Origin of the sequence: Anoxybacillus tengchongensis (genome assembly GCF_014201585.1) — a bacterium.
Lineage (GTDB): Bacteria > Bacillota > Bacilli > Bacillales > Anoxybacillaceae > Anoxybacillus > Anoxybacillus tengchongensis.
Genome location: NZ_JACHES010000004.1, coordinates 1 through 229,954 on the forward strand (window position 1 = coordinate 1; position 229,954 = coordinate 229,954).

247 protein-coding genes, 1 other RNA gene, 7 pseudogenes and 1 riboswitch are annotated in these 229,954 nt (G+C 40.3%); of the genes and pseudogenes, 51 read left to right on the forward strand and 204 right to left on the reverse strand.

Annotated features, from left to right (window positions below):
* Positions 1-83: 83 nt before the first annotated feature.
* From HNQ82_RS05375 to HNQ82_RS05465, 19 genes are all read right to left on the reverse strand, one after another.
* Positions 84-1,046, reverse strand: coding sequence for an MBL fold metallo-hydrolase (locus HNQ82_RS05375; RefSeq protein ID WP_183247813.1), 963 nt, complete (start codon positions 1,044-1,046; stop codon positions 84-86).
* Positions 1,047-1,048: 2 nt separating this feature from the next.
* Positions 1,049-1,681 (reverse strand): NUDIX hydrolase, encoded by a 633-nt coding sequence (locus HNQ82_RS05380; RefSeq protein ID WP_032101766.1) that lies wholly within the window; start codon positions 1,679-1,681, stop codon positions 1,049-1,051.
* Positions 1,681-2,661, reverse strand: coding sequence for an ABC transporter permease (locus HNQ82_RS05385; protein ID WP_183247815.1), 981 nt, complete (start codon positions 2,659-2,661; stop codon positions 1,681-1,683). Before HNQ82_RS05385 ends, HNQ82_RS05380 begins: the two co-directional genes overlap by 1 nt.
* On the reverse strand, positions 2,654-3,565 hold the full coding sequence (locus HNQ82_RS05390) for an ABC transporter ATP-binding protein (RefSeq protein ID WP_183247818.1): 912 nt from the start codon (positions 3,563-3,565) through the stop codon (positions 2,654-2,656). Before HNQ82_RS05390 ends, HNQ82_RS05385 begins: the two co-directional genes overlap by 8 nt.
* The gene (locus tag HNQ82_RS05395) at positions 3,565-4,356 is read right to left on the reverse strand and encodes a GDSL-type esterase/lipase family protein (RefSeq protein ID WP_183247819.1); all 792 of its coding nucleotides are present in this window, start codon (positions 4,354-4,356) and stop codon (positions 3,565-3,567) included. Before HNQ82_RS05395 ends, HNQ82_RS05390 begins: the two co-directional genes overlap by 1 nt.
* Before the next feature lie 98 nt (positions 4,357-4,454).
* Positions 4,455-5,816: a type I glutamate--ammonia ligase gene (gene glnA / locus HNQ82_RS05400; RefSeq protein WP_183247821.1), complete on the reverse strand. Its 1,362-nt coding sequence runs from the start codon at positions 5,814-5,816 to the stop codon at positions 4,455-4,457.
* Between the two features lie 275 nt (positions 5,817-6,091).
* On the reverse strand, positions 6,092-6,292 hold the full coding sequence (locus tag HNQ82_RS05405; protein ID WP_003398700.1) for a cold-shock protein: 201 nt from the start codon (positions 6,290-6,292) through the stop codon (positions 6,092-6,094).
* 189 nt (positions 6,293-6,481) lie between these two features.
* Positions 6,482-7,042 (reverse strand): thioredoxin family protein, encoded by a 561-nt coding sequence (locus tag HNQ82_RS05410; protein WP_183247823.1) that lies wholly within the window; start codon positions 7,040-7,042, stop codon positions 6,482-6,484.
* Between the two features lie 83 nt (positions 7,043-7,125).
* A complete protein-coding gene (locus HNQ82_RS05415) occupies positions 7,126-9,591 on the reverse strand; it encodes a U32 family peptidase (protein ID WP_183247826.1) in 2,466 nt (821 codons plus the stop codon).
* 99 nt (positions 9,592-9,690) lie between these two features.
* Positions 9,691-11,607: a DUF6449 domain-containing protein gene (locus HNQ82_RS05420; protein WP_183247828.1), complete on the reverse strand. Its 1,917-nt coding sequence runs from the start codon at positions 11,605-11,607 to the stop codon at positions 9,691-9,693.
* Positions 11,582-12,481: an ABC transporter ATP-binding protein gene (locus HNQ82_RS05425; RefSeq protein ID WP_183247837.1), complete on the reverse strand. Its 900-nt coding sequence runs from the start codon at positions 12,479-12,481 to the stop codon at positions 11,582-11,584. Before HNQ82_RS05425 ends, HNQ82_RS05420 begins: the two co-directional genes overlap by 26 nt.
* Complete coding sequence (locus HNQ82_RS05430; protein WP_183247839.1) at positions 12,465-12,863, reverse strand: GntR family transcriptional regulator; 399 nt, start codon at positions 12,861-12,863, stop codon at positions 12,465-12,467. Before HNQ82_RS05430 ends, HNQ82_RS05425 begins: the two co-directional genes overlap by 17 nt.
* Positions 12,864-13,001: 138 nt before the next feature.
* Entirely contained in the window at positions 13,002-13,625 is a 624-nt protein-coding gene (locus HNQ82_RS05435; protein WP_183247841.1) for a hypothetical protein, read from the reverse strand.
* An 826-nt stretch (positions 13,626-14,451) separates the two neighbouring features.
* A complete protein-coding gene (locus HNQ82_RS05440; protein ID WP_183247843.1) occupies positions 14,452-15,102 on the reverse strand; it encodes a nitrous oxide reductase accessory protein NosL in 651 nt (216 codons plus the stop codon).
* A 100-nt stretch (positions 15,103-15,202) separates the two neighbouring features.
* Complete coding sequence (locus tag HNQ82_RS05445; protein ID WP_183247845.1) at positions 15,203-15,412, reverse strand: DUF6501 family protein; 210 nt, start codon at positions 15,410-15,412, stop codon at positions 15,203-15,205.
* A gap of 15 nt (positions 15,413-15,427) precedes the next feature.
* A complete protein-coding gene (locus tag HNQ82_RS05450) occupies positions 15,428-15,631 on the reverse strand; it encodes a hypothetical protein (RefSeq protein ID WP_032101777.1) in 204 nt (67 codons plus the stop codon).
* A 114-nt stretch (positions 15,632-15,745) separates the two neighbouring features.
* The gene (gene ilvA, locus HNQ82_RS05455) at positions 15,746-16,954 is read right to left on the reverse strand and encodes a threonine ammonia-lyase (protein WP_183247847.1); all 1,209 of its coding nucleotides are present in this window, start codon (positions 16,952-16,954) and stop codon (positions 15,746-15,748) included.
* A gap of 160 nt (positions 16,955-17,114) precedes the next feature.
* Positions 17,115-18,011, reverse strand: coding sequence for a manganese catalase family protein (locus HNQ82_RS05460; protein ID WP_183247849.1), 897 nt, complete (start codon positions 18,009-18,011; stop codon positions 17,115-17,117).
* 14 nt (positions 18,012-18,025) lie between these two features.
* On the reverse strand, positions 18,026-18,232 hold the full coding sequence (locus HNQ82_RS05465) for a YuzF family protein (RefSeq protein ID WP_183247851.1): 207 nt from the start codon (positions 18,230-18,232) through the stop codon (positions 18,026-18,028).
* Positions 18,233-18,401: 169 nt separating this feature from the next.
* Between HNQ82_RS05465 and HNQ82_RS05470 the strand changes: the two genes are divergently transcribed.
* Entirely contained in the window at positions 18,402-19,655 is a 1,254-nt protein-coding gene (locus HNQ82_RS05470; protein WP_183247853.1) for a two-component system sensor histidine kinase NtrB, read from the forward strand.
* Between the two features lie 24 nt (positions 19,656-19,679).
* On the opposite strand, the gene HNQ82_RS05475 is transcribed toward HNQ82_RS05470, so the two are convergent.
* The gene (locus HNQ82_RS05475; RefSeq protein ID WP_183247854.1) at positions 19,680-21,095 is read right to left on the reverse strand and encodes an alanine/glycine:cation symporter family protein; all 1,416 of its coding nucleotides are present in this window, start codon (positions 21,093-21,095) and stop codon (positions 19,680-19,682) included.
* 153 nt (positions 21,096-21,248) lie between these two features.
* Here HNQ82_RS05475 and HNQ82_RS05480 point away from each other — a divergent pair, with 153 nt between their 5' ends.
* Positions 21,249-22,589 (forward strand): MATE family efflux transporter, encoded by a 1,341-nt coding sequence (locus HNQ82_RS05480; RefSeq protein ID WP_183247857.1) that lies wholly within the window; start codon positions 21,249-21,251, stop codon positions 22,587-22,589.
* A gap of 27 nt (positions 22,590-22,616) precedes the next feature.
* On the opposite strand, the gene HNQ82_RS05485 is transcribed toward HNQ82_RS05480, so the two are convergent.
* The 4 genes from HNQ82_RS05485 to HNQ82_RS05500 all read right to left on the reverse strand — a co-directional run bounded on the left by HNQ82_RS05485 (position 22,617) and on the right by HNQ82_RS05500 (position 24,766).
* On the reverse strand, positions 22,617-22,730 hold the full coding sequence (locus HNQ82_RS05485) for a YjcZ family sporulation protein (protein WP_003398685.1): 114 nt from the start codon (positions 22,728-22,730) through the stop codon (positions 22,617-22,619).
* Positions 22,731-22,756: 26 nt separating this feature from the next.
* A complete protein-coding gene (locus HNQ82_RS05490) occupies positions 22,757-22,861 on the reverse strand; it encodes a YjcZ family sporulation protein (protein ID WP_021094060.1) in 105 nt (34 codons plus the stop codon).
* Positions 22,862-22,966: 105 nt separating this feature from the next.
* Positions 22,967-23,866 (reverse strand): EamA family transporter RarD, encoded by a 900-nt coding sequence (gene rarD / locus HNQ82_RS05495; RefSeq protein WP_183247858.1) that lies wholly within the window; start codon positions 23,864-23,866, stop codon positions 22,967-22,969.
* A gap of 21 nt (positions 23,867-23,887) precedes the next feature.
* The gene (locus HNQ82_RS05500; RefSeq protein WP_183247861.1) at positions 23,888-24,766 is read right to left on the reverse strand and encodes a cation diffusion facilitator family transporter; all 879 of its coding nucleotides are present in this window, start codon (positions 24,764-24,766) and stop codon (positions 23,888-23,890) included.
* Between the two features lie 226 nt (positions 24,767-24,992).
* Between HNQ82_RS05500 and HNQ82_RS05505 the strand changes: the two genes are divergently transcribed.
* Entirely contained in the window at positions 24,993-26,303 is a 1,311-nt protein-coding gene (locus HNQ82_RS05505) for a Na+/H+ antiporter family protein (RefSeq protein WP_183247863.1), read from the forward strand.
* Between the two features lie 80 nt (positions 26,304-26,383).
* The gene (locus HNQ82_RS05510; protein ID WP_055441299.1) at positions 26,384-26,716 is read left to right on the forward strand and encodes a hypothetical protein; all 333 of its coding nucleotides are present in this window, start codon (positions 26,384-26,386) and stop codon (positions 26,714-26,716) included.
* A gap of 2 nt (positions 26,717-26,718) precedes the next feature.
* Here HNQ82_RS05510 and HNQ82_RS05515 read toward each other — a convergent pair whose 3' ends face one another.
* The 3 genes from HNQ82_RS05515 to HNQ82_RS05525 all read right to left on the reverse strand — a co-directional run bounded on the left by HNQ82_RS05515 (position 26,719) and on the right by HNQ82_RS05525 (position 28,756).
* Positions 26,719-27,522: a M15 family metallopeptidase gene (locus HNQ82_RS05515; protein ID WP_183247864.1), complete on the reverse strand. Its 804-nt coding sequence runs from the start codon at positions 27,520-27,522 to the stop codon at positions 26,719-26,721.
* A 61-nt stretch (positions 27,523-27,583) separates the two neighbouring features.
* Positions 27,584-28,288, reverse strand: coding sequence for a purine-nucleoside phosphorylase (gene deoD, locus HNQ82_RS05520; RefSeq protein ID WP_055441297.1), 705 nt, complete (start codon positions 28,286-28,288; stop codon positions 27,584-27,586).
* 105 nt (positions 28,289-28,393) lie between these two features.
* Entirely contained in the window at positions 28,394-28,756 is a 363-nt protein-coding gene (locus HNQ82_RS05525) for a hypothetical protein (RefSeq protein ID WP_055441296.1), read from the reverse strand.
* Between the two features lie 81 nt (positions 28,757-28,837).
* Here HNQ82_RS05525 and HNQ82_RS14665 point away from each other — a divergent pair, with 81 nt between their 5' ends.
* On the forward strand, positions 28,838-28,963 hold the full coding sequence (locus HNQ82_RS14665) for a hypothetical protein (protein ID WP_281380799.1): 126 nt from the start codon (positions 28,838-28,840) through the stop codon (positions 28,961-28,963).
* A 102-nt stretch (positions 28,964-29,065) separates the two neighbouring features.
* Here HNQ82_RS14665 and HNQ82_RS05530 read toward each other — a convergent pair whose 3' ends face one another.
* From HNQ82_RS05530 to HNQ82_RS05560, 7 genes are all read right to left on the reverse strand, one after another.
* Positions 29,066-29,389, reverse strand: a complete 324-nt coding sequence (locus tag HNQ82_RS05530) for a hypothetical protein (RefSeq protein WP_183247866.1) — start codon at positions 29,387-29,389, stop codon at positions 29,066-29,068.
* Positions 29,390-29,524: 135 nt separating this feature from the next.
* A complete protein-coding gene (locus HNQ82_RS05535) occupies positions 29,525-30,295 on the reverse strand; it encodes a sporulation protein (RefSeq protein ID WP_183247868.1) in 771 nt (256 codons plus the stop codon).
* A 97-nt stretch (positions 30,296-30,392) separates the two neighbouring features.
* Positions 30,393-30,566 carry a YozD family protein gene (locus HNQ82_RS05540; protein ID WP_069201725.1) on the reverse strand — a complete coding sequence of 58 codons (174 nt, stop codon included), beginning with the start codon at positions 30,564-30,566 and terminating at the stop codon, positions 30,393-30,395.
* A 232-nt stretch (positions 30,567-30,798) separates the two neighbouring features.
* A complete protein-coding gene (locus HNQ82_RS05545; RefSeq protein WP_183247870.1) occupies positions 30,799-30,993 on the reverse strand; it encodes a hypothetical protein in 195 nt (64 codons plus the stop codon).
* Positions 30,994-31,074: 81 nt separating this feature from the next.
* Positions 31,075-32,067, reverse strand: coding sequence for a biotin synthase BioB (gene bioB, locus HNQ82_RS05550; protein WP_183248220.1), 993 nt, complete (start codon positions 32,065-32,067; stop codon positions 31,075-31,077).
* Positions 32,068-32,174: 107 nt separating this feature from the next.
* Complete coding sequence (locus HNQ82_RS05555; RefSeq protein WP_183248222.1) at positions 32,175-33,611, reverse strand: FAD-dependent protein; 1,437 nt, start codon at positions 33,609-33,611, stop codon at positions 32,175-32,177.
* Positions 33,612-33,758: 147 nt separating this feature from the next.
* Positions 33,759-34,697, reverse strand: coding sequence for a magnesium transporter CorA family protein (locus tag HNQ82_RS05560; RefSeq protein WP_183247872.1), 939 nt, complete (start codon positions 34,695-34,697; stop codon positions 33,759-33,761).
* 322 nt (positions 34,698-35,019) lie between these two features.
* On the opposite strand from HNQ82_RS05560, the gene HNQ82_RS05565 reads away from it, so the two are divergent.
* A complete protein-coding gene (locus HNQ82_RS05565) occupies positions 35,020-35,307 on the forward strand; it encodes a HesB/YadR/YfhF family protein (RefSeq protein WP_246348910.1) in 288 nt (95 codons plus the stop codon).
* 18 nt (positions 35,308-35,325) lie between these two features.
* Here the strand turns inward: HNQ82_RS05565 and HNQ82_RS05570 are convergent, their stop codons facing one another.
* The 10 genes from HNQ82_RS05570 to HNQ82_RS05615 all read right to left on the reverse strand — a co-directional run bounded on the left by HNQ82_RS05570 (position 35,326) and on the right by HNQ82_RS05615 (position 42,920).
* Positions 35,326-35,745, reverse strand: a complete 420-nt coding sequence (locus HNQ82_RS05570; RefSeq protein WP_183247876.1) for an acyl-CoA thioesterase — start codon at positions 35,743-35,745, stop codon at positions 35,326-35,328.
* 125 nt (positions 35,746-35,870) lie between these two features.
* Complete coding sequence (gene tlp / locus HNQ82_RS05575; RefSeq protein WP_183247878.1) at positions 35,871-36,098, reverse strand: small acid-soluble spore protein Tlp; 228 nt, start codon at positions 36,096-36,098, stop codon at positions 35,871-35,873.
* 131 nt (positions 36,099-36,229) lie between these two features.
* Positions 36,230-36,373 (reverse strand): acid-soluble spore protein N, encoded by a 144-nt coding sequence (locus HNQ82_RS05580; RefSeq protein WP_032101796.1) that lies wholly within the window; start codon positions 36,371-36,373, stop codon positions 36,230-36,232.
* Positions 36,374-36,407: 34 nt separating this feature from the next.
* Positions 36,408-36,539 carry an FbpB family small basic protein gene (locus HNQ82_RS05585; RefSeq protein WP_183247880.1) on the reverse strand — a complete coding sequence of 44 codons (132 nt, stop codon included), beginning with the start codon at positions 36,537-36,539 and terminating at the stop codon, positions 36,408-36,410.
* Positions 36,540-36,620: 81 nt separating this feature from the next.
* Complete coding sequence (locus HNQ82_RS05590) at positions 36,621-37,142, reverse strand: peroxiredoxin family protein (protein WP_183247883.1); 522 nt, start codon at positions 37,140-37,142, stop codon at positions 36,621-36,623.
* Between the two features lie 47 nt (positions 37,143-37,189).
* The gene (locus tag HNQ82_RS05595) at positions 37,190-37,330 is read right to left on the reverse strand and encodes a hypothetical protein (protein WP_183247884.1); all 141 of its coding nucleotides are present in this window, start codon (positions 37,328-37,330) and stop codon (positions 37,190-37,192) included.
* A gap of 56 nt (positions 37,331-37,386) precedes the next feature.
* Positions 37,387-37,659: a YpbS family protein gene (locus HNQ82_RS05600; protein WP_183247886.1), complete on the reverse strand. Its 273-nt coding sequence runs from the start codon at positions 37,657-37,659 to the stop codon at positions 37,387-37,389.
* Positions 37,652-41,278: a dynamin family protein gene (locus HNQ82_RS05605; RefSeq protein ID WP_183247889.1), complete on the reverse strand. Its 3,627-nt coding sequence runs from the start codon at positions 41,276-41,278 to the stop codon at positions 37,652-37,654. The genes HNQ82_RS05600 and HNQ82_RS05605 overlap by 8 nt, the downstream gene beginning before the upstream one ends.
* Before the next feature lie 74 nt (positions 41,279-41,352).
* Positions 41,353-41,859: an isoprenylcysteine carboxyl methyltransferase family protein gene (locus HNQ82_RS05610; protein WP_246348911.1), complete on the reverse strand. Its 507-nt coding sequence runs from the start codon at positions 41,857-41,859 to the stop codon at positions 41,353-41,355.
* Positions 41,856-42,920: a type III polyketide synthase gene (locus HNQ82_RS05615; RefSeq protein WP_183247893.1), complete on the reverse strand. Its 1,065-nt coding sequence runs from the start codon at positions 42,918-42,920 to the stop codon at positions 41,856-41,858. The genes HNQ82_RS05610 and HNQ82_RS05615 overlap by 4 nt, the downstream gene beginning before the upstream one ends.
* A 257-nt stretch (positions 42,921-43,177) precedes the next feature.
* Between HNQ82_RS05615 and HNQ82_RS05620 the strand changes: the two genes are divergently transcribed.
* From HNQ82_RS05620 to HNQ82_RS05635, 4 genes are all read left to right on the forward strand, one after another.
* Positions 43,178-43,633: a chemotaxis protein CheX gene (locus HNQ82_RS05620; RefSeq protein ID WP_183247895.1), complete on the forward strand. Its 456-nt coding sequence runs from the start codon at positions 43,178-43,180 to the stop codon at positions 43,631-43,633.
* Positions 43,634-43,896: 263 nt separating this feature from the next.
* Positions 43,897-44,046: a cytochrome c oxidase subunit 2A gene (locus tag HNQ82_RS05625; protein WP_183247897.1), complete on the forward strand. Its 150-nt coding sequence runs from the start codon at positions 43,897-43,899 to the stop codon at positions 44,044-44,046.
* A 21-nt stretch (positions 44,047-44,067) separates the two neighbouring features.
* Positions 44,068-44,541 carry a cytochrome c oxidase subunit II gene (locus HNQ82_RS05630; protein ID WP_006318623.1) on the forward strand — a complete coding sequence of 158 codons (474 nt, stop codon included), beginning with the start codon at positions 44,068-44,070 and terminating at the stop codon, positions 44,539-44,541.
* Positions 44,538-46,187, forward strand: coding sequence for a b(o/a)3-type cytochrome-c oxidase subunit 1 (locus tag HNQ82_RS05635; protein ID WP_183247899.1), 1,650 nt, complete (start codon positions 44,538-44,540; stop codon positions 46,185-46,187). The genes HNQ82_RS05630 and HNQ82_RS05635 overlap by 4 nt, the downstream gene beginning before the upstream one ends.
* Positions 46,188-46,211: 24 nt before the next feature.
* On the opposite strand, the gene HNQ82_RS05640 is transcribed toward HNQ82_RS05635, so the two are convergent.
* The 7 genes from HNQ82_RS05640 to HNQ82_RS05670 all read right to left on the reverse strand — a co-directional run bounded on the left by HNQ82_RS05640 (position 46,212) and on the right by HNQ82_RS05670 (position 53,874).
* Positions 46,212-47,726, reverse strand: coding sequence for a carboxypeptidase M32 (locus tag HNQ82_RS05640; RefSeq protein WP_183247900.1), 1,515 nt, complete (start codon positions 47,724-47,726; stop codon positions 46,212-46,214).
* A 54-nt stretch (positions 47,727-47,780) separates the two neighbouring features.
* Positions 47,781-49,709: an ATP-dependent DNA helicase gene (locus HNQ82_RS05645; RefSeq protein WP_183247902.1), complete on the reverse strand. Its 1,929-nt coding sequence runs from the start codon at positions 49,707-49,709 to the stop codon at positions 47,781-47,783.
* Between the two features lie 99 nt (positions 49,710-49,808).
* Positions 49,809-50,960 (reverse strand): THUMP domain-containing class I SAM-dependent RNA methyltransferase, encoded by a 1,152-nt coding sequence (locus tag HNQ82_RS05650; RefSeq protein WP_183247904.1) that lies wholly within the window; start codon positions 50,958-50,960, stop codon positions 49,809-49,811.
* A gap of 6 nt (positions 50,961-50,966) precedes the next feature.
* Positions 50,967-52,700: a putative bifunctional diguanylate cyclase/phosphodiesterase gene (locus tag HNQ82_RS05655; RefSeq protein WP_183248224.1), complete on the reverse strand. Its 1,734-nt coding sequence runs from the start codon at positions 52,698-52,700 to the stop codon at positions 50,967-50,969.
* A 59-nt stretch (positions 52,701-52,759) separates the two neighbouring features.
* An RNA gene (gene rnpB / locus HNQ82_RS05660) (RNase P RNA component class B) lies at positions 52,760-53,152 on the reverse strand.
* 67 nt (positions 53,153-53,219) lie between these two features.
* Positions 53,220-53,516: a cell division regulator GpsB gene (gene gpsB / locus HNQ82_RS05665; RefSeq protein ID WP_004890279.1), complete on the reverse strand. Its 297-nt coding sequence runs from the start codon at positions 53,514-53,516 to the stop codon at positions 53,220-53,222.
* A 124-nt stretch (positions 53,517-53,640) separates the two neighbouring features.
* A complete protein-coding gene (locus HNQ82_RS05670; protein ID WP_183247906.1) occupies positions 53,641-53,874 on the reverse strand; it encodes a CotD family spore coat protein in 234 nt (77 codons plus the stop codon).
* A 372-nt stretch (positions 53,875-54,246) separates the two neighbouring features.
* Here HNQ82_RS05670 and HNQ82_RS05675 point away from each other — a divergent pair, with 372 nt between their 5' ends.
* From HNQ82_RS05675 to HNQ82_RS05690, 4 genes are read left to right on the forward strand one after another with little or no spacing between them, the layout of a single operon-like run.
* Positions 54,247-55,614: a globin-coupled sensor protein gene (locus HNQ82_RS05675; protein ID WP_183247908.1), complete on the forward strand. Its 1,368-nt coding sequence runs from the start codon at positions 54,247-54,249 to the stop codon at positions 55,612-55,614.
* 23 nt (positions 55,615-55,637) lie between these two features.
* A complete protein-coding gene (locus HNQ82_RS05680) occupies positions 55,638-55,967 on the forward strand; it encodes a hypothetical protein (protein ID WP_183247910.1) in 330 nt (109 codons plus the stop codon).
* A gap of 28 nt (positions 55,968-55,995) precedes the next feature.
* The gene (locus tag HNQ82_RS05685) at positions 55,996-56,340 is read left to right on the forward strand and encodes an ATP-binding protein (RefSeq protein ID WP_246348913.1); all 345 of its coding nucleotides are present in this window, start codon (positions 55,996-55,998) and stop codon (positions 56,338-56,340) included.
* Complete coding sequence (locus HNQ82_RS05690; protein WP_183247914.1) at positions 56,333-56,626, forward strand: STAS domain-containing protein; 294 nt, start codon at positions 56,333-56,335, stop codon at positions 56,624-56,626. Before HNQ82_RS05685 ends, HNQ82_RS05690 begins: the two co-directional genes overlap by 8 nt.
* 20 nt (positions 56,627-56,646) lie before the next feature.
* Here HNQ82_RS05690 and HNQ82_RS05695 read toward each other — a convergent pair whose 3' ends face one another.
* The 4 genes from HNQ82_RS05695 to thiM all read right to left on the reverse strand — a co-directional run bounded on the left by HNQ82_RS05695 (position 56,647) and on the right by thiM (position 60,178).
* On the reverse strand, positions 56,647-57,783 hold the full coding sequence (locus HNQ82_RS05695; RefSeq protein ID WP_183247916.1) for a fused response regulator/phosphatase: 1,137 nt from the start codon (positions 57,781-57,783) through the stop codon (positions 56,647-56,649).
* Positions 57,784-57,879: 96 nt separating this feature from the next.
* Positions 57,880-58,641, reverse strand: a complete 762-nt coding sequence (locus HNQ82_RS05700) for an enoyl-CoA hydratase (protein ID WP_183247918.1) — start codon at positions 58,639-58,641, stop codon at positions 57,880-57,882.
* A gap of 87 nt (positions 58,642-58,728) precedes the next feature.
* Complete coding sequence (gene thiE, locus HNQ82_RS05705; protein ID WP_183247920.1) at positions 58,729-59,382, reverse strand: thiamine phosphate synthase; 654 nt, start codon at positions 59,380-59,382, stop codon at positions 58,729-58,731.
* Position 59,383: 1 nt separating this feature from the next.
* A complete protein-coding gene (gene thiM / locus HNQ82_RS05710; RefSeq protein WP_183247922.1) occupies positions 59,384-60,178 on the reverse strand; it encodes a hydroxyethylthiazole kinase in 795 nt (264 codons plus the stop codon).
* Positions 60,179-60,233: 55 nt separating this feature from the next.
* A riboswitch (TPP riboswitch) is annotated at positions 60,234-60,349 on the reverse strand.
* Between the two features lie 163 nt (positions 60,350-60,512).
* Here thiM and hcp point away from each other — a divergent pair.
* Positions 60,513-61,802, forward strand: coding sequence for a hydroxylamine reductase (gene hcp, locus HNQ82_RS05715; RefSeq protein WP_183247924.1), 1,290 nt, complete (start codon positions 60,513-60,515; stop codon positions 61,800-61,802).
* A gap of 30 nt (positions 61,803-61,832) precedes the next feature.
* On the opposite strand, the gene HNQ82_RS14555 is transcribed toward hcp, so the two are convergent.
* The 63 genes and pseudogenes from HNQ82_RS14555 to HNQ82_RS06030 all read right to left on the reverse strand — a co-directional run bounded on the left by HNQ82_RS14555 (position 61,833) and on the right by HNQ82_RS06030 (position 105,819).
* Positions 61,833-62,360: a thermonuclease family protein gene (locus HNQ82_RS14555; RefSeq protein ID WP_183247926.1), complete on the reverse strand. Its 528-nt coding sequence runs from the start codon at positions 62,358-62,360 to the stop codon at positions 61,833-61,835.
* Positions 62,357-62,983: a histidine phosphatase family protein gene (locus tag HNQ82_RS05725; RefSeq protein ID WP_183247928.1), complete on the reverse strand. Its 627-nt coding sequence runs from the start codon at positions 62,981-62,983 to the stop codon at positions 62,357-62,359. Before HNQ82_RS05725 ends, HNQ82_RS14555 begins: the two co-directional genes overlap by 4 nt.
* A gap of 53 nt (positions 62,984-63,036) precedes the next feature.
* Positions 63,037-63,738, reverse strand: coding sequence for an ABC transporter ATP-binding protein (locus HNQ82_RS05730; RefSeq protein ID WP_183247930.1), 702 nt, complete (start codon positions 63,736-63,738; stop codon positions 63,037-63,039).
* Positions 63,731-64,540, reverse strand: coding sequence for an ABC transporter permease (locus HNQ82_RS05735; protein ID WP_183247932.1), 810 nt, complete (start codon positions 64,538-64,540; stop codon positions 63,731-63,733). Before HNQ82_RS05735 ends, HNQ82_RS05730 begins: the two co-directional genes overlap by 8 nt.
* Entirely contained in the window at positions 64,537-64,986 is a 450-nt protein-coding gene (locus HNQ82_RS05740; protein WP_183247934.1) for a nitrous oxide reductase accessory protein NosL, read from the reverse strand. The genes HNQ82_RS05735 and HNQ82_RS05740 overlap by 4 nt, the downstream gene beginning before the upstream one ends.
* Positions 64,970-66,301 carry a right-handed parallel beta-helix repeat-containing protein gene (locus HNQ82_RS05745; RefSeq protein WP_183247936.1) on the reverse strand — a complete coding sequence of 444 codons (1,332 nt, stop codon included), beginning with the start codon at positions 66,299-66,301 and terminating at the stop codon, positions 64,970-64,972. The genes HNQ82_RS05740 and HNQ82_RS05745 overlap by 17 nt, the downstream gene beginning before the upstream one ends.
* Before the next feature lie 99 nt (positions 66,302-66,400).
* Positions 66,401-68,329 carry a putative bifunctional diguanylate cyclase/phosphodiesterase gene (locus tag HNQ82_RS05750; protein WP_183247938.1) on the reverse strand — a complete coding sequence of 643 codons (1,929 nt, stop codon included), beginning with the start codon at positions 68,327-68,329 and terminating at the stop codon, positions 66,401-66,403.
* Positions 68,330-68,437: 108 nt separating this feature from the next.
* Positions 68,438-70,501, reverse strand: coding sequence for a heavy metal translocating P-type ATPase (locus HNQ82_RS05755; RefSeq protein WP_183247940.1), 2,064 nt, complete (start codon positions 70,499-70,501; stop codon positions 68,438-68,440).
* Positions 70,502-70,512: 11 nt separating this feature from the next.
* A complete protein-coding gene (locus tag HNQ82_RS05760; protein WP_032101824.1) occupies positions 70,513-70,818 on the reverse strand; it encodes an ArsR/SmtB family transcription factor in 306 nt (101 codons plus the stop codon).
* Positions 70,819-70,904: 86 nt separating this feature from the next.
* Positions 70,905-71,624 carry an exonuclease domain-containing protein gene (locus HNQ82_RS05765; protein ID WP_183242396.1) on the reverse strand — a complete coding sequence of 240 codons (720 nt, stop codon included), beginning with the start codon at positions 71,622-71,624 and terminating at the stop codon, positions 70,905-70,907.
* 3 nt (positions 71,625-71,627) lie between these two features.
* Positions 71,628-72,656, reverse strand: a complete 1,029-nt coding sequence (locus HNQ82_RS05770; RefSeq protein ID WP_183247942.1) for a DUF294 nucleotidyltransferase-like domain-containing protein — start codon at positions 72,654-72,656, stop codon at positions 71,628-71,630.
* Between the two features lie 13 nt (positions 72,657-72,669).
* Positions 72,670-73,983 (reverse strand): ammonium transporter, encoded by a 1,314-nt coding sequence (locus HNQ82_RS05775; protein ID WP_183247944.1) that lies wholly within the window; start codon positions 73,981-73,983, stop codon positions 72,670-72,672.
* Between the two features lie 155 nt (positions 73,984-74,138).
* A pseudogene (locus tag HNQ82_RS05780) lies at positions 74,139-75,101 on the reverse strand (hypothetical protein); the annotation flags it as partial.
* 56 nt (positions 75,102-75,157) lie between these two features.
* Positions 75,158-75,430, reverse strand: a complete 273-nt coding sequence (locus tag HNQ82_RS05785) for a hypothetical protein (RefSeq protein ID WP_246348914.1) — start codon at positions 75,428-75,430, stop codon at positions 75,158-75,160.
* A gap of 61 nt (positions 75,431-75,491) precedes the next feature.
* Positions 75,492-76,196, reverse strand: a complete 705-nt coding sequence (locus HNQ82_RS05790) for an N-acetylmuramoyl-L-alanine amidase (RefSeq protein WP_183247946.1) — start codon at positions 76,194-76,196, stop codon at positions 75,492-75,494.
* Positions 76,193-76,450, reverse strand: coding sequence for a phage holin family protein (locus HNQ82_RS05795; protein WP_183247948.1), 258 nt, complete (start codon positions 76,448-76,450; stop codon positions 76,193-76,195). Before HNQ82_RS05795 ends, HNQ82_RS05790 begins: the two co-directional genes overlap by 4 nt.
* Complete coding sequence (locus tag HNQ82_RS05800; protein ID WP_183247950.1) at positions 76,450-76,647, reverse strand: hemolysin XhlA family protein; 198 nt, start codon at positions 76,645-76,647, stop codon at positions 76,450-76,452. The genes HNQ82_RS05795 and HNQ82_RS05800 overlap by 1 nt, the downstream gene beginning before the upstream one ends.
* 265 nt (positions 76,648-76,912) lie before the next feature.
* Entirely contained in the window at positions 76,913-78,562 is a 1,650-nt protein-coding gene (locus HNQ82_RS05805; protein ID WP_183247952.1) for an SGNH/GDSL hydrolase family protein, read from the reverse strand.
* A 66-nt stretch (positions 78,563-78,628) separates the two neighbouring features.
* Positions 78,629-79,585: a putative phage tail protein gene (locus tag HNQ82_RS05810; protein ID WP_183247954.1), complete on the reverse strand. Its 957-nt coding sequence runs from the start codon at positions 79,583-79,585 to the stop codon at positions 78,629-78,631.
* Positions 79,586-79,599: 14 nt separating this feature from the next.
* Complete coding sequence (locus HNQ82_RS05815; RefSeq protein WP_183247956.1) at positions 79,600-79,986, reverse strand: phage tail fiber protein; 387 nt, start codon at positions 79,984-79,986, stop codon at positions 79,600-79,602.
* An 11-nt stretch (positions 79,987-79,997) separates the two neighbouring features.
* Positions 79,998-81,032, reverse strand: a complete 1,035-nt coding sequence (locus tag HNQ82_RS05820; protein WP_183247958.1) for a baseplate J/gp47 family protein — start codon at positions 81,030-81,032, stop codon at positions 79,998-80,000.
* Positions 81,025-81,432: a DUF2634 domain-containing protein gene (locus HNQ82_RS05825; RefSeq protein ID WP_183247960.1), complete on the reverse strand. Its 408-nt coding sequence runs from the start codon at positions 81,430-81,432 to the stop codon at positions 81,025-81,027. Before HNQ82_RS05825 ends, HNQ82_RS05820 begins: the two co-directional genes overlap by 8 nt.
* On the reverse strand, positions 81,432-81,767 hold the full coding sequence (locus HNQ82_RS05830) for a DUF2577 domain-containing protein (RefSeq protein ID WP_183247963.1): 336 nt from the start codon (positions 81,765-81,767) through the stop codon (positions 81,432-81,434). The genes HNQ82_RS05825 and HNQ82_RS05830 overlap by 1 nt, the downstream gene beginning before the upstream one ends.
* A gap of 2 nt (positions 81,768-81,769) precedes the next feature.
* The gene (locus HNQ82_RS05835; RefSeq protein ID WP_183247965.1) at positions 81,770-82,729 is read right to left on the reverse strand and encodes an XkdQ/YqbQ family protein; all 960 of its coding nucleotides are present in this window, start codon (positions 82,727-82,729) and stop codon (positions 81,770-81,772) included.
* On the reverse strand, positions 82,729-83,403 hold the full coding sequence (locus HNQ82_RS05840; RefSeq protein WP_183247967.1) for a LysM peptidoglycan-binding domain-containing protein: 675 nt from the start codon (positions 83,401-83,403) through the stop codon (positions 82,729-82,731). Before HNQ82_RS05840 ends, HNQ82_RS05835 begins: the two co-directional genes overlap by 1 nt.
* Positions 83,403-85,643 carry a tape measure protein gene (locus HNQ82_RS05845; protein WP_183247969.1) on the reverse strand — a complete coding sequence of 747 codons (2,241 nt, stop codon included), beginning with the start codon at positions 85,641-85,643 and terminating at the stop codon, positions 83,403-83,405. Before HNQ82_RS05845 ends, HNQ82_RS05840 begins: the two co-directional genes overlap by 1 nt.
* Before the next feature lie 183 nt (positions 85,644-85,826).
* Positions 85,827-86,228, reverse strand: coding sequence for a phage tail assembly chaperone (locus tag HNQ82_RS05855; protein WP_171699950.1), 402 nt, complete (start codon positions 86,226-86,228; stop codon positions 85,827-85,829).
* 11 nt (positions 86,229-86,239) lie between these two features.
* The gene (locus tag HNQ82_RS05860; protein ID WP_183247971.1) at positions 86,240-86,704 is read right to left on the reverse strand and encodes a phage tail tube protein; all 465 of its coding nucleotides are present in this window, start codon (positions 86,702-86,704) and stop codon (positions 86,240-86,242) included.
* An 18-nt stretch (positions 86,705-86,722) separates the two neighbouring features.
* Positions 86,723-88,021, reverse strand: a complete 1,299-nt coding sequence (locus tag HNQ82_RS05865; protein ID WP_183247973.1) for a phage tail sheath subtilisin-like domain-containing protein — start codon at positions 88,019-88,021, stop codon at positions 86,723-86,725.
* Complete coding sequence (locus HNQ82_RS05870) at positions 88,021-88,194, reverse strand: hypothetical protein (RefSeq protein ID WP_183247975.1); 174 nt, start codon at positions 88,192-88,194, stop codon at positions 88,021-88,023. The genes HNQ82_RS05865 and HNQ82_RS05870 overlap by 1 nt, the downstream gene beginning before the upstream one ends.
* On the reverse strand, positions 88,178-88,585 hold the full coding sequence (locus HNQ82_RS05875) for a phage tail terminator family protein (protein WP_183247977.1): 408 nt from the start codon (positions 88,583-88,585) through the stop codon (positions 88,178-88,180). The genes HNQ82_RS05870 and HNQ82_RS05875 overlap by 17 nt, the downstream gene beginning before the upstream one ends.
* Positions 88,575-88,973: an HK97 gp10 family phage protein gene (locus tag HNQ82_RS05880; RefSeq protein ID WP_033020556.1), complete on the reverse strand. Its 399-nt coding sequence runs from the start codon at positions 88,971-88,973 to the stop codon at positions 88,575-88,577. The genes HNQ82_RS05875 and HNQ82_RS05880 overlap by 11 nt, the downstream gene beginning before the upstream one ends.
* Positions 88,973-89,338, reverse strand: a complete 366-nt coding sequence (locus HNQ82_RS05885) for a hypothetical protein (protein ID WP_183247979.1) — start codon at positions 89,336-89,338, stop codon at positions 88,973-88,975. Before HNQ82_RS05885 ends, HNQ82_RS05880 begins: the two co-directional genes overlap by 1 nt.
* Position 89,339: 1 nt before the next feature.
* Positions 89,340-89,687 carry a head-tail connector protein gene (locus tag HNQ82_RS05890; RefSeq protein ID WP_246348917.1) on the reverse strand — a complete coding sequence of 116 codons (348 nt, stop codon included), beginning with the start codon at positions 89,685-89,687 and terminating at the stop codon, positions 89,340-89,342.
* A complete protein-coding gene (locus tag HNQ82_RS05895; RefSeq protein WP_183247981.1) occupies positions 89,684-89,830 on the reverse strand; it encodes a hypothetical protein in 147 nt (48 codons plus the stop codon). Before HNQ82_RS05895 ends, HNQ82_RS05890 begins: the two co-directional genes overlap by 4 nt.
* Positions 89,831-89,843: 13 nt before the next feature.
* Positions 89,844-90,662, reverse strand: coding sequence for a N4-gp56 family major capsid protein (locus HNQ82_RS05900; protein WP_183247983.1), 819 nt, complete (start codon positions 90,660-90,662; stop codon positions 89,844-89,846).
* 18 nt (positions 90,663-90,680) lie between these two features.
* A complete protein-coding gene (locus HNQ82_RS05905) occupies positions 90,681-91,238 on the reverse strand; it encodes a phage scaffolding protein (protein ID WP_183247985.1) in 558 nt (185 codons plus the stop codon).
* A gap of 96 nt (positions 91,239-91,334) precedes the next feature.
* Positions 91,335-92,354, reverse strand: coding sequence for a minor capsid protein (locus tag HNQ82_RS05910; RefSeq protein ID WP_246348919.1), 1,020 nt, complete (start codon positions 92,352-92,354; stop codon positions 91,335-91,337).
* Positions 92,347-93,771 carry a phage portal protein gene (locus HNQ82_RS05915; RefSeq protein ID WP_183247987.1) on the reverse strand — a complete coding sequence of 475 codons (1,425 nt, stop codon included), beginning with the start codon at positions 93,769-93,771 and terminating at the stop codon, positions 92,347-92,349. Before HNQ82_RS05915 ends, HNQ82_RS05910 begins: the two co-directional genes overlap by 8 nt.
* 11 nt (positions 93,772-93,782) lie before the next feature.
* The gene (locus tag HNQ82_RS05920; protein WP_183247989.1) at positions 93,783-95,045 is read right to left on the reverse strand and encodes a PBSX family phage terminase large subunit; all 1,263 of its coding nucleotides are present in this window, start codon (positions 95,043-95,045) and stop codon (positions 93,783-93,785) included.
* Positions 95,032-95,541 carry a terminase small subunit gene (locus HNQ82_RS05925; RefSeq protein ID WP_183247991.1) on the reverse strand — a complete coding sequence of 170 codons (510 nt, stop codon included), beginning with the start codon at positions 95,539-95,541 and terminating at the stop codon, positions 95,032-95,034. The genes HNQ82_RS05920 and HNQ82_RS05925 overlap by 14 nt, the downstream gene beginning before the upstream one ends.
* A 64-nt stretch (positions 95,542-95,605) precedes the next feature.
* Positions 95,606-96,214 carry a hypothetical protein gene (locus HNQ82_RS05930; RefSeq protein WP_246348922.1) on the reverse strand — a complete coding sequence of 203 codons (609 nt, stop codon included), beginning with the start codon at positions 96,212-96,214 and terminating at the stop codon, positions 95,606-95,608.
* A gap of 95 nt (positions 96,215-96,309) precedes the next feature.
* Positions 96,310-96,465: a hypothetical protein gene (locus tag HNQ82_RS05935; protein ID WP_183247994.1), complete on the reverse strand. Its 156-nt coding sequence runs from the start codon at positions 96,463-96,465 to the stop codon at positions 96,310-96,312.
* 111 nt (positions 96,466-96,576) lie between these two features.
* On the reverse strand, positions 96,577-97,077 hold the full coding sequence (locus tag HNQ82_RS05940; RefSeq protein ID WP_183247995.1) for a sigma-70 family RNA polymerase sigma factor: 501 nt from the start codon (positions 97,075-97,077) through the stop codon (positions 96,577-96,579).
* A gap of 146 nt (positions 97,078-97,223) precedes the next feature.
* Positions 97,224-97,427, reverse strand: a complete 204-nt coding sequence (locus HNQ82_RS05945; protein WP_183247997.1) for a hypothetical protein — start codon at positions 97,425-97,427, stop codon at positions 97,224-97,226.
* A 227-nt stretch (positions 97,428-97,654) separates the two neighbouring features.
* Entirely contained in the window at positions 97,655-98,419 is a 765-nt protein-coding gene (locus HNQ82_RS05950; protein ID WP_246348924.1) for a hypothetical protein, read from the reverse strand.
* Positions 98,412-98,819 carry a DUF1064 domain-containing protein gene (locus tag HNQ82_RS05955; RefSeq protein ID WP_183247999.1) on the reverse strand — a complete coding sequence of 136 codons (408 nt, stop codon included), beginning with the start codon at positions 98,817-98,819 and terminating at the stop codon, positions 98,412-98,414. The genes HNQ82_RS05950 and HNQ82_RS05955 overlap by 8 nt, the downstream gene beginning before the upstream one ends.
* 8 nt (positions 98,820-98,827) lie before the next feature.
* On the reverse strand, positions 98,828-99,313 hold the full coding sequence (locus HNQ82_RS05960; protein ID WP_183248001.1) for a dUTPase: 486 nt from the start codon (positions 99,311-99,313) through the stop codon (positions 98,828-98,830).
* 239 nt (positions 99,314-99,552) lie between these two features.
* Positions 99,553-99,738 carry a hypothetical protein gene (locus tag HNQ82_RS05965; RefSeq protein WP_183248003.1) on the reverse strand — a complete coding sequence of 62 codons (186 nt, stop codon included), beginning with the start codon at positions 99,736-99,738 and terminating at the stop codon, positions 99,553-99,555.
* Between the two features lie 113 nt (positions 99,739-99,851).
* Positions 99,852-100,013 (reverse strand): hypothetical protein, encoded by a 162-nt coding sequence (locus HNQ82_RS05970; protein ID WP_183248005.1) that lies wholly within the window; start codon positions 100,011-100,013, stop codon positions 99,852-99,854.
* Positions 100,013-100,201 carry a hypothetical protein gene (locus HNQ82_RS05975; protein WP_246348925.1) on the reverse strand — a complete coding sequence of 63 codons (189 nt, stop codon included), beginning with the start codon at positions 100,199-100,201 and terminating at the stop codon, positions 100,013-100,015. The genes HNQ82_RS05970 and HNQ82_RS05975 overlap by 1 nt, the downstream gene beginning before the upstream one ends.
* Positions 100,202-100,204: 3 nt before the next feature.
* Positions 100,205-101,035, reverse strand: a complete 831-nt coding sequence (locus HNQ82_RS05980) for an ATP-binding protein (protein ID WP_183248008.1) — start codon at positions 101,033-101,035, stop codon at positions 100,205-100,207.
* Entirely contained in the window at positions 100,977-101,774 is a 798-nt protein-coding gene (locus HNQ82_RS05985) for a DnaD domain protein (protein ID WP_183248011.1), read from the reverse strand. The genes HNQ82_RS05980 and HNQ82_RS05985 overlap by 59 nt, the downstream gene beginning before the upstream one ends.
* 159 nt (positions 101,775-101,933) lie before the next feature.
* Complete coding sequence (recT, locus tag HNQ82_RS05990; RefSeq protein WP_183248013.1) at positions 101,934-102,782, reverse strand: recombination protein RecT; 849 nt, start codon at positions 102,780-102,782, stop codon at positions 101,934-101,936.
* A 14-nt stretch (positions 102,783-102,796) separates the two neighbouring features.
* On the reverse strand, positions 102,797-103,729 hold the full coding sequence (locus HNQ82_RS05995; RefSeq protein ID WP_425486243.1) for a YqaJ viral recombinase family nuclease: 933 nt from the start codon (positions 103,727-103,729) through the stop codon (positions 102,797-102,799).
* A 111-nt stretch (positions 103,730-103,840) separates the two neighbouring features.
* Complete coding sequence (locus HNQ82_RS06000; protein WP_183248016.1) at positions 103,841-104,056, reverse strand: YqaI family protein; 216 nt, start codon at positions 104,054-104,056, stop codon at positions 103,841-103,843.
* Positions 104,057-104,230: 174 nt separating this feature from the next.
* Complete coding sequence (locus HNQ82_RS06005) at positions 104,231-104,395, reverse strand: hypothetical protein (protein WP_183248246.1); 165 nt, start codon at positions 104,393-104,395, stop codon at positions 104,231-104,233.
* On the reverse strand, positions 104,392-104,742 hold the full coding sequence (locus HNQ82_RS06010; RefSeq protein WP_183248018.1) for a hypothetical protein: 351 nt from the start codon (positions 104,740-104,742) through the stop codon (positions 104,392-104,394). The genes HNQ82_RS06005 and HNQ82_RS06010 overlap by 4 nt, the downstream gene beginning before the upstream one ends.
* Positions 104,742-105,005 (reverse strand): hypothetical protein, encoded by a 264-nt coding sequence (locus HNQ82_RS06015; RefSeq protein ID WP_183248021.1) that lies wholly within the window; start codon positions 105,003-105,005, stop codon positions 104,742-104,744. Before HNQ82_RS06015 ends, HNQ82_RS06010 begins: the two co-directional genes overlap by 1 nt.
* Before the next feature lie 90 nt (positions 105,006-105,095).
* Positions 105,096-105,221 carry a hypothetical protein gene (locus HNQ82_RS14670; RefSeq protein WP_281380801.1) on the reverse strand — a complete coding sequence of 42 codons (126 nt, stop codon included), beginning with the start codon at positions 105,219-105,221 and terminating at the stop codon, positions 105,096-105,098.
* A gap of 44 nt (positions 105,222-105,265) precedes the next feature.
* Positions 105,266-105,442, reverse strand: a complete 177-nt coding sequence (locus HNQ82_RS06020; RefSeq protein ID WP_183248023.1) for a hypothetical protein — start codon at positions 105,440-105,442, stop codon at positions 105,266-105,268.
* Positions 105,420-105,716, reverse strand: a complete 297-nt coding sequence (locus HNQ82_RS06025; RefSeq protein WP_183248025.1) for a hypothetical protein — start codon at positions 105,714-105,716, stop codon at positions 105,420-105,422. Before HNQ82_RS06025 ends, HNQ82_RS06020 begins: the two co-directional genes overlap by 23 nt.
* On the reverse strand, positions 105,682-105,819 hold the full coding sequence (locus HNQ82_RS06030) for a hypothetical protein (RefSeq protein WP_183248028.1): 138 nt from the start codon (positions 105,817-105,819) through the stop codon (positions 105,682-105,684). The genes HNQ82_RS06025 and HNQ82_RS06030 overlap by 35 nt, the downstream gene beginning before the upstream one ends.
* 109 nt (positions 105,820-105,928) lie before the next feature.
* Here HNQ82_RS06030 and HNQ82_RS06035 point away from each other — a divergent pair, with 109 nt between their 5' ends.
* The gene (locus tag HNQ82_RS06035) at positions 105,929-106,165 is read left to right on the forward strand and encodes a hypothetical protein (RefSeq protein WP_183248030.1); all 237 of its coding nucleotides are present in this window, start codon (positions 105,929-105,931) and stop codon (positions 106,163-106,165) included.
* 2 nt (positions 106,166-106,167) lie between these two features.
* Here the strand turns inward: HNQ82_RS06035 and HNQ82_RS06040 are convergent, their stop codons facing one another.
* Entirely contained in the window at positions 106,168-106,365 is a 198-nt protein-coding gene (locus HNQ82_RS06040) for a hypothetical protein (RefSeq protein ID WP_183248031.1), read from the reverse strand.
* An 84-nt stretch (positions 106,366-106,449) separates the two neighbouring features.
* Between HNQ82_RS06040 and HNQ82_RS06045 the strand changes: the two genes are divergently transcribed.
* The gene (locus HNQ82_RS06045) at positions 106,450-106,677 is read left to right on the forward strand and encodes a hypothetical protein (RefSeq protein WP_183248033.1); all 228 of its coding nucleotides are present in this window, start codon (positions 106,450-106,452) and stop codon (positions 106,675-106,677) included.
* Here the strand turns inward: HNQ82_RS06045 and HNQ82_RS06050 are convergent.
* Positions 106,670-106,828 carry a hypothetical protein gene (locus HNQ82_RS06050; protein ID WP_183248035.1) on the reverse strand — a complete coding sequence of 53 codons (159 nt, stop codon included), beginning with the start codon at positions 106,826-106,828 and terminating at the stop codon, positions 106,670-106,672. The genes HNQ82_RS06045 and HNQ82_RS06050 overlap by 8 nt on opposite strands.
* A 59-nt stretch (positions 106,829-106,887) precedes the next feature.
* Between HNQ82_RS06050 and HNQ82_RS06055 the strand changes: the two genes are divergently transcribed.
* Positions 106,888-107,352 carry a hypothetical protein gene (locus HNQ82_RS06055; RefSeq protein WP_183248037.1) on the forward strand — a complete coding sequence of 155 codons (465 nt, stop codon included), beginning with the start codon at positions 106,888-106,890 and terminating at the stop codon, positions 107,350-107,352.
* Positions 107,353-107,461: 109 nt separating this feature from the next.
* Here HNQ82_RS06055 and HNQ82_RS06060 read toward each other — a convergent pair whose 3' ends face one another.
* From HNQ82_RS06060 to HNQ82_RS06070, 3 genes are read right to left on the reverse strand one after another with little or no spacing between them, the layout of a single operon-like run.
* On the reverse strand, positions 107,462-108,190 hold the full coding sequence (locus tag HNQ82_RS06060) for a BRO family protein (RefSeq protein WP_183248040.1): 729 nt from the start codon (positions 108,188-108,190) through the stop codon (positions 107,462-107,464).
* Positions 108,187-108,375: a hypothetical protein gene (locus HNQ82_RS06065; protein ID WP_183248042.1), complete on the reverse strand. Its 189-nt coding sequence runs from the start codon at positions 108,373-108,375 to the stop codon at positions 108,187-108,189. The genes HNQ82_RS06060 and HNQ82_RS06065 overlap by 4 nt, the downstream gene beginning before the upstream one ends.
* A gap of 27 nt (positions 108,376-108,402) precedes the next feature.
* On the reverse strand, positions 108,403-108,633 hold the full coding sequence (locus tag HNQ82_RS06070; protein ID WP_221261056.1) for a helix-turn-helix transcriptional regulator: 231 nt from the start codon (positions 108,631-108,633) through the stop codon (positions 108,403-108,405).
* Positions 108,634-108,774: 141 nt separating this feature from the next.
* Here HNQ82_RS06070 and HNQ82_RS06075 point away from each other — a divergent pair, with 141 nt between their 5' ends.
* Both HNQ82_RS06075 and HNQ82_RS06080 read left to right on the forward strand, forming a co-directional pair.
* Positions 108,775-109,224: a helix-turn-helix domain-containing protein gene (locus HNQ82_RS06075; protein ID WP_183248046.1), complete on the forward strand. Its 450-nt coding sequence runs from the start codon at positions 108,775-108,777 to the stop codon at positions 109,222-109,224.
* A gap of 21 nt (positions 109,225-109,245) precedes the next feature.
* A complete protein-coding gene (locus tag HNQ82_RS06080; protein ID WP_183248049.1) occupies positions 109,246-109,689 on the forward strand; it encodes an ImmA/IrrE family metallo-endopeptidase in 444 nt (147 codons plus the stop codon).
* A gap of 26 nt (positions 109,690-109,715) precedes the next feature.
* Here the strand turns inward: HNQ82_RS06080 and HNQ82_RS06085 are convergent, their stop codons facing one another.
* Complete coding sequence (locus tag HNQ82_RS06085) at positions 109,716-110,363, reverse strand: hypothetical protein (protein ID WP_183248051.1); 648 nt, start codon at positions 110,361-110,363, stop codon at positions 109,716-109,718.
* A gap of 79 nt (positions 110,364-110,442) precedes the next feature.
* Between HNQ82_RS06085 and HNQ82_RS06090 the strand changes: the two genes are divergently transcribed.
* Complete coding sequence (locus HNQ82_RS06090; protein ID WP_183248054.1) at positions 110,443-111,870, forward strand: recombinase family protein; 1,428 nt, start codon at positions 110,443-110,445, stop codon at positions 111,868-111,870.
* 13 nt (positions 111,871-111,883) lie between these two features.
* Here the strand turns inward: HNQ82_RS06090 and HNQ82_RS06095 are convergent.
* The 4 genes and pseudogenes from HNQ82_RS06095 to HNQ82_RS06110 form a co-directional block, all read right to left on the reverse strand.
* A pseudogene (locus HNQ82_RS06095) lies at positions 111,884-112,339 on the reverse strand (hypothetical protein); the annotation flags it as partial.
* A gap of 66 nt (positions 112,340-112,405) precedes the next feature.
* A complete protein-coding gene (locus tag HNQ82_RS06100) occupies positions 112,406-113,347 on the reverse strand; it encodes an endonuclease (RefSeq protein WP_183248056.1) in 942 nt (313 codons plus the stop codon).
* Between the two features lie 162 nt (positions 113,348-113,509).
* Complete coding sequence (locus tag HNQ82_RS06105) at positions 113,510-115,768, reverse strand: thiamine pyrophosphate-dependent enzyme (RefSeq protein ID WP_183248058.1); 2,259 nt, start codon at positions 115,766-115,768, stop codon at positions 113,510-113,512.
* Between the two features lie 16 nt (positions 115,769-115,784).
* Complete coding sequence (locus tag HNQ82_RS06110; protein WP_183248060.1) at positions 115,785-116,777, reverse strand: 2-oxoacid:acceptor oxidoreductase family protein; 993 nt, start codon at positions 116,775-116,777, stop codon at positions 115,785-115,787.
* Between the two features lie 196 nt (positions 116,778-116,973).
* Between HNQ82_RS06110 and HNQ82_RS06115 the strand changes: the two genes are divergently transcribed.
* Positions 116,974-117,906, forward strand: a complete 933-nt coding sequence (locus tag HNQ82_RS06115; protein WP_183248062.1) for an MBL fold metallo-hydrolase — start codon at positions 116,974-116,976, stop codon at positions 117,904-117,906.
* Between the two features lie 29 nt (positions 117,907-117,935).
* Here HNQ82_RS06115 and HNQ82_RS06120 read toward each other — a convergent pair whose 3' ends face one another.
* The gene (locus HNQ82_RS06120) at positions 117,936-119,690 is read right to left on the reverse strand and encodes an ABC transporter ATP-binding protein (protein ID WP_183248065.1); all 1,755 of its coding nucleotides are present in this window, start codon (positions 119,688-119,690) and stop codon (positions 117,936-117,938) included.
* Positions 119,687-121,441 (reverse strand): ABC transporter transmembrane domain-containing protein, encoded by a 1,755-nt coding sequence (locus HNQ82_RS06125; protein ID WP_183248067.1) that lies wholly within the window; start codon positions 121,439-121,441, stop codon positions 119,687-119,689. The genes HNQ82_RS06120 and HNQ82_RS06125 overlap by 4 nt, the downstream gene beginning before the upstream one ends.
* 174 nt (positions 121,442-121,615) lie before the next feature.
* Here HNQ82_RS06125 and HNQ82_RS06130 point away from each other — a divergent pair, with 174 nt between their 5' ends.
* Complete coding sequence (locus tag HNQ82_RS06130; RefSeq protein WP_183242380.1) at positions 121,616-122,836, forward strand: NAD(P)/FAD-dependent oxidoreductase; 1,221 nt, start codon at positions 121,616-121,618, stop codon at positions 122,834-122,836.
* Positions 122,837-122,845: 9 nt separating this feature from the next.
* On the opposite strand, the gene HNQ82_RS06135 is transcribed toward HNQ82_RS06130, so the two are convergent.
* From HNQ82_RS06135 to HNQ82_RS06145, 3 genes are all read right to left on the reverse strand, one after another.
* On the reverse strand, positions 122,846-124,141 hold the full coding sequence (locus tag HNQ82_RS06135) for a glycosyltransferase family 4 protein (protein ID WP_183242378.1): 1,296 nt from the start codon (positions 124,139-124,141) through the stop codon (positions 122,846-122,848).
* On the reverse strand, positions 124,138-125,229 hold the full coding sequence (locus HNQ82_RS06140; RefSeq protein WP_183248069.1) for a CotS family spore coat protein: 1,092 nt from the start codon (positions 125,227-125,229) through the stop codon (positions 124,138-124,140). Before HNQ82_RS06140 ends, HNQ82_RS06135 begins: the two co-directional genes overlap by 4 nt.
* A 104-nt stretch (positions 125,230-125,333) precedes the next feature.
* The gene (locus HNQ82_RS06145) at positions 125,334-125,828 is read right to left on the reverse strand and encodes a glutathione peroxidase (RefSeq protein WP_183242374.1); all 495 of its coding nucleotides are present in this window, start codon (positions 125,826-125,828) and stop codon (positions 125,334-125,336) included.
* Between the two features lie 129 nt (positions 125,829-125,957).
* On the opposite strand from HNQ82_RS06145, the gene HNQ82_RS06150 reads away from it, so the two are divergent.
* From HNQ82_RS06150 to HNQ82_RS06160, 3 genes are all read left to right on the forward strand, one after another.
* Positions 125,958-126,815 (forward strand): carbon-nitrogen hydrolase family protein, encoded by an 858-nt coding sequence (locus HNQ82_RS06150; RefSeq protein ID WP_183242373.1) that lies wholly within the window; start codon positions 125,958-125,960, stop codon positions 126,813-126,815.
* A gap of 11 nt (positions 126,816-126,826) precedes the next feature.
* Positions 126,827-127,489 (forward strand): GNAT family N-acetyltransferase, encoded by a 663-nt coding sequence (locus tag HNQ82_RS06155; RefSeq protein WP_094240981.1) that lies wholly within the window; start codon positions 126,827-126,829, stop codon positions 127,487-127,489.
* A 61-nt stretch (positions 127,490-127,550) separates the two neighbouring features.
* Positions 127,551-128,087 carry a hypothetical protein gene (locus HNQ82_RS06160; protein WP_183248071.1) on the forward strand — a complete coding sequence of 179 codons (537 nt, stop codon included), beginning with the start codon at positions 127,551-127,553 and terminating at the stop codon, positions 128,085-128,087.
* Between the two features lie 28 nt (positions 128,088-128,115).
* Here the strand turns inward: HNQ82_RS06160 and HNQ82_RS06165 are convergent, their stop codons facing one another.
* On the reverse strand, positions 128,116-128,985 hold the full coding sequence (locus HNQ82_RS06165) for a BMQ_0737 family morphogenetic spore coat protein (RefSeq protein WP_343053429.1): 870 nt from the start codon (positions 128,983-128,985) through the stop codon (positions 128,116-128,118).
* Between the two features lie 193 nt (positions 128,986-129,178).
* On the opposite strand from HNQ82_RS06165, the gene HNQ82_RS06170 reads away from it, so the two are divergent.
* Positions 129,179-129,517 carry a DUF3992 domain-containing protein gene (locus HNQ82_RS06170; RefSeq protein ID WP_183248073.1) on the forward strand — a complete coding sequence of 113 codons (339 nt, stop codon included), beginning with the start codon at positions 129,179-129,181 and terminating at the stop codon, positions 129,515-129,517.
* 34 nt (positions 129,518-129,551) lie between these two features.
* Here HNQ82_RS06170 and HNQ82_RS06175 read toward each other — a convergent pair whose 3' ends face one another.
* From HNQ82_RS06175 to HNQ82_RS06255, 17 genes are all read right to left on the reverse strand, one after another.
* Complete coding sequence (locus HNQ82_RS06175) at positions 129,552-129,986, reverse strand: DnaA N-terminal domain-containing protein (protein WP_183242367.1); 435 nt, start codon at positions 129,984-129,986, stop codon at positions 129,552-129,554.
* A gap of 52 nt (positions 129,987-130,038) precedes the next feature.
* Entirely contained in the window at positions 130,039-130,284 is a 246-nt protein-coding gene (locus HNQ82_RS06180) for a YuzB family protein (protein ID WP_055441243.1), read from the reverse strand.
* 79 nt (positions 130,285-130,363) lie between these two features.
* Positions 130,364-130,876, reverse strand: coding sequence for a hypothetical protein (locus HNQ82_RS06185; protein ID WP_183248075.1), 513 nt, complete (start codon positions 130,874-130,876; stop codon positions 130,364-130,366).
* Positions 130,877-130,880: 4 nt separating this feature from the next.
* Complete coding sequence (gene menC, locus HNQ82_RS06190) at positions 130,881-132,047, reverse strand: o-succinylbenzoate synthase (protein ID WP_425486244.1); 1,167 nt, start codon at positions 132,045-132,047, stop codon at positions 130,881-130,883.
* 12 nt (positions 132,048-132,059) lie between these two features.
* Entirely contained in the window at positions 132,060-132,767 is a 708-nt protein-coding gene (locus HNQ82_RS06195) for an ATP-binding cassette domain-containing protein (protein ID WP_183242363.1), read from the reverse strand.
* A gap of 13 nt (positions 132,768-132,780) precedes the next feature.
* On the reverse strand, positions 132,781-133,557 hold the full coding sequence (locus HNQ82_RS06200; protein ID WP_183248077.1) for an ABC transporter ATP-binding protein: 777 nt from the start codon (positions 133,555-133,557) through the stop codon (positions 132,781-132,783).
* Entirely contained in the window at positions 133,538-134,824 is a 1,287-nt protein-coding gene (locus HNQ82_RS06205) for a branched-chain amino acid ABC transporter permease (protein WP_183248078.1), read from the reverse strand. The genes HNQ82_RS06200 and HNQ82_RS06205 overlap by 20 nt, the downstream gene beginning before the upstream one ends.
* 9 nt (positions 134,825-134,833) lie before the next feature.
* Positions 134,834-135,820, reverse strand: coding sequence for a branched-chain amino acid ABC transporter permease (locus tag HNQ82_RS06210; RefSeq protein WP_183242357.1), 987 nt, complete (start codon positions 135,818-135,820; stop codon positions 134,834-134,836).
* A gap of 126 nt (positions 135,821-135,946) precedes the next feature.
* Positions 135,947-137,152, reverse strand: coding sequence for a branched-chain amino acid ABC transporter substrate-binding protein (locus HNQ82_RS06215; protein WP_183242355.1), 1,206 nt, complete (start codon positions 137,150-137,152; stop codon positions 135,947-135,949).
* A 319-nt stretch (positions 137,153-137,471) separates the two neighbouring features.
* Complete coding sequence (locus HNQ82_RS06220; RefSeq protein ID WP_183242353.1) at positions 137,472-138,641, reverse strand: sugar ABC transporter permease; 1,170 nt, start codon at positions 138,639-138,641, stop codon at positions 137,472-137,474.
* Positions 138,642-138,644: 3 nt separating this feature from the next.
* Positions 138,645-140,198, reverse strand: a complete 1,554-nt coding sequence (locus tag HNQ82_RS06225) for a xylose ABC transporter ATP-binding protein (RefSeq protein WP_281380802.1) — start codon at positions 140,196-140,198, stop codon at positions 138,645-138,647.
* Positions 140,199-140,214: 16 nt separating this feature from the next.
* Positions 140,215-141,297 carry a D-xylose ABC transporter substrate-binding protein gene (gene xylF / locus HNQ82_RS06230; protein WP_183248080.1) on the reverse strand — a complete coding sequence of 361 codons (1,083 nt, stop codon included), beginning with the start codon at positions 141,295-141,297 and terminating at the stop codon, positions 140,215-140,217.
* 180 nt (positions 141,298-141,477) lie between these two features.
* The gene (locus HNQ82_RS06235; protein ID WP_183248082.1) at positions 141,478-142,710 is read right to left on the reverse strand and encodes a helix-turn-helix domain-containing protein; all 1,233 of its coding nucleotides are present in this window, start codon (positions 142,708-142,710) and stop codon (positions 141,478-141,480) included.
* Complete coding sequence (locus HNQ82_RS06240; protein WP_183248084.1) at positions 142,688-144,127, reverse strand: sensor histidine kinase; 1,440 nt, start codon at positions 144,125-144,127, stop codon at positions 142,688-142,690. The genes HNQ82_RS06235 and HNQ82_RS06240 overlap by 23 nt, the downstream gene beginning before the upstream one ends.
* The gene (locus tag HNQ82_RS06245) at positions 144,124-145,110 is read right to left on the reverse strand and encodes a sugar-binding protein (protein WP_183248086.1); all 987 of its coding nucleotides are present in this window, start codon (positions 145,108-145,110) and stop codon (positions 144,124-144,126) included. Before HNQ82_RS06245 ends, HNQ82_RS06240 begins: the two co-directional genes overlap by 4 nt.
* 78 nt (positions 145,111-145,188) lie before the next feature.
* On the reverse strand, positions 145,189-146,874 hold the full coding sequence (locus tag HNQ82_RS06250) for a methyl-accepting chemotaxis protein (RefSeq protein ID WP_246346267.1): 1,686 nt from the start codon (positions 146,872-146,874) through the stop codon (positions 145,189-145,191).
* Between the two features lie 72 nt (positions 146,875-146,946).
* Positions 146,947-147,846 carry a DMT family transporter gene (locus HNQ82_RS06255; protein WP_183248088.1) on the reverse strand — a complete coding sequence of 300 codons (900 nt, stop codon included), beginning with the start codon at positions 147,844-147,846 and terminating at the stop codon, positions 146,947-146,949.
* A 160-nt stretch (positions 147,847-148,006) separates the two neighbouring features.
* On the opposite strand from HNQ82_RS06255, the gene HNQ82_RS06260 reads away from it, so the two are divergent.
* Positions 148,007-149,350: a potassium transporter TrkG gene (locus tag HNQ82_RS06260; protein ID WP_183248090.1), complete on the forward strand. Its 1,344-nt coding sequence runs from the start codon at positions 148,007-148,009 to the stop codon at positions 149,348-149,350.
* Positions 149,351-149,362: 12 nt separating this feature from the next.
* Here HNQ82_RS06260 and HNQ82_RS06265 read toward each other — a convergent pair whose 3' ends face one another.
* The 6 genes from HNQ82_RS06265 to HNQ82_RS06290 all read right to left on the reverse strand — a co-directional run bounded on the left by HNQ82_RS06265 (position 149,363) and on the right by HNQ82_RS06290 (position 155,879).
* The gene (locus HNQ82_RS06265) at positions 149,363-150,553 is read right to left on the reverse strand and encodes an MFS transporter (RefSeq protein WP_183248092.1); all 1,191 of its coding nucleotides are present in this window, start codon (positions 150,551-150,553) and stop codon (positions 149,363-149,365) included.
* 90 nt (positions 150,554-150,643) lie between these two features.
* Complete coding sequence (locus tag HNQ82_RS06270; protein WP_183248094.1) at positions 150,644-151,915, reverse strand: TRAP transporter large permease; 1,272 nt, start codon at positions 151,913-151,915, stop codon at positions 150,644-150,646.
* A complete protein-coding gene (locus HNQ82_RS06275; protein WP_183248096.1) occupies positions 151,912-152,433 on the reverse strand; it encodes a TRAP transporter small permease subunit in 522 nt (173 codons plus the stop codon). Before HNQ82_RS06275 ends, HNQ82_RS06270 begins: the two co-directional genes overlap by 4 nt.
* A gap of 55 nt (positions 152,434-152,488) precedes the next feature.
* Positions 152,489-153,532 (reverse strand): TRAP transporter substrate-binding protein, encoded by a 1,044-nt coding sequence (locus HNQ82_RS06280; protein WP_183248098.1) that lies wholly within the window; start codon positions 153,530-153,532, stop codon positions 152,489-152,491.
* Between the two features lie 80 nt (positions 153,533-153,612).
* Entirely contained in the window at positions 153,613-154,290 is a 678-nt protein-coding gene (locus HNQ82_RS06285) for a response regulator (RefSeq protein ID WP_183248100.1), read from the reverse strand.
* The gene (locus HNQ82_RS06290; RefSeq protein WP_183248102.1) at positions 154,287-155,879 is read right to left on the reverse strand and encodes an ATP-binding protein; all 1,593 of its coding nucleotides are present in this window, start codon (positions 155,877-155,879) and stop codon (positions 154,287-154,289) included. Before HNQ82_RS06290 ends, HNQ82_RS06285 begins: the two co-directional genes overlap by 4 nt.
* 73 nt (positions 155,880-155,952) lie before the next feature.
* Between HNQ82_RS06290 and HNQ82_RS06295 the strand changes: the two genes are divergently transcribed.
* Positions 155,953-157,008 carry a DctP family TRAP transporter solute-binding subunit gene (locus HNQ82_RS06295; protein WP_183248104.1) on the forward strand — a complete coding sequence of 352 codons (1,056 nt, stop codon included), beginning with the start codon at positions 155,953-155,955 and terminating at the stop codon, positions 157,006-157,008.
* A 26-nt stretch (positions 157,009-157,034) separates the two neighbouring features.
* Here HNQ82_RS06295 and HNQ82_RS06300 read toward each other — a convergent pair whose 3' ends face one another.
* From HNQ82_RS06300 to HNQ82_RS06335, 8 genes are all read right to left on the reverse strand, one after another.
* A complete protein-coding gene (locus HNQ82_RS06300) occupies positions 157,035-157,331 on the reverse strand; it encodes a rhodanese-like domain-containing protein (RefSeq protein ID WP_183248106.1) in 297 nt (98 codons plus the stop codon).
* Between the two features lie 11 nt (positions 157,332-157,342).
* Positions 157,343-158,986 carry a CoA-disulfide reductase gene (gene cdr, locus HNQ82_RS06305; RefSeq protein WP_183248242.1) on the reverse strand — a complete coding sequence of 548 codons (1,644 nt, stop codon included), beginning with the start codon at positions 158,984-158,986 and terminating at the stop codon, positions 157,343-157,345.
* A 72-nt stretch (positions 158,987-159,058) separates the two neighbouring features.
* On the reverse strand, positions 159,059-159,412 hold the full coding sequence (locus HNQ82_RS06310) for a rhodanese-like domain-containing protein (RefSeq protein ID WP_183248108.1): 354 nt from the start codon (positions 159,410-159,412) through the stop codon (positions 159,059-159,061).
* A 67-nt stretch (positions 159,413-159,479) separates the two neighbouring features.
* Positions 159,480-160,631: a toxic anion resistance protein gene (locus tag HNQ82_RS06315; protein WP_183248110.1), complete on the reverse strand. Its 1,152-nt coding sequence runs from the start codon at positions 160,629-160,631 to the stop codon at positions 159,480-159,482.
* Complete coding sequence (locus HNQ82_RS06320; RefSeq protein ID WP_183248112.1) at positions 160,615-161,268, reverse strand: 5-bromo-4-chloroindolyl phosphate hydrolysis family protein; 654 nt, start codon at positions 161,266-161,268, stop codon at positions 160,615-160,617. Before HNQ82_RS06320 ends, HNQ82_RS06315 begins: the two co-directional genes overlap by 17 nt.
* Positions 161,269-161,404: 136 nt before the next feature.
* Positions 161,405-162,034, reverse strand: coding sequence for a PEGA domain-containing protein (locus HNQ82_RS06325; protein ID WP_183248115.1), 630 nt, complete (start codon positions 162,032-162,034; stop codon positions 161,405-161,407).
* A gap of 100 nt (positions 162,035-162,134) precedes the next feature.
* A complete protein-coding gene (locus HNQ82_RS06330; RefSeq protein WP_032101853.1) occupies positions 162,135-162,695 on the reverse strand; it encodes a histidine phosphatase family protein in 561 nt (186 codons plus the stop codon).
* Complete coding sequence (locus HNQ82_RS06335) at positions 162,692-163,933, reverse strand: MDR family MFS transporter (RefSeq protein WP_183248117.1); 1,242 nt, start codon at positions 163,931-163,933, stop codon at positions 162,692-162,694. Before HNQ82_RS06335 ends, HNQ82_RS06330 begins: the two co-directional genes overlap by 4 nt.
* A gap of 127 nt (positions 163,934-164,060) precedes the next feature.
* Between HNQ82_RS06335 and HNQ82_RS14675 the strand changes: the two genes are divergently transcribed.
* Positions 164,061-164,189, forward strand: a complete 129-nt coding sequence (locus tag HNQ82_RS14675; RefSeq protein ID WP_281380803.1) for a hypothetical protein — start codon at positions 164,061-164,063, stop codon at positions 164,187-164,189.
* A gap of 9 nt (positions 164,190-164,198) precedes the next feature.
* Here HNQ82_RS14675 and HNQ82_RS06340 read toward each other — a convergent pair whose 3' ends face one another.
* From HNQ82_RS06340 to HNQ82_RS06355, 4 genes are read right to left on the reverse strand one after another with little or no spacing between them, the layout of a single operon-like run.
* Positions 164,199-165,068 (reverse strand): metal ABC transporter permease, encoded by an 870-nt coding sequence (locus HNQ82_RS06340; RefSeq protein WP_183248119.1) that lies wholly within the window; start codon positions 165,066-165,068, stop codon positions 164,199-164,201.
* Complete coding sequence (locus HNQ82_RS06345) at positions 165,065-165,961, reverse strand: metal ABC transporter permease (RefSeq protein ID WP_183248121.1); 897 nt, start codon at positions 165,959-165,961, stop codon at positions 165,065-165,067. The genes HNQ82_RS06340 and HNQ82_RS06345 overlap by 4 nt, the downstream gene beginning before the upstream one ends.
* Positions 165,962-165,968: 7 nt before the next feature.
* Complete coding sequence (locus HNQ82_RS06350; RefSeq protein WP_183248122.1) at positions 165,969-166,709, reverse strand: metal ABC transporter ATP-binding protein; 741 nt, start codon at positions 166,707-166,709, stop codon at positions 165,969-165,971.
* Positions 166,710-166,711: 2 nt separating this feature from the next.
* Positions 166,712-167,617: a metal ABC transporter solute-binding protein, Zn/Mn family gene (locus tag HNQ82_RS06355; protein ID WP_183248123.1), complete on the reverse strand. Its 906-nt coding sequence runs from the start codon at positions 167,615-167,617 to the stop codon at positions 166,712-166,714.
* Between the two features lie 301 nt (positions 167,618-167,918).
* Here HNQ82_RS06355 and HNQ82_RS06360 point away from each other — a divergent pair, with 301 nt between their 5' ends.
* Entirely contained in the window at positions 167,919-169,229 is a 1,311-nt protein-coding gene (locus tag HNQ82_RS06360; protein ID WP_183248124.1) for an APC family permease, read from the forward strand.
* Between the two features lie 15 nt (positions 169,230-169,244).
* Here the strand turns inward: HNQ82_RS06360 and HNQ82_RS06365 are convergent, their stop codons facing one another.
* Entirely contained in the window at positions 169,245-170,213 is a 969-nt protein-coding gene (locus tag HNQ82_RS06365) for a YbgA family protein (protein ID WP_183248125.1), read from the reverse strand.
* A 360-nt stretch (positions 170,214-170,573) separates the two neighbouring features.
* On the opposite strand from HNQ82_RS06365, the gene HNQ82_RS06370 reads away from it, so the two are divergent.
* From HNQ82_RS06370 to HNQ82_RS06380, 3 genes and pseudogenes are all read left to right on the forward strand, one after another.
* Positions 170,574-171,938, forward strand: a complete 1,365-nt coding sequence (locus HNQ82_RS06370; protein WP_183248126.1) for a YjiH family protein — start codon at positions 170,574-170,576, stop codon at positions 171,936-171,938.
* Positions 171,939-172,035: 97 nt separating this feature from the next.
* The gene (locus HNQ82_RS06375) at positions 172,036-172,632 is read left to right on the forward strand and encodes a nucleotidyl cyclase domain-containing protein (protein WP_183248127.1); all 597 of its coding nucleotides are present in this window, start codon (positions 172,036-172,038) and stop codon (positions 172,630-172,632) included.
* A gap of 133 nt (positions 172,633-172,765) precedes the next feature.
* Positions 172,766-173,128: pseudogene (locus HNQ82_RS06380) on the forward strand (hypothetical protein).
* A gap of 45 nt (positions 173,129-173,173) precedes the next feature.
* On the opposite strand, the gene trpB reads toward HNQ82_RS06380, so the two are convergent.
* Together trpB and HNQ82_RS06390 are read right to left on the reverse strand one after the other, a co-directional pair.
* Complete coding sequence (gene trpB, locus HNQ82_RS06385; RefSeq protein WP_183248128.1) at positions 173,174-174,337, reverse strand: tryptophan synthase subunit beta; 1,164 nt, start codon at positions 174,335-174,337, stop codon at positions 173,174-173,176.
* A gap of 79 nt (positions 174,338-174,416) precedes the next feature.
* The gene (locus HNQ82_RS06390) at positions 174,417-175,343 is read right to left on the reverse strand and encodes an alpha/beta hydrolase (protein ID WP_183248130.1); all 927 of its coding nucleotides are present in this window, start codon (positions 175,341-175,343) and stop codon (positions 174,417-174,419) included.
* Positions 175,344-175,466: 123 nt separating this feature from the next.
* Between HNQ82_RS06390 and trhA the strand changes: the two genes are divergently transcribed.
* The 5 genes from trhA to HNQ82_RS06415 all read left to right on the forward strand — a co-directional run bounded on the left by trhA (position 175,467) and on the right by HNQ82_RS06415 (position 179,401).
* Complete coding sequence (gene trhA / locus HNQ82_RS06395; RefSeq protein ID WP_183248132.1) at positions 175,467-176,105, forward strand: PAQR family membrane homeostasis protein TrhA; 639 nt, start codon at positions 175,467-175,469, stop codon at positions 176,103-176,105.
* A 283-nt stretch (positions 176,106-176,388) separates the two neighbouring features.
* Positions 176,389-177,309, forward strand: coding sequence for a DUF3794 domain-containing protein (locus HNQ82_RS06400; RefSeq protein ID WP_183248134.1), 921 nt, complete (start codon positions 176,389-176,391; stop codon positions 177,307-177,309).
* A 23-nt stretch (positions 177,310-177,332) separates the two neighbouring features.
* Positions 177,333-177,866, forward strand: a complete 534-nt coding sequence (locus tag HNQ82_RS06405; protein WP_183248136.1) for a DUF3794 domain-containing protein — start codon at positions 177,333-177,335, stop codon at positions 177,864-177,866.
* 230 nt (positions 177,867-178,096) lie between these two features.
* Positions 178,097-178,558, forward strand: coding sequence for a DUF3794 domain-containing protein (locus HNQ82_RS06410; RefSeq protein ID WP_183248139.1), 462 nt, complete (start codon positions 178,097-178,099; stop codon positions 178,556-178,558).
* Positions 178,559-178,885: 327 nt separating this feature from the next.
* The gene (locus HNQ82_RS06415) at positions 178,886-179,401 is read left to right on the forward strand and encodes a hypothetical protein (RefSeq protein WP_183248141.1); all 516 of its coding nucleotides are present in this window, start codon (positions 178,886-178,888) and stop codon (positions 179,399-179,401) included.
* 20 nt (positions 179,402-179,421) lie between these two features.
* Here the strand turns inward: HNQ82_RS06415 and HNQ82_RS06420 are convergent, their stop codons facing one another.
* The 5 genes from HNQ82_RS06420 to HNQ82_RS06440 form a co-directional block, all read right to left on the reverse strand.
* Positions 179,422-181,092 (reverse strand): acyl-CoA dehydrogenase family protein, encoded by a 1,671-nt coding sequence (locus tag HNQ82_RS06420; RefSeq protein ID WP_183248143.1) that lies wholly within the window; start codon positions 181,090-181,092, stop codon positions 179,422-179,424.
* Positions 181,070-182,599, reverse strand: a complete 1,530-nt coding sequence (locus HNQ82_RS06425) for a class I adenylate-forming enzyme family protein (protein WP_183248145.1) — start codon at positions 182,597-182,599, stop codon at positions 181,070-181,072. Before HNQ82_RS06425 ends, HNQ82_RS06420 begins: the two co-directional genes overlap by 23 nt.
* A complete protein-coding gene (locus tag HNQ82_RS06430) occupies positions 182,596-182,982 on the reverse strand; it encodes a MerR family transcriptional regulator (RefSeq protein ID WP_183248147.1) in 387 nt (128 codons plus the stop codon). Before HNQ82_RS06430 ends, HNQ82_RS06425 begins: the two co-directional genes overlap by 4 nt.
* 116 nt (positions 182,983-183,098) lie before the next feature.
* On the reverse strand, positions 183,099-185,075 hold the full coding sequence (locus HNQ82_RS06435; protein WP_183248149.1) for an acetoacetate--CoA ligase: 1,977 nt from the start codon (positions 185,073-185,075) through the stop codon (positions 183,099-183,101).
* 114 nt (positions 185,076-185,189) lie between these two features.
* Positions 185,190-187,112, reverse strand: a complete 1,923-nt coding sequence (locus tag HNQ82_RS06440; RefSeq protein ID WP_183248151.1) for a FapA family protein — start codon at positions 187,110-187,112, stop codon at positions 185,190-185,192.
* 117 nt (positions 187,113-187,229) lie between these two features.
* Here HNQ82_RS06440 and HNQ82_RS06445 point away from each other — a divergent pair, with 117 nt between their 5' ends.
* Positions 187,230-187,700: a PCYCGC motif-containing (lipo)protein gene (locus tag HNQ82_RS06445; RefSeq protein ID WP_183248155.1), complete on the forward strand. Its 471-nt coding sequence runs from the start codon at positions 187,230-187,232 to the stop codon at positions 187,698-187,700.
* A 25-nt stretch (positions 187,701-187,725) separates the two neighbouring features.
* On the opposite strand, the gene HNQ82_RS06450 is transcribed toward HNQ82_RS06445, so the two are convergent.
* Together HNQ82_RS06450 and HNQ82_RS06455 are read right to left on the reverse strand one after the other, a co-directional pair.
* Positions 187,726-188,955, reverse strand: coding sequence for an ABC transporter permease (locus HNQ82_RS06450; RefSeq protein WP_183248156.1), 1,230 nt, complete (start codon positions 188,953-188,955; stop codon positions 187,726-187,728).
* The gene (locus tag HNQ82_RS06455) at positions 188,945-189,847 is read right to left on the reverse strand and encodes an ABC transporter ATP-binding protein (RefSeq protein ID WP_183248158.1); all 903 of its coding nucleotides are present in this window, start codon (positions 189,845-189,847) and stop codon (positions 188,945-188,947) included. Before HNQ82_RS06455 ends, HNQ82_RS06450 begins: the two co-directional genes overlap by 11 nt.
* Before the next feature lie 156 nt (positions 189,848-190,003).
* On the opposite strand from HNQ82_RS06455, the gene HNQ82_RS06460 reads away from it, so the two are divergent.
* The 3 genes from HNQ82_RS06460 to HNQ82_RS06470 all read left to right on the forward strand — a co-directional run bounded on the left by HNQ82_RS06460 (position 190,004) and on the right by HNQ82_RS06470 (position 193,152).
* Complete coding sequence (locus HNQ82_RS06460; RefSeq protein WP_183248160.1) at positions 190,004-190,459, forward strand: DUF1640 domain-containing protein; 456 nt, start codon at positions 190,004-190,006, stop codon at positions 190,457-190,459.
* Positions 190,460-190,770: 311 nt separating this feature from the next.
* Entirely contained in the window at positions 190,771-191,889 is a 1,119-nt protein-coding gene (gene proB, locus HNQ82_RS06465) for a glutamate 5-kinase (RefSeq protein ID WP_183248162.1), read from the forward strand.
* A gap of 21 nt (positions 191,890-191,910) precedes the next feature.
* On the forward strand, positions 191,911-193,152 hold the full coding sequence (locus HNQ82_RS06470; RefSeq protein WP_183248165.1) for a glutamate-5-semialdehyde dehydrogenase: 1,242 nt from the start codon (positions 191,911-191,913) through the stop codon (positions 193,150-193,152).
* 24 nt (positions 193,153-193,176) lie between these two features.
* Here HNQ82_RS06470 and HNQ82_RS06475 read toward each other — a convergent pair whose 3' ends face one another.
* Together HNQ82_RS06475 and HNQ82_RS06480 are read right to left on the reverse strand one after the other, a co-directional pair.
* A complete protein-coding gene (locus tag HNQ82_RS06475; RefSeq protein ID WP_183248166.1) occupies positions 193,177-193,659 on the reverse strand; it encodes a hypothetical protein in 483 nt (160 codons plus the stop codon).
* Between the two features lie 22 nt (positions 193,660-193,681).
* Positions 193,682-194,515, reverse strand: coding sequence for a 5'-3' exonuclease (locus HNQ82_RS06480; protein WP_183248169.1), 834 nt, complete (start codon positions 194,513-194,515; stop codon positions 193,682-193,684).
* Between the two features lie 227 nt (positions 194,516-194,742).
* On the opposite strand from HNQ82_RS06480, the gene istA reads away from it, so the two are divergent.
* Positions 194,743-195,945, forward strand: a complete 1,203-nt coding sequence (gene istA / locus HNQ82_RS06485; RefSeq protein ID WP_183248171.1) for an IS21 family transposase — start codon at positions 194,743-194,745, stop codon at positions 195,943-195,945.
* Positions 195,942-196,697 carry an IS21-like element IS5376 family helper ATPase IstB gene (gene istB, locus HNQ82_RS06490; protein WP_032099626.1) on the forward strand — a complete coding sequence of 252 codons (756 nt, stop codon included), beginning with the start codon at positions 195,942-195,944 and terminating at the stop codon, positions 196,695-196,697. The genes istA and istB overlap by 4 nt, the downstream gene beginning before the upstream one ends.
* A 17-nt stretch (positions 196,698-196,714) precedes the next feature.
* On the opposite strand, the gene HNQ82_RS06495 is transcribed toward istB, so the two are convergent.
* Positions 196,715-196,924: a hypothetical protein gene (locus HNQ82_RS06495; protein ID WP_183248173.1), complete on the reverse strand. Its 210-nt coding sequence runs from the start codon at positions 196,922-196,924 to the stop codon at positions 196,715-196,717.
* 537 nt (positions 196,925-197,461) lie between these two features.
* On the opposite strand from HNQ82_RS06495, the pseudogene HNQ82_RS06500 reads away from it, so the two are divergent.
* Positions 197,462-197,737: pseudogene (locus HNQ82_RS06500) on the forward strand (IS4 family transposase); the annotation flags it as partial.
* Between the two features lie 173 nt (positions 197,738-197,910).
* On the opposite strand, the gene HNQ82_RS06505 reads toward HNQ82_RS06500, so the two are convergent.
* The 5 genes and pseudogenes from HNQ82_RS06505 to HNQ82_RS06525 form a co-directional block, all read right to left on the reverse strand.
* Complete coding sequence (locus tag HNQ82_RS06505) at positions 197,911-199,134, reverse strand: MFS transporter (RefSeq protein WP_244374876.1); 1,224 nt, start codon at positions 199,132-199,134, stop codon at positions 197,911-197,913.
* Between the two features lie 7 nt (positions 199,135-199,141).
* Positions 199,142-200,038 (reverse strand): annotated as a pseudogene (locus tag HNQ82_RS06510) (formylglycine-generating enzyme family protein); the annotation flags it as partial.
* Positions 200,038-200,313: pseudogene (locus HNQ82_RS06515) on the reverse strand (5'-3' exonuclease); the annotation flags it as partial. The pseudogenes HNQ82_RS06510 and HNQ82_RS06515, both read right to left, overlap by 1 nt.
* 101 nt (positions 200,314-200,414) lie before the next feature.
* Positions 200,415-200,612 (reverse strand): hypothetical protein, encoded by a 198-nt coding sequence (locus tag HNQ82_RS06520; RefSeq protein WP_183248175.1) that lies wholly within the window; start codon positions 200,610-200,612, stop codon positions 200,415-200,417.
* Positions 200,613-200,922: 310 nt separating this feature from the next.
* Positions 200,923-201,888 carry a hypothetical protein gene (locus HNQ82_RS06525; RefSeq protein WP_183248178.1) on the reverse strand — a complete coding sequence of 322 codons (966 nt, stop codon included), beginning with the start codon at positions 201,886-201,888 and terminating at the stop codon, positions 200,923-200,925.
* Between the two features lie 83 nt (positions 201,889-201,971).
* On the opposite strand from HNQ82_RS06525, the pseudogene HNQ82_RS06530 reads away from it, so the two are divergent.
* Positions 201,972-202,136 (forward strand): annotated as a pseudogene (locus tag HNQ82_RS06530) (IS66 family transposase); the annotation flags it as partial.
* Between the two features lie 957 nt (positions 202,137-203,093).
* Here HNQ82_RS06530 and HNQ82_RS06535 read toward each other — a convergent pair.
* The 11 genes from HNQ82_RS06535 to gabT all read right to left on the reverse strand — a co-directional run bounded on the left by HNQ82_RS06535 (position 203,094) and on the right by gabT (position 215,332).
* Entirely contained in the window at positions 203,094-203,297 is a 204-nt protein-coding gene (locus HNQ82_RS06535) for a hypothetical protein (protein ID WP_183248180.1), read from the reverse strand.
* 5 nt (positions 203,298-203,302) lie between these two features.
* Positions 203,303-203,605: a ferredoxin family protein gene (locus tag HNQ82_RS06540; protein WP_183248182.1), complete on the reverse strand. Its 303-nt coding sequence runs from the start codon at positions 203,603-203,605 to the stop codon at positions 203,303-203,305.
* Positions 203,587-204,882, reverse strand: coding sequence for an FAD-dependent oxidoreductase (locus HNQ82_RS06545; RefSeq protein WP_183248184.1), 1,296 nt, complete (start codon positions 204,880-204,882; stop codon positions 203,587-203,589). Before HNQ82_RS06545 ends, HNQ82_RS06540 begins: the two co-directional genes overlap by 19 nt.
* Positions 204,875-205,924, reverse strand: a complete 1,050-nt coding sequence (locus HNQ82_RS06550) for an electron transfer flavoprotein subunit alpha/FixB family protein (RefSeq protein ID WP_183248186.1) — start codon at positions 205,922-205,924, stop codon at positions 204,875-204,877. The genes HNQ82_RS06545 and HNQ82_RS06550 overlap by 8 nt, the downstream gene beginning before the upstream one ends.
* Positions 205,925-205,935: 11 nt before the next feature.
* The gene (locus HNQ82_RS06555; protein ID WP_183248188.1) at positions 205,936-206,748 is read right to left on the reverse strand and encodes an electron transfer flavoprotein subunit beta/FixA family protein; all 813 of its coding nucleotides are present in this window, start codon (positions 206,746-206,748) and stop codon (positions 205,936-205,938) included.
* Positions 206,749-206,846: 98 nt separating this feature from the next.
* Entirely contained in the window at positions 206,847-207,995 is a 1,149-nt protein-coding gene (locus HNQ82_RS06560) for a saccharopine dehydrogenase family protein (RefSeq protein WP_183248190.1), read from the reverse strand.
* Between the two features lie 12 nt (positions 207,996-208,007).
* Complete coding sequence (locus HNQ82_RS06565; RefSeq protein ID WP_183248192.1) at positions 208,008-209,483, reverse strand: aldehyde dehydrogenase family protein; 1,476 nt, start codon at positions 209,481-209,483, stop codon at positions 208,008-208,010.
* Complete coding sequence (locus HNQ82_RS06570) at positions 209,480-211,105, reverse strand: thiamine pyrophosphate-dependent enzyme (protein ID WP_183248195.1); 1,626 nt, start codon at positions 211,103-211,105, stop codon at positions 209,480-209,482. The genes HNQ82_RS06565 and HNQ82_RS06570 overlap by 4 nt, the downstream gene beginning before the upstream one ends.
* 89 nt (positions 211,106-211,194) lie before the next feature.
* A complete protein-coding gene (locus HNQ82_RS06575; protein ID WP_183248197.1) occupies positions 211,195-212,574 on the reverse strand; it encodes an APC family permease in 1,380 nt (459 codons plus the stop codon).
* A gap of 14 nt (positions 212,575-212,588) precedes the next feature.
* Entirely contained in the window at positions 212,589-214,034 is a 1,446-nt protein-coding gene (locus tag HNQ82_RS06580) for an aldehyde dehydrogenase family protein (RefSeq protein ID WP_425486245.1), read from the reverse strand.
* Positions 214,031-215,332, reverse strand: a complete 1,302-nt coding sequence (gene gabT / locus HNQ82_RS06585; RefSeq protein WP_183248201.1) for a 4-aminobutyrate--2-oxoglutarate transaminase — start codon at positions 215,330-215,332, stop codon at positions 214,031-214,033. The genes HNQ82_RS06580 and gabT overlap by 4 nt, the downstream gene beginning before the upstream one ends.
* Positions 215,333-215,746: 414 nt before the next feature.
* Between gabT and HNQ82_RS06590 the strand changes: the two genes are divergently transcribed.
* Both HNQ82_RS06590 and HNQ82_RS06595 read left to right on the forward strand, forming a co-directional pair.
* Positions 215,747-216,904: a CaiB/BaiF CoA transferase family protein gene (locus HNQ82_RS06590; protein ID WP_183248203.1), complete on the forward strand. Its 1,158-nt coding sequence runs from the start codon at positions 215,747-215,749 to the stop codon at positions 216,902-216,904.
* Entirely contained in the window at positions 216,891-218,084 is a 1,194-nt protein-coding gene (locus HNQ82_RS06595; RefSeq protein ID WP_183248206.1) for an acyl-CoA dehydrogenase family protein, read from the forward strand. Before HNQ82_RS06590 ends, HNQ82_RS06595 begins: the two co-directional genes overlap by 14 nt.
* Positions 218,085-218,103: 19 nt before the next feature.
* Here HNQ82_RS06595 and HNQ82_RS06600 read toward each other — a convergent pair whose 3' ends face one another.
* The 4 genes from HNQ82_RS06600 to gltB all read right to left on the reverse strand — a co-directional run bounded on the left by HNQ82_RS06600 (position 218,104) and on the right by gltB (position 226,336).
* A complete protein-coding gene (locus HNQ82_RS06600; protein ID WP_032101467.1) occupies positions 218,104-218,430 on the reverse strand; it encodes a DUF3870 domain-containing protein in 327 nt (108 codons plus the stop codon).
* Between the two features lie 83 nt (positions 218,431-218,513).
* Positions 218,514-220,196: a dihydroxy-acid dehydratase gene (ilvD, locus tag HNQ82_RS06605; RefSeq protein ID WP_183248208.1), complete on the reverse strand. Its 1,683-nt coding sequence runs from the start codon at positions 220,194-220,196 to the stop codon at positions 218,514-218,516.
* Between the two features lie 107 nt (positions 220,197-220,303).
* On the reverse strand, positions 220,304-221,767 hold the full coding sequence (locus HNQ82_RS06610; RefSeq protein ID WP_183248210.1) for a glutamate synthase subunit beta: 1,464 nt from the start codon (positions 221,765-221,767) through the stop codon (positions 220,304-220,306).
* Between the two features lie 36 nt (positions 221,768-221,803).
* A complete protein-coding gene (gene gltB / locus HNQ82_RS06615; protein ID WP_221261060.1) occupies positions 221,804-226,336 on the reverse strand; it encodes a glutamate synthase large subunit in 4,533 nt (1,510 codons plus the stop codon).
* A 118-nt stretch (positions 226,337-226,454) separates the two neighbouring features.
* Between gltB and gltC the strand changes: the two genes are divergently transcribed.
* A complete protein-coding gene (gene gltC, locus HNQ82_RS06620; protein WP_183248212.1) occupies positions 226,455-227,354 on the forward strand; it encodes a glutamate biosynthesis transcriptional regulator GltC in 900 nt (299 codons plus the stop codon).
* 32 nt (positions 227,355-227,386) lie between these two features.
* On the opposite strand, the gene HNQ82_RS06625 is transcribed toward gltC, so the two are convergent.
* Entirely contained in the window at positions 227,387-228,748 is a 1,362-nt protein-coding gene (locus HNQ82_RS06625) for a methyl-accepting chemotaxis protein (RefSeq protein ID WP_183248214.1), read from the reverse strand.
* A 94-nt stretch (positions 228,749-228,842) separates the two neighbouring features.
* Positions 228,843-229,235 carry a GtrA family protein gene (locus HNQ82_RS06630; RefSeq protein WP_183248216.1) on the reverse strand — a complete coding sequence of 131 codons (393 nt, stop codon included), beginning with the start codon at positions 229,233-229,235 and terminating at the stop codon, positions 228,843-228,845.
* A 119-nt stretch (positions 229,236-229,354) separates the two neighbouring features.
* On the opposite strand from HNQ82_RS06630, the gene HNQ82_RS06635 reads away from it, so the two are divergent.
* Positions 229,355-229,816 (forward strand): GyrI-like domain-containing protein, encoded by a 462-nt coding sequence (locus tag HNQ82_RS06635; RefSeq protein ID WP_183248218.1) that lies wholly within the window; start codon positions 229,355-229,357, stop codon positions 229,814-229,816.
* The last annotated feature ends 138 nt before the right edge of the window (positions 229,817-229,954 follow it).

Here is a 229,954-nt window from a genome sequence, read left to right on the forward strand (position 1 = left end):
TTTTCATCTATTTTGCTTACATATCGGACAGGTTCCTGATTATACCAAATCAGGAACCTGTCTTTTTTTCTCCCACAAACATTTTACTCATACTTTTGTTTTTCCGTATAATCAACAAGTCCCATCGCACACACTTGTAAATCAAGTTGAAGTAGTTTGTATACATCTGCATCATCTGGTACTTGCTGTTTACGCAAAAATGTTTGAACGATGTTAAATAAACGTTTGAAAACAGCCTCTGTTTTTTCTGTGAAAGATTTATGCATTTGTTCATTCACGATCTCGTTGCTTTCTTGAACGAAAATAGGTAACCAATAATGAAGTTGTTCCCAAACCGCCTGCGTATGTGTTGACATGCCGAAATGGCCAAAATATATACGATCTGGACGAAATTCCATAAATTTCTCAATCGACGCGCTCATAGCTTCTGGATCAAATTGATTTGGTGATGTAGAAGGCAAGTATAACTCAACGTAGTATGAAAGTAGCTGTGGATAAAAAACCCCAGCCGTATCACCTGTAAAAATTCCATTGCTTTTTTCATCATAAATAGAAAAATGGTGATTCGCATGCCCTGGTGTATGAAGAAATGTCAGCGTGCGATCTTTTCCAATTTGTAACGTTTCCCCATCTTCTTTTACAATTAACCGATCTTCAGGAATGGGAACGATCGGGTCAAATAATGCGTCAAATTTTTCACCATAAACCGCTTTTGCTCCTTGAATGAGACGAGACGGATCGGCTAAATGGCGCATTCCTTTTGGATGGACAAATACGCGAGCATTTGGACAATGTTGCAATAACAAACCTGCTCCACCAGCATGATCTAAATGAATGTGTGTGACAATGATATTTTTTACGTCGCGCAAATCAATCGATAATGCTTCTAATCCTTTAAGTAAGTATGGAATAGATGGACTTGCGCTTGTTTCAATAATCGTCACCTCCTCTTCTCGAAAAACATATGCTCCTGTCCGATGAGAGGTTTGTAAATCATACAAATCAATGAGTGAAATGCCAAATCCTAAATCAACAGGTTGTGACATGGCTATTCTCCTTTCCCTTTTTGAATGAGTTGAGTGAAATGATATACGATTTTTGCTGTTAATCCCCAGATCACTTTGTCTTTGTAGTAATAAAAATGTTCCTCCATGTGTCGTGGATGCCAATTATACTCTCTTCCCCCTGGGATATCATCAAATGGAAAATCTTCCTCCGGTTTTGGCTCAAATGAAACACGATATATTTTTGGTTTCGTTTCTAAAAAGAAAGATAGTGGTACAGTAAACACATCATTTACTTCTTTCTCATTTATTTGCATACAAGTAATATTAGCGAAACCAACAAATGGATAAATAACCATACCAAATGGTGAAAATATATAGTCAAGCGGGACAATATGTGTAATATGTTCTTTTTCAATTCCTAACTCTTCACACGTTTCCCGAATAGCTGTTTCTCTTGGACTTTGATCACACGAGTCCATTTTCCCACCTGGAAAACAAATTTCTCCCGGTTGGCGACGTAGTTGCAGTGAGCGTACTTCAAATAACACAAACACCTCATCATCTTGTTGAATAAGCGGGAGAAGCACAGCATACTGAGCAAATTTGTCGTAATCCATGATTGTTGGCGTCCGTCGTTGCAATTCATTGATCAATGTGGCAATCATTTTATTCATTAGTAAACATCCCTTTTCGTAAATACATAAAAAGAAACAATCAGCGCAACAAGTGCCCAAGTGGCGAGCACCATCATCGAAAAAGAAAGCGTCATTCCATCGATAGGTGGCGCCATCCCACTAATGTAACTTGTAAGACGTAAATTGACCATGAACAAATATTTTGCCGATTCCCACGATGATACCATACTTGATAAAATGGCTCCTGAAATAAGAGCGGCAAGCATAATTCCCATAACTGCAGCGGTACTACGTATTAACACCGATAACATAAATGTTAGTGTCCCGACAACGAGCGAAACAAAAAAAGCAAGTCCAAATTCAATAAGTAAGTATTTCCATTGGGGGATAAGATGAACAGCTGCCGTATTTAATTCTTCGCCTTGGATCGAAAATCCTGTTAAAAGCGGCAAATTCCATCCCCCGTATCCAAATACAATACCAGAAATGGCGTACGATAAAATAGCGACAGAAAACACGATAAACGATGTAGATAAAATCATGGCGATATATTTGCTCATTAAAATTTTCCATCGCTTCACAGGACGTGTCAACAGCAGTTTGATCGTTCCTCCGCTTGCTTCTGATGAAACAAGGTCAGCTGCAATGACCATAACAAGTAGCGGCAAAAACAATTCAATCGAGTTTTCAATAAACATGCGCATAAATGTCGGAGCACCGGGAGCCATCGGATTAATATCGTTATCTAAATAATATTGTTGTTGCTGTAAACGAATTTTGAGAAACTTTTTCCATTCTTCAGAAATTCCTGTTGAGTTTAAGCGGTTTTGTGTATCGATGATTTGTTGTTGCAGTTGTGTGCGCCAATCTGTTGTTCCAATACGTTCTCGAATCGTTTCAATTTGTTTAAGTTGTGCATATGTAAATAAACTAACGAGAACAGCTACGATGGCTGCAATGATAAATAGTCGTTTTTTACGAACAATTTTTAACATTTCATTGTATACGAGATTAATCAATCGTTTCCCCTCCTGTTAATTCAATAAATAAATCTTCAAGTGTTGGAAGTTTTCGCTCGATTCCGCTGACAAGCACTCCTGCTTCAATTAAACGAGCATTGCACCGAGCAATAGTTTCGTTTGATTCATAAATCGTAACGATCGCTCCATCCTTTTCACCGATGACAGTCGTCTCATTTATTAATATTTCTTTAGCTGTATTAATCGGGACAACGTTCCAATATGTCCGTGCTTGTTCTTGTAATAAATGTTCGACCGTATCAATGCGAATAATCTCTCCTTTGGACATAATGGCAACACGGTCGCACATGAGTTGTATTTCACTCAATAAATGCGATGAAACGAGAACGCTTAACTGCTCTTGTTCAGCAAGCGAGCGAATAAACTGTCTCATTTCACGAATGCCGACAGGATCTAAACCATTTGTTGGCTCATCTAAAATGAGTACCGTTGGTTTTCCAAGCAACGCTTGCGCAATACCAAGGCGTTGACGCATACCAAGCGAATATGTACGTACAAGATCATAAATCCGATTTTGTAAACCGACGAGTTCGACTACTTCTTGAATGCGATGCATGGTCACTCCTGGAACCATACGCGCAAAATGCTCAAGGTTTTCCCACCCGCTTAAATATGGATAAAGTTCAGGGTTTTCAACGATACAACCAATGTGTTGAATGGCTTTTGTAAATTGTTTTTGTAAATTGTATCCACAAATTGAGATCGTTCCAGATGTAGGGCGAATTAATCCGACAAGCATGCGAATGGTCGTTGTTTTTCCTGCACCATTTGGGCCTAAGAAACCAAACACTTCACCTTTTTTTAACGAAAACGAGAGACCTTTAATAATTTCCTTTTTTCCAATATTTTTTCGCACATTTTGTACAACTAATGTTTCTTCCATTATTTTTCTCCTTTCGTTAACGTAATGAGTGAAGCAACACGTTCACCAATTCGTTTATATCCTTCTTTGTTTGGATGAAATTTATCTGTATACAAATAGTCGTTGACTTGCAGTTCAAATAAATCATATGTCGGAACGCAAATGATTGATTTATAGTCGGCTGCTACTTCAGATGCTGCATAATTCCAACTGCGCACAATGGCGGATGTTTCTTTCCCATTGCCTAAATCGTTAAACGGATTATATAAGGCGATATAAAATACAGTTGCATCATCATTTACTGTGCGAATAAGTTGGAAAATCGTATGTAGCTGCTCGACAAATTTCTTTTTTTCTTTTTCAATTTGGGCATGGGATAAGTCCCTTAGTGCTTCTCCACCGCGAAACAAGTCGTTTCCTCCAATCGTCATCAAAATGATGTCCGCCTCTTTTAATTGGCGTTGTACCTCTTTTTGTTTCAGTTGATTGATGAGTTGGGGAGAGCGTTGTCCTTTAATTGCTAAATTTGTGAATTGCATGTGTTGATTTGTCCGTTTTTTTAGGTCATCTACAACATATCCAACGTACCCTTTCCCTGTTTCATCTCCTGTTCCGCGTGTTAATGAGTCGCCAAGGGCGACAATAGAAAGACCGTTATTCTGCTTTATGTTTGAAGTTGTTGGTTTTGGTTGTTTGATCGAGGAAGCTTCGTAAAAAAATTGGTCTTGAATAGTGATGATTAAACCGACAGTCCATAGTAGTGTTGTTGCGGTACAAATCGATACGATCATCGTAATTATTCGTTTAGACACAATATCACCCTTTCGCTATTTTCTATGTACCATCATAAACCATTTGTTGTTCAAACGCATAATGAAAACATGCAAAAAGCGAGCACAATCGCTCGCTTTTAAAATTTCGCTTGATAATGTTCGATTTCCCAAGCATGAACTGCTGTTCGATAGCTATCCCATTCGTTCTTTTTCATTGCGACATACTCACCAAATACGTGGTTACCTAACGTATGACGTCCAATTGTTCCATTTTCTAACTCTTCAATCGCTTTCCCTAAACTACCTGGAAGATTTTCGATACCAAGCTCCGCACGGCGTTCAGCCGTCATATGGAAAATGTCTTCATCAATTGGTGCTGGACAAGTGAGTTGTTTTTCTACTCCATCAAGTCCTGCTTCAGCAATGACTGCAAACGCTAGGTATGGATTGGCAGATGGATCAGGACAACGAAGCTCAACGCGTGTTGCCAATCCTCGTTTCGCAGGAATGCGAATAAGTGCGGAGCGGTTCGATGCTGACCATGCAATATAACAAGGTGCTTCATATCCTGGGACAAGACGTTTATATGAGTTTACAAGTGGGTTTGTAATGGCTGCGAAATTTTTCACGTTTTGCAATAAACCAGCAATGAATTGGTATGCTGTTTCAGATAATTGATTGTCGTCCGATGGATCAAAGAAAGCATTTTCGCCGTCTTTAAATAACGAAATGTTCACATGCATTCCTGAACCATTAATACCGAAAATCGGTTTTGGCATAAACGTAGCATGCAATCCGTATTTTTTAGCGATCGTTTTTACAACCCATTTGTATGTTGTGGCATTATCCGCAGCACCGAGGGCATCGGCATATTTGAAATTAATTTCATGTTGCCCTTCAGCAACTTCATGGTGTGAAGCCTCAATTGTAAATCCCATCGCCTTTAATGCGCGATAAATGTCTAGGCGGACACGTTCACCGAGATCTTTAGGTGACGGTTCAAAGTATCCGCCGTTATCTTGTGGCGTCGTTGTAGGATTGCCATTTTCGTCAGTTTTAAATAAGAAAAACTCTAATTCTGGACCGACGGAAATCGTGTATCCTTTTTGTTTCGCACGTTCAACTGTTTTTTTCAGTACGTTACGTGGATCTCCTTCAAATAACGTTCCGTCTGGGTTGACGACAGAGCAAAGAAAACGTGCTTCTGCATATTCATTTTCTACTGTCCACGGTAACACCGCAAATGTTTGTAAATCAGGGAGTAAATATAAGTCGGAGCGATTGATTGGTGAAAAACCTTTAATTGAAGATCCGTCAAACATGATTTTTCCTTCTACTACATCATCTAGTTGCTCCGTTGTAACTGTGACGTGTTTTAAAACCCCTTCAATATCAACAAATTGTAAGTGTAACAGTTCAACGTGTTTTTGTTTTATGATCTCTTTAATTTGTTCAACTGCTGAAATATTTGTTTGTTCAGAAACGAGTAGTTTATTCATGTCACATTACCTCACATTCTTATGTATAGTTTTATAACATGAGTTTATTATATGTAATCATTCTTCTTTTTTCAATAGTTTTTTATCAAATTTTCTGTATTTTTATTTAAAAAGGACACGCTTCCTATGAGCGTGTCCGAACAAACAAAAACGACGGAAACCCTACCTCTCTTCCGTCCTTGCAGCTCCGAAGCTGCGCCAGTGAGAATTTGTTTTGTCGCATATAAAATAAAAACGGGATCTCACGAAGAGCGAGATCCCGTACGTTTGACTATTTATGCTTTTTGCACGTTTGCCGCTTGTGGCCCACGGTTACCATTCACGATGTCAAATGTTACTTTTTCGCCTTCTTCCAACGTTTTGAATCCAGTACCTTGGATCGCTGTGAAGTGAACGAATACGTCTGTACCTCCGTCCGTCTCAATGAATCCAAAACCTTTTTCTGCGTTAAACCATTTTACTTTACCTGTGTTCATGTGAAATTCCTCCAAAACAATTTTAAAAATTGACCACCGTTTCATTACTCATAAAACAAAAGCTGCACTTTTGCCAAGTCCTTATAAGATGAACCTGACGAAGGTGCAGCTTATAACGATCATTGATATAACGAACGAAATGGTACTTCTTTAGTATATAGGTCCGAAACAAAAATGTCAAATGTTTTTTTATTTTTCTTTCCACTTGATACTACAACCGATACTCGGTTTTTGTTCTTTCGGAACAGGTTTACCTGATAGCAATGCGTCTAAAGCTGCTCGAATCGAAGAACCTGTAACCGGGATCTCGTTACCTGGTCGTGAATCATCGAGTTGACCACGGTAAACACATTGTAGTTCACCATCAAATATGTAGAAATCCGGTGTGCATGCAGCTTGATATGCTTTCGCTACCTCTTGTGTTTCATCAAATAAATATGGAAATGGATAGCCAAGCTGTTCAGCTATCTCTTTCATTTTTTCAGGGGAATCATCTGGGTATTTTTCCACATCGTTTGAATTGATTGCGATAAACGAAACTCCTTTTGGTTGATAATCATGGGCTAAACGAACAAGTTCTTCTTGAACATGTTTAACAAATGGGCAATGGTTGCAAATAAACATAATTACTGTTGCAATCTCGGACTTGACATCTTCTAATCGTACCGTTTTTCCGGTAATGACGTTGACAAGCTCAAACGATGGCGCTTTCTCTCCTAATGGAAACATATTTGATTCAACAGCTGGCATAGAAATCACCCTTTCTTTTTTCGTTCATTTACTATTATAGCAAAATGTACACATATGAAAAAATAAGCGAGTCCTAAGCCCGCTTATTTTTTGATTAGCTGTCCGCGCGTGACGCCAAGTTGATTAATGGCTTTTAGTGTACGCCATACGCTTGTACCGCTTCGTTTGCCCTCAAGTGCTTCACGATATAAACTGACGACTTCTTCTACTTTTTTCGGCGACTCTTCCAAAAACTCAATACGATATGAACGGACACCGAGCGATAAAAAGTTCGGAATGTATTCGGCACCAGATTGCTCGATCGCATTGTACACCGTATTGCGACAGCCGATATCGACACGAACAGGATGAAGCATACCGATACGATCTCGCAAGGAGACACGATGTTTTTCACATGGTCGCCCACAGTTTGTAAAATCGGTTCCTTCACTTAAAAATGTACAATATACACAATGCTCAGTATGAAACATCGGCAAATGCTGATGAATGACAATTTCAATATGTTCGGTTGGTGCTGCTTCAAGTAAATCAATCATTTGTTGAATGTTTAAATCGTATGAAGGTGTAATCCGATCAAGTCCTCGGGATAAAAATAATTGTGCAGACAGATGGTTTGAAATATTAAGTGAAAAATCACCAATTAACGTTTGCTCAACTGATTGACTCGTATAATATTGTACAGCTCCCAAACTACGCACTAAAATGGCATCTGGCTCGGCTTTTAAAATTCCTCTCAAAATTCCGTTTTCTCCAGGCATATGAATGCGTGGAGTGGCTAAAGCAATTGGCTTATTTGCAGTTCGGGCGATCCGGACAGCCTTTGGATAATCGGTTGTAAATTCGAAATCAGCATACACCATTTCAACATCTGTATCACATACCGCTTCGACTTGTCCAAGCGTACGGCAAAGCGCCATTAAAGAAGGGGTCTTTGCTTGTTGTTTTTGCCGATAAGGAGATGTTAAATCAATCGGTTGTTTGCTGTATAATCGCGGCCGTTGTCTTTGTTCAATGAGTTGTTCAACAGCTTGTCTTCTTATTCGGTTTAATTCTTTAACAGGAACAATCACATCACCTGTGATATACATATGAACATCTTTTAGTTCAAAAATTGTTCCGCCTAATCTCCCGAATTGTTCTTTTATAAATTCTAGTGTTAACGGTCGTTTTTGAGCAATATCTAACAACTGCTCAGATTGAACAGTTACTTCATTTCCTGTCGTTTCATCGTACCATGTCGAAATGAGCGGTTCCCCTGCTTCACCATACACACGCACAGTTAGCGGAAACAGCCGATATGGTCGCTCGGTTTCAAACGTTTTACGCAAGCGACGTTCAAGTTCTTGATCGCTCGTTTTCCAAATGCGATCTCCGACATGTATACGTGTTAAATTGATGTCATGTCGGCCAGGGATAATTTCAACGACACCTTTTTCGACTTCACCCTCGACTTTTTTTCCGTGTTTTCGTAAGTCATACACGCGACCGCCTTCTTCTTTTTCTTCTGGGCGTCCTGCATCAAATACAATTCCGTCTCCACGTTTTAGCGGAGCTTGCAACTCACATAAAACACCATCTTTTAATACTTTTTTGACCGTTCCAAGAAATACGCCACGACTCTTTGGGAACGTTCCATCAACAAGCTGTTTATTGTTCGTTCCTTTTAAAAATCCATGTGTAAATCCACGACTAAAACTTTGCTGAAGTTCGCGTATCTCTTCTTTCGAAGGGGTATAATGCCGCCCCGCTAAATATTCATCAATCGCTTTACGATATTTACTAACAACATTAGCTACATATTCTGGTGATTTTAATCGACCTTCAATTTTAAATGTGCTAACTCCCGCCTCAATAAGCTCTGGAACGAGATCAAGAGCAGCTAAATCTTTCGGTGAAAGTAAATAAGCAACGTTCCCCATTTCTTTTTGTTCACCGTCAACGATTAAATCGTATGGCAGACGGCAGGCTTGAGCGCACTCACCACGATTGGCAGAACGCCCTCCCCACATTTCTGATGTTAAACATTGTCCGGAATATGATACACAAAGCGCCCCGTGAACGAACACTTCCAACGGTACATTCGTTTTCTCGGCAATTTTTTGAATGTGTGTTAAATTATTTTCCCGACCGAGTACCATGACTTCTAAATGATACGGCTTTAAAAATTCAACCGCTTCTGGAGATGTGATGGTCATTTGTGTCGATCCGTGAATCGGAAAATCAGGTGACATATCACGAATGAGTTGAACAAGTCCTAAATCTTGTACGATGAGCGCATCTACCCCTGCATCTATACATGCTTCAACTAACTGCTTTGCTTCTTCTAGTTCATTTTCAAAAACTAAAATATTAAAAGTGACATATCCGCGAACATTGTATTTATGCAAATAAGCCATGACATCCTTTAATTCTTCCATGCGAAAATTTTTTGCCCGTACACGCGCATTATATTTATCGACACCAAAATAAACGGCATCTGCACCGTTTGCGACGGCGGCACGAAGACAATCCCAATCTCCGGCTGGTGCTAATAGTTCAATTCGTCTCACAGCTAGTCAACCTCTCTATTTTTTATCATGAACAACAATATATTACCGAATATATCCCCTATTTGCCAACAAAGAAAAAGACCTGAATACACAGGCCTTTTAATCAACAAATGGGGGGACGAGATGTTTGGAAAATGACTGTATGTCAATATGACCATTTTTATAGTAAATACCTACAATATAATCCCCTCCTCCTCCACCAGCCATTTGTAAACATTGTTCAATTTTCTTTTTATCATGAACGATTATTTTTTCTTTTTCACGCTCAATCATTTCTGGTGTCCAATCATATATCGGGACTTGTTTTATATTTCTTATAATTTTCACTTCCGCGATATCATTAGCTGTTACTCTCGCTTGTTGCAATAAACCGCGATTTTGTAGCCACTGTTCAATAAGATGGTACGATTTTTTCCATTCAACGCTATCCTCGCGGTATTTTTCATATACTATGCTAATCGTTCCCCAACTTCGATACCCTATTATTTCCCCATCAAACGTTTCATTTAAAAGTTGTTGCTGTAAGATCGTTAAAAACGATTCAATGTCTGCACGATCTTGTAACCGAACGAATTTATCTTCTGAACCAATTTTGATTTGTAAAACATTTTTAAAATGATTTGTGCGCAAAATTGGATAATGATTTTTTTTGAATTCAAGTGAATTAAAAATTGGCGCGTAAAATTGATTGTATATATTTAATGGAACGGTATATTGTCGAACGATTCGGTCTCCATTTTTTAAGTCGTAACCAATCACAACGTGACGTATATCGTTTTCTGTATCTGTATATGTTCGTTGCTCAATAAGTTGTTGATGAAATAAATAAATGTGTTCAATATTTTCTTTTTCGTAAAAAAATGCGTTTTCCTCACTTTCCGTATCATTTTCGAAATAGTATATATGGTCGCCAAAGTAGGCACGCTTCACTTCATCGAGTGAAGGTTGGCGTGACTCGTAACCAAATAGATCGGACGTAAACATCAAGCCGACAACAATGATAAAAATCGTATATCCAACATATTCTTTCCAACCTGTGAATACACGCCATGTTTTTTCTAAAATCATACGGGCAATAACATAACCTAACAATGAAGAAAATACGTAGCCAAAGATGATCCATCCCATCCGTTGTTGCATTTCACCAAAATAAGCTCCACCGACAAGCATGACACAAAATGTAAAACCGTATGTAAACACTGGGCGGAGCGGGCGAAAGGCAATTGCATCTGTCGCTGTTTCCACATGACGTTTTTTGTATAGCCACAAACTTAATACATAAAATATAAAAGTGAGAACAATATATATGAATATTTCAAGCGGTTGGATTCGTCTTGTTTCCCAGTTTAAAGATCGGATAAAAGGCACAATCTCGTTCATGCTATAGGATAAATAATATTCATATGCAAAACCGTATAAAAAATATTTCAAATTAAACATAAGTAAAATGAATATGCCTGCTGGGAAGAAAAAGAGAACGTAAGCAAACACACCTTGTAACACGGACATACCTGTAAGCATTCCAACAAATACAGCCCCAGAAAATAACAATATGTTCATTGCTACTGTACCTGCAAACCAAATGGCTACATGTTTAAATGAATACAACGAAATAGGGAGAAACGGCTTTATTAGTATTAAACATCCCGCCATTATTGCAATGGGTACGATAAGAACGACCATCCCAACAATGATATGCTGAAAAAAAAGCGCTTCCCGCTTGAGTGGCAGACTATGCATGTAATCTACAGACAATTTCACTTGCATATAACGAAATAAAAAAATAGCGAGCAAAATTGGAAGTGTAAACATAAGAGGAAACTGAATTATGCTTCCGATATCAAATATGCGGCCGGTTTGATGGTACATAAGCCAATTTTTATTTTCAGCCATCATAAAAATATGAATAGGCAATGCAAAAAGAAGGCCAACGAAATAAACAAGTGCCACCCATCCAACGTTACGAACAATTTGATTGAAAATTCCACGATTAAACAAGAATGTTTTCAATGTCATACCCTTTTTCCCCCATTTCGTAAATAAAAATTTCTTCTAATGTTAGCGGCAATAAGTCAAATAAAATTGGCTCATGTTTTTGAATATGTGCAATGATTTGTTCCTCTTTTCCTCGGACGATACAAAGTAAGACGCTACCGCGATATTCTTGATAAACAACATCCATCTGTTTAAGGAAAGAAGAGGGAGTTTGCCCGTGAAACGCCACTTGTACTTTATGAATGTTTGTTTTCAAGTTATCTAGTTCTTTTTCAATAATGATTGAGCCATTATGCAAAATGCCAATACGGTCACATAAATCTTCTACTTCAAATAAGTTGTGTGAGGAAATAACAACGGTCATTTCTCGTTCTGCTACGTCTTGAAATAAAATGTTCTTCACTTTTTGCCTCATCACAGCATCTAGCCCGTCAAGAGGCTCATCTAAAATAAGCACATCAGGCATTGCTGAAAATGTTAACCAAAATGCGACTTGGCGTTGCATCCCTTTGGACATCCGATGTATTTTTTGATTCATGTTAATTGGAAATAGCTCTTGCATTTTGTAAAAACGTTCTTCGTTCCATTTCGGATATATATGACGATAAAAATCGGCCATTTGTCGGATAGTGGTGTTTGGAAAAAAATAAAGTGTATCAGGTAAAAAGATCATTCGCTCTTTTTGTTTAATGTTTTCAAAAATCGGTTCACCATCAATAGTAATCGTTCCTTTGTTTTGTTTATAAATCCCTGCCATCATCTTCATAAGAGTTGTTTTTCCGGCACCATTTGATCCAAGTAACCCATAAATTGATCCTTTTGGAACGAAAAATGTTACATCTTTAATCGCCTCGAACTCTCCAAATCGTTTGCTTACATCATGAATTTGAATCATCTTCCTCTCCTCCTCGTATCGCACGTTCTGCGCGTTCAACAATCGAAAAGATTTGCTCCTTTTTTATCCCGATATAAAATGCTTCCTGACATAGTTTAAGTATATTTTCCTCTAGTTGTTTGACTTTTTCATCGTAAATAGCCTCTTTTTTGTTGGCGACGAAATTTCCTTTGCCCGGAATAGAGTAAATATACCCTTCTCTTTCTAACTCTCGATATGCCTTTTGAATGGTATTTGGATTAATGGTTAACTGTTTAGCGAGCAAACGAACAGATGGAAGTTGCTCATTCGGTTTCAGCACATCGTGAATAATCATTTCCTTCATTTTTTCGATCAGTTGTTCATAAATCGGTTTTCGGCTCCGCAAATCAAGATCAAACATATCGTCCCCCCTTTCCTTTTCTGTACTAACTGTAATAACTGTATTATATTAAATAATACGGTTGTTGTAAATAGTCATAAATATTTGTTAAAATTGAATAAAGCACTCGGCTCAAAAGAACAGACCGAGTGCTTCTAACTAGAATGACTTTAAATTAAATTTTTTCATTAATTCCTCTTTAAATTTATAATTCTTTGCTTCTTGAGGCACGCCAACTTTTTCGCCATCATTACCAGGAATATCAATGTTGTGTTTACCCTCATTGACACCAGAAATTACATACAGATCATCGTATTTCAAATCAGGCACAAGAAGCAGCATGTAGCTATGGTTTTTATCCATGTTTCGGTAGTTATTAATTGAAAATTTAGTCTTTCCAGGCATAATACCATTATCGTAAACGTAGCTTGGTTCAGCTACCTTGATAATATCCCCAGCTTTATAATCGTGAGTAGTTCTATTTTCAAGGACCTTATTTATTTTAAACTGAGTAATTGTATACGCATCTACTGTAAACCCTCTCTCATCGAATGTTACGAAGTTCTCACTTTCAATTGGTTTTCCAGTAACAACAAGTTGAGAAAAGGTAATCATTTCATCTACTGTGTTAAAGGATACTTGTTTAGCATCAATAGTTGATAAACTTACTTTTTTATCAGCCGACATATACCATAGACTTGAGCCGAGAGAAATAAAACCTAACAGTGCTATTGAAACAATGATAATCTTATTTTTTTTCATATTCGTAATATCTCCTTTCATCTATTAATTTCCCCATTTTTGTTTTAGATGGTCTTTATCCGTCTGTTGAGGGGATCCGTATGTTGTTAGTTCATACTCCTTCATTACAGAGGCACCTGAATTGTCATTATGTCTCAAGCTTAGTGCGTGTCCAAATTCGTGAATAATAACGTCAGTTGATTCAGCAGAAGTTAGTGTGTTCATTTGAGGTGTATTGAGTCGAATTCTTGAACGATCCCTTGCATCCTCCGGATTTACTTGACGCCATCCGAAAAAGCCATACGTCCAATAATCTGCGGTAGCATAAACGGTTGAGCCTGAGATAGTTCCTGCATAAACAACAATGCTATAATATGTAGGCTCAGAAGTGACTTGTGAAATAGCAACCTTTGAAGAAATGTTATTCCAAGTTGCATATGCGGTGTCTGCACGATTATGGTAACCTGCACTGGAAACACTAGCATCACGCCAATACTTAAGGTTTTGTGCCCCAGTATATCCATTAGGATTATAATGATCTTAGTGGGCGTTAACTAAGATGGTTGGTAGTATAAAAGCTAGCGCGAGAATAAGTAATAAAATTCTTTTGACTTTCATAATTTCATTCCTTTCTATAAAATGTTAATTTCATGGATATCATTCTCCATCGATCCTCTTCATCCCTTTCTTTTTTACAAAAATATTTCGTCACAAGCGAAGAAGCATAGAATAATGGCGAAATGTTATTCTTGGGAATTCTATACTCATTAAGCACCATTTCATTTCAATGTATATATTTCTGATTTATATCTAACAATACGTTGATTGTAGTTTTCAAAAAATTAAAAAGCCGCCCAAAAGGCAGCTTTTAATTATGGCTATGTCCATCGTTGTTCATATTTCCATCTTGATGATCATCTTGTTGCATATTGTCGCTATGACCGTGACCTTGTCCATCATTTTTATTTTGCATCATTTGTTTCTTTTTCATATAACGTTCGTGAGCGACTTTGTCAACATCGGCCCATGATACAATCATTGCATTCGATTGTTCATTTATAAATTTGTCAGCATCTTCTTTCTTTGCAAAAAACGCATATCCGTAGTTCATCGGTGTTTTAATATCTGCTTTCACCACTGTCGCGTTTTGTAATTCAATCCATTCTAATGTATTGTAATCACGTACATATTTTTTTGTAGCTTCACCGTGATCTCGTTCATAGTTAAATAAACAGCCGATGTCATCAAAAAACAATACGTTACCGTTTTCAGTTGCAGATTTGGCAGTAAATTTTCCAAGCTCATGTTCTTTCGGATATACTTTCATATTACAAAATACGCACATCGTGTTTTCATCTGGCTCAGCCGTTGCTGCTTTCCTAAACACATCTTCTTGTTTTGTTTCTTTGTTTTCTTCCGTTTGTTTCGTCTCGTTTTGCTTGTCCTCTGCTTGATTGTTGTTGCACCCTGTTAATCCAAAAACAAAGGCTGCAATCAATAAAATAACCCATTTTTTCATTGTTAAAGATCCCCCTTTTTCGTTCCATCCGTAGTCCAATGTACTACATATTTGTGAAGTTTATTTGAAATGAATGTGTTAAAAATGAAAAAAAGCGGTATTATACCGCTTTTTCTGTAAAATAATGCTTATAATATCCGCCAACTTTGCCACGGTTATCGATAATAAAATAAAAATCATTTGTTTCATTTTTTACTTCATACTCTTTGCCTGGTGTTAATACGTTATGTACGATGTATTTTTCTGCATTCGTATGGTTGCATACAACTATTTTAATTGTTGGACGCTCATGCCAATTCAAATGAATCATCAGCGATCTCCTCCTTCAAGAACCTTTATATTTATTTAAAAATTTAGCGAGCTCATGTAGCGCTTGCAATACTGCTAAATGTTTATCGTTTCCGCTCGCCTGTGCTGTCGCCACATCTTTAAACTTTGCATGTGCTTCGTATGATCCATTCTTTTTGTATACGTCTACTCGCACGGTTCCTCTCGGATGCGGAACGATAAAAAATTCCATTCGTTTCATTTTGTTCTCCCCACCTTTAAATCAAGCGTTTATTTAATTTAATAATAGTAGAAAATACGTTAGTTTGAAAGCATTGTTTTACGTGGAGAGAAAAAAGATAGACGATTCACATTTTTAGTCAAGGCGGCGAATGGTGTAACCAGATTCGATTAACACATGTTGAATTTGATTAATATGCTCCCTATTTTTTGTTTCAAGAGAGAATCGAACTTCTGCTTGTCCTGGAAGAACGTTTGTGCCCATTCGTTGATGATCAATGGACATGACATTGGCTTCTAAATCGGCGATAATGCGCAACAACTTATTGAGTTGCCCTGGTTTATCGGAAATAATTGTCGCAAATGTAACAAAGCGTCCTGACTCAACAAGTCCTCGTTCAATGATACGTGAAATAAGTGTGACATCGACATTCCCACCGCTTAAAATTGCGACGATATTTTTTCCTTCAAGTGGAATTTTTTTATACAATAAAGCCGCTAGTGAGCAAGCCGCCGAACCTTCAACAAGTAATTTATTTCGTTCGAGTAAATATAACATCGTTCGTGAAATATCGGTTTCTTCAACACAAACAATATCGTCGACATATTTTTGTATGTATGAAAAAGTTAAATCCCCAATTCGCTTAACAGCGATGCCATCCGCAATTGTATTTAATGGATTAATCATAACTGGCTGATTATGTTGTTTCGCTGCTGTCGTGCTTGCGCAAGCAGTCGATTCAACGCCATATACACGGATAGATGTTTTTTTCTGTTTCATCGCAATTGCTATACCGGCGAGCAAACCACCTCCTCCAACTGGACAAATGACTGCATCAATATCATCTAGCTGTTCAAATAATTCTAGTCCAATTGTACCTTGCCCAGCGATAACAGCTGGATCGTCAAAGGGATGAACAAACGTTGCTCCTGTTTTTTGCTGCAACTTTCGAGCGTATTCCAACGATTCATCAAATACGTCTCCGTGTAAAATGACGTTTGCACCATAACTTTGTGTCGCCTGAATTTTACTTAATGGTGCTCCCTTAGGCATAACAATTGTGCATGGGATACCGATCATACTGCTTGAATAAGCGACTCCTTGAGCATGATTTCCTGCGGAAGCTGCAATGACTCCTCGGCTTTTTTCTTTATCACTTAATGACATAATTTTGTTATATGATCCCCGTACTTTGAATGAACCTGTTTTCTGTAAATTTTCTAATTTCATGTATACTCGATTATTCGATAAACGGCTAAATGTTTGAGAAAATTCAAGAGGAGTTTTATGAACAACGGTTTTCATTCGTTGATAAGCTTCTTCAATATGTTGTAGCGAGACCAATAGTTTTCATCCTCCTTTGTGTCTTCTTTATTATATGTTATTTTTAATTAAGCAATCAATTGTTAATTGTTTTTTTCTTTTTGTTTACATTGATTATTTAGAACATAGTTTAATTAATTAAAATGTGCAAAAGAAAAAGCTATGCCCTCGGCACAGCTTATTACAATCCGGCAGATCGTTGCAGACGTTTCGCGATTTCAAGAAAATCTTCGTATGAAATACCTGGGGCAAAGGTTTCCTCAACAGCTTCTAAATCTGGAATTGGGCCACCTGCTGGCGTACCTTGAATAACTTCAAGCTGTCCTCCATCAAGCGGATGCGTACCTTTCCAAATTTGTTTGACATCTTCATAATCATGTTCGCTAAATGTATACAATCTTCGGTGCCATCCTTGCGCTTCATATTTTCTTGCTGCATCAAACTTATCGTTACTTAAATTAGGGATTGGTAACATTTTTGTCATATCAACCCCTGTAACAATTTGAAGAGCTTTGGCATATGCCATAATATGAACCCCTCCTCGTACGAGTAAATAACCAATCATTTCTCGCGCAACAGGATGATCCGTCATCTCATATACACGCATTTTATGTGTGCGTGCACCACACTCGAGGAAAAAATTGTGTAGCAAGTCTAACACTAAGTTTCCACTATTGAAAACGTAATCCCCTGACCATGATTTTCCCATTGAATCTCCAGGCAACGCTGTTTGCGCCGTAGCGATAAAATGATACGTATTTCGTTGATCTACCCCACTTTGCATTGGTGTAACGTCTGGTGCTCCTTCATATGTCGTGCCGGTTAGACATAAATTAATGGCCGCTGTTACAAGTTCTACATGACCTAATTCTTCTGCTGTAATACTCGCAACTAAGTCGTAAAAAGGCTTTAGTTTTTTCTTTTCACGAAAGTTAAATGACTGAAATAAATAATTGTTTAATGTTGACATTTCTCCGAATTTTCCACCAAGCAACTCTTGAACTGCTGCTGCTGCCTTTGCATCTGCGTATGTGGATTTCGGCAGCTCAATTTGTAGTTTATTTATTCTCGTAAACATCTATTCTCCCCCTTTTATTTCGGCATAATCCAAACGATTTGTTGTATACGCACAAAAAAGAGGGTGTCGTTACTTTTTAACACAATATGATCAGGCTTCACGTCTTGGAGTGTACCTTGCACATTTCCGCGCACTGTTTCAATCACTATTTGTTTTCCCCTAATCGTTTGTAACGTCTGATAAACATAAGGGTCAATGAAAGATAGAAACTGAGGTGTCATTTTCTCTCCCCTTTCTTATTTTTCTTTCCCATCTTATTCATTTCTATTTTCGTTTATCACTGTTTTCATTTAGAACATAGTTTTATAAAATTTTATTTACATACTAGTCGATTCATTCATTTTGCGTTAAACTTCAACATAGGAATAGTGAAAATGAGGAGTTAAAAGTATGGAAAGTTATGAAAAACTAAAACAAAAAATAAATGAGCTTGAGGAAGAACTCACATTGTATAAACGTTTTGTTGAACACGTTAACTTTCCGTTTTCATACATCGATTATGCACTTGGAAAAGTAATGAAAAAGGAAAGAAATGTACTTTCTCCAACAATTGAAACAATAGAAAAGGATAACAATCAAACTCCGATTCTAAAATGGAATATTGATTTACAAAAAGATTATCCGTTTGAACAAGTGGAACAATTTTTAGCTCCTATTTTTGATCTTGTTTCTCACCATATCGTTTTTGTTGACGCTGAAGGAATCATTACGTTATGTAACTTGCAAGCCGCGAACGATGTTGGCGTCAATCGGGATAAGATCATAGGCAAACATATTCGGGAATTACTAAACATTCCTGACGAACAAATTATGACGTTAAAAACGTTGCGGACAAAACAACCTCTTTACAATTGCGAAGTGCTTGATCGATATTACGGCATCATTAATACGCGCATTTTATATAACGAAGATGGATCGATTAAACGTGTCATTAGTATGTTTCAATCACTAAATCAAATGAAAGAAGCAGAGAAGCTGGCGATTGCTGGACGAATTGCTGCAGGAATTGCCCATGAAATTCGAAATCCATTAACAACTGTGCGAGGATATTTACAGTTTTTAAAAGAACAACTACCTGAGCATATCGTTCATCTTATTAATCAACTACTTATTCCTGAACTTGATCGAGCAAATGACATTATTACAGACTTTTTAAATATTGCAAAACCAAACGAAGTAAAAGCAGAGTGGATTGAAATGAATGAATTCATTCAACATGATTTAGATCTTTTATTACGAAGCGAAGCGCTTCTTCATAACGTAGAGCTTTCCTATCATCTAGATGAAAAACTACAACATTACGTCGTTTATATTGATAAAAACCAACTGTTGCAAGTGTTCATTAACTTAGTTCGTAATGCGATTGAAGCGAAAACTGAAAAGTCTTTGCACGTAAACATTAGAACGAAATTGCATAATAACCTTGTTCAAATTTCTGTGCACGACAATGGGCCTGGTATTCCGCCCACAATTATCCATCATGTTTTTGATCCATTTTTTTCGACAAAACAAACGGGGACAGGTCTTGGTTTATCTTTGTCCCGAAAAATTATTGAGCTGCATAAAGGATCGATGCGCGTTCAAAGTGAATTAGGACATGGTACGTGCTTTATTATTGAATTACCAGCTTATTCAAAAAAATGAGGCTGCAATCATGCAGCCTCATTTTTACACTTCTTTTTTCATGTTTACTCGTTCTTCTTTCCAACATTCTACTTGATGTTCGACCCCAATATTGCTCGCATAAAATACTGGGTTCTTCCCTTGTTTTCGTTGTGTCATATAGTCTTGTAACGCTGCAAAAGCAACTCGACCAAGCAAGAAAATCGAAACTAAATTCACGATAACCATAAACGCCATAAATAAATCAGCTAAGTCCCATACGATTTGAATGCTTGACACAGAACCCCAAATAACCATTCCTAATACAGCGAGACGATACATAAGCAACGATGTTTTACTTGAACGAATAAATTCAATATTTGTTTCACCGTAATAGTAGTTTCCGATAATTGAGCTGTATGCAAATAAAAACACACTTACTGCAACAAATCCTTTTGCCCATTCACCAATATGTGTACTTAATGCCGTTTGTGTTAAAGTAATTCCATCAAGCCCTTCTTTCATATAATCCCCTGACAGTAAGATCATAAATGCTGTCGCGCTACAAACAACTAATGTATCAACGAACACACCTAATGTTTGAATGAGTCCTTGTTTTACAGGATGTGAAACTTCTGCTGTCGCTGCAGCGTTCGGAGCGCTACCCATTCCAGCTTCATTCGAGAATAAACCACGTTTAATTCCCATCATGATTGCTGCACCGAATCCGCCACCGACTGCTTGTTCAATACCAAATGCATGTTTAAAAATTAAAGCAAAGACGGCTGGTAATTGTGTGATATTTGTAAGTACAACATAAAACGCGATCAATAAGTATAAACCAGCCATCACTGGAACAATAATCGATGACGCTTTCGCTACGCGATGCACACCACCAAAAATAATAAATGCGGTCAAGATTGTAAGTACGACACCAATCACTGTTCGATCCATTTGAAAAGCATGTTCAAATGCAAACGTAATCGTATTTGCCTGAACAGAGTTAAATACAAGACCAAACGAAAACGTAATTAATATGGCAAACAATACACCTAACCAACGTTTTTTTAATCCTTGCTCAATGTAATATGCCGGACCACCGCGATAACTTTTTCCATCTTTAACCTTATAAATTTGGGCAAGCGTACTTTCAACGAAGCTTGATGCGCCACCAATCAAAGCAATTAACCACATCCAAAATACCGCACCAGGCCCACCAACAGAAATGGCTAACGCTACACCGGCTAAGTTACCTGTTCCAACGCGAGACGCTGTACTCATAAAAAACGCTTGTAACGACGAAATCGCCCCTGTTTTTTCTGGCCCCTCTGTGATAACGCGGAACATTTCACCAAAATAGCGAAATTGAACAAATTTTGTACGAAATGTAAAGTACAATCCGAAGATAATTAAAAGAGCGATAAGAACATACGACCATAATATGTTGTTTAAAAATGATACAACTGTTTGGAATAATTGCATATTCGTCACCTCACCTAATGTTCTAAATAAAAAACGACTTTTCTAATGTAACAAAACTTAACATGAAAAGCAAGAGGGTTGTCTATGAATACATAAAAATAGTATGTTATAATATCACTTGTGCACATTTTTTACATGCATTTGGAGGAGCCAATGAGGGAAACATATACGTTAAAAGAAAAAATAAAACAATTTTTACATATACTATTTCCGATTTTTCTCACGCAAATAAGCCTATATATGATGAACTTTTTTGATGTGATGATGACTGGAAAATATGGTGCTGTTGATTTAGCAGGTGTAGCGATCGGATCAAACATTTGGGTTGCTATATTTACAGGGATTGGGGGGATCCTAACTGGTCTAACTCCAATCGTTTCCCAAGCGTTTGGAGCGAAAGAACACAAACATATTTCTAAAGCAGTGGAACAGGCGGTATATGTAGCGATCGTTTTTGCCTGTTTTGTGTTAACCATTATTTATTTTCTCGTCCCTATTTTATTGGAAAACATGTATATCGAGAGCAATGTGCAAACCGTTGCCTATCAATATTTGCAAGCATTATGTATTGGTGTTATCCCAATTTTCATTTATTACGTTCTCCGTTCCTTTATCGATGCTCTCGGTCAAACAAAGGTTACAATGACGTTAACGTTATGCTCATTGCCATTAAATATTTTATTGAATGATATGCTCATTTTTGGACGATGGGGCATCCCAGCGCTCGGTGGAGTCGGTGCAGGATACGCTACAAGTATAACGTATTGGTGCTTATTGATATGTGCACTTTTGCTCGTTCGCTTTCGCAAGCCTTTTTCCACATATAATATACTAAAAAAGCTTAGCCCCGTTTCGTTTTATATTTGGAAGCAATTAGTTTCAATCGGTACACCCATTGGGCTATCAATCTTTTTTGAAACAAGCATTTTTTCTGCTGTCACCTTGTTAATGAGTCAATTCGGAACAATGACAATCGCTGCCCATCAAGCAGCGATGAATTTTGCTTCACTTTTATACATGATTCCACTAAGCATTTCTCTCACTTTAACGATTATTGTCGGCTTTGAAGTGGGAGCCAATCGATTGGAGCATGCAAAACGTTATTGCATGGTTGGCATTACTTTCGCCGTAACAATGGCTATTGCTGCCTCTATCGTCCTATTGTTATTTCGTGAAACGATCGCTTCCCTATATACGAATGATAAACATGTGTTGCAATGGACGAAGCAATTTTTGTTATATGCCCTATTTTTCCAACTTTCCGATGCCATTGCCGCACCAATTCAAGGAGCATTACGGGGGTACAAAGATGTTCGATTTCCTTTTTTTATTGCGCTTGTATCTTATTGGTTAGTCGGCTTGCCGGTTGGATATGCACTATCTCATTATACCGTTGCCGGACCGTTTGGATATTGGCTTGGTCTTATTATTGGCTTAGCTTCAGGTGCTAGTTTATTATTCATACGGCTACGTCAAAAATGGAAACATGCATAAAGGCAAGAGGGAAACCCCTCTTGCTCCTTAGCACCAAGCCGCACCAACGATAATAAGCAAGATAAAGAGTACAACGATGAGCACAAATGTTTTCCCGTATCCTGGATAACCATAGCCATAGCCACATCCATATCCGTACATAACATACTTCCCCCTTTATTGTTTAATTAATATCCCCAGCCACCAATATAAGCACTGCCAACAATGATTAACAAAATAAACAATACAACAATTAACGCAAAGCCACCGCCATGATGATGTCCTCCACTCATCTTTTGACACCTCCTTCTTGTACTAACAACCTATTCAACTACTAAGAAAAACGTTATAGTTTTTGAAAAAATGGGTAAAAAAACGTCTGTCACTTCGAACAGACGCTACATGTTTAATGACTTTTCTTTTCGTTTTTCCCATGTACTAGAAATTGAAAATAAAATCAACGCAGTCCAAATGCAGCTAAATGCATATATATGAGCATTTGTAAACGGCTCATGAAATAAAAACACTCCTAGCAGTAAACTTAATGTCGGTGAAATATATTGTAAAAATCCTAAAAGAGTTAGTGAAATATGTTGTGCCCCTTTAGCAAAATACAAAAGGGGCAATGCGGTTGCTGGTCCAGCCCCTATAAGTAATAGCATCGTTGCAAACGAAAAAGAAGCATCGTGAAATTGTCCAAACGAATGAATAATAAATATGAGCGCCAAAGGGGTCGCAAGCATCGTTTCAACAGTTAAGCCAATTGTTGCATCAACGGAAATAACCTTTTTCACAAGACTATACAATGAGAAACTACATGCAAGCGAAAGCGCAATCCATGGAACTTTCCCATATTCAATCGTCATACCCACAACTCCAGAAGCTGCTAAAATAAGGGATACGATTTGCCATTTATATAGGCGTTCTTTTAATACAACGACACCTAATAGTACGTTTAACAACGGATTCATGTAATATCCTAAACTCGCTTCAACCATATGATCATGATTGACAGCCCATATGTAAATAAACCAATTCGTACTAATGAGCAATGATGCAGCGATTAAAGCTGTTACCCGCTTCTTTTCTTGCCATAACAATCGACATGTATGAAAAAATGCAGGCCCGCTTTTTTGAATAAGCAACAACGCAAGCATAAACAAAAAGGAAGCGACAATGCGATAAGATAAAATCTCTTCCGCTTTGATATGTTCTAACATTTTCCAATATAAAGGCAATATTCCCCACAATACATAAGCAAGCAATGCATAAATCGTTCCGAGTTTTTCATTTTCCATCTTGTAACTCCTTTCTTCATCTCACTCCCCATGAAAAACATGGTCTTGTGCGTAAGGTTCAATATGCACATGGGCATAAACAACGCCATATTTTTGTTCAAGCAACCGCTCCACTTGATCAGCAATGTCATGACTTGTTACAACACTTAAATACGGAGCAACACAAATGGTAACATCTATCACCACTTCATTGCCGTACATCCGCCCTTTAATATCAACCACTTGTTTTACACCGTCAATACGCTCAATCTCCTGTTTATATCGCCTTAACATTTCATCATCAAAACCGTCCGTCAACGTATGGGACGCTTCCCTGAAAATATCCCATGCTGTCTTGCAAATCATAAATCCAATAACAAAAGCAGTAACAGGGTCAAGCCAACGCATATGTAATTGAGCGCCAACCACACCGACGACAGTTCCTACACTAACAAGCACGTCAGATAAATGATCTTTAGCTGCAGCAGCAAGTGCTTGACTATTTGTTACTAAAGCTAAACGTTTATTAAACATATATACAAAAAACATAAATATAGCTGAAGCACCTGCTGTCCATACCGCTATCCAATCTGGTTGAACATACTCTTTATTTTTCAATGTTTGCAACGCATTGATTAGCACATCAACACCGATAGACATCATAATAAACGCTGCAATTAAAGACGAAATATGTTCCGCACGCGAATGACCGTACGGATGGTTGTCATCGCGTGGCTTTTTTGCAATGAGCAATCCAATTAAAATAGCAATCGAACCAAGAATATCAGTAAAGTTATTCCACCCATCCGCTTTTAATGCTTCAGAATTCGACACATATCCAACGTACAACTTCGCTAAAGATAAAACAATATAAGCGCCAATACTGACCCATGCCCCTAATTCTGGTTTCATTTGCGTCATATATTCACCAACTTCTTGAACATTTTTGCGTTAACATTGTAACAAGCATATATTGTGTGGGTCTATAGCAACAAAATTGGTTTATTGAAGAACATTAGGGAAAACGCAATAACATTGCCTTTAACCAAATTTATTGTTGACGGCTGCTTGATAAATATGATAGATTGTTTAGTGTTTCATCACTCTACCAATTTATCAAACTAAAGTATTTTGTGGAGGTCATATTATGAATGCTGTTGTCATCTCAGTACTCGTCATGCTCATTCTTAGTTTAATGAGAACGAACGTTGTATTTTCATTACTAATCGCATCATTAGTAGGGGGATGGATCGGAAATCTTGATCTTTCGAAAACGATTGAAGTATTTTCAGAAGGATTAGGAAATAGCGCGGAAGTCGCTTTAAGTTATGCATTGTTAGGTGGATTTGCGATCGCTATTTCCAAAACGGGATTACCGAATGCCATTGTTCATATCATTATAAAAATCGTCGGAAAACAAGGAGAAGGAAAAAGGGCACAATATTCCAAAGCACTTGTTCTTCTTGTCATTTTATTAATGTCTTGTTTTTCACAAAACTTAATCCCAATCCATATTGCATTTATTCCCATTTTGATTCCACCACTTTTGCACGTCTTAAATGAATTGCAAGTGGATCGTCGGTTAGTAGCATCAATCATTACATTCGGCTTAATTACGCCTTATATGTGGCTACCTACCGGATTTGGAGCCATTTTTCATGACATTGTACAATCAAATATGGCTCAAGGTGGATTAATGATTGCAAAGTCAGATATTCCAAAAGCGATGTTTTTACCTTCACTTGGAATGATCGTTGGTTTACTCCTTGCTTTTTTCACATATCGAAAACCGCGCACATATAAACAAGTAAAATTAGAAAGTGAAGGTACTCAATCGTTCCAACAACGCGGAGTGTGGTTTGCGATTATTGCTGTCATCATCGCTTTAACCGTACAACTTGCTCTCGATTCCATGATTTTTGGAGCATTTGCAGGAATCGTCGTCATTTATTTAAGCGGATGCATTCGTTTAGCAGAGAGCGATCGTCTATTAACAGAAGGTATGCGCATGATGGCGTTCATTGGGTTTGTGATGTTAAGCGCCTCAGGCTTCGCCAATGTATTAAAACAAACTGGCCACATTGAGAAACTCGTTGAACAAGCCGCTTCACTTATTGGCCATAACGCAACGCTTGGCGCATTGCTTATGTTAATTGTCGGACTACTGATCACAATGGGAATTGGGTCTTCTTTTTCTACTGTTCCGATTATCGCAACAATTTTCGTTCCACTCTGTATGAAGCTTGGACTTAGCCCAATGGCAACAATTGCAATTATTGGTGCGGCTGGTGCACTTGGTGATGCTGGATCACCTGCCTCCGATAGCACGCTTGGTCCAACATCAGGCTTGAACGTTGACGGTCAACATCATCACATTTGGGATACATGTGTCCCAACATTTATTCATTACAACATTCCTGTCATTATTTTCGCATGGATTGCAGCGATTGTGTTATAAAAAGGGAGCCACTTTCACACAGTGGCTCCCTTTTTTGTCGAAAATTCACCGCACATTCCGACATTTTTTTTAAATAAAATATGTTAATGTATTGTAAAGTATATTTCAAAATTGTAAATATGCACGAAGGGGGAATGAGAACGATGATTTCGCAATTTATCGATCAAACAGAGGCAACGATCCTTCGCTTTTCATTGTCATTATTGAAAGAAATCGAATTAAAAATTATAAAAAAACAAATGATTTCACAACATCAAGCGATAAAATACGCCAAACAACAAATTGATTTATTTGTTAAACAAATGCATTTCCGTCAAGCACTAATCGCCGTGTATCGATCGGAATTATATATATACATCTCTAGAAAACTGGCCCTTGTATTCGAAAAATATCGCGTATTTAAATGTGTGTAAACTTATATTTTCTTTACGATTTGAAAATATTCTTCCAACGTAATTTGTTTCTCATAAATGACTTTGGCCACTTTTTTACCAACATAACGCAAATGCCAAGGTTCGTATTGATATTTCGTAATATGCTCCTTTCCTTTCGGATAGCGAATAATAAAACCAAACTCATGTGCATGTTGAGCTACCCACTGTCCCTCCGGTGTGTCACCAAATGCGGGTGTAATGGCATATTGAACATTTGGACTTGTAATATCGATCGCTAGTCCTGTTTGATGTTCACTTTTTCCGGGCATCGCGACGGCAACAACTGCTTTCTCTTCCCCTAATCGTTGAACTTCGGATGCGAATAGTTGTTGTTGCCGCTCATATGAACGATATCCTGATACAGCATACAGCTCAATTTGTTGTTGTTTCGCTGCTGTAAATAGCTCTTCTAATGCCTTGGCAGCTTCCGAACGCATGTGGCGTTTTTCGATATTCGTTTCTTTAAACGTAAACGGAACGTTTGGAATGACTAAATCAGCTGGTTTGTAATCAGCTGGTAATTGCTGTTCTTTATTTACTAAAGCTAGCACATTATCTGGATTCATGATGACTTTTACCCCATTTTGTACTTCGATTTGATTCCAAAATCGTTCTTCAAGTACAAGCTCTTCTTGTTCCTTCGTTTCAGAAGATGGTATCGGTGTTTTAGAAGATGGCTCTTCAACTTGTACGGGGGGCTTAGACGGTTGTTGTTCTTGCTCAAGTGATCCAAATGGTTGACATCCACTAACTATAATTAAACAGCAACATATCCATTTTTTCATTTTTCTCCCTCACGAATAGAAGAAAGCTCCGCGGAGTGCCTTCCGCAAGAGCTTTCATTTTTTATTGACGAATCGCTGTTTCAAGTGCGACTTCGATCATTTCATTAAATGTCGTTTGACGCTCTTCAGCCGTTGTTTCTTCCCCTGTTAAAATGTGATCGCTCACCGTTAGGACAGATAACGCTTTTCTACCAAACTTGGCAGCTAACGTGTAAAGAGCTGTCGTTTCCATTTCTACAGCGAGTACACCGTAACGCGCTAGTTTTTCAAATTGGGCATTTTCATTATAAAACATGTCAGCTGTAAATACGCTACCAACTTTTAGTTGCAATCCTTTTTCTTTCCCAATTTCATATGCTGTTTTCAACAAGTCGAAGTTAGCCGTTGGAGCGTAATCAATTCCCCCGAACGTCATACGATTTATTTGTGAGTCTGTTGAAGATGCCATTGCTAAAATGACGTCTCGGACTTTTACATCTTTTTGAATCGCACCGCACGTTCCAACGCGAATTAATGTTTGAACGTTATAACTTTGCATCAATTCTGTAACATAGATAGAGATAGACGGAACTCCCATACCTGTCCCTTGAACAGAAATTCGATGTCCTTTATATGTACCTGTAAATCCTAACATACCACGAACTTGATTATAGCAAGTAGCTCCTTCTAAAAACGTCTCGGCAATATACTTTGCGCGAAGTGGGTCTCCTGGAAGTAAAATTTTATCCGCAATTTCATGTTCTTTTGCACCAATATGAACGCTCATATACATCCTCCTTTAACCTTTACCGTTGCATATATACTATACCACACTTGTATGTTTCGCTAAAGCTTTGTTTTTCATGTATAAAAAAAGAGGGGATTCCCCTCTTTACGATATTTTCCGAAAATACTTTGGTTTTACATATAAAACTTTTTTATCTTCACTTACGACATATTTTTTCTTCGCTTGTTCGTAATGCTCGTATATTAAATAACAAACAACATAAATCGGTAACATTGCTTCCAAAGATGCCAAATAAATGAGGTAAAATGGGTGTGCATTCGTTTCAAACATTCCACTAAACACATAGTAAGCGCTTGCAATAACAACATTAGTGATGCTGATGTTTGCAAAATGAAGTAAGAAAATTTTCTTTCTCTTTCCAATAAGCCTCTCTAATTCAAATTTAATAAACAATGAACAAAAAATCGCAATAATGCCGACAATCGAAGAAATGATGAACGCAAACATCGCTTTTCCCACCCCATATGTATATTTTTTACGATTTTGTCGATGTTAATGGATGTGACTACATGTAAAGGAGGACTACGATTGGGAAAAAAACATCGCAACCGCATCAATAGCTCGAAAAAAAACAATCATGTTCCAAAAGAGACGTTAATCGCTGAAGCTGAAGCACACGATAAAGAGTACAATGCTAATAAAAGAAAAAAATAATCCCCCTTGCACGCACAAGGGGAATTTTTTATGATACTCTAACCTTGTGCTAATTGTCTATATACAATATAGCACAATTTTGTGAACATTTAAAGACATTTTTTAACGTACATGCATGCGATGAATGCGTTCCCATCCATCTGGACTTAAGCGATAGAAAAATTGCCCAAATCTTCCTTCATCAATCATTAAAATGTCCCCCGTACCGACATAGCGTGCTTCATAATCTTTCGGTACTAAATCAGGAACGTTAAACATACGATAAACTTCAGCTAATACATCATCATGATCTTCCCCATCGACCGTCAGCCGATACACTTGTCGATATCCCTTTGTTTGACCGAATTGCGGAGTTTGAAATAGCGTTACGTCGTAACATTGTGTGGGTTTTAATATTTTTCCCATAAACATCCGAATCACTAACATCCACTCCCTTTCTTCTTTACGTAACATATTAGTGATTCGTTTTGTCGATTCCTTTTGCATTTTTTTACTACTTTTGTCGAATATATATCATCTTCCGACATTTCTACACAAAAAAGATTGGGAGCTCCCAATCTTTTAAGCATATCGTCGAATCAATGAAGCAAGATCTGTTTGTAATGTTTGAATATGCTGCTCATGAATGGTGACGCGGATAAATGTTTCATCTAAATCAAGAGCCTCTGCAAATAATCCAGCTAACCCGCGCGCACGTCGATCGACTTGTATAAGCAATTCGCATTCATCTAGTGCATGTGGGAAAAAGATGATTTCCACTTCATCAAGCTTTCCACGAAACTCACCGCTAACCGGTAAAAATTCAAATTCTTGAACAAATGGAAGTCGTTTACGGACAACATAAGCGGCCTCTTTGCACTCCGCTTCTTTTAAGCGAAATCCTAAGTTTTCCATCACTTGAAATACCGCATTCATGACTGTAGTTGGTTGAACGCGAATATAATCTTCGTCTGTTGGATCGATCGCATTTTTTATGTCAAGTCCTGTGTGTAACCATACTCTCGTTCTTCCGACTGTAATGGGCGTATCAAGTGGAAGAGAAAAAGAAAACGGAAATTGTTTCTTTTCCCCAGCGTGAATAACAAAAGACTGAGCAATTTTCCACTTTTCAATGATTGCTTGTTTCGTTACTTTTCGATCATCTACCTCTTTTATATATGTAGCACAAAGAGACAAATATATATCATCAATTTGTTGGTCTATATTTCCTCCTGTCACCTCTACAACTCCCGTGATACGTTCACCAAGTGATAATTGTGACTCATGTAACTTCGTATCTACCTTCGCTGCTCCGATACCAATACTTGCTAAAACTTTATTAAATAGTCCCATAAAACAACCTCCCATTATTTTTCATTCTATATGTTTTACGAATAAAAAAGAAAAATGTTTCAACTTTCAAATAAAAAACGACGGAACAACCGCCGTTTTATTCATCAATTATTTCTTCATCAATAATACATTTTTCGATCAAATAATCAAACATAATATCTGCCATTTCCTCAATTTCACGCTCTGTTGGGACAAAGCCTCGCCGAACAAGTTCATTGTAAAAGAACTCCGCAATTTCTTCCGTATCAATAACGACTTCAATTTCTTTCACAACATCGCCCCCTTTGTATTATGTTATGAAAAAATGATTCATTTATGTCATCCGTTTTTATGTATATTTGCTGCTATGTGCACATACGTTGAAAGTAAAAAGGAACGGAGGACAAGCTTATGGACGAACGAATTGATCAATGGATGGAAACGATCACGAATGCATTATTTTGCATCGTATTCTTTTTTTGTATTCCATATTTCATATATTTGTTATGGCAATGTATATAGCGTTATTCGCGTCGTTTCCGTTGAGTAAACTTTTTTAGTTGTCCAATGACTTGCTTCATCATCTGTTCATACCGTTCGTCACCAAACCATTCGTACAACCATTTATAGTCGTTGTAAATATCTAATAAACCGTCAATAATCTCTTTTTCTTCTTGTTTTCGCCGCAATCGCTCATTTTCAAATTTTCGTGATATCACATGAACTTCACTCCAATGTTGAGCATCGTAATTAGTAATAGTATATGTATAGATAAAAAAGCCGACACAACGTCGGCTTTTTTATCTCGCATAAGATGCTGGAGCAAAGTCAATTTCAAATCCTAAATCTTCGAGCATTTGAAAATCAGCGTGTTTTTCTTGTCCGGCAGTCGTTAAGTAATCACCAACAAAGATGGAGTTCGCAGCATACAAACCAAGTGGTTGCAGGCTGCGTAAATTCACTTCCCTGCCTCCAGAAATACGAATTTCTTTCGTAGGGTTAGTGTATCGAAATAATGCCAACACTTTTAAACAGTAGCGCGGATGTAATTCGTTTGTCCCCTCTAACGGCGTTCCATCAATCGCGTGAAGAAAGTTTACAGGGATCGAATCCGCATCTAGCGCTTTTAAACTCCTCGCCATCGCAATTACATCTTGTTTTGTTTCTTTCATACCGATGATCACACCTGAACATGGGGACATCCCTACTTCCTTGACCGTTTCTACCGTACGTACCCGGTCATCGTATGTATGGGAAGTCGTAATGCGAGGATGATGTTCTTTGGATGTGTTAATGTTATGGTTATAGCGATCGACACCCGCCTCCTTTAAGCGCAACGCTTGTTCTGGCTTTAATATTCCTAGACACGCACATACTTTTAAACCATACATTTCTTTAATTTCTTTCACTACAGATACAACGATATCAATTTCTTTATCGCTCGGACCTCTTCCACTTGCAACAATGCAGTATGTTCCTATTTTCGCTTCATACGCTCGCTTGGCTCCTTGTAAAATCGTATCTTTATTTACCATTTTATATGTCGGAACTGAAGCAGTTGATATAGAAGATTGGGAACAGTATCCACAATTTTCAGGGCATAATCCCGACTTTGCATTCATAATCATATTTAATTTCACTTTATTTCCGTAATACGTTTTCCGAATGCGATAAGCGCCTTGAAGTAATAGTAACAGCTCATCATCGGGGCAATTTAATATAGCAAGTGCCTCATTGTCTGTAATTTCTTCCCCATCTAATACACGATCTGCTAACGATAACCAATCCATTATTCTCCCCCTTTTACTTCTAATTACCAATAATCGTATTCGATCAATAAATTTATGTCAACATTATTTTTATATATGTTAACAAAAGAAAAGCTAGCGAGACTAGCTCGCTAGCTATACGTTTCTACAATATGTCGCGCAATCCATACCCCGCATGCCCCCGCTTGCGCCAGACCACGTGTAATTCCTGCACCGTCTCCCCCAACGTATAGTCCTGTAATTTCCGTTTCAAAACGTTCACTTAACTTTGGACGGGCAGAATAAAACTTTGCTTCTACCCCGTAAAAAAGTGTATGTTCTGACGCAATACCTGGGGTGACATAGTTCAATGCTTCTGTCATCTCAATTAAACTTTTCATCGTATTGTAAGGAAGAACGAGACCTAAATCCCCTGGAACCGCTTCCTTTAACGTTGGTTCGATGAATCCTTCTTTAATCCGTTTTTCTGTTGAGCGTCTACCTTTTAAAATATCTCCGTATTTTTGCACAATAATACCACCGTTAGATAATGCATTGGCTAAGCGAGAAATTTGATGAGCGTATTCGTTCGGTTGATCAAACGGATCTGAAAATTTATGAGAAACGAGAAGCGCAAAGTTTGTATTATTGCTTCCTAGTTTCGGATCTTTATACGCATGACCGTTTGCAAGCATAATGCCAGAATGGTTTTCAACAACAACATGACCAGAAGGGTTACTGCAAAACGTCCGAACTTGTGTCCCGACGGATGTATTAAAAATGAACTTCCCTTCGTACAAATGTGTGTTAATTTCCTCCATAACGACGTTAGATGTTTCGACACGTACACCAATATCAACTTGATTGTTGATCATTTTCAATCCACGTCGTTTCAATATATTCGTTAACCAAGCTGAGCCATCACGTCCTGGGGCGATGACGACACGATCAGCATAGAGCATATCTCCGTTTTTTAATTGAATTCCTTTGACACGATTTTTGCCATCTATTTTTTCAGTCAAAATATCATTTACTTCTGCTTTAAACATCATATCAATGTGTTTACGCAAATATTCGTATATGCTCTTTAAAATCTCTAAATTTTGTTCTGTCCCAAGATGCCGAACTTGTGCGCGTAACAATTTTAATCCAGCTGCATAAGCGCGCTTTTCAATTTCTCTCACTTCATCTGTAAGCGGATCAGTCAACGTATGCGTAGCACCATGCTTCAAGTTGATTTCGTCCACGTAGCGAATAAGTTGTAACACCGTCGAATCAGGCAAATAATCTGTCATCCATCCACCGAACTCGCTCGTAATGTTAAACTTACCATCTGAATAAGCCCCTGCTCCTCCAAATCCATTTGTAATCGAACAAGCAGGTAAACAACCTGCGTAATCTTTTTTTCCAACCGGTGGCGGACATTTTTCAATTTTCTTCTGCAAAATTGGACAATTTCGTCTATAAATATCGTGCCCTTTATCAACTAGTAACACACGTGCTCCTGGTAGTTTTAATGTTAATTCATAACAAGTAAAAATTCCCGTTGGACCTGCTCCAACAACTATCACATCGTAACGATTGTTCACCATTCATCCCTCACCTTCCATTTTCCGAATGTTAATATACTAAATAGCACACAAACAGTCAATAAAAAACGATCTTTTTTAATTTATTTTTTATATAATGTTCGTTTTTATTTAAGACACAAAAAAAGAACGGTACATACCGTCCTTTTAAAAATAACGTTTCTTCCAAAAAACAAACGCCGTAATACTCGAAAGAACGAAAGAAATACTTAAAGCAACTAAATATGCATACGGCTTATCTTGATATGGGATCGGAACATTCATCCCATAAAAGCTTGTCACCATCGTTGGGAAGGAGATGACAATTGTAATTGCAGCTAAAAATTTCATAACAATGTTTAAATTATTTGAAATGACGGAAGCGAATGCATCCATCATCCCACTTAAAATGCTACTATATACTTCTGTCATCTCAATAGCTTGCTTATTTTCAATAATGACATCTTCTAGCAATTCTTGGTCATCTTCATACATCCGCAAATAATTTAAACGAAGTAACCGTTCCATCACGATATTATTTGCTTTTAATGATGTCGTAAAATAAACGAGACTCTTTTCTAAACTGAGTAAAGAAAACAACTCTTTATTTTGCATCGATTGATGCAGCTGTTTTTCAATTTCGCTTGTTTTTCGATTAATTTGCTTTAAGTATCTTAAGTAATACGTAGAAATCATATATAACATTTGTAACGCAAAACGCGTTTTCATATACGTATAAAAATGCTTCACCTTATTTTTTGTAAACTCCTCAAAAATTGGATTTTCTTGAAGGCAAACAGTAATAAAACAGATGTTTGTAATAATCATTCCAATTGGAATGGTTTCATATGTTGGAATGTTTCCCTCATCGTACGTAATAATTGGAATGTCAACGATGATGAGCACATGGTTGTCTTCTTTTTCGATGCGTGACCGCTCTTCATCATCTAATGCATCTTTAATCGAGTCAATCGGAATATTAAGATGCTCTGCGATGTAGCGAATTTCACTTTCTGTTGGAGAAACGAGGTTTACCCAACAGCCGTTTTTGAGCTCATGAATTTCCTCTAATTTTCCTTGATCATTAGATAAATAAATGTTCATCATGGCGTAACTCCCCCTATCTTCTCTACAAGAGGTAAGCGCCACTTTTTTGTCGTTGGAGCGCCTGTTTCGTTTGTGAGCAGTACGTTCCAGCGCCAAAAAACGAAGCTACTTCCCCTATTATTGCTGGTTCTGGTTCATTCGTGTTCGCCCTGCTCATAACGGAACTGTCACTCCTTTCGCTTTCACAGTCATTACGGATTAATGATACATGTTTTGCCACCATTTGTATAGTTCCTTTTTTATTTTTTCTTGAATCGAGTATTCAAAAATAGAAAAATGCTTCTCGTTCTTTTATAATCATTGATGAAGGATGGTGAACATAATGAACATATACATGTGTGATCGAGCGTTTCAGTGGTATAAAGAAGAACTCCAATTACAGCGTGGGGACTATGTTCGTTTTTTCGCTCGATATGGTGGGTGTAGTAACGTACAAAAAGGCTTTTCCCTAGGAGTGAATAAGGAAGAACCAATCGATGTAGCCGTAACGTTAGAAAAAGAGGGCATCATCTTTTTTATCGAACAAAACGATATGTGGTATTTTGATGGTCACGATTTACATATTGAGTTTGATGAAAAACAAAACGAACCGATATTTATATATAGATAAAAGCGGGCTCTCCCGCTTTTATCTCTTTTTTGCGCGTTCATACGCTTCGTGCCAATCGGGAAAATATTTTCTAATTAAAACAGGTTGAAACGTTTCTTTCGTTACACAAACATGTTTCGAAGTTGCTGTTGCTGCGATTTCATTCGTTGGAGTTAATACTTCATACCCATAAACAACTCGAATACCATCGTATGATTCCACCCATGTTTTGACTGTAGCTGTTTCTCCGTATCGTAACGGTTTTTTATAAGAGATTTGTAAATCTATAACCGGGGACACAATTCCCCGTTTCTCCATGTCAGCATATTGAAAACCAAGCTGTTGAATAAAATAAGCTCGTCCTATTTCTAGCCAAATTAAGTAATTCGCATGATAGACAATCCCCATTTGATCTGTTTCTGCATAACGAACCTCAATCTCTTTTTGCGAAATGATCATATTTTTCTCACTCTCCAAAATCACGATACTGTATCATCATTTTACCATAAACATGAGAAATGTAGAAAATCTACCCTTATAACGAAACAAAAGAAAACATACAAAAAGCCGCACGTATGCGGCTTTTACAATTCATATCCATTTTCTCGCGCTTTTGCCTCATCTTTAATTTCCGCTCGCATCGCTTCAATCGCCTCTTCGCGACGGTGATTTTTTTCTCTAATTTTTTCGCGCTCCTCTGGACTAGCAAATGCCATTGTTTCTTCTGCCTTCTCAATATTTTCGAGCGTGTTTTGTACCATGTCTTGTAACTTCTCTACATTATCGCGACGGTCATCATGATTAGGCTTCATTTGATCATCCTCCTTATTAAAATAAAAATGTACACCCTTTATCGTGTACGTTTTTTTTTACGTTATACATATTATTTTGTTTATCATAAAAAAATTATGTAAACTATAATAAGGGCGAACATTCGCCCTTATCATTCCCCTTTCGTTTGAATCACTTGTGGATGTTGACCAGATTGATCTTGCATTTGCTTTCCTTTATTGCCACCGGCTGCTCTCGATTTCGTTCCAATATGTTGCGGCACAAATGGCTGTTGATTACTTTTTGGATTACCCATTTTTCATCCCCCTCTCCTTTGTAGTATGACCACATTACTCTGCTTTATGAAGCCAGCGTGATTCCATTTTCTCTTCCAATTTTTCTAATGCACGTACATCATTCAATAACTGTCGCTTATTTTCCAGTACTAGCTCTGCAAATGTTCGTTTTCTTATTTTCCGCATCACGTATTCACCTACTTTTTGTTTTTTTCTATCTTTTCCAAACATAATGAAAAATATACAAAAAATAGCCGACTGCCTCGGCTATTTCCCCCATTTTTCTGCATATCGCACCATTTGTTCGTATGACATGGGACCAATTTGTTTTTCACGAATAATTCCTTGGTGGTCGATAATAAACGATGTGGGAATCGGTTGAATGTCATATTGTTTCATCACATCGCCATCAACATCTAATACAACTGGAAACGTTAAACGGTAATCTTTAATAAACTCACGTACCTTTTCTTGTGAATCTCTCACCATTACATTTACAGCTAAAATTTCTACTTGTTGACCATACCGTTCATAAAATTTTTGCATATCTGGCATTTCTGCACGACACGGCGGACACCACGTCGCCCAAAAATTCACAATAACCGCTTTTCCGCGCAGTTGTGAAAGTTGAACCGTTTTCCCGTCGGTTGTTTGTAAGGAAAAATCAGGAGCCTTCATTCCTACATGAATACCGGTTTCTATCGTTTGTCTTTCCGTCATATGTTCCCAAAGCATATATGCAAAAAAACTAAATAAAACCATGATGGCAAACCACTTTTTCATCAACATACCTACCCTTCTATTTATCATCTCATAAGAAAAGGCGCATGTGCGCCTTATCGAATATTTTTGTGTTCATTGCTCATTTTTGTTACTTCCACTTCAGCATATGAAGCAAATTCGTTATTGAAGTCATTTTTTTGCTTGGCGTTATTGTTTCGTTGTGCATTTGCGTTTCCTAATTTTGTTCGTCCCATTGTTTCACACCCTCCTTTTCGTACACGAATAGTATGCACGAACGGGACGTTTTACACTACGATGATTGATTATTTAATTTTTGGACATATTCCTTTACCATGTCAACCGTCACATATTTTCGTTGTGGTACGATTCCGTTTTTCGCTAGTTCATTTATTTGTTTTGTCACTTCGTTAATCTTGTGTACAGAAAATGACTCTCCTCGTTGACATAAAGCAACTGCTTCTTCAATATACATCTCCCGTTTCAAATCTAGCTCGACAAATGCTCGAACGAGTGCGTGTTGTTTTTGTGAATGCGCTGTAATTGCTTGATGAACTTCACTCATCATTCATTCCTCCAATCATATCATAAATGCGTTGCAATTCATCTATTGATGCTTGAGCGGTTAATGCCAAAAGCAAACCAGCAAAATGTTCATTCATCTGTTCACACATATGACAATGAAGCCGGTCAATAACGGTATTCCATTGTTTTGTATAATGCGCAAGCAAGCGTTGTTTTTGTTCATTTATATACGTTGCAACCGGCTCGTGTAATTGTCGTTCTAATTGCTCTTTCATCAATCGCTTTTCATCTTTTTCAAAAAATGATTTCGCATTTTTGTACAACGATAGCGCTTGTTTAAATATGCTGCGCTCTAGTTGTTCAAAAGCAAGCGGAAATTCCAATGTTGGAAAAACAGGAAGATCCACTTTTGTTACAATGAGATCATGAACTTCCTTCCACTGTTTCTCTAACGCCATAAAATGAAGATCATAACGTTTGCTTATAAATGCTTCCATTCGCAAGCTAGTCGCCCGCATTTCTTGCGCCAAATCAAATCCAATGGAATACAACAATTCGTCTAAACATAATTGTAACACTTTTTTTATATTTGCTTGTCGATCATGAAGAACGGACGGATTAAACGACTCTTTAAACCAATCTGGCAAACGGAAAAAAACGCGCTGTTGAATGTAATAAACCAACTCGTTCAATTCTTGTTCGATTGCATGAATGTCATGATTTGTTTCGTATTGTTCGATAATCCGCTCAAGCTGTTGTTGCTCTTGTTGCAATGTTTGTAGCTTCTTGCGCTTTATATCATCGCTTTGTTTTGCTTCCGCAATATATTCTGCTAACCGTTTGTGCGCTTGTTTCATTTGTAAACGAACGGAAGCTATCGCTAATGAACCGATTTCTTGACGAATAAACGGATAAAATGCCTGCTCAAACGTGCTCATTCCTGAATTCGATAATACGTCATGTTTGAATGTTTCCCCGTTCTTTTCGGCAAGCGCCCATTTACTCGATAATGGAAAAAGACGAGGATGACGAATACCAAATTGTAAAAGCTGATCTTTCACATAGTGAACAACGGCTTGTAATTCCTCTGTTGTATGAGCTAAATCAGCTGCATTAATGATAAAAAACATTTTATCTAAACTAAACGTATCTTTTACCCGACCAAGCTGAATTAAAAATTCGCGATCCGCTTTTGAAAACGCATGGTTATAATATGTGACAAAGAAAATCGCATCGGCATTTTTAATGTAGTTAAATGCGACCCCTGTATGACGAGCGTTGACAGAATCTGCTCCTGGTGTATCAACAAGAATGATGTTTTCACGAGTTAATGGGCAATCATAATACAGCTCAATCCATTCAACAAAACACGATTTCGTTTCATTCGCTACATATTCGCGAAATTGCTCAAGTGAAATCGTAAGCAAGTGTCCAAGCTTTTCTTTCATTTGTTCATACCCACGCACAACGGCTTGTAAAAACGCCCAATGTACGCGTTCTTTTGCTTCAACATGGTGATTGCAAATCGCATTTGCGCTTTCTTCAATCGCCTCTTGTAATGAGTGAACTTGTATACCGAAAAAACGCAAAGAGTGTTGCAAATCGTTTAAAAGCTGTTGCTCCGTTTTCACTTGTACGACAACTGTTCCATGTGGATGCTCATCTGTTGGTGGAACAATTTTATTAATTGTCGCCGTTGTTGGATGTGGCGAAACAGGTAAGACGTGTTCGCCAATTAACGCATTTGCAAACGAAGATTTTCCAGCACTAAAAGCTCCGAATAGGGCAATCGTAAACGTCCGTTGTTGAAGCTGCCGAACCTTTTCGTTCATTTCTTTCGCTAATTGTTTCAATCCTTCAATCGGAGCAATCATTTGGCTAACCGTACGCAATTTTTCAATCATTTGTTCAACCGTCTCGCTCGTCGTTTGTGCTGGTGGAATTGGATGTTCTTCTTGTATCTTTTCGTTCGCACGGGAAACTTCTTCTGTCTTTCGTTTGCTTTCTCGCATCATAAACGTCTCGTGAATAAACGGATAAACTGCTTCATCGCTTAGTGGCATTGCTGTTTCAACAGTTTTTCGCAACTGTTGACGAGTATGTTCACGTTGACGCGCAAGTTGTTTTAATCGTTCCCAACGCGAATGTTCCTCCGTGAGCTGTGCAAGTTGTTGCTCATACATCGCTAATTGTTGTTGTGCTTTTCCTTTGTTAATCATTTGATCCACTACTTGAAGGGCTACGTCGCGATATAGCCGTTTGATTTCGGTTGCTATATCGTTCGTATACGTTAACACATAATCTCCTGTTACAAGCGGTTGATTCGTTTTCTGTTCAACAAGCCATTGTTTAGAAAATGGAACTTTTAATTGTTGAATGTGATGTAACAATTCATGATCACGGATATCATATTGCTCGTAAAACCGTTTCAACAAGTCACGAATGTGCCATTCCAACTGACTTTCAATTTTTTTATGTAAATCTTTATAAAAAGCACTCAATCTTTTTTCTCGTTCTTCCTCGGTTTTTTTCTTTGTAAATAAAAAGCCGACTTTAAAATCAGGTTGACATGCTTCTAAATAGGCACGCGCATACTCCCTCGTTTCATAAGGCATCATGTAGGCGTTATCTAATGTTGTTGCTAGCTGCTGTTCAACCTGTTGCTTAGCGGTTGACCATGTTTTCTTTATGTCATTAATCGTTTGCTCTATTTCTTCGATCTTTTTCAAAAGTTCCTGTTCATTATTGAACGAAAGCAATTGACGAATGTTTTGTTCTTCTTCTTCCTGTTGCGCAATCACTACTTGCATATGGTTATCAATCATTTGCTCGACCGCAATATGTATACTTTGTTGAAGTCGCTTATTTTTCTCGCCAAAAAGCGACTGTAATAGTTGTTTTAATGCTTCAAACTCGTTATATACATGCTTCTTTTGTTTCAGCGACGTATAAAAAATGCGTTCAAATGCAACTCCCCACTGTTGAAACGCTTCTTCCACCGAGCGAGCAAACAGTGAAAACGGAAGCTCTTCTTCACGATGTTTATCAATTTGATTCACAACTAAGTATATCGTTTTTCCATACTGTGATAACCGTTTTGTAAACTCGAAGTTCATTTCCGCTTGGACATGGTTGTAATCCATCACATAAAATATAACATCCGCTAAATGAAGAGCAGACTCTGTCGCCAAGCGATGAGCATCGTCTGTCGAATCAATACCTGGTGTATCCATCAGTACAATTCCACTTGGGATCGCATCTGTTTCATCGCTAATTTCAATCATATCGATAGTATCACCGTCTCGACAAAACGTTTTTACTTCTTCATAATCGTAAGGAGCAACATATTCAATCGGCTGACTAGCTTTATAATATACGCGCGCATACGGCTTTCCTGCTTTTACTTTTACAAGATTTGCACTCGTTGGAATTGGACTAGATGGTAAAAGCGGAGCCCCAATCAATTCGTTAATTAAACTGGACTTTCCAGCAGAAAAATGACCACAAAAAGCAATCGTAAACTCTCCATCATACGCTTTTTTAATTAATTGTTTTGTTTTTTTAGCTTGCACTGTGTCGCCTATCTCGACAAATTGATCATGAAGTGCAATTAAGCGGTATATCCATTGTTGCAACGGTTCTGTTTGTGTTTTTTGCATTTTTCCCCATACCCCTTTTAAAAAATCTACCTTCATTTTACTGTAGTTCACAAAAAAAATACATAAAAATTCCCCTACTTATGAGGGGATTTTAATAAACGTAGCGCCTGTTCCTCCACACGAATACGGATCGATAAAAGGTACGCGTTCCATACTGTAAATATGAAAGCCGTCCAATATGCTTGAAACATAAGGGGAATAATAATAAATTCAAGGACAACAACAAAATAATTGGGATGTCGAAACCATCGATATGGCCCTTTCTGTATCCGTTCTGTATTTGGCAATACAATAATTTTCGTATTCCAACACCGTCCAAGTGAAGCGATGATCCAAAAGCGAAACAGTTGTAAAATGATAAATATGTTAAACAAAAATGACCATAAAGTCGGTTCGCGTTTCTTCCTACCTTCCAGCAAAAGCGAAACAAAAAATAAACTATGCATACAAACGATATATTTATAATGATGTTGTCCAAATTCTTTTGCTCCTCTCTTCTTCATCCATCGTTCATTTCTTTTTGCCCAGTACAACTCAACAAATCGCTGAACAATTAAAAAGAAAAACACGTTCCATTTCATGATTTTTCTCCCCATTTTAACAATAAAAGCTCACAGCTAAATCCAGGCCCCATCGCCATCATTAAGCCATGTTGTTGAGTGATAGACTGTTGTAAAAAACGCCGTAAAACAGCAAGCACAGTCACAGACGACATATTTCCGTACTCCCGTAAAACATGAATCGCGTAAGTTAACTTATTTTCATCTATATGTAAACTATCTTGATAAGCATCAAGCACTTTTTTACCACCTGGATGTACAACAAAATGTTCAATTTGCGAAACGTCAAACCCATTTTTCCGTAAAAACAATTCTACCATTCCACCAATCGATTGACGAATAATAGTCGGAATATGCCTAGAAAAAACCACGTAAAACCCTTTATCTTTTATATCCCACCCCATGACATCTTCCATGTTACGCATAAACATCGATTGCGTATCGATCACCTGTGGAGCTATACTTCGCAACTGCACATCATCCCCTACAACACACGCACAACCTACTCCATCAGCAAATAGTGATGTGCCAATAAGATTGCTTTTTGACACATCGTCAAGTTGGAAGGTTAGGCTGCAAAATTCTATCGAAAGGACAAGCACTTTCGCTTTTGGATATGCCCGACAATAATCTGCCGCGCGAGCAATGCCGGCTGCTCCCCCTGCACATCCAAGTCCCCATATAGGAATTCGTTTCGTATGTATCGAAAAAGGTAGCTCGTTCATTATTCTCGCCTCAATGCTCGGTGTAGCAATCCCAGTTGTCGAAATATAAAAGATGGCTTCAATATCTTCAAAATGAATATTGGCGCTCTGTAAACAACGTTCGATTGCCTCTTTCCCATATCGAACGGCATGTTCAATATACAGTGCGTTTTTTTCAGCAAATGAGTGCTCTGTCATATACCAATCTAATGGTTGTACAAACGTCCTTGATTGAATATGGTCGTGTTCAAAAATGCACAATAGACGGTCAATATGTTCATAACGATGTTGAAACATACATTTTATTGCATTCATCACTTCTTTTTGTGAAACGCGATAAGGAAGTTCAGCTAATTCCACTGCAGCGATGCTTGGCATTCATTCCCCTCCTTTCATTAATGATAATATTTTTCTTATAAAACAATTTTATACATATTAAGTAAAAAAGCTTTCCTCACGACAATAGGAGGAAAGCTTTCGACGTTTTGAAAGGAGGTATGTTGTTGTGCACTTTCATTATAACGCAATTTATTGTTTCGTCACTATGTTTTTTATGTTTTCTTTGTCTGTATTTGTCGAAAAGTGATGTAATTGAAGTTAAAAATTTGTTATGATGAAGAAAAAGGGGGCTTTTTATGGCTTTAGGTGAAAAAATTACAACGATTTTAAATGGAACGATCGAATCGATTCGTTCTGTCATCCCACTAACGATGACAATTGACAAACCTTCCTTGTTTACACAACCTTTCACCCAAACGTCCATTAGTGTATTGATTGGAATGACCGGAGACTTACGCGGACGTCTTATGATTGAAGGACATGAAACGATGTTTGGGAGTATCGGAGAAACGATGTTCGGTATGCCTTTAGAGGGTGAAATGCTCGAATCATTTACCGGTGAACTTGGTAATATGATTGCAGGAAATTTAGCAACGATCGTATCTCAAAAAGGAATTACAATCGACATTACTCCTCCCACTGTTCTTGTTGGTCAAACAAAAATTTACGGTTTTGATAAAGCATTTCGCGTCCCGATTTACTTCGAAAGCAAAGGAGAATTGCAGCTCATTTTAACGATTGATAATGAGTAGACAAAAGAAGCTTGCGTTTGTGAGCTTCTTTTTTATTTCCCAACCATCTTTTTCTAAATATTTCACACTTTTTTCACAACCTCACAAAATTCATGTGACAAAAGTCACAGCTACTCCTTATTTTTACGGTTATGATGATGGTAAAGTAACGAATGAACAATTTGTGAAATGTATCAAGAAAACGTTTCATTTCGCAAATTGTTTTGTATGATGTAAGTGTATACATTTCTAATTAAGGTTTATTTAGGAAAGGAGGAACACTAATGAAAACCCAATTAAACACAAACACATCAAAAACAAAAGTGGAGAAAGAACCTCCATTAAAAGGTACTCTCGTTTCTGTTTTGTTTTTGGGATTTTTCCTCATTTTCACGTGGGTAAGCGTATATTTCTTGTTTTTGAATCGTTTATAGAGAGAAAGGGGACGGGACATGATGCACATGCATAAGTATGAAAAAATTTGGCTGTTTTTCGGCATCGGTTCATTATTCGTATTTTTAGCTGTCTTAGGGGTTGGTGCATTTGCACAAGGAACACAGCCACCAAGCTGTTTAACAACGATCGATCCAGAAAAAGTCGACCAAACACCACCTTTTGATAAACCAGGCCTTGTTAAAACAGGGGATAATGAATATCAATTAAATATCGTTGCTTCTGCATTTGCGTATACGCCAAATCAAGTGGAAATTCCAAAAGGAGCAAAAGTAACGATTAACGTAGCGACAAAAGACGTCATTCACGGATTTGAAATGGCCGGAACAAACGTGAACATGATGGTTGAACCTGGTTATGTAAGTAGTTATACACAAACATTCGATAAAGTCGGGGAGTATGTGATTTTGTGTAACGAATATTGCGGTGCGGGTCACCACTTAATGACGGCGAAAGTGAAGGTGGTTGAACAATGATGAATGGAACTTGGAAAGTAGATGCGCGTGATGGTAAATTAGCGATGGCCCATATTTATGTCGCTTTCGTTGCACTTGCGTTAGGAGGACTTGCCGGTCTATTACAAGTGCTTGTGCGCTCAGGAAAATTTGAATTACCAGCAGGCATTAGCTATTATACGATTTTAACAACTCACGGTGTATTACTTGGACTTGTTTTAACTACATTTTTTATCATTGGTTTCCAGTTTGCAGCTGTCAGTCGTACGGCCGGAACACTTTCTGATCGCGTCCGATTTTGGGGCTGGGTCGGTTTTTGGCTCATGACAATCGGCACAGCGATTACTGCCTTTTACATTTTAATTGGTGAAGCTTCTGTTTTATATACGTTTTATGCACCTCTACAAGCACATGCAGGCTTTTATATTGGTTTAACGCTTGTTGTCGTCGGTAGTTGGATTAGCGGATTTGCAATGTTTGCTCACTATGCTAAATGGAAAAAAGCTCATCCTGGTCAAGTAAGTCCGTTGCTTACGTTCATGTCTGTTGTTAACATGGTGTTATGGCTTATTTGCTCGTTAGGTGTAGCTGCAACTGTATTATTCCAACTTATCCCTTGGTCATTAGGTTACGTTGACCGTATTAACGTACTTGTAAGCCGAACATTATTCTGGTATTTCGGCCACCCGCTCGTATATTTCTGGTTATTACCGGCATATATGATTTGGTATGCAATTATTCCAAAAATTATTGGCGGAAAAATGTTCTCTGATTCCCTTGCACGCATGTCATTCATTTTATTCTTAATTTTCTCAATCCCTGTCGGTTTCCACCATCAACTTGTGGAACCTGGAATCGATCCAGCTTGGAAGTACTTGCAAGTTGTCTTAACGTTTATGGTTGTTATTCCATCATTAATGACAGCGTTCTCGATGTTTGCAACGTTTGAGATGTACGGTCGTTCTAAAGGAGCAACAGGATTATTTGGATGGTTACGTAAGCTCCCTTGGGGTGATGCTCGTTTCTTTGCACCGTTTATTGGTATGTTGTTCTTTATCCCTGCTGGTGCCGGTGGTCTTGTCAACGCATCACACCAATTAAACCAAGTTGTTCATAATACGATTTGGGTAACGGGCCACTTCCATTTAACATTAGCAACAACTGTTGTATTAACATTCTTTGGTGCAGCTTATTGGCTTATCCCACATTTAACGGGACGTGTGATGACAAAAGCGATGAACCGTTTAGCGATCATTCAAACGATCGTTTGGTCGATTGGTATGATTTTTATGTCTAGTGCAATGCACTTTGCTGGGTTGCTTGGCGCCCCACGCCGTTCAGCATTTTCAACATACGGCGATGCACCACAAGCTCTAGAGTGGGTTCCTTATCAAATCGCTCAAGCAGTTGGCGGAACAATCTTGTTCATCGGTATTATTCTTGTACTCATTATCGTTACGAACTTAGCATTTTTCGCTCCAAAAGGTGAAACAGAGTTCCCTGTTGCAGAAGTTGCTGAACAGGCTGAACGTACACCGCTCGTATTTGAAAACTGGACATTATGGATCGGTATTGCTGTTGTACTCATTTTAATTGCATATACGGTTCCATTTATCGATATGATCCAAAATGCACCTCCTGGCTCAAAAGGATTTAAACTTTGGTAAAAAAACCGGGCATTTGCCCGGTTTTTATAATCGATAAATATGTTTATATTTTTCTTCCAAGTAGCGAATCAAGTAGGTCGGGTTTAACCCTTCTCCAGTTACTTCATGTAAAATGTCAAGCGGCTTTTTCGTCTTTCCATATTGGTGAATATGTTTTGTAAGCCACTCTCGAATATGCACGAATTCTCCATTTTCAATCAACTTATCAAAGTCCAACAATTGTTTTTCCATTGCATATTTAAACTGTGCGGCATACATATATCCAAGGGCATACGATGGAAAATAACCAAAACTTCCCCCAGCCCAATGCACATCTTGAAGAATTCCTTCTGCATCACGTTCCGGACGAACACCTAAATACGCCTCGTATTTTTCATTCCAAATGTGCGGTAAATCCCTCACTTCAATCGCGCCATCAAACAACGCTTTTTCCATTTCATATCGAATAATAATATGTAATGGATACGTCAACTCATCCGCTTCAATGCGAATAAGAGACGGTTTTGACTCATTAATTGCACGATAAAAATCATCCAATGAAACGTCAACAAAATGCGGAGCATATTGTTGCAATAAGCTATAATATCGCTTCCAAAACGAATAATGACGTGCAATAAAATTTTCATAAAACAGCGATTGGGATTCATGAATGCCCATTGACGTACCATCGTAAAGCGGTGTACCTGCCCATTCTTTAGATATGTTCTGTTCATAAAGAGCGTGACCACATTCGTGAATCGTACCAAATATAGCCGTCCGAAAATCGTTTTCGTCATATTTCGTTGTAATTCGGACATCTCCTTCATTTAACGTTATCGCAAAAGGATGTGTGGTTTCATCGAGCCGCCCTGCATCAAAATCGTAACCTAATTCTTTTAAAAGCGCTAAACTAAATGCTCGTTGTTTTTCTTTCGGAAACGGCTGAAATAAAAAGCTTGTTTCTGGCTTGTGTCGCGACTCGCTAATTTGCTGAACGAGCGGAACAATACGATTGCGTAATTTTGAAAACACATCATCTAACAAATCAACGGTCACACCTGGTTCGTATAAATCTAATAACGTATTATATGGGTGTCCATTTGTCCCCCAATATGTGATAAAGCGTTTTGTAAAATCAACAAGCTGCTTTAAATACGGTTCAAAAAGGGAAAAGTCAGATTTCGCTTTCGCTTCTTCCCATACACTTTCCGCTTTGGACTGTAAAATAACATATTGTTTATACTCATCAGCAGGAATTTTTTTATTTCGTTCGTACTCTTTCTGACATTCTACTAACGTATAACGGGTGACCGGTGACAATTGTTCCTGTACGGACTTCGCTGAAAGTTCCGCAATATATGCGGCCATTTGCTCTGAGGTCGACATATGAAATACATCTTGTGATAACATTCCGATCACTTCTGAGCGTTGATCAACCCCTTTTCTGGGAGCACCTGTACGCAAATCCCAATACATAAGCGAAATAGCTTCTTTGTACGCCATCATTTTTTTGACGTACTGCAAAAATTGCTTTTCAACAGCCTGAATATTTTTCTTCATCTTCTTCCCTCCATTCCGTTGTATCGTTATTCTACAATATTTACAAATATTCCTTTATTTTTGCTGTACATCTGTCGGTAATACACGTTTGATCGTTTCAATCACTTGCATTGGCTCATCATCTGTCACAAAAATACATACAATTCCTCGATCGTCTCGTTGACGAATGAGACGCCCTACCCCCTGTCGCAATCGTAAAACCATATACGGAACGTCCACTTCCCAAAACGGATTGTCCGTTTGTTTTCGCTTTGCCTGAAAAACGGGATCATTCGGTGGATAAGGGAGTGCCCAAATGATGACGTTGCTTAGTGACGGACCTGGAATGTCTAATCCTTCCCATAAATGTTGGGCACATAAAATCGTTTCTTCTTCGTTTTGAAAGCGCGAAACGAGTTCGCTAATTTCTTGATCGCCTTCAAATAAAAAAGTGAGTCCTTCTTCTTGTTGCGCTCGAGCTTTAAATTCATTCAATTGTTCGCGTGTTGGGAACAATACAAGCGCACGCCCATTTGTCTCACGTATTTTTTCTATGGCGTACGCATATTTCTCTTCAAATATGCGTTCGTTATTCTCAAATATTGGCATATAAATCGTCATTTGTTCATCATAGTCAAATGGAGAATTAACATGAAATGATAAATATTCGTCGATGCCAAGACTTTTTGCCATATAATCAAATGATTTTTCATTCGATAATGTGGCAGATGAAAAAATAAATGGAATATGTTTAGAAAACACTTTTTCGCGCAACACTTCTTGCACCGTTCTCGGCATAATGACAAGCGTGTTACCATCGAGTGAAGACTCAAGCCATGTAATGGCGTCACGATTATGGATGAATAAATATAGTGAATGATGAATTTGGTCTAAATATTCATCAACAACTTTCAATTGATAATGGTCAATCGTATACGTTTCACTCTCAAATACGAGTTCGTCTCCAATTTGTTCTACTTTCGTTCGTAGCGTTTTTGCCAGTTGTAAAAGGGACGCAGTAAATGTTATTTCTTGACGATTAGATCCCGATACCGCTTTTGCATGATTCATCAATTCATCAAAAAATCGTACACTAAGTTCCAATGTATCTTCGATTAAATAAGCTAATTGTTCGCGAATATCATTTTCTAATAAACGGGAAAGTAACGCTTCTAATGTCGTTTCTTTCATACGATATGTTAACGCTTTTTGAGCAGCAAACTCTAATAAATGCCCTTCATCAAAAATGACACAACTCGCTTCTGGTAACAGTGGTAACTGTCCTTCACGTTTCCGTGCTTCATACGTCCAAATATGTTCCATATAAAAATCGTGAGAACAAATAATTAAATCCGTTGCTTTGCGATAATAATCACGCGATAACGTTTGGCCACAACGATGGCGCTTTTCACATGCTAAACAGTCTTGAAACGGATCCCAAGCAATTTTTGACCATTGCTCATCGCTTAAATGAGCATAATCTTTTCGATCACCGTAATGGTAAAACGTCTGGAGCGGAGCATGATCATGAACAAATGGAGGCAATTCGTCAAAAATTTGCTCGTACAACTCTTCCTCTTCGGTCATTAATATATCGTCCAATTTGTTCAAACATAAATATTGATCTGGTGATTTCGCTAGACGAACATCGATGTTTATGTTTAAAACACGCGAAATTTTAGCAATATCTCCTTCTTTTTTTACAAGTTGTTCAATGAGCGTTTCATCTGCACAAGCAATAATGGCAGGTTTTCCAATATATCTTGCATAACAAATGGCGTAAAGTAAATATACAATCGTCTTTCCCGTTCCTACCCCTGCTTCCGCAAACATCACTTTTTTCTCTTTAAATGCTCGCTCAAGCTGAAATGCCATAAAAATTTGCTCATCACGTAATTCAAACCCTGCTTCAGGTAAAATATCGTAAAACACGTCCCCAATCCATTCGTTTAATTTATCAAAAAAATTTTCATTTTTACTTAATACAAACGGATATTTGCTCATATTTTTTAGCCCCTCCATTAATTTTAACGAAGTACACAAACATTAATTATCGACCAAAAAAAGAAAGAAGTCAATGAAGTTGAAAAGAAAAAGAAGCTGTCAATGAGACAGCTTTTCATATGAATGCGGCGGACGAGGTCCCCAAAATTGATAATATTGCGTTTCAATGAAACCATTGAATAGTTTTCGGCGTTTTGTTGCTTGCTTCCCGTACAACTGCTCAAAGTGACGATGAGATGTTAATATATAAATCGACCAAGTATCGAGTGCAGCGAATGTCTTTCCCATTTCCCGATATAACTGTTCTACTTCTTCTTTTTCCCCTAATCGCTCACTATAAGGAGGGTTGCCGACGATGACACCATACTCGTCTTTCGTTCGAAAATCTTTCACCTGCATCTGTTTAAACGTAATTAAATCAGCTAGTCCTGCTTCTTGTGCGTTCGTTTTCGCGATATCTACCATACGATGATCAATATCAAAGCCGACGATATGTAGCGGTTGATCGTAGTGCGCTAAATCTTCCGCCTCTTCCCTTGCTTCGTCCCAAAATCGAGATGGGATCCAACCCCATTGTTCAGATACAAAATCGCGGTTAAATCCTGGTGCAATATTTTGACCAATCAGCGCTGCTTCAATCGCAATCGTTCCCGATCCACAAAATGGATCAACAAATGGACGATCCGGATTCCAATTCGTTAACTGAACGAGCGCTGCCGCTAACGTTTCTTTTAATGGTGCTTCTCCTTGCTTGATACGATATCCCCTTTTATGTAATCCAGCACCACTCGTATCGATTGTTAATGTAGCGATATCTTTATGTAAAGCGACTTCAATACGAAATTGGGCACCTGTTTCCTCGAACCATGAAATACCATAATGTTGTTTTAAATGTTCAACAATCGCTTTTTTTACGATCGCTTGACAATCGGATACACTAAACAATTTTGATTTAACCGACTTCCCAACAACAGGAAATTGGGCGTCCATAGGTAAAAACTGTGCCCATGGCAACGCTTTTGTTTGTTCAAATAACTCTTCAAACGTCGTTGCACGAAATTCCCCCACCTTCACTTTCACCCGATCGGCTGTGCGAAGCCATAAATTCGTACGACAAATCGCCCGCTCATCTGCAACAAACGTCACTTTTCCATTGTCCACCTGACAGTCATATCCGAGCGCCCGGATTTCATCTGCAACAATGGACTCAAGCCCCATTGCTGCAGTTGCAATTAACGTTATCTGCCCCATATTCATTCACCTTTCATTGATATATTCATTCCATTCTTGAATAAAGTGCTGCACCTCATCTATTGGCATCGGTTTAGCAATGTAATATCCTTGTGCCATATCACATTGTTGTTTATTTAAAAATTCATATTGTTGCTCTGTCTCGACCCCTTCCGCCACGACCGATAAATGCAAATGATGCGCCATCATAATAATTGTTGAGACGATCGTCGCATCATCGCTATATAAAGATAAGCGACGAATAAACGATTGATCGATTTTTAAAATATCAATTGGAAAACGATGCAAATAACTTAATGAAGAAAAACCTGTCCCAAAATCATCAATAGCTAGTTTAAAACCGCACTGTTTTAACTGTACAAGTTTTTGAACAGATTCCTCTGCATTTGGCATAATCGTACTTTCCGTTAGTTCTAATTTAAAAAAGCGTGGATGTACATCGTTTTGTTTGACAATCGTCGATAGTTGCTCAACGAAATCATCTTGTTGAAAATGAACAGCAGAAATATTCATTCCGATTTTCATATGCGGAGCGAATTGGTGAATCGCCTTGATATGTATACATGCTTGTTCGAATAGCCATTTTGTTATTGGAACAATCAATCCCGTTTCTTCTGCAAGCGGAATAAATTGCCCAGGAGAAATGAAACCGATATTCGGTTGTTGCCAACGTATTAACGCTTCAAGTGCTTCAATTTTTTTCGTTTTCATATTAACAATGGGTTGATAGCAAATGAATAATTCATTTCGTTCAATCGCTTTTCGTAAATAATTTTCTAACATGACCACTTCGCTTTGGTAGTCTAACTTAGCTGTATATAACTCAAAGCGATTTCTTCCGCTTTCTTTCGCTTTTTGCATAGCACGATCGGCTCGACGTAATAATGTTTCACCATCACCTCCGTCGTTTGGGTACATGCTTATGCCGATGCTTGCTGACATATATACATCTTTTCCGTTTAACATAAAAGGAGCTTGTAATGATTCAATCATTTGTTCTGCTATGCTAACAGCTTCTTGAACATCCTTTAGTTTAGGTAAAATAACTACAAATTCATCTCCACCAATACGCGCTAACGTATCCTTCGTGCGCAGTAGCTTTTTTAAACGATTGGCTACCTTTTTTAACAATACGTCTCCATTATGATGTCCAAGCTCATCGTTAATATATTTAAAGCGGTCTAAGTCAAGAAACAAAATAGCTAATTGTTGATTGTAGCGACGTGCCATATCAAGTAAATGTTGCAGACGTTTCGTAAATAATTGTCGATTTGGAACGTTGGTCAACAAATCATAGTTCGATAATCGCGCAAGTTGCTCCATCGTCCGCTTATGTTGCGTCACATCTGAAAAAATTGCTACATAATGTGTTGGATTTCCGGTAGCGTCATAGATAGCTTTAATCGTTAACCATTCTACAAACAACTCGCCATTTTTTCGTTTGTTCCAAATTTCTCCCTTCCAAACCCCATGATCACGTATCGTTTCCCACATATTTTCATAAAATACTCGATCGTGTAAACCAGAGCGAAGAATATTCGGTTTTTTTCCGAGCACTTCTTCTTGTGTATAACCTGTTACTGTTTCGAAAGCTGGGTTAGCTAATAAAATATGCCCTTCACTATCCGTAACAATGATTCCCTCGTCTGCTTCTTGAATAACGGCATGAGACACAGATAAAAATGTATCTAAACCAAACAAAGATGCTAATTTTTTGTTCAAGGCAAACTCTCCCCTCATATTCCCAAAAAACAAAAACTCCCCTGACGTTATGCAGGAGAGTGAGACCATGAATCATGTTCTGTAAGCCATGTTCTGTTCCGTCGTACTGCAAACGGCTCGCGCCTCGTACTTCGGTGGTAATCATCTATCTACAGGCTGTATGCCTGTCCTTCTCTCCGTTCATTTCCTTTGAGAAGGTGCCCCTACCATCATTTGGGTTTCTCGCTCGTGGGGTTTACCGCGTTCCACTCTTGCCGTTTCCAGCAAGACTACGTCACTGTGGCACTTTAAAGGTAGTCGAGCCATATCCATTGAAGGACGTAGGCTCTTTCCCTGCCGTCAGCCCAGCTCATCGCCAGACTGCCCTAGCTTATGCATTCGCTAGGCACGAACACTACGGGCATCTCAGCACCGTGCGAGCATGGACTTTCCTCTACGATGCATACACATCGCAGCGATTACCCGAACATGATTCATGTAAGCATATGTTAGTATATCCGAAACGATAAGCCAAATCAATAGAAAAGGTTGGAACATTTATTCGTAAAGTTTGTTTCCAAAAACATGTTTTTCCAAATTGGAAAGACGCTGTAAAATATCAAAGTTCGTCGTTCCCGTTTGAGATGGCTGACGTTTTTGTGCCTCCTGCAATTGGCTTTTCAATTTTGCATTTTCTTGTTGTAATTGTTCAATCATTTGATGAAATGTTTCATAGTCTTTAATGACTAAATCAAGAAAACGATCAACTTCATCTTGATTGTATCCGCGCATACTTATTTTAAACTCTTTTTCAAGAATGTCTTTTGCTGTTAAGTTGATGCGATCTGAAAGCACGTTTGCTCACCTCAATTATCCATGTCTACACCTATTCTTTCAAAAAAAACAGTCCTTGTCAATTTTTCATTTTCACAAACTTCGTCTTTTTTTCGACAAAAAACCGAAGGCGACTTGCCTTCGGTTAAAATGGTCGTGGAAACGGGCTAGCTCCCGGACAAACAACATGTTGATGTGATACATCGTTCACAACAGATTGTGTATGCGGAAAATAATGTTGATGCTGGAACAAATGATGGTTCACATACGTCGTATGTGACGGATGAATGTGTGGCACAATCGTTGTTTGCATTTGATGTTGTGTACAACATTTTGTTGGATGAACGATTGGCGGCATCATATTTGGGCGACAGCGCATATTTCATACCCCTTTCGTATTAAAGTTTGTTACACTTCTAGCATATGTACAAAGGGGTATACATGTACTAATGGAAACACCTATTTTACATGAACGTATAAATGTTATGCTTCATATTCGCAAAAATAACAACTGTAACACCTATTAAAACAAAAAACAAATATAAAATTTTTTTACTCATCGCTTCTCTCTCCGCAATTCATATTGTTCACAAATATACATTCTACTTTATTCTTTTTCGTTCGACAAGCAGGGAAAACTTTGTCATTTTTTGCGCTTCCCTCGGAAATAACATAAAAAATTTCCTTCTTATTTTTACAGTACATGATATAATATTCTAGGGGATTTTTTATAAAAATTGGAGGGAAAATGATGTCAAAATGTCCATTTCACACTCTTTTCAATGAACAGGGGGCTATTCAGCTGTTCCGTAAAAAAAATCAAAAAGAAAATGAAGATACGAATCTTCGTCCTTCTACATCTTCACACGTTACAACGTATTATCGACAACTCCTTTCAAGCGATCGGAAACAACAAGTTTCTTTCGTTCGATTAACAGAAGAAGATGTGCAACGACTTGCTTCGATTCGCCCGCTCTTTGCTAAACATGTCGAACGAATCGTTAATGTGTTTTACAATCAAATTGGACAAATACCAAATTTAAGACGCATTATTGACAATCATTCCACGCTTGATCGTTTAAAACAAACGTTGCGCGCTTATTTAATGGATATGGTCTCTGGGGAAATTGGTGAGCAATATATTATACGGCGAAAAGTGATCGGAAACGTTCATAACCGAATCGGTCTATTCCCAGAATGGTATTTAGGCGCCTATACAATCATTCAAAATGAAGTGCTTCACATATTAATGGAAGAGCTCCCACCAACAGAAGCAACAAATATTTACCGCTCGTTTGCTAAACTTTGTTCATTCGATATGCAAATTGCGATTGAAACGTATATTGAGTCGTATACATCGTCCATGATGAAGTTAAATGAAATTGCAGAGTTGCAACATCGTTTAACAGAATCATCGACAACGCTTGCTTCAAGTGCAGAAGAAACGACCGCTTCCATTTTTGAAGTACAAAAAAATGTCCAAAACATGTTAGATGAAGTAACGACCATCCAGCGTCAATCCGTCCAAATGACAGAGCGTGTTGAAAAAGGAAAAGAAGATGTGAAACAAACATTAACAAAACTCGATGGCGTTGCTAAATTAATCGAAGGAACAAAATCGTTGACAAACGAACTAACAGATAGCTCACGAAAAATTGGGGAAATCGTCAATGCGATTCGCAGCATTTCAAACCAGACGAACATTTTATCATTAAATGCCAACATTGAAGCAGCTCGCGCTGGTGAACATGGAAAAGGATTTGCCGTTGTAGCCAATGAGGTGCGAAAGCTTGCTACGCAAACCGAGCAATCGCTAGACTACATTCAAAATCACATCGATGTTGTCCAACAAACGATTCGAAAATTTGAACATGCGTTTCAACAAATTGTCGACGAAACGAGAGCATTCCGACAAGCAAATGAAAGCATTATTCATATTTTTGATCAGTCTGTCACCGATGTAAAATCAACAAACAAAAAAATCGATCAATTTACTTCACTCATTGGACAGTTTCATCAAATGTTTGATGAAATTTCATCCGCTGCCTCACAAATTGCTGAAATGGCCGAACAGTTAAACGATTTAAATCAAGAACTGACCGAAAAGTTTAATTCGTAATTGTTAAACGGAGGAAGATGACGATGAAGCATCCACGGCTGAAATACGAGCAACGAACGTTTGCTCATATCGACGACATGGCGGAAACGTTGCTTCACGAAGTAAACGAGCAACTCATTCGCATCGATATGGGGCTTCTCCCGAATAATGTACCGTCACGAAATTATGCGAAGTTTCGTCTCATGCATTTACAACGCTCATTTGGAGAGAGCATCCCACTCTCGTTTCGTTCAACATATAACTCTTTATGGAGCCAATTGTATCGTCTCGAGCATCAATGTGATTATAAACATCCTTATATAAAACAACTTTTGATTCAATTAAAAAACAATGATTCAAGCTCAGCTAAATGAAACAAATTATAGCACCATGATTTCAGCGATGCTCGAGCAAATACATGGTCATATGCAACTAGACGACATGCAAAGATATACAATTCAATTAATATTATGGGAGCTCGTCTCAAATGTCATTCGACACTCTAGAAAAAAATATGCTACTGTACACATCAGCTGGTCAGATGAAGCAATCGCCATTGAAGTCATTGATGAAGGAGACGGCTTTCAATGGGAGGAAAAACTCAGCGCTCCTCCTCCTGATTTCACTCGTCAAGGAGGACGCGGACTTTTTCTCGTTCAACAGCTTGCTTCCCATTTTTCATTTGACGAAAAAGGGAAACGTGCTGTCGTCATGATCGCACGAAAAAAGGGGGAAAAACATGATTAACATTGTAACATATGGTGACAAAATCGTTGTCTCTTTTCAGCAAGATATTAACTTTGAAACGTCACGCATGATGGAAGAAACAATTCAATCGCAGCCGTGGGATACATCCCATTTACAAATTGATTTATCTGCCGTTCGGTTTATTGACAGCTCTGGTGTTCGTTTGCTCATCAGCTGGTTATATCCACTGAAAGATCGAGTGCGCATTGAAATGACAGGTGTTTCAGCTCCTATTAAACATATACTATCCATTTGTCAGCTCGATCAAATTGTTGACATCAAATAAGCGATCTTTCGAAAGATCGCTTATTTGATGTGAATGGAAACGAACGTAATATCGTCATTTCCTTTATCATATTGTGCTTTTTCATTTATTTTTTGTACCATCTCATCAAATGTATGAGCCGTTTGCATCATATCGGTAAGCTGTTCTGCACATTCTTCACCTAACACTTCGATTAATCCGTCTGTATAAATCATAAGATAAGTGTCATGTTGAAACGAAACCGTCCCTTTTTTATAAGGGGCATTTGATACAATGCCAATTGGAATGCCCCCTTCTTTAAGAAGCATTGTTTTTCGGTTAGTCATCAATATGGCTTGAGGGTGACCTGCGTTTACATACTCAATGACTTTCTTTTTTACATCAATCGTTCCATAAAAAGCTGTAAAATAATACTTCGTCTCTTTCCCGAACAATTGAAACGCATGGCGATTTAACTCATCTACAACAAGAAGCGGGTCTGTCACTTTCGTCATTAATCCATGTAATAAAGAACGAATCGACATGGCAACAAGCGCAGATGCAACACCGTGCCCCATGACATCAATCACAATAAAAGCATACATATGTGAACGAACTTGTTGCCAAAAATATAAATCACCAGATAGCTGTGAAGAAGGAATATATGTTCCGACAAAATGAATATGTTCATTATTCATCGGTTCAGGAAGTAAACCTTCTTGAACGAGTCGAGCTAAGTGTAAGTCTTCATTCATCTTTTTTTGCATCGTCCACATATGCCGATAACTTTCTGTATACGCTTCATTCGTTCGTTTCAGTTGATCCATCGTTTCTTTTTGGCGATACGCCAATTGAACACGCGAAACGAGTTCGACCATTGTAAACGGCTTGCGAATGTAATCAAATGCCCCCGCTGCAAACGCTTCCACTAACTTTTGTTCATCATCGTAACCTGTAACCATTAATACAGGGACATGATGTAATTGCTCATGTTGCTTCAATCGCCGACACCATTCAATACCGTCTGTTCCAGGCATACAAATATCCATTAAAATGACATCGACATGTTGAGATAAAATATATGCATATGCCTCATCCGCATCTTCAAACGGATGAATGGAAATGCCTTTAATATGTTCGAGCATCGCCTCTATCATTTCTAATGTCGGCACGTAATCGTCAATAATCACTACTTTCATCTTCAGCCGCCCTTTTCAGCATATTTTCCTATACTTCATTTATACACACCGTTCATTCGAAAAGGCTAGTATAAAGATGAAAGTTTTGCAAATTTTTTATTTCCCGATAAAATGTGGACGACGCTTTTCTAAAAAGGCGCGAATACCTTCTTCGTGGTCTTTTGTTTTACGCATTTCTGCTTGATACGTCGTCTCCATTTGTAACGTGTTTAATAACTGTTCTTCGCTTAAATAAGCATACAACTGCTTTGTTGCGATCATCGCACGAATCGGTTTTGCTAGCCACTCCGTTACTTTCTGTTGAATCGCCTGCTCATCACCGATTTCATCAATCAGTCCCACTTCATATGCCTCTTGTGCACTCATTACTTTTCCTTCCCATATGATTTGCTTCGATTTGACATCACCAATTTTTCGTTTTAAAAAGAAATGCCCCCCACCATCTGGAACTAAGCCAATACCGATAAAATTCATTGCAACGCGCGCTTGTTCGTTTGCGATCACATAGTCACAAGCAAGCGCTAAACTAAATCCTAACCCTGCAGCTGCACCGTGCACGTAACTGATCGTTAGTTTCGGCAATTGATGTAACGTTATTGCAATTTGTTTAATCGTTTCCATCACTTCTATGAATGAATGTTCATTCGTTGACTGCAACATCGTTTTAATGTCTCCCCCTGCACTAAATCCTTTTCCACGCCCACGAATGACGACAATATCCGCCTCGCTTTTTTCCACTTCTTTTAACGCTTGTAACAACTCCGCTAACATTTTCTCGTTTAAAGCGTTCAGCGCATCTGGACGATTCAACTCAATTGTTGCAACTCGATCTTCATATGACAATACGATATGTTCCATCTTTCCCATCTCCTTCTTTCGTATGTTCGCTGTTTTTTTCGACATATGTGAGTAAAATCCTGCACAAAAAAATAGAAAAAGACGACATTACCTGTCGCCTTCTTGTTTTGTACGCATGACAATCTCATATAGTCGTTTTGTTTGTTCACAAATATGCTCAGCACGGCAAATGGCAGAAATGACGGCAATTCCATCTGCCCCCGCTTTGATGACTTGTTCCGCTGTTTGTTCTGTAATCCCACCAATCGCAACGAGTGGAACATGTTTTTCGTGCGCACGAATATGTTCAATCATCGTCAGTCCACATGCTTGCTTTGCATCGTCTTTTGAAACGGTTGGGAAAATGGGACCTAGTCCGACATAATCGGCGTGAGCAGCAAGCGCTTTTTTTACTTCAGTCAAGTTATGAACGGATACCCCTAAATATTTATTCCCTATGCGATCGCGAACGCGTTCAGCCGCTTCGTCCTCTTGTCCGACATGAATACCGTCTGCCTGTAAGGCAAGCGCTAAATCAACATCATCATTTACAATAAAAGGAATGTTGTGAGCAAGACATCGCTCAAACAATTTCTCAGCTAAACGATATTTTGCAACTCCTGTAAGTGCCCCTTTTCCTTTTTCCCGAAACTGAAACATCGTAATGCCGCCTTCAATCGCTTCATCCAGCACAGCAAGCGGATCTTTCATACAATCGACGCTTCCCATCACAAAGTATAAAGATAGTTTTTGTTTCATCATTTTATTCCCCTCGAATGCGTGCGTATTCATTCACTTCTTCTGCGCTCGTTTCGTATAAAGCATTAAGAAATGCAAGCTGAAAAGAACCAGGCGCTTTGGCATGTTTCGCCGCTTTTTCAGCTGCTACACCGTAATAAGCAAGCGCAGCGACAGATGACATCACCACATTTTCTCCTACACTAGCAAATGCACCTAACACCGAGCTTAATAAACAGCCTGTTCCTGTCACTTTCGTTAACATGGCATCACCGTTTGAGACGATCATTACTTTTTCACCATCTGTCACCACATCATCTTTCCCAGTCACAACAACTGTACAACGAAACATACGCGCTGCTTTTTTCGCTACATGCACGAGATCCCCTTGCACATCCCCTGCATCGACTCCTTTTGTGCGTGCTTGTTCTCCAGTAATACTTGCAATTTCGGATGCATTTCCACGTAAAATCGAAATGTTCACTTCGTGTAATATACGTTTTGCTGTTTCGGTGCGATACACTGTCGCACCTGCCCCAACAGGATCGAAAACAACGGGAACATTTGCTTCGTTTGCCGCTTTTCCGGCAATAACCATCGCTTCTACGTCTGTTTCGTTTAATGTACCAATGTTTAATACAAGAGCACGTGCTAAACGAACCATATCCTCTACTTCTTCTTTTGCATAAGCCATAACAGGAGATGCACCTAGAGCAAGTAAACCATTCGCAACAAAATTAGTCACCACGACATTTGTCATATTGTGTACAAGTGGTGATTCCTCTCTCACACGTGTTAACCATTGTCCTACATTCATCATTCATTCCCCCTTAAAAAATAAAAACTAGTCGGACAGAATCGACTAGTTTGCACACTCAAAACATAGCCTACTTCCCTCCGCTGGTACAAGCCAGATCAGGTTCAAAGGGTTGGAAAACTGATTACGCGTTTTCCTCTCAGCCATCGCCATCCGGCACCCCTAGTAGTTTGATTGATTCAATTTTCTTTCATTTTAATACATTCTTTTTCATGATTCAATATGGAATATTGTCAAATGTTGTTCACATTTTTATATAAAAGTGTGATATGCATCACTTACGACATACGTATTTTCCCCTATTGTTAAAGTGTTAATAAGAAAAGGAGGGGTTATGATGTTTTGTCATCAATGCGAACAAACGCCAACAGGGGGATGCACAGTCGTCGGTGTTTGCGGAAAAGATGAAACGATTGCAAGCTTACAAGATACGATTGTATTTGCGCTAAAAGGAATTGCTGCATATCGCACGCATGCTCATCAACTCGGATATACAGATCCATTTGTTGATACAACAACGCATGAAGCGTTGTATATGACACTAACAAACTCCAACTTTAACGTGCAAGAACATTTAGATATGGCGATGAAAGTCGGAAAAGCTGCTATTCGTGTCATGGAACTGCTCGATCGGGCACATACAGAACGCCTTGGCATTCCTCAACCTGTTCGCGTAACACAAAATAAAATTGAAGGAAAATGTATTCTCGTTACAGGACATAACTTATTTGCACTTGAACAGTTATTGAAACAAACAGAAGGCAAAGGAATTAACATTTACACGCATTCCGAAATGTTGCCTGCGCACGGCTATCCGCAATTGAAAAAATATAAACATTTAAAAGGAAACGTCGGAAAAGCATGGTACGACCAACGTCGTTTATTTGAAAAATTCCCTGGCGCCATTTTAGCGACAACAAACTGTGTGATGCCGATTAAAGGCTCGTATGCTGATCGCATGTTTTCATACGATGTAGCCGGATTAGAACATGTACAAAAAATCGAGAATGATGATTTCACACCGTTGATTGAGAAAGCGTTACAACTTCCAGAAGCAAATATCGAATCAGATGAAACATTAGTTACTGGTTTCCATCACGAAACAGTCATTCAAATTGCACCAGAAATTATTCAAGCTGTAAAGGAAGGAAAAATTCAACGCTTTTTCGTCATCGCAGGCTGTGACGCGCCTGGAAAAGGCGGTGAATATTATCGTTCATTAGCCACGTCTTTACCGAAAAACACAGTTATTTTAACGACATCTTGCGGAAAATTCCGCTTCAACGATGTAGATTATGGTGTCGTTCCTGGCACAAACATTCCGCGATATATTGACTTAGGACAATGCAATAACTCGATTTCGACTGTCAAAATTGCGATGGCACTTGCAGAAGCGTTTGACTGTGAGGTAAATGAACTACCTGTCAGCATCGTTCTTTCATGGTTTGAACAAAAAGCGGTTGCCATTTTACTCGGATTGTTTAGTTTAGGCATTCAAGACATTCGGATTGGACCAAAAGCACCACACTTTATTTCTGAAGGTGTGTTGCGCGTATTGCAAGATATGTTTGGCCTCAAACTCATCGGCAATGTGGAAGAAGATATGCAAGCGATGTTAGCACATTAAAAGGGCTGTTTCATTCAGCCCTTTTTATATTTATGAAGCTTTATCAAGCCATACGCTCATATCAAATCCTTTTTCTGTTACGTAGCCGTCAACACTCCATATTCGTTTTTTCGCTTTTTTTGCTTGCTCTTGTGCTTCATACAATTGTTTAGCGTATTTTGTATCAGGGTCAAACATATAAGCAACACGAGCAAGTCCTTCTTTTACAATTTTTTCTTGATACAATGTTTGATCCTCCATCCATATGTAAGCAAGCAATCGACCATAACGGTCATATGGCTTCTCTTTTGCACTTAACTCGATCGTCACTTTTTTATGAAGAAGGACATCTTTTGCAAATTGCTTCGCTTCTTCACCGTATGCTTGTTTTTCCCGATACGTTTCTGGCGTGTCGATATTTAATAGACGAACCGTTACTAATTCGCCATCTTTTCGTATTTTCACTGTATCACCATCGATAACATGCTCCACTGTCGTAACAAACGTCGTTCCGTTATTTTGTTGGGCACAACCAGCAATAAAGAAAATTGCAATGAAAAAAATAACCCATTTTCTCACAAATGTGTCAGCTCACTTTCAAGATGTGAAATGTCCGACTCACACTCCACTCCCCACTGTTTGTCGTTAAAAGAAGCGATCGTTACGCTCGTGCCATATACGCGGCTATTTTTCCATAACTCTGCCATTGTTTGTTGTTTCCAATATACAAGAAGTGTGCGAATGACCACGCCATGTGTAACAACAAGAATATGACCATTCGAATGATTTTCAGCTATATGATGGATCGCAGCTACAGCCCGATGTTGTACATCAAAAAATGTCTCTCCAACACTCGGCTTGTATGCGTCTGGCTCATGATAAAAATGATAATGATTTCGTTCGTCCATCTGAGCAATTTCTGCAATTGTTTTTCCTTCCCAATGTCCTAAATGAATTTCACGTAATCGCTCATCAAAATAAAGAGGTACGTCACGTTGGCCTAAAACAATTTGTGCCGTTTCTTTTGTCCGATCGCTCGGACTACAATATACAGCAGTAAACGGAATCGTTCGCAACCGATCATGTAAAAGTGTCGCGTGTTTTCTTCCTGCTTCAGTTAAAGGCGAGTCTTTCCACCCTTGCATTCGCTGTTGTGCATTCCACTCTGTTTCTGCATGACGAATGACATACAATTTTAACATCTTACATTCCCCCTTATACAAACGAAAAAAGCAAGCTATATTCGCTTACTTTTTCAGTATGCCATATGTTGTGAAATTTGCGCAAAAAATATAGACTCTAATGACTTTCCGTCTTGACAAAGTGTAGAAACCGAATCGTATATGAGCATTTGTCCTTGATGAATAAACGCGACAGTATCTGCAATTTCTTCGACCATTGACAACATATGCGTGGAAAAAATGATCGCTCTTCCTTTTTCTTTTTCAGAACGAATAAGCTGTTTAAATTCCCATATCCAATACGGATCTAAACCGTTTGTCGGTTCATCTAAAATGAGTAAAGGAGCGTCCGCTAAAAGCGCTTGCGCAAATGAAAGCCGCTGTTGCATTCCTTTTGAATACGTCTTCACTTGTTTATGTTGATCGTTTTCCAATCCAACGAGTGCTAAACATTGTTTAATGCGCTCCTCATTAGCCCCTTGCCATCGTCCAAATAGAGATAACACTTCGTAACCTGTAAACAAGGGAGGGAATTGCAAATGATCAGGCATAAACGAAAACCATTGTTTGTCGTTGTTTTGAATCGGTTGTCCGTTTATATATATGTCCCCTTTTGTTGGAGAGAGCTGTCCGATTAACATTTTAATAATCGTGCTTTTTCCTGCGCCGTTACCACCGCATAGTGCTAAACATTGTCCCTTCTGAACAGAAAAAGAAATGTTTTCCACTTTATTTTGCTCGTTATATATTTTCGTCAATTGTCTCACTTCAAGCATGTTGTTTCCCTCGTTTCAACCATACGTTCACTAAAAACAATGGAACAATTACCCATACACATGATATTACAATAAATGTAAAATGTCCACTTGCACTTTCTACCCATTTTGACCATTCATATAGTTGTGGTCCAAATATTGCGCTACTTTTCAAAGCGGCTACAGTCCAAATGCGCATGAGTTCAACCGGATTAAATATAATGGATACGGTAAATAAGAAAATGGTCCATTGCTTTGGAACGATTGATAACAAAAATAATACGATAAATTCATAAAATAAAACGAAAAACGCCCAAATAAATAAACTGACACCGAGAGCTTGTAAACGATTAGAGGAAACAAGTCCAACGAATAAAGCAATTGCTAAAAAAATACTCGTTAATACAATGGTTAGTACAAACGAAAGAAAAACAAACGCCGACCACGTCCCTCCTGTTGCAAAAAGAGCGACGCTTGCACTTCCATACCCGAGTGCAACTACTGTCCATAATGATATACAACTTCCCACATATAAACCAACTGTTAAAGAACGAGTAGAGACTGGATATGTTAATATAAGTGATAACCGACCGTCTTCTTTTTCCCCTGCAATAAACAAACTACCTGCTAATAGAGCAACGAGCGGAACAAGTAAAAGGGACAAATTTAATAAAGCTGCTGTCGAACGTGTGAATACTCCTGCTGCCTCGTGTCCGCTACTGGCGATCACAGTTGATGATAGAACAGCAAACAAAACGGCAAAAGTGATGAGCCATTTGCTACGAATCATCATCATCCATTGGTACTTTATCGCTGTATTCATCGTTCAAATCCCCACCGATGTTTTTTTAGTTGCTCATACGTCCATAACTCCCCTTTTCCTTCTTGTTCCATGTACTCTTTGGCATGTTTTTCGTTTGCAAATGAAACGACCCCATAATTCATCGGCGTCCAATAATTTGGATTGTATACGTAAACAGCTTGCTCAAGTTCAATCCACTTCCCGTTTGTTACATCACGAACGTATTTCTTTGCCATGTCCTCATCGTTTTGTTCATTCATCCACTCAATCATGCACCCAATATCATCAAACTTATGCACCGTTCCATCTTTTAAAACGATTTCTGTAGCATATGGCTCTGCTGTTATACTCATATTACAAATTACACACACATCAATATCCGGGTTAATTTCTTCTGGCTCATACGTTTTCGTTCCACCACATGCGGTGAGAAAACATACAAAGAAAAGGCTAGCAATTTTTTTCATATGTCATTCTCCTTCCATATCTAATCATAAACAAACTGCTTATAAATAAAACGCTTCCAAACAATAGTAGCTTCCACGATCTTTCCTTTGTTTCTTTTTTATCTTGATCGATTTTCATCGTCGGAAAATGATCTTCCCCTTGCGCCTGCGCATGCGTAAAAAATGACTCTGTTGTATCAAGAAGTGCTAACGCCGGACTTTGAAAATAAAATTGCACGCTTGGCCATTTCCGCAACAGTCGACTATACATGGAACGAATGCGATGTGGGGTATCACCAATTCCATCATCGTTGAAATCATAAAACCGATAAGTATCCCAATAATTCCCTCTATGTCCATCATCGAATGCAATAGGTGTACCTTGAATAAGTGCGTCTTCCATATTTCCCAAAAATTTATTTTTAAAAACAATTGTGTCGGGGTTTTCATACAAACTATGCAATGCACGATAGTTACCGATAAACTCATTGTCTTTTATATGACAATGACGTGCGTTTTGTAACGATAAAGCTGTGCTATTATAAAGTAATGTATTGTTGTGCATTACGACATATTCGCTATCGTAAATGAGTGCTCCATACCCACGATAGTCTAATTGTCTAACAATCGTATTATGTCCGATATTAAACTGCTTTGACATCATCATCATGATTCCATTAATATTTTCTTTCAGCACATTTTCTTTTGCCGCTCCACCTTCAGAGTACATAAAATGGAGCGCATAGCGGGCATCTGTTACTTTATTTTTTTCCATCACGGTCTGCTTAGCCCAGTCTAAATAAATGCCATCTTGCACACGTGAAATATGATTTTCGCGCACAACAGCGTGGCTTGTCTTCAATAGGTGAATACCGTTTCCTCGTTGAGCAAAGTGAATATCTCGTCCACGAATAGCATTGTTTAAGAGATTGATATGTGTTCCTTTTTCTACATAAACACCGTAATGCACCTGTTCAATACGTACGTGTTTTAACGTGACATGTGAACTTTCTTGAATGAGCACACCAGCCCCTTTTCCATACGCGCTGTTACGAACCGTTAACCCTTCGACATGGACCCGAGGGGCACGAATTGTAACAACATATTCGCTTCCTCCTCCATCAACTACCGCTCCAGGTTCGGCAACAAGATGAAGGGGCTTGCGGATGATAATTGGGCCTTTGTATATCCCTTTTTTCACGATTAGCACGTCGCCAGCATGCGCCTCATCAATAGCTTGTTGCAACTGTTTATGTACTTCAATCTTTTCACCATATACCGTTTCTGTAAACAAAAGTATAACGATCGATATAATCAAAAAAAATAAGCTACGCATGTTCGTTCAGTCCTCATGTTCATCTTTTATACTATCCACATTAATGTAAATTTGTGAAGAAAAAAGAAAATATATGTGAACAAAACGTGAAAAGAGACGCTAATGAAGCGCCTCTTTCGATTGATTATGTTGTTCGAGCCATTGCAATAACTTTTCTGCTTCTAGCGACTGACTAAAGTAAAACCCTTGGGCGAAATCACAATCCATTTTTTGTAATAAAGATACTTGTTCGTCACGCTCCACCCCTTCGGCAAGTACTTGTAAATCTAAGCTTTTTGCTAAGTGGATAATTGTATCGACGATCGTTGCATCTTTCGAATTATCTGTGATGTCACGAATAAACGAGCGATCGATTTTCAATAATGAAACAGGCAAATTGCGAATATAAGCAAGCGATGAAAAGCCAGTACCAAAATCGTCAATCGCAACTTGAATGCCGATCTGTTTTAACTCTGTTAAAATATGTTTTCCTGTTTCAATATTTTCCATTAAACCACTTTCCGTTATTTCTAAAATTAAATAGTTCGGTGGAAACTGTGTTTCTTGCAAAATATTTTTCACATGCGTCACAAATTCTTTTCGATTTAGTAAAAATGGTGATAAGTTCACTGCGAGTTTTAATGTCGGAAAATGAGCTTTCCATTGTTTTACTTGTCGACACGCCTCTTTTAACACCCATGTTGTAATTTCAAAAATGAATCCGTTTTTCTCAGCAATAGGAATAAACTCTAATGGTGAGATCGCGCCGAGCGTCGGATGTGTCCAACGCATGAGCGCCTCAACTCCCATAATTGCTTTGTTATCTAGTGACACTTTCGGTTGATAACATAAATAAAACTGATTGTTCAATAACGCGAGGGGCAACTCTTGTTCAATCATCGTTTTTCGATTTTGCTGTGGATGATAAAAATGATACCCTTTCCCTCTTTCCTTCGCATAGCAAAGCGCTTGGTCAGCTTGTTTCAACAACGTGTCTAAATCCGTACCGTCTTGCGGAAAGAACGTCAATCCAATAGAAAGACCTGATTGGATGACATGCTTTTTATATCGAAACGGCTCTACAAACGATTGAAGCAAATGCTCCATGCGCGCAACAATCGTCTCTTTATTCACATCATGTAACACGATAACAAACTCATCGCCACCGATGCGAGCAAAAAAGTCTTCCTGTTGCAAATGTTTCTGGATGCGACGAACAGATTCTTGCAAAAAGAAGTCCCCTGCTTGATACGAAAAACGATCGTTAATCCACTTAATTTTGTCAAAATCAATGTAACATAAGGCAAATGGTTTCTTTTGTTGAATCATATGTTGCACATACGTTTCAAAATAAAAACGGTTAGGAATATCTGTTAACGAATCGAAATTTTTCAATTTTGCAAGTGCTTCCTCGCAACATTTCCATTTCGTAATATCTTTTGCCACAACAATCACGTGTTCAATTTCATTTCTTTCATTTAGTAATGGTTGAGCATGCATATAAATCCATATAAAGTGCCCTTCACGTGTTCGCCAACGACATTCAATCGTTGTTTCTTTTTCTTTTGTCGCATAAATCGTATGTAACTTTTCCATCAGAAGCGGTATATCATCATGATGCACATAGGAAAATAATTCTTGGCTACACATTTCTTTTTCGTACTTAAGTACGTATTGTGCAGTTGGTGAAACGTACGTAATCTCGCCTTCCGCGGATAAAATAAACGTAAATTCGGATGCAAGTGAAGCCATCGAAGACGTGAGACGCATATCAATAAACGGTTCGTATTGATATGTCACAACAATTGCTCGCAACAGCCCCTCTTTGTCATATAGAGCTGTCGCTTGTACATACACATCTTTTTGTTCATCTTTTTCTTTTACAATTGCGTACGAATACTTCCGACCATTTTTCGCTTGGTGAATAAACTTTTCTAACAGCTCGTGATCCATAGCACGATGATAAAAATGACGAAAAAAACGTTCATCCGCTCCTAAAATTTTTCCATTCGGAGCAATAACAGCGATTGCTTGCATAATTGTATTCATCCTCTTTGTCGTTAAAATTCTATCTTCATTTTCACTAAAAACGATGAAAAAATCAACAACGTTTCGAATATTTCTGAATAGTATCCTTTTTTAGGAAAGCACACAACCTTAGATCGTGCGCTTTTCCCATAAAATGAATAAGCTAAGTATGCTAACGAAAATCGTTGCCCCCATATCCGATAAAATGGCGAGCCATAATGTTAACCAACCTGGAATAGTGAATAGTAGCGCTGTTGCTTTTAACGAAAGAGCAATCGCGATGTTTAAACGAATGGTACGATTTACTCGCCGAGCAACTACGATAGCCTCCGGCAATTTTCCTAGATGATCTTGCATGAGCACAATATCAGCTGTTTCGATCGCACTATCTGTCCCTTTCCCCATAGCGATGCCAAGATGCGCATGAGCAAGCGCAGGGGCATCATTCATTCCGTCTCCTACCATCGCTACCGTATCATTTTTCATTAACTCTTTTATTTTTTCTACTTTTTGTTCCGGAAGAAGTTGCGCGAATGTATGTGTCACTCCAACTTGTTTAGCAACTTGTTCGGCCGTTTTTTCGTGATCTCCTGTCAACATGACTGTGCGCCGGATACCCATACGATGTAGTTGTTGAATGACCTTTTTGCTCTCTTCCCGTATTTCATCAGCGATGCCGAATAAACCAAGTATACGTTGTTCATCTGCTACAAAAACAATCGTACGTCCTTCACATTTTAACTTTTCCGCATCTTTTTGAATTTGTTCGGTGAACAGTTGATGATCAAACATTCTTTCATTTCCGATACAATACCATTTTCCATCGACTTTTCCTTCCATACCACTCCCTGTTCGCGTTGCCATTTGCTCTGGTTGTTTATATGCTATGTGATGTTGTTTCGCTTTTTGGACAATGGCTTGCGCAAGTGGATGGGAAGATACACTTTCTAACGATGCAGCGGTGTAAAGCAGTTTATTTTCATCGATGTATGCAATAACATCTGTTACGTGCGGCTTTCCTTTTGTAATCGTTCCTGTTTTATCAAAAGCAATCGTACGTACACGTCCAAGTGTTTCTAAATGAACGCCGCCTTTCACTAACACCCCTTTTCTCGCGTTTCGCGTCATACCCGCTAACAAAGCAATCGGTGAAGATAAAATAAGTGCACAAGGACACCCAACAATTAGAACGGCTAACCCTTGATATAATGCATCATGCCAAGATGCTTCAAACCATAACGGTGGAACGAGCATGACGAATAACGAAACGATCATAATGAAAGGAGTATAATATTTCGCAAAACGATGAATGAATAATTCAAGCGGTGTTTTTGTCTCTTGCGCTTCTTGCACGAGATGTAAAATTTTTGACAAAGAGCTGTCTTTATATTGTTTTGTAATTTGAACATGTAACATCCCCTCGTTATTCACACTTCCGCCGTACACGCTCATCCCTTTTTCTTTTTCAATAGGCATTGCTTCGCCGGTGATCGCAGCCTCATTGACGGAGCTTTTTCCTTCAATAACAACACCATCCGATGGAATTTTTTCACCAGGGCGAACAAGCACTACATCGCCAACTTGTAACGACTCAATGGGAACGACATGCGTTTGTCCGTTCGATATAAGAAGCGCTTCTTTTGGTGCTTGTTTTAGTAGCATGTCTAGCGAGCGACGCGCTCGTTCCATACCTAGCCCCTCTAAATATTCGTTTACGCCAAATAAAATAGCAACGACAGCCGCTTCTTTCCACTCACCGATTCCAAACGCCCCGATCAAAGCAATCGTCATTAACGTATCCATATTGAAACGAAAACGAATAATATTATTCAATCCTTTAACAAATGTTTTATATCCGCTGAGTGCTATCGCAGCCATATAAATAACAACGCTCGCACCATCTATGTCCAAACGCTCAAGCACGAGCGCCGTCAAAAAAAGAAAAATAGATGCACCTACAAAATAGAGAAGCAGATTTCGTTTTTTTGGCGCCTGCTCATCATCTGCTATATATGCCCCGTCTGTCGCCAAAATCGCACGTACTTTTTCTAAATCAATGCGTTCATGCACACGCAATTTTCCGCTATTGTAGCTTAACGTTGCTCCTTCACCATATGGAAGCGACTGAATTTGCTCTTCTAATGCTCGTGCACAATTCGCACACGTTAATCCTTTGACTTGATATTCTTTCACTTTATTCCCCCCTAATGATCGCGCGCATGACGAATTGTTTGTTCGAGAATGTGCAACACATGTTCATCATCATGCGAATAATATAACGTCGTTCCTTCTCTCCGATATTTAACAAGACGTAAATTTTTTAAAAATCGGAGCTGGTGAGATACGGTCGATTGTAAAAGTGATAAACGATTCGCAATCTCTGTTACTGAAAACTCACCAGATGAAAGTAAATGTAAAATACGAATACGCGTCGGATCACTTAACGCTTTAAACGTTTGCGAGACGATAAAAAGCGTTTCTTCATCTAACTGCTCGTATTGCTGTCCCATGCACTCCCCCTCTTTCAATATATGAATATATGTTCATATAAGTTAATGAAATTGTATAATTTTTCGTAAAAAAAGTCAACATTCGTTTACGAACGTTGACTAAGTAACGCATATAAGTCATGCAACGTATCAATTTGCAACCGTTGCAACTCCGTAAAAACTCGCTTCCAAATTTCAAATAAACTCATGACATCCCCTTTGGCTGTATGACGGTCAATCGGGGAGAGTTGATAAAATGAAAGAGCATCATCGAGCGTTGGAAATGAATCGTGATATATGCATTCCATAATTTTTCTCATTTCTATTGCTGTTTGTTGTAAAACTGTACGATAGTTGCGTGATAAAAATTCATTTAAAAATGCGACATCATGCTGAATATGATAGCCGAGTAAAATGCTGTGGTTCAAAAAAGAAAGGATATGATGAATCTCCTCTTCTAGTAACGGAGCGCATGCGACATCGTCATTTGTTATCCCCGTAAGCGCAACAATATGTTCTGGAATACGGCGTTTTGGTCGGAATTCGGAACAATATAAATCAAGCGATTCGCCCTTTTTTGTTTTTAAAGCAGCAAGCGAGAAAATTTCATCTCCTCTTTGCGGAGAAAAACCTGTCGTCTCTGTATCTAATAAAATAAACATCACGTCAGAAAGTGGCGTTTCAAGTGAATACGTATGTTTCTTTGCTTCTTTCATCATTTTTCGAATCCACGCCTCTTGTTGAAAAGTTGGGCCGACCGCTGTTGCTTGATCATATCGAAGACCAAGCGATAATATGCGACTGATCCATTGAAACGGTCGCTCCATCCATCACACCCACTTCCTTGCATAACGTTGCACTTTCTTGACTACTGTCAACGCTCTTTTTAATCGTTGTTTTTCTTCTTTCGACAAATGACGAATAATCAAACTGTTCCCTTCTAACGAACAACGTAAACGAAAATATAAAAACGTTTGAATCGCTTCTTTTATCCGTTCGAATAACCGTTGTGAACAACCGTTTTTAGCGTGCCAACGTGTTAATCGCTCAAATGTTGAATGCGCATCAATAAATTGTTTTTGAACAGCAACCCATTTTAACATATGATTGAGCGGGACATATCCTCCTTGTTTTATATCAATCATTCCGCTTTTTTCTCCCCAACGTTCTACGTATACGCGACCAAAAGGACCGATGGGAACAAAAGGAATACGAACACTGTCAATCATTCGGTTACGCAAAGAAAAAGTTGTTGCAATTTTTTTATACAACGTTTCTTTCAGTTGGATAACTAATGAATACTCGCCATAAATCGGACGCATATCAACCAACATAGACAAATAACGAATATCATCTATATGCTCATTTTGCACATATTTGTCGATTTGCTCCCCCCAATCGTTTGCCTCCTTCAGCCATCTTTTATTTGTCGCCATCACATGTCCTGTACAATACGGATAGCCGATTTCGTTTAAAAAAAGAACCCCCATGCGTGCATACTCACGCATATATACATAACAATCTTCTTTTTCACTGCACAAACATGAAAAAATCACTCCGTTATCTTGATCTGTCCAAATGGTCGGCTCCTTCCTTCCACTACTCCCCATCACAAACCAACAAAAAGAAGAAGGTTTTTTGCCAATTCCTTTTCGATCAACTTCTCGTTCAGCTAACAACAATGCTTGTTTCATGAGTGTATCATGGTACATACAAAGCGCATCGTATACTTCAAATATACGGGAAAAAGAAATTGAAAAAGAAGAGAGGAGAAAAGCAACTTCATGGTGAAGTTGCTTAAGTTCTGACATATCGTTACATTGTTCCGCCCGAACGATGATTGTTTCAAAACCATTCATGACATCACCATCTTCATGACGAACGAGATGAAACGACTGTTGTCGTTTGTTGATAAGCTGGATCTAAGTGTTCTGGATATCCGTACGAACCATGCTCACTAATATCAAGTCCAGAAATTTCTTGTTCAGGCGTCACTCGTAATCCGATCACCTTTTTTAAAGTATATAAAACAACAAACGAAACAATCGCTACATACATTGCTGCACCTAACACACCGATCGTTTGAACGATAAGCTGATCAACCCCTCCTCCATAAAACAATCCTGGTTTTCCAATTCCAGTAATATCTACTAAACGCGGCGAAGCGAAAAAGCCTGTTGAAATCGTACCAACAATACCTGCTATACCATGAACAGAAAATGCATAAATTGGATCGTCAATGCCTTTTCGTTCAAAATATACAGACGTCCAAAATGTAAATGATCCGGCAACGGCACCAATGACTGCTGCTGCCCACGGTTCGACAAATGCGCATGCCGCTGTAATGGCAACAAGTGCGGCTAATACGCCGTTAACCATCGCTGGAATGTCCGCTTTCCCAACGAGCCATTTTGCTGTCAAAATAGAAGCAATCGCTCCAGCAGCTGCTGCAATATTTGTCGTTAACGCTACATAACCGAAAAATCCATCTGCTGTCCCCATCGTACTTCCTGCATTAAATCCGAACCATCCAACCCATAACACGAAACCACCAATGACTGTATATACTTGATTATGTCCAGGGATGTAATTGGGTGTCCCGTCTTTATTGAATTTACCAATTCTTGGTCCTAATAACATCGTTGCAATGAGCGCCGCAATTGCACCTTGTAAATGAACAACTGTCGAACCTGCGAAATCTTGCATTCCCATTTCTCCAAGCCAACCACCTCCCCATACCCAATGACCGATGACTGGGTAAATAGCAATCGTAAAAATCGTTCCGAAAATAAAGTAAACCGATAGTTTTGCACGCTCAGCGAATCCCCCCCATGCAATCGCTAAAGAGACACCGACAAAAGCAAGTTGGAATAAAAATTTCAGTTCAAGTGGCACACTTGCCCACGAAAGCGAAGAAAACGTCTCCTCTCCTTCTTTTAAAAACCATCCTTCTGTTCCAATAAATCCATTTCCTTTTCCAAATGTAATAGCAAAACCTGCAGCCCAAAATGCAAGCGAAGCGATCGCAAAACTTAATATTTGCTTCCCTGCGACATGTCCAGCATTTTTCATTCGCGTTGAACCTGCTTCTAACAAAGCGAATCCGACTTGCATTCCAATGACTAAAATTGCCCCTAACATAACCCAAAGTGAATCAAGTGCAAAACTCAACTGTGCCTCATTCATTCTCATCTCTCCCTTATGTTATTTTTTATAACATTAATGGTTATAATATATTACATAAACAAAAAGAAATGCAACAGTTTTTCGAAAATTTTTTATTTTTATGTTATATTTTATAACACAAAAAAAGAGTGCCTCCATAGAGACACTCTCTCGAATTAAATAAGAAACATGGCGACAATTGTCGTGACAATTAGTCCTGTAACAACTGGCACAACATTTCGTCTCGCTAACTCAAATGGGCTAACACCACAAATCGCAGCTGCTGGAATGAGCGCCCAAGGTACTAACGTTCCTCCCCCAACCCAAATGGCAGCAATTTGACCGAGTGCTGTTAACGTGGCTAGGCCTGTGCCAATGGCGGTTGCAAACAAATTCGCAATAGAACCGACGAGCGAAATACCCGAAAAGCCTGAACCGTCCAATCCAGTAATTGCCCCTACTCCCGCTAACGTAACTGCTCCTACTTCTTTGCTTAATGGAACAACACTAGATAGAGCAACACCTAAATCATTGACAATGCCATGCGACTGTTTTGGTAAAAACTCTCCAATAATCGCTTGGAATCCCGAATCTCCTAAATAGAAGAACGCCGCAATCGGAATGACCGGACCGAACACTTTAAAACCGAATTGGAATCCTTGAATGAATAAGTCTGTAATTTGTTCTAAGCTGTTCTTTTTGTATGCAACTAATGATAAAAGAGATAAAATAAAAATCGCTGTTCCTCCAATTAATGCGGTTGCATCTCCGCCTTGCAATTGAAAATAATACATAGCTACAACGTCTAACCCAAATAAGATCGGAATAAGAAATGCAAATATCACTTTCATCCGTTTTGTTAATAAGTGAGACTGTACTTCATTTGCCTCGATCGAAACCGCCTCACCTTGCGGAATGTTGCCTTTTTTCATGTCGCGACGCAACAAGAAAAATGCGGTTGTAACAGTGACGATCCCCATAACAAAGACGAGCGGAATGCTTGCTGAGATGACTTCAGACACAGGAATACCAGCTGCATCTGCTGTTAATTTCGGAGCCCCTTGAATAATAAAATCACCTGATAGCGCAATGCCATGGCCGAATAAATTCATCGCCATCGCTACACCGAAAGACAACAAAAGAAACAATAAAAACAAGGTGGCATGATCCACCTTTGAACAATATAAAAATGTTATCAAAGAAAACGAAACCGCTTTGTGAATCCCTTCTCTAACGAGAGGGGATTTTCACATACAATCATTCTCGTCCTCTTCATTGAAAAAAACGGATATTTCAGGAGCATTTTCTGGAATGAACCTTCATCTTTGATTGGGAGCTTGCGCTGCGGAGATTTGTAGTAGCATTTCTGGTGGATGACGGTGTTGATGATGTCGAGGAACACCTTTTCGCCCAGCTGAACCGGCTCCGAACAAATGGGACACCGCAATCTTCCCACAATTTCAAACATGGTATCACCTCCCAATAATCAATTCCACAAAAATAAAAAAAGCCCTGCCAAACGGCAGGGACTACACAATAATTGCTGGGTATCCTTTCTTTTTCAACTCCGCCGCAAGCCGTTCCGCGTTTTTTCTGTCACTGAATGACCCAACTTGCACGCGGTAGAGTTTTTGGTTAGACGCTTTTTGTTGCGGCTTTTGTTGTGTCTGTGGTTGTGGTTTTGCTTTTTGCGGCAATCCTAAAAATTTAGCAACACCTCGTGCGTGCGCTTCTCCTACGGCTTTGAGAAACGCTTCATTTTTCAATAGCTTAGCATCGTTGCTGTCGATGAACAAGTTTTCGGTCAACACGGCAGGCATTTTTGTTTCTCGAAGTACTGCATAGTTCGCTCGCTTCTTTCCACGGTCTGTGATGTTTTCAAATTGTTGTATCGCTGATAGAATCTCGCCGTGCAACACATTTTGCAACGCGACTGACTGTGGCGATGCATTAGGATGTACATAGATTTCAAAGCCCGTGCCCTTACCAGCGTTAATATGCACGCTGATAAATACGTCCGCGCCCCATTTATTAGCCATGTCGGCACGTTGGGACAACGTCAGTGTTTGATCACCTGCGCGTGTCGTTCGTTGTTCAAAACCCGTGTAATTCGCTTCGAGGTAATCCATTGCGTATTCAACAATTCGGTGTGTCAAATCTTTCTCTTTCAGCCCATTCGCTACTGCCCCTGGGTCACTTCCGCCGTGTCCTTTATCCCACTTGATTTTTTTCATTTACGTTCCTCTCCTTTTTCAAGTGCATATTTGATGGCTGCTACAGAACCGATTCCGTAAAGTGCATATTTGATGCCTGCAATTAAAACCTCAAAAGAAAAAGTGTTGTTCTCGAAAACAGAGAAAACAACGCCGAGTACAACTGCAACAATCGGGATATAGCGATTAGGAATGTTTGTTGCTTCACGAATTGCATAAAGCAAGACCGCCAACGCCACATACGCTGTAAATTCAATCGAAAGGATACTTTCCATTACCGCATTCCCCCTTGAAACATGAAAGTTAATAAAGCTCCTACAATACCACCAACAATTAAACGTAAAATCCAAGTTGTGTTGTTTTTGATGGCCGAAATATCTTCACGCATATCTTTGATGTTTGACTCTGCGACTGCTAAGCGTGTTTTTACATCCACCATGTCTGCCTCCAATTTTTGAATGCGTTGTTCCATCCACTCACAACCTTTCCGGAAAGAATACAAAAAGACAGTGAACTACCTCACTGTCTGCATTAACATTATTTAAGTAGACGTTCCTAATAGTAACTAATCACCTCCCTCACAACGGATGTTTTGAAGAACGCTGGATCCATACCGAATATATCCGCTATGTCGTCTTCGCTACGGTCTGCTAGATAAGAAGCTGTGGTTGAAATATCAGAATGATTAGCAAGCGATTTTAACTTTTCAATCTTTGTCATATATTTTCAGTATCAGATTATAAATACATTTTTCTAATATCTGTAATAGTAAATTCACTACTTGATTTCGCCCCTGCGGGAACTCTTACTTGTGCAAGTCCCCAACATGCTTGCGGCACATTTGGGGCAGTTGGGTTGGCTGATGGCGTTCCTGTAATAATGTCGATTTTCCCAACCTCGTTAACATAAACTAAATCAATTCGCGGATTCGTTGGGTTTGCTGCGGAAATCGGCATTACATGATAACTTTGAGATACTGGGATCGTGCCGTTGGTTGCTTCTTTGATTGTCACTTCCCGACCATTTGCGAAAACTGCTCCTACATATACTCGAATATTCATAAAACTATCTGGCGCAACGTTCAATCCCCATAAAACACGTCTGCCTAGTAATCGTTCTAATGCTGAAATCTGTATGCTATCTTCCGCGAAAACATCGAAACCTGTAACGTATAAATAATGCCCGGGCACCCCAACTCGATTAACGAAAGCAACTTTCACTGTGTGGAATCCATAACTTAAATTATCTGCCAAGGTGAACGCACCTTGATGATAGGTCACGTTCGCTCTTGGTGATTGGTTAATTATTTTCGGTGTTCCTCCGTCTACTGTAACCTCAATATACATACCCGGATCATGTTGAAGCGAAAACGGCATGATAAATCTTGCGCCTTTACCGAAGAAAGATAATTCAAATTCTACTCGGTTATTACCTTCCGTGTTTGGCATCCATACTCTTGAGTAGTGGTATTGTTCAGGATTGTTCGTATTTGAAAAGGTGTCTAAAGAGCTGCCAGACGGTAAAGTAGCTTTTACAAGTGGATGGTTTACATCGTAGAATTCCACACGATAATCACGACTTGCTGATGTCGAGATGTTAGGCTTGATATTATCTACAATTAATTGAGCAATCAGTTCATTCATCAGTTTTGATTGATGAAAATTATCCGTGTGGAGTAGTTGCGACCATGCATATTGCCTTGTTTCAACTAACCATTTCATATATGAGTATCGAGGAATAGTAGCAATTCCTAATCGCGCACCTATTTCAGCCATACCCAACATATATTTTTGATAGGAAGCCGTTTCACCTGTACCCGGATAATATTGACTGTCCATCAAAGCTAAATCAATATCACGGGATAATACATATTGCGCTCCTGTTTCTAAGAAGGTCATGTATACATCATAGTTTGAACCGTTGATCGCTTCGACTGTTCCTGTTTGCCAAATAACTAAATCCGGGTTAAGTGCAAAAACATCACTAGAAAAACGGTCTAACATTTGTACAATTGTTTGACCACCAATTCCTTTGTTGTGTACCGTTATGGTGCTGTTTGGAAATGCTGCTTGCAGTTTAGATTGTAATTGACCGGGATACGTCTCCGATTGAGTATTTACCCCATAGCCAACACCTTCTGTCGATGATGAACCAATACAAACTATTGTTACAGGTTGCGCGGAACGTAATTTTTTTATTGTTCTTCGGAACGATTCATCTGTAATAAGATGAGGATGTATCGTTTTGTTTAAAATTCCAATTTTATCGTTAACCTTACTAAACTGATCATCAATTTTATCAAAATTTTCATTGACTTCGATACGTTTGAAATAGTCCGTTTCCGCCCATTTGTTTAGACCGATATTGGGTGTCTGATATGTCGCCATTTATACCGCTCTCCTTTCTCGAAATTAAAAAGTGTCGAGCCCAAAAACTCAACGCCATGTCGTATTTTATTCGACTGTTGGTTTATTCCGATTTATATCCGAATCTATGGAAACGAATTGGAACAATTCTATTTCTGAAAACGGGATTACATCAATTTCGCCCCATGTATAAACCGGCGGAGCCGGCCACGCCTCTTCCATTTCACCCCAAGTGTATTTTTCGTCGAGTTCTCCCCAGTAGAAATATGCATCTTCATATTCTTTCCATGGTGTATAACTGAAATTCAACTGAAAATCAGTATGTGACGGAAAATACTTGTCCAATTTTTCGATAATCCCCTCAACATCTCTCGGCTTTCCTCGGATTTCGGTTATCAAAATATTTATCAGCAAATCATCAAATCGCTCTGTGATCTCACATTCATACCCCACTAACTCCTTAATCCGGTCATTGCGAAATGTCTGGCTTACGAGGATGTCCATAATCCTCTTTCTACGTTTTTCAATCGGATCACCGTTTGACTTTGGATCCCAGTAGTTCAATCCCCATGTTGCCTCATTGACAACAAATTGACGAAAAATATCCTGAATAATCGCTTGAAGTCTAGTGAATTCAGGAGCTAGTGCCTGTCGAAGAGCTTTCATTTGTTTGATTCCTTCATAATACGTGGGCACATATGATGCAAGGTCTTTATATATGTCCCGATCGCAATAGTAAAACTCTAGCTCCGATTCTCCTCGCATTTGAGCCTTAATTCCTTTAAATTTCCACGTTTCCGCATTGATAATGACTCGTCCGATCCCCTGTGCGGAGAGACGGATAAGCGATCGTTTGATAAATTCTCGTGTTGTGACAGTTCCACTTGAAGTTATGTTTGCCTTTGTCTGAAAAATTCTAGAGAACGACCTAGTAGTCACATTACCGACTCCTAGAATGCTCGTTCCAGTCCGTTTTACGGTTATAACTTTAGCTTGGATCGTCCCTCTTCCCGTTACGTTTGACTGAATGTTGTATAAAGACATGTCTCACACTCCTACTAGGCGAGTGTGATCGAGATGTCGCCGGCATTAATTTTAAGCTGGTCGTTCGTGCTGATCGTTTTTGGTGTTGTGACGGCTCCATAAAAAAGCAAATTGCCTCCGGTTGCGGCATCTAAAATGCCGATATGCGTCACTGTCCCCCAGTTGGCCGTCGCGACCGGGAACAGGATTTCATTGCTGTTCGATACCATTCCATCGCTTGGAGCGCTGAATGTGATTTGCTGACGTTGATACGATCCGCCAGTGACCTCTGTGCCTGTGTTGGCGTCTGTCGGATCGCTAGTATATAGCGCCAAATACACAGCTGATGGCGATGTGTATGGTGTGTTTCGCAAAACCGCATTGATTAACGCGTTTTCTAAATAGTTTGAAATAGCACTCATAAAAACCCCTCCTACAATAATGTCACTCGGCCAAGAACAGCAATTTCGTCGCCATTAATCTGAATGTTTCCAGTACCACCGTTTATTTTTAGATTTTCGTAGTCCAAAACATACTCAGCATTTAAAATGGCCTCACCGACTTTGGTGTAGCGAACAATCTGTTCGAAAAAGGCCACGTTTAGTAAATAGTCATTAATGGAGTTTTTGATTTGTTGTAAGGCTGTTTCTGCGTCACCATTCCCGTTCAACGTTACTTTTACATCGATGTCGATGCTAATTTCTCTTGCCCCATCGACTGTAATATCCGCTAATACCGGTCGTTTAGCCTCAATATTTTCTCTCACTTTTTCAATCATCTGTGGACTTGGTGACTTCTTTTTGTCCGTAATAACAACTACACGAACCGTTCCCGGTCCATTCCAGCGTCGAAATACACGAACGTAACCAATACCATTCACTTCCTTGGCCCAACGGATATAATCAGCATCATTGCCACTTGATGATGGCATGGAGATTCGTTCGAAATAACGTTGCCTTAACGAATCATCATTTTCTTCATCTTCGCCAGGGATTAGAACATCTGCTAACACTGCCGTCCCAAGACCTTCAATCGGCTCAACCGGAAGTAAATTCCCAAATTCCTTATTTGTTTCACTTCCCGGAGTCTCTGCTTGTATGCGAAATTGACCATCAGAAATTTTCTCAATAACCACGTAAGTTGTATTATTGAATCTAAACTGACTGCCAATCGGAACATTAAACGGCAAATTATTTTCGTCTGTAAACACGCCTTTTCGAACAGATTTTGTTGCTTTTTTTCTATATACACCAAAGTTGGTTGCAATTCGTTCTAGATATTCGCCGCTCGATGTTTCACTAAAAGTAAGTCGCAAAATTGTGTCTAATTCCATGTATGCTTGTGCAAACTCTATTGCCACCGGTGCTAAAGCATCATAAATGATTGACCCTTCTCTTTTGTCCATATCGTCTGGTATGCGGTCAAGCATACGCCTTAAAATCGTTTCAAACGTTTGATTTTCAAACAACACCGTTCACCTCTTTCGTTAGTTCCACTTTTCCGTAAACGGTGTAACACACGATTTTTGCGACAGCTGAGTCGCCAGAAAATTGCACCGTCACATCTACATCTGTCACTCGCTCATCCTGCAATACAGCTTCTTTGATTCTCCGCGGCAATTCTGCTTGAACGAATAGTCGTTCTTTTCCGATCAAGTTTTCAAAGCCGTAATTGTCGCTATAAATCAAATATTTAAAGCGCTCTGTGCTCAGCATTTTAAAAATGGACTGCTTAATCGCCTCTACTCCATCAATCATTCCACCGCATTGGCCATTTTCAAAATCAAGGCGATACGTTTTTGACGGAATCACCGATGGTTCCATCACTTCTGCTTCTTCGATTGCGATGTTTTCAGAAGGGAGTACCATCATTTCACCACCTTGTCTAAAACAACAAATTGTTGACCACCTTGTACTCTTAATAGGACAACTTTATCGCCTTTTTTCAATCCAGTTCGAATCGGCGTATCTGTTAACATTCCGCTTAATGCTTTTGTTCCTCCGCCGTGATTATGTTCTAAGTTTACTTCATATCGAGTGACACGCTCTGTAATAATTAAAAATTCCTCCGTGAGCTTCAATTTCTGATGTATTTGCACTTCAAGAGGTTTTTCTGACACGACTGTACCAAACAAAACATGGACGGGATTTGTTGCTTCTACAGCTTTTACTGCAACACTCTTAATCAAGTCTATTAAATTCATAATTAGATCACCTTCAGGTCTAACGTCATCGTATGCACGCCGCCTTCCCAGTTGTGCGTGCACTCATCGACGAGAAAATATTGTCTAACACCGATTTTTTCAATGAATACAAAAACAAAACAACCTGCGCGCACTTTCCAATGTCCAAGACAGTTGAGTTTCAATGATTTCGTTTCACGGTTACGCAACTTAATTAACTTGTCCAACAAGTCTTTAATTTGCGCGGCCGTCATCTTTTCATCAACTTTGCGAAACTCTTGTAATCGTCCCCATTTCGCAATGTTCGCGCTGTCTTGGGCAATATAGACTTCACGTTTCCCTGTTTTTTTGTTGTCTTGTACGATTTTGACGCGATTATATGTTTCTTCGTCAATTGATTTTTTGTAATCAAAATCAAAAAGCAGACTCTCTTCCCCAATGTAGAAGTCGTCTGCTTGAATAGCCATGTTATTGATATTGCGCAGCTCTAATTTCCCGAAATTATCGAACAACACATAGTTTCTGTTCGTTGCAATTAGCGTAGAGTCCAAAAATTTCGCTACCACATCGAGCGCTTTTTTGTTGTCTTCGACCATTGCTGGAACTTTGTACCCTGTTTCTTCAAACGTTCCGGTTTTCAAACCTGCATCCGTAGCAATTTTCTTTATACCGGCCGTGGCAGTAGTAGCAGAAAACACAAACGTGTCATTGTACATGAGATATCGCAATTGGTCATATGCCTTTATGTGAAATTCACTACTCGTATTAAATCCTGTTTCAAACACATATCCGTAAAAAATTTTGTGTTGCCCATCAGTTACACGGATAATCGCTCCACTATTGACAGGGAATTTTGTTGGTTGTTCAAGAATTAATTTCGCATCCAACGTTCCAGCTTTTCCGATTCGACTTGTTTTCCATTGCACGCTTGAAACAGGCACGCCCCATACCGTACCATCGCGATTATCAATCAATACTTCCATCATTTCACCCAATCTGCAGGTATTTTTAACACTAATCCGATTGGTAGTTTTCGCAACTGGCTGTCTTTAATCCCGTTTAACCTTTGTAGTTCTGGATATCGGTTGCCGTTACCTGTATAAAGCTTTGCTACTTTCCAAAGATTATCGCCCGCTTTTAACGTGTACGTTGTCGGTTTTGGCTTTGTATTCGGGCGAGTTGGTGCGTTTTTCTTCAAGACTTGAACAGAAGATGACGCTTGTTTTTTGACTACCTGCATCTTTTTCGGACCAAACGGCACATATGTCTTTAATTCAAGTGAAAAATTCACGTCCTCACTACCAAACGATTCGTCATATTCAAAGCGCTCAATCGTCACTAGTTCATTGATTGTAAAAGAGCCGTTGACGTAAATATAGCGCACCGGCTGTTTATTGGTCATCCATTTTTCCAGCAAGTCAATGTAGTATTTCGGTTCCTTAAACACCGTTCCTGAATAATGAGTAGGTTGTGCAGGAAAAAAGGATTCGAGAGAGAAGCTCGACAACTTTTTATCTTTCGGTACGTTTACACGCCCTAACTTTGCAATTGTAAACTCCTCCCCGTCCCCTTCTGTTCTCACACTCACTTTTTCAGGGTTAATCGGCAGACGAAACATTTCGTTATCGTTTACATGAAAATAAATAGCACGTTCCATCACGCATACACCCCTTCTGCCGATCGGGCGATTTCATTTATCATGCTTTCTTCGAAACGACGAACGAGCTGGTCAACATCGACGTTATTTCGAATATCGCCCGTCTTAACTTGTACAGTCGGCGTTAATGTGATGAAATTCTGAATCGACTTAATCGTCGCCAGTTCTTTAAATACTTGCAAATCTTCTTCAGCGATGTTGATTTCATCATCAATTTTCCCGACCTTATCCAACTTACCACCCGTCGGATTTTTGTCGTCTTTTCCACTCGCTAGAGGATTTTTCATTCCTGGGCTATTGGCTAGTTGGCTTCCCAAAGATTGTTTGAATGGATTTTCTGTTTTGCCATTAGGAACTAACGCTTTTGCTTTTTCCATTATTCCAGAAAGCTTCTCCGACATGTTCTTGCTAAATTTCATCCCTGCTGCATTCCCCGCCGCGAACGCTTGTGGAATATTCAACATTTTCATTCTCGGAATATTGACCGTAAATTCGCTACTTGTTGGTGGTTTAAGGTTTGCCGCGAAGTTTTTAAGCCCATTGGATATACTTCCTACCGAACCAGCACTCAACTTGCCAATCGTGCTAATGTTCACACCCGGTATCATGTTTAGGGCTTTGATTAAACCATTAACCGCGCCAATGGCGATATTTGCTCCTTTAACAAATACTTTTGCTAAAAAGCTCGCAGCCGTCTCAAATGAACCAGCAAGAGTTGCCATATTGTCCACGACCATTTTGACCATGTCGTAAAATAGCTTTTTCACCGCATATACAGGGGCGAAAAAGACATTCATAATAAATTCAGCAACCATCGCAAACGCATTCCAAATATTCGCGACGATGTTCCAAATATAAGCCCCCAACGCAGCAAACAACCCTGTAATGAATCCAATCACCACAGCCGTTTGATCCGCCCAAGTTACCGTCGCATAAATAACCAAAGCAAGCAACGCAATAATACCCAACAACACCCACGTGGCTGGGGAACTAAGCATAGCCGCGTTGTAAACCCATTGCGCCGCAGCAGCAATCATTGTAGCTGTTTGCACTACCAACCATTTCGCCGCAACACCAAGCAAAATCGCGCCAATCCCAGCTAAAACAGAGCTAATTACAGTTAAAATTGGCGCAATCCATGACCAATTTTCCTCGAAAAAACGTCCTACAGCTCCGACCATTCGATAGAAAAACTCCAACGTGTCAAAGGCGAGATCCATTCCTGCAATAAAAACTTTGACAAAAAACATCGCATGTTCCGCCATTGTGGCGAACGCATCGGAGTTGACAAACTGGTTAAATCGAATCAACAACGGTTCAAACGCGCGAAGTGACCAGTTTTTAAACATAGTCATCGCGTCACCGAATGTTAACGGCATGTTTTTGAATTTCTTTTCGATGTCGTCTGCCGCTTTGAACAGAGCAGCTTTAATAATGTCAGCTGTAATCGTTCCTTCTGCCGACATTTCTTTTAGTTCACCTTTTGTTTTCCCTGTAAAATCAGCGATTGCCTGTGCAAGCATCGGCGCATTTTCCATAATGGAACGGAATTCATCACCTTGCAATTTTCCTGCCGCCATCGCTTGAGTGAGCTGATACATACCAGCTTGACGCTCAAATGTCGATGCGCCGGATACGGTGAATGCTTTACCCATTAACTCAGAAAATCGAATTACTTCATCATTACTTTTGAAAGCATCTTCTGCCAGCAACCCTAATTTTGCGACCGAGTTCGCCATATCGATATAGCCGCTTCGGCTTCTTTGTGCAGCTTGATAGATTTTTTCTTGCAACTGCATCTGTGTCTGCAAACCATCGTTAATATTTGATAATCGTGCATACGTGGACGCATAAGTATCCGCAGCATTTGCAAACGTTTGAAATCCTTGTTTTAGGGACGCGATCGAAATATAAGCTACAGTGGCACCGGCGAATGCTGCAAAGAAATTGTTTACTGCACTCGTCGCCCGATTGACTGGCGGAGGTAAGTTGGCAAATTTGGAGCCGAGTGGCGTTAAAGAGCTATCCGCCTGTTTGGATGCAACCATTAATCGTTCCAAATCGGCCGATGCGTTCGCAATCGCTTTTCGTGCTTTCGCTAATCCTTTGGTATCTAATCGAGTTGCGGTCGAATCCATCTTTTCCATGACGCGAATGGTCGCATCCATCGCACGAATCATTTTCATGAGTGGTCCTGTCAATTTGTCATTTAACGCCAACGTTGTTTGAACCCCAGCCATTCGCTCACCCCCTCATCTTACTTTTTATGCGGTCATACTCTTCCTTTTCTTTTTTCAATTCAATTTGGATGCTTGCAATGACAAACGCTTTTTCTTTTTGGTCCATCTCCAAAAACTCACGAGGGCGCCAATGAAAACGGTGGAGAGCAATATGCGCATAAAATGCCTCTCCACCTTCTTCAATTAGTTTTTTGCCTCTTCTACCTCTTCATCCATTGTTTTATCAAGCCCAGAAATTTCTGTGACCTTCTCAAGAATTTGGTTCGCTTCTCCTAAAAGAAACATTTCAGCAAACAGCTTGTCCGCGCCCAACACACCGTAAGACTCTTGCAACTCACGATCGTTCAAGTCAGGGTACACAATCGACGCTACGCAAATTTCACGGTTATATCTCACCACATCAAAGACACGTTCCATTTTACCGCCTTTGCCTGGGCGGAATTTGAAGCAACGTTCGTTGATTGCATCAGCTTCGCCCGCAGTCAACGGGCGCAATACAAGTGGTTCGTCAAAACGCTCCAATTTCAATTCCACATTTTCGTATTGTTTCACATTCCCCTTTAAAAACGCCTTAAACTTACTCATATGGCTCCTCCTTAGTTAATCGTTTTAAATTGGTCTAACAAGTCGAAATCATCGAACGTAAACGACACTTCATCTTTTAACACATCGTCGGAATCGCCATCTAGTTTAGCAACAAGCGTGCTGTCTGGTACGATATTTTTGATAATCGCCGTCTGCTTGCCTGCCGCGCTCGTAATATCCGCATTAACGAGCATTGCATCGAAAATCGGCGCCTTTCCTGTCCGCAAATATTCCAATGCCATAGCGCGAATTTCTGGACGATGATAGTAATATGTCATGTTTCCTTTTCCGTTCGCCCCGACAATTTTACTTCCGTTCATACGAGCGCCTACACGTTTCACGTCAGCTTTGATATATTCAATCGTCGCATCGAATTTAATAATTTCCGCAAACTCATATGACTTCCCGTCGATCGTAATGTATAGCGTCCCTTCCTTCGACGAGATCGCGTCTTTTGATTCCATTACACGTGGCATATTGATCACCTCCGTTTATTACTTGCACGCCACTGTCATGTAGAGTTTTTCCATGGCGTCAACAAATTTCAGACCCATGTTCACAAGTACCGCATCTTTCTCATCGCCTTGCTGAACGACAATTTCATCCGGATTGTAGGGCTCTAAAGCGCCGACTCGCACGAGAGGATCTAACACGGTTTTCATCACTTCTTTTTTAAACAAGTTCCGTCCGTCCCCGTTGTTGTTCACTTTTCCAATAAAATATTTGGAATAGATATACTGCGTATTGTCCGAAACAATATCCATTTCACGAATGATTTTGTTTTTACGAAAGTCTTGATTTTTTGTTGGTGTAAATGAACGGAACGTGTTAATATCTTGCTCCACAACAACGGCATCACGATTGAACGTATAGATGATGTGGCCATCTTTTAACGCTTGTTCAATTTCTTCATGCGTTTTCCGCTCGCAATCAATCGCACCAGGATACTCGGCATACGTTAATGAATTTGTGCCAGCGCTCGCATATGCCGCCGCATACCAATACAGTGCTTCTTTAGCCGTTAATTTCTCACCGCCTTCCAACGTGACACCATTTAAAACAGATACTACACCTTCATGATCCGCAGTATTGTAATTGTTCGTCACTAATGTTACGTTTTTACCATAATTAGCACGCCATTCTTTCACTTTCAATGTCAACAAAGCTTTTACCGTCGAATCGTCCGTACCAACTGCAACAACCTTAAATTCTTGCGTATCCAATCCTGCCGCAAATTCAGCATACGCATCGTTTGTTGCCGTTCCTGTTGTTCCTCCAGCAAGCGTTAGTGTCACATCCGATGTCGGCAGCTGACCACTAAACGAAACAAATGCGTTTGGCTGTAAATCAGCAATGGCAGCTACCGTTTGCGTATCGACAACCGCCCCGTCAAAATATGTCTTCACTGTCGCGGTTCCGTCTAAATTTGCTGTAACGACAACCGAAATTTTATTTCCGTCCACGCCCGCATATTTCGCTGTCGCTGTTAATCCACCACCCGTTGCTGTTGCTTTTGTTCCTTCGCTGTTTAAGTTATAGACAACGACTTGACTTGTCGCCTTAAACGCTTCACGGATCGGAACGATTGCGCTTAAATCTTTGCCAAATACTTCTTTAAACTTCGTGTTCGGCGAAACTTTCACAAATTTTCTTGTCTCTCCCCAGTCTAACTTAACTGGAATCACCACGATTGCATTGGAGTCAGGCACCGTCGTGTTTAAACTGTTCGTTTCAAAATTGATATACGCGCCAGGGCGAACTTTGTTTTGCGTCTTCCATGTCCCACCTGCCATTATTGAACCTCCTTCGCTTTCCATTCATTTAACAATGAATCCACTTCTTCTTTCGTGTACGTTTTTGTATCATCCAGCAATACTTCGAGCAATAGGCGGTCTTTTGCGTATTCTGGTGCACGAAGAAAAGCTAATTTTCCATATCGCCCTTGTTTTTCAGTTTGTTTGGCCAATCCAAACACCTCCTAACATCTGCATCTTCGTTTCGGTCGTCACCTCTTGTAGTCGTGCCGACACATCGAATGTAATGACAAGCACATCATCTTGCTTTACTCCTTCTAATCGATGCACATGATATTTGTTGGCGATATACTGAAATTCCGTTTGAAACGTTTCAAACACGTTGTCGCATTCGCCATCCACTTCTGTTGATTGCGGAAAATACACAACATTCCATGAATACGTCCGCCACACTTGACCTTTCAACTTTCTCTCTTGTTCAGACTGAATCATACGTACAAGAAAAGCAGGAGTTTGAAGCCCCTGCTTGACTTTTTCGTCGTATACTTTGACATTTCCGAAAACCTCTTTGATTTGCTGAATGATGAGCGTTTTAATCTCCAAAGATCCGCCTCATCTCCTTTTCCATCTCCCGTTGCCACATGTTTGGAGCGATTTTTTGCATGTCGTTCATCGTCAATTTCAACATGAACCGGCCTTCTACCCAGCCGACGGTCTGTCCAGCCACCACAATACGATGTCCATTTTCCACAAACGACGCATACTCAGCTTGATTGTAAATGTGAATATATATCGTATCGCCCTTGCTCATCACATAATACTTCCAGTTGTTTCGTAAGTTCCCTGTATCAACAGGGGTTAACTTCTTCACTTTCCGAATGGCCAACTGCGCAATACGTTGGGCTACCTTCATTTGCACTTGATGAGCGATTTTATTCAACTCTACTAATTGCTGTTTCAACAATCGGACTTCACTAAACTCATAGCCCATTATGCATAACCCTTTCGAATAAGCAATACTTCTTGGTGGGTGACATACACAAACGGTTCTTTCGCCGATTCATATTTGACGCTATCAATCAAAAAAACATCGCCAGCGCGTACGTCAACGTCGCTAGATAACAAGACTTTGACATCATACTGAATGGTGTTTACGTCACCTTGCGATGCGTTATTTAACGTCTGCATGCCGACAGTAGAAAGGCGACAAGGCACGTTTTCATGCTTTGTCACCCATTGCATTCCATCGGCGCCGTTTGGCTTCTGATACGCCTCATATCGCTGGATGGTAGCTGTCCGATCATACAGCCGTTCGACCGCAGGCTTGGCTTTGAGAAAGATGTCCTGTGCCCACATGCTACCACCTCATTTTGCGAAATTTATATAACGCATGCTTGTATGAATGAACAATGGTATCTACTTCTGTTTCGCCTTGGCTCTTTTCATGAGCCGTAAACGTGACTTGCACGTCCCCTTCTTTGATGGATTGAACAGCTGGTTCAGCATTGGGGGCATTTTTTTGCTTCAGACCAATGAGATCAACCACCATGTTCGCATGGACATACCGCAGTTCGTCCGGTATGTCATCGCGATTACAAAACATTTTGATCGCTTGGCCTACTTCATCAATGTATACAACCAAGCGATCATCTGATGGTGGATTGTCCAGCTTAGTTTTGACAATATCAAGCACCGCCATTGTCATTCAGCTGCCTTTTCTGTTGCTTTCTTCGTTCCTTTTTTCGCTTCTTCTTCTGTCACTTCGTCGTATCCAGCATTTTTAAAGGCATCTTCTTGTACGTCGTTTGTTGCGATTAACACTTCATCGCCTTTTTTAAATTTCTTCATGCCCCATCACCCCTTACGCATTTTTGTGCACGTAAATGGCGTTCTTTTTGTTCTCGAATACGAACGCATCGTAACGAATACGACCTTCTACAAGCGTACCGTTAATGCCTGGTGGGTTTTCATGCGTCACGTAGTCAGTCAATTTAATCGGCGCCACTGTTGCCATCGGATGTGTAATGAAAAATTCGACATTCGCTGGTAAATACGAAGATGGAACGGTGATTAACGGAATCCCATCAATTTGACCGACTTGCCCTTTCATTAATGCATCTTGTGCAATATCAGATGCTTTGATAAAAGATGGATCCAAACGAATTTGCTTGTAAAAATTCGCTCCAATGTACGCCACGCGCCCGACAAGAGGCACTTTTAAGTCTGTGAGTGTTGTTGTTGCATCTAAAAACGCCTCATAGGCGTTGTCTTTTGTAATTGGCGCTGTCGCTGTCGTCCCAGCATTCGCGCAAATGACCGCAAAACGATAGATGTCCACTTCTGGGACAACTACCTCGTCAATTTGACGTGCGAGCGCCTTCCCTGCTTCCATGACACCCATTGTATCTTGTTTCGATTTATTATCGATCGTGAACGTAAATGCGCGGTCGCGCTTTACTTTCATTTCTTGTACGCTGTTTTGCAACTCTTCAGGAACGCCATATCGATTCATTCCTGTTAAAGAGTAATCACGCATTGGAACGGTTGGAATCGAGAATACTTTCACCGTTTCAACTCCGACCCAATCCAAGTCTTGGTTTACTGCCCCATTCGAAAGAGCTTGCTTTTTAAAACGTTCATCTACATATGGTGCATACTTCTCCGCATAGTTAATTGGCATAGTTCATTACCTCCTACATTAAATTGAATTAAATCCAGCTAAGAACGGATCGTCTGGATCGCCACCAGTCGGACTGCCTTCAGCTGGTTTGATACCTGTGATTTTTAGTTGATTGCTGTTTTCAGGCACAAATAAAAAGGACTTGGTTTCTTGCAACGCCTTTAACTGCTCTTCCAGTCCTTTTGTGATATTGCCGTGTTCATCGAGTTCGATTGTATTTTTATCAAGAAGCGACGCAACCAAGTCGGTGTCATGCACTTTTCCGTTGATTGCTAGTTTAATCGCGCTGTTGAGTTGCGTTTCCTTGATTTTCGCCTCATATGCCGCCTTCTCGTCTTTATATTGCTTTTCTAAATCAGCGAGCTTAGCTTGTAGTTCTTCATTCCCTTCAGCTTGCTTTTTTAGTTGTTTTAAATCGTTATCGCGCTGCTCAAGCTGCTTTTTCATATCATCAAGGTTGGCTTTCAACTCATCGACTTTTGTCTTGTGAGCTTCCACCGACTTCCCGTGCTCGGCCATAATTTTATCAATCGTTTCTTTCTCCAGTCCTAAGCTTTCGAGAAATTCACGTTTCATGTTTACTCCCTCCTGGTTACGTTTTTTTACGTGGTTACGGCCACGAACCGCTTTGTTCTTTAACGTCTACAAATGCTAAAAAGACGAGGGAATTATTTATTTTGGTATGAACTTACTAGACCATTCCTCATATGTCATGGAATCCACCAACCCATTCATCGACTGGCGTTTCTCACCGTTCGTATACTCCGATTCATCGAAATACGGAATTGTCGTCGTTCGGCAGCGCACATGAAACGGTGGTGCGTTCGTGCCAGGCTTGTAATCTTTTACGTTATAAACCTTCCCATCTTGATATCTACAAATCTCCGACGTTCGCATATCGAGCGTGGCCAAAATTTCGTATTTCTCCATTCCTGAGTCACGATAGCTGTTGTGCGCCGCCAAGTTATGAAAGAAGCTTGCTTCTGTTCGCACTAGCGCTTCAGCACGCGAGTATGCCACATCCGTTACTTTTACAATTTCTTTTGCTGTTTTGTCAATCGAACGGCCGATAATAAAGCTCTGTTCGAGTGACTTTCGGATTTGTCGCATCGTTTCTTGCTCATGGCCCCAAATTCGCTCGGAAAATTCTTTCCCACTCCAGTTGTACGACATCACTTCACGCATGGTGATGTCGTCAAGTATTTGAACGTTTGTCGGGATGCCGGTCATCGCAAAATCATACATGAAATGATAGTACGAGTTCTGATATACATCGACTAGCCCTGTATATACGTACTCTTGCAAACCATTTTTACCGCCATATAAATGCAGCATCGTCATTTCAATTTGCGCCAAAAGTAATTCCAGTCTCGAGATCCGAACACGATAGCTAATTGCATTCAACAAATTTTCATACTGTGGATTCCCCTCAAGGGCCATGGCGCGAAACCGTTCAAGATCGACTTTTTTAAATTCTTCGAGCTCTTGAGAGTTTAAGAGCTTCCTTGCTTCAAAAAGCGAAATCTTATTATCGTTTGCATACCGAGCATAAAACGCTTCGATCTGATGCAAAATATCTCGCTGTGCTTCTTTCAGTCGTTGTTGCATCTGCGCCAGATATTTTTCTGCAATCAGCTGTGCTTCCTGTTCCCTTTGCGCCGCACGTTGCGCCCAATATTCTCGGCTACTCATTCACGTTCCCATCTTTCATTTGCTGCTGAAACGCTCCTTGATAACCGTTATACATTCGCTCTTGTTCCTGTTGCTTCTTCAATCGTTCTTCCACTAGCTCCGTATACCACGGATGATTTTCACGAATCGTCTGATCATCGAGAATACCAACCGACGCCTGGCAATTGGCGATGACCTCAGACTCATTGATAATAATGTCGCGGTTGAAGATGAATGAAATTGGCTCATTTGTAAAATCACCTTTTCCTGTTATCAGCAAATATTGATCGATAAACCAAATCAATTGTTCTAGGCTCGATTGAAACTCGGTTTCAAGGATGTTGCAATCCATGTCCAAGTCCGAGTATCGATATCGCAGCGCCACGCCACTGGCATTGCCCAAATTCTCATCCTGCGTATCGACACCGCGCCCAAATTCATAGATTGCTTTACGAATACGCAATAACTCTTTTTCGACCGCGTCTGTCTGTAAATCAGCTTGGAGTTTATCCACATTGCCGTTTTCATCTAGCTTCACTGCACGGTATCGGTTTAAATCGTTTAAAAATTCCTGTAAGTCAACGCCGCCATAATTCACAAGCTTGTAAATGAAATTCGGGATGTCTGCAAGTAAATCTGCATTTACGGAAGCTTGCAAGTTGTAATCGTCAATCAATGACTTGATACAGTCGATAAGTGGCTGCTCTTCTTCATTGTACTTGAACGCAATTAACGGCATACGCTCCCACAAATACGGCTTCTCGTTGATTGTGAAGTGATAGTTTGTTTCTACTCCAGCTAACACGTCTGGAATAAGCGAGTCAGCTTGCAGGACGTAATACTTAATGCCTTTCGGATGGTGATACTCCACTTTCTTCTGTTTTTGCTTTTGCGTGTTCGTGTACACCACTTCTTCATATACACGGATAAACGACACAATTTCTTCATGGTCGTTATCTTTCCAGAACGGGATAATTTGCTCGCTCGGAATTTTTTTAAAAGCCAGCTCGCCCTTTTCGTCAATGTACACATATAAAAAAGCGATCCCTTTATTGATCGCTTCCTTCCCCAGATTTTTAATGGTTTTCAACATCCGTTTATCGAACATGTCTTTTATGAGTTTGCGATACTGTACATTCTCGGTAGCAATCGTCGGCTCCTTCGAAAGCAAGTATCCGACTTTCTGATTGACGAGCTTCTTCACAAAATCATGAGCCAGCTTTTGATTCGAACGCCAAGTAATGTCTTGTTGCTTTTTCTCGATGTCCATTTTCGTACGATAATATCGCTCGCCAATCACCATCCATTTACGCTTATCGCTGGTTTCCCAGTCTTTGACGATCGCCGCCAAAAGCTGTTCATCGGTCATCATTCCTTTGGCCAACTCCGCCAATGCTCGCTCATGCCAGGGCGCTCTGAATAAATCCTCAATCAGCATGCGATCACCTCCTATTTCAATATCGATACCGATGGACGTTTCATATCATCTTCAAACGCGTACCGAGTCGCATCGATGGTATGATTATTTTTATCTTCCAACTTCGGTTTCGGATTGCCGTCTGCGTCCACCTGATAGTCAATCGACTCAAATTCCCGCGCAATATTCGGTGTACGTTTTGGATCAATGACAATCGCTTCTAAATCATCTAGCCACTTCTCACCGTATTCCACACTTCCCGATCCCTTCTTAGCGCCTTTAATTCGCGGAATGCCGTGCTCTTTCTTCATCTCATCAACCGATTTCGGTTCGGCACTATCCGCAATAATCGGTTCGAGATGATAGTTTTTTGCTTTGATTTTTTCAGCTGCTTCACGATTCGACAGCTTCACACCGTATATTTCATCGATGGCATAAATGATTCTTCGTGTCTTATCGTAGTGCCAACGCACAAACGCAAACGGATCCACACCATATCCCCAGTCGATGCCTTGTCGGATGTTATCAAATCTCTTCATCTCGTCATCTGTAATGGTTCGGAACACCAAGTTGTCGAATGGAACAACGCCACTACCAATTGGTTCACCAAGATATTCATGACGGTACTTCATCTCATTCGTTCGCTTCGTGTGTTCGGCTTCTTCGATGAAGTCTTTCGACAAAAATGGGTTGTCTAAATACGTGGAGTGATGAACGAATGTGTTCTCAGGAATGAATTGCGTCTCGTACTTTTGGTTGACCCATGACTGTTTTCGCTTCGGCGGGTTATAACTGTAAAAAAACGTGTACCGCAATCCGTCTGGAAGCTCTCCGCGCAGCACAGACTTTTCGATAACAGATACTTCTTCTTCTGTCTTGAACTCGGCGAGCTCCTCAATCCACATCACGGCCAACGGAAAGCGCGACGCTTTAATCGATTTGATTTTTTGCGGATCATCAGCACCACGGAACAAAATACGGTTTCCTCGCGGTAGATACGTGATCCGCATTGGGTTCACGGTGATCTGAAAATACTCAGTGACACCTAGTATTTCCATCGCTTCTTTCAACTGTTCCAACACCGAATCAGCGAGCGTGTTCCCGACTCTACGTACAACAAGTGCTGTAATCGGATACCGCATCACTAGCAACAACACCATCATGGCGATATGTGTAGACTTCGCGCTTGCGCGGCCGCCTTTCAACACATAACGCAAATAACGCTGTTCTTTCACCAGTGCCCATACTTTTTGAAACGTTGGCGTAAATACTTCAGACAATCTAATCTTCTTCATCAGTCCCACCAACATCGTCGATAATTTGAACACCAAAATTCGCGTCGATCTGCTGGCGCTCCGTCCACATCGCGAAGCGTTTGCCAAGTAAATCTAAGGCGCGGATTTTATCGGCCAAACGAATTTCTCGCTCAATTCCTTGTCCGTTCTCCGTTGGAATCACTTTCACTCTTACACTTGCAATGGCAGCCATATCGTCAATCGTAGCATCTTCGCGTATTGTAGCATCTTCCATATTGATTAACTCAGGAGCGTTCACAAATGCAATACGAGCCAACTCACGTAAAATGCGCTCTTGGTTGACGCCTGTCCGCCTCGACAGTTCCGCCATTCGTTCGTCTATATACGCGCGAACCTTAGCATTTTTTAACAGACGTGAAGCTTGTTCAGCTGCCGACCTCGGACTATAACCAGCCCGAATCGCAGCTTGAGTGGCATTAAGATCAATTAAATACTCATCTGCAAAACGTTTTTGTTTTTCTGTCAACTGTGCCATATCACAACACCTCCCCAGCTTGCAAAAAACAAAAGAGCATCCCATTATAAGAGATGCTCATCACTCAATTGTTAAGAATATCCGGGTATACAAATGTATCTAAAATTTCACCTGTACTTGCATTTTTTATATTTACAGTTACTTTGAAGTCCTTGACGCCGTTGAAAACTTGGTAGTACATACCACTTATTCCCAACCCGATGGCAGCTAGACCATACATACTATTTTCAGATGATGATACATCAACACTCATGTTGAATTCTGAAAAATTGTCATTATACGTGATATCTTGAATTACAATCAAACTCTTATCTCTTTTTAATTCGTCAATTGTTTTCTTGATTCCATTCTCTAATTCACCTATTAATTCCTTATGTTTAGCCTTCGTCATTTTATACGTCAAAGACCCATCAGCATTTTTTATAACTTCTTTGATCCCGTCTCCCTCAGCTTCAGCTACGACTTCATCAATATCTCGTCCTTCAAATAAAGAGGCTGGAAGAGTAACTTCGACATCCAATAAGTTTTTATCTACAGAAATAGAATCATCCTTGTTAATGTTTTCAGATGCGTTTGTTTCAGCCGCATTGAGCTCTTTTTCATTATTGTTACCACAAGCTGCTAAAAATACAAACATAGAAAAAATTAAAGTTATCAAATAGATTCTTTTCAATACTGACGCCTCCATCTCACGCAAATATTTTTTATAATAATATCTACGACAAAAGGAGGCATCTTCCTACAACATTCGTTCGTCAAATATCGACATTATTTGCGTCGAATCGCCCCACGCACTCGTTTGTACGTCGGACGATTCACACCCATCAACTCCATCACATCACGCATAGACAATTTATCTTTTTTCTTCTTCACCTTTAATTTTTTTATTTCATCATCCGATAAATGATCGCGTAATTTATACATCCTCATCACCTCATGCATAAAATAAGTGCCTAGCTTTTGACTAGGCACTCATGAAAGGAGGAAAACGTCGTTCTACATATTAGTGGCATTTATACGACAAAAAAAGCCTCTTCAGCTACACATGCAGAAGAGGCTTTCGTTTATGCGTTTTTTAATTTTTCTTTCAGCGCGTTCAATCATTGTTTGTACACTACTGGACGATATGCATAGATAGTTCGCAATCTCGCCATATGTGAGGCAATATCCACGTGACATCAAATACACTTCTCGTTCTCGTTCGGTGAGCACCGACAAAGCATCCTCAATTCTTTCCCGATCCCAACTCGTAATGACGCTTTCCCTTTCGTGATCGTCCCATTCGTAAATTGGTTCCGTTGAACGAAAATATTTCTGCATCAACAACGGGTCAAAAAGTTTCTCGCGTTGATAAGCCGCGCGTCGCTCGATGCCACGTTTATGACCAGGACGTCGTCCGGTCGTGAGCCACTCGATAACGAATTCAAGGTCGGCGATCATTTGACGAATGATGGTTTTATCTTGTTCTGGTGCGCGTTCGAGTAGTTTTTTTGTTTGTTTCAACGTTTGTTTATATTCTTTTAAAAGTTCCTCCATCGGACCACTCCCGTGTTATACTTATATTGAGCTGTTAGCCGGGAGAAGTCCTGGCTTTTTTTACTGAACATTGTTGACCCTTTTCAATCTTCAATTCAATCTTCAAAGAATTCGAAACCAACCATACCGTTGAATTCTTGTGTGAATCACTTTGCGTCATAAACATGTTCCACTTTTTCTCCACAGTAAGGGCAATGAAGTATTCCGAATCCATTCGCTAATTGCTTCCACACCTCATTAGAAGATACATAAAATAAAATGAATTCTGCGCGACATTTACTACACACATTAACAGGAAGTTGAATATTGAAACTAACTTCAACCTTATCTCCATGTTTTCTCATTACCATATCCCACCCTCCTAAAACGGCAATTCATCCTCATACGGCCATTTGCAGCAAGCTCCCCAGTTTTGTGGATCGTTGCGCCAGCGCTCGGCTTCTTCATCGAATCACCTTCCAACCTTTTCGAATTCGGCTGTTCAACTCACATTTCTGCAATTCTTCATATAGCCATACTTTTTGTCCGTCCTCAATCCGAAACAACAGATAGCCTTTCCGTTTTCTTTTTCTGCGCTTCACGCACCATACACATCCTTTTGTAACTTGTGTAGCGCATACATACGTAAGGCTCGCAGTTCGCGTTCATTTTCAAGTGTTGTATCATGGTAGCGCTCATTTCGATTCGTCAACTCTTGCACAAGTTCTTTCAATCTAGCAATCTCGTTTTCTAACGTAAGTACTTCTTTGTGCAATTCCTCGTTGCGAGCTAGTACAGCTTCAAGCATGTGTTGTTTTTCTTCACATTCCTGTTCCTTCTCCGTCAGCATTTTGTGTGCATGAATCACCTCACGCTTGAGCCATTCAATGCCTTTATCGTCAATTTCCTCTGTGACAGTCGATTCTTGTCTTTCGGATTCCGTTTCAACGGCAGTCGCTGCAACCTCTTGTTGTGCTTGTTGAATCTGTTCAGTTGCTTGTTGCTCTGCTTCACTTTGTTCCAAAAGCCTCTTTATGTGCCCTTTTCTGAAGTATTTCCAAGAATACAACTGCTGTTTTGTGATACCTTTCGCTTGTGCGATTTCCGTATCTGTCATCCCTTTCTTGTTCATTTCAACGTATTCCTCAACCGTCAGATCGATTTTTTTGTTAGACATGTCCTTTTCCTCCTTCACACTCTTGCAATCTTTTAAAATGTCGTCGATGCTCTCTCCGTTCCGCAGTCGTTCTAACTGTTCTGGGGTCAGTTGATACGTCCGTACCGTTGTATCTATTCCGTGTGGTCGTGTCCCGAACCGTACATCCCATTGTCGATACGGTGATACACTTGTGAGCCTACTCATTCTTTTTCACCTTCTTCCGTATCTTTTTAAGCTTGTCCAATTCAATCCAGCCGTGTGTTTTGTTGTACGTCACGACGCTCAACTTGTGATCGGGATATAGTTTTTCAAACAGTTTACGCTTGAGCGCGAAAACGGGCGTTTCGTACCCCTTCACGTCGACGACTTCAATCGAGCCGTCCAAATGTGTGATTTCAAAGTCCGCGATGTACTCTGTTTTGCGAAACGTCTTGCCATTTTTCTTGAATGACTCCAACAGCGTGTATCGCGGCTGGAGTCTGAACGACCTAATCTCCTTATTCGCAAGTAGCCACTTTAGCTGCTCGTAGTATCGCGCTTCTGCCTTGCTATCGAATGTATGTCCGTCAACCTCTGTCTTTTTTGAACCGTACTTTGTTGCCATGCTACACCTCAGTATCCTTGTTCTTGTCGCTGATGATTGATTTTGTTTTTATCCATGTATTTCTCAAAAATCGTTTCTGGCGCTAACCCAACCATTCGGGACAAAGACAACAGAAAATGCCAAAGGTCAATCACTTCCTCTTGCAACCGATTCAAGTCAATTTCCTTCTCTTGCTTCCACCATTTCCAATTCACTTCTCGACGAATCTCATCGATTTCACTTTCCATCGCGATCGTGATAGCGACTACCCATTCATCAAGTGTTTTTTCGATGTTGCATTCAGCGATGATACGTTCGTCCAATGCTTGTTGCATTTGGAACATCTTTTCGAGTTTCTCAACCTCTTCCTCCTCGAGTATTTCAACCGCAGTTGCTAAACCTGCCACGAAAGTATCAAGTCCATATTTTCCTGCACTCTCAATTAGTTTTTTAAGACGTTCCTTTGCGTTTGAAACTGTTTCTTCAAAATGTTCTAATACCGTTTGTTTCGTCATTTCTCCATCTCTCCTCGCCGTTAGTTATAGTTAGTTGTTGTTAGTTATTGATTTAGCTATAGAACAAGTCCCGATTCCGCCTATCCTCATAACTTCATCCACCACAAACTAACGTTTTCGACCGATTTTTCTTATTTCCCCTTCATAATGTATACCGCGTTCAGAAAACAAGACGGCTCGACACCCTTCTTCTAATTTATTCCCATAACAGTCGTATAAAGGTATCTCGCGCCATTTTGTCACTTTTCATCACCTAACGCCTTCCGCAATACATCTTCCACATACGACCGTGTCCCAGCGCCGCCATACTTCATCCGCCCAAGCGCCTCTCTAATTGCCTGTTCAAGTTCCTGCACCCGTTCCTGCAATTCTTGTGTACGCGCGCATTCCCAACACCTTATGCGCCCGTGATAACACGTGTCCATCTTATCACCTCGCTAGACGCTTTATTTCGCTCTGTGGGACGTTTTTCTCGTCCTTGGGTACTTTTCTATTACCCTCGCAAAAAAACGTCGTGTGGGCTAAAAATGAGCGTATATCATAGTTTCATAGTCGCAAGCAACCATTGCAATGTGTAGTAGTCGAGTTCTGACACGTGCTTGCCGTCATGCTCGCGGATTCCAGCATCGAGCAACTGACGAATCATGATTTGTTTTTTCAGCTCTTGCGTGAAGGTGATTTTCTCATAGAGAATACCCATCACCCACTCACCTCCATCTTCAATCGTTCTTTCGCTTCACGAAGTCTTTTTTTAAACTCGATCGTTTTCTCTTCAGCTCGCTGTCTAACGATTTTTGCGTACTCACAATCACAAGGAGTAAAAGCAAATGCTCCTGGTATCACTTCTTTGACTGAATATCCTTTTCCGTAACACTTTTGGCACATCATTTATCACCCACTTTTCTGTAGCCTGAAGTCGTCACCTTCGACTTCGAGGAGATATGAACCACATTGTCCAAGCAACCGACTGGCAGCTGCATACCCGATTTTTTCGCTTAATGTTCCACGATCTTCGTTAGAATTGAACACGATTGGCTTTTGCTTTCTGTATCTCTCGTTGATAATCTGATAATAGAGTGCCTCTTTTGCCTCGCTCCATTTGGCTTTTCCGATATCGTCCCAGACGAGCACATCCGCGTTGATTGCTCCGTATAGCAGTTTGTTCAGCGTCTCCCCTTCATCGTTCATCATCCTAGCTTGGATCAGTTCGTCCATGAATGTGACATCTGAAACGACGAGTACATTGAATCCGTCCTTAATGAGCCGTTTAGCCAGCGCAATTTGCAAATGAGTTTTGCCAACACCGAAATTGTTATGCTTCTGCTTCATCGGCGCACGTTCATGAGGCGGAAGGTCTCGCAATCGTTGTTCGCCGAAGACCGCAATAAAACCTAAATTGTGTTTCGAGATCACCTTTTCTCCGCCATCCTTCTTGAATTCGTTCAAATACTCAAGCGTCATACCGTACATGGATTGCTGGTACTGCGTCGCTCGTTTGAAGTTCTCGAAATTCGCGTGTACAAACTCGTCTGGGATGAGTGCCTGCTTGAACCGCCGTTTCCAAGCTTTTCGCTCCCGACACTCGCAAAAAACAGCTATCTCATTTCCTTGTTCGTCACGCTTGATAATTAACTCTGTATCTTTGCATTGCGGGCACTCATAGTCATCCCTTCCATCCCCATGCTCTTCTTGCCTCTTCGGCTTCTCGGAGAGCTTGTTCATATGATTTTCCGCCTTCTTTTGAAGATCGGCTAACACCTCGGCGATGCTTGCGAACCTCACGATCGTTCACTCCTTCTCGCTTTCTATGAAACTCTCGCTCGTAGGCTTCAATATCTTCTATCGTGCGCAGATTGTTTTGTACCCACTCGCGAAGTATCCCCTCTGCGTAATTCCATTTCTTTTGTTGTTTAAGTGCTCGTTTCATAGCCTCGATGACAATCTCGTCTCCAACGTCATCTATCCATTGATCGATGCACTCTGATACAAAAGGACTTTCTACACCAAAGTTTTCTTGATAGAAGCGATGAGCGTTTACTACTACTACATTATTTTCTTTATTACTTAGTAAGTTATTATTTAGTTCTTTATTATTTAGTAGTGACGGGTTTTCCGTCGACGGTTTTTCCGTTAACGGATTATCCGTCGACGGATTTTCAGTCAACGGTGAAACCGGACGTTCAAGTACGATGTATTGATTGTTTGAAAATTTCCCTTGTTCCCTTGTCTGTTCCTTAATGATGTAGCCGTGTTCTTGCAATTCCTTAATGATGTTTTTGGTAGAGTCCCGCCCATTTGCACTTCTTTTCTTTAGATCGTCGATGCGGAAGACCCAATCATTTGGCATTGAGAGCATATATGCCAGAAGCCCTTTAGCTTGCCAAGATAATCGTTTATCGTTTAAAAAACCCTTATCCAAAACCACGTAGTTTTCTTTCTTTTCAACGCGGAAAATACTCATGCTGTCACCCTTTCCTAACGCAAATCACAAACCCATCTTTTACGCTTTTCACGGTATAATGTGGATACCGCCGCATATAGTACAAGCTGTTTAAAGTGTTCTTTGTCTTTCGCCTCCTCCCAAATCCAGCGCGGGAGGAGGACTTTATAATATGCTTCGTTATTTAGCATCGAAGACGATCTCCTCTTGTTGCGACGCCTCGGACGCCTCGGACTCCATCGGCACCTCGAACGCTTCGGCTTCGATGTATTCGACTGGTTCTGGCTCTGCCGTCACATCCTTGCGAACCACTTCGTCTTGCGCGGCTTGTTGCTGAATCTCAATCGAAATCGGCAAGTACTTCCACATGTGACGAATGACCGTCTTTTTAGCCATTTCCTCGTAGTCCGTTACCCACGGACCAGCGTTCGCCGCCTTACTGCGTTTGCGACGTTTTTCAATCTCCTCTTTTGGCATGAATTCGAATTGATAGCCACCGCCCTTGAAATGCGCCACGGCATACACGCCGATGAACTCTCCGCGATCTCCATTCATGTAAGGTTTGTGCTTCAATTTCGGTTCGAGGCCTAGTTCATAGTCAAATTCGTCATTTGAGTACACCGCATGCGCGTAGATATTTTCGATTTGGCCGGAACGCCGCGCTAAATCAATCATTCCTTTGTATCCGATAATGAATTGCACATCGGATTGGCCTGTTTTCCCGTTCTTGAACGGAACTAAATAACAATGTCCGACAAGCCCAGGCTCTAGACCGAGCTGCGCCGCCTGCATCACTGCACCGAGAAGCGACGGAACAGAACATTCAAGCAGTTTAGGATTCGTCCGGATAGTTGTAAGAGCGATTCGTGCCATGCGATCGGCATCCATGTGCTTTGGAAGAGCCTTTTCAATCTCCGGACCCATCTTTTTGAGATAAGCCGCAATTGTTTGAGCTGGGGAAGGAGGCGCTGCCTCCGTGTTTTTTGCTTTGTTTGCAAGTTGATTTTTTAGCGTTTGGTTTGTTGCCATTTCTATAACCTCCCCTATTTAATTGAAAATCGTCGCGCCACTGATTCTTTAGCAACCTCTTGATAAATATGCGGATACTTAGCTTTAAGTAGTTTGGTATCCACACGATGACTCACAACGTTTTTCCATGTGATGATTCGCTCTCCAGCAAACGCTCTTTCATAGTCTCCTAGCATGGATTTGAGTTGATTTTCCGCCTCTTTTCGGCGTGTGACAGCTTCCTCTTCCTCCTGCTTTGCCTGTTCATACTTGGAGATCAGTTCTTGAGCAGTAGGCGGTAATTCAATTTCCTCGTCAAATTTTGCTGTAGGATAGAGAGCTTTCAGTAAATCACTTGAAGCATCTGAACCGTCGAACATAGGAGGATTTTTCTTCAATACGTGATTGTTCCAGAAGTTCGATTCAATCTCGATGAGATACTGAATAATCTCCTCATCTCGCTCAATTTTCTTGTAAATGAACTTATTTCCACCAATGAGAACCGCAATCCACCAAGAATCAAAACCAGTGACGGCCATGTAATGCTGGCATTGAATGAGATACTGCGCTGGAACCTCATCGTCTCTCCATTCGCTTTTTAGATGTTCACTCGCTGTTTTACATTCAAGCCCTGCTTTTTCACCAACAATGAGCCGATCAACGTTCGCTAGCATAAACGAATGTTCGGGGTGTTGAAGGATGGCGTTTTTCCGTCGTACTTTCAATCCCGTGCGTTTGCTGAATTCTTGAGCGACCACGTCTTCAAGCATCGTGCCCCAATACGCTGCCTCGTTGCTCACACTTTCTTCTGGTGCTTGTCCCGTCTTTTCGAGATACACTGCAATAGGTGATTTCCATTTGTTCAATCCTGCAATCGCTGCGGCGTCGCTTCCGCCAATTCCATTGCGTCGCGCTGACAGCCATTCCTCATGGCTCATTTCATTTGTGTTTGCAAAAACAACAGCCATTTCCATCCCTCCATTTGATTTTTCGCGGTGATTCTTGTACTATGTAAGTAACTTGTTCAAGTAAAGAACCACCTTTTCCGAAACGTCTCACTCCCTCCAGTGAGGCGTTTTTCATTCGGCGATTTTGCGTGTTGCGCCTAACACGTGGATGAGATACTCGTGAATGTTTTCCTCGAGCACGATTTCCCCGTCTGGAAACTCGTATATTGTATCGCCATACAAAATTTCATCGCCGCAAGCATCTACACCCCAATGTTCTGATTCAATCTGATGCGGGTAGCCTGTCTGCAACGTACGAGTAATGGCTGGATGTTCTAAGTCTCGCATGCCTTTTCGCCTCCTTTCGCATAGTATGTAGTAGATGTGCTAACGCACATCGTCAAGCGCAAGAACGCTGAACGGGGGATGGGTGACTCTCAGCGCTCCTGCACCTGACGACAGGCGCTAGACCTGTCGAGTGAAATGTGGTACAATCATATATGGTTCGGGTTCTGCTAGCTTTCAAGCTAGCTTTTTCTTTTTCACGAGAAACTGCTTGTACAGCACTTCCTTTGCGTATAGTTCAGTCGCTAACAATAACGTTGGATTCTCGCGCATTTCCTCGCACAATCTCCGAACCTCTGAAACTTTCATTAGCCGACTAGCTGAAAAGACGATATTCATCACTCATTCCCCTCCAATGCGTTTTTAGCGTGATACAAAGCAGCAGCAATTTTTTCTTTATCACTAAAGTTTGTGAAAAACTCTAAAGCCTCAATGTTTTCTAACGCTCTCTTGTACTTTTCAGCTTTTTCCTTTTCATTCACGTACTTGCGCATCCAGAATGATTTTTGTCGTTCCAACTCTTGTGTTAACCAATCGATTCTTCTGCATAAATCTGCAAGCACAGCGGCTGTTTTTTCTTCCTCGGAATCTAATAACTTAACAATCTCCTTTTTTAATTGCTTCGAAATTTCATAATCCCCACCACGACAAGCATGCTCAAATTCATCGAGAAGATTGTGAAGATCCATCACTCATTCCCCTTTCTCATCACTATCGCAATATCGATTCCTTTTTCACGCATTGCTTCAACGATCTCAATCAATCTGTCATGTTCCTCTTTCTTCCGTACCAGCTCGTCCAAGTCGCGTTTGCAGCGTTGAAACTCCGTCATCCAGCGCTCCGCATCATCAAAACGAGCGCTTACCCACGCGACTCTTGAACGATCCAAGTATATGCAGCCGCATTCCCATAGCTTCTCTGCTAACTTTTTGTCTTGCTCAAGAACGTTCATTCTTTTCTCTCCTCTCCTTAACGTTCACCAATTTCGGTGAGTGTTATTGCTTGTCCACTTTTTCACCAAAAGGAATGCCTCAATTGAGGCTCAGAATTCGTATTTCGTATCTTCCCAACCGCACTCTTCGCACTCTGCTTCCCAAACGTAGCCTTTCCCTTCGACAATTTCCACCACTTCCCGATGGGCTTCCGCACCGCAACGTGGGCATTCCATGTTCTTTCACCTCCCGCTTGTCCATTTTTCTTCCAAAAGAAGCCCTAGAGGGCAGTTGGATCATATTCACGATCAATCCGCTCATGCAGCTCGCGCTTAAACCGCATGAGTTCGTCGTACCAACTTCTATCGCGCGTTTTTACAACTGCTGCAACCGTACGAGTATAGAACACAACTGCTTCGTCAAGCGTTTTGAAATCATACGCACTTGGTAATGACATCTTGTTTCACCTCCTTTTTCTTCGCTCTTGCTTCCAACCCGGCGTACAACGGCCACCCGTCGCTCGACATCGTATTCCGCGCCTTGTCATATGTGATCGGATGGTACTTCTCACCATCGAACACTTCGATGATGTATGTTTCATCGAGCTTGATTTCGCCGTTCTTTGTCTCAAGAGAAACAGTGTCGCCATCAACAATGAGCGTGCCGAGCGTGTAGTTTTCAAGAAACGCGTCAATTTCACGCGTTGTGCGTTTGATATGGTCGCTGATCATTTGCGGTCACCTCCTTCTTTTGTTCTGAAAGATGACGAATTAGACCAGGAAGTAAATGTTTAATGACTGCATTTGCCAATTTTTCAGCAGGAATTTTTATCACCTGATCACCTCCCCTGTTACTATGTGTATGTGTTATCGATTGTCCGTTATTTCATTGAAGGTTTTTCTCCCTTCGTGTTGAAATATTTATGGAAGGGAGGTGAGTAACCTTGAAGAAGATATATGCTAATCTTCTTGGCGAATGGGTTGATCTATCGTCCGATGATACATGCTTGATGGGTCCGCGCATGGTCAGCCCCTCCGTTTGGTGGGAAGAAAACGCTGAGATTTGGAGCCCTAATAAAAAAGATGAACACACCATGTATCAATTGGACTATGTGAGCATTCACTATAAAGGGAAAGACTATCGAATCAGCCCTATTTTCATTCAAGTCGTTAGCGAATAAAGTTATTTAGTCTTATCTGAATAACGGCGTAAGTTGAACTCAACTTCAAGGTTTCTTTTCAATTCCTCAGAGTCGTCAAGCTCCAGCTTGGCGGCTTTTAATGCAAAATATAGGTTGACTTGTTGCGCAATTCTTTCCCACTCGTATTTTTTAAGTCCTTGAAGTTGCTTAACTAAAGACGCGATTTGCTCTCTTGTCATCCCTCTCACCCCCTTTCACGCTGTTTTGTCGCAGGATTTTCCTCCTTCTCGTCGAATTGACTCGATGGAAGGAGGTGAATTCAAATGAGTTGGAATGCAGAAGTTGTTTTAAAATCTGGAAAAGTTGTTGCTGTTGCCGATTTAGTATCAATCAATCGCATAAGTCAATCCGACAGCTCTGTGTCTAAAAACACTGACTTTGAAAACTTTATACTTCCATCTAAAGGAATACTTTCGTTTGTCGGTAAAAACAATATCGTATGGCTTGAATCGTCTGATATTGAATACTTATCGTTATTCCGAGTTAATTAATTTCAACTTCCACAAAAAGAGTGCAGCGTGTGCTGTGCTCTTTTTCGATTTCCAATAGTTGTTCAACAATCCGTTTTGCTTCTTCTACGTTCGGGCAAGATATCTTCACTTTCACTTCCACTTTAAATTCACTCCCTTTCATACCGTCCACTATTGCAGGATTTTCCTCCTTATCATCGAAATAGGATGATGGAAGGAGGTGATAATACGATGGACAAAAAAACCATGAATGAAATTCCTGCCCTTTTACAGGAACGTGTAGATCTAAAGGCATTGACAGCTAGGGTCTTTGTAAATTCCATCGAAGGATTGAAAAATGGGAAAATTAAAGACGTGAGCATCGACCCTAATACTGAAATTCTGTTTTTTACGCATTTCGGTGTAGTCTCAGGAAGTTTATATAATCCACCAGATGATGAATTTGATCCAGTCTATTCCTTGCATGAAGTCATTTTGAAAGCAAGGGATTCTCTTCTCTCCTCTTACATAGAGGACGGTGTAAAGAGAATGGTAAATGACAAAAGTTTCGTGTTACTTAAAGATGTAACAATTAAACCGTATGCTAATAACGACAATTCGTATAAACTTGCTTATTTCGTGTTATATAGCGATGCAATTCTCGGCTTATCTTTTGGAAATCAGCCGAAGGATCAACATGTAAATGTGGCTGAATAGACACTGATTTTGGAGCCGTCGCCTTGTCGGCGGCTTCTTTTTCCAACTTGGTGATACGCGCTTCTAATTCAGCAATCCGTTGTTCAATGTTCATTCCCCTCACCTCCTTTCACGCTGTTTGCTCTTTCTGTAGCAACAATCGAAACGTCTCTCGCCCTTTTGGTGTAATCAGCGTTTGCACATCAGCTCGTCCGTTTCGTTCCCATTCTTTCAGCTCAAACAGCTCTGGCACATATGCCGCGTACGGTTTGAGTTTCTTTTTCTGGTCGCGATAAATGAATTTGTTTTTCAGTAGCCAGTCGATGAAGAAACGTTCTTTAATCTGCAACTCTTTCGCCGTGTCTCGGAAATTCGTCAAAAGGTTCCGATCGACCAGCGCGTCGAAATACTCCACCTTCGGCTTCATCGCGGCAATCTGTTCGTTTTGTCGCCGCACCGTTTCCAGCACACCGCGAAACATCAGTTTGGTTTGGTCATCAGCAAACGGAAGATACGTATTGATGAACATGTCCTCGTTCGCGACATATCCGCCCGTTTTGCGGATGGTTGGGAGGACTTCATGTGTCACCCAACGCTTGAACTGTTTTGCTTCTGGTTTTCTGCTGCCTAAAATCAAACTGTAGAGACCAGCTTCGTTAACACATAACATTTGTTGCTTTCCGCCAGGGGTGTCGATTGAAACTACACCCTTTTCATCTTCATCTAATCGACCCAAAGCGTCTCGGCTGTTTTTGATTTCAAGGACATCACAAACATCTTTACCAACAAATAAAACTTCCCCGTTTTGAACAACTGTTCTTATCTGTGTTTTCCCATAATTAAAAACTTGTGGGTTCATTTCTGTTTTCCCTCCACTCCGCTAATGAATTTGATTAACTCTTTGTTTTTGTGTTGATACGCAAGCTGTTTTGTCGCTTTTAACGATATGAACCATTTGCCATTACGATAAAGAAACTCACTGTCCGGTACATCTTTAAAAATCGGGAATTGCTTTTTGAACTCCGATAAACTAACTTGATCCAACTGTCCCACACCTCGCATTTAGTGAGTTTATCCTGCATTTTCGCTCTTAATCTCACTTATAGTGAGATTGTGTTTAAAAAAAAGTTCTTCCACACTCTTTTTATAAAACATGGCAATCTTAATCTTTGTTCGGTCGCTCCCTCTTCTCTTCCCTGTTTCTAACATCGCGAGCATCCCGGGAGATATACCGATTTTTTTTGCCGCTTTTGCCTGTGACAATCCCAATGCTTTTCTAGCCTTAATCAACTCCTCGTTCAATCTCATCACCTCACTTTCTGTGACTAATTAAATTTTTACACACTTTAAGTGAGTAGTCAATAGGAATTTTCACTTTTTGTGAGAATTATTTATTCACTCACTAGTTGTAAGTATAATTGATTGATAAGGAGAGTGATTGAATTGGATAACAAGGTAGTCGGCAAAAGAATTGCGTTATTACGGAAGAAAAGAGGGCTTTCACAAGAGGAATTTGCAAAGAAAATCAACGTCTCGCCTTCGACCGTTGCAATGTGGGAAGTAGGCAAAAGAGAGGTTAAATCATCGACTCTCTCTGAGTTGGCTGACTTCTTTAATGTATCAACTGATTATCTTCTTGGCAGAACCGATAACCCTTCCTCATCGCTTCCTGAATTAACTGAAAGAGAAGAACGGAACATTCAAAGAGAACTCGAAAAAATTATTGAGGGATTGAGCAGTAAAAACGGCTTTGCCGCATTCGGCGGAATGGACATCGATGAACTCGACGAAGAAGATCGGGAACTGTTAATTGCTTCGCTTGAAAATTCCCTTCGACTTGCGAAACGAATTGCTAAAGAGAAATTCACTCCAAAGAAACATAGAAAAGATTAAGTTTTTCAGGGGGAGCGCTGGATGGCTAATCAGATAAAACAGATAGTAGAAAAATTAGTCAAAAAGCATGGCACAAATAACCCCTTTGAGATTGCATCACAGAAAGGAATTGTGCTGTTGTTTGAACCATTGGGTGGGATATACGGCTATCATCACAGTTTTAAAAGAATAAAAATCATCCACATTAATTCAGAGTTAGAGGAAACTACACAACGCTTCGTTTGCGCGCATGAGCTGGGACATGCGGTGTTGCATCCTGAACTTAGCACGTCATTTTTGCGAAAAAACACACTTTTCTGTATGGACAAGGTAGAGCGCGAAGCGAATGAATTTGCGGTGGAATTGCTTATTCCAGACGATTGCATTCATACATATCGAAATACCGATATGACCATATATGAGGTTGCAACAACGTATGGTGTACCAAAAGAAGTAATTCATTTAAAGAGAAAATTGAAAAATTAAAAGAGCAACGCAAATGGTTGCTCTTTCTAATGAGCGCGAAACATGCAGCGTAGTTTATAATTTGTTTTTCCATTTACGTCAATGCCAGGATCTGTGTTTTCGTTCATAAAGTCGATAAAATCTTTTAAAAGAAGAGGGGATTTATCGAATGCTCCTTTAGGCGCTTTTTTGGCTACGTCCACGCCGAAAGAAAACAGTACCTGTTGATTTGGTGTTATGTTCATGTCGACAACATTAAAAGAGCTAGCGATGATCGGTAGTTTGTAATGATTGCTGAATCGATGAATAAAATATGTAAATTTATACCCGTCTTCCGTAGCTTGTTTAAAGTTCATTTTTTTTATTTCAAAATTGTCATATGAAGCAATAAAATTACCTTTGTAGTTACTTGATGGTATCAAAAAAAATTCACCATCCGTAGAAATTGTTTGAGTTAAGAACGAAACAATTTCTTTTTCAAACGTTTTGATATCTAGTTGCTTGTGTTTAACGATGAATTCATCTGCTTCTTTGACCATTTGTTGTTCGAGTGTGAGTTTTGGTTTGTTTGATGATGTGGTTACATCTTTAATTCCTTCTTTTGCTGTATAAAATAGAGAAAACAACCCTAGAACAGCAAATAAAATTGCTGGTGCCAAGATGATAAATAATATGATTTTTAAAGCCTTTTTCAAAAGAATCTCCCCCTATAAATATTTTTCCCTTTCATTATAGGGGTTAATTAACTATTTTTCTATAGAAAGGAGAAACCAAATGAAAGTCGCTATTTATGCTCGAGTCAGTACAGACGAGCAAGCAAAAGAAGGATACAGCATCGAATCTCAAAAAGACTCCGTCATTAATTTTGTTAAGTCGCAAAGATGGGAAATTTACGATTTTTACATCGATGACGGATACAGTGCAAAAGATTTAAAACGACCAGCGATGCAACGCCTCATCGAAGATACGAAAGAAAAAAAATTCGATGTCGTTGTATTTTATAAGCTAGATCGGCTTGTGCGGTCTGTCGGTGACTTAGACAAATTATTAAAACTTTTCGATAAACACAACATCGGAATTCGCTCCGTGACAGAGCCTTTTGATACAACAACAGCGATGGGTCGCTTCTTGATTACGCTCGTTGCTGCAATTGCTCAATGGGAACGAGAAACGATTTCTGAACGCGTAATCATCAACATGACAAAAAAGGCAACATTAGGAGAGCGTAATGGTGGTAAGGCTCCTTTTGGATACAACATTGAGGATGGGAAGTTGGTTATAAACGAAGAAGAAGCTCGTTTAGTACGTGAAATGTTTCGTATGTACATTGCTGGAAAAGGCATTCGTCAGATTGTTCTATACTTGCAGCAATTCGGTGTAGACAAGGATATTCGTACAGTATCACGAATGCTCGAAAATCCGGTTTATTGCGGAAAACTTCGCTGGGGGAAAAATTCAAAAATGAATGAAATTATTTCCGATGACATTACTCATCCACCAATCGTTGATATTGAGACCTTTGAAAAAGCTCAAATACTCCGTAAGCAAAGAACTCAGGAAGGAAAAAAAGCAACGTCACCTTATCCTTTCAGTGGGGTATTGAGATGTGCTCGTTGTGGTTCAGCGCTGTCTGGCTATTATAAAAAAAAGAGAGGGTCAAAACATTATATCTGTATTGCCAAAAAGAATAAAGGTACATGCGACCTTCCGATGTTTACAGAGCGTGCATTAACACAAGTATTTCTAGAAAGTCTATCTCCAAGCGATCCGAACAAGTTTTTAAATCTAATACGAAATATAGAAATCCAAACGGAAAACGAAGATCATACAGTGTTAATTGCCGAACTTGAAAAGGAATTAGCAGCAATCAAAACGAGAAAAAGAAACTGGTTATTAGCGTTAGGAAACGGCACGATTACACAAGAAGAGTATAAAGAAATGACGACTGAGGACTCAAAAAGTGAAACACTGATAAAAGAACAACTTGAACAACTAAGCAAAAAAGCAGTTACGTTAGATTTAGAATCCGTTCTTAGCATAGTGCAAAATATCCCAGCGTTATGGGAGACTGCTAATGACTATGAAAAGAAAAGTTTTATCAATGAGTTATTCGAAACCATCGTGGTCGATGTTCCGAGTGATTATTTCCGAGGACGCGGTAAAACTCCATCTGTCATAATTAAGGAAGTACATTTACGTTAAAAAAGTTTCTTTTGATGGCTTTAGCCACCCCTAATGCAGGCAATCCGACACGAACAGCAACCGGTAATAATACCGCCCCAAGCAATGCCACCGCAGGCGACGGCCAAAAAAACCAAGAAATCATCATCATTAATATTCCTATCGTCCAATAAGCTAACGAAGGCGTCCGAATCAATTTCGCAAACGGCGCGATCATCACTTCATTCATTCCTGTGATCGTAAGAAGCTTACTCATCGATACGATAATCGAGATGACAAGAATGGTTGGAAGAAGTTCAGTTATAGCATAAATAAAACTTTTAAAGATGGTGCTAATAGAAAGCGGCAACGAACCTGTTGCTGTAATCGCTAACAAAAAGATGCCCACCATGCAAACTAAAGATGTATCTTTGCGCCAAACCATCAACGCGATAATGATACAAATAAACGAGACGTAAATCCAATGTAACGCTGTTAGCTCTACACCCATCGTTCTCTTCCCCTTTTCATAAACTGTAATACAGCATATGAAAAAGAGGATGATGTGTGCGAACGCCTATCTATTTTTACGCCCAATCAAAAAATAAAGTTGATCAACAACATTTGGTTTATCGATAAATGGATTGCGATTTCCTTGAATTCGAAAAATTGCCGCATTTCTATGCCTCTCATATGTTGTAACAGGAAATTGTTTATGCCATTGAACAAGTAGCGGAATATAGACTTGATCAATAAAAGGCTGTTTAATTGCTCGTGGATAACGAACAAGAAAGTATAACATCGCTCGCGCCACCGCCCCTTTTCCGTGTTCAGGTTCAAAATGTTCCCCGTATGCCACGCCACAATCGTTTTGAATGATTTCATTAGGAGACTCTGGCTCATAAAACGGAAAATCCGCATACGGAAAATTCGAGCGAATAGAATTGCATCGCGGTTCACAGACAAATAAGTGATGCAAATCCCCTTTCATCGGTTCCTTTGCCCCAAACCACGATTGTGGCACAACATGTTCTGCATTAAATTTCAATTGTTGGTCAACCATTTTCATTTTTTGCTCAAAATCGAGCTCTCCTTTTTTTGCCTTTTTTACAAGTTGGACAAATTGTTCATATCGCTTTTGGATGGTTTCATAGTCTTGTAAAATCACCGTGCGCGGATCTTTCTTTTTCCCCGAATAAATGCTTTTTACTGTTCCGTCTGGCTGCAAATCGACCCATGTGTATAAATAGTAATCTTTGCTTAAAAAATACGGGATGCGGCGTATATGCGTCCGTTTCATTAAATCGTGATACGCTTGAAATAACAACTTTCCTTCCATTCGATCATCTATATGCTCATAATATCGTTCAATAATGCGCGCCTCTTCATTTTCGTTATAATATAAAGCGTTTTGTTGCTGAATTTTTTGTTGATTTTCAATCAATTCTTGAAAAATATCTTTTTGTGCTTCTTCCCACCGCTTCAACTGCTCCGCGTGTTGAAGGATAACATCTTCCACCGTTCTTCTCTCCAATCATTTTTTTACTATAATGTATTCATCTATTGTTCATCATGACGCGGCCATATTCCATCTTCTTCATACATCTATTATAGTCCATGTTAAAAATAAAAAAATAGAACTGAGCACATGTTATGCCCAGTTCCATTTTTCATCAATCCTTTATAAATACGGATGTTCATGCATCGCTTTTAAACGATGCCATCTTCGCTCTACTTCTTGTTCAAAAGAAGCGAATAGTTCGCGATTTTCTTCTTTTAATAAATGCTTTGCCTTACCCATGTATTTCAACCATTCTTGCAACGGCACACGTTTATTTTTTTCTTCTGGATCGTACGTAATTGTCGTTTTCCCACGCTCTACTTCATATAACGGGAAGAAACATGAATCTACTGCTGCTTTCATTATTTTTTCTCCGTATCGTTCTTCTGATTTCCAGTTTAACGGACATGTAATAAGTAATTTACCGTATGCTGTTCCTTCATGTTGTGCATACCATTGTGCTTTCGCCGCTTTTTTAATTAAATCTTGCGGAAATGCTTCTGTTGCTGTGAATACGTACGGAATGTTTGTAGCTGCCATAATTTGCGGCGTATCTTTATGATGGAACGCTTTTCCGTTCTGCGTTTTTCCGACACCCGTTGTACTAGTCATATGTCCAATCGGCGTCGAATACGACATTTGTGAACCTGTATTCATATATCCTTCATTATCGTACTCTAGCATAATCAGTTTATGATTGCGAAGCGCTGTACCAATTGCCGATCCCATCCCAATATCCATTCCGCCGTCGCCTGTAATCATAACAAATGTTACATCGTCAGAAACTTGAATGTCTCCACGGCGTTTCATTTCAAAAAAGGCTTCTACCGCTCCTGATAATGTGGCTGGACCATTTTGGAACAAGTTATGAATCATTGTTTGCTTATGCGAGCTATACGGATAAGCTGTTGTCACCACGTAAGCACAGCCTGTTTGAAATAAAACGACAACATCCCCTTCAATTCCTTTAAAAAACAGCTCGAGAGCTGGGAAAATCCCACATCCCGGACATGCTCCGTGACCAGGGGCTAATCGTTTCGGCTTAGCTGTTAACGCTCGAAGCGGAGGAAGTTTCACTTTTAATCTTTTTGTCTCTTTATCTTCAATCACTTGAATGAGCCCTGTCTTAAATGCGTCGCCATACATAGGCTCGATGACTTGTTCCCATTTCTGTTGTGGATCTCCTGGCATATGCCCAAAATAATCAAATGGCTTTTCCGCAAATCCTTTGTCTAATGTTCGTAACGCGATGTTAAAAAATTCCTTTGCATCATCTGGATAAAAATCTTTTCCACCAAGTCCAAAAATGCGCGTTAAAACAATCGTTTGATTATATGGATCTTCTTTTAACGCTGATTTGATTTCATGCGTCATATTTCCTCCGTGCGCCCCATATGAGTCAGCACGCTCACCAACAAGAAGAACTTTTACATGTTTACACGCTTGGCGAATCGCCTCACTCGGAAACGGACGAATGATATTTGGGCTAATGACACCGGCTTTTATTCCTTTTGCCCGCAACTGATCGACAACATCTTTTGCTGTTTCAGCTGCTGAATTAATTAAAAATAACGCCACTTCGGCATCTTCCATTTTATATAAATCAAGGAGAGGATATTCTCGTCCTGACCATTGCGCATATTCTTTTGCCACTTGTTGAAACACATGAGCTGCCCGATATAACGCTTCTGATTGCTGATAATGATTGTTAATTAAATCGTCACCGTTCATATGCGCACCAATCGTTACCGGTTTACGTGGATCAGATGCGTTTGGAAAATGAGTCGGACGTTCACCGATAAAAGCTTGAACAACTTGACGATCTTTAAAATATTGAACTTTTCGTTTTTGATGCGACGTGAAAAATCCGTCATATGCCACGATGACTGGCAAACGCACATCTTCATGCTCGGCAATTTTTAAAGCCATAATATTCATATCATATACTGCTTGTGGGGTGCGTGCTGTTAAAATGACCCAACCTGTATTTAAAGCAAAATATAAATCCGAATGATCTCCGCGAATATCTAACGGCCCACTAATCGAACGCGTCACTAAATTCATAACCATCGGAAAGCGCGTACCCGATTGAACAGGCAACTGTTCTAACATATACATGAGACCATTGGCACTTGTGGCATTTAATACGCGAGCGCCCATGACTGCTGCACCATAACAAATTCCTGCGGATCCGTGTTCTCCATCGGCAGGAATAAGTACAATATCATGTTCCCCGCGCGCTTTCATTTGATCTAATAACTGAGCAATTTCTGTTGACGGTGTAATTGGAAAATACCCCATCAGATGATAATTAATTTGCGCAGCAGCAAGAGCGGCCATTTCATTTCCTGACTCAAATGTTGTCACTTGCTCTATCATGTGTATTTTCCTCCTTTCACACGCTCATTCGTTTTACCGTATGAGCTTCCGCAAAACCTATTTGTTCACGATATTGCGTTAATGCGTTCGTTGGACATGCTTCCACACATTTCAAACAGCCTTTACAATATTGATAATCAATGCCTTTCAAAAACATTTGTTTTCTACCTTTCCGATCTTCTCCTTCTTCCCAAACGAAGCAAAAATCTGGACAAACCGTATCACATGCTGCACAGTGAATACAGTCTTTCTCCTCCCATTTCGGCAAAAATCCTTGCCGTGAGCCACTCAAATCTTTCAATACGCTATTTCCGTTCGTTACAATTACTCCACCGATCGTTTGCGTTTCATACCCAAACAAAGGGTACGGACGAGAAAACGGTTTTCCTTCTTCTACGGAAGGTTTTTCACTCTCATAAAAACGAACTTCTTCATACCCTCGTTCAAATGTACGAATGTTTGCCTCAACAAGATGCGGATATTTTTTTTCAAACGTTTTGCGAATCACTTGCTTCATTTTTTCAGGATCAAGGAAATGACAAATGCGAAATAGTGCGCCAAGCATGGCGGTATTCACTTTTGTTTTTTCCTCTACTGCAATGCCGAGCGCATCAACAACAGCAAGCGTTCCGTATGACAAACGCAAATCGCGGCGAATATGTTCAGCGCTTCTCACAGAATTGACGAGCACAATGCCATCTGGCCGCAATCCGCTAACGACATCAACCATTTTATAAAGGGCTTCATGGAAAATTCCAATGACGTGCGGTTGTTCAATCGGACTATGATCGCGAATATGTACATGCTCATCGCAAAAACGAACATAACTTTTCACAGGCGATCCTTTCTTTTCAGAACCGTACGTTGAAAAGTTGGCAGCATTTAAGCCGTGTCCGAGCGCCCCGACTTCCGCCAGCATTTTACCTGCTAAATTTGCTCCTAATCCCCCGATAGATTCCAAACGTATTTCAAAAAACCCTAATTCATTTGTTTTTGGTAAAATAGACATCGTATCCCCCCTCGTGCATCTGTCGGTCTTTATTTTATAAAAAATTTCAAAAAAGGGATGTGACAAAAATCAAACATAGACATATTTTTTATTAATACAAACAAAAAAAATAACGAAATTATGTTATATAACAACAAAATATAATATATAACAGATTGTAATATTTGAGTGAAACATCGTTTTTGGAGGAGAAAAAATGAGAAAGCGATATGAAAATTTAGACGGGGTCTCAACAACCAAAACATTTGCTGATTTGCGCCGTTGGTATGCGGAAAGAAAACAAAAACAGAAAGATTGGTCATATACTTTGCCTCGTGAACATATTCATCGTTCGTTGTTACATACAAATAAAGAGCAAACGTTACTTACATGGGTAGGGCACGCTACATTCATTATTCAAATAAACGGGTTGACGATTGTTACAGATCCTGTTTGGGCAAAACGGTTAGGAACGGTGCGCAGACTAACGGATCCAGCTCTTTCGATTGACGACATACCTCCTGTCGATATTGTACTCATTTCCCATAGCCACTACGACCATTTGCACTTTTCAAGTATAAAGCAACTAAAAGGAAATCCTCTCATCCTCGTTCCAAGCGGATTACGTTCATCCTTTCTGAAAAGAGGGTTTGAGCGTGTTGTGGAATGCTGTTGGTGGGAAACGGTTGTCGAACAAAATGTTTCATTTACGTTCGTTCCGGCACAACATTGGTCTAAACGGACGTTATTTGATACAAATACATCCCATTGGGGTGGATGGGTAATTGAAACGAAAGACAAACCGACGTTTTATTTTGCAGGAGATAGCGGATATTTCCGTGGATTTCGCGATATTGGAGAACGTTTTCGAATCGATTATGCTTTATTGCCGATTGGTGCATACGAACCAGAGTGGTTTATGGGCCCTCAACATGTGACACCAGAAGAAGCAGTACAAGCATTTATCGATTGCCAAGCAAAAACATTTATTCCGATGCATTATGGCACATTTCCGCTAGCTGACGATACACCGAAAGAGGCGTTAGAACGCCTTTACGCTGAATGGGAGCGCCGAAACCTTCCGAACGAACAATTGCGCGTGCTGAAATTAGGTGAAATCGTGCATTGCGAACACGAAACCGCCACATAAAACGTGGCGGTTTCAACAAATATGTTCACTTATACATAAGCATCTTCCGTTAATCCATTTTGCAATACGTACATACGATAGTACAACCCTCGTTTTGCAAGCAGCTGTTGATGATTGCCGCGCTCGACAATTTCCCCTTGATGCAAGACGAGAATTTGATCCGCATCTTGAATCGTTGATAAGCGATGGGCAATCGCAATCGTCGTTCGTCCTTTTCGCATTTTTTCAAGTGCCTGTTGAATGGCTTCTTCTGTTTCTGTATCAATATTTGCTGTCGCTTCATCAAGCACTAATATTTTCGGATTCATCGCAATCGTTCGGGCAAACGCAATGAGCTGACGTTGTCCGCTTGAAAATGTCGTGCCTCTCTCTGTCACCGGATGATCATATCCTTTCGGCAACTTTTCAATAAACGAATGGGCTTGAACAAATTTCGCCGCTTGTTCAACATGTTCATTCGTCAAATTTTTGTTATGAAGCCGGATGTTATCGCGCACCGTTCCGTAAAACAAAAACGGGTCTTGAAGCACAAGGCCAACATGTTTTCGCAACTCCTCTTTCGGATACGCTTTAATAGACTGTCCGTCAATGAAAATGTCCCCGCGTTCAAATTCGTAAAAGCGCATAAGCAGTTGAACAATCGAGCTTTTCCCGCTCCCTGTATGCCCGACGAGCGCAACTGTCTCACCTGGTCGAGCAATAAACGAAATGTTTTTTAGCACATCGCGTTTTCCATCGTAGCTAAACGATACGTTACGAAATTCAACCGTGCCCTTTTCAATAACGAGCGGCCGTTCGTCTTGTTTCGGTTCTTCTTCCCGTTCATCTAGCAATTGAAACACGCGCGATGAAGCAACAAGCGCTTGTTGAAACATCGATAAGCGCATCATCATTTGATTAATCGGTTCAAAAAATCGCTCTAAATAGTTGACGAAGGCGTATAACACACCAATTTCAACCGGGCTTTGAAAAGAAGAAAAACCAAAATAACTTAAAACGACAATAAGCGAAAACACATAAACGACGTCTGTCGCCGGTCGGAGCAACAAACTATCTAATTTAATGTTTTTCATCGCCGCCATATAATGTTTTTCATTAATCGCACCAAATTGCTCCCTCATCCGCTTTTGTTGACGAAACGCTTGAATAATTGCCATCCCTTGAAGCGATTCATTTAACTTCGCATTCAGTTGACTTAATCGCTCACGCAAATCGCTATAAAATACTGAACTATACTTTCGATACGTACGAATAATAAAATAAATAATCGGTAAAATGACTAAACAAAAGGCAGCTAAGCGAACATCGAGCAAAAACATCGCAACAAATACACCGATTAAGAAAAAAGCGCTTTGAATGAAGGTGACGAGCACTTCAACGAACATCTCTTTAATCGCTTCCGTATCATTAGTCACGCGCGATACAATGCTTCCCGCTGGCGTGCGATCGAAGTAGCGCATCCCTAACGATTGTACTTTTGCAAATACATCCATGCGCAGTTGTTGAATAATTTTTAATGCGATTTCTTGAAACTTTAGCAATTGAAAATAAGAAAGAACGACTTTTCCGATGTGTATCGTAGCGTAAGCAGTTGCTAGTGCGATCATCGCTTGAAACGGAAACGTCATATGCGTTAAATAATCATCAATGAAAATTTTTACAATAATCGGACCAAGTACTTCTCCTGCGGTCGTTAACGCCAAAAGAAAAAAAGCAAACAATAACGATTTTCGGTGCGGTATAGCATAGCTCATTAGCCGCATAAACACTTGCTGTTGATTCATTGTATCCCTCCACGTTCAACGAGTTGTTCGAGCTGTTGACGAGCATACATATCGCGATACCATCCGTCTTGTGCAACGAGCTCGTCATGCGTACCACGTTGAACAATTTTTCCATTTTCCATCACTAAAATAAGGTGCGCATGTTGGACGGCGCTTAGTCGATGTGTGGCAATCATCGTCGTCTTCCCGGCGCGATTTTCTTTTAACGCCTGTAAAATGCGCTCTTCTGTGTGTGCATCGACAGCCGATAATGAATCGTCTAAAATGAGCACTTCAGGATCAAGCAACAATGCGCGCGCAATCGACAGCCGTTGTTTTTGCCCTCCTGATAACGACACACCTCTTTCACCAACAACCGTTTCGTATTGGTCAGGAAACTGTAAAATATCCTCATGCACGTGAGCGAGTTTAGCGACATGCTCCACCTCTTCTTGACTTGCCTCTGGTCGTGCAAAGGCGATATTATCGCGAATAGAGGCAGAAAAAAGAAAATGATCTTGCGGCACATAACCGATCGATTCGCGCAACCGTTCGATTCGATATTGCGTAATCGAACGTCCACCAAAATAAACATCACCATCCATGCCAACAAACTCGCGCAGTAACACTTTCAAAAGCGTCGTCTTTCCAGATCCTGTCTTTCCAACAATACCTAACGTTTCTCCTTTTTTTAACGTAAACTGAATGTTTTGCAACGTTGGCTTCGTTTCATTTGGATATGTAAAGGAACGAAGATCATACGTGATATCCCCTGTCGGTACTTCATCAAGCAATCCGTCATTTTCTTGTATATCCGGTTGTTCACGCAGCAACGATAACACACGGTCATATGAAGCACGACCGCGTTCTACAATGTTAAATAACCAACCGAACGCCAACATTGGCCAAATGAGAAGTCCTAAATACATCGTAAATGAAACGAGCTGCCCGATCGTTAACTCTCCTTGAACGACAAAACGCGCCCCAAAAACAATCGCTAAAAAAAACGACACGCCGACAATGAGTGAAATCGTTGGATCAAACAATGAATCAACGCGAGCAACCGCCATATTTTTTCGGACGACATCATCTGATTGCATTCGAAACGATTCAATTTCTTCTTTTTCTTGTCCAAACGTTTTTATCACTTTAATACCAGCAATGCTTTCTTGTACTTTATCGTTTAATGCAGAAAACGCCTCTTGCGCCAGATGAAACCGTTGATGAAGCAACGAGCCGTAGTAGCTCGTTAAATACGCCATAAGCGGCATCGGCAATAAACAAATAAGCGTTAGTTTCCAACTAATTGTAAATGCCATCGTCGCAATGACAAAGCCTCCGATACATAATGAATCAACAAGCGTCAAAACGCCAACGCCAGCAGTTTGTTGAATCGCTTGCAAATCATTTGTCGCATGTGCCATTAAATCGCCGATACGGCGATTTTGATAAAATGCCGGAGACATCGTTGTAAAGTGACTGTACAGCCGATCGCGCAACAAGCGAGCAAGCTTTGCCGCTGATCCAAAAATCATCGTCCGCCAAACGTAACGACAAACATACATACAAAGCGCAACACCTGCAAGCAAACTTAACCACATGATAAGCTTTTCTTTCGTCAATTCCCCTGCTTTCACAGCATCTACAACATGCCCAATCACTTTTGGAGGAACAAGTTCAAGCAATGAAACAATTGCAAGCAATATAGTTCCAATCATATACGCTTTTCTTTCTTGCTTAAAAAACCACATTAAGTCGAGAAATACTTTCACACACCATCCCTACCTTCTTGCACTCCTGTTGTCGTTTCATTTTATCAAATATTCCAAAAATAAGAAAGCGTTTTGCTATGTCAATATATAAAGGTTGTTTTTCTTGTCGCATACTTTTACATATGCAGGTCAATCTAAAAAAGACCAAAACAAACAAGGAAGGTGGTTGTCGTCATGGATTTGCAAACAGGAAAGCTATATTGGCCAACGACGTTTCCCGACGCTCCTTCGTATCCACCACTAGACGAGGATATTCAATGTGACGTATTAATTGTCGGTGCGGGCGGATCAGGGGCGTTATGTGCTTATTATTTAAGTGAAACCGATTTAGACGTTGTCGTCATCGACAAACGAAAAGCGGGATACGGGAGTACAATGACAAACACGGCGCTTATTCAATGTCTCGGGGATAAAATGTTTTTTGAACTTGTCAACAGTTTTGGAGAAACGTATGCCGCCCGACATTTGACACTTTGTCAACAAGCAGTCAATGAACTTGAACGAACGGCAAATCAATTACATATTGATACAGAATTTAAGCGGAGAGATAGTTTGTATTATGCGAGCGTTGCCGAAGATGTAGCAAAACTTGAAAAAGAATATGAAGCATTAAAAAAGCAAGGCTATCCCGTTGTTTGGCTAAATGAACAACAAATACGCCAACACTATCCGTTTAAAAAACATGCAGCTTTATATACAACAGGCGATGGGGAACTCAATCCGTATAAATTAACGATAGGACTGTTGGAATATGCAAAAAAACGCGGCGTGCGCGTGTTTGAAGAAACAGAAATGAACGGAAAAAAACTTGAACAACATATGGCAACGTGTTATACGAAAAACGGATATACTATTCGAGCACGAAAAGTCATTTTTGCCGCAGGCTACGAAACGTTAGAAGTGAAGCAAGAAAAGAAGGCGTTGCTCGTTAGTTCGTACGCTGTCATTACAAATCGGATTGAAGATTTTTCAAGTTGGTATAAGCGAACGCTCATTTGGGAAACAGCGCGCCCGTATGTATATATGCGCACAACGGCTGATAATCGCATTATTATCGGTGGACTAGATGAAAATACCGCTTATGCGGATGACCGTGACGCGAAGCTTATGCATAAAAAAGAACGACTGATTGAAGAATTTCATCGGCTATTTCCGGATATTCACGTCGTTCCTGAATTTTATTTAGCTGCCTTTTACGGCGGGACGCATGATGGCCTTCCGATGATTGGTGTATATGATTCCTTCCCGAATTGTTATTTCGTCTATGCTTACGGAGACAACGGAACCGTATATAGCACTGTACTCGCCCAAATTTTACGCGATGTCATAACGGAAAAACAAAATGATGACTTTTATTTATATATGCAAACAAGGCCAAAACTCCCACAAACGTAAGTGGGAGTTTTATGTTGTAATCGCCCATACAAATGTTTTTTTCCTTTTCTTATTTGGCGCGGCTTTTTCACGTTGTGGAATTGGCTCGAGCATCGGTTTTTCAACGACTTGTTCGATCGGTGCTTCAACAGGAACCACAGCTTGTGCAGACGAAAGATCGGTTTGTTCGACATGTTGCCACACATGTAGCAAATCAGAAGCCACGCGTTCCCAACGATAAAGCGACGTAGCTAATTTTCGTCCGTTGTCCCCCATTTTTTTCATTAGTGTGCGATTTGATAAGATTTGTGTCATTTTTTCCACAAAATCTTGCGGATCTTCTGGTCTTTCGACAACGACACCATTTTCATTTGGAACAATAACTTCAGGATTGCCACCACGAGCAGTAGTCACAATCGGAAGCCCTGCCGCCATTGCTTCATAATGGACACGAGCAAGCGGCTCTTGCCATTGCGATGTACAAACGAATAAATCAGCGGCAGCAAACCAGTTTTGAATTTCATTTGGCGGTACAAATCCCGTCGCTACAACGGGAACGGGCAATCTTTTCGCTAACGAACGAACGTAAGCGATATAATCGGTTGTCCCTTCTTCGCTAAACCATTTACTTCCGACAATGACGAGCGCTAAATCATTAAATCGTTTCGCAAGTTCCGGCAGCGCTTGAATGAGTTTGTCAACCCCTTTATTTGGCGATAAACGTCCAGCATATAAAATGACCGTTTTTTGATCAATTCCGTGCGCTTGGCGCAGCTGTTTGCGAGTCGACGCCATATGCGGATGGCTCCCTGGCAAAAACCGCTCGGAGTCAACGCCGGAGTAAATCGTCCGCAGTTTTTCTTCTGCTTCTGGATATAGCTCGCGAATGACTTGACCGATGTAGTTGCTGATCGTCACAATCGCTGATACTTGCCGCACCACTTGTTCTGCTTCTTCACGGTTTATTTTAGCTAGTTGAAACATGTCGTTATGCATGCTGAGCGTAATTTTTGCATGAGGAGCAACTTGGCGAATGGGTAAAACAAGGCGTGGCCTATTGAAAATGTGGATCAGATCAAACGAATGCGCTTGTACGTATTGAACGACATGATCGCAATACGTATCAAATATTCCCCCAGGGACACGCACATAGTGAATGCCGTCAATCGTTTCTTCGTTTGGCAATGTTTCATGTTGTACTCCTAGCACAGTAATGCGATGAGCGCGGCGAAGATGAGGGAGAATCCCCGCAATATACGTTTGAATCGCACCTCCAAGCACAGGTGGAACAGGTAATTTTTCTGTACAAATCATTAAAATGTTCATCGATTTCCGTTCTCCTTCCAATCGTTTTCAATTTCAGCAAGCACTGGCCATTTTGTCGCATCTGTTGCAACAATCGTTTCAATAAGTTGCATCGTTTGTTCATTTAAAAACAGCTCTGGATCATATACTACTTCTTTTAAGTTTTTGTAAAATTCATTCGGAAGTGACAAATCGATCATGAATACTTCATATAATGAAGCGTCAATCGGATTCGCTTCATGATACGCTCGAATCATTTCACGTACCCAATGAACGTCCCAGCGATATAAATCGGCCATTGTGCCAGAAATGAGTTTTCGTAAATCGCGAATCGGCAAATCAAATGCGACACCGTCTAAATCAATAATCCACATACCGTTCGCACCCATTTGTCCATTCGACCAGCCGTAATCTTGATGCACTAATCCCCACTCGCTATGTCCAAGCTCAACTAATTGATTGTACGGGGATTGTTGCAGTCTTGCAAAACTTTCGCGCGCCTGAGCTTGAAAGTGGTCGACAACTTGCAATAGCATGGAGCTTGCTGGCATTTCTTTATATACGTTAGCTAATTGGCGAAACCAGTCCATTTTACTAATCGTTTTTTCATACGTTTTCGGCCATTTATATAACCGCGAAGCGATTTCTGCCCCTTTAGGGGGAACGTATCCTTTGCTTAAGCGGTGGAATTCGCCAAGCGCATAACAAAGTTGCTTTGCTCCTTCTAAATCTTTCGTTACTGGAAATAGCGGTTCAATCCACTCCGCTACAAACCATAGTTTTCCGCCCGCCTCCACATAATCCATTCCGTCTTTTGTTTGTACGATCGGTGGGACATTTGCTTTTTGCACATCGACTAAATATCGTTGGGCTCCAAGGCTAAATAAACTGCGCGTTGGACGGCGATGAAGCAATTTTAAACTTTTCGGACCTTTGTTCGTTTCTAGTTTCCAAATGGCTCCTCCTTTATCTGGCTTCGTCGTGACGACTTGCCTACTTTGAACAGATAAATCGTAATGGCGCAAAACGTCTTCTGCCATTTGTTCAATATAGTCCGGTACGAAAAATTCGTGCATCGTTTCATCGACAATCCATGGTTCAATGAACATATAACCCCTCCTATTTGACATAAATCCCTACTATCTCAACATATGCACTAAAAAAAATTTCGTATAGACATATCCATTACGCCCAACAAAAAAACCGTCTCTTTTCATTCAGAGACGGTTTCACTGAGCAATTGTTCAATATGTTGTTCTAGTTCGAACGGCTTTGTGGTTGGCGCAAACCGCTCGACCACTTTCCCGTTTCGATCCACTAAAAACTTTGTAAAATTCCATTTCACCGCTTTCGTTCCTAACACACCTGGCGCTTGCTCAGTTAAGTAAACAAACAGCGGATGGGCGTTTGGACCGTTTACGTCCACTTTTGCAAACATCGGAAACGTTACATGATAATTCAATTGGCAAAATTGTGAAATTTCTTCTTCCGATCCCGGCTCTTGATTTCCAAACTGATTGCATGGGAAACCGAGCACAACAAAACCACGATCTTTATATTTGTCGTATAGCTGTTGCAATTGTTCGTATTGCGGCGTCAATCCACATTTACTTGCTGTATTGACGATGAGTAATACGTTTCCTTTATAATGCGCTAATGATTGTTCTTCACCTTGAATGGTGCGTACGTGAAAATCGTAAATGTTCATCTCACATTCCTCCTTTAGCGCTATTGTAACATATGGATCATTTTTTCTACACAAACAATGCTTCAATTCAGACAAATGAAAAAATGTTCGTTATAATGGTGAAAAAAGACAAAAAAGAAGGTGTTTTCATTGAAAATGCGCGTTAGTGCGGTTCAATATCATTTACATACGATTCAATCGTTTGAACAGTTCGCAAAACAAGTTGAACATTATGTAAAAACAGCGCAAGAATTTGGGGCTGAATTTGTCCTATTCCCTGAGTTTATGACGACACAGCTCATGTCCATTGGCGATGACACGAAAGAAGCGTTAACGATTGACGAGCTTCCGACGTTTACAGAAGCATATCGCTCGCTATTTACCACGCTTGCGAAACAGACGAATATGCATATCATCGGCGGGACGCATGTCGTGAAAAAAGGAGATCGGCTATATAATGTCGCTCATTTATTTTATCCTGACGGAACGATTGCTGAACAGGCGAAATTGCATATTACGCCGACGGAAGTGAACGAATGGAATATGCATGGCGGCGATACATTGCGCGTCTTTCCAACAACGAAAGGAACGATTGCCATTTTAACATGTTATGATATCGAATTTCCTGAAATCGTGCGCATGGCGCGCGCAAAAGGCGCAGACGTCATTTTTTGCCCGTCATGCACCGATGACCGCCACGGGTTTCATCGCGTGCGCTATACATGCCACGCCCGCGCCATTGAAAACCAAGTGTACGTCGTCACGACAGGCACAGTCGGCTCATTGCCAACCGTCGATTTTATGCGGGCAAACTTCGGTCAAGCAGCGATCATTACACCGAACGATATTCCATTTCCACCGCGCGGCATTTTAGCGGAAGGAGAAATAAATGACGATATGATCATTACGGCTGATCTTGATTTACAGCTTCTTTACGACGTTCGCGAACGCGGATCGGTAACAACATGGCGCGATCGGCGCACGGATTTATATACAGATTGGACATAAGGGGGAGAACGATGTATAAAAAGCAACTTTACGTCTTTCATGGCGACCGTCCAATTCCTGCGATCATTCGTAACTACGAAGAAAAAGACATCGATGCGTTAATTCGCATCCAACAAGAAAGTTTTCCACCTCCTTTCCCATCTGAATTATGGTGGAATAAAGAACAGCTTATGAATCATATCACACTTTTTCCAGAGGGGGCGTTATGTGTCGAAGTGGACGGGGAAGTTGTCGGATCGATGACCGGTTTGATCGTGAACTTTCATCCAAGCGATGCCGATCATACGTGGGAAGAAATAACGGATAACGGATATATTCGCAACCATAACCGAAACGGCAATACGTTATACGTCGTCGACATCGGTGTCCGCCCATCATATCGAAAACTCGGCTTAGGAAAATGGCTGATGCAGTCGATGTACGAAGTTGTCGTCCAGCAAAAGCTTGAACGACTATTAGGTGGCAGTCGGATGCCGGGGTATCATCTGTACGCGAGTGAAATGACGGCCGAACAATATGTACATGAGGTAATCAAAGGAAAACTAAAAGACCCTGTCATTACGTTTTTACTTCGTTGCGGTCGCACGCCAGTGAAAGTCGTCGCCAATTATTTAGAAGATGCCCAATCGTGCAACTACGCGCTACTTATGGAATGGCGCAATCCGTTTTTGTAACCGCCCGTCCACACCGTTCCTCTCTCTCGTTCATACGCTAAAGTAGAGAGGAGGAAACGAAATGAAAAAATGTTGTTGTGCACCGACGCGCCATAAACCAATGCCGCCACAACGCAATGAATGCCCATGCTGTGTCGAAGGAATGAAAGATGTATTAGCACAGCTAAACGGAAAAGAAGTCGATATTGCCACACTCGACCAAACAGGACTAGGACAAGGAAATAATAATTTTATAGTCGGTACGATCGTAAATGACTTAATCGTCACGGGTACGATTCCTGGAAGCGGACAAAATAGACGTTCTGCCGCTTTTCCGATTTGTAATGTCGTTGGGGTGAGAGGAGATGCGCTAAAAAATATTCCTCTTCCCGCCATTGACGAAACGTGCGATTGTTGCGAACGTTCCATTACAAGCTTTTTGCAACGTATTCAAGGACAGACGGTAGATGTCGACACATTAGCTACCGGGCAATTTAACAATGTGCAAAATGTTACAGTCGATGACGTCGGAAAAGGAACTGTGCGTCTGACAACCACAAACGAAACATGGGTCGTAAACAGTTGTTTTATTTCGGGCATATTTGGCTTTACGCGATAAGAGAGCTTCGCTTCACGCGTCGCTCTCTTTATCGTAATGGACACCTTCGTATTTGAACATGTTGTGGGCATATGTCTACTTGTTGTTCAACGCGTGGTGTACATGTCGTTCCTTCCATTTCAATTTTTACCCGTCCGAGCGATTGGATATGTTGACAAAGATGAACAGAAATGAATATTTGCGGGCACGTTGTCGAAAGAAGCGCCGCTTTACAGTCAGCTACAACCGTTTCACAGACGACGTTCGTCCCCGCTGGAGCACATAATAACACGTCTTCGACCGTTGCTAATGAAATCGGCTTTGTCTTCCATACCGTTCCATCTTTCTGTGTACATTGTAATACGACAAAAGTTTCGACGAGAACATATACTTTTTGTAATTCAACCCGTTTTCCGTTTGGCAACGTGACATGCACGGTCTGTCGTTCATCAAGCGTATGACAAGCAATTTGTTCTGGTTCAATCGGCTGTCCGCACGCATCAGTCAATATGCAGCGAATATGTTCACAATCGCCAAGACGATCGAGTTGTTGATGAAGTTGAATGCATACGCGTCCGATGCACGTGCCATTTCCTTTACATTCAACATGCACGTCGCGTAAACGCGCCATCGTCAATGAACGGGATTCCCCTTCCTGTAATGAACATGCGATTTCTCCGTTAATCAAGACGTCCATTTGTTGTCCGCAACCTTGTTCATATACAACCGTCACCGTTCCAAACGCATGCACATGTTCTTCCGCTGACCATACGATCGTTTTTTCCCCGCATGGCGCACAAACGTTAACACAAATATTGTGCTCGACAATCGGTTCGGTCAACGCCTCTCTTTTCGTTAATTTTACCGAACGCGTAACCCAATCAAACACTTTCTCTACATGAACACAATGCTTCTCCACCTGCCACTCCCTCCTTTTCATTCGATATATCATACTATGTGTCGATGTACATTCGTGCATAGGCGTACGGTGAAAAAATGTAATAAAAAATAGGTGCGAAACAAAGGACAAAATCCTATACACATTTTCATTTTTTGCATTGTATATAGAGGAAGATCATTCTTCTAATAAAAGATGAGAAGGAGCGGATACAATGAGCTGTGGCGGATGTTGTCCAGACCGTCCAATCGTGACGGATGAAATTTGTCAAAATTGGGAGTTTCGTTGTGACGGTACAGATCGTACAATTTGGGAAGCAGATAGGGATCTTATTAAACCGTTTGGAACAGTAACGGTATTAGTGGAAAATAGTTGTGATGGTGTCGAGGTACGCGTGAACGATACATTAATTGCTACGTTAACAGAAGGACAATCGTTTTCCAAAACATTCAATAGTTTACGTAAAGTATCAATTAAATGCCTTAAAACAGGAACTGATGACGGGCTTTGTTGTGGAAAGTTATGTATGACGGTACATTACAAAAAATGTTAATAGAAAAGGTGTTCCGCTGGCTGGAACACCTTTTTTAATGAATATACGTTTTCGGCACGGGTTGTTCATCGGTTGCGAGTAATCGTTCAAGGAAGTCAGTACGTTCACGTAGTTGCGCCATTTCTTTTTCTATTTCTTCCATTCGCCTCTCTACTTTAGTCACACGCGCTTCGAGGTTCCACGTTTGTTTTTCGAGAGCGATCATGTAGTTCCACATGCGCATAAATTGTTCATCAGACAGCTCATAAGGGGCTTCAAACTGGATAGGCAGTCGTTTGCCGCAAACTTTTTCAATCGCTTGTTCGATGTGAGACGTATATAACGTTTGAAGCCAATTTTTTTGTAATGGGTTCGTGCAATGAATAACGACTTTATCGTCTTCCATCGTCGCTGTCGTTCCTTCGATCCATGTGTGAAAAGCGAGCGAGGACATCATGCGAGATAAAACGTTTTTCACTTCTGACCACATTGTTCTCCCCCCTTTCACACATGGAATTAAACAAAAATAAAAAAATTCCTTCCTATTTTTTTCGAAACGCCCACCATTGTTTTGTTATTTCATAAGCAATGCGGTCATACAATTCATCCGTCGTCGTCGCTTTGACAACTTCGCCATCGAGTAAAACGAACGGGCAATGTTTGCATGTTTTACATTTGCCAACGCAATCTTTTCGTTTTATTTTTACATGTTTGAACGTTTGTTTGAAAAACGCATATAACGTTTTTGTTGCAAATTTATTTTTCTTGCAAAAATGCATTTTTTTCATGTCGCCACACTCCAAGTATGATAACTATAATCATTTTCATTTCTATCATACTTCGAATGTTTGATTCCTTCAATGATTTTTACGTGGCATATCGTTGTAATTGCTCAAGTGAACGAATGATGTACGGAATCATATGTAATAAGTCGTCGACATGGCTTTCGTTAATCGTGCGTCCGAAATCAATCGTCACTTCATGCGTGTATCGTTCATTTTGTCCATATGTATACGTCAACGTTTGTAAAATGATGTGGTGCTCTCCCCAAATGTGTTTTAACGTTTGTTCTACGTCATCCCCATCGACGTCTGTCGCTAAAAAAGAAAACGAAACGGTTACCGTACAGCCTGCATGCGTGACATCTTCATATAACAGCTCGTTCGCAATATGTTGAAGCGTCATCGCAAGCGAAATGGTGCACGTCACTTCATGCGCATGCCGCAATTGAAAAGAAAGCGCATATGCGCGCGTAAATTTCGCTAAGTCGACAACGTCAGAACGATCCACGACTGTAATAAGCTCATCGCTTATATCTAAATCATATATCGCTCCTTCTACCACCGTTTTTAAATTATCAAAAATCGTCGGGTCAAACATATGATCATCCTTTCGAGCGCTTATATATTTTTGAGCGAACGATACGCCGTTCTACTTCGGCCAAATTGACTGCATAGCCGATTCCATGTTGTTTTTGAACGAAAATTCGCCCACGATGGACAGTCACTTCTGGTTCGATAAAATCACGTTCCCAATAATTTGCGGATGCCGCTGTATCGCTTGGAAGAGAAAAGTGCGGAAGCGTCGCTAAAGCGATGCTATGTGCTCGTCCGACTCCGCCTTCTAACATGCCGCCACACCATACAGGAATACGATGTTGCTGGCATAAATCATGAATGCGTTTTGCCTCTGTTAATCCACCTACTCGACCAATTTTTATATTGATCACGCGGCAACTTTTTAACTCAATCGCTCTTTTTGCATCTTCATATGAACAAATGCTTTCATCTAAACAAATCGGCGTTTGCAATTTCGCTTGTAGCTTCGCATGATCAACGATGTCATCTACAGCAAGCGGCTGTTCAATCATAAGCAACTCATAGTCATCAAGCGCTTTCAGGCGGTCGATATCGCATAACGAGTAAGCGGAGTTTGCATCCACCATTAGCGGAACATGCGGAAAATGGTGACGAATGTCCCGAACAACATCAACATCCCATCCGGGCTTAATTTTTATTTTTATACGTTTGTATCCTTCCGCAAGCGCCTGTTCGATCCGTTTTAATGTATTTGTTATTGGCTGAATGCCGATGCTGACACCCACGTCCACTTCTTGTTTTTCACCGCCCAACGCAACGTGTAATGGCATATGATGCCGTTTCGCAAATGCATCCCAAACGGCCCCTTCAAGCGCTGCTTTTGCCATACAATTGCGGCGAATGAGCGAAAATCGATCACGCAATTCATCCGGATGATAAACAGGCGCTTGAAAAAGAAGCGGGATTAAAAATGCTTCAAGCATATGCCACGTCGTCTCGATCGTTTCTTCTGTATACCACGGAGCGAAAAACGCGACGCCTTCTCCCCATCCGTGCACACCATCTTGATCTATGACTTCAACTAATAAAACCGGACGCGTTTTCATCGTTCCAAAACTTGTCGTAAATGGTGATTTTAATTCCATTTCTAAGTATCGTAAAATAACTGTATGAAATTGCACAAAAATCCCTCCAAAATCATTATACAAAAAGGCGCTAGCTTTTGTCGCCATGCGCCTTTTTGTTCATCCTAAATACGCTTCTCTCACTTGTTCGTTTCCGAGCAACTCTTTTCCTGTTCCTGACATTGTAATTTCTCCTGTTTGAATGACGTAGCCACGATGGGCAATTTGAAGCGCTTGGAATGCGTTTTGTTCAACGAGCAAAATCGTCATTCCTTCATCGTTTAACTCGCGAATAATATGAAAAATTTGTTCGACGATAATTGGGGCTAAACCCATTGACGGTTCATCTAGCATAAGAAGTCGAGGCTTCATCATTAAAGCACGACCGATCGCTAACATTTGTTGTTCTCCGCCGCTCATCGTTCCGCCTTTTTGTTGTAAACGCTCTTTTAGTCGCGGGAAATAATGAAACACCCGTTCCATTCGTTCAGCTATTTCTTTTTTATCTTTTACCGAAAAAGCTCCCATTTCTAAATTTTCTTTTACCGTCAGTCTCGGAAAAATTCGCCGTCCTTCCGGAACATGAGCGATGCCTGATAATGACGTAATATGTGGGGGCGTATTTGTGATGTCTTTTCCTTCGTACAAAATGCTCCCGCTTTTCGCCTTCACCTGCCCGCTAATCGTTTTTAACGTCGTTGATTTTCCAGCACCGTTACTGCCGATTAACGTAACAATTTCCCCTTCGCACACTTCTAAATCAATTCCTTTTAACGCATGAACTCCGCCATAAAACGTATGAACACGCTCTAGCCGCAGCAAACTCACTCGCTATCCCTCCCTATGATGCTGTTGTCGCTCCTTTGCCTAAATAAGCTTCAATCACTTTTTCGTTGTTTCGAATGTCATCTGGGGTACCTTCAGCAATTTTTTCTCCGTGGTCTAACACAATAATATGTTCGGAAATTTCCATAACAAGCTTCATATCATGTTCAATTAAAATGATCGTTAGTTGTAGTTGTTCGCGCATATGGTAAATGAGCTTCGTTAATTCCGCTGTCTCTTTCGGGTTCATTCCTGCAGCTGGCTCATCTAACAGCAACACTTTTGGCTTTGTCGCTAATGCGCGGGCAATTTCAAGTTTCCGTTGTGCTCCATATGGCAAACTTTTCGCCTCTTCGTTATAAAGCGACTCTAACCCAACATATTGCAAAAGGCGATACGCTTCTTGCTTCGCTTCTTTTTCCTCTTTGCGCATGAACGGCGTGGAAAACATCGTATGAAATAACCCGCTCCGCAAATGTGTATGCATGCCAACCATGACGTTTTCTAAAACTGTCATCGCTCCGAACAAACGAATGTTTTGGAACGTGCGCGAAATGCCTTTTTGTGCGACTTGATGCGGTTTTAAACCAACGATCGACTCACCGTTTAGTAAAATATCGCCACTCGTCGGCTGATATACACCTGTCACCATGTTAAACAACGTCGTCTTTCCTGCACCGTTCGGTCCAATGACTGCTGTAATTGATCCTTTTTGTACGTCCATATTAATATTGCTGTTTGCCGTAAGTCCACCAAATTGTTTCGTTAATTGTTTAACCGTTAAAATAGACATCTTTCGCCCCCTCCTTTCCATCTACCATATTCGTTGCACCGCTTTTTAACTCTTTTTCGTCAAAACGAGGGTTTTTTGCTGGCAATAACCCTTGTGGCCGGTACAAAGCGAATAAAATTAAAATGACTCCGAAAATAAACCGTTGCATTTTCGCAGGAGATAGCGCATCTGGAATGCTAACAACTCCGCTTAAACTAAGTTGATTCAACCAGTTTGTTAGCTCTGTAAGCACTTGAAGATTTAAAATCGTTACAAGTGCTGCACCGAGTATAACGCCTGGTACGCTACCCATTCCTCCTAAAATGACCATGACGAGAATTGTAATGGATTCAAGCAACGTAAAGCTTGTCGGATCAACAAACGTCTGTTTTGCAGCAAAGACGACGCCCATCATTCCTGAAAATGAAGCGCCAACAGCAAACGCCATCAACTTCGTACGAACGAGTGGAATACCCATCGCTTGCGCAGCAATCTCATTTTCGCGCACCGCTTTCCACGCTCGTCCAATTTTTGAATACTCTAAACGTCGAACGACAAAAATGGTGAGCAGTAGAATAACTAATACGACGTAATAAAATTGGCTTGGGTACATGAACTCTAGTCCAAACAACTTCGGTGGTTGGACAGAAGCAAGCCCCATCGCCCCGTTTGTAATGTTGATCGGCTTATCTAAGTTATTAAAAATAATGCGAATGATTTCTCCAAATCCGAGCGTCACGATGGCTAAATAATCACCTTTTACACGCAACACCGGAATGCCTAGCAATATTCCAAATATCGCAGCGACAATGCAACCGATAATTAAAAATACCCAAAAGCTTTCTCCGGATAACGGATATTGTCCAAATGGCATAAAGTTATTTGCTTGCGTTGTGGCAAAAATACCATACGTATAAGCACCAATCGCAAAAAAGGCAACAAATCCTAAATCTAGTAGACCGGCAAGTCCAACGACAATGTTTAAACCGAGCGCCATGGCGATATAAATCCCGACTAACGTCGCCACTTCCATATACGATTGATATGCTTCTCCTTGGCTAGCGGCTAATGGCAGTAGTACGCTTAATACGACAATGCCTATCACCCATTTCACGCGATGCGAAAACGTTGTGAAATGTAAAAGTAAAAGCGAGGAAAGCAAAAGTAAAAAAGCAACAACCGATTTTTGCGCTAAATATAAGCTAATAAATGTTACGACAATATATACAGCGATCACAATTGCCTGAAGGCGTTTATTTTGCTCTAGTACGTTCAGCCATTTTTTCATGTTGACCACCTACACTTTCTCGATAGACACTTTTCCGAATAGTCCTTCTGGCTTAAAGATGAGAACCATAATTAAAATAGAAAAAGCAAACACGTCTTTGTACTCTGCTCCTAATATACCGTTAGAAATGATTGGTAAGTTCGCCGCCGCAAACATTTCAAGCAGCCCGAGAACAATGCCACCGAACATGGCCCCGCGAATATTTCCGATCCCCCCTAATACTGCTGCAGTAAAAGCTTTCAATCCTAAAATAAAACCAATGTATGGATCAATCGTTCCGTATTGAATCGCAAAAAGAACACCGGTTGCTCCTCCTAGCGCAGAGCCAATAAAAAACGTTAAAGCGATGACTTTGTTGACATTTACACTCATTAGTGCAGCCGTTTCACGATCTTGGGCAACAGCACGCATTGCCATTCCCCATTTTGTTTTATTCACAAAAAAGTCAAGCGTCACCATCATAACAACAGCTGTAACTAAAACGATAAAAAATGAGGACTTAACTGAGGCGTCATGAAATCCTGACCAGATAGAGGAAGCTGAAATACTTACTTGCCCAGTAAACAAACTTGGACCGGTTAAAATGTAGTTTCCTTTCTTCAACTCTGTAATAAAACGGACAAAATCTTGCAATAAAAATGAAATACCGATTGCTGTAATAAGGGTAATTAATTTTGGAGCGCTTCGTAACGGACGATATGCAACTCGTTCAATTCCCATGCCAAGCAATCCTGTCACAATCGATGTCGCCACAAGGACGAGAAGTAAAGACAGCAACATAGGCATAGACGATAGCCAACCAAAAGCGGAAAACGATAAGAAAAGAGCTGTGCCAACAAATGCACCTGTCATAAAAATTTCCCCGTGTGCGAAGTTGATAAGCTCTAAAATGCCGTACACCATTGTATATCCGAGGGCAACAATCGCGTATACAGCTCCTAATGCTAATCCATCAATGACGACTTGAGGCAATGTTTGTAGCACATGTTCGATCATATGTCGTTCCTCCATTTCCTTGTCTTTATCTAAAATTACCTAGTCCCTTTTCCTATCAATAACATGTAAAAAATTATAAGAAAAGGGTACGGCAAATTGTCATACCCTTTTCAAACGTATTTATCTTTATTTGCTTACCTCATCTTCTAATCGTGCTGGATACGTTGCTTCTTCAAATTTATAAATGTAAATTTTCGCGTATTTGTTGTCCCCTTTTTCATCGAAGCTTACTTTCGTCACAACCCCTTCATAATCTTGCACTTTCCGAACAGCATCAGCTACTTGTTCGCGAGTAGGAAGTTTATTTCCATTCGCTTTAATTGCCTCTTCAATCGCTTTTAACAAGACAGCCATTGCGTCATACCCATAAGCAGAGTACGATTCAATATTTTTACCAAACTTTTGCTTGTACTTTTCTGCAAATTGCTTTCCAGCTTCTGTCGCCGTTGCTACACCTGCTGCTGATGTAATGAACGTATTTTTCACCGCGTCGCCTGCAATTTCAACAAGTGTAGAAGAGTCCATTCCATCTCCACCCATAAACGGTACGGTAATGCCTTTATCACGCGCCTGTTTAATTAACATTCCACCCTCTGTGTACATCCCACCGAAATACACGAGATCCGGCTTTTTCGCAAGCACTTGGTTTAGTACACCGTTAAAGTCTTTTTCACCAATTGTAATTCCTTCAAATCCGACAATTTCAGCACCTGCTTCTTCCGCTCCTTTTTTGAATGCTTCAGCTAATCCTGTACCGTATGCCGTTTTATCTTGAATGATAAAAATTTTCTTCGCTCCTAATTTTTCAACAGCAAATTTTGCACCTGCTGGACCTTGGAAATCATCGCGTGCACAAATGCGGTTCACCGTTTTTAAGCCACGATCTGTCACGTCTGTTGCTGTGTTTGCTGGAGAAACCATTGGAATGTTATATTTCTCGTAAATTTCTGAAGATGGAATCGCAACGCCCGAATTCAAATGTCCAACGACACCTAAAACTTGTTGATCCGCTCCAATGAGTTGAGCATTAGCTACCCCTTTTTTCGGATCTGCTTGATCGTCATATGGAACAAGCTCCAATTTAAACCCTAATTTTTCGAACTTTTCTTTTTGTTCTTCTAAAGCAAGTTGAGCTCCAAGTTTAATCGATTCACCTAACGTCGCTGCTCCACCAGAAAGGGGGCTTTGAGTGGCAATTTTAATGACTGTACCCCCTCCAGCTTCCCCGTTGTTTTTCGATGTTTGCGATGTTTTATCCGCCGAACAACCAGTCAACAAACCAATCGCAAGCGTAGCGGATGTGAAAATAGAAAACACCTTTTTCCTTTTCATGCAAATCCCCCTTTTTATTTTCAAAAAATTTAATATTTTCACAACAATAATATAATATGAATCTTCTGAATATACAAGATGTATTTTCAAAAATATGAGAGAAAAGATATAATTTCAATCAAAAACTGATGATTATAACAATACGTGCCATCTCTCTTTCTATTTATTTTCGTTTTCTGGAGTTGAGGAGAAACAAAATGAAATGTATGAATACATTACCGTTAACAATATACCTCTAAAACATTTCCATTTTCATACAAAAAAAACCGGAAAGTCAGCATCGCCTGGCCTTCCGGTCGCACCTCTTTAATCTATTTTTTTAATTTGTTTTCCGCTTTCGACTAGCAATATCAATCCAAACGGCTAAAATTAAAATGCTCCCTTTTACGATATATTGCCAAAATGTTTCCATACCTAACAATGACATTCCATTATCAAGCGATGTCATGACCATGGCACCGATGATCGCACCGATGATTGTACCAGATCCGCCCATTAAGGATGTTCCACCGATGACGCAGGCGGCGATGGCATCTAGCTCGTACATTTGTCCCGCTGAAATCGTTGCCGATGATAAACGTGCTGTTAAAACGAGTGCAGCGATAGCAGAAAGCAAGCCCGTAAAGACAAACAACATCATCGTATGGAGTTGGATATTAATCCCAGATAACCGGGCAGCTTCCACGTTTCCTCCGATGGCGTATACGTGACGACCAAACGTTGTTTTTGTCGCAATGAATGAGAAAATAAGCGCCAAGGCAATGACAAAAATAATCGGAAACGGAATTCCTTTATAACTGTTCATTGTAACAACAAATACTAAAATAAGTGCACTAATAACGAATAATTTTGTTAGTTCAAAAGGTAATGGCGAAACAGTGAAGCCGTATTGTTGGCGCGATTTTCGCTTACGAAACGTTGAAACAAATAGCGCAACGACGGCCATCGCCGCAAGTATAATACCAAAAACATCTGTAAAATATGCGCTTCCTAAAGCAATAAACTGCGCATCAAAAATTGGAATGGTTGTTGACTTTGTGATTCCCATTAATGCTCCGCGGAAAATCATCATTCCACCTAACGTAACGATAAACGCAGGAATGGCTCGATAAGCAACTAACCAACCTTGCACAAGTCCGACAAGTGCACCTGCAAGCAACGTACATAAAATGACGACAGATGTCGGCATCCCCATCCAGTTGCTTAAAATGGCTGCAACACCACCTGTAAGACCGACAATCGAACCGACGGAAAGATCAATATGTCCTGCAACAATGACAAGCACCATACCAATGGCTAAAATAGCTGTAACCGACATTTGTGTAAATAAGTTCGATAAATTGCGGGCACTCAAAAATGTCTCATTTAACATACCAAAGAAAATCCAAATAGCAATGAGTGCACCGATCATCGTATAAGCACGAATATCTATTTTGCCAAATACATTTTTCTTTTTCGGTTGCTGCTCGATGACTGCCTTTATTTCCATAACTCATTCCCCTCCTGTCGCTGCCATCATAATATTTTCTTGTGTTGCTTCATCGTGCGACAATTGTTTCACGATTCTCCCTTCACGCATAACATAAATGCGGTCGCTCATTCCTAAAATTTCTGGAAGTTCAGAAGAAATCATCATGATAGCAACGCCTTCTTTTGCTAATTTATTCATTAAGTGATAAATTTCATATTTTGCTCCAACATCAATACCGCGCGTCGGCTCGTCTAATATTAAAAGTTTTGGTTTCGCCATTAACCATTTCGCCAATACAACTTTTTGCTGATTCCCTCCAGATAACGTACCGACAGCTGTTTCTAAAGATGCTGTCTTCGTTTTTAGTTCATCGACATATTTTTGGCTCCACTTTAATTCTTCATTTTGATTGATCACTTGTAAGCGGCTAATATTTTTTAAGCTAGCTAATGTCGTATTTGTTTTCACATCCATTCCAAGTATAAGCCCCAACCTTTTGCGGTCTTCTGTGACGAGTGCAATACCTGATCGAATCGCATCTTGCACCGAACGAATGTGCACTTGTTTCCCTTCCAACCACACTTGCCCTTCTGCTTTTCCTTCGTATGCACCGAATAAACTCATCGCGAGTTCCGTTCGTCCTGCCCCCATCAATCCTGCAATGCCAACAATTTCCCCAGCGCGAACAGTTATATGGATACTGTCGTTGATTTTCATCGGCTTTTCTTTATGCCAAACAGAGTAGTTTTTCACTTCTAATACGACATGACCTAGCGTTTTTTTGACGTACGGATAACGCTCTGTCAACTCACGCCCAACCATGAGCGCGACAACTTCATCCTCGTTCGTTTCTGCACGTGAAAGCGTCGCAATTGACTTTCCATCGCGCAGTACGGTAATCGAATCAGCAAGTCGAAATACTTCTGGCATTTTATGAGAAATATAAATACATGCAACCCCTTGTGCTCGTAGCTGTTCTAAAATGCCCATTAAAATTTCAACTTCACTTTCTGTTAACGCTGCGGTAGGTTCATCTAAAATTAAAATATTTGCTTGTTTGGCTAGCGCTTTAGCAATTTCAACTAACTGCTGTTGTCCAATACCAAGTGAGTGGATTTTTGTTTGTGGAGAAATCGTTAGTCCCACTTTCTTTAACCATGTTTCTGCCTCATAATATAATTGATCCCATTGAATGACACCGAATTTACGTGGCTCTCTCCCTAAAAAAATGTTTTCACCAACAGTCATTTCTTTTACAAGCGCAAGCTCTTGGTGAATGATCGCAATGCCTGCTTGTTCCGCATCGACAATATTTCGAAAAGAAACAGGTTTGCCATCAATACGAATTTCCCCATCATATGTTCCGGTTGGATACAGCCCGCTTAACACTTTCATCAACGTTGATTTTCCCGCGCCATTTTCACCACAAAGCGCATGAATTTCTCCTTTTTTCACTTTGAAACTGACACGATCAAGTGCTTTCACGCCGGGAAATTCTTTTGTAATATTGATCATTTCTAACGCATACATTCGTTTCACTCCCGTTGTATCATGTTGAAAATAAGGGTCTGGCAAAGCCAGCCCCTTATCTTCATTGTTTTGGCCATTGATCTTTCGGTACGTTTTTAAATACGTCTTCTAATTTGTGATACCCATCTTTAATGACTGTGTCTAATACATTTTCTTTTGTTACAGCAATTGGATCAAGTAAGACAGATGGAACGTCAATTTTGCCGTTTGATACCGTTTGGTTCGTTTCGATTTTCTCACCTTTTGCTAAAGCAACTGCCATTTCTGCTGCTTTTGTTGCAATCGCTTTAATCGGTTTATATACTGTCATCGTTTGCGTTCCTTCAACGATACGTTGAAGTGCTGCTAACTCGGCATCTTGTCCTGAAACAGGTACTTTCCCCGCTAATCCTTGTGCCGCTAAAGCTTGAATAACACCACCTGCTGTGCCATCATTCGCTGCGACAACTGCTTGAATGTTGTTGTTATTTGCTGTTAATGCGTTTTCCATGTTTTTCAATGCTTCTTCTGGTTTCCAATCTTTTGAGAATTGGTCGTAAACAATTTTAATGTCGCCTTTTTCTTCAAGTGGCTTTAATACGTTCATCGCTCCTTGGCGGAATAAATGAGCGTTGTTATCTGTATCTGCTCCACCGATATAAACATAGTTTCCTTTTGGTGCTTTGTCTACAATGGCTTGTGCTTGCATTTCACCGACACGCACGTTGTCAAATGAAACGTAATAGTCTACTTCCGCATTTTTAATTAAACGGTCATAAGAAATAACCGGAATTCCTTCTTTATGTGCCTTTTCTACGATCGCTGCGGACGCCTCGGCGTTATGAGGTACAACAACGAGAACATCAACGCCCTCTGAAATGAGTTGTTCTGCCTGGCTCAACTGCGCAGCATCGTCTCCATTTGCTGCTAGCGTTTTCACTTCTGCACCGAGTTCTTTCACTTTTGCTTCAAATAATTCTTTATCCCGTTGCCAACGTTCTTCCTTTAACGTATCCATCGAAAAACCGATGACAATTTTATCATCGTCTTTTTTCGTCGATTCGCTTCCCCCTTCGTTTCCCGAAGATACAACTCCGCATGCTGTTAATGCAGAGGCTAAGACGAATGTTGCCGCTCCTTTTGCGACATGTTTCCACCACTTCACATGTATTCCCCCTTGTTTTTCATATTGTCTACATGTTCAGCGTACCATAAGAAAAAGAAAGCGTTTTCTTTGTTTTCTTCACTTATTTGCGATATATTCGCACAAATTAAACGCTTTCATTACTATAAAAAGGAACGAATCAGCATTTTTTTGTCGTTGAACAAAAAAGTGCGAGCATTTTTATAAGCGCCCGCACACGTCTTGACGATATTGTGTTGGTGTCATATTTGTTACTTTTTTAAACACGCGGCTAAAATAGTTTGGATCTTTATATCCGACGCGGTAACAAGCTTCTTTCACCGTTAATCCTTCGTCGCACATCAATTGTTTCGCTTTTTCGATGCGTAAATGTGTTAAATAATCAGTAAACGTTTGACCGATTTCTTTTTTGAATAGTTTGCTGAAGTAATACGGTGTTAAATGAACGTATTTTGCTACTTCTTCAAGCGTCACATCATAACAATAGTTTTCCTGTAAAAACATTTCGACTTGCTCGATGACGCTGCCACTTGTTTTTATATGGATATGTTCCACGTCATCCGTTAACGGAACATCATCAATATGCATGACTCGACTAAATGACGATACATAGCGCGCAGCAGTCCACGCCTCTTTATATGAGCGTTTCATTCCATCGATCCCCGACTGAATTGTGCCAATTCCTATTTTTACTCGCTGTTGCAAACCTTTCTCAAGCTGTTTTAACAACGATTGAGCGAACGAAATAGCATGTTCATGTTGCTCAGCTTCAATAAAAACAGTCATTTGTCGTTGACTAAACGGACTACATAAACAACGTCGTTGTTGTTTTATACACTGCTTCACTGTTTCTTCCCACTTTTCACGATTAGATGCATCACTTCTTTCTAACTCAATAACAATGGCATACCCATGTTCAAATTCCATGCCGCTAAATGTATGTGCAGGGCATTCGTCCATTTTCCCCATCAACAACCATGTCCAAGCGATTTCACCTAATGTTTGTAGCTGAACGAGTTTTTCGCGAGCAGTTAATTGTTGTTCACGCATCGCTTGCTCTTCCGAAATTTGATGTAACAATCTTTGCAACAAATCAATCATTTGTTGTTTTTTGGCAGGTTTTAACACATATTCACTTACGCTGAAAGAAATAGCTTCTTTTGCATATGTAAAGTAATCATATGCTGTTAAAATGACGATTTTCGTCTGTGCATCCATTTTGCGTATTTCAGCAATCGCTTCAAGTCCTTGAATGCCTGGCATTTTCATATCCATAAAAATGATATGTGGCCGATGTTCCTCTACTTGCTGAATGGCCCTTCGACCGTGTTCTGCATGAAAAATCGTAAACGTATGTGGAAATGAGCGTTCAATCATCAACTGCAATCCTTCCCGCTCTAGTGGCTCATCATCAGCAATAAGTAGCTTGTACATCGCTTTCCCTCCTTGGCAATCGTAAAATAATAGCCGTTCCTTCGTTTGGCGCACTTTTTATGTCGAGTATTTTTTCTACTCCGTAAAAAAGCTGAAGACGTCGTAACACATTTTCTAATCCAAGTCCTGTTGAATGACCTGTTTTAATCAAGGAATACGATGCATTCATGATGGCTTGTTGTACATCATACGGCATTCCTACACCGTTATCCGCAACCGTTACTTGAATACAATTTCTTTTTTCTTCGATGATTAATTGAATGTTCGCCCCTTCTTCCATCTCTTCAATCCCGTGAATAAAAGCATTTTCGATGAGAGGTTGCAACGTTAAACAAGGAATGGGCTGTTCCAAACATGATTCATCTACCCTTACTTCAAAAGTAACGCGATCGCGAAAGCGGGCTTTTTGAATCGCAAAATACTCTTTCGCATGTTCTACTTCTTCACGCAAAGTGACAGGTTGATCGAGCTTACGTAAATTGTATCGCAATAAATTTGATGTAGATACGGTTAGTTCGCTCGTTTGTTCCGCTCCTTCGAGGTAAGCAAGCTTGGAAATGACGTTCAGCGTATTAAATAAAAAATGAGGATTAATTTGACTTTGGAGTGCTTTTAATTCTAGCTCACGCACAAGTTTTTCTTTTTCTAATATTTCCATATTTTCCGAAATTAATATTCGCAAATTTTCAATCATATGTTGAAACGTTTTACCGAGCAACCCAATTTCATCATGTCCATCAAAGCAAGGAATACGTGTATCGAGTTGGCCAGCTGATATTTTTTTTGCCGCATGAACGAGATGGTGGATCGGAATGACAATCGTCCGTGATAGCCATATCGCAAAAACAATGCTTAAAATAGTTGTTAAAGTAAAAAGCATTCTACCTAGTGCATTCATTTGTGACGTATGCTGTAATATTTGTTTGTATACTGGTTGATATAAGTTCAACTCAACATCAACGAGCGCTTGGCTATCTTCGCGAATAAACGAAGCAATCTTCTCAATTTCATTGTACTGAACGGCATAGCCTGTGAATTGTTGTTTTGTTAGTTGATGAATAATCGCTTGTTCTAAATCGAGAAAGACATAAACCATATTTTTGTAGTTTTCGAGCGTGAACGCGTCATTTCCTTCCAATTGTCTTTCGGTTAATTCTCGACGCAACTTTTCAAGTCTTTTTTTATGTTCGATCAGTTGCTTATAATTGTATTCATCTTGGTGAATTAAGTAGCTACTTAAAAAACGTACATTTTCTTGTGTTTCAAGCGAAATTTGTTTATATAAAAAGATGCGTTGCATCATGACATCATAGCTTTCTTGTACTTTTTTTCCGCTTTGAAAAATAAAAAACGCGATACAATTCAATAGAAGAACGAGAAGCGGAATAAAAACAAACAATTTCGTCCGAATTTTCATTTGTTTCTCCCCTGCTGAATGTTTTGGTAGTCAATCACTCCCGTGGCTGTAAAATGCTCTTTGTCAATTTGTTTGCCAGAAAGGTGATCAGCCATGAGCTTCACTGCCGAATATCCCATATCATAAGGTTTTTGAACGACCGTTGCGACAATATCTCCTTCTTTAATCGCTTCCATCGTTTCTTCTACATCGTCAAAACCGAAAATTTGAATGTCTTCACGGTGCAAGTTTTTTATCGCCATCCGAATACCAATCGCATCTAGCGCACTTGTGCCAACCATAACAGAAATATTCGGCTGTTTTCTTAACATTTGTTCTGCTTGAATAGACGCTTGAATGCGCGAAATATTCGATGAGGCAACGGAAACGACTTTTAAACGTGGATATTCAGTAATAACAGATAAAAACCCTTGTAAGCGCAGACGTTGGTTTTCTGATGTATCCGTCCCAATTATAACCCCAATCTCTTGTTTTCCTTCTACACGGGAAACAACTGCCTGTCCAAGCAATCGACCAGCTTCAAAATTATTTGTTCCAACATAAGCGATGCGGCGGCTCTTTGGAGCATCGGCATCAATTGTAATTACAGGTATATTTCGCGAAATAGCTTTGTCAATAAGTGGTGTAAACGCTTCATCTTTTAAATTTTGAACAATAATGCCATCGACACGAGAAGCAATCGCTTTTTCGAGTAATTTCACTTGCTCCTCGATGCTTGTTCGGAGAGGACCGATGTATTCAATATTTACATCATACTGTTTTCCTGCTTCCTTCGCCCCCTGTTCAATTTTTCGCCAATATGGATTATCAAATTCTTGGGATATTAAAATCACATGTGGGAAGTGTGACATCATTTTTTGTTCATGTTGTAGTTTTGCTACTGTTTTTTCAAGCTGTTTTGTTACGGTGATAAAGTGAAAAAAAACATATAAAAACAAAACGAGCAATATAATAAGGCTGATTGTCCATTTTTTTTGTGCCATTGTCTTCACCTAATTTTACTATAATTCTTTTTGATAACGTTTACAATTATTTTTGAAGCGACAGGTTGTCTGCCGCTTTTATACAATAAATCGATTAGTCGTTTCTTTCATCTTTTCTGCAATATCATACAACCGTTGAGCTGTTGCGGCTACTTCTTGGGCTGATGCAGTTAACTCTTCTGACGAGGCGGTGACTTCTTCTGTTGCTGCTGAATTTTCTTCAGCTACTGCGCTAATTTGCTCAATGCGGACAATGACTTTGTCTTTTTCTTTAACGATTTCATCCATTGCTTGTTCAGTTGAAACAATAAGAGGGGCGATATGGCTAATGGATGTTAAAATGTCAGCAAATGAACGTACCGTTTTTTCAACAGCATTCGCTTGGTCTTTAATAAAGAGATGCACTTCACTTGATGTATAAATGACATCATCTGTATTTTTGCTAATTGAGGTAATGAGTTGAACAATGTCTTCCGTAAATGATTTCGATTGTTCAGCTAATTTACGCACTTCATCCGCAACAACTGCAAATCCTTTCCCTGCTTCTCCAGCACGTGCTGCTTCAATGGCAGCATTTAAAGCTAATAAGTTGGTTTGATCCGAAATCGTCGAAATCATTTCTGTAATTCCACTTATTTTTTGTACGGATGCCGTTAATGTTTGAACGTGGTTTGTTACCGTTTCAAACGCTCGTTTAATTTGATCGATGGTTGCTATTAATACATCCATTTCTTTTTTACCGATATCTGCCCGTTCAGACGTACGAAGTGCTTCTTGCTTTACATTCGCCAGCTCTACATACACACGTTCAACTTTTTCAGTTAAGTAAGAAAGTGAATGCGTCATATCAGCCAAATCGTTCGCTTGTGCTGCTGCTCCTTGCGATACTTGTTCCATCGTTGCCGCCACTTCTTCAGTAGAGGCAGACATTTGTTGTGAAGTAGCAGATAGGGCACTCGATTGTTGATCAATCGCATCTGCTTGCATTTGAATATGAACAGCCATATCCCGAAGCGCTTGTTTTGTTTTAGAAAGCGCGCGTGCCATTTCACCAAACTCATCTTTTGCATCAAGAAGTTTTTCAGGCAGTGGCTTACTAAAGTCACCGCTAGCTATTTGTTCAAGATGTTGTTTTGCAATATGTAACGGCTTCATGATTCGCATCGAAATAAATAAGTGATAGGCAATAATCCCTACAATGACAAACAACACAGAAATGGCAATCACCTTGACAATGACGCTATTAATCTCTTGATTGACGATTTGCTTTGGCATGCCGACAAAAAACATACCAATGACTTCACCACGCTCGTTCTTCATTGGCAAATAACTCGTTACATACGATTTTCCAAGCACGTTCGCTTCACCGATATAGCGATTTTGTTTTTTTATGACTTCTTGTACAACTTTCGGATCAGCTTTTGTCCCTATTTGTCTTTGGCCATCTTTCATGACTGTTGTTGCCACACGTTCGTCGTTCAGAAAAATAGTACTATCTGCACCAACGACTTCCTTTATGTAGTCGACAACTTCCTCGTTTTCGTTCATTTTTATTTCCCCTTTATATAGTGCCCCCTCTTTTATTTGCCATGCTCCAGGAAATTTTGCATCAATCAGTTGCAGAGCAAGTTGAGCGTTCGTCGTCATTACTTTGTTCGCAATCAATGATTGAAATTGAACATAAATGATACCGTTAATTAGTCCAACTAATAAAAAAACGGTAAGAATGTATACAGCTACAATTTTTCCACGCGTTTTCACCATTCTCTCCTCCATTTTTGTGAATTCATGAGCAACACTATTTTATCAAATAAGAAAAAAACAAACATTTATTTTTTACGAAGAGGACGCTATTTTTTGTTTTCCTAAAAGAATAACTGTTGTAATAATTAATAGACTGCCAAGCGTTTGAAAAAAGCCGAACGATACGTGTAAAAATAAAACAGAAGCAATAATAGCCGACAAAGGCTCTACACTAGATAAAATACTTGATTCTGTCGGAGATAAATATCTAATGCTTTCAATAAACAGTAAGAAAGCAAGTAACGTTCCACATATGACAATAAATAAAATCGAAACAATCGTTGGAAAATCTAGCGTGAAAAATGGCCCCAAAAACGAACGTACGATCGGAATCATAACAACTCCTCCAATTACCATCGCCCAACCGACAATAATAAGTGAGTCCCATTTTTTTAATAGTTTTGCTGAACAAATCGTATAAAATGCAAGAAGCACACCTGATACAATTCCCCATAAAAATGCGGGAAAGGAGATACTTAATGCACTTAATTTTCCATTTGTTAACAACAAAAATATCCCACAAGTAGCTAAAATGAGCGCACCCCAGATCGAAACAGATGGATGTTTCCGCTCACGTATCAAAAAATATAAGACAATGTAAATCGGTGCTAAATATTGTAATAACGTTGCAGCCGCAGCGTTTCCATATGCAATGGACAAAAAATACGTATATTGCACTCCAAGCATACCTACTAAGCTGAAAGAAATGAGCAACAGTCGACTATTTCTCTCACGCCAAATATGAAATAAGGGAATACCACGAAACGATGCGAAAGCTAATAAACAAAAACCTGAAGCGATCATTCGTACAAAAACAAGCCACTCTGTTGTTATATGTTTTTGCTGAAACACCCATTGTGCAGCTGTGCCAGAAAGTCCCCACATCGTTGCAGCAATAACAACCATCCATAATCCTTTTGTGCGTGTTGACATATCCCCCAACCTTTCTATCATTGGCTAGTTATCATTATAAAAAAACAAAAAATTTTGTAAATACAAATATTTCTTATTCAAAAAACATACTTGCATTCCTTTTCACCATTTGCCAAAATCAAAATATGTTTAAAACGAAAACATGTGAGGGAGTAAAGCTGTGAAGTCTCGAAAATTATCCCGTCTATCTACCGTTCAGCTTATTGTTTTGTTTTACTTTGTAGCTGTTTGCGTATCCACACTGTTACTATGGCTGCCTTTTTTCCATCAACCCGGTGTGAAACTGAGCTTTGTTGATGCATTATTTACTGCTGTAAGTGCTATTAGTGTAACCGGGCTAACTGTCGTATCAACAGCGCATACTTTTAATACACCTGGTATATTTGTATTAGCTTTTATTCTCCAATTTGGCGGCATTGGCATTATGGCACTTGGTACATTTATTTGGCTGATGTTTGGAAAAAAAATCGGGTTTCGCGAACGTCAACTTATTATGACGGATCAAAATCAATCAACATTTGCTGGTTTAGTGAAGTTAATGAAAGAAATTTTAACGCTCATTATCGCTATTGAACTGATTGGCGCGATCATTTTGGGCATATATTTTCTTCGCTACTTTTCATCATGGCAAAAGGCGTTTTTTCAAGGCTTCTTCGCATCGGTGAGCGCAACAACAAACGCTGGATTTGATATTACAGGACAATCGCTTATTCCATTTGCTGACGATTATTTTGTCCAAACAATACATATGATTTTGCTTGTGTTAGGAGCCATTGGTTTTCCTGTGCTCATCGAAATAAAGGAATTTTTATTTTATCGTCAAAAGCAACAATATCGCTTTTCACTTTTCACAAAATTGACGACCGTCACATTTTTTCTACTCGTTTTATTTGGAGCATGGGCGATTTTATTGATCGAATGGAATCAATTTTTTGCTAATAAAACATGGCACGAATCACTTTTTTATGCGTTATTTCAATCGATTTCTTCTCGCAATGGTGGACTAGCAACGATGAATGTTGCCGATTTTTCTGAACCGACGTTACTTGTTTTAAGTGCACTCATGTTTATCGGTGCCTCTCCAAGTAGTGTAGGGGGAGGGATTCGAACAACAACATTTGCCATTATGATATTAACCATTTTCTTTTATGCCAAAGGGAAAAACTCGATTAAAGTGTTTCAACGAGAAATTCATCATGAAGATATATTAAAATCGTTTATCGTGTTCGGAACAGCTTCCATTCTTTGTTTTTTAGCTGTCGTGCTCCTTTCTTTTTCAGAACCGTTTACAATGACGGAAATTGTCTTTGAAGTATGCTCCGCCTTTGGAACAACAGGCTTATCCATGGGCATCACGTCACAACTAAGCACATTTGGGAAGCTAGTTATTACCGTCTTGATGTTTATCGGACGAATTGGTATTTTATCATTTTTGTTTCTTATCCGTGGCAACAAACAAAAAGAATCGTATCATTATCCAAAAGAACGCATTATTATTGGTTAAAAGCGAAGGTATTTATGCTCCTTCGCTTTTTAACTCTTCTTTTTTACGAAACATCGTGTACATCATTAACAAAAGTGATAAAAATCCAAACAAAACGACCATATTTTCTAATCCAATGGTATCTAACAAAAATCCCGAAGCTAACAATACGGTTTGGAACGTCACGCGATCAAACATATTTTTAAATGAAAAAAATCGGCCGTGATATAACTTTGGGACATTCGTTTGAAAAATCGTCGCAATCATCGGGAAAAAGCAACCGACACATATACCAAACAAACCAAACGAGACAAGTGAAACCCATTTAATATGAGCAAAATGCAAAGATAGTTGCGCAAAAGCAATGAAACAAGTTAATGCATACATCCATTTCACATACGTTTGTTCACGAGCGGCATACTTAATGAAAAAAGCTCCAAATAAAAATCCGATTCCTTCAATGGTATACAGCCATCCTTTAATTGACGAATCATGTTGCAATTCGCTAATGTTTATGACCATTAAATTAAATCCACCAATAAACAACTGTGGTACAATCGTTAAAATAACCGCCATATAAACAATAGGTAGACTCTTAATAATTGGAAATATATCTGTAAATCGTTGCTTTTCTTTTACATAGTTTGTTGTTTCGCGCTTTTCTTCCTTTATATCAATAAAAAACGTAAGCAAAAATAGTAAAATATATGCAATTATTGCTCCAACATATAACATTTGCAAACTCGTAATCATCAGAAGTGCACCACCAAAGGCGGTACCAAAAATACGTGATAAGGCTGAAATGTTCATATGTATACCATTGACAGTCATCAATTGCTTCTCATCTGCTACAACAAGCGGGATGATCGCTTGTAGCGTTGGAAAATAAAAAGCTGCGGCCACTTGAATCAAAACCATAAAACAAACCATAAGAAAAATAGATTCGTATTTTAAAGCGAACAGCATAAAAATGACGCTACATATACGTCCGATTCCAGCGTATAGGAGAATATGTTTTTTCGTATATGTATCAATCCATTTTCCCGCTATCGGACTAACTATAACACCAGCAAACAAACCAGAAAATAAAATAAGCGACTTCACAAAGTCAGATGGAACATGCTTTTGCATAAACTCTAAATTTCCGATAATTCCAAGCCATAAACCAACCCCAACAATAAATTCTCCAATAAAAATGAGTATCACATTTTTATTTTTCCACATATATCGTTCCCCTTCTCTCACTTCCAATACATGTATTTTATTGTACAATAAACAATTAAAAAAGAAAAACCTCTCCATCTCAAGAGAGGTTTAACGAATAAGGAATGTTGATAAATCTTCCCAGATGATAATTAAAACGAGTTGGATAAGCATAATGAGTAAAAACGGTACAATGGCGCGAATGACTTTTTCAAGAGGCTCTTTTGCAATACCGCTCACGACAAACAAGTTTAAACCGACAGGCGGTGTAATCATCGCAATTTCTAAATTGACGGTCATAATGATAGCAAAGTGATACGCGTTAATACCTAGGCTATCAAGTACTGGTAAGAAAATCGGTAGCGTAATTAAAATGATCGCAATCGCCTCTAAAAACGTACCGAGCACAAAGAAAAGTAAGTTTACAAGTAAAATAAACATCCATTTGTTAAATTCATGATCAATAATCCACTGCGCGATCGCTTGTGGTACTTGAGCCAACGTTAAATATTGTTTAAATAAAATAGCAGATGCAATAATCATAAAAATCATCGAACTAATATGAACTGTTTCTCGTAAAATCGGACGCCAATCTCCCCACTTTAACTCACGATAAATAAGGAGCGACACGATTACCGCGTACGCGCTCGCGATCACAGAAGATTCCGTCGGTGTCGCCATTCCTGTGTAAATCGAACCGAGAATTAAAATCGGCATGAGTCCACCTGGAATTGCCTTCCACGTCAATGCCCACCTTTCCGACCATGTTGCCTTTTGTCCGTACCCGAATCCGTTTCTTTTTGCATATACGATCGCAGAGACGATAATGATTGCCGTTAAGCAAAGACCTGGAATGATTCCAGCCATAAATAATTTATTAATCGTTGCTTTATTTTCTGCAACATACCCGTACATGATGAGCGGAATGCTCGGCGGAATTAAAATACCGAGTGTCCCTGCTGCCGCAACGAGACCCATCGCATATTTTTTACTATATCCAGCTTGTACCATAGCAGGAATCATAATCGAACCGATCGCAGCAGCAGTAGCCGGGCTCGAACCAGAAATGGCGGCAAAAATGGCGCAAGCTAGCACGGTCACAACCGCCATTCCACCCGGTAAATGACCAACCCACGCACGCAATCCATCAATTAAATATTTTGAAATTCCTCCTCGTGCTAAAATAATACCTGCAAACACAAACCCCGGAATAGCCATTAACGACGTATGGTTAAGTGCAGAGAAAATTTCAACAACTGCACTCTCATAATGGAAATTAAGAAAAGGTAAAAATAAAAGGGCGGATAAAGCTAATGCAAACGCAACAGGAACTCGGAGTAACATTAACAATATAAATACGACAAACAATCCAATAGTCATCATACTTGTTCCACACCTTTATGTTCATAATCAGATTCTGGTAACCCTTTCGATACACGAACGAGACGAACGATAAAACGAAATAACATCAATACTCCCATCAGCGGCATGACCATATACACTTTCCACAGTTGTACACCTTCACCGATTGAAACGATACCCATTCGATAGGCGCTAAACTCGTCTAAAAAAATACCTTTTACGCCATAAACAACGAGAAATAATGCGAAGATGAGCCCTACGACATTAGCAAATATGTCAACAGCTTTTTTTACTCGCTCTGGAAGTAAACGATAAAACATATCGATACGAATGTGATGGTTATCTCGTAATGCGACGACCGCGCCGATCATCGTTCCCCACACGACCATATATCCTGCATATTCTTCTACAAAACTTAAAGGCGAGTTAAATACATAACGCATAACGACACCTAACAAAATAAGAAACAGTCCACCAACAATAAATAAACCGGCAATCCAATCTTCTAGCGCTTCAACAACATGCTTCAATTTTTGCACGTTCGCCCCTCCTCTTATAGAAACAACCTGGAAAACTCCAGGTTGTTCCAATTCGTTATTCATTTGCTTTTTTCGCTAATTCGATCAAGTCTTGACCGATGCTATCTGCAAATTTATCGTACACTGGCTGCATAGCTTTTTGGAATGCTTCAATATCTTCTTTTGTTAACTCGTACACTTCCATTCCGCTTGCTTTCAATTTTTCATATGACTCTCTGTTTAACTCTTCAGACCATTTTCGTTGTTGCTCAGTCACTTCTGCGATGACTTCTTCTAACGTTTTACGAACGTCTTCTGGAAGGATATCCCAAAACTTCGTATTCGTCAATAAAAGGTAGTCTAAACGACCGTGTCCTGATACCGTTAAATATTTTTGTACTTCTGCATATCCTTGCGTATCAATGTTGTTAAACGTGTTTTCTTGTCCGTCTACTGTACCTTGCTGCAATGCAACATACACTTCAGAAAATCCCATTGGCACCGCAGATGCACCTAACGCGGCAAATTGTTCATCAAGCACTTTTCCTGTTTGTGTGCGGAACTTTAATCCTTTAAAGTCTTCTGGTTTTTTCAACGGACGTTTAGAGTTAGTAAAATGCTTTTCTCCATTCGCCCACATTGCCAACACTTTAATGTTATATTTTTCTAGCTTTTGCGATAAAATTTGTCCACCTTCACCGTCCCAAAATTTATACACAGCTTCATCGCTCGTGAACAAAAACGGCATATCAACGATTTGGAAAGCTGGATCGTAGCTGACGAGCTTTGTCGTCGACGGCGCGATTAACTGTACGGTGTTGCGAGGCAATTCTTGAATTGCTTTGTCGTCGTCGAACAATTGACTAGATGGGTACACTTCTACTTTCACTTTTCCGTTTGTTCTCTCTTCAACAAGCTGCTTGAACAAGTCTGCCGCTTTTCCTTTCGGACTATCTGGGGCAGTAACATGTGAAAATTTAATAACGATCGGCTCACTCGCAACTTCCTCTTTCTTTTCTTCTGTCTTGTTTGTACTTGTACTCGTCGATTGCGAGTTACTACAAGCGAACAACCCCCCAACTAGCAAGACAAGCATAAGCAAAAAGCTCATTTTCCTCATGAAAAATTCCCCCCTATCACTAATTACGATTTTAATGATATCGCTTTCAATGAAAGGAAGGAATATTTTGAACATATTGATCATTTTGTTCTTTTTGGTCTTCGATAGCGGTGAATCGGGCGACCGATCGTCCCGTACTGTACTTCTTTCTCTACTTCACCGATACTATCTAAATATTCTAAGTAACGCCTCGCTGTGACTCGTGCGATACCGATCGCTTCCGCCACTTCATCAGCCGACTGAGCAACCGTTGTTTTAGACATATATTGTTCAATTTGTCGAAGCGTTGTCTCATTTAATCCTTTTGGCAAACTCACTTGTTGTACTTGCGTCGGCTTATACATCCACTCGTCAATTTGTTGTTGCGTCACATGTTTATCTTTTAACGTTTTCCGTAACGATTGGTATCGCTCAATTGCTTGTTTTAACCTCTCGAACTGAAACGGTTTAATAATATAGTCAACTGCCCCGTTGCGCAACATCGTTTGAATCGTTTCTGCATCGCTAGCTGCTGACACGATAATGACATCGACTTCGTAACCGCACTCGCGAAATAAACGAATCGTCTGTACACCATCTAATTTCGGCATATATACATCAAGCAAAATTAAATCTGGGCGCAACTTCTCTAACTTTTCTAACGCATCTTCGCCGTTGACAGCCGTCCCGACGACCGAAACTCCATCCACTTGAGCCACAAATTGCTTATTAATTTGTTGAACCATCGGATCATCCTCTACTAACAGCACGCGAATCATACATCATCCCCCTTATATCTTGAAAATAAAATGGTAATCGTCGTCCCTATTTGCCAACTTGATTCAATATTTATGTCGCCGTGACTTTTTCTCAAAATGTTATAAATAAGATGCATCCCGATACCTTGATGATTCCCTTTTTTTGTTGTATACCCGTAATCAAATAGACGCGCTTTTTCTTCTTCCTTTATCCCAATTCCGTTATCTTCTATTACGATCGTCCAGCTATCTTCCTGTTCTCCGATCCATAACTCGACAAATTTTTCTTCTCGCTCCGTCGCCAAGCATGCATCAAAAGCATTTTCAATCAAATTGCCAAGTAAAACGACAAAATCATGGCGATCTAATCGCGGTGGGAAGGAAAATAACGCACTGGAGCGGTCGATGATGAATGTAATCCCCATTTCTTTTGCCCGCGACACTTTGCTTAAAAGTAAACCCGCAACGCTTTCATCATGAATACGCGTGCGCAAAAAATGCATAAAAGCTTCCTGCTCTTCTCTTTCTTCAAATACGTAAGCGAGTGCTTCTCGCGTCTTACCGAGTTGAATGAGCCCAGCAATTGTATGTAATTTATTCATATACTCGTGGTTTTGAACTCTGAGCGCCTCAATAAAAGCTCTTACCCCTGTTAACTCTTCGGCCATTTTGGCGACTTCTGTTCGATCTTGGAAAATTGCGACCGCTCCTACAATTTCACCACCTACTTCGATCGGAATGCGATTGCTGACGATCAACTGATTACCGACGATAATTTCTTGTTGATATACTGCTTTTTTCGTATATAAAACTTCCGGCAAACGTGTATCAGGGATGACGTCGCGAATATACTCGCCGATAACTTCTCCGCTTACTCCCATCATTTGCTTTGCACGTTCGTTAAAAATCGTAATTCGTTCTTTTTTATCGATTGCGATGACACCTTCATACATCGCATGAAACGTCGCTGTTCGCTCAACGAGCAATCGCGCTAGCTCATACGGTTCAAGCTGAAACATCTCTTCTTTTAAATGATTCGCTAACAAGAGCGAGCCAACGACGCCACAGCTAATCGTAATCATCAACGTCCAAGCAATTTCTCTCTGAAAATCTTTCAATATTTCTTTTATAGATGGCAATACATTCCCAACAACAACGACCCCTACTTGTTGGTGTTCTTCACTCATGATCGGAGTGAACGCCCGTACGGAAACGCCTAATTCTCCTTTTGCTTTCGAAATGTACGTATGCTCCGTAAATGCTTCAATTTCATCTTCACCGTAAGAAACTGTACCTAGTTTATCGTAAGACGGATGAGCGTAACGAACACGGTCCATGTTCATGACAACAATATAATTTGCATGATAAATTGTTCGGATGTTTTCGACAATCGGTTGAATGATAGTCCATCCTTCTTTTTGTTGTACATGTTTTTTTACTTCTGGTATTTGCGCTACTGTTCGAGCGATCAAGAGGGATCGTTCACTAAGTGACTGTTCTTTTAATTGAATGACGTGACTAATGACGATGGCACTTCCGACTCCGATACTCACAAGGACGATGACTGTACATAACATTAAAATTTTCCATCTAATCGACAACTTTTTCATTTATTGTTCATCCATTCAGCATTTTCTTGTATAATGTATAATTAATTATACAACACAGCGCGCGGTGATAAAGATGAAGAATGTAAAATGGGGTGTTTTCTCGATTGCCATAATCATTTTTTGGCTGTATTGGCTCGTTCCTTCGTTTTCATCAACATCTTCTCTTCCGTATGACGACGAGCAAGAAGGACTTGAAGATCAACTAACTATTCGATTCAGTCATGTTGTCGCCGAACATACACCGAAAGGATTAGCAGCACAAAAATTTGCATCGCTCGTAGCAGAAAAGTCAAACGGGAAAATAAAAGTCGAAATATATGCAAATGCAACACTGTTTACAGACGAAGAAGAAGTGAACGCATTAAAGCAAGGCAAGGTAGAAATGATCGCTCCTGCCTATTCAAAGCTAACGTCGCTAATCCCAGAATGGCAAGTGCTCGATTTACCGTTTGCCCTTCCAAATGACCAAGCCGTTGAAGAAGCGCTTCAAGGACAAATCGGTCAAATTTTATTCTCAAAGTTACAATCTTTCCATATTAAGGGGTTAACGTTTTGGGAAAACGGGTTCAAACAAGTGACAAATAGCGTTCGCCCGCTTATACATCCGACTGATTTTCATGGATTACGATTTCGAACGATGCCGAGCGAAGTGATTCAAGAACAGTTTCGTTTGCTTGGCGCTATACCGAAAGTCACCCCTTTTCACGATACATTTCGTGAATTGTACTACAAACAAGTCGATGGTCAAGAGAATACAATTTCTAACATTTACTCAAAAAAGTTTTATGAAGTGCAACCGTACATGACTATTAGCAATCACGGATATCTCGGATATGTTGTGTTAATGAACGAAACGTTTTGGGAACGATTAACACCATCTCAACAACAAATTATTGTCGAAGCACTCGATGAAACGACAACATGGATGAAAACACATGCAAAAATTATTAACGAAAAGCAGCTACATGAAATCGTTCAAACGAAACGAGTAAATATTCATGAATTAACCGATGAGCAAAAAAGAGAGTGGCTAAGTCATCTTTATCCCTTATATGAGCGCGTTCGTCACCAAGTCGGAGAACAGCTGATAAACGAAGTGTTGCGCATTCAACAAAAATATTTGCGATAAAAAATAAGACTGGCACATCGCCAGTCTTATTCCACTTCTCCTTCCCAACTCATCATGCCACCTACCATGTTTTTTACACGGAAGCCTCGTTCCGATAGCCATTCGCACGCTAATGCACTCCGACCACCGGAATGGCAAACGACAATATACGTTTTGTTTGGATCGAGTTCGTTTAGTCGGGCAAACAATTGTCCGAGCGGAATATGGCGTGCGTTTGGAATTTTTCCTGCCGCAACTTCATGCGCTTCCCGAACGTCTAGCACTTCGACATTTGCTTCATGACGCAAGGCATCTGCTTGTTTCGGTAGAATATTTTCAAACATATTTATTCCTCCTACTTTATTACACTCGAATACAATTTATATCCACCGTCTAAATTTTTTGCTTCAAAGCCATGTTCTTTCAAAATGCGAGTGGCTAAATATCCACGCAAACCGACTTGACATGTAACATAAATCGTCTGATTTTTCGGCAATTCGTGAAGGCGATCGCGCAAATCATCAAGTGGAATGTTGATGCTTCCTGGAATTGCCCCTCTTGTTTCTAATTCTTTTGGAGTACGAACATCAATGAGCAACCCGCCGTTAGCGACGATATCATTAATTTCATGCCATTGCACGGTTTCCACCATACCATCTAACACGTTTGATGCTACATATCCGACCATATTGACTGGATCTTTCGCTGATGAAAACGGCGGAGCATAAGCTAATTCTAAGTCTGGCAAATCATATACTGTTAATCCACCTTTTATCGCTGTTGCAATAACGTCAATGCGTTTGTCCACCCCATCTTGTCCAACCGCTTGCGCCCCATAAATGCGACCTTGACGATCAAAAATTAATTTTAACGTCATTTGAGTCGCTCCTGGATAATAGCTCGCATGGCTCATTGGATGAACGTGAACAACTTCATAATCGATGCCGTGGTGCTTTAATATTTTTTCGTTCAATCCTGTGGCTGCTACGGTCATATGAAAAATTTTGGCGATTGACGTACCAAGCGTTCCATTATACTTCACGTCACGACCGTTAATGTAGTCAGCAACAAGGCGACCTTGACGGTTTGCCGGCCATGCAAGTGGAACAAATGTTTCAAATCCATGAATAAAACTTTTTACTTCAATGGCATCACCGATCGCAAAAATGTTTGGATCAGACGTCTGTAAATGTTCATTCACTTTAATCGCACCACGAAAACCGAGCTCTAGTCCTGCCTCTTTTGCCAATTGGCTTTCTGGCTGGACACCAATTGCTAAAATAATCATATCTGTATCGATTGTGCGACCACTTTTTAACACGACGCGCCGTCCTTCGTCTTCAAACGCTTGTACGCCGTCTTCTAAAATTAAATCAACACCGTGCTCTTTCATGTGTGTATGCACAATCGCTGCCATCTCGTAATCGATCGGTGCCATGACTTGATTCGCCATTTCTACAAGCGTCACATGCACACCGCGCTCGGTTAAGTTCTCAGCCATTTCTACACCGATGAAGCCACCACCAATAACGACAGCACGTTTTGGCTTTTCGCTATCGACAAATGAACGAATACGATCCGTATCTGGCACATTACGCAACGTAAAAAGTGCTTTTGCTTCATCAATACCTGGAATTGGTGGTACAATTGGTTTTGCCCCAGGAGACAAAATAAGAACGTCATAAGGTTGTTCATATTGTTCATTTGTTCGTAAATTTTTCACTGTTACCGTTTTTCGATCACGGTTAATGCTTATCACTTCACTTAAATTACGTACATCAATACGAAACCGTTTTGACATACCATCAACTGTTTGAACAAGCAACTTACTGCGTTCTTGAATGACATCCCCAATGTAATAAGGAAGTCCGCAGTTTGCAAATGAAATATATTCGCCGCGTTCAAACATAATAATTTCATCTTTTTCGCTTAACCGACGTAATCGCGCTGCGGCGGAAGCTCCACCGGCTACACCACCAACAATGACGATTTTTCTCATCATATATCCCCTCCATATACAAGTACGTGTAACCGTATTATAACAAACAATTGCTTCATAAAGTTTGAACAGTTAGTGACATTTTACCATATTTAACTCATGTACATGTTCGTATTCCTTTATATAATATCCTTGTACTGAAAAATGATAACGTCTAAGTAACCGAATTGCGACATTTTTCTCTAGTTCATTATGGGCAACGACAACAACTTCACGGTGTGGAATGGCTCTATAGTGACGTTTGAAGTAAGCAATTGGAATACGGACCGCTCCTTTGATTTCATCCTTTTCATTGTAGTCACGCACATCGAGCAATGTCACTTGTCCGTCTATACGTAAAGATTGAAGCTTTTTTACTCCCCGAACAGGTACGTAACGATAATATAATGCATATAACACAAACATCCCGAGAATTGCATAAATCATGTTATTTTACCCCCCCTCACAAATCATACCCTAACAGGTATAAAAAAATCAATAAAAAGAGCTGATTTTATTCAGCCCTTTTTAATATAAGTAACCGTTGTTTTAATTGTTCCTCCATTTCAACAAGCTCCCGTTCCACTTGCTGGCGCTTCATTCGTCCTTCTTGTTGAATTTTTAATGTTTCTTCAAGTGTTTCTAACAAATTTTCTTGCGTTTTCTTTAACGTTTCGATGCTGACGAGCCCCTCTTCATTTTCTTTTGCTGCTTCAATTGTATTGATTTTTAACATTTCTGAGTTGCGTAACAACAATTCGTTCGTCGTTTTTGTTACCGCTTTTTGCGCTTCAACTGCTTTCTTTTGGCGAAGCAACGTTAGTGCGATAACAAGTTGATTTTTCCAAAGTGGAATGGCAGTCAAAATCGACGATTGAATGCGTTCAACTAACGTTTGATTGACGTGTTGGATCAGTCGAATTTGCGGTGCTGTTTGAATCGTAATTTGGCGGCTTAATTTTAAATCATGAATGCGCTTTTCAAGCCGATCAGCAAATTGAATCATATCATTGACTTCTTGCACGTCCATTTGATTTTGTGACTGTAATGCTTTTTTTTCTAACTCCGGAATCGTTTTTGTTCGCAGTTGTTCTAGTTTCACTTCAGCAGCAGCAATGTAAATGTTTAAGGCATCAAAGTATTCTTTATTTTTTTCGTATAACGTTTCTAACATCATAATATCGCGAAATAATATTTGACGATGTTTTTCAAGTTGATCAGCGATACGGTCAATTTCGACACCTAATTTTTGATATTTCGACAAAATATGTTGGACAGACTGGGTGACAGATTGAAACATACGTGCCAAAAAACTTTTTTTATTCATCGCAAAATCTTCTACGTTAACTTCTTTCATTTTTGTCATGAGTTCATGAATCACTTCTCCAACAGGCCCAGCATCTTTTTTTTGTACATGATTTAAAATCGAATGAGAAAAGCGCGATAGTTCGGCTTGGGCTGCCACACCGTATTGCAAAATGGCTTGATGATTGCGTGGATCAATTTGCTCAGCAAGAGCTAACGCTTTTTGCCGATGTTCCTCCTTTAATTGATCGATTAATCGCGGAGATGATGGCTTTTCGTTTACTTCTGTCACTTCGCCAAATGGATTGGCAAGCAACGAATCGATCGAGCTTGTCCAAAGTACTTCATCGTTTTTGTTCATGCTTTTTCTCCTCCATCATTGTTACTGTATGCTTAGTGGATAACGAAAGAGGCTTAGCTGCTGTAATCGTATGTTTCATAAGTTTTACTTCCGTTTGTAAATCAAATAAATCTTCTTCAAGCATGTCCAACAGCTGATTTTCTGCTTTCGTAAGTGCAAGATCAAGCGCTTGTTCCGCTTCACCAATCGCTTGCCGAATTTCATCATTTTTCACCGGCTGCCTCATTAAATAAATGTACTTATTAATAATTGTAACAATCGAATCTAATGTCGTATTAAAAAATGGCTGCGCGACAGCTAAACGATCCGGTTGTTTTTCAACTATTTCAATCATTTTTTGACAAATGGAGTACAGGCGCGAAAGTTTGGAAAACATCGCAACCGAACGAACTCTCCACAAACTTTGTCCAATTGTCCGCACCTTTTTTTTCGCTTCTTTCAACCGATCATCTTTTGAAGGATAATGTTTCTCCTCTTTTTTCTTCATGTAAAATGAATACATTATTCCTATACTTCCCCCGATCAAAAATGAAATAAGAAATGGCAAGCGAAATGCAAACAATGAAATCAGTGCACTAAATAAACCGACATTCCATGACACAAACCATCGCCATATCGTTCGAATGACCCGTTTCATCGTCGTCCTCCCATCGTCTATGATCCTTTATTTTACTACGATTTCATGCGAAATGGAAACGATGACTATACTACGTACGAGCGAAAGAATATGTTTCGACTTTCATAAAAAAAGACGCAACATGTCGTTGCATCTTTTAGTTCGAGTCGAAATGAACGATCCGAATCCGCTCTCCTCCAAAGAGCGATATTTTCTTCGCTTGTTCTCGTTCATCTGTCACCATTTTCACTTCATATAATCCAGGAACATACTCTCCTACTTTCATTAACGATGCATTCGTTTCACCGACGTATGTGTTGTTAATCAAAATACGGGCTCCTTGCTCGTTCGTTTGCACATATACATGGTATAACGCAGGTTCAAATTTGTATGTTCCTTGTGACAATTTCATTAAAAAAATCGGTGGAGTTGATGTTAATCCTTTTATGTAAACTCGATCATCTTTTTGTCGGTCTAACTCTTTTCTTATTTGGTCATAGCCTTCTGGATGTTTACGCAAATACGCAAAAAGCGGTAAAAGCGACGCCTTATTTTCTAATGGAACATCGATGAACTGTTGCAACATATGCATATCTTCTTGGCGCAACGCTGCGATGAATTGCTCGATTGCTTTTTGTTCACTCGTCTTTTGTTTCGCCACTACCCATGCACCGACGACACATGTGCTGACAACGAACAATAAACATACAAAAACAAATAGTCGTTTTTGCTTTCGTCGTTCGCCTCGCGTCATCGCCTCTTTTTGCATTCCCCCTTGTTCATTCACACGTATTTCCCCTCTTTTTCTCAATATTTACATGATTATATGTATGAGAAGAAAAGGGAAAATATGAGAAAAAGAAGGGGCTACACAACATATATGTACATCACGGTATGTGCCTTGTCAACGACAACGTCACAGCTTCCCAATACGCCCATTTTTTCTTTTTTGCAAGCCAACCATATCGTCTGAGTTGCCGACTAACAAGCAAATGAAACCAACCATGTCCAATGACGACAACGGTTCCCGTTCGAGCATAGTGGACGAGCTGTTGTGCCGCTTTCATCGCTCGCTGCTTTGTTTTGGTATAAGGCTCCTCTCCATATCCAAAAAACCATAACAAGCGCAACAAAATAAGCCACATCCATAGCGGATATACACCTTTCATCCACTTTGGCGGTTGAGGGAGTGGGGCTTCATTTAGCCATTTGTGCTCCTCAATTGGACTTGCTGGTTGCAATAAAGACGCTGAATGGCGAGCGCGAGCAAGCGAACTAACAAGGACGACAGATGCGCATTTTATTTTTTCTTTTGCTTCCGCATACGATAGAGGCTCGTCATAAACGATCGCCTCATCGTATGCTTTTAACCAATTGATTAATTGTTCTCTCGTCATCCATCCGCCTCTTTTACAAACAGGCTTTCCGTGCCGAATAAGAATAATCATGCTTGTTTTTCCTCCATCATTTGAAACATGACAGCATACAACCACGCACTGCATATCGCAAGTAACATTAAAATAAAAAACGTCCAATGATACGCAAATGGGAGCGTCAAAACGAGCGGGGCAATCATGCGCCCGAGTGTAAAACGTAAACTCGCTGCGGCAAAATATTGTCCACGCATATGCTCAGGTGCCAATTTAGCTACAAATGTTTGTTGTAAGCCGACTGTCATCAGCTCGGCAAGTGTAAATACAGCAATTAAAATAATCATAATCCATAGCGATGTGGTTTGACCAAAAAGAAAAATAGCAATCCCGTAAAAAAGGGAAGAAAAGACAAATACCCACTTTTCTTTATAGTTCTCCATCCATTTCGTCACAGCGACCGTAAATAAAACGACAAGCAGTCCGTTCTCAGCAATAAGGACACTAAACGCTTTTTCTCCACTTAATGAAAGCGACCAAGAGCCAATGGAAAATAACGTTTGTTGGGACACAACGTCTTTAATGTAAACAGGAAGTAAAATATCAAGTTGCATAAACGTTTGCGCCACGAGAATACCAGCAACAATAAATAAAAGAAACGTGCGATCTTTTACGATGAGACGATAATTGTTTAACTGCTCAATAAAAAACATATACCATGTTCCTGTTGGTTTTCTCCATATCGGTGCTGTCTCATCTAAATAAATAAAAAGAACAATGGCAACGATCGTACAAAACGTCCCTGCAGTCAAAAATAAGAAGAAACGATATTGTGGATAAAATATTCCGCCAAGCAGTGGACCGATGACAACCATCACGTTATTCATCGTATAAAACACAGCAAACACGCGACTTTGATCTTTTTCAGCAACGACATCAGCGACCATCGCTTGACTCGCTGGCCAATAAAGCGACCCACACACACCTACAAGAGCAAAACAAATAAAACTCATCAAAGGTGACGAGAATAACGGTGAGTTGAATAGTGCAAATAAGAAGAAAGCAGCTGCTTGTCCACACGCAGCAAGCACCATCATTTTTTTTCTTCCAAATCGATCCGCAAAATAACCGCCAAGCAAATTCGCAACAACGGAAAATAGTTGCGAAATCACAAGCAATATGCCCGCTTTTTGTCTACCGAACATGTCAGAAAAATATATCGCGATAAAAGGGAATATCATCCAAAATGTAACTCCGACTAATGACTCCCCAATTAAACGAATGCGTAAGTTTCGATCCCAATCCCGTATTCGCATTGTATTCCCCCCCTTTTAAGACAACCATTTTGTTATTATACCATTTTCGTACAAAAATTTCGCTAATAAAAAAGATTGACAAAATGACAGAAAAATAAGAAAATAAATTCAAAAGGAAGTGAGCACGATGAAAATAGTGAAAAATATTATTGTTTCTTATGCAACAGTTGTTGCGATTATTGCATTGCTTCCTGCTTTTTTAATTACAAATGATGTAAGTATTATTGACTCGTTTCTTTCTGTAATAAAAGATTAAATCTCCTGCCTAGGCAGGAGATTTTTTTAACCATTTTCGCAATAACCCATGTTTTGGTGCAATCCATAAAGAGATAAAAAAGAGGACACCTGTCGCCACTGCAATCGCTCCTGAAATGGACACATTGAATGCTGTTGCCCCCATGTAACCGATCACCGACGATAAAACACCAATTAGTGCGCTACATATAAGCATCACGCTTAGTCGATCCGTCCATAAGTAGGCCGTTGCACTTGGTACAATAAGCATGGCTACAACTAAAATTGCTCCAACACTATCAAATGAAGCAACGGTCGTCAGCGACAACATCCCCATTAATACGTAATGAATAAACACGACTGGAATCCCAAGCGTTACAGCCATTTCGCTATCAAATGAGCTAATTTTTAACTCTTTATAAGCAAAAACAATGACAAATATATTGATTGCTAAAACAAATCCAAGCAACCAAACGGCTTTCGAACCGATGCTTTTTCCGCCAACTTCAAGCACATCCCACGGCACAAATGCAATCTCCCCCATTAAAGCGTGTTCAACGTCTAAATGGACGCGATCCGCAAATAAGGAAATCAGAACAACCCCAATAGCAAACAAACATGTAAACACAACACCGATAGCAGCATCGCTTTGTACCCCTTTTTGATGCAACAATTGAACGAGAAATGTCGTTAGCAATCCAACAAGCAAGGCACCGATGAGCATAGACACCCCTTGCAGCTGATGGCTCACCATATATGCGCCTACAATCCCTAGCAACACACTATGGCTGATCGCATCAGACAGCATCGACATTTTTCGTAAGACGAGAAATGTACCAACTAATCCACAATTAATTCCGACAAGAGCTGCGGTGAATAAAATCCAAATCGTATAGCTCATGCTTGTTCCCCTCGCTTATAGAGTTGTTTAGCTCGCAACGTTCGTCTTTGAATATAACGACGAATCATTTTGCTGCATAAGCCGCGTTTAGGGGCGAATAAAAACGAACAAATAAACAACATTGTCGCAAAAATAATGACAAGCGGACCAGTAGGAACATATGCAATCAAACTAATATATGCTCCGGCAACACCTGACAAAGCACCAAATCCTCCTGCTAACCACATCATCCACTCGAGCTTTTCTGTCCAATATCTTGCAGCCAGCGCGGGCGTAATTAACAGCGCAGACATTAACACAACTCCAACTGCTTGTAAACCAATCACAACAACGGAAACGATTAAAAACATAAGCACACCGTTCAACAGTGACACCGGCACACCGATCCCTTGCGCAAACGCCCGATCAAATGTAATAATTTTAAACTCTTTGAAAAAAACGAGGATCGTGGTAATCATAGTTATAGCCGTTACCGTTAACACATTCACATCGCTTCCAGTCAACGACGCTGCTTTTCCAAACAAAAAGTCGTTAATTCCACTTTGATTTCCACCTTCATGTTGATTAATCCACGTTAATAACACAATACCTAAACCAAAAAATACGGATAATACAATGCCGATGGCGGCATCTTCTTTAATGCGCGTATGTTTTACAATAAATTGAATACATACTGTAGCGATATACCCTGAGCAAGCAGCACCAATTAGAAAGACGAGAAGCGATTTTTGTCCGTAGAGAAGAAAAGCGATACAAATTCCTGGAAGCGCAGCATGTGCCATCGCATCTCCTATTAAACTTTGTTTCTTCAGCAATGCAAACGTACCAATCATTCCGCTCGCCAATCCGAGCAAAGCCATGCTTGTAAATACCCATTGAACATTAATGTCCATACGCGATTCACCCCACGATATGTGCCGCAGAGAGGAAAGTGACCTTTCCACCATACGTTTTTTGAATATGATCGTACGTAAATACACTTTCCGTCTCGCCAAATGCAATGACGCGTTTATTTAACAATAAAACGTAATCAAAGTAATCTCGCACCGTTTGCAAATCATGATGAACGACTAATACTGTTTTTCCACGCATTTTTAATTCATTTAACAGTTGGACAATCGCTTTTTCTGTTGCGGCATCGACTCCAACAAACGGTTCATCCATAAAATAAACGGATGCATCTTGCGCAAGCGCACGCGCCAAAAATACACGCTGTTGCTGTCCGCCAGATAATTGGCTAATTTGTCTTTTCGCATATGGTAACATTCCGACTTTGTCTAAACATTGCATAGCAATATCCACATCTTCTTTTCGTGGTCGTTTCCACAATCCAATATGACCGTATCGCCCCATTAATACAACATCAAGGGCATTCGTCGGAAAGTCCCAATCGACAGAATTTCGTTGTGGAACATATCCGACAAGATGACGTTGCTTTTCATACGGCTTACCATATACGAAAACATTTCCATGCATACGCGGAATAAAATTTAACATCGCTTTCATTAACGTTGATTTTCCTGCGCCGTTTGGACCGATAATTCCGACTAACTTCCCTTCTGGAACAGAAAATGATACATCTTCTAATACAAGTTGTCGATCATATGCAACTGTTACCTGTTCAACAACTAGCGGATTCATCGTCATTCCCCCTTCAATGCTTGTGCAATCGTTTTGACGTTATAACGATACATGCCAATAAACGTTCCTTCTTCTGTTCCTTCTCGCCCAAGGGCATCTGAAAATAGTTCTCCACCGATCGAAACGTGATGACCACGTTGTCTTGCGCCCTCGACAACTGCTTCAATCGCTTTTTTCGATACGCTACTTTCAACAAATACAGCTTGAATATTTCGATCAACAATAAAGTCAACAAGCTCTTGCACATCTTTTAGCCCGTATTCAGCATCTGTGCTTAGCCCTTGTAAACCAAGCACTTCAATATCATACGCGCGGCCAAAATAGTGAAAAGCATCGTGTGCTGTAATTAAGACGCGCTGTTTTTTCGGAATGGCGTTCATCTCTTTTTTCGCTTCTTCTTTTAATTGCATAAGTTGAGATTCATATGCTTCCGCTCGTTCTTCGTATATTTGTTTATGTTTCGGATCCATTGCACTTAATTCGTCTCCTACCATCTGTACAGCGTAACTCCATAAATCAAGGTCAAACCATATATGCGGATCATATACTCCATCTATTTCAATTAACTTCTCTTTCGGAATCTCTTCACTTACTGCGACGACTTTTTTCGTTTTTGACATTTTCGTAAATATTTCTCCGAGTTTTCCTTCTAAATGAAGTCCATTGTAAAAAATGATGTCTGCTTGACTTAATTTTTGAATATCTCCTTGCGTCGCTTTATACAAATGAGGATCTACCCCTGGCCCCATTAGCGCTTCCACGTGAACATATTCTCCCCCGACATGTTTAACAAGATCAGCAATTTGCCCTGTCGTTGCGACGACATAGATGACATCTTTTTTATTCTCTTTTGTTTCGCATCCAAATAACAATAACAAAGCGGTCCATATGATCATCCACTTTTTCATATGCTTCCTCCTCCAAATTTGCATCAGGATATAAAAGTTTCCTTAACACAAAACTTAGCGAAAAAAATTTGTTTACTCGCCCATCATATGCATTAGCATAAAACGACGTGATGTGTGGGATAAGTAAACAATGATGATTTGAGTTAAAAAAGTTTCTTTAAACCAAATTTAGTTTTATCTTATTCTTTTCTTTTCACGATGTCAATATTTTAATTTTCAAAAAAAGAAGTTTTTCTTCATCTCATGCTATAATAGCGATTGTTCGATATAAAAAAACATTTGTCCTTTAGGAGTGAACAGAATGACAAACACACAATTGAAACGAAGCATTGGATTCATTACAGCAACAGCGATCGTCATTGGCACTGTCATCGGTTCTGGGATTTTTATGAAACCTGCGATTGTCATCGGAGCAACGGGCAACTCAACACTTGCTCTTCTCGCTTGGGTCATTGGAGGGATTATTACATTAGCAAGCGGATTGACGATTGCAGAAGTAAGTGCAAAAATTCCTGAAACAGGCGGGTTGTATGTATATATCGAAAAAGTGTACGGACGGTTTTGGGGCTTTTTATGTGGATGGGTGCAAACGATCATTTACGGTCCTGCCGTCATCGGTGCATTAGGGTTGTATTTTGGAGCGTTATTTGCAGGGATTTTTGCACTGCCAAAGGAAAGTGAACTTTGGATCGGAATCATCGCTGTTTTATTTTTATCTGTCATTAATATGCTCGGCTCACAATTTGGTGGAATCGTCCAAAGCGTGTTAACTGCGGCAAAGCTATTACCTATTTTTCTTATTATTATCTTCGGAGTCGTAAAAGGAAACGTGCCGATCTTCGGTATGGATAGTGGCAGTAGCCAAGCGATCAGCATGGGGGCAGCAGTTTTAGCAACATTGTGGGCGTACGACGGATGGATGAACGTTGGATTTGTTGCTGGTGAAATGAAAAATCCGGCAAAAACGTTACCAAAAGCTATTATCACCGGTATTCTTATTGTCATGTTTGCCTATGTGGCTGTGAATGTTGCATTGCTTCATGTCCTTCGTGCCGATGAAATTGTTGCGCTCGGTCCAAACGCAGCAAGCGAAGCAGCAACCATTTTATTTGGGGCATTCGGCGGAAAATTAATTGCTATTGGTATTTTAATTTCTATTTTCGGCTGTTTAAATGGAAAAGTTCTTACATTTCCTCGCATGCCATTGGCGATGGCAACAGATAGGTTATTTCCGTTTTCCCGTTATTTTTCTCGTATTCATCCAAAGTGGCGCACGCCTGTATTTGCAACGTTAATGCAAATTACTATTGCGATTGTCATGATGTTACTTGGTAATGCCGATCGCTTAACGGACATTGCTATTTTTAGTGTCTTTTTATTTTACGGCTTTGCTTTTTATGCAGTATTTTTATTACGAAAATCATCACCATCTAACGAACAATTATATCGAGTGCCACTTTATCCATTTACTCCGATCGTTGCTCTTGCCGGCACAGCATATATTATTATGAGTACGGTACTCCACGCACCGCTAGATACGTTTTTATCGATTGTTGTTACGTTATCTGGTATCCCGATATATTATATCATTACAAAAAAGCGACAAGGATAATTCTTTGTCGCTTTTTCAATAATCTCTTCCTTTTCCTGAGTCCGTCACATCAAGTAATGGCTCCGGATAAGGTTGAAAATATCGTTGTTTCAATAAATATTCGTTTTGATAGCGAATCGCCCATGAGCGAATAACTGTTGTTATACTGCTTAACGGTAGCTTGCCTACTCGATATTTTTCTAACAACTCATGAACATACTGTTTTTCCTCACTACTTAATTCATGTTTAAAATAACCGATCATATGTTGACAAACATTAATGTTCGAATTTCGGCGTGAGCGCCGCGCAAACAACTCATATAATGTTTGTTCATATTGCAAAAATACCTCTTCTATCGGTAAACGTGCTTGGTTAGCAACAATATTTCCTAATTTTTTCAATTTTTGTTGATGATAAGCCATAAACAAATATTTATACTCAGCGTGAAATTCAACGAGACGATGGTGTGATTTTGTCTGTTTCACCTCTCGAAACAAAGCAAGTGTAAATAACTTCGTTAAAAAATGCTCTCGAATAACGAAATTCGTTAATCGTCCCTCTTCTTCCACAGCTTTATAGCCAAACATTCGTAATACATGTTCAGCAAACATACCGCTCCCTTTTCCTGCGGCAGGTCCTTTTTGCTTGCTACTGTATATTTTGACGTCTTTTATCCCGCATGACGGTGACCGACTTTTTAAAATAAAGCCATCTACATCTAACAATTGGTTTAAAAATAAAAAAGAAAACTCATTCATTTGCTCGGTAATATCCATTCCAGTTGACGGCTGAACGAGCCGAACATTTTCTCCATCTTTAACGAGTCGGATTGTCTCTCGTGGCGTACCAAGTCCGATTCGCACCTCTGGACATACAGGAATAAATTGAACAAATGGCCATAGTTTGTGGACGACTTCATCATTCAGTTGATCACCGTTATATCGACAAGGAGAAAAACCAAGACATTCACTTACAACGACAATTGGTTTCGCATAATGCCACATCACCCGTCTCTCCTTTACTTATTTTTGCTTATCATATCGCATAAGAAAAAAAAATACACGCATCAATGTGCAAAGAAAAACGAAAAATTTCGAATTTGAACGTTTATACAAAAAAATGATTGATTATATATCAATTTTGTTTTATTATGCTTTATGTTGTTTATTTTACAATAAAACGATTGTTATTGATGCATATTTTTGTATTTGTATAAAGATCTAGTTTTATATTTATGCACATATGAATATTTGTTTAGATTTCTGAATCATTTTGTTATATTGACTATTTTTATTTTTATATTACGATAGTAGTAATGTTATGTATCCGTTTTCAAAACATAAAATGGAAGGTGGTTTCAGAAGATGAATGTTGCACAAAAACATACTCAACGACGTCGCTTATCTGACGTACTTAAGTTTCTCGTCCCATCGCTTATTGGTGTATTTTTGTTTATGATTCCTGTTCCTTATGAAGGTGAAATGACGATTCCTGTAGCCATTCTAGCAAAATGGGTAGAAGGAAACTTTAGCTCAGCCATTCCAACGATTTCCGTTTTATTTATGTTTATCGCTACCATGGGCACGATCATTGCCAAAATCGCTTATCCTTCTTTCATAATGAACAGCCCATTTCTTCGTCGTTTATTTGATGTCAATGGTCTATTTGTTACCGCTCGCATAGTTGGAACGATTTTAGGAGCGATGACGTTATGGAAAATCGGTCCAGAATGGGTATGGTCAGAAAATACAGGTGCGTTGCTATTGTACAGCTTAATTCCTATTTTGTTTTCTGTCTTTTTGTTTGCTGGCTTGTTTTTGCCTTTACTTTTAGATTTCGGCTTACTCGAATTATGCGGTGCACTTTTAACGAAAATTATGCGCCCGGTATTTAAACTGCCTGGCCGCTCGTCCATTGACTGTATTGCTTCTTGGTTAGGGGATGGAACAATCGGCGTATTATTAACGAATAAGCAGTATGAAGATGGCTTTTACACAAAGCGGGAAGCGGCAGTAATCGGAACAACCTTTTCTGTTGTATCAATTACATTTAGTATCGTTGTTATCACGTATATGAAACTTGAACATATGTTTGGTGCGTACTATTTTACGATCGTTGTTGCTGGTCTTGTAGCAGCGATCATTATGCCACGCATCCCTCCATTATCAAAAAAGCCAGACACATATTACCATGAACATCACGTACCAGTTGATGAAACAATACCAGCTGGGTACACACCTTTTCAATGGGGATTAAAACAAGCGGTGGAAGTCGCACAACGCAATAGCAATATAGGAAAACTATTGAAAAACGGTGTACAAACGGTTATCGATATGTGGTTAGGTGTCTTACCGGTCGTTATGGCCATTGGAACGGTCGCATTAATCATTGCTGAAACAACACCGGTGTTTGAATGGCTTGGTAAACCGTTTGTACCAATCTTGACTCTCCTACAAGTGCCAGAAGCATCAGCGGCTGCACAAACGATGGTCGTCGGCTTCGCAGATATGTTTTTACCAGCTATTATCGGTAGTGGCATTGAAAGCGAATTTACTCGCTTCGTTATCGCTTGTGTTTCTGTCACACAACTGATTTATATGTCTGAAGTAGGCGGATTACTTCTTGCATCAAAATTACCAATTACGTTTAAGGATTTAGTTGTCATTTTCCTTCTTCGTACACTCATTACATTGCCTATTATCGTTTTCATTGCACACTTTATCTTTTAATGCAAAAAGGGCGATTGTCTCGCCCTTTTTGTCTTTTTCTAATATTCGTCCAACCCAATACATATATTCCACCATAGTATAAAGGGAGGTGAAGTATATGTTTAAAAAACATATCGGGAAAACAATCGGATTATTCATTAGCCAACTTGTCTTATTTTCGGAAGCAATAGCCATGAGCGATACGATTGATTTAACACAACTACATGGAACAGAGTTATATGTTGTCATTGGTTTTTATGTGTTTCAAACGATTATTGGCATTTATTTTGGTAATCGCTATGACAGAAAAGTTTGCGTAAAAGATTTAATATATCAATTAAAAACCAAAGACTTTGCTACAAGTACATTTGAAAAAATCGCTGCATTAGTTGATCGCGATCCAGATAGTCGCTTAACGATTTACTTACTTCAAACAAAAACAGATAGTCATCCTCAACAACAAACCGCATTTGAACAGCTATTAGTTGAAGAAACTCGAAAAAGCGATATCGTAGCTAAATGGTCAAACGATCAATACTTAATTATCGCTGTCGAAAACGGTGCGAAACCATCTACAATGATTGAGCGGATTAAAAAAAATAGTCCCATATCTTTTCTCGCTGGCTATGCCACATATCCAGTCGAAGGAGAACAATTGCAACAGCTTTTACAAGTGGCAAAAGAGCGTATGTATGCTACACGTACGACAAAATAAGCTAATGCTGAAAATGTTTTGTCGAATCATGATATGATGATGTTAAAGGTTAAAGGCATTTCCACGCGGTCCTCTTTGTCACTTTTCTTTTGGACATGTCATACATTTTCATATAAAAGAGCTGTGAACAAGCATACCAGAACAGCTTCTCCTCCAACTCGTTAACCTCGTTCAAAACGTATCCGAAAACGTGCAATGGATCGAGCAAAAGTTTCAAACAATGAAACAGGAAATTATTGAATTAAAAACAAAAGTGAATAAGCAAAATGAAGATATTCCTTGATTGAAAGAACAAATGAAAGAAAATACCGCAATGATCAAAGCTGTTCGGAACAATCAGCTACAACAACGGCGTATTCACGATGCAGTGCGACACGAAATTGCTCACATCCGCGGAGAAATGGCCACAAAACAAGATATCGCCTACATCCATGAACGACCTGATTACCGACTCGGGCGCACCGTACGCACAGAGGGAGATCTGTATATGTTATAACGATAAAAGCGTCGTTCCACGTTGTGGGAACGACGCTTTTTATGACTAACCTTTTAACATATGAAATACTTGCTCGACATCTTTATCTCCGCGACCTGATAAGTTTACGATAATGATTTGATCGCGATCGAGCGTCGGAGCTAGTTTCATGGCGTACGCAACTGCGTGAGCACTTTCTAGCGCAGGAATGATCCCTTCCGTTTTTGAAAGTGTTTGAAATGCTTCTAATACTTCATCGTTTGTGACTGTATAATATTCTGCCCGACCAGACGTTTTTAAAAAGCTATGTTCCGGTCCGATTCCTGGATAATCGAGCCCAGCAGCAATTGAATATGTTGGTTGCGGATTTCCTTCTTCATCAAGCAAAACGAGGCATTTAAAGCCGTGAATAATCGCTGGGACACCTTTTGTCAACGTTGCCGCTTGCTCTGGTTCGACTCCGATTAAACGTACACTCGGTTCGTCGATATAATGTGCAAAAGCACCAATCGCATTGCTACCACCACCCGCACAAGCGATCACAACATCAGGCAAACGTCCTTCTTTTTCAATCATTTGTCGCTTACTTTCTTCACTAATGACAGATTGGAAATGTTTTACGATCGTCGGATACGGATGTGGCCCAACAGCTGAACCAAGCAAATAAAATGTATGTTCATAATTTTGGACATAGTCATTTAACGCTTCATCGACTGCATCTTTTAATCTTCCTTGCCCTTTTGCTACAGGAACAACTTTCGCCCCTAACAACTCCATTCGAAAAACGTTCAGCGCTTGCCTTCTCGTATCTTCTTCCCCCATATAAATGACACAATCCATTCCAAACATCGCACAAGCTGTCGCTGTCGCTACACCATGCTGTCCAGCTCCTGTTTCAGCAATGATACGTTTGGCTCCCATTCTTTTCGCTAATAAAATTTGCCCGATGACGTTGTTAATTTTATGAGAACCGGTATGGTTTAAATCTTCTCGTTTTAAATAAATCTTCGCTCCACCAAGCTCCTCAGTCAACCTTGAGGCAAATGTAAGCGAACTTTCACGCCCCACATATTCTTTTAAATAAAACGTAAACTCTTCATGGAATGTGGGATCATCTTTGCACTTTAAAAACTGCGCTTCTAAATAGTCTAACGCTTCCTGCAACGCCGGCGGTACGAAACTTCCGCCAAACTCTCCAAAATACCCTCTTCTCTGCTCAACTACACTCATCTTCTTTCCCCTCTCTATTTTTCAAATTTACTACAAGCATACTCATCTTTTTGTTGAAAGTCAATGAATATTCAGAATTTTATTTTCGTACCTTTTCTAAAAATGCTAACATTTTATGAATATATTCCTCTTTATACATGTCAAAACTTTTCACATGTTTCGCTTTTTCGGTGAGCCAAAGTTCAAATACGTCCGGATGTTTGTTGTACATGTTTACGCTTTCTTTGTATGGAATGGACGGATCGGCTTTACTATGAATAAATAAAATCGGGCGTGGGGCAATTGCATCGACCGCTTTGATCGGCACCGACTCCGCTGGGTCTAAATCGGTAATCATCGGAATAAGGGTAATGATTAAATACGTAAACGGCACGTTCGGCAAGTTTGTCCATACAGGCATATATGTCCGCAAATATCCTTCTAAATCGCTAAACGGACTGTCCGCAATAACCGCCTTCACATCTTTATCCATTCCCGCGGCTAAAATCGACGTTACTGCTCCCATGGAAACTCCATACAGAACAATCGGTTCGGAGTAGTGTTGTTTCGCATATTCAATCACACCAAGCAAATCATATTTTTCTTTCGCGCCAATCGTTGTCATATCTCCTTCTGATTCGCCGCTTGCGCGAAAATCAAACATAATGACGCGATATCCTTCGTCTGTTAGTGCTTTAGCAATTGGCAAAAACGGCACGTTCGGCTCGTAGCGATTGCCGCCATAACCGTGCGAAAAAATAACGGTCATTTTCGCTCGTTTTGTCGGCTCGATCACCCAACCTTTCAGCTTCAATCCGCCATCTTTGCTTATAAACGTAACATTGTCATAAGCCATACCGTAAGCTGCTGGCGTTTCTACGACCGCTTTTCGCTCTTTATGCGTCAAATTCCAGCCGACGTAAATCGAAATGGCAACACACGCAATCGCCGCAAGTAACAACACACCAATAAACGATGGTACAAGCCACTTTTTTGTCTTACGTTGCCTTTCTACCTGTATTTGCATCGTCCTCACCTCTCTTTTTTTTCCATTATATCGCGAGCAAAAACAATAATGAATAAAAATGTACGATATGTATGTATATGTGGTAGAATAAATAAAATGTCTTTAACGAAAGGAATGAAATCATTGGCTTTTACGCACACATTTACGAAAGAAGAAGAAATCGTTCATGCGATTACTCATGGGGTTGGAGCGGTATTTAGCATTGTAGCGCTCGTTGTGCTTACCGTTTTTGCATCACTAAACGGAAACGCATGGCACGTTGTGAGCGTTGCGCTGTTTGGTAGCACGATGCTTCTCTTGTATTTGTCGTCGACAATTGTGCACGCGTTGCCGGAAGGACGCTGGAAACGGTTGTTTGAAATTTTCGACCATTCGGCGATTTACTTTTTTATCGCAGGTACGTATACGCCGTTTTTATTTTTAGCAGTGAAAGGTGCGATTGGTTGGACGTTATTTGGCATCGTCTGGGGTCTGGCATTTGTCGGGACAGTATTTAAATGCTTTTTCGTCAATCGCTTTTTATATACATCGACAATCATTTATGTGGTGATGGGCTGGTTGGTTGTGTTTGCATGGAAACCGCTCATTTCTAGCCTTTCGTTGGAAGGTGTCGTCTATTTAGTCATTGGTGGGATTTTATACACGATCGGTGCAATTTTTTACGTATGGCGAGGATTTAAATTTCACCATGCGGTTTGGCACTTGTTTGTATTAGGGGGAACTGTTGCTCATTTTTTAGCGGTGTTTGTTTTGCTCAATTAAAGAAAAAAGAATGAATGATCACCTATCCTTGTTATATAGATGTACTTTGTAGCTTTAATCTGAGCAATCATGATTTTTTCGATTCTCGAGCAATCGAACAACACCGCTCCCCAGACAAATGGATTTGTCAGGGGAGCATTCACCGTTAACGAATACCTTAAAACATTTTAGAGGATACCAAACCATTTTTACAAATTTACATGAATATCCAATCAACCTACTCTTTACTTCAATATACATAGTATTGTATTAAGTCATATAAAACAAAGGAGCGATCAATAACATGAATAATGGTTTTTTAAGGGATTTTGTCCAAATCATCGGAATTGCCTCCCCTTCCACATTTCCTGTTATAGGAAATTTAAATCCACATACGCAGTTTGTTGTTCAAGAACAATTAACAATCCCAGATGCAAAACCAGATGTGGAACAAGTGAATACATTATTAATTGAAGCGGTCGTTACGGAAACAAAAAATATTTTTACGCCTGTAGGAGTAAAAGTAGTTATTGATGGTGTATTACGGCAAAAAGTCATTTATACAGCTGATGTTCCGGAGCAATCTGTTCATTCTGCCCATTTTGAACATCCTTTTTGTGCGTTTATTAACATCCCTTTAGACGTTCCACAAGGTCTCACTGTCCAACAATATTTGTCATCTCTCGGTCTCTCTTTAAATGATATTTTAGATGGTCCTGTACAAGTGTTAATTGAAGATGTAGAAATACAAATGTTAGATCCTAGAACAATTAGCAAATGTGTCGTATTGTTTGCCTACACAACAATAAAACCTCTTCTTTCTTCGTGTGACTGTTCATTCGTTGACACATTAACAGCTAATGGTGTGGATATTACATTAAACGGCTTGGGGGTTACTGCGGACGTTTCTTTAGATATTAGTTTGTGTGAAGGATGCAATCCGACAAATAACGGAATTTCCTTAAATGTCACTGTTCCACTGCTAGGCACAATTAGTTTGAATGTGAATAGCTCTCAAATTACTCAAGTACTGTGTGAAAACAATGTCCTTACTGTATCTGGTACCGGTAGCGTACTCGGTTTATTATCAGGTGTATTAAACTTCACGTTGACAATTAACGCTACTGCAGGAACTGTTACACTACAACTTCGTGATCCAATTACAAATCTTGTCGTACTCTCTATCCCATTAACAGGTTTAACATTAACAATTGCACAATGCTAAATAAAAGAAAGGATGAATGTTTTATGAATGATGGTGTATTAAATAACTTTGTTCAAATTATTGGTATTACCCCTCCATCTGAATTCCCTTTTGTCGGTCCGTTAAATCCAAACAATCAAATCGCGGTTCAAGAAAAGTTAACGATTCCTGCCGCAAAACCAGATGTGGAGCAAATCAATACATTGTTAATTGAAGCGGTCATTACAGGTACGCGTAATATTTTCACCCCCATCGGTGTAAAAGTTGTTGTCGAAGGGGTATTACGTCAAAAAATTATTTATACAGCTAACGTTCCACAACAATCTGTTCATTCCGCTCACTTTGAACAACCATTTTGCTCTTTTATCAACATTCCACTTAACATCCCTGCTGGCGTTACAGTTAACCAACTTCTTGCTTCTGTTGGCTTATCTATTAACAATATTCTTGCCGGACCTGTGCAAGTTTTTATCGAAGATGTTGAAATAAACTTAACTGATCCTCGCACAGTTCATAAGTGTGTAATTTTATTCTTATATACATCACTCAATCCGTCATTACAATCTATATTGCGTTAAACAAAATATGAAGGATGTCCCGTTGTGGGCATCCTTTCTATGTAAGGGCTGCATTTCTCTATATAAGTGTAGCGTTAACATGATCAATTCTTAATTTTCGACAGTCGAAAAAAATGAAGTTAAACTTCCCGATTGTAGGTATATGAGATAATACTTTTATTTTTATCAAAGGACACGCGCAAATTAGTACCCTTACACATACGAAAAAAATAACGAGAGGAGGAGAGTATATGAAATTTGATCATGAACGCCTAACCATTTATGTTGGAATTGCAGAAAGGGATGAATTTCCATCCTGTCCACTCACCTATAAGCAATTCACTGTAACTGAAAAACTAATCGTCCCAAAAATAAAGCCAGATATCGAAAAAGTTATAAAAGTCATGGCTACCATCCATATTCATGACGCAAAAATCATCCGATCCCCATATGATACTAAAATCCTAGTAAATGGTCATATCAAACAGATCATTATGTACACAGCGAGAAAACTTGATCAACCTGTGCATACATTTCACGCATCTACTTCATTTTGTGAAATGGTCATATTACCTTCAGATGTTTGTTTATCAAACGTAAAAGTCGAAGGTTTTCTTGAAGATATGCACATTTTCCATGAAACAGCTCGAAAAGTGCACATTTGTAAAGTTGTGTGTCTAGTTGTTACGGAAGAAGAAAAATGTTGCTCCTAATCAACTTCTGCCCTTACCATTTTTAATCTTCTTCATAATATAAATAACGCGAGAGGGAGGTGAAAAAGTGGGAAAAAAACATATTCACATATATGTCGGCAGCCAATGTTGTTCACAACAGCATCTTCCTTATTACAATCATTGTCCAAATCGTTGTCACCATTATAGAATTAACTTCCATTGTTCTTGCCATTACACACCTCAAAAAAAACATTGTAAAAAACGTCATAATACATGCTATGAAAATCATCAATATAAAAATAAAGACTATGTATGCCCTTGTTGTAACGAAGACGATGATGAATAAAAAACTACAGGAGGATGAGAATGATGAAAAAAATAGGAATTACACCTGATCATTTGTATCCAATCGGTTGCACTCCATTTTTCCTTTATGAAACTGATTCTATCGTTCTTCATCCTCCTCAACCACCTCATTTGCGTACAATTGAAGTAATTATCTCTATATCTATGGATCGAAAAAAGGCATTACAAACTCCCACAGGAAAAAAATTGATTTTTTTAGGAAAAAAACATTTTCGAATAAATTACGAAACAACCAACCATACGATCTCAGTAGTCGAACTTTCGACCCCACTTAGTATTACAGTCCTTCAATGTGAACACATACATGATATTTTTGTTGCTATTGAGGATATAGACGTGATGAAGTCGCACAAACGCTTATTATTTGTATATGCCTTTTTATGTGTCATTCCGATTAACTTAAGAGATAACTGTATTTGCTCAAATCCACCGAAATCACCAATAATCTCTGTACCAAATACTAAAAATAACTTATACTTGTCTCCTAACATTCAAAACATATTAAAAAATCAATGAGCCGGCTTATTGCCGGCTTATTATACTCCCACTTCTTTCGTTTCACTCATGATCACATCAAAATAATGGACAGCTAGCATCTCTTGATCAAATAAATCGCATCCCCAAATATGCTGTAAGAAAAGGCGGGCGATGATTTGTTTTCGTTCGCTTTCTTCCGCTTCTTTTAACGCGACGACGCTTAAATACAAGTCACAAAGGCGGTTGGCGATTTTTTTGGCGTGATACGTTTGTACGTCTTCTCGTTGACCGTGCAATTGTTTTAGCGATTGTATGAGTTCGTTCAGCCCGCTTTCGACCGGTGTAGCAAATGCGCGTATTTCGCCAGGGAGTGCAGCGAGTTGCTCGCTTATTGTTTGAATAAACGTTTCATGGACGCGATATTTACGGATGAGGCGCAGCACTTCAAGCCCTAAAATGTTTGCTGTTCCTTCCCAGACGGTCAATACTTGGGCATCGCGAAGCAAGCGCGGGGTGACAAAGTCTTCAATGTAGCCGTTTCCGCCGTGCATTTCAATCGCTTCATGGGCAAATGCAATCGCTTCTTCTGCTGTTCGCATTTTTAAAAGCGCAATTAACAAGCGGTTCCATGCTTTCTCTTGTTCAGATGCTTGCCCTGGCGTGCGCATCACACGGTCAAAAAAGGAAATGAGCTCAAAACAAGCGCTCGTTTGTACTTCTTGGCGCGCCGTTAAGTTCGCCAATGTTTCTTTTACCATCGGATACGATGTAAGTGTATGCCCAAACGCTTGACGATTGACTGCGTATTGCTTCGCCTCCTCTAGCGCCCGCTTCATAATGCCAATCGAAGCGACGGCATTGCAGACGCGCGATAAATTAAGCGCTTCCATCATATAATAAAACCCTTTTTTTGCATCGCCAATTAAATAAGCTTTTGCCCCTTCAAATACGACTTCCGCCGACGGCACAGCGCGAACACCAAGTTTATCTTTTAAACGCCGAATGTGAATGCCGTTTAATGTGCCATCGTCGTTGCGCCACGGTACTAAAAATAAACTAAGCCCTTTCGTCCCCGCCTCGCTTCCGGCGATGCGGGCAAGCACTAACGCAACCCCGCACATGCCGGCGTTGCTAGCAAAATATTTTTCTCCGTAAATTTCATAATGATCACCGCATAAAACAGCGCGCACTTCATTGGCGCCAACGTCCGAACCGCCTTGCCGCTCCGTTAAAAACGTCGCTCCTTCATACAGCTCGACTTCGCCAGTAGAAATGACGTGCGGCAAATATTTCGCTTTGATTCGTTCATCCGCAAAATGCTCTAATACATATGCAGTCGCCATTGTTAACGTCACCGGGCAATAAAACCCTGGTTCGACTTGCGATAGCAAATAGCCCTGCGCATATGAATAAATGTAGTTGCCAACACGGCCAAGCGCAGGAATCGGCTTATGGACATAGCCGACAATCCCCGTTTCGTACGTTTCTTTTACTGTTTGTTTGTACCCTTCGTTCACCCATATTTCGGAAATGTCGTTGCCAAAGCGGTCGTATTTGATCAGCCGCGGCTGTCCTTCGCGATCCGTATGTACCGCGCGCCGGTCGATATCGGTCATACAGCGTTGCCAAAACTTCTCTAACTCTTCTTCTGCGTACACATAAAACTCTTTATCTAAATATTTTTTTAAATTGGCAAATAAGTTCGGATCAACTTCTCGTAGCTGTTTCATTATGCATCCCTCTCAATACTTGTTTTAATATTTTTCCTGTCGCATTGCGCGGGAGTTCAGGAATGACTTCGTATAGTTTTGGAATTTTATAGTCTGCAAGTTGACTAGAGAGAAAACGTTTACATTCTTCAGCAAGCTGCTCGATCGGCTCTGTCGTGACAACAAACGCTTTGACCGTTTCCCCCCATTCCGGATGAGGCACACCAACTACTGCCACATCAACAATCGCTGGGTGTAGCTTTAGCGCATCTTCCACTTCTTTCGGGTAAACGTTCACCCCGCCAGAAATGATCATATCTTTTTTCCGATCAACGATCCAAATGTACCCGTCTTCGTCACGGCGCGCTAAATCGCCTGTATATAGCCAGCCGTTTTTTACCGTTTCCGCTGTTTTTTCTTCGTCTTTATAATAGCCTTTCATTGTTCCTTCTCCAGCTAAGATGATTTCACCAACCTCGCCAGGCGGAACTTCTTTGCCGTGTTCGTCGACAATTTTTACTTCGCAATGAAGGGCGGCATCTTTGCCAACACTTCCTGCCTTTGTCGCATGTTCTTCCGGTGATAAATACGTTCCGTTCGGTCCAGCTTCCGTTAATCCATACAAACACATCAGTCGATTCGTACGAAACTGTTTAGCGACAAATTGCACTTCATTTGCCGACAACGGTGCGCCGCCATACGTCCAATATTGGACGGACGATAAATCGTATTCGTGAAGACGTGAATGTTTTGCGGTAAGTAAATAAGCGACTGGCGCTCCGAAAAAGTGGGTAATTTCGTGTTTCGTGATTAGTTGTAACAATGCTTCCGGGGAAAACGTTGGTGATAACACATGGGTGGCCCCGACGTACATACCGCCGCCAAAAAATAAATGAAGCGGTGCGGAATGGCTGAGTGGCATCATGTGCAACAGGCGGCTATGCTTATCCATTTTCGTCTCTAGCGCCATCATCGTTGCGACAGCGAAAATATTACGCGCTGTAAACAACACTCCTTTTGGTTTACCAGTCGTTCCGGATGTGTATAAAATCGTCGTTTCGTCATCTTCATTCAACGGACAAACAATTGGGGAAGCATCGCCGGTTGCAATGAGTTGCGTGAGCGAACGCCAACCGTCTGCCGCTTCCCCTGTTTTCACCCAAATGACGTCAACCGTACGAACAAGCGAGGCAAGTTCCTGATAAATCCAATCGTGTGCGATCACTGCTTTTGCTTCGCTATGTTCGATAATGTATTGTACTTCTTGCGCTGTTAACCGCGCATTGACTGGTACGATGATCGCGCCAAGGCGCAAGACGGCAAAATACGCATATACAAATTCTTTCGTATTTGGCATATATAATACGACTTTATCGCCTCGTTTGATGCCAAGTGAAGCAAGCGAAGAAGCGAGCCGATTGACTGTATCGTCTACTTCTTGATAAGAAAGCGACACGTCACCATCAATTAGTGCTACTTTGTTCCGAAACTTTCGTGCATTGCGCGCTAACAACTCAGAAATGTTCATTCGGTTTCCTCCAATTTTTGTAATCGTTCACGAAAATCCGCCAAAATTGACTCCATTTCTTGTTTTAACTGCATTAAGTCCTCAATCCGCTCCGTCACCTCCTTTAACTTTTGCTCACCGTATGCAATTGTTTTTTCCAGTTGTTTTCGACCGGTGCGATCATTGTCAAACAAACTAATCATTTCATGGATTTCTTCTAACGAAAAACCGAACCGTTTGCCGCGTAAAATGAGCTTTAGCACCGCTCGGTCTTTTTTCGTATACAATCGCTGGCCCGAATCGGTGCGAATGGGTGAAATGAGCCCACGTTCCTCATAATAGCGAATCGTTCGTGTGCTAATATCAAACTGCTCAGCCAGTTGGGAGATCGTATAATAGTTCATCGCTTCCACCTTTATTTTTAATTTTCTGAATTTTATTTTAGTTTACGTTTACGTAAAAGTCAATAAGAAAAGAGGCGCACGCCTTTAAGGCTGTTGCCGAACGGCAACAGCCTTGCTTATACGTTTGAATGTTCCCATTGTTTTGCGAGTTCGATAAAGAAAGAAAGCGATTCGGGGTTTGCCATTGAGCCGACGTTCACCGCTTTTTCAAGCGGGAAGCCTAGTAAAAGTTTGCGAATAGGAATTTCCATTTTCTTTCCGTTTAACGTTTTTGGGATTTGGTCGACTTGGTAAATCGCATCCGGAATAAAGCGCGGCGATACGTGCGCTTTAATGGCATCTTTCACTCGTTGTTTTAACGCATCGTCTAGCTCCACCCCTGGTTGAAGGACAACAAACAGCGGCATAAACGATTTCCGCCCCATCACTTCTAAATCAATGACTAAGCTGTCAAGAATGCCATCGACCGTTTCCACAGCACGATAAATTTCGCTCGTGCCCATGCGCACGCCCGCGCGGTTAATCGTTGAATCGGAGCGACCGTAAATGACGCAACTTCCTTCGTTGTCAATTTTAATCCAGTCCCCATGTTTCCATACGCCTGGATACGTATCAAAATAGCTTTCGCGATAGCGGCGATCGTTTTCGTCGTTCCAGAAAAAGAGCGGCATGGACGGCATCGGCGCCGTGATGACTAATTCCCCTACTTCATTGATCAGCGAATGTCCATGTTCATCAAACGCCTGTACGCTTGCCCCAAGCGAGCGGCATTGTAGCATCCCTGCACGAACCGGCAGTATCGGAGACCCACTGACAAACGCGGTACATACATCCGTTCCGCCACTGCATGAGACGAGCCAAACATCTTTTACATGCTCATACACCCAAAGAAATCCCTCGGTCGTCAGCGGCGACCCTGTCGAAAGAACCGCTTGCAAATGTGAAAAATCATAGGTTTCTTTCGGTTGAATGCCTTGTTTCATGCACACGTTAATAAACGCTGCGCTTGTGCCAAAATGCGTGATGTTCGCTTTTTCGGCAAGCTCCCATAAGACGTTTGCATCAGGAAACGTTGGGCTCCCGTCATATAACACAACCGTTGCCCCGACTAATAGCCCGCCAATTAAAAAGTTCCACATCATCCAGCCCGTCGTCGTAAACCAGAAAAACGTGCTGTCTTGTTTAATGTTGCATTCAATCGATAAAATTTTTAAATGCTCTAATAAAATGCCGCCATGCCCTTGCACGATTGGTTTTGGTAGTCCGGTCGTTCCGGAAGAATATAAAATCCAAAGCGGGTGAGCAAACGGTACATGCTCATAAACTAGCTCGCCTTCTTGTTGCAATATGTCCATCCATAATAAAACAGAATCGTCCCACGCGCTTATATCGTCACATAAATACGGAACGACAATCGTCTTTTTTAACGATGGAAGTTTTTGTTGCAACTCTTTCACAACAGGCACTTTATCAAACGTTTTTCCGTTATATTGGCAACCGTCTACCGCAAATAAAACGGTCGGCTCAATTTGTTGGAAGCGATCGATAACGCTATTGGCACCAAAATCCGGTGAACAACTTGACCAAATGGCGCCAATGCTCGCGCACGCCAAAAATGCGACGACGGTTTCTGGAATATTCGGCATATAAGCAACGACGCGGTCTCCTTGTTTGACGCCAAGTTTTTTCAGTGCCGAAGCGACCGATGCTGTTTGTTGTTTTAGTTCTTCCCACGTCACTTCACGGAGCGAAACGCGCTCGGAACGAAATAAAATTGCTGGTTTTTCCTGTATGTTGCGAAAAATATGTTCCGCATAATTTAACCGTGCCCCCGGAAACCAGTTTGCCCGCGGCATTTTTCGCTCTTCTAACACACACGTATACGATGCAGACGACTGAACGTCACAATACTCCCACACCGTTTCCCAAAATTGCTCAAGGTTCTCGACCGACCATTTCCATAGCGCCGCATGCGAATCAAATGAAAGTCCTTTTCTCTTCTGTAGCCAATCCATATACTTTTTCACGCTTGATTGTTCGATTTGCTCTTTCGTTGGAGCCCATAAAATATCTCCTTCTGCAATCGCTTTCATCTTCTGACCTCCTTTTGAAAAGAAAGAAAATTAAGAACATTTACATTATACACTATATGATCATCCGAAAAATATATAAAAAGACGCATCGGCTTTGTTGGCCATGCGTCTTTTTTATCCAAATACAATCTCTTGGCGTTCGTCGTCCCATTTCATTTCAACATATTTTTTTTCTTCATAAAACGTATACATTTTTTTACCAAATTGAACAACTGTTCCTTCCCACGCGTGTTCAATATAAATTATCTCCCCTTTTGGCACAGCTAACACCGTCTTAATGCCGAGGGAAGATCCGACCTCTTTAATTTTCATTCCTTTTTGCGCATACGCTTCACCACCACGTAATACTCCGTGAACAGTCAATGTTCCTCCGGCGTAAATATTACAATTATAACAACCTTTCCCTGTTATAATTACATCGCCACTTCCATGAATGACGCTATTTAAAGCATACGAAAGTTCAATCGCATCGTTTTCTTCGCGATCGTATTGTCCGATAAATGTATTAAGTTCACGAAGCAAATTTGCCATGCCTTCTAAACAGTGAAAATGATTTGGACCATCTGCAAGCAAACAGCCGTCTAACTGCGAACCAATGTCGAACCACTGTTCACCAATTTGTTCACGCTTTTGTTCGCACATCGTTTTATACTGTTTCATCGCTTCCATCATCGTTTGAAACTTGCTTTCAAGTAATCTCTTTGTCAGCGGATAAATATCTTGTTCACGAATTTTAGACATGACCATCAATTGTTGAATGGCAACAATCATTCGTTCAAGCGATTGGCGAATTTGTTGTAATAAACCGATGAGTTGTGTAACGAGCATTTTATTTTCCCCTGATGTGACTGTACCGCTAATGACGTTTTGTTGAATAAAAATAGATTGTTGCGCACGAATTTTTGCTCGATTGACATTTTGTAAAATCATAATGCTACCGAGTGCTTCAACGACCATCTCGTCTTGAACATTGCCTGTAATTTCAACATCGCCTTTAAAATGAATGTTTCCTACCGATAAATCGACATCACCTTGATGGACGAGCTTCGGAATAATGGAAACAACGACTGTCTTTCCTTTTTTCGCAATTTGTGGTCGTCCGCCTGTCATTGCTAAAATGCGATTGTCATCCATCGTTACCCCTTTACCAAGCTTAATCATGACTGGGTGCACTTCACGAACAGGAATCACTTCATTCGTCACCGTTAATCCCGGCTTTCCAGGTTGCGGAGGATGAACAATCGCGATTAAGTCTCCCTCACCGACCGTTGCGATCGTTTCCATTTCACGATAATCAACCGTTCCATCCTCACGAACTTTTGGTTTTTTTCTTCCTTCTCCTACTTTCACTTCTACCCAACCGTCTGTTCCCTCGATCGGTTCAATTCCTTTTGCGATAACAGCCGTTACTTTTTTATCTGACTGCAGCGCTTGACGAATTGCTTCTTCATTTATTCCATAAACAATTTCTAACTCTTGCAGTTTCGCCATCACTTGGTCATATGACACATCATAAATGAGCTCATTCTCCATTTTCGCTTGTATATGCAATTTATTAGATGGTTGCTGATCTTCAAGTACATATCGGCGTCGTATACCGGGGGCAAACGTCAATGTGGCCTCTAACTTTCTAGCATCTATGTCAATTTTCCAGACTGATTGTGCAATACTTTCTTCTTTTGGATAAATGCGAACATCGTCTCCTTCTTGTAACGTGATTGTCCCTTCGATTACTTCTCCATTATGTAAACAAATGACACCTTCACCAATCACAATCGTTGGGCTAACGTCCAAACATTCGTAATACAACAAGCCATCTTCGATCCATACTTTTCCTTCTTTCTGTTGAACAACTTGTTTTATTTGCTGCTTCTTCGTTAGTCGGACAACGGCCGGTTGTGAAACGATACCGAACAACTTTTTACGTTCTTGTTGTATGATTTCAATGACTACTTCTTCGCGCGTTGCTTGAAGCTGTTTTAGCCCATCTTCAATGGCCTCTTCTACCGTTTGTCCTTTTACTTCAATGTACTCCATCCTTTTCCCGCCTTTTTCCTTATCATTTACTGTTGTTTTTATTATAATAGTAAAAGGATAAAAGAAATAGTGAAAAAAGTCGGAACCCTCTATCATTTTAGAAAAAGGATGGTTGAGATGAAAAAACGATTGATGTTTAGCACGATGCTCTCTGTCAGTTTATTGTTTAGTGGATGTGCACAAAAAGAAAATGATCATGCTCAGGAACATCAAATAAAAGATATACGTGAAGAAACAGCTTCCATTCATAGTTTGCCGTCTTTTTTAACTAAACATAACGAATCTATGGCGCATTTATACGAACAAGCTGCGACACATCAAAAATTGCTAGAAAACATTCCTTGTTATTGTGGATGCGGTGAGTCAGTCGGTCATGAAAACAATTATGATTGTTTTGTATATGAAAATAAAAGCGATGGTGCAGTCATTTGGGACGACCATGCGACAAAATGTGGAGTTTGTTTAGAAATTGCAGCTGTTTCGATTGAGCAATATGAAAAAGGTATGTCTGTGAAAGATATTCGCCGGCTTATTGATGAAACATATAAAGAAGGCTATGCCAAACCGACACCGACAAAACCGATGTAAAAAACCGAGCATTCCGCTCGGTTTTTTATTTTTTTGTTAATTGCCATGCCCGCTTGAGATCTTTCCATGAAGATGCTTGATTATACATAAGCACGCCACCACGATATATTTTTGAACCAAACACAAATAAAAAGGCAATTGTCCCGACGAGTAAAACAATACTAAAGGCAATTTCCCAAACCGGAACGTGCAACATTCCAATTCTTAAAAACATAATCATTGGAGCAAAAAACGGAATAAACGACATTGCTGTAATAAACGGAGATTCTGGTGCATTCAAACCAAACATTGCCATAATAAACGCCGCAACAACAAGCATCGTGACAGGTCCTGCCATTTGTTGCACTTCCTCCACTCGGCTAACGATCGAACCAAGCACTGCAAATAACATCGCATACAACAAATAACCGAGCAAGAAAAAGATAATGCCATATATCATCAAAGAAAGTGGTAGTTCGTTCATGCCTAGCAACTGACGTAACATATCACTATTTTTCATCGATGCATAACCAACTGAAAAAATAATAACAAACTGCGTTAAACTTAACAAAGCAATTCCTAAAATTTTTCCGAACAATTGTTGAATAGGTGAGATACTTGAAATTAAAATTTCCATAATGCGTGATGATTTTTCCGTTGCTACTTCCATCATAATCATACTTCCATACATTAAAACGAACATATACATGGCAAACAGTAGCACATATACGATCGCTCTTGCCTGATTTAATTGTTCTTCTGTTTTTGCATGTTCTTCAAGCGCCACTTTCTCCATAGCGATTGGCGCATATAACGCGTTCATTTGATCATACGTTAATCCGATCTGTTTTGCCATCATTGCGATTTTAACGTGCTGTAACGCTTGCTCAACTTCGTAGGTGACATCGGTATCTGCAATATTTTTCGCATAATATGTCACTTTCGGTTGCCCATTTTGTACATGAAGCACGATATACGCATACCACTGTTCTGTCTGGACAAGTTTTTTTGCTTGTTCTTCACTTTTATCATGGCGAATAAGTTTTATTTCTTTATTCGATTGCAATTGCGCTTGCAATGATTCATACCATCCGTTCGTTTCGTCAATAACACCAATCGTCTTTTCACCACCATCACTAAATGCTTCTATAATACGATCTAACTGACTAATACCAAATACAATAAAAGCGGTAATGATCGTTGAAATGAAAAAGGACTTTGATTTTAATTTCGTTACATACGTATGAAGAAAAACGATCCAAAACTTATTGTTCATACGTTGCACCTACTTTCTCAATGAAAATGTCATTCAGCGATGGTTCTTCTAATGAAAACGTACGAATAAATCCTTTTGCATAAATATGTTCAAGGATACGTTGCGATACACTTTCGTCTGCTACTTGTAAGCGAACCCCTTCAACCATTTTCTCCATTTTTAATACGCCGGGAATGTCTGTTAACGTTTCAAACGGAAGTTCTCCGTGAATAATGACATTTTTCTTGCCAAAAGATCGCTTGAGTTCTTTTATCGATCCATGAACAATCGGTTTCCCTTTATGCATAATACATATATGTTCACATAATTGCTCGACATGTTCCATCCGATGACTTGAAAAAACAATCGTTGTTCCTTTTTGCTGCAAATCGATGACTGCCTTTTTCAACATTTCGACATTTACCGGGTCTAATCCGCTAAACGGTTCGTCTAAAATAAGTAATTGTGGACGGTGTAACACCGCAGCGATAAATTGAATCTTTTGTTGATTTCCCTTTGATAATTGTTCTACTTTTTGATTTTCATATTGTGGTATTTTAAAACGCTCGAGCCAATAGCGCATTTCTTTTACAATCTCTTCTTTATGTAATCCTCGCAATCTCCCTAAATAAATGAGCTGTTCTTTTACTTTTAGTTTTGGATACAATCCCCTTTCTTCCGGCAAATACCCAATAAGATGACTATGCTTATATGTGATGCGCTCACCGTTCCACGTAATCTCACCTTTCGTTGGTTCAAGCAACCCTAAAATCATTCGAAACGTCGTCGTCTTTCCCGCTCCATTCGCCCCGAGAAATCCGAACATGTGCTGTTCTGGAATACATAATGTCACATCATCTACTGCTGTAAACGAACCAAACTGTTTTGTTACATGCTGTAACACTAACCCCATGTTTTCCACTCCTTTCTCTTTTATTCCATTATAACGTATAAATACAGGTAAAAGTTTCATACATTTACTTTTTTATGTTCAAAAAATGATGAGAAACATATTTCTTTCTTGTCCATCATTCATTTATAATGGCAAGTAGAGGGGAGGTGAATCGAAGTGGAGAAAGAAACAATTGTAAAAGAAATTGTGAAAGCGCTCGAGCTATTCTCGGACAACATTCATCACGAAATGAAGGAAATGAGCAATCAACTCCGTACTGAAATGCAGGCAATGGGCAACCAACTTCGCTCTGAAATGCAAGAAATGGGCAACCAACTTCGCTCTGAAATGCAAGAAATGGGCAACCAACTTCGCTCTGAAATGCAAGAAATGGGACAGCAACTTCGAGTAGAAATGCAAGAGCTTCGAACAGAAATCCGTGGTGTAGAAAGCAAATTAGAAGCGAAAATCGATGCCCTTAAACAAGAAATGAGAGAACAGCTCGAGCAGCTAAACGAAAAAGTTGATCAACTACGCGATGAACTAACCGACACGCAAGAAACCGTCGATTTGCTTTCTTCTAAAACACTTCAACATGAGCGTAAACTCCGCCTTTTGTCCAAACAGTCGTAAAATCTGTTGACATCTTCGTTTTTTTGTTTCATAATTCTGAAAAAAGGTGTATATGAAACGAGGTACGGGACGAGTAAACCGATGGAATGTGCCAGAGAATGGAACCCATAGGCTGGAAGGTTCCTCACGGAAAGTCGGTTGAACCTACCCTATTACGGCCGCTTATGCAAACATAAGCCGTCTCCCCTACGTTACAGGGTAAGAGGTGGGCGCATTGCGCCAAAAAAGGTGGTACCGCGGAAACAACGCTTTTCCGTCCTTTTCTATAAGGGCGAAAAAGCGTTGTTTATTTTGGAGAAAGGAGTGAAATGGTGAAAAAAAAGCGAATCGTCATCAAAATTGGCAGCAGCTCGTTAACTGAAAAAAACGGAACGCTTTCGGAACAAAAACTACGTGAACATGTTGAAGCACTTGCGTATATGAAACAACTTGGGCACGATATCATTCTCATTTCTTCTGGGGCGGTCGCCGCTGGATTTGGGTTGCTCGGATATCGTTCCCGCCCGAAAACAATGGCGGGAAAGCAAGCAGCCGCAGCTGTCGGGCAAGGAATGCTCATGCAAAGCTACATTTCCGCCTTTCGTTCGTTTCATATCGTTACCGGACAATTGTTGTTAACACGCGCAGATTTTTACGACCGCGAGCGATTTCGTAATTTGTTTGCAACAATTTCTACACTACTTGACCGCGGGGTGCTTCCAATTATTAACGAAAATGACTCAGTCTCTGTCGAAGAGTTGACGTTTGGGGATAACGATTTATTATCTGCTTTGGTGAGTGGATTTTTGCATGCGGACGCCTTAATCATTTTGACGGACATTAACGGCCTATATGATCAACACCCAAGCCACCCGGAAGCGAAAAAATATCATTTTCTCCCTGAAATTACTGACGAGCTAATGGAACAAGCAGGCGGAAGCGGGTCAACGGTTGGAACAGGCGGAATGAAATCGAAGCTACTTGCGGCGCAAAAGGCCCTTTCTTTCGGCGTCAGCGTCTTTATCGGCACCGGGAAAGGAAAAGAAAAGCTCAAACATATTTTAGAAGGAAAAGGTGACGGAACGTATATCGGCACTCCTTTTCACGGACATATGCAAACACGGAAGCAATGGATTGCCTATCACTCAAAAGTGTCTGGAGCAATTGAAATTGATGAAGGAGCAGAAAGCGCCCTTTTGCATAAAGGAAAAAGTTTGTTGCCTGCTGGGGTGACCAATGTGTTCGGTTCGTTTCAAGCGCTCGATGTCGTCAACGTCGTCAATCAAAAAGGCGATGTGATTGCTAGAGGGCAAGTATATTATGCAGCAGATGACTTACAAAAAGTAAAAGGAATGGCAAGTGAACAAGCAAAACAATATTCTTTTCATCACCGTCCAGAAGTTATTCATCGTGATCATTTAGTTTGCTTAAAAAGGATGCCGATCCGCTAAAAACGAAAGGAGCGAAAACGGATGAACGAATTACTAACAAAAGCAAAAAAGTTAACACATGCCGCAAAACATTTAGCGATTTTATCGACGGAAGAAAAAAACGAGGCGCTTTCAATGATCGCGGAAGCGCTAATTGCGCAAATGCCGTACATTTTACAAGAAAACGAAAAAGATATGGCGCTCGGAAAAGAAAACGGGCTCTCTCCTTCCTTGCTTGACCGGTTGCAACTTACCGAAGAACGCATTCATCAAATGGCTGATGGCGTTCGCCAAGTTATCAACTTGCCAGATCCGATTGGAGAAACGATCGAACGATGGACGCGACCAAACGGGCTCCTATTAAAACAAATTCGCGTGCCGCTTGGGGTTGTCGGCATGGTGTACGAAGCGCGTCCGAATGTGACGGTCGATGCAGCTACTCTTTGCTTAAAAACAGGAAATGCCGTCTTGTTGCGCGGCAGTTCTTCCGCTATTCACTCAAATAAAGCGCTTGTTTCCGTTATGCAACAAGCGTTAAAACGGTCTTCTGTTCCAGTTGACTCGATTCAACTACTAGAAGATACGAGTCGCGAAACGGCACAACATATGTTTCGCTTAAAAGAATATGTAGACGTTCTCATCCCACGCGGCGGCGCTGGTCTCATTCAATCCGTCGTCGAAAACGCCACGATTCCTGTATTAGAAACAGGCGTCGGCAATTGTCATATTTTCATTGACGACTCCGCACAAAAAGAAATGGCGATTGATATTGTCATAAACGCTAAACTGCAGCGCCCGTCCGTCTGCAATGCGGTCGAAACGGTCATCATTCACCACCAATGGCCATATATAAGTGCGTTGCTTGAAACGCTGCATGAAAAAGGGGTCGAACTACGCGGTGACAAACAGCTTGCGGCTACATACCCGTTCGTCTGTGAGGCAAAAGAAGAAGACTGGGCGACCGAATTTTTAGCCCCAATTTTAGCGGTGAAGCTCGTCAAAACAGTCGATGAAGCCATTGAGCATATTGAACGCTACGGCACGAAACATTCGGAAGCGATTATTTCCGAATGCAATGAACATGTAGAGCAGTTTTTCGCGCGCGTCGATGCCGCTGTATTGTACCATAACGCCTCTACCCGCTTCACCGATGGCGAACAATTCGGATACGGCGCGGAAATCGGCATTAGCACACAAAAACTGCACGCCCGCGGCCCAATGGGATTGCGCGCCATCACGACAACAAAAACGCTCGTGTATGGAAATGGGCAAGTTCGTAAATAAAAACCAGCCTCTATATGGGGTTGGTTAAAACATATTCAACAACTTTTTCCACTGTTCATAATACACATCTTTCGGGACTCGATACCATGTGTGAATTTTATTATGCTCGCTACAAAACTCATCGCCTTCTAAAACATACACATAGTCACGCTTTTCGAAAATAATAATATGCCAACCTTGTTCAAGGTCAAAAAAAGGGCGATCAATTGTGCCGATCGGAATATCATGTTCATCCCACATCCCCAAAAATTCCTCTGCAAAATCCCACCATGGAAATGTAGTAACAATTTCATTTCGTTTTGCGCTATAAAAGTAAATATGTTTTCCCCATGTTTTGTTACTCTTAGCCGTTATTAAAATTTCAAAATCAGCAATGATAGGAAAAGACTTTAGATCTAATGCCCTTAAGGTAGACTCGTCTACGTTCGTTAGCACTTTTTTATTGTTCAACGTCCGGCTTTTTCTGCGACAATGAAACAATCCACTTTTTGTCCCTTCCACTAACATACATATTCTCCTCTACTTCGTCCTACCGAATCGCTTCTAATACTTCCGCAAACCGCTTGCGCTCTCCATCCCATTTCGCTTCTTCTAATCGTAAGGAAATCGGAATATCGCAATGGATGACCGCAAGTTTTCGCGACAAATGAAGCAAGTCGAGATGTTCGGTTATTTTTTGTTGCTGTGCGTTTGTTAAGTTCGCTAAGTTTTCCAAGATTCCTTTAATCGAGCCGTATTGTTGAATGAGTTTAAACGCTTGTTTTTCCCCGATGCCGCGCACGCCTGGGTAATTGTCGCTTGCATCGCCCATAAGCGCCTTCACATCGACGAGCTGCTGTGGTTGAATCCGTTTTTCTTCAATAAAGCGTCCGAGCGTATACGCCTCGTAGTTGCCGATGCCTTTTGCCAACAAATAGACAGTGACACGCTCTGAAAGAAGCTGAAACAAATCGCGGTCTCCGGTTACAATCGAAATGCCCATCTCATCACGATATTGCTTTACAAGCGAGCCGATGCAATCGTCCGCTTCGGCACCAAGTACGCCGATATTCGGAATACCTAGCATCGCAACCGCTTCTTTCGCTAAATCAAACTGCGGAACTAATTCATGTGGCGGCTCGCCTCGATTCGCTTTATAGTCTGGAAACCATTCGGTGCGAAACGTCGTACTTCCCATATCCCAACAACAAACGACATGCGTCGGTTGGAGCGCATTTGTCGCCGCTTCGATATGCTTTACTACCCCATATACCGCATTCGTCGGTACCTCACGGCTATTCATCATCCAACGTGGTGCTGTCGCATAAAACGACCGAAACAATAACGCCATCCCGTCGATTAATAACAAATGCTTTCGTTCCATCGTGTGCTATCCTTTCTATGTATCGATGCAACAAGTATAACAAAAAAACACCTCATATGGGATGGTGGAAACGTTCAAACATATTTTGTCTAACGTGTCATTTATTGCAGACGTCTTTTTAAAAAACGAACTAACTGTTAAAGCCGATGATAAAATCCCCAATATAGACGGAATAAAATTCCCCACTTACAATAGAACCATAGTGTCGATGAGAGGAGCTATGGTTCGTGATTACGAGAGGGGAATTTTTTATGATCAAAGAGATGTATGAAAGGGGAATGAGTATTTCCGATATTGCGAGGGAGTTGGGGATTGATCGGAAAACCGTTCGAAAATATATTCACTCCCCCAATCCCCCTTCCAAATCTAAGCGAAAACAAAGAAAAAGCAAGTTAGATCCATTTAAAGAGTATCTTCAAAAACGAATGTTAGAGGATGGGGTGTTCAATAGCGAAAAGTTATTTTTCGAAATTCGACAACAGGGCTATACAGGAGGAAAGACGATTTTAAAGGACTATATAAAACCTTTCCGAGAGACGGCGAAAAAGAAATACACCGTTCGTTATGAAACGCTTCCTGGTGAACAAATGCAAGTCGATTGGAAAGAAGTCGGGGAGGTGATAATCGAAGGGAGAAAAGTCAAGTTATCGCTATTTGTGGCCACATTAGGCTATTCGCGGATGAAATACGCGGTATTTACGATCAGCCAGGACCAGGAACACTTAATGGAATGCCTGATTCAGAGTTTCCAATACTTCGGGGGAGTTCCGAAGAAGGTGTTATTTGATAATATGAAGACCGTTACAGACGGCCGGGAACAAGGAGTGGTGAAATGGAATCAACGATTTTCTGAATTTGCGAGTTACTACGGATTTATTCCAAAAGTGTGCCGGCCTTACCGGGCCCAGACAAAGGGAAAAGTCGAACGAGCCATTCAGTATATCACGGATCACTTCTATGTGGGGACAGCGTTTGAAAGCATCGAGGAATTAAATTTCCTTCTCCATCGTTGGCTCGATCAAGTGGCGAATCGGAAGCCAAACGCCACTACCGGCATTCCTCCGCAAGAGCGTTGGGCAGAGGAACAGCTGAAACCTCTCCCGTTGAACGATTACGATACGAGCTATCTTTCCTATCGGAAAGTGCATTGGGATGGCAGTTTCTCATACAAAGGGGAACAATGGCTCTTATCGGCGGAGTATGCGGGCAAAGAAATTCTGGTGAAGGAGCGATTAAATGGGGATATTCGATTGTATTATCGAGGGGAGGAGATTTCTTACTTGAACCAACAGAAAAAAGTGATTTCATTCGCCGAAAAAATCAAAAAGAAACAGACGGAAATGGCCGTCACCATTTCGCCTGTTTCGGTGGAAGTGGATACTCGTCCATTGTCCGTTTATGACACATTCCTGCGAGGGGAAAGCTCATGAAAGAACAAATACACGAGTATTGCCACCGTCTTCATTTGCCTGTCATGGCGGAGCGATGGTCCGCCATGGCAGAATACGCAGCTACTCATAATATACCATATTCGGAGTTTTTATTCCGCTTATTAGAGGCGGAAATCATCGAAAAACAGGAACGATCGATCCAAACGCTCATCAAACTGTCTAAACTGCCATATCGCAAGACGATCGATACGTTTGATTTTAACGCACTGCCTTCCATGGATGAGCGTCGGATTCGAGAGCTGCTTACCTTATCGTTTATTGATCGAAAGGAGAATATCCTTTTTCTCGGTCCGCCGGGGATTGGAAAGACACATCTGGCGATTTCGATTGGAATGGAGGCGATCGCAAGAGGGTATAAAACGTATTTTATTACCGCCCATGATTTGGTCACTCAGTTAAGAAAAGCCGACCAGGAAGGAAAGCTGGAAAAAAAGCTTCGCATGTTTGTGAAGCCAACCGTTCTCATTATTGATGAAATGGGGTACTTAAAACTGGACCCAAACAGCGCCCATTACTTATTTCAGGTCATCGCCCGTCGGTATGAACATGCCCCGATTATCCTCACCTCCAACAAAAGCTTTGGGGAATGGGGAGAAGTTGTGGGAGACTCGGTATTGGCGACCGCGATGTTAGATCGATTACTGCATCATTCCATCATTTTCAACCTAAAGGGGGAAAGCTATCGATTACGGGAAAAGAGGCTCCAACAAGAAAAACAGAAGGATCAATAAGGTCCTTCTGGGGAATTTTAAACCGGCGATTTTGGGGAAAAAATAATCGGCCTTGACACTAACTTCATAATCAACCATACAATAATAAATACGACACCGTAAACAACGACAAAAATAACAATACCTTTTAATAAAAGAAGTAAAATGCCTTTCCAACCTTCTTTAGACCAACTCATATACAAAAGACACATAAGAAATGCAAAAAAAGCAATGTAACTTTTTTTCATGCTATTTCCTCTTTCACACTCTGAAGTCATAAGTAGATAAAACATCGTTAACTCGAAACCCAAATGTTTTTATTTCTAAATCGTACTCTATATTAAAGGGCATGATACGAATTTTCCAAATACCATCTGGTTTATCCAAATGAAGAAAAAAAGAAAAATCTACAATTGAAAATACTTTTTGTATCTTTTTTTCTGATCAAGTTCTATCTTAATCCTAAAAACTGCTTCTCCATGTGGATGATACCATATCATTTCAACAAATCTATCAGTTTTTTCAACATGCGAAATAACACAATGAATGATACAGTATTTGTCAAGTGGAGTAAAAACTTTTTATCCCTAAAGGATTACGCTCACCGTCAAGTTCAGTGCAACTATTTACACTAAATAACGGTAGATGAGCAAATTTTCTAACATAAATTTACAAACAAAAAAGAAGACATGAACCCGATTCCTTGGTTAGAATAGATGTGCCTCAACTACTCACAAGGGGATTCATGTCTCATCGTTCGACAGGTGACAGGCACAACGACATCTTTCCGATGGATCAAGCAATACCTAAACGTTCCGACCTTATTTGGCACCAACGAGCATGCGGTATACAACCAGCTTTTTGCGGCATTTATCGCTTATGTGCTACTGAGATGGCTATATCATCGCACGGAAAAACGGACAACCTCGTCCCTTACCTTTCTTTCGTTTGTTCGTCGTTTTTTCTCTGGACAACTTCCTCTCGAATGGAAATCCGAGATGGCAGCTGTCTTATTTGAGTATGCCCGAATATACGGGAAGAGTATGCCTAATTTTGGATAATCAACAGCCGTGGTTTTTCATCGTATTTAAGTAAAATGGAAGTGGATTAGCCCAAGTAACTGTATAATTAATACAAATATTTGCATATAACCATTAATGATATGAGGATTTTGATTCACTCTATATCGGATACCATCAATAAAGGAACTCTAAAAACAGAGAGGTGTAGGAAACTAAATAGTTTTGTTTACATTAAACTCTATTTTTAGATTCTTTAATGCAACAAAGATTAATATTGAGCTAACTAAGGTCATAAGTGACGCAAGTAAATAAATATTTTGAGGACCCAGTAAATCCGATATTGTTCCCATCAAGAAAATAGAAAAGCCAAAGACCACGCTATTTATTGAACTATAAAAACCATAAAATGCGGTTAAGTCATCATCTTTTACGTGAAGCTGTAGTAAAGTTCTTTGAGCCGAATCTCTTAATTGATAAAACAACCCTAACACAAAAACCAAAATCAGAGACATTAATGGAATTTTGTTAAGTCCAAATATAAAAACAAATACGCTAACTCCTAATGAGCCTAAGGACATACTAATAACCAATTTTCTTCTTATAATAGAAGAAATTATAATTAAAACACTGGAACTCAAAATAGTACCAAGGTAATAGCTTGTATTAATATATCCCCACCAATTTTCTCCTTTATGCAAGACCTCTCTAACAAAAGCAAGAGTAATACCACCAATCCATATACCACTAGCAATACCTTCAATAATATCGACTATCAGCATTTTCAGAAGAAAAGGATTGCTTTTTACAACTCTCCAACCATCTAATCTAAATATTTTCTTCTTTTTATGTTTCATCTTATCAATTTTTATATTCATTGATTTAAAGAGGAGGGCTGGAAACAGATAGGAAAAAGTTATACCAACTAAGATCCAAAGTTTATCAAAGTATACTACCAGTAACCCGCCCATCCCCCAAGATAACAAGCTAACTGTTTGTTCTAAGAAGGAAATAATATTATTTGCCCTAAATAATTGCGTATGTGTCACAACCTTAGGAACTAATGAATTACGGCATGGCAAGATGATACCTTCAATATAACTAATAAAAAATACAAATAAATATATAAATGTTGTTGTGAATGTGTTTAATTCTATTAGTTTAAAATAGACTATAAAAAAACTTAGTAATAGCACTTGAAATAAATAAAAAGAAGAAATTAGTCTAGTAATGTCAAATCTTTCTGTATAAAAAGGAAGTTGCAACCCACTAATAATTTTAGCTATAGTTCTAACCAATGCGACAATTGCTGCAAGAGTTGCAGATTTTGTATATTCGTAAATAAAAGATGTTGCTACAATTGTATATAGAATACCAGAAATATTTGTAATAACATTTCCAAATGCCAACTTATAAAAATTCAAAGTCAATAGTATCACCAACACCTTAATATATTGCTTTATTAGTTATAGGTTTTTTTAATGCTCTCTGTATCAAATAAACAGGAATATTTTTCACACATCTTATTCCCATTTCATTGTGTCGGCAAAATGGGATATCTTTGGCTCTATACGATGGAAACATTAAACCTGGATGAGAGTAAAACGATCCCCCTTTGAGCACTGCGAATGCGTTGGCTTTCGTTTGAGTACTTTCCCATACAGGATGAAACATTCTACGAGTTTTAAAATCACTTCTGGTCCACTCCCAAGTGTTCCCAACCATATCTACAACACCATAAAAACTTATGTTCGTTGGATTTTTTAATGAGATTGTATAGCTATCAAGTGAGGTGTCTTGATGAGCTTTTAATATCGTTTTTCGCCACTCGTCCAAGGAATCAATGTTTGTACCATACAAACTTCCCGAATATCTAACCTTTGTAGGATCAAACGAATTACCCCATGGCCATATTAATCCCTCGGGTCCTCGAGCAGCTTTTTCCCATTGAAATTCAGTAGGAAGCTCCTTCCCTTTCCAACGCGCAAAAGCAAATGCATCATAAAAATCAATACCAGTCACAGGATGGTCAGGTTTGTAACGCGGATCCCAGTAAGTATTACGTCTATGCTCTTTACCCTCTGGTTCATTAGGATGACAAAAAATATGTCCATTTTCTTCAATGAAATCGGTAAACTCATCATATTCTTTATTAGTAACGGGATACTTATCGATAAAAAATGGAGGAAGCCAAACTTTCATTTTTGGAACACTATCATTCCAATTAAATGTTTTGTAAGGAACTTCATTTTCATTTAATCCGTATTCAAAAAAACCACCAGGAATAAAAACCATTCCTTCCTCTTCAATTCTCTCGAACTCTTCTAACAATTCAGTCGGAATTCAAACTGCGGAATTAATTCCTGCGGCGGCTCGCCTCGATTTGCCTTATAATCTGGAAACCATTCGGTGCGAAACGTCGTGCTTCCCATGTCCCAACAACAAACGACATGCGTCGGTTGAAATGCATTTGTTGCCGCTTCGATTTGTTTCACTACCCCATATACCGCATTCGTTGGCACGCCACGGCTATTGATCATCCAACGTGGTGCTGTCGCATAAAACGATCGAAACAATAACGCCATCCCGTCAATTAATAACAAATGCTTTCGTTCCATCGTGTGCTATCCTTTCTATGTATCGATGCAACAAGTATAACAAAAAAACACCTCATATGGGATGGTGGAAACGTTCAAACATATTTTGTCTAACGTGTCATTTATTGCAGACGTCTTTTTAAAAAACGAACTAACTTCATAATTGACCATACAATAACAAATACGACACCGTAAACAACGACAAAAATAACAATACCTTTTAATAAAAGAAGTAAAATTCCTTTCCAACTCTCTTTAGACCAACTCATATACAAAAGACACATAAGAAATGCGAAGAAAGCAATGTAACTTTTTTTCATGCTATTTCCTCTTTCACACTCTGAAGTCATAAGTAGATAAAACATCGTTAACTCGAAAACCAAATGTTTTTATTTCCAAATCGTACTCTATATTAAAGGGCATGATACGAATTTTCCAAATACCATCCGGTTTATCCAACTATCTTCACAATCGGGATAAAAGAAAAAGAAAAATGAAAATACACGTGTAAAACAATATCTTTTCTCGCGGTTTTCCCTTTCGTTCAATAAGCACATACAACAAAAACGTAATAACAAGCGAGTACAGAAGTTGAAATATCATACAAAATAAACCACCTTATTCTCACAATTATTGACTTTTAATTACAGTTGCAAGCTCGTATGCGCGTTCAATATCTGCATGAGCAGAATTTGAAACACTAATCATATTTGCAGCAATAATCGAAGCCGATCCTGCAGCAGTTAAGGCACCAAAAATGGTACTAACTGTTAGTACAGCTACTCCTAATGCTCCCATTAATGCGGCAGCTTCAATTAACAAGGTACTCCTAGCTGAGCTAATCGCATCAGCTCTTGTCATAAAAGAAGAAACTAATCCACCTTGACTTCCTTGCAAATAGTTGTGTTTTGAAATGGTGGTTCCCGAAATGACTGCAGAAGAATCTAGCATAAAAGCGTTCAATCCACCTTCCCAATACCCCTTCATTTTAGCTGCTCTCAACCAATAGCCACCTCTAGAAGATTTATAATAGTAAGTTACCCAAGATAATCCTCCACTACTTGTAGAAGTGATAGAATTTTGTTCATGAAACAACTGCTGATTATTATATTTGTTAATGTCTAAAGATAGCTTTTTTATTTCCTCAATATACTTGTCATATGTTAAAATCCCCTGTTTAAACTTTTGTGCAATCGGCTTAATTTTTTTAAAATCTTCCTCACTCAATATAAATGTATACTCATCTTCTAACTCAATATCCTTATTATTAATACGAACTAGCTTATTCTTCTTAAAAGTATATGTTTGCGTGCTATATTCTTCACGAACTTCCCCTAACTGGAAATCTTCTGTAATTATCTTTGTTGAAACGATTACTTCTTCAGTATCATTAGTCTTGTTTTCAATTTTAACACTAGTTTCAAAAGATTTTTGTCCAATCTTTGTTCCATTTTCCATACTATATACAGGCATGACACTTGTATAAAACAACTCCCTATTTGAATGCTTTTCTTTTGCTAAAACTTTTGGAGATATTGAAGCAAAACATAAGACAAAGCAAAAAAACAAAATAATTTGTTTCCTTATCACAGCCATATACATCCTCCCATTTCGAAAAAATTTACAAAATAATCATAAAAAAAAAAAAAAAATGTATATGTCAACCCCTTTTTTAGAATAAAGAGAACATCTCGGGCACGTTTCGCGAAGAAACATTCGCCCAGTCTTTTTGCATCACAAGAAGCATCGTTTCCACACTCGCGAAACACGAAAAAAACGTGTGGGATTCGTTATGTCTTCTGTTGACAGGCGACACGCTCAATCGTATTCTTTCTACCACTTAGGGCATTTTCTATCACGGGGATGCCCTATTTGTGTTGCGCTTCTCTACATACTACTATCGGGGTGAATAGTTACAAACTTTTTTTATCTCTAAAGGATTACGCTCACCGTCAAGTTCAGTGCAACTATTTACACTAAATAACTGTAGATGAACAAATTTACTAACATAAATTTACAAACAAACAAAAAAGAAGACATGAACCCGATTCCTTGGTTAGAATAGATGTGCCACAACTACTCACAAGGAGGTTCATGTCTCATCAAAGTTCGACAGGTGACAGGCACAACGACAAGGTACCTCTTTTTCTCTGAAAATTGTAGATCCTTCAGCGGTTATTTTCACACGTGGGTGATGGCAAAACTTGCTCAACATGCATCTAAAAATAATGAATCCACGTGAGACTACTTTCATGCTTAGATGGGGAACGAAATCTTCTCATGAGCGTTTTTACAAAAATCTTCATCTCATATACTCAACAGATATAACTGCTAAATACACGATAAGACCAACAACTAGTATGACAGCTAACAAATTTCTATCAGATATGTCGTTTGTAAAATTTATCTTTATAATAATTCCCAATAAAAAAGCAAGTACCGTAGTAAGGATAATAGGAAAAATTGAAATGATATTGAACGTTTTTAGAGATTCATAGTGATTAATGCCCCACAATGTTACGAAATATAAACAAAAATAAAAACACGCGCTTATTATCGTAAACAATATAGCTTTTCGCATTATTCCCCCCTTTTTTTGCAAATGAAATTGCAATAAAAATTTCCGATTTTTCGTTTCCAATGTTATCTCTATACAAGTCGACTATAAATACAACACGGCAAGTGATCGACAAGATATAGCGCAAAATGACAACTTGTATAGTTTGTAAAATAATCAAAAAAAAATTATCCGTCAACCCCTTTTTTAGAATAAATTGTATATAAAGAAACAAAAAACCACCCTAAGATAAAGGGTGGCTGATGTTGGAAGAAACGCGAATCGTTTGTTTTTTCGTTAGTTCTTTATCAACCTTCAATAGCTCTTTTTTCTCCCAGCTAACAAAATAGTCTTCCCATAAAACGTGGCACGAGTGATCGTCAACTTCAAGTACGATACCACGCGCACCATCACGCGTAAATACAACGCAGTCTCCGATATGAAACATGGCGATCACCCAAGCCGGAAAACGATGCCGTAGCCACCGCGCGGGTATTCCCAGCGAATGTTTTCGTGCGGACAGCCGATGCGACAGCTGCCGCACTCATGACAGCCTTCATAGCCAACGTGCATCCGAACTTCTTCCCATTTATAAACGGCTGCTGGGCAAAAAATTGTACAAATTTTATCAGGGCATTTCGTTAAACAAATGTTGTCATCAAGCACGTGAAGATGCGATTTCGTATCCGCGTTAAAACGGACTAAATATTGCTTTTCTTCAATCGTTTGCGTCTTCATCATTTCATCACCTTCCATGCTTTCATCATATCGCGTGCCAGCTTAAACTTCTGTTTCGTCGAGCCGAGATCACGCCAAATTTTTTGCTGTTTTTCCCATTTTGATGAACCGTCGACTGTAAACATTTGGCTTGCTGCGCGGTTCATCATCGGGATATATTGCTCAAAATATTGCGGGAATCTCTCAAAATGATGCGTCGCGTCTTTATATTTTTTCAAATCTTGCCCGATAAAGCTTTCCATGAGCTTCATTCGGTATTGGTCAAGCATGCTTTCGGAAAAGTCGTTTTGTTCTTTTGCCATGATGATTGTTTCTGCAGCTAACCGCCCCGAGGTCATCGCCATATTCGACCCTTCGCGATGAATCGCATTGACAAGCTGAGCGGCATCGCCAACAACGAGCACCCCATTCCCTGCCACTTTCGGAATCGAATGATAGCCGCCTTCTGGAATTAAATGCGCTAAATATTCGACCGGCTCGCTTCCTTGAATGTATGGGCGGATCATTGGGTGATTCTTCACATATTCAAGCAGTTCATATGGCTTGATTTTATGCTTAATTAATCCGGATAAAAGTGTACCAACACCGATACTAAGCGTGTCTTTATTCGTATATAAAAACCCCGTTCCTAAAATCCCTTTTGTTGCATCGCCAAAAATTTCGATCGTACAGCCTTGATTCGCTTCAAGATTAAACCGATCTTCAATAACGTTTTTATCTAATTTTAAAATTTCCATCGTCGCTAAAGCGACTTCATCTGGTCGCCATTCGCGATGAAAGCCAAGTTGTTTTGCAAGTAACGAGTTGACGCCGTCCGCTAATACGACGACATCCGCATAAATGTCGCCATCTGGTCGATCCGTCCGAACACCGACGACGCGTCCGTTTTTGACAATACATTCGACCGCTACTGTCTCACAAACGAGAAGCGCTCCTTGTTCGACTGCTTTTTCCGCAAACCATTGGTCAAACTTCGCCCGCAATACGGTAAAGTTGTTGTACGGTTCACGCCCCCATTCTAACCCTTTATAGCTAAACGTGACAGCCGATTCTTTATCCATCATCATAAACCGTTGCTCAACAATCGGGCGTTCTAACGGCGCTTCTTTATAAAACTCTGGAATAATATCTTCCATCATTTTGCGGTACAATACGCCGCCCATAACGTTTTTCGCGCCTGGATATTCGCCGCGTTCTAGAAGCAGCACGTTTACTCCTGCTTTTGCTAGTTCATAGGCACAAGCCGTCCCGGCCGGACCTGCACCAACGACGATACAATCAAATTTTTCAGGCATGGCGGATCTCCTCCTTCACATCGGCAGCTGCTTTTAGCTTCGGAATTTCTTCTTTGAATCGTTCGATTAACAGCGGAACGATTTCAAACGCATCGCCAACAATGCCGTAATGACATGATTGGAAAATCGGTGCGTTCGGGTCTTTATTGATGGCGATAATGAGGTCGGAATTTTGCATACCGACGACGTGTTGAATGGCACCCGAAATGCCGATCGCAAAATAAATTTTCGGCGTCACTGTTACGCCGGTTTGCCCGACTTGGTGATGATGGTCAATCCACCCTGCCTCGACGACATCACGGCTCGCCCCAACTGCACCGCCAAGCACTTCGGCTAGTTGGTGAATGAGTTGGAATCCTTCTTTGCTGCCCATGCCTTTTCCGCCAGCAACAATAATATCCGCTTCATCAATTCTCGCTTTTTTCGTTGCCTCTCTTACAATCTCTAACACTTTCGTCCGCATCTCTTCTTCGCGTAATTCAATGTGTTCTTCCACTATTTTTCCTGTTCTCGACGGATCTGGCGGTAGCGCTTTCATTACTTTTGGACGAACGGTTGCCATTTGCGGACGATATTTTTTACATAAAATCGTCGCCATAATGTTTCCGCCAAACGCAGGACGGCTCGCCAATAATAGCCCGGTGTCTTCCTCAATATCGAGTATCGTTGTGTCGGCCGTTAAGCCTGTCGGTAAATCGGTAGCGATGGCGCTTGCTAAATCTTTTCCAGATGGTGTTGCCCCATATAAAATAACTTCAGGTTTATGTTTATGACAGCAATCTAGTAATGCGCGCATATATGGTTCTGTTCGGTAATGCTCAAAAATCGGATCGTCATATACGTATACAACATCCGCACCGTATTGAAAAAGCGTTGGTGCAATTGTTTTTACACCACTACCAATTAAAACACCAGCGAGTTCTGTTTTCCGTTTATCTGCAAGCGCACGTCCCGCCCCTAATAGTTCTAGCGATACAGGTGCAACGTGTCCATCTTTCACTTCAATGTATATCCATATCCCCCGATAATCATCAAAATTCATCGCTACTCCCCCTATGAAAAAAGCTCTTTTTTCTCAAGTACAATAGATAGAAGTTCGCTCACTTGTTGTTCTTTTGTTCCTGTTAATATTTTTCCACCTTCCGGTTTTGGCGGTGCCCATACTTTTGAAACAATCGTTGGAGATCCTTTTAGTCCTAGTTGTTTGCGGTCAACATTTTCTAAGTCGTCTGCTGTCCAAATCGTTGGTTGGTATCGTGCGGCTTTAATCATGTTTGGCAAAGGTGCAAAGGAGATGTCGTTGATGTCTTTTTCTACGGTAAACAAACAAGGTAACTGCGATTTCACCACTTCATATCCATCTTCTAGTTTGCGATGAACAATCGCATACCCTTTTTCTTTATTTACTTCAACAACTTTGTTTACGCCAGTGAGAGGAGGAATATTTAAACGACGTGCAATGCCTGGCCCGACTTGTCCTGTATCCCCGTCAATCGTCATTTTCCCGCAAATAATAAGGTCAATCGGGCGTTGTTTCGCAATTTTCTCAAGCGCTTTTGTCAATGCATAGCTTGTAGCGAGCGTATCAGCCCCAGCGAATGCTCGATCTGAAATCATATACCCTTCATCTGCCCCAAGCTCAATACATTTTTTGATCGCTTTTACTGCTGGTGGAGGACCCATCGTTAAAACAGATACTATTCCACCATATTTCTTTTTTAAACGAACAGCCTCTTCTACCGCATGAGCATCATACGGATTTAAAATTGCAGGTGCGCTTGCACGGTCCATCGTGTTCGTTTTCGGATTCATTTTAATGATTTTCGTATCTGGGACTTGCTTAATACAAGCTACAATATGTAGCATATATTCACCTCCAAATCCATTTAATGTATAAATATTCTAACATAATCAACAAATTCCTCGTAACAACTATCAGAAAATTTACGATTTTGTTCACAAATTTATCGTACCGTTGCACGAATGACGACACCACGACGAACCATTTCTTCAATATAGCGATCGCCCGGAACAATTTGTTCAGGTGGGTATGCTCCGCGCTTTTGAATCGTTCCATCGCCAATCATTTGGGCAACGACAGAAATGGTATATGCAGTGGAACGTGCCATGGCCGTCACATGTTTTTGGCGATCTTTTTCTGTCACCATTTCGTACTCATACACCCTTTCTTTCCCGTCTTTTTCCCCTGCTACAACGACACGCAATAAAACAACATCGTCTTTTTCTTTTAACTCCAAAAGTGGTGTGAGCACTTTCAATAATACATCGCGTGGACGTACGACTATCCCGTCTACCTCCACTTCATAATCGCGACGTGTTAGTTGTAAATCAACAAGGAGTTGAAATTTTTCCGCATGACCTGGATAGCGAATGGTTTTATATTCTAAACATTTTACATTCGGGTAGGAACGCGGCAACGTTGATGTTCCTCCTGATGTATGAAACGCTTCAAGTGGTCCGAAACGTTCAAAATAAATCGTTTCAACTTCTGATAAAGACGGCACTTGTTGTTTTTGCCCATCACGAATAATAAATGAAGGATCGGTGTAATGATCAAGCAAACCTTCAAGAGAAAAGACGTGATTGTATCCAAGTGGTGGTTCTGGCCGAAGCGGAATGCCACCAACATATAATTTAATAGTATGAACGCGATCAAGTTTACTTGCTCCATATCCTGTTAAAATGTTAATCATCCCTGGAGCAACGCCTAAATCGGGAATTAACGTGACTCCTGCTCGTTTTGCTTGCTCATGTAAAGCGAGAACTCGGTCGGTCACATGTCCGATATGTCCACCTAAGTCTACGGCGTGTACACCCGTTTTAATAGCTGCTTTCGCTACGTTTTCATTAAACGTATAAAAGAGAGCGTTAATAGCTACATCATGTCCTTGCATAGCAGCTTGCAATTCTTGGTCATTTGCTGCGTTCACTCGCTTTACTTTTACTTTTGTTGATGACAACGAATGTTGAACCGCTTTTGCTTTTTCTTCATCGACATCAGCAAGCGTTACCGATGATACCGCTTGCTGTTCAATTAAATCGCGTACAGCTTCTTTCCCCATTAAACCTGCCCCAAGAACAATGACATTCATTTTTCAACCTCCTCACACATCAATTTGTGCACGTTGCAATTTACCACTATAGTCAACGTAAATGCTTTTCCACTCCGTAAACACATCAAGTGCAGCTACACCTGAATCACGATGCCCATTCCCTGTTCCTTTCGTTCCACCGAACGGCAAGTGGATTTCTGCCCCTGTCGTTCCCGCGTTAACGTACACAATTCCTGTATCGAAATCGCGCATCGCTGTAAAAGCTCGGTGAATATCACGTGTGAAAATGGCACTCGAAAGTCCATAATCAACGCTGTTATTGATTTCAATCGCTTCTTCTAAACTGCGAACACATATGATCGATGCGACTGGACCGAAAATTTCTTCACGTGCAATAGTCATTGTTGGGGTGACGTTTGTAAACAATGTTGGGGCATAATAAAACCCGCCTTTATACTGATCACCTTGCATGATATAGCCTCCTGCAAGCAACGTTGCTCCTTCGTTTTTCCCGATTTGAACGTAATGATGAATTTTTTGCAATGCCTCTTGATTAATGACTGGTCCAACTTTCACTCCTTCCTCTAGGCCGTTTCCAACCGTTAATGTGTTCATCGCCGCGAGTAAACGTTCTTCCAATTGTTGTTTCACACGTTCATGAACGATAATTCGACTGCATGCAGTACAGCGTTGCCCAGACGTACCAAAAGCGCTCCATATGATCGCCTCCACAGCAAGTGAGATATCAGCATCGTCCATGACGATAATGGCGTTTTTCCCACCCATTTCAAGCGATACTTTTTTCAACTGACGGCCGCACGTTTCGGCAATTCGTTTTCCAACTTCATTGGATCCTGTAAACGAAATCACTTTGACATTTGGATGTTTAACAACCGCTTCGCCAACAATAGAACCGCGTCCATGTACAACATTGAATACACCATTTGGTAATCCGGCCTGCTCGAATATTTGCGCAAGTTGCTGTGCCATCATTGGTGTTTCAAGCGCTGGTTTCCAAACGACTGCATTTCCGGCAACGATGGCAGGAAACGACTTCCACGTTGCGATCGCAATTGGAAAGTTCCACGGAGTAATTAAACCGACGACGCCAATCGGGGCGCGAACGCTCATCGCAAATTTATTCGGCAACTCTGACGGAGTCGTATCACCAAATAACCGTCTACCTTCTCCTGCCATGTAAAACGCCATATCAATTCCTTCCTGCACTTCACCACGCGCTTCTTCAATGACCTTTCCCATTTCCATCGTTAATAGGCGAGCAATTTGTTCTTTCCGTTCCTGTAGCAACATACCGACTTTATAAAGCACTTCAGCACGCTTCGGTGCAGGAACGAATGCCCATGTTTTCTGTGCCCGTTTCGCCGCCAACACCGCCTGTTCCACATCTTGCACATTTGATACCGTCACTTCTCCAATACTTTCACCGTTAGCTGGATTAATAATTGGAACAAACTGCTCACTTATAGACGGCATCCATCGTCCATCAATATAGTTTAATACTTTCATTGTTTTCCTCCTCTCACTTGTTCAACTGTTAAAAATGGCGATAATACGTGCCGATCTGTTATCACTTCGATGACAGTCGGCTTACTACTTTGAAGCGCCTTGGTGAGCGCATGTGAAAATTGTTCTCCGCTTTCTACACGTATACCATCAGCTCCGAGGCTATGTGCTACGTTTGCGAACGATATATTGCTTAAGTCTGTTCCGATGACGCGGTTTGGGTAACGGAGCTCTTGGTACATACGAATCGTTCCATACATTTGATTGTTAAATACGATACTAATGATAGGAATGTTGTATCGAACGGCCGTTTCTAGTTCTTGCATCGTCATCATAAACCCACCATCCCCACTCAACGAAATGACCGAACGATGCGGATTAGCTAATTTTGCACCAATGGCTGCGGGTAGTCCATAACCCATCGCTCCTGACGTTGGTCCAATATATGTATGTTGCTGAAATTGAAAAAATGAATGAAGCCAACTTGCGAAATTCCCAGCATCATTTGTAATAATCGAGTTTGAGGGGAGAAGGTGTTGGATGTCATCAATGACACTCTCATTTATGTTACGTTTAACAGGTGGAAGCGATGATACGTGTTCATACGCTTCTCGTCGTTCTTTTGTCCACGCCGCCCATGTTGGTTGAAGCTTAATGGTAAGCAATCGCTGTAAAACTTCTTTCGCATCAGAAACAATTCCAATGTGTGGGGAATATGTCACGCCGATAACATCGTAATCAATGTCGATATGGATGAGTTGTTGCGTTGATAATAACTTATAATCTTGTGTCGTCACTTCTGACAACCGTGTACCGATCGCTAAAACAACATCGGCTTGTTCAACTGTTTCAATAATCGCTCGATGCGTTCCTAAACCGAGATGACCAACATACAGCGAGTGATCGTTTGGAAATACATCGTGTCGACGAAAAGACGCCATAACTGGAAGCGACCATTTTTCAGCGAACAAACGAAGAACATCGGTAGCTTTTGAACGTATAACCCCTCCACCGGCAATGACAACTGGACGCTTTGCTGACTGTAGCAATTGCTCGATACGCCCAACGTCTTCTTCGTTTGGTGCTGGTTTTGGAACAAATGTTTTAGAAAATTTGACATCATGAATTTGTTCATGAAGAATATCTTCAGGAAGCGAAACGACAACTGGACCAGGTCTTCCTGTTTGTGCGATTCGAAACGCCCTTGTTAGCAATTCTGGTACTCTTTTTGCGTCGTCAATTTCTACCGCCCATTTTGCTAGCGGGCGAAAAAACGCTTCAACATCTACCTCTTGAAATCCTTCACGTCCCCGAAACGATCGTGCAACTTGTCCTAATAATACAACCATCGGCGTTGAATCTTGCTTCGCTGTATGAATACCGATGGCAGCATTCGTCGCCCCTACCGCTCTCGTTGCCATGACGACACCAACTTTTCCGCTTGCCTTCGCATATCCTTCTGCCATAAAGGCAGCTCCGCCTTCATGACGAGCAGAAATGAGCTCGATCATCTGTTCAGAAAAAAGGGCATCAAGAATCGGCAAATAACTTTCCCCTGGCACGCAAAAAACGTGAGAAATGTCCTCGCTTTTCAAACATTGAACGATCACCTCAGCTGCATTCACCGCAAGCCCTCCTTTCTTTTTGTATCATGTATACACAAATGAATTTGTTTTATGACCTTGCAAACAAAAAGAGGCGCATATTCGCCCCTCTACATTCGATGTACATGTTCTGTTCGTTCCATCGCTTTTTTCTTTATTCGTCCGATAAAAAATGCACCAATGACCCACCATCCAATAAATATGAGCCACTCATATGGCCAGACGAGCTGCGATGGCATACCTGGCATGTATAAAACAATAAATCCGATCGACAACACGAGTGCAATCCAACCAACAGCTGGCGATTTCCCCACTTGGAATGGCCGTGGCATATTTGGTTCTTTTTTACGCAATGCGATAAATGACCAAGCAACAAGGAAATAAGCGATGATGATCGAAAAACCTCCCGCATCTACAAGCCAAACGAGCATTGGTCTGCCAAGTAGAGGAGCAAACGTGGCGAGCGTTCCAATGAATAAAACAGCGTTTGATGGTGTTTTGTATATTGGGTGAATGTGGGCAAACCATTGTGGAAGAAATCCTTCTTTTGCTATTGCATAAAGCACGCGACTACCACCGATAATAAATGCGTTCCAACTTGTCAAAATACCAGCTAATCCACCAATAATAAGTACTTTTGAAAAAAACGAACTACCTAATGCAGCTGCCATTGCATCCGCTGTTGGGAGCGATGAGTTTGTTAGCACATTGTCTGGTAAAATGTACGATACAGCAAAAACAACAGCAACATAAAATAAAACTGCTAAAGCGACGGATAAAATAAGAAGTTTTCCAATAGACCGTTGTGGGATTTTCATTTCCTCTGCTGTTTGAGGAATAACGTCAAAACCGACGAACATAAACGGTGTCATGACTAACACAGCGAGCAAACCAGCGGAACCATCTTTAAATAATGGCTGCAAATTTGCTGTTTCTCCGTTTACAAGCGAGCCACCTAAAAGCGCCATGCCGACAAGAAAAATGACAAATGTTAATATAACTTGTAAAAAGGCGGCACTTTTTACGCCACGATAGTTGATCCACGTAATAATGACAGAACCGAGCATACCAACCATCACCCATGAGGCGTTTACCTCCCACCCCGCAATCGTCCAAAGGTAACCAAACTTAAATGTCGGAAATAAATACTCGATTACAGTCGGAAGCGCAACTGCTTCAAATGCTACAACCGATAAATAACCAAGGGCAATAGCCCAAGCCGCGATAAACGAAGCTTTAGGACCGAGAGCACGTAAAACGAAATAATGTTCTCCTCCCACTTTCGGCATGGCTGATGATAACTCCGCGTACGTTAAACCGACAAAAATAACGAGAATTCCCCCAATTAAAAAGGCGATGATAGCCCCGAGTGCACCTGCACTCGTAATCCACGTACCTGAGAGTACAACCCATCCCCAACCGATCATCGCTCCAAACGCCAATAATAACACGTCTAATTTTGTTAATACTTTATGAAACTGTTGGTCCATGAAATATCCTCCTTTCACATATTTGGATGTGGACGAATAGAAATCGTTTGATACGCTGTAAAAAACTCAATGGCCGCTTGCCCTTGTTCACGCGTACCTGAGCTTGATTGCTTCATCCCGCCAAACGGTGCTTGCGGTTCTGCACCTCCTGTTTCACCGTTCACTTGCACCATGCCTGCTTCGATATGTTCAATAAAGTAAAGCGCTTTCGATAAGTCGTTTGTAAATAGCGAAGCACTTAAACCGTAAATGCTGTCGTTTGCCATGTCAATTGCTTCATCAATAGATGCTGCTTCTACAATTGACAACACAGGCCCAAATATTTCTTCTCTCGCGATGACAGCGTGATGAGAAACAGAGTCAAATACAGTTGGCTCAATATACCAACCTATATCATCGCTAGCACCTCCCCCGACAAGCAACCGCCCTTCTCGTCTTCCAATATGGATATAGCGCTGAACGGTTTCAAATTGTCCTTTCGAAACAACCGGTCCCATCGTCACTTGATCATTCATCCCATTGCCGACACGAATGCGTTTCACATGTTCAATCACACGTTCTCGAAATACGTCCATGACTTCTTTTTCAACAAATACCCGACTCGTTGCTGTACAACGTTGCCCAGTTTGTTTCATCGCCCCTTCCACGACAAGTCGAGCAGCAAAATCGACATCTGCATCACTTAAAACGATGGCTGGATTTTTCCCACCGAGCTCAAGTTGATATTTTGCCCCACGAGCTGCCGCTTTTTTCGCAATTTCACTACCAATCGCATTCGAACCAGTAAACGTAATTGCATCGACCCCATCATGCTCAACAATCGCATCGCCAATGGAACTACCGCGACCAACAACTAAGTTTAAAACACCTGGGGGTAGCCCCGCGTCTGCAAACAATTCAACAATGCGAGCACCAGTCGCACTTGCTTCTAGCGCGGGCTTAAATACGACTGTATTACCGTAAACGAGAGCAGGAGCGATTTTCCATATCGGAATGGCGAGCGGAAAATTCCACGGAGCAATGACTGCGACAACACCGACAGGCACACGCTTCGTAAAAAATAAATTTTTAGCATCAAACGACGGTAGCACTTCACCTATTTTTCGCAATCCTTCCCCGGCGTAATAACGTAAAATGGCTGCGCTGCGATACACTTCTCCTTTCGTTTCAGCAAAACGTTTCCCCATTTCTTTTGTAGCCAATTGTGCCAATTCATCCGCGTGTTGCTCAAATAAATAAGCGACTTTTTGTAAGTACGCCCCGCGCTCCGGGGCAGCGGTTTGGGCCCACGTTTTCTTTGCTTTCGCTGCCGCAAGCACCGCCTCATTTACGTCATGAACAGATGAACCAGCGACAACGGCAATAAGTTCTTTTTTGTCTGCCGGATTGTAGCGTTCAATTATTTCATTTTTTCCTTCGATCCATTGTCCATCGATATAATTTTTCACTTCCCGCATCATTTCACCACCTTTTGTTGTACGTCCGCTAGTAAGTCGCGCAAAATGGAAAATCCGCGCTCTAACTGTTCATCCGTCATGACAAGCGGAGGTAAAAAGCGAACGACGTTGCTATACAATCCAGCACTTAAAAAAATCGCCCCACGCTTCCACGCTTGAGAAACAATATGTGCCGTTTGTTCTTTGGCCGGCGTTTTTTTCTCACGATCTGTCACAAGCTCGATCGCACACATCGCTCCAAGCCCACGTACATCCCCAATGATGTCAAACTGCTGCTTCATTTCTGTTAACAGCATCATCATTTTTTCACCCAAATGACGTGCGCGCTCAATGAGCTGTTCTTCTTCGATCACATCTAAAACAGCTAATGCAGCGGCACATGCAAGTGGACTTCCAGAAAACGTGCCGCCAAGTTGGCCAACTTCTGGTGCATCCATCATTTCACTTCGGCCAACGACCGCACTAATCGGCACACCCGCTCCCATTGACTTTGACAACGTCATTAAATCAGGCGCGACTCCAAAGTGCTCCATCGCAAACATGCGACCTGTTCGCGCAAAACCCGTTTGGATTTCATCCGCAATCATGACAATGCCGTGTTCATCACAAATACGCCGCACGGCTTGCATAAATGTTGCAGATGGAACGACAAATCCTCCTTCTCCTTGAACGGGCTCGATAATGATTGCTGCCACGTGATCAGGTGCCACTTCAGCGACGAAAAATTGTTGCAATGCTTCAATGAGTCGTTCATCCACTTCATCTGCTGTTTGACCGTTTGCACGGTAATAGTATGGATATGGAAATTTATAAACTTCTGGTGCGAACGGACCGAACCCTTTTTTATACGGCATGACTTTACTTGTCAGCGACATCGTCAGTAGCGTCCGACCATGGTATCCCCCTGTAAACGACACAATCGCAGGACGACCCGTATATTTCCTTGCAATTTTCACGGCATTTTCGACTGCTTCTGCACCACTATTTAAAAAGATCGTTTTTTTCGGAAAATCGCCCGGTGTTAACTGATTCAATTTTTCTGCTAATAACACATACGATTCATACGGTGTGACATGAAAACATGGATGAATAAACGCTGCTACTTGCTGCTGGATAGCAGCAACGACTTTCGGATGACAATGTCCGACGTTTTGTACGCCAATTCCTCCTGCAAAGTCAATGTATTCGCGATCGTCTATGTCGCGAATGATTGCCCCCTTCGCTTCTTTAATAAAAATTTCTGTTACATTATACGGGGCTCGCGCAACTGCCTCTCTTCTGCGTTCCATCCAATTCGACATTATCTCTCCTCCTTCGACAAATAAAAAGCCAGTTTAATCATCGTGATGACACAATGACTAAACTGGCTGGTGCTTATGTGCTTCTCGTCGATGAGACGAGTAAAATAAGCTCCACAGTTTTTTTGCTTATTTGCCTCTATTTTAAGACAATCTTTTTCTTTTTGTCAAACTATTTTTAAAATAAAAAATATTTACAAAATAAACATGTTGTTTTATACTGAAAGTAGCTAACCCCACCAAACAACGAACCGTTTGGCTTCGGGTAGCACAACGTCACTATTTCTTAAAGAACTGTTCCGATTCGACCGACTTTTCTTTTCGAAAGGCACGCTCGAATCGTTCATGCCAGTTCCTTTCCTATATGTTTTTAGGAAGGGACTGGTTTTTTTATTATAAAAGTATGGAGGTGAACAAATGACGGGGGCTCTAGATGGCATTCGTGTTCTTGATTTAACGCGCGTTCTTGCAGGTCCATATGCCACGATGATTTTAGGTGATCTTGGGGCAGACGTCATTAAAGTTGAAGCACCCGGTGGATCGGATGATACACGATTTTGGGGACCACCGTTCCAAAACGGCATGAGCGCTTACTATGCAGCTGTCAATCGAAATAAGCAAAGCATGACTGTCAATTTAAAAGAAGAAAGCGGGAAAGAAACGATTCGTCAACTCGCACAAACAGCCGATGTCATCATTCACAATTTTAAAACCGGAACGATGGAACGGCTCGGACTTGGATATGATGATTTATCCTCCATCAATCCGAAACTCATTTACTGTTCCATTACCGGATTTGGTGAGACGGGGCCATATCGCCATTTAGCTGGCTACGATTATATCATTCAAGCGATGAGTGGTTGGATGAGTATTAACGGTACAGAACATTCCGGTCCGTTAAAAGTCGGAGTCGCTGTCACAGATATTTTCACAGGTTTATATGCCGCCATTGCCGTACAAGCAGCGCTCATTGCTCGGGAAAAAACAGGGAGCGGACAAAAAATTGACTTAAGTTTATTTGATTGCGCCATTAGCGCACTTGTCAACGTTGCATCGAACTATCTCATGTCTGACGAAGTGCCAAAGCCGTTAGGAAACGATCATCCGAATATCGTTCCGTATTCAACGTATGAAGCAAAAGATGGTTTGCTTGTTGTCGCTGTCGGAAACGACCGACAATTTCAAGCATTATGTGAATTATTAGAAGATCAAGCAATTGGCGCAGATGAACGGTTTCGAACAAATGCCGGTCGAGTCGCCCATCGTCATGAATTAAATCATCGCCTAAACAATGAGTTAAAAAAGAAAACACGCGCAGAATGGCAACGATTATTTGAACAAAAAAGCATTCCTTGTGGTCCTGTGTATACGCTCGATCAAGTGTTCCAACATCCGCAGACGCTCGCACGCAATATGATTATTCGCATGGATCACCCAGATGTCGGTGAGTTAAAACTTGTCGGAACACCGCTAAAGTTTTCACATACACCGGTCACATATCGATTAGCACCACCGCTCGCAGGAGAACATAACCATTTATTTATTGAAGGAGGAAGCAAACATGATGAACTTTGATTTCACACAAGAACAAGAAATGTTAAGACAAACCGTAAGAAAATTTGTTGATAAAGAAATTTTACCTCATATGAAGGAATGGGATGAACGAGGCTATTTTGATCCGAACATTTTGAAGCGTTTAGCGGAATTAGACTTAATGGGTGTATGTATCCCTGAACAATATGGTGGAATGGGGATGGATTACAATTCGTTAGCTATTGTTTGTGAAGAGCTAGAACGTGGGGATACAGCATTTCGCACCGCTGTTTCTGTCCATATCGGGCTCAATAGTTTAACGTTACTTCAATGGGGAACGGAGGAGCAAAAACAAAAGTATCTCGTCCCACAAGCAAAAGGAGAAAAAATTGGTGCGTTCGGATTAACCGAGCCAAACGCTGGTTCAGATGTTGCAGCTATTTCGACAACAGCTGTGCGTGATGGAGATGACTACATTTTAAACGGTCAAAAAACGTGGATTTCGCTTTGTGACATCGCTGACCATTTTATCGTTTTTGCTTACACAGACAAATCGAAAAAACATCGTGGCATTTCTGCTTTTATCGTTGAACGCACGATGCCCGGTTTTTCATCGCGTGCCATTAAAGGAAAGCTCGGCATTCGCGCAGGCAATACAGGCGAGTTATTTTTCGACAACGTACGCGTCCCGAAAGAAAATTTGCTTGGAGAAGAAGGAGAAGGATTTAAAATTGCCATGTCCGCGCTCGATAATGGACGATTTACTGTTGCCGCCGGAGCGTGCGGCTTAATTATGGCTTGTTTAGAGGCAAGCGTGAAATATTGTCACGAACGAAAAACGTTCGGAAAAGAAATTGGTCGTCATCAACTCGTACAACAAATGATCGCAAATATGGAAGCAGGCTTACAAATGAGCCGCTTGCTCGTGTATAAAGCAGGGTTTTTAAAAAATAAAGGAAGACGAAATACGCGCGAAACATCATTAGCAAAATGGATGGCGTGCGACTTTGCCAACAAAGCGGCTGACGATGCCGTACAAATTCACGGGGCATATGGCTATTCAAATGAATATCCAGTCGAACGATATTTACGCAACTCCAAAGCTCCTGTCATTTACGAAGGAACGCGCGAAATTCATACGATTATGCAAGCAGAGTACGTCCTTGGCTATCGTCAAGACAAACCGCTCCGAAACATGCTTCCAGCTTGGGAAGAAAAATAGAAGGTGCCCAACGCACCTTCTATTTTTCTGTATGCATCTTTTCTTCTAGTTTACAATATTGTTTATACAAATCTTTTAATGCTGCACATAGCGCTTGGTTTGCCTTTCCTAAATATCCTTCGTGCAATTGAGCAAGCGGCTCGTCGATTCCATCTTTTAACGAATGACCTTTTAATAACCGTGCCACATAATCACGACCGTGCTCTGTCGCTAACGTACAAGAAGCATCAACGATGACGCCATACTTTTTATCTACTTCAGCCGTAATCGTAAGTGTATCAAACACGCTTTTTGCTGCCATTCCTGAAGGCAATCGCGCATGACCGGCAATAAATTGCGTATTCATTCCTTCCCCCCCATCATCCCTTTACTTCCTAATTATAATGGAGGCTTGTGTGATTGTTATAAACAACTTTTCGACAAAATCAGCTAAATTTTCATAATTCCGCCTGTGCTTGCGGATGTTACGAGTTTTGAATAACGTGCTAAGTAGCCTGTTTTCACTTTTGGTTCAAACTCTTTCCAGCTTGCTTTTCGCTTTTCCCACTCCTCTTCTGGAACGAGGACGTCAATTGTTCGCTTCACAATATCAATGACAATATGATCCCCATTTTGTACAAAAGCGATTGGACCACCTTCAGCTGCTTCAGGGGATACGTGTCCGATGGATAAGCCTCGAGATGCGCCAGAGAAACGACCGTCCGTAATGAGTGCTACTTTCGTGCCTAATCCCATACCGACGATTTGCGATGTCGGCGCTAACATTTCTGGCATGCCCGGTCCGCCTTTTGGTCCTTCATAACGAATGATGACGACATGGCCCGGTTGTACTTTTCCTGCCGCAATGCCTTCTAGTGCTTCCTCTTGAGAATCAAATACGATCGCTGGTCCTTCGTGGCGTGTAATACCACCTTGAATGCCGCCTGTTTTAATAATCGCACCATCTGGGGCTAAATTGCCAAACAATACAGCCAGTCCGCCTGTTTCTGAATACGGATTGTCAATCGGACGAATGACTTCATAGTTTTTCACTTCACACCCTGCAATGTTTTCACCGAGCGTTTTTCCCGACACCGTCAATGCATCTAAATGAAGCGTACCTTCTTTTTTCGACAATTCATGTAATACAGCAGACACTCCACCTGCTTCATGTAAGTCTTCAATATGCATATCGGACGCTGGAGCGAGTTTCGCTAAATGTGGTACGCGGGCCGCAACTTCATTAATGCGCTCAAGCGGATAATGAATGCCTGCTTCGTTAGCAATAGCTAGCGTATGTAGAACCGTATTTGTTGAACCGCCAAGCGCCATGTCGAGCGCAAACGCGTTGTCAATAGCTTTTTCAGTTACAATATCGCGTGGTTTAATATTATGTTCGATTAAATACATTAACTGTTGAGCAGAACGGCGAACAAATTCTTTTCGTGCCGGATCAATCGCTAAAATCGTACCGTTGCCGGGAAGCGCTAAACCGAGTGCTTCAGCTAAGCAGTTCATTGAATTGGCTGTAAACATTCCTGAGCAAGAACCGCACGTTGGACAGCCGTACTGTTCCAACTCTTGTAACCCCTTTTCATCAATTTTCCCTGCTTGATATGCGCCAACGCCTTCAAATACAGACGAGAGAGAAATTTTTTTGCCATCGCTCGTGACTCCAGCCTTCATCGGTCCCCCGCTCACAAAAATGGTCGGAATGTTTAAACGCATCGCTGCCATCATCATACCAGGCGTAATTTTATCGCAGTTTGGAATGCAGACCATGCCATCAAACCAATGGGCAGAGACGACTGTTTCAACAGAATCAGCGATAATCTCACGGCTCGGCAACGAATAGCGCATGCCGATATGCCCCATCGCGATGCCATCATCGACTCCGATCGTATTCATTTCAAACGGTACCCCACCTGCTTCACGAATCGCTTCTTTGACGATTTTCCCAAACTCTTGTAAATGAACATGTCCTGGAATAATATCAATATACGAATTGACGACGGCAATAAACGGTTTATGAAAATCTTCTTCTTTCACTCCTGCTGCGCGCAATAAACTGCGATGTGGTGCGCGATCGAATCCTTTTTTAATCATATCGCTACGCAAAGTAAATCCCTCCATCTTTTCTGAACTTGTTAAACATTGTAACACTTTTTTAAATAAAATGACAATTCTAAAAATACGAAAGGTGCCCTATCTTTATTAGGACACCTTGAGCGTTTTTGTTTTCATGACATCATCATTAAAAACCGATCAACTTCTTTTGCCGCCTCTCGCCCTTCATGAATCGCCCAAACAACAAGACTTTGTCCACGTCTTGCATCGCCTGCGACAAATACACCTTCTACATTCGTTTTATAGCTCACTGCTTTGACTTTCTTGTTTACTGTCTCAATTCTGAATTGTTGCAAAAGTGGTTGTTCCGGCCCTTCAAAACCGATCGCGATCAATACAAGATCACACGGCCATACTTTTTCTGTACCAGGAATTTCTTTAAATATAACACGTCCATGTTTATCTACTATTTTTTCCATTTGAATGGTATACAACGCTTTTACTTTTCCGCTTTCATCGCCTACAATTTTTTTCGTTTGAATGCAATATTGCCGTGGATCCGCACCAAACTTCGCTTCCGCTTCTTCATACGCATAATCAACGGTAAAAATGAGCGGATATTGCGGCCAAGGGTTATCGTCCGTACGTTCTTTAGGCAATGCCGGATGTTTGCCAAACTGCACAACGCTTTTGCATTGTTGACGAAGTGCTGTTGCTACACAGTCTGCTCCCGTATCACCGCCACCAATGACGATGACATGTTTATGTTTTGCATCAATAAACGTTTCTTCTTTTTTACCAGTCAACAACCATTTTGTTGTTACAGTTAAATAATCCATCGCCAAATGAATGCCGTCAAGTTCGCGTCCTTCTATGACGAGATCACGTTGTTTTTGCGCTCCGATACAAAGCACGACAGCATCATATTGTTTCCGCAACTCATCAGCTGTTATATGCTTGCCAACTTCCGTGTTGGTTATAAACGTAATTCCTTCTTCTTCAAGTAAACGTGCACGCCGTTCAACGACATCTTTTCCAAGTTTCATATTTGGAATGCCATACGTTAACAATCCACCAACTCGATCATCACGTTCATACACAGTCACAAAATGACCTGCTTGATTTAATTCATCTGCACATGCTAAGCCAGCTGGGCCAGAGCCGATAACAGCGACTTTTTTTCCTGTTCGTTTTTTCGGGATGCGCGGTTGAACCCATCCTTTTTCAAACGCGCGATCAATAATGGCTCGCTCAATACCTTTGATCGCGACTGCGCGATCTGAGATAGCCACCGTACACGACCCTTCACAAGGTGCTGGGCAAACACGCCCTGTAAACTCTGGAAAGTTGTTTGTTTTTACTAATCGGTCAAACGCTTCTTTCCACCGTCCGCGATATACAAGATCATTCCACTCTGGAATAAGATTATGAATCGGACAGCCTGACGTTAAACCGTTCAGTTCCATTCCCATGTGACAAAACGGCGTACCGCAATCCATACATCGCGCCCCTTGTCTAACTAACATATCCGTTGAAAATGGGTCCGTATATTCTTTCCAATCACCTAAACGAGAAAGAGGATCGCGCTTCTTTTCTTCTTCCCGCACATATTCCATAAAGCCTGTTGCTTTCCCCATCGTTCTCCTCCTTCCTGCTTCTTTCGGAGCGATCGCTTATTTCGCGATCGCTTCCATCACTTTCGCATCTTTTTTATTTACGACTGTCTCAAACGCCTCCAATATCGCTTCATCATGCGACATCCCGCGTTGCTTCATCGCTTCAATTGTCTCAATCATAAGCTTATAGTTTTTCGGAATGACTTTGACGATGTCTCTCACAACACGTTCCCAATTCGCAAGCACATACGCTGCTTTTGGACTTTCCGTATATTCGTAATGTTTCATAATCATTTGTTGCACATCTCGTATTTCGTTTTCATCTACTAATGATTCAAATAAAACAAGTTCTCGGTTTGCACGTTTTTGCCACGTATCGTCATGAGCAAATACGTAGGCTACACCACCAGACATGCCAGCGGCGAAATTTTTCCCGACCGTACCAAGGATGACGACACGACCTCCCGTCATATACTCACAGCCGTGATCGCCAACTCCTTCAACAACCGCATGAACACCGCTATTTCGGACGCAAAAACGCTCCCCAGCTCGACCGCGAATATACGCTTCTCCGCTTGTCGCACCGTAAAACGCCACGTTTCCAATAATCACTTGATCATTTACAAACTCCGCTTCATGTGGTGGACGAATGATCACTTTTCCACCTGATAAGCCTTTGCCAACATAGTCGTTGGCATCGCCAATTAACGTCATCGTCATTCCTTTTGGTACGAACGCGGCAAAACTTTGTCCTACTGAACCGTGAAAGCTTAGCTGGATCGTATTTTCCGGTAATCCTTCTTCTCCGTACCGCTTGGATATTTCGCTACCAACTATCGTCCCGACGGTACGATGAACGTTGCGAATCGGAACATGTAATTGCACCGGCTTTTTTTGCTCTATCGCTTGCATTACAGCTGGCAAAATAACCGTATCATCAAGCGTTTGATCGAGACGATGGTTTTGCGGTTTAGAAAACGTTCGCGGTCCTTCCACTTGATACAACAAACGAGATAAATCAAGATGTTTCGCTTTCCAATGCCGCTTTGCCCGCTCGCTTATTTTTAATACATCGACGCGTCCAACCATTTCTTCGACTGTACGGAAGCCAAGTTGAGCCATAATTTCGCGCACTTCTTGAGCGATAAAATACATGAAATTCACAATATGCTCTGGTTTACCTGTAAATTTTGCCCGCAGTTTTGGATTTTGTGTCGCTACACCGACTGGGCATGTATCTAAATGACAAACGCGCATCATGACACACCCTAAAACGACAAGTGGAGCCGTCGCAAAGCCAAACTCTTCAGCACCTAATAACGCCGCCATGACAACATCGCGACCAGTCATTAATTTTCCGTCTGTTTCTAATACGACGCGATCACGGAGTCCGTTTAACATCAGCGTCTGGTGCGTTTCAGCTAAACCGAGTTCCCACGGAAGCCCGGCATGTTTAATGCTCGTTTTTGGCGAAGCACCTGTACCGCCATCATATCCGCTAATGACGATCACATCCGCACCACCTTTAGCCACTCCTGCCGCGATCGTACCAACGCCAGATTTTGCGACAAGCTTCACGCTAATGCGCGCATGACGATTCGCATTTTTCAAGTCATAAATGAGTTGGGCTAAATCTTCAATGGAATAAATGTCATGATGCGGAGGCGGTGAAATGAGCTCCACACCGGGTGTAGATCCACGCACTTTTCCGATCCACGGATATACTTTATTCGCAGGAAGTTGGCCTCCTTCTCCAGGCTTTGCCCCTTGCGCCATTTTAATTTGCAGTTCATCCGCATGAACTAAATAATGACTTTTTACACCGAAACGACCGGATGCAACTTGCTTAATTGCACTGCGACGAAGATCGCCATTTTCATCTCGTACATAGCGACGCGGATCTTCGCCGCCTTCTCCACTATTGCTTTTTCCACCGATGCGATTCATCGCAATCGCAAGCGCTTCATGAGCTTCTTCGCTCAACGAACCGTATGACATGGCCCCTGTTTTAAATCGACGAACAATCGCTTCTACCGGTTCGACTTCATCAAGTGGAATTGGCGTACGCGTTTCGTCAAACTCAAACAAATTACGTAAAAAAGTTAATTGTTCTTCATTGGCCATCTTTGAATATTGCTTAAACAAATTATAATCGTTTTTTCGACACGCCCATTGTAACGTATGAATCGTTTTCGGATTAAACGCATGATGTTCACCGTTTTTACGCCATTGCAGTTCGCTTCCTGACTCTAGCGTACGATCATAAGATGGCTGAAACGCTTGCATATGACGCATTTTTGCTTCCTGTGCGATTTCGTTTAAACCGATTCCACCAATTTGTGACGCTGTTCCTGTGAAATATTGTTCAATGACATCATCCCCGATACCGATCGCTTCAAAAATTTGTGCGCCACGATAGCTTTGCACCGTGGAAATCCCCATTTTTGACATCACTTTGACAACGCCATCTGTCACCGCTTTTTTGTACGTTTCGACTGCCTTTTCATATGAGGAATGAAGCACTCCTTTTTCAATCGCTTCTCGAATGGTCGCAAATGCCAAATACGGATTGACCGCATCTGCCCCATAGCCGATTAACGCCGCAAAATGATGCACTTCACGTGCTTCTCCGCTCTCAACAATTAAACTCACTTTTGTGCGCGTTCCTTTTCGAATAAGATGTTGATGTACCGCACTTACCGCAAGGAGCGCTGGAATCGCAACGCGATGTTCATCTATCGAGCAATCGGATAAAATAAGCAACGTTACGCCAGAAGCAATCGCTTCATCCGCCGCTTGACATAATTCATTTAGTGCGTCTTTCAAATCATCTGTAAAGACCGTAGATAATGTGACGCAAGAAAATTCGCGATATGGATTTATGCGCAACGCCTGCAACTGTTTATTCGTCATGATTGGAGAATCCAAGCGAATGCGACGGGCAGAAGATGCATCCGGATTCAACAAATCTCCTTCTTTTCCAAGCAAAGTGACCGTTGATGTGACGATGTATTCACGAATCGCATCGATCGGCGGATTTGTTACTTGCGCAAACAGTTGCTTAAAATAATTAAATAAACTTTGTGGCCGATCTGATAAGACAGCTAATGGAGTATCATTCCCCATCGCGCCCGTCGGATCTTTTCCTTCTGTCGCCATAGGAATAATCGTTTTTTCAACATCTTCATACGTATACCCGAACGCTTTTTGCCATGTCAAAAGGTTGTCAAACGGTTGTTCATGATCATCTCCTGCGCATTCATCAATTGAAACCATTTGTTCGTTCACCCATTGACGATACGGTCGTTCATTGGCGATTTGTTTTTTTACTTCTTCATCAGAAATGATTCGACCTTGTTCGAAATCAATAAAAAGCATTTTCCCAGGGCCTAGTCGTTCTTTATATAAAATGTTTTCTGGTGCTACATCAATCACTCCGACTTCCGATGAAAAAATAATATAGTCATCTTTTGTCACATAGTAACGAGCTGGACGAAGACCATTTCGATCTAAAATGCCACCAATTTGTTTTCCGTTTGTGAACACGATGGCCGTTGGACCGTCCCACGGCTCCATGAGACAGCTATGATATTCATAAAATGCTTTTTTATTGTCATCCATCTCTTTATCCCAATACCATGGCTCAGGAATGAGCATCATCGCTGTTTCAGCGAGCGATTTTCCAGCTAACACAAAAAATTCAAATGCATTATCAAGCATGGAAGAATCGCTTCCATTCGTATCTAAAATCGGAAGCACCTTTTGTAAATCTTCACCAAAAACAAGCGATGAAAATTGTTTTTCTCGCGCCATCATCCAATGAATATTTCCCCGTAACGTATTAATTTCTCCGTTATGAATCAAATAGCGGTTTGGGTGCGCTCGCTCCCAACTCGGAAACGTATTTGTGCTAAAGCGCGAATGAACGAGCGCAAATGCAGAACAAAATCGTTCATCTTGTAAGTCAACATAAAAAGCATCGAGTTGCTCTGGAGTGACTAATCCTTTGTAAACGATTGTGCGACTTGATAAACTGGCAAAATAATATTCATTGTTTTTCACTAACTTTTCCGCACGTTTACGAATGACATACAATTTGCGCTCAAAATGTTGCTCATCGGTTACATCATCGCTCGCTGCAATAAAAAGTTGACGAATACACGGGCGACTTTGTTTTGCTAATGTTCCGAGTTTTTCGATATCTACAGGCACATCTCGCCATCCGAGTAACGTTTGTCCTTCTTCATGGACGATATCATTGATTTGACACTCTAACATCACTCGCTTTTGTTCGTTATGTTCAAAAAAGAAAACCATCCCCACTCCGTAACGCCCTTTTTCTGGAAGTGAAAATGAACAGACAGCTCGAAAATAACTATCGGGAATTTGCACCATGATTCCAGCGCCATCGCCTGTTTGCGGATCGCTTCCTTGACCTCCCCGATGCTCTAATTGGCGTAACATATGAAGCCCTTGCTTTACAATATGATGGGACGCTTCACCTTTTAAGTGAGCGTATAGCCCGATCCCACATGCATCATGTTCAAATTGCGGACAGTACAACCCTTGTGCCTTCGGTAATCCTCTCATGTGAATCCCCCATTCCGTCATCATGTATGTATAATTGTAGGTTTCATTAATCATACAAACAATATATAATTTAGATAATATTCATCTCATTTCGAGAATAATGGAAAGAGGTGGAAAAATGGAATTAAGACAATTGATTTATTTCACGGAAGTTGCCAAACGAGAACATGTGTCGGAGGCTGCTGAAGCGTTACATGTCGCTCAATCCGCTGTCAGCCGCCAAATTGCAAACTTAGAGGATGAACTCGGGGTCAAATTATTCGAGCGAGAAGGAAGAAATGTAAAATTAACACCGATCGGACGCCACTTTCTACAACATATTGAATCAGCATTAAAAGCGATTGACTATGCGAAACAACAAATTGAAGAATATTTAGATCCCGAACGAGGAACGATTAAAATCGGCTTTCCAACAAGTCTTGCAAGTTACACGATGCCGATGGTCATTTCAACATTTAAGCAACAACACCCGCACATTTCTTTCCATTTACGCCAAGGTTCTTATAAGTTTTTAATCGAGGCAGTAAAAAAACGAGAAATTGATTTAGCTTTTTTAGGTCCTGTACCAACAGAAGAAAAAGGCATTCAAGGCGATATTTTATTTACCGAGTCGTTCGCCGCACTCATTCCGACAGATCATCCACTCAATCAAAAACGAAGCATTGCTTTAAGCGAATTACGACATGAGCCGTTTGTCATGTTTCCAGAAGGATTTATTTTGCGTAAAATTGTTGAAGATGCTTGCAAACAAGCCGGCTTTTCTCCAATCATTTCGTCAGAAGGAGAAGATTTAGATGCAATTAAAGGACTTGTCTCGGCAGGGATTGGCGTTACTTTGTTGCCAGAAAGTACATTTTACGAAACAACACCGCGTTATACAGTCAAAGTACCGATTGAACTTCCACTCGTCCGCCGTAATGTCGGCATTATTTTACCTAAATATGAACTTGCACCGTCTGTCAACGTATTTTATCAATTTGTAAAACAATTTTTCACCATGTTAGATCGATACCAGTAAGCCAGCTGATATACTAGCCGGCTTACTGCCTCTTACACAGATAAATCGATCCCGACAACTCCAATGACGTCACCTTCTTGCACAATCGGTGCTGAAATCGTTAAACATGGACGTTTTGTCAATGCTGACGTGTATACGGAAGAAACGTACACATTGCCTTTAGTTGCCTCAACGAACCACGGTCTTGCTTTCGCATTCACGAGACCAGCCGAGGGATTTGAATAAATGAACGTTCCATCGATGCGATTTGACCAAACAGCTTCTATATTCTCGTTCATCCGCAAAAATTCATTTAAATATCTCTCATGTTCTGTCGCATCTAAACGAACGAGTGGATAAAAATGGATAAATGATGTAAGCTTTTCTTTCATCTGCTCAATCACATATACATCTGCAGAAAATGTCTGCTCTCGTTCATCATTTTTTATAATGGCTTGTAATTCATTTGATGTTTGTTCAATGGCTTTATTCACTTGTAACATTTGTTCGACATTTTTATGCTGTATATCCATATGATCCGCAACCTTATGCGCATGCTCTTTGTTTTCTAAGGAAAGCGAGGAAATATATGCAAGTAAAGCCGAAATTTCTTGCACACTCCCTGTTTGTTCTTCGACCGATTGCGATGAATCGTATGCCATAGCTGTCATATGATGGAGCTTTTTTCTAAAATCAGTTAGAGTCGAAAGAACGTTATTCATTTCACTTGACCCATTTTCGATTTGCTCTGTCTCCGATTTCACCATGTGCATCGTTGAAGCAATTTCTGATTGAATAGATGACAAAATATCACGCGTTTGTTCTACCGCAACTGACGTTTGGTTGGCTAATTTTCCAACTTCATTCGCGACGACAGAAAATCCTTTCCCGTGCTCACCCGCACGCGCTGATTCAATGTTTGCATTTAATGCTAAAATACTCGTCCGTTGCGAAATAGAGGCGATCGTTGAAAGAATGTGATGAATTTCTTGTGAGCGCTCGACTAACAATTCCATTTGACGAAGCAGTGCATAATGCCCTGTTCGCAGATCATTCATTTCGCGTTGAAGGTTTTCTAATGAATGTAACGATCGAATAAGCTCATTACAAGACGCTTCGCTGTCTGCATGAATGCACTGGGAAACATCTGAAATTTTCAACGCGGACTGTTCAATCATTTTCATTTTCTCTTCTACTTGTGTCGTATAAATCACTGTTTTTTCCAAACAATCAATGAGCTGTACAGTACTTTGCTGTGTAGCACTTGATGTTTGATCGAGCGACTCAGCAGCCAATTTCATTTGTTCTACAACTGCTTTCAGTTGATCAGCAGCCACTTCAATTTGACCGAGCATCACATTCGATTGCATTTCGTTTTCTTTTTCTATTTTTACTCGTTTTTTTAACGAAAACATGTATAATCCACCCTTCACGTTATATTTTATGACATGATTATAACATCCAAAGAAGTGGAAAGGAATATTTTTTCATATTTTTCAAAATATTATGTTATATATCTTTACGTAACATTCGTTCTGAAAATACCCATTTATAGCTACCTAACCAACTGACGCCCATCCCGCATATTGTTGCAATTAATTTACTTAAAAAAATAGGATAAATTTCGTTTAACACATACAAAAGTAAAAGTGTAACTGTAAAGGAACAAAGATTAACGACAAGAAAACGGGCAAATTGTTTCATGATCGCCCCTTCCGCTCGAAACGTCCACGCCCGATTCCATATGTAGCTATTGATCACACCCGCACTATAGCCAAACATTTGCGCCCACATATACGGCATACCGAGAGCTACAAGCAAGAAAAACAGTCCAAAATCTACAAATGTATTGCCTGCTCCAACAACTGCAAAGCGAAATATCGTAACTACTTTATTCGACATAATGTGGCACCTTCTCAAACATTTATAAGTGTATATTGGATTTTTATGTTAATATAAAAAGGTAAGGAATATCAACTCATATAGAAATATCCATCATATCAACAAAAGGAGCTGTCAAAATGGAGCACAAAATTGAAAAGATTCCATTTGAATTGACCATCGTGGGAAAAAGGTACCGTGTAAGAACAAACGAAGCATTCCAAACGATTTCTTCGCTTTGGGATCATGCCAAAAAGGATGGATTTATGCAAAAACTGATCGCTCTTTCTTGGGAACAGCCAAAATGCATGCTCGCAGGGTTGTTAGGTATTTGTGGGAAAGAAGCTAAAATAACAGACGAAGAGTTTACTTACTTTATGGGGGTGCGTTATGATGGAGAAGTTCCAAGCGATATGCAATATATGACGATCACACACGACACGTGGGCAGTCATTCCAAACGTAACCGAAGCGTGGAATCAATTATATGAATGGCTTCCTACTTCTCATTACGAGCTTGCTAAAATTCCATGCATTGAATGTTATTACCCTCCAAATCACAATCCAGAAAATGAACTATGGGTTCCTGTTACGTTTAAATAATAGAACAAAAATGTTAACGCATGCCAAAGGAGTTGCATAAAAGAGGGTCTTCACCATTTTCTGTGATTTCCACTCAATCCCAGAAACATGTTAGCTGGATGAAATGGGTTCATCAGTCAAGATCCTTCTTCCGCATAC

Excerpts from the sequence above, each read along its gene's own strand:
- HNQ82_RS05630 (WP_006318623.1), top strand. The coding sequence starts at position 44,068 with ATGCACATGCATAAGTATGAAAAAATTTGGCTGTTTTTCGGCATCGGT.
- HNQ82_RS06425 (WP_183248145.1), bottom strand. The coding sequence starts at position 182,599 with ATGAACATTTCTGAGTTGTTAGCGCGCAATGCACGAAAGTTTCGGAAC.
- HNQ82_RS06405 (WP_183248136.1), top strand. The coding sequence starts at position 177,333 with ATGAATGATGGTGTATTAAATAACTTTGTTCAAATTATTGGTATTACC.
- HNQ82_RS06115 (WP_183248062.1), top strand. The coding sequence starts at position 116,974 with ATGAGAAAGCGATATGAAAATTTAGACGGGGTCTCAACAACCAAAACA.
- HNQ82_RS14670 (WP_281380801.1), bottom strand. The coding sequence starts at position 105,221 with ATGGAATGCCCACGTTGCGGTGCGGAAGCCCATCGGGAAGTGGTGGAA.
- HNQ82_RS05905 (WP_183247985.1), bottom strand. The coding sequence starts at position 91,238 with ATGAAACGTGAATTTCTCGAAAGCTTAGGACTGGAGAAAGAAACGATT.
- HNQ82_RS06105 (WP_183248058.1), bottom strand. The coding sequence starts at position 115,768 with ATGATAGAGCAAGTGACAACATTTGAGTCAGGAAATGAAATGGCCGCT.
- HNQ82_RS05445 (WP_183247845.1), bottom strand. The coding sequence starts at position 15,412 with ATGATTCATTTGAATTGGCATGAGCGTCCAACAATTAAAATAGTTGTA.
- HNQ82_RS05480 (WP_183247857.1), top strand. The coding sequence starts at position 21,249 with ATGAGGGAAACATATACGTTAAAAGAAAAAATAAAACAATTTTTACAT.
- HNQ82_RS05805 (WP_183247952.1), bottom strand. The coding sequence starts at position 78,562 with ATGGCGACATATCAGACACCCAATATCGGTCTAAACAAATGGGCGGAA.
- HNQ82_RS06320 (WP_183248112.1), bottom strand. The coding sequence starts at position 161,268 with ATGAAACGGGTCATTCGAACGATATGGCGATGGTTTGTGTCATGGAAT.
- HNQ82_RS06215 (WP_183242355.1), bottom strand. The coding sequence starts at position 137,152 with ATGAAAAGGAAAAAGGTGTTTTCTATTTTCACATCCGCTACGCTTGCG.
- HNQ82_RS05995 (WP_425486243.1), bottom strand. The coding sequence starts at position 103,729 with ATGGCTGTTGTTTTTGCAAACACAAATGAAATGAGCCATGAGGAATGG.
- cdr (WP_183248242.1), bottom strand. The coding sequence starts at position 158,986 with ATGAGAAAAATCGTCATTGTTGGTGGTGTAGCCGGTGGAGCTTCCGCC.
- HNQ82_RS06255 (WP_183248088.1), bottom strand. The coding sequence starts at position 147,846 with ATGTCAACACGCACAAAAGGATTATGGATGGTTGTTATTGCTGCAACG.
- HNQ82_RS06625 (WP_183248214.1), bottom strand. The coding sequence starts at position 228,748 with ATGTTTTCGTTAAAAAAACGAGTAAAAATAGAAAAAGAAAACGAAATG.
- HNQ82_RS06015 (WP_183248021.1), bottom strand. The coding sequence starts at position 105,005 with ATGAACGTTCTTGAGCAAGACAAAAAGTTAGCAGAGAAGCTATGGGAA.
- HNQ82_RS05830 (WP_183247963.1), bottom strand. The coding sequence starts at position 81,767 with ATGAATTTAATAGACTTGATTAAGAGTGTTGCAGTAAAAGCTGTAGAA.
- HNQ82_RS05915 (WP_183247987.1), bottom strand. The coding sequence starts at position 93,771 with ATGCTGATTGAGGATTTATTCAGAGCGCCCTGGCATGAGCGAGCATTG.
- HNQ82_RS05470 (WP_183247853.1), top strand. The coding sequence starts at position 18,402 with ATGGAAAGTTATGAAAAACTAAAACAAAAAATAAATGAGCTTGAGGAA.
- HNQ82_RS06310 (WP_183248108.1), bottom strand. The coding sequence starts at position 159,412 with ATGATTTATGCAATTCTCGGGATGTTTGTGTTATATGCATTATATTAT.
- HNQ82_RS05485 (WP_003398685.1), bottom strand. The coding sequence starts at position 22,730 with ATGTACGGATATGGATGTGGCTATGGCTATGGTTATCCAGGATACGGG.
- HNQ82_RS06635 (WP_183248218.1), top strand. The coding sequence starts at position 229,355 with ATGGAGCACAAAATTGAAAAGATTCCATTTGAATTGACCATCGTGGGA.
- HNQ82_RS05970 (WP_183248005.1), bottom strand. The coding sequence starts at position 100,013 with ATGGGTATTCTCTATGAGAAAATCACCTTCACGCAAGAGCTGAAAAAA.
- HNQ82_RS06300 (WP_183248106.1), bottom strand. The coding sequence starts at position 157,331 with ATGTTTGAAAATATTCTACCGAAACAAGCAGATGCCTTGCGTCATGAA.
- thiE (WP_183247920.1), bottom strand. The coding sequence starts at position 59,382 with ATGATGAAACAAAAACTATCTTTATACTTTGTGATGGGAAGCGTCGAT.
- HNQ82_RS05525 (WP_055441296.1), bottom strand. The coding sequence starts at position 28,756 with ATGTTTGCGTTCATCATTTCTTCGATTGTCGGCATTATTGCGATTTTT.
- HNQ82_RS05420 (WP_183247828.1), bottom strand. The coding sequence starts at position 11,607 with ATGACATTGAAAACATTCTTGTTTAATCGTGGAATTTTCAATCAAATT.
- HNQ82_RS05935 (WP_183247994.1), bottom strand. The coding sequence starts at position 96,465 with ATGTATAAATTACGCGATCATTTATCGGATGATGAAATAAAAAAATTA.
- istB (WP_032099626.1), top strand. The coding sequence starts at position 195,942 with ATGAAAGAACAAATACACGAGTATTGCCACCGTCTTCATTTGCCTGTC.
- HNQ82_RS06110 (WP_183248060.1), bottom strand. The coding sequence starts at position 116,777 with ATGTCTATTTTACCAAAAACAAATGAATTAGGGTTTTTTGAAATACGT.
- HNQ82_RS06495 (WP_183248173.1), bottom strand. The coding sequence starts at position 196,924 with ATGAAAAAAAGTTACATTGCTTTTTTTGCATTTCTTATGTGTCTTTTG.
- HNQ82_RS05765 (WP_183242396.1), bottom strand. The coding sequence starts at position 71,624 with ATGGAGCGACCGTTTCAATGGATCAGTCGCATATTATCGCTTGGTCTT.
- HNQ82_RS05585 (WP_183247880.1), bottom strand. The coding sequence starts at position 36,539 with ATGCGGAAAATAAGAAAACGAACATTTGCAGAGCTAGTACTGGAAAAT.
- HNQ82_RS06340 (WP_183248119.1), bottom strand. The coding sequence starts at position 165,068 with ATGAGCTATACGATTTGGATTTTATTCACCGCAGCTCTTGTCGGAATT.
- HNQ82_RS06440 (WP_183248151.1), bottom strand. The coding sequence starts at position 187,112 with ATGGAGTACATTGAAGTAAAAGGACAAACGGTAGAAGAGGCCATTGAA.
- HNQ82_RS05835 (WP_183247965.1), bottom strand. The coding sequence starts at position 82,729 with ATGGAAGTATTGATTGATAATCGCGATGGTACGGTATGGGGCGTGCCT.
- HNQ82_RS06580 (WP_425486245.1), bottom strand. The coding sequence starts at position 214,034 with ATGATGCGGGAAGTGAAAAATTATATCGATGGACAATGGATCGAAGGA.
- HNQ82_RS05785 (WP_246348914.1), bottom strand. The coding sequence starts at position 75,430 with ATGTTTGAAATTGTGGGAAGATTGCGGTGTCCCATTTGTTCGGAGCCG.
- HNQ82_RS05900 (WP_183247983.1), bottom strand. The coding sequence starts at position 90,662 with ATGCCAATTAACTATGCGGAGAAGTATGCACCATATGTAGATGAACGT.
- HNQ82_RS05925 (WP_183247991.1), bottom strand. The coding sequence starts at position 95,541 with ATGGCACAGTTGACAGAAAAACAAAAACGTTTTGCAGATGAGTATTTA.
- glnA (WP_183247821.1), bottom strand. The coding sequence starts at position 5,816 with ATGAATAAACTACTCGTTTCTGAACAAACAAATATTTCAGCAGTTGAA.
- HNQ82_RS06520 (WP_183248175.1), bottom strand. The coding sequence starts at position 200,612 with ATGAAAAAAAGTTACATTGCTTTCTTCGCATTTCTTATGTGTCTTTTG.
- HNQ82_RS05610 (WP_246348911.1), bottom strand. The coding sequence starts at position 41,859 with ATGAAATGGAACGTGTTTTTCTTTTTAATTGTTCAGCGATTTGTTGAG.
- HNQ82_RS06080 (WP_183248049.1), top strand. The coding sequence starts at position 109,246 with ATGGCTAATCAGATAAAACAGATAGTAGAAAAATTAGTCAAAAAGCAT.
- HNQ82_RS05535 (WP_183247868.1), bottom strand. The coding sequence starts at position 30,295 with ATGGGACTATTTAATAAAGTTTTAGCAAGTATTGGTATCGGAGCAGCG.
- HNQ82_RS05695 (WP_183247916.1), bottom strand. The coding sequence starts at position 57,783 with ATGAAAGTAGTGATTATTGACGATTACGTGCCGACATTAGAAATGATA.
- HNQ82_RS05890 (WP_246348917.1), bottom strand. The coding sequence starts at position 89,687 with ATGACAATGGCGGTGCTTGATATTGTCAAAACTAAGCTGGACAATCCA.
- HNQ82_RS05825 (WP_183247960.1), bottom strand. The coding sequence starts at position 81,432 with ATGGTACTCCCTTCTGAAAACATCGCAATCGAAGAAGCAGAAGTGATG.
- HNQ82_RS05865 (WP_183247973.1), bottom strand. The coding sequence starts at position 88,021 with ATGGCAGGTGGGACATGGAAGACGCAAAACAAAGTTCGCCCTGGCGCG.
- HNQ82_RS06145 (WP_183242374.1), bottom strand. The coding sequence starts at position 125,828 with ATGAACATTTACGATTTTCACGTACGCACCATTCAAGGTGAAGAACAA.
- HNQ82_RS05510 (WP_055441299.1), top strand. The coding sequence starts at position 26,384 with ATGTTAATGTATTGTAAAGTATATTTCAAAATTGTAAATATGCACGAA.
- HNQ82_RS06160 (WP_183248071.1), top strand. The coding sequence starts at position 127,551 with ATGAAAAAATGTTGTTGTGCACCGACGCGCCATAAACCAATGCCGCCA.
- tlp (WP_183247878.1), bottom strand. The coding sequence starts at position 36,098 with ATGAAGCCTAATCATGATGACCGTCGCGATAATGTAGAGAAGTTACAA.
- HNQ82_RS05885 (WP_183247979.1), bottom strand. The coding sequence starts at position 89,338 with ATGTGGGCACAGGACATCTTTCTCAAAGCCAAGCCTGCGGTCGAACGG.
- HNQ82_RS05655 (WP_183248224.1), bottom strand. The coding sequence starts at position 52,700 with ATGAGGGGAGAGTTTGCCTTGAACAAAAAATTAGCATCTTTGTTTGGT.
- HNQ82_RS06295 (WP_183248104.1), top strand. The coding sequence starts at position 155,953 with ATGAAGAATGTAAAATGGGGTGTTTTCTCGATTGCCATAATCATTTTT.
- HNQ82_RS05845 (WP_183247969.1), bottom strand. The coding sequence starts at position 85,643 with ATGGCTGGGGTTCAAACAACGTTGGCGTTAAATGACAAATTGACAGGA.
- HNQ82_RS05980 (WP_183248008.1), bottom strand. The coding sequence starts at position 101,035 with ATGAACAAGCTCTCCGAGAAGCCGAAGAGGCAAGAAGAGCATGGGGAT.
- gltC (WP_183248212.1), top strand. The coding sequence starts at position 226,455 with ATGGAATTAAGACAATTGATTTATTTCACGGAAGTTGCCAAACGAGAA.
- HNQ82_RS05880 (WP_033020556.1), bottom strand. The coding sequence starts at position 88,973 with ATGGGCTATGAGTTTAGTGAAGTCCGATTGTTGAAACAGCAATTAGTA.
- HNQ82_RS06390 (WP_183248130.1), bottom strand. The coding sequence starts at position 175,343 with ATGCAAATACAGGTAGAAAGGCAACGTAAGACAAAAAAGTGGCTTGTA.
- HNQ82_RS05800 (WP_183247950.1), bottom strand. The coding sequence starts at position 76,647 with ATGGAACAACGCATTCAAAAATTGGAGGCAGACATGGTGGATGTAAAA.
- deoD (WP_055441297.1), bottom strand. The coding sequence starts at position 28,288 with ATGAGCGTTCATATTGGTGCAAAAGAACATGAAATTGCGGATAAAATT.
- ilvD (WP_183248208.1), bottom strand. The coding sequence starts at position 220,196 with ATGGAGGGATTTACTTTGCGTAGCGATATGATTAAAAAAGGATTCGAT.
- HNQ82_RS06170 (WP_183248073.1), top strand. The coding sequence starts at position 129,179 with ATGAGCTGTGGCGGATGTTGTCCAGACCGTCCAATCGTGACGGATGAA.
- thiM (WP_183247922.1), bottom strand. The coding sequence starts at position 60,178 with ATGATGAATGTAGGACAATGGTTAACACGTGTGAGAGAGGAATCACCA.
- HNQ82_RS06090 (WP_183248054.1), top strand. The coding sequence starts at position 110,443 with ATGAAAGTCGCTATTTATGCTCGAGTCAGTACAGACGAGCAAGCAAAA.
- HNQ82_RS05460 (WP_183247849.1), bottom strand. The coding sequence starts at position 18,011 with ATGTTTACGAGAATAAATAAACTACAAATTGAGCTGCCGAAATCCACA.
- HNQ82_RS06120 (WP_183248065.1), bottom strand. The coding sequence starts at position 119,690 with ATGAATCAACAGCAAGTGTTTATGCGGCTAATGAGCTATGCTATACCG.
- HNQ82_RS06000 (WP_183248016.1), bottom strand. The coding sequence starts at position 104,056 with ATGCGAGACTTAGAACATCCAGCCATTACTCGTACGTTGCAGACAGGC.
- HNQ82_RS06565 (WP_183248192.1), bottom strand. The coding sequence starts at position 209,483 with ATGAAAGTATTAAACTATATTGATGGACGATGGATGCCGTCTATAAGT.
- HNQ82_RS05670 (WP_183247906.1), bottom strand. The coding sequence starts at position 53,874 with ATGCGCTGTCGCCCAAATATGATGCCGCCAATCGTTCATCCAACAAAA.
- HNQ82_RS06235 (WP_183248082.1), bottom strand. The coding sequence starts at position 142,710 with ATGTACAAGCTACTTATTGCTGATGATGAGCCACTAGAGCGGGAAGGA.
- HNQ82_RS05955 (WP_183247999.1), bottom strand. The coding sequence starts at position 98,819 with ATGGCAACAAAGTACGGTTCAAAAAAGACAGAGGTTGACGGACATACA.
- HNQ82_RS06355 (WP_183248123.1), bottom strand. The coding sequence starts at position 167,617 with ATGAAAAAGTGGATGATCATATGGACCGCTTTGTTATTGTTATTTGGA.
- trpB (WP_183248128.1), bottom strand. The coding sequence starts at position 174,337 with ATGAGTGTAGTTGAGCAGAGAAGAGGGTATTTTGGAGAGTTTGGCGGA.
- HNQ82_RS05440 (WP_183247843.1), bottom strand. The coding sequence starts at position 15,102 with ATGAAAAAATGGGTTATTTTATTGATTGCAGCCTTTGTTTTTGGATTA.
- HNQ82_RS05815 (WP_183247956.1), bottom strand. The coding sequence starts at position 79,986 with ATGAGTGCTATTTCAAACTATTTAGAAAACGCGTTAATCAATGCGGTT.
- HNQ82_RS06560 (WP_183248190.1), bottom strand. The coding sequence starts at position 207,995 with ATGAATGTCATTGTTCTTGGGGCAGGTTTAATGGGGAAAGAAGCTGTA.
- HNQ82_RS06265 (WP_183248092.1), bottom strand. The coding sequence starts at position 150,553 with ATGTGGAAAAATAAAAATGTGATACTCATTTTTATTGGAGAATTTATT.
- HNQ82_RS05840 (WP_183247967.1), bottom strand. The coding sequence starts at position 83,403 with ATGGAACGTGCTATTTATTTTCATGTAAACGATAACGAAATGTTTCGT.
- HNQ82_RS06290 (WP_183248102.1), bottom strand. The coding sequence starts at position 155,879 with ATGAAAAAGTTGTCGATTAGATGGAAAATTTTAATGTTATGTACAGTC.
- HNQ82_RS05615 (WP_183247893.1), bottom strand. The coding sequence starts at position 42,920 with ATGCCAAGCATCGCTGCAGTGGAATTAGCTGAACTTCCTTATCGCGTT.
- HNQ82_RS05685 (WP_246348913.1), top strand. The coding sequence starts at position 55,996 with ATGCTCGAGCAAATACATGGTCATATGCAACTAGACGACATGCAAAGA.
- HNQ82_RS05425 (WP_183247837.1), bottom strand. The coding sequence starts at position 12,481 with ATGATTCAAATTCATGATGTAAGCAAACGATTTGGAGAGTTCGAGGCG.
- HNQ82_RS05910 (WP_246348919.1), bottom strand. The coding sequence starts at position 92,354 with ATGAGTAGCCGAGAATATTGGGCGCAACGTGCGGCGCAAAGGGAACAG.
- HNQ82_RS05515 (WP_183247864.1), bottom strand. The coding sequence starts at position 27,522 with ATGAAAAAATGGATATGTTGCTGTTTAATTATAGTTAGTGGATGTCAA.
- HNQ82_RS05560 (WP_183247872.1), bottom strand. The coding sequence starts at position 34,697 with ATGATGAACATTTATTTATCTAATGATCAAGGAAAATTAGAGGAAATT.
- HNQ82_RS06420 (WP_183248143.1), bottom strand. The coding sequence starts at position 181,092 with ATGAAACAGCTACGAGAAGTTGATCCGAACTTATTTGCCAATTTAAAA.
- HNQ82_RS06445 (WP_183248155.1), top strand. The coding sequence starts at position 187,230 with ATGAAAAAACGATTGATGTTTAGCACGATGCTCTCTGTCAGTTTATTG.
- HNQ82_RS06365 (WP_183248125.1), bottom strand. The coding sequence starts at position 170,213 with ATGTGGCATTATGCGAAACCAATTGTCGTTGTAAGTGAATGTCTTGGT.
- HNQ82_RS05405 (WP_003398700.1), bottom strand. The coding sequence starts at position 6,292 with ATGAACACAGGTAAAGTAAAATGGTTTAACGCAGAAAAAGGTTTTGGA.
- HNQ82_RS05920 (WP_183247989.1), bottom strand. The coding sequence starts at position 95,045 with ATGAAGAAGATTAGATTGTCTGAAGTATTTACGCCAACGTTTCAAAAA.
- HNQ82_RS05895 (WP_183247981.1), bottom strand. The coding sequence starts at position 89,830 with ATGAAGAAATTTAAAAAAGGCGATGAAGTGTTAATCGCAACAAACGAC.
- HNQ82_RS06185 (WP_183248075.1), bottom strand. The coding sequence starts at position 130,876 with ATGTTTGACCCGACGATTTTTGATAATTTAAAAACGGTGGTAGAAGGA.
- HNQ82_RS06175 (WP_183242367.1), bottom strand. The coding sequence starts at position 129,986 with ATGTGGTCAGAAGTGAAAAACGTTTTATCTCGCATGATGTCCTCGCTC.
- HNQ82_RS06600 (WP_032101467.1), bottom strand. The coding sequence starts at position 218,430 with ATGAATACGCAATTTATTGCCGGTCATGCGCGATTGCCTTCAGGAATG.
- HNQ82_RS06525 (WP_183248178.1), bottom strand. The coding sequence starts at position 201,888 with ATGGCTGTGATAAGGAAACAAATTATTTTGTTTTTTTGCTTTGTCTTA.
- HNQ82_RS14675 (WP_281380803.1), top strand. The coding sequence starts at position 164,061 with ATGAAAATAGTGAAAAATATTATTGTTTCTTATGCAACAGTTGTTGCG.
- HNQ82_RS06020 (WP_183248023.1), bottom strand. The coding sequence starts at position 105,442 with ATGTCATTACCAAGTGCGTATGATTTCAAAACGCTTGACGAAGCAGTT.
- HNQ82_RS05855 (WP_171699950.1), bottom strand. The coding sequence starts at position 86,228 with ATGAGTAAGTTTAAGGCGTTTTTAAAGGGGAATGTGAAACAATACGAA.
- HNQ82_RS06470 (WP_183248165.1), top strand. The coding sequence starts at position 191,911 with ATGAACGAATTACTAACAAAAGCAAAAAAGTTAACACATGCCGCAAAA.
- HNQ82_RS06630 (WP_183248216.1), bottom strand. The coding sequence starts at position 229,235 with ATGTCGAATAAAGTAGTTACGATATTTCGCTTTGCAGTTGTTGGAGCA.
- HNQ82_RS06550 (WP_183248186.1), bottom strand. The coding sequence starts at position 205,924 with ATGAATTTTGATGATTATCGGGGGATATGGATATACATTGAAGTGAAA.
- HNQ82_RS05680 (WP_183247910.1), top strand. The coding sequence starts at position 55,638 with ATGAAGCATCCACGGCTGAAATACGAGCAACGAACGTTTGCTCATATC.
- HNQ82_RS05810 (WP_183247954.1), bottom strand. The coding sequence starts at position 79,585 with ATGTCTTTATACAACATTCAGTCAAACGTAACGGGAAGAGGGACGATC.
- HNQ82_RS06350 (WP_183248122.1), bottom strand. The coding sequence starts at position 166,709 with ATGAATCCGCTAGTTGTTGAACAGGTAACAGTTGCATATGATCGACAA.
- HNQ82_RS05580 (WP_032101796.1), bottom strand. The coding sequence starts at position 36,373 with ATGGGTAATCCAAAAAGTAATCAACAGCCATTTGTGCCGCAACATATT.
- HNQ82_RS06240 (WP_183248084.1), bottom strand. The coding sequence starts at position 144,127 with ATGAAAATTCGGACGAAATTGTTTGTTTTTATTCCGCTTCTCGTTCTT.
- HNQ82_RS05700 (WP_183247918.1), bottom strand. The coding sequence starts at position 58,641 with ATGGAACATATCGTATTGTCATATGAAGATCGAGTTGCAACAATTGAG.
- recT (WP_183248013.1), bottom strand. The coding sequence starts at position 102,782 with ATGGCAACAAACCAAACGCTAAAAAATCAACTTGCAAACAAAGCAAAA.
- HNQ82_RS06535 (WP_183248180.1), bottom strand. The coding sequence starts at position 203,297 with ATGTTTCATATCGGAGACTGCGTTGTATTTACGCGTGATGGTGCGCGT.
- HNQ82_RS05390 (WP_183247818.1), bottom strand. The coding sequence starts at position 3,565 with ATGGAAGAAACATTAGTTGTACAAAATGTGCGAAAAAATATTGGAAAA.
- HNQ82_RS05960 (WP_183248001.1), bottom strand. The coding sequence starts at position 99,313 with ATGACGAAACAAACGGTATTAGAACATTTTGAAGAAACAGTTTCAAAC.
- HNQ82_RS06135 (WP_183242378.1), bottom strand. The coding sequence starts at position 124,141 with ATGAACATTTTAATGATTTGTACAGAAAAATTACCTGTTCCACCTGTG.
- HNQ82_RS06285 (WP_183248100.1), bottom strand. The coding sequence starts at position 154,290 with ATGATTCGCGTGCTGTTAGTAGAGGATGATCCGATGGTTCAACAAATT.
- HNQ82_RS05640 (WP_183247900.1), bottom strand. The coding sequence starts at position 47,726 with ATGAAGAAAAATATTCAGGCTGTTGAAAAGCAATTTTTGCAGTACGTC.
- HNQ82_RS06400 (WP_183248134.1), top strand. The coding sequence starts at position 176,389 with ATGAATAATGGTTTTTTAAGGGATTTTGTCCAAATCATCGGAATTGCC.
- HNQ82_RS06430 (WP_183248147.1), bottom strand. The coding sequence starts at position 182,982 with ATGAACTATTATACGATCTCCCAACTGGCTGAGCAGTTTGATATTAGC.
- HNQ82_RS06010 (WP_183248018.1), bottom strand. The coding sequence starts at position 104,742 with ATGGATCTTCACAATCTTCTCGATGAATTTGAGCATGCTTGTCGTGGT.
- HNQ82_RS05950 (WP_246348924.1), bottom strand. The coding sequence starts at position 98,419 with ATGAGTAGGCTCACAAGTGTATCACCGTATCGACAATGGGATGTACGG.
- HNQ82_RS06450 (WP_183248156.1), bottom strand. The coding sequence starts at position 188,955 with ATGAACAATAAGTTTTGGATCGTTTTTCTTCATACGTATGTAACGAAA.
- HNQ82_RS05380 (WP_032101766.1), bottom strand. The coding sequence starts at position 1,681 with ATGAATAAAATGATTGCCACATTGATCAATGAATTGCAACGACGGACG.
- HNQ82_RS06410 (WP_183248139.1), top strand. The coding sequence starts at position 178,097 with ATGAAATTTGATCATGAACGCCTAACCATTTATGTTGGAATTGCAGAA.
- HNQ82_RS06055 (WP_183248037.1), top strand. The coding sequence starts at position 106,888 with ATGGACAAAAAAACCATGAATGAAATTCCTGCCCTTTTACAGGAACGT.
- HNQ82_RS06330 (WP_032101853.1), bottom strand. The coding sequence starts at position 162,695 with ATGATTATTCTTATTCGGCACGGAAAGCCTGTTTGTAAAAGAGGCGGA.
- HNQ82_RS05375 (WP_183247813.1), bottom strand. The coding sequence starts at position 1,046 with ATGTCACAACCTGTTGATTTAGGATTTGGCATTTCACTCATTGATTTG.
- HNQ82_RS05985 (WP_183248011.1), bottom strand. The coding sequence starts at position 101,774 with ATGAGTATTTTCCGCGTTGAAAAGAAAGAAAACTACGTGGTTTTGGAT.
- HNQ82_RS06545 (WP_183248184.1), bottom strand. The coding sequence starts at position 204,882 with ATGCCTGAAAAATTTGATTGTATCGTCGTTGGTGCAGGTCCGGCCGGG.
- HNQ82_RS06595 (WP_183248206.1), top strand. The coding sequence starts at position 216,891 with ATGATGAACTTTGATTTCACACAAGAACAAGAAATGTTAAGACAAACC.
- HNQ82_RS06040 (WP_183248031.1), bottom strand. The coding sequence starts at position 106,365 with ATGACAAGAGAGCAAATCGCGTCTTTAGTTAAGCAACTTCAAGGACTT.
- HNQ82_RS05790 (WP_183247946.1), bottom strand. The coding sequence starts at position 76,196 with ATGAAAAAAATCAAGTGGGATAAAGGACACGGCGGAAGTGACCCAGGG.
- HNQ82_RS06590 (WP_183248203.1), top strand. The coding sequence starts at position 215,747 with ATGACGGGGGCTCTAGATGGCATTCGTGTTCTTGATTTAACGCGCGTT.
- HNQ82_RS05625 (WP_183247897.1), top strand. The coding sequence starts at position 43,897 with ATGAAAACCCAATTAAACACAAACACATCAAAAACAAAAGTGGAGAAA.
- menC (WP_425486244.1), bottom strand. The coding sequence starts at position 132,047 with ATGGCGACAAAAGCTAGCGCCTTTTTGTATAATGATTTTGGAGGGATT.
- HNQ82_RS05620 (WP_183247895.1), top strand. The coding sequence starts at position 43,178 with ATGGCTTTAGGTGAAAAAATTACAACGATTTTAAATGGAACGATCGAA.
- HNQ82_RS05770 (WP_183247942.1), bottom strand. The coding sequence starts at position 72,656 with ATGAATGGTTTTGAAACAATCATCGTTCGGGCGGAACAATGTAACGAT.
- HNQ82_RS05410 (WP_183247823.1), bottom strand. The coding sequence starts at position 7,042 with ATGCCAGCTGTTGAATCAAATATGTTTCCATTAGGAGAGAAAGCGCCA.
- HNQ82_RS06025 (WP_183248025.1), bottom strand. The coding sequence starts at position 105,716 with ATGATCAGCGACCATATCAAACGCACAACGCGTGAAATTGACGCGTTT.
- HNQ82_RS05650 (WP_183247904.1), bottom strand. The coding sequence starts at position 50,960 with ATGGGGCAGATAACGTTAATTGCAACTGCAGCAATGGGGCTTGAGTCC.
- HNQ82_RS05570 (WP_183247876.1), bottom strand. The coding sequence starts at position 35,745 with ATGATCATTTCGCAAAAAGAGATTGAGGTTCGTTATGCAGAAACAGAT.
- HNQ82_RS06315 (WP_183248110.1), bottom strand. The coding sequence starts at position 160,631 with ATGAACAAAAACGATGAAGTACTTTGGACAAGCTCGATCGATTCGTTG.
- HNQ82_RS05435 (WP_183247841.1), bottom strand. The coding sequence starts at position 13,625 with ATGAAAGGAGATATTACGAATATGAAAAAAAATAAGATTATCATTGTT.
- HNQ82_RS05565 (WP_246348910.1), top strand. The coding sequence starts at position 35,020 with ATGAACATATACATGTGTGATCGAGCGTTTCAGTGGTATAAAGAAGAA.
- HNQ82_RS06480 (WP_183248169.1), bottom strand. The coding sequence starts at position 194,515 with ATGGAACGAAAGCATTTGTTATTAATCGACGGGATGGCGTTATTGTTT.
- HNQ82_RS05690 (WP_183247914.1), top strand. The coding sequence starts at position 56,333 with ATGATTAACATTGTAACATATGGTGACAAAATCGTTGTCTCTTTTCAG.
- HNQ82_RS05605 (WP_183247889.1), bottom strand. The coding sequence starts at position 41,278 with ATGCAAAAAACACAAACAGAACCGTTGCAACAATGGATATACCGCTTA.
- HNQ82_RS06475 (WP_183248166.1), bottom strand. The coding sequence starts at position 193,659 with ATGTTAGTGGAAGGGACAAAAAGTGGATTGTTTCATTGTCGCAGAAAA.
- HNQ82_RS05490 (WP_021094060.1), bottom strand. The coding sequence starts at position 22,861 with ATGAGTGGAGGACATCATCATGGCGGTGGCTTTGCGTTAATTGTTGTA.
- HNQ82_RS05530 (WP_183247866.1), bottom strand. The coding sequence starts at position 29,389 with ATGTTAGTGATTCGGATGTTTATGGGAAAAATATTAAAACCCACACAA.
- HNQ82_RS06555 (WP_183248188.1), bottom strand. The coding sequence starts at position 206,748 with ATGCTACATATTGTAGCTTGTATTAAGCAAGTCCCAGATACGAAAATC.
- HNQ82_RS06375 (WP_183248127.1), top strand. The coding sequence starts at position 172,036 with ATGTTTAAAAAACATATCGGGAAAACAATCGGATTATTCATTAGCCAA.
- HNQ82_RS05675 (WP_183247908.1), top strand. The coding sequence starts at position 54,247 with ATGTCAAAATGTCCATTTCACACTCTTTTCAATGAACAGGGGGCTATT.
- HNQ82_RS05740 (WP_183247934.1), bottom strand. The coding sequence starts at position 64,986 with ATGAAAAAAATTGCTAGCCTTTTCTTTGTATGTTTTCTCACCGCATGT.
- HNQ82_RS05500 (WP_183247861.1), bottom strand. The coding sequence starts at position 24,766 with ATGACGCAAATGAAACCAGAATTAGGGGCATGGGTCAGTATTGGCGCT.
- HNQ82_RS05975 (WP_246348925.1), bottom strand. The coding sequence starts at position 100,201 with ATGATGTGCCAAAAGTGTTACGGAAAAGGATATTCAGTCAAAGAAGTG.
- HNQ82_RS06245 (WP_183248086.1), bottom strand. The coding sequence starts at position 145,110 with ATGGCACAAAAAAAATGGACAATCAGCCTTATTATATTGCTCGTTTTG.
- HNQ82_RS06435 (WP_183248149.1), bottom strand. The coding sequence starts at position 185,075 with ATGAAAGCGATTGCAGAAGGAGATATTTTATGGGCTCCAACGAAAGAG.
- HNQ82_RS06130 (WP_183242380.1), top strand. The coding sequence starts at position 121,616 with ATGGATTTGCAAACAGGAAAGCTATATTGGCCAACGACGTTTCCCGAC.
- HNQ82_RS06280 (WP_183248098.1), bottom strand. The coding sequence starts at position 153,532 with ATGAGGAAAATGAGCTTTTTGCTTATGCTTGTCTTGCTAGTTGGGGGG.
- HNQ82_RS06060 (WP_183248040.1), bottom strand. The coding sequence starts at position 108,190 with ATGAACCCACAAGTTTTTAATTATGGGAAAACACAGATAAGAACAGTT.
- HNQ82_RS06200 (WP_183248077.1), bottom strand. The coding sequence starts at position 133,557 with ATGTCTATTTTAACGGTTAAACAATTAACGAAACAATTTGGTGGACTT.
- HNQ82_RS06045 (WP_183248033.1), top strand. The coding sequence starts at position 106,450 with ATGAGTTGGAATGCAGAAGTTGTTTTAAAATCTGGAAAAGTTGTTGCT.
- gabT (WP_183248201.1), bottom strand. The coding sequence starts at position 215,332 with ATGTCGAATTGGATGGAACGCAGAAGAGAGGCAGTTGCGCGAGCCCCG.
- gltB (WP_221261060.1), bottom strand. The coding sequence starts at position 226,336 with ATGAGAGGATTACCGAAGGCACAAGGGTTGTACTGTCCGCAATTTGAA.
- HNQ82_RS05760 (WP_032101824.1), bottom strand. The coding sequence starts at position 70,818 with ATGGGACAGCAATACGAGCAGTTAGATGAAGAAACGCTTTTTATCGTC.
- HNQ82_RS05595 (WP_183247884.1), bottom strand. The coding sequence starts at position 37,330 with ATGGGACGAACAAAATTAGGAAACGCAAATGCACAACGAAACAATAAC.
- HNQ82_RS05590 (WP_183247883.1), bottom strand. The coding sequence starts at position 37,142 with ATGTTGATGAAAAAGTGGTTTGCCATCATGGTTTTATTTAGTTTTTTT.
- rarD (WP_183247858.1), bottom strand. The coding sequence starts at position 23,866 with ATGGAAAATGAAAAACTCGGAACGATTTATGCATTGCTTGCTTATGTA.
- HNQ82_RS06180 (WP_055441243.1), bottom strand. The coding sequence starts at position 130,284 with ATGAAAAAAATGCATTTTTGCAAGAAAAATAAATTTGCAACAAAAACG.
- HNQ82_RS05645 (WP_183247902.1), bottom strand. The coding sequence starts at position 49,709 with ATGAGCAAATATCCGTTTGTATTAAGTAAAAATGAAAATTTTTTTGAT.
- HNQ82_RS05795 (WP_183247948.1), bottom strand. The coding sequence starts at position 76,450 with ATGGAAAGTATCCTTTCGATTGAATTTACAGCGTATGTGGCGTTGGCG.
- HNQ82_RS06455 (WP_183248158.1), bottom strand. The coding sequence starts at position 189,847 with ATGGGGTTAGTGTTACAGCATGTAACAAAACAGTTTGGTTCGTTTACA.
- HNQ82_RS06370 (WP_183248126.1), top strand. The coding sequence starts at position 170,574 with ATGAATGTTGCACAAAAACATACTCAACGACGTCGCTTATCTGACGTA.
- HNQ82_RS05735 (WP_183247932.1), bottom strand. The coding sequence starts at position 64,540 with ATGAATACAGCGATAAAGTACCAATGGATGATGATGATTCGTAGCAAA.
- HNQ82_RS06250 (WP_246346267.1), bottom strand. The coding sequence starts at position 146,874 with ATGGTGAAAACGCGTGGAAAAATTGTAGCTGTATACATTCTTACCGTT.
- HNQ82_RS06140 (WP_183248069.1), bottom strand. The coding sequence starts at position 125,229 with ATGTTCATTGAACCATGGATTGTCGATGAAACGATGCACGAATTTTTC.
- HNQ82_RS05945 (WP_183247997.1), bottom strand. The coding sequence starts at position 97,427 with ATGGTAATGAGAAAACATGGAGATAAGGTTGAAGTTAGTTTCAATATT.
- HNQ82_RS06610 (WP_183248210.1), bottom strand. The coding sequence starts at position 221,767 with ATGGGGAAAGCAACAGGCTTTATGGAATATGTGCGGGAAGAAGAAAAG.
- HNQ82_RS06335 (WP_183248117.1), bottom strand. The coding sequence starts at position 163,933 with ATGCGAATACGGGATTGGGATCGAAACTTACGCATTCGTTTAATTGGG.
- HNQ82_RS06220 (WP_183242353.1), bottom strand. The coding sequence starts at position 138,641 with ATGGAAATAAAGGCAGTCATCGAGCAGCAACCGAAAAAGAAAAATGTA.
- HNQ82_RS05730 (WP_183247930.1), bottom strand. The coding sequence starts at position 63,738 with ATGCTTGAAGTGAGACAATTGACGAAAATATATAACGAGCAAAATAAA.
- HNQ82_RS05430 (WP_183247839.1), bottom strand. The coding sequence starts at position 12,863 with ATGTTTGATCTTGATTTGCGGAGCCGAAAACCGATTTATGAACAACTG.
- HNQ82_RS06155 (WP_094240981.1), top strand. The coding sequence starts at position 126,827 with ATGTATAAAAAGCAACTTTACGTCTTTCATGGCGACCGTCCAATTCCT.
- HNQ82_RS05450 (WP_032101777.1), bottom strand. The coding sequence starts at position 15,631 with ATGAAACGAATGGAATTTTTTATCGTTCCGCATCCGAGAGGAACCGTG.
- HNQ82_RS05745 (WP_183247936.1), bottom strand. The coding sequence starts at position 66,301 with ATGCGTAGCTTATTTTTTTTGATTATATCGATCGTTATACTTTTGTTT.
- HNQ82_RS05965 (WP_183248003.1), bottom strand. The coding sequence starts at position 99,738 with ATGGACACGTGTTATCACGGGCGCATAAGGTGTTGGGAATGCGCGCGT.
- HNQ82_RS06270 (WP_183248094.1), bottom strand. The coding sequence starts at position 151,915 with ATGATGACTATTGGATTGTTTGTCGTATTTATATTGTTAATGTTACTC.
- HNQ82_RS05505 (WP_183247863.1), top strand. The coding sequence starts at position 24,993 with ATGAATGCTGTTGTCATCTCAGTACTCGTCATGCTCATTCTTAGTTTA.
- HNQ82_RS06575 (WP_183248197.1), bottom strand. The coding sequence starts at position 212,574 with ATGGACCAACAGTTTCATAAAGTATTAACAAAATTAGACGTGTTATTA.
- HNQ82_RS06415 (WP_183248141.1), top strand. The coding sequence starts at position 178,886 with ATGATGAAAAAAATAGGAATTACACCTGATCATTTGTATCCAATCGGT.
- HNQ82_RS05725 (WP_183247928.1), bottom strand. The coding sequence starts at position 62,983 with ATGTTAAAATTGTATGTCATTCGTCATGCAGAAACAGAGTGGAATGCA.
- HNQ82_RS05635 (WP_183247899.1), top strand. The coding sequence starts at position 44,538 with ATGATGAATGGAACTTGGAAAGTAGATGCGCGTGATGGTAAATTAGCG.
- HNQ82_RS06345 (WP_183248121.1), bottom strand. The coding sequence starts at position 165,961 with ATGGACATTAATGTTCAATGGGTATTTACAAGCATGGCTTTGCTCGGA.
- HNQ82_RS05940 (WP_183247995.1), bottom strand. The coding sequence starts at position 97,077 with ATGGAGGAACTTTTAAAAGAATATAAACAAACGTTGAAACAAACAAAA.
- HNQ82_RS05860 (WP_183247971.1), bottom strand. The coding sequence starts at position 86,704 with ATGCCACGTGTAATGGAATCAAAAGACGCGATCTCGTCGAAGGAAGGG.
- HNQ82_RS05600 (WP_183247886.1), bottom strand. The coding sequence starts at position 37,659 with ATGAGTGAAGTTCATCAAGCAATTACAGCGCATTCACAAAAACAACAC.
- HNQ82_RS05465 (WP_183247851.1), bottom strand. The coding sequence starts at position 18,232 with ATGACACCTCAGTTTCTATCTTTCATTGACCCTTATGTTTATCAGACG.
- HNQ82_RS05775 (WP_183247944.1), bottom strand. The coding sequence starts at position 73,983 with ATGAATGAGGCACAGTTGAGTTTTGCACTTGATTCACTTTGGGTTATG.
- HNQ82_RS05750 (WP_183247938.1), bottom strand. The coding sequence starts at position 68,329 with ATGAATACAATTATGCAAGCAATCGCTGTTATTGCTCCGAATGGAAAA.
- HNQ82_RS06210 (WP_183242357.1), bottom strand. The coding sequence starts at position 135,820 with ATGATCGAACATGTGCTACAAACATTGCCTCAAGTCGTCATTGATGGA.
- hcp (WP_183247924.1), top strand. The coding sequence starts at position 60,513 with ATGTTTTGTCATCAATGCGAACAAACGCCAACAGGGGGATGCACAGTC.
- HNQ82_RS05475 (WP_183247854.1), bottom strand. The coding sequence starts at position 21,095 with ATGCAATTATTCCAAACAGTTGTATCATTTTTAAACAACATATTATGG.
- HNQ82_RS06360 (WP_183248124.1), top strand. The coding sequence starts at position 167,919 with ATGACAAACACACAATTGAAACGAAGCATTGGATTCATTACAGCAACA.
- HNQ82_RS06540 (WP_183248182.1), bottom strand. The coding sequence starts at position 203,605 with ATGGAAGGTGATGAAATGATGAAGACGCAAACGATTGAAGAAAAGCAA.
- HNQ82_RS06205 (WP_183248078.1), bottom strand. The coding sequence starts at position 134,824 with ATGAAAAAATGGCTGAACGTACTAGAGCAAAATAAACGCCTTCAGGCA.